Here is a 182930-nt window from a genome sequence, read left to right on the forward strand (position 1 = left end):
TGCCCACAGGAAGTGGGCTGAGAGTGGCGCTGACACCGCGCCTGCACCGTTCGAACCTGTCTGGTTAGCACCAGCGAAGGAAGAGAGGAGCAGCCATGACGGCTACCCATCACCCAACCCAGAACTCTCACTCCAGCGAGATCCACCCCAAGCACACCTACGCCCCCATTCGGGAGAACGGCCTTGAGGTCCCAGAGACCGAAATCCAGCTGGATGATTCCCCCACCGGGCCCAACGAGCCCTTCCGCGTCTACCGCACCCGCGGCCCGGAGTGCGAGCCCGAGGTAGGACTTCCGGCGCTGCGCGCGGAGTGGATCGCGGAGCGTGGGGACGTCGAAGAGTACGAGGGCCGCGCCCGCAACCTCGCCGACGATGGCCGCTCCGCCGAGCGCCGCGGTGCCGCCTCTCAGGAATGGAAAGGTGAGCGCCGACAGCCGCTGCGTTCGAAGGAGGGCAAGCGCGTCACCCAGATGCACTACGCGCGCCAGGGCATTATCACCAAGGAAATGGAGTTCGTAGCACTCCGCGAGCACTGCGACCCAGAGTTCGTCCGCTCCGAAATCGCGCGCGGGCGTGCCATCCTGCCCAACAACGTCAACCACCCGGAATCTGAGCCGATGATTATTGGCCGCAAGTTCCTCACAAAGATCAACGCCAATATCGGAAACTCCGCGGTGACGTCCTCCATCGCCGAAGAAGTCTCTAAGCTACGCTGGGCCACGCGCTGGGGTGCAGATACCGTCATGGATCTGTCCACCGGTGATGACATCCACACCACCCGCGAGTGGATTCTGCGCAACTCCCCCGTCCCGATTGGCACCGTGCCCATCTACCAGGCATTGGAGAAGGTGAACGGCGTGGCAGAAGACCTGACCTGGGAGATCTTCCGCGATACCGTCATTGAGCAGTGCGAGCAGGGAGTGGACTACATGACCATCCATGCCGGCGTTCTGCTGCCCTACGTGCCGCTCACCACCGAGCGCGTGACGGGCATTGTTTCTCGCGGCGGCTCCATCATGGCGGGCTGGTGCCTTGCGCACCACAAGGAATCCTTCCTTTACGAGAACTTCGACGAGCTCTGTGAGATTTTCGCACGCTACGACGTCGCCTTCTCACTCGGCGACGGCCTGCGTCCGGGCTCCCTCGCCGATGCCAATGACACCGCCCAGTTCGCGGAGCTCAAGACCATCGGTGAGCTCACCCGGCGCGCCTGGGAGTACGACGTCCAGGTCATGGTGGAGGGCCCCGGTCACGTCCCGCTCAACATGGTTCAGGAAAACAACGAGCTGGAGCAGGATTGGGCTTCTGATGCCCCCTTCTACACGCTGGGCCCTCTGGTCACCGACATCGCGCCGGGATACGACCACATCACCTCGGCGATTGGTGCGGCGAACATCGCCATGGGTGGTACGGCAATGCTGTGCTACGTCACCCCGAAGGAGCACCTGGGCCTGCCCAACCGTGATGACGTCAAGACCGGTGTCATTACCTACAAGTTGGCCGCCCATGCTGCCGACGTGGCGAAAGGCCACCCCGGGGCGCGCGCCTGGGACGACGCGATGAGCAAAGCCCGCTTTGAGTTCCGCTGGCACGACCAGTTCGCTCTCTCCCTCGACCCGGATACCGCACAGGCTTACCACGACGAGACCCTGCCTGCGGAGCCAGCGAAGACCGCCCACTTCTGTTCCATGTGCGGGCCGAAGTTCTGTTCCATGCGCATCAGCCAGGACATCCGCGACACCTTCTCCGATTCCCTCGGCATGCCCAGCTTCCCAGGCCAGGCTTCCGTCGACCCAGACGTGGTTGCTGCCGCCCGCGCGGGCGAAGAGCGCAAGTCGGCGGAGTTCAAGGCCCAGGGCTCGCAGCTCTACCACGAAGAAGATGGCGCCAATGCCTGATCTGCGCTGCTATTTCGTCACGGGCGCCGCGGACTCCCCAGCGGAAGTCGTGCGCATCGCTGCGGCAGCAGCCCGGGGCGGAGCCGGGGTGGTGCAGGTGCGTTCAAAGCCGATTACAGCGCGCGATCTCTACCTGTTGGGTAAGGAGGTCGCCCGCGCGGTGGCATCGGCCAACCCTCAGACGCAGGTGCTTATCGACGACCGCGTGGACGTCGCCCTCGCCCTTCGCCACGACGGCGAGCCGGTTCATGGTGTCCATATTGGCCAGGATGATCTCCCCGTGGCGCAGGCTCGAGCCGTGCTGGGACCGGAAGCCATCATCGGACTCACGACAGGCACCCGCGAGCTCGTCGAGGGTGCCAATGAGGTCGCTGACCTCATTGATTACATCGGCTGCGGCCCCTTTAGGGCTACCCCGACGAAAGATTCCGGCCGCGCGCCGCTGGGCCTTGAGGCCTATCCCGAACTAGCCGAACTGTCCCGTGTCCCGCTCGTGGCCATTGGGGATGTCACCGCTGATGATGCCGCCGACCTCGCGGCCACGGGTGTTGCTGGCCTGGCCGTAGTGCGCGGCATCATGCACGCCACCGACCCGGAAGCCTACTGCCGCACACTGCTCGCCGGCTTCGATGAAGGTTCGCGATGAGCACCACGACGCACTCTCAAGTCATCGTTGTTGGTGCGGGGGTGGTGGGCCTGGCCACCGCCGTGGAGCTAGCCGCCCGCGGCCACGAGGTCACCGTGCTCGACCCAGCACCGGCTTCGGGCGCCACACACCATGCCGGCGGCATGCTCGCGCCCGCTGCCGAGATGGTCTACCAACAAGATCCGCTTTTTCCTCTCATGCGCGCCTCGAGCGCGTGGTACCCAGAGCTCATTGACCTCGTTTCCGCTCACACGGATGTGCCCACGGGCTACCGCGCGGAGGGCACGCTTGTCGTCGCGGCTGACCGCGCAGACGCGCAGCACCTCACTGACCTGGCCGATTATCAATCCCTCCACGGCATGGAGGTCGAGCGCGTCACCGTGCGCGAGGCCCGCCGCTCCGAGCCGCTTCTCTCTCCGCGTCTAGCCGGCGCAGTGAGTATTCCGGGCGACACACAGGTTTTTCCTCGCCAGTGGGCGGAGGCCCTCGGCAGCGCCGCACAAGCGCTGGGCGTGCGTCTGTTTCGCACGCCGGCCCAGGCTATCGATGCCTCCACGGGTACCGTCACCACCCCGGTAGGTGATTTCCAGGCCGACGACGTCGTGCTCGCCGCTGGCCTCGGGGAGCGCGACATCGACTGGGCTGAGTCCGCGGGACTTGCCCGCATGCCCCTCCAGTTGCGCCCAGTGTACGGCGACATCCTGCGCTTGCGGGTGCCGGATCACCTACAGCCGCTTTTGACCCGCGTGGTTCGTGGTTTCGTGGAGGACCGTCCCGTCTACCTCATTCCTCGCTTCGATGGCACTCTGGCCATCGGTGCCACGACCCGGGAGGATTCGCTCACTTCTGCCCAGGCCGGCGGAGTTTATGCCTTGCTGCGCGATGCCCTACGTATTCTCCCTGCCGTCGAGGAATGCGAATTCCTTGAGGCCAGTGCAGGTGCCCGCCCAGGCACCCCGGATGACCTGCCCTACCTGGGACGCGTGGGCGCTAAGCTCATCGTATCTACCGGTTATTTCCGCCACGGCATCCTGCTCACAGCCCTCGCAGCGCGCTGCACACGAGAGCTCATCGAGCACGCCGAGTCCAGCATCGATCTCACCGCCTGTTCGCCCTTGCGACACTTCAAGGAGACACCATGATCCTCACCCTCAACGGCCAACCCTATGACACCTCAGCGTCCACCGTCGCCGAGCTGCTGGATGAGAAAGGCATCGCCGCCGACGGCACTGCCGTCGCACTCGCCGAGCAGGTCGTGCCGCGCTCGCGATGGGAAGCCACTGAGCTCATGGAAGGCGCTGTCGTTGAAATCCTCACTGCTGTCCAAGGAGGCTAAATGCTCACTATTGCTGATACCACTTTTTCCTCCCACCTCATCATGGGCACTGGCGGTGCCACCAGCCACGATGCCTTGGAACGCGCACTGGTTGCCTCCGGCACGGAGCTCACCACTGTAGCCATGCGGCGCCACACCGGCACTAGTAGCGGCGAGAGCGTCTTCGACTTATTGCGCCGACTGAACATCGCCCCGCTGCCCAACACCGCCGGCTGTCGCACCGCACGCGAGGCCGTGCTCACCGCCCGCATGGCCCGCGAAGCCCTGGGCACCTCGTGGGTCAAGGTCGAGGTCATCGCCGACGAACACACGCTGCTACCCGACGTCCTCGAAACCCTCGACGCCACAGAACTCCTCGCGTCCGACGGTTTCACTGTGTTGGCCTACACCAGCGACGATCCCGTAGCCGCGCAGCGCCTCGAGGATGCCGGTGCTGCGGCCGTCATGCCGCTCGGCGCCCCAATCGGCACCGGCCTGGGCATTCTCAACCCACACAACCTCGAGCTCATCTGCTCGCGTGCGTCGGTGCCCGTGCTTGTCGACGCCGGCATAGGAACCGCCTCCGACGCCACCCTCGCCATGGAGCTGGGGTGCTCCGGTGTTCTTCTTGCCAGCGCGGTCAACCGCTGCCAAGACCCCGAAGCCATGGCCACCGCGATGCGCCACGCAGTGGAGGCCGGCAGGCTCGCCCGCAGCGCTGGACGCATCCCCCAGCGCGAACATGCCCAAGCATCGTCCACCTTCGACGGTCTAGCGAACTGGGCTGACCAGGTTTTGTAGTCGCACCACACCACGACGACACGGAGGTCTCAGTGCTCAGCGATACCGAACGCGCCCGCACCGCCCGCCAGCGTATCCTGCCCGGCTTCGGCGACGAAGCCCAAGAGAGACTGCACGCCGCCCACGTCCTTATTGTCGGCGCTGGAGGGCTCGGCTGCCCGGCCCTCCAACAGCTGGCTGCGGCTGGAATCGGGCACATCACGCTCATCGATTCCGACACCGTCGATGTGAGCAACCTGCACAGGCAGGTGCTGTTTGGTACGGGGGACGTCGGTAAGCCCAAGGCGGATGTGGCTGCCGCCCGCGCCCGTGAGCTCAACCCCGAGCTCACTATCACCTCGCTGAAGAAGCGCCTCGATGCCTCAAACGTCCTCGACCTGTGCGACGACGCCGACCTCGTTCTCGACGGCTCTGATACCTTCGACACGAAGTACCTCGTCGCCGATGCCTGTGAACTCACCTCGACCCCACTAGCCTGGGGAACCGTGCTTCGCTATGGTGGGCAGGCCGGGCTATGGCACTCCGGTACAGACTGCATCGACGGCCGCGGCGTGGGCCTGCGTGATCTCTTCCCCGAGCCTCCCCACGGCGAAGCGCTCGAATGCTCCACCGCCGGCGTACTGGGAGCGACGACATCAGTGATAGCTGGGATCATGGCCACAGCCACCATTGCCGCACTCGCGCAGCTGCCGCACCACTCGGAGCTCGTGGGACGCGTAACGTCCTACGAGGCTCTTCCCGGCAGCTTTCGCACACTACAGGTGGGTGCCGACCCTGACCGCGCACTCGTCACCGCGCTTCCGGGCCAACCTTCGCTACCGCCTGAGCTTCGCAGCGGCCACGCCTGCCTCCTCGACATCTCCGACACCCCCACCGCACCAGCCCCCGCGGTGTCGCTGCCCTGGCACACCGTCTCCGACGATGACTCCGTCCGCGGCGCCCTGTTGTCCTGCGACTCCGCACTGGTTTATGTGGCCTGTCCCTCAGGCGGACGCAGCGCTGGATTCGCCCTGCGCTACGCAGATCTAGCCGCTGACATGGGCATTGAGCTGCGCAACCTGCCCGGCGGTCTCACCGCCTACCCCGCAATGTTTTAGGCCCCTGCTACAACGTTCGGGCGGAAAAGGTGCTCATCCAGAACGCGGGCAGTGCCGTGGTGGCGGGCACGGAACACCGCACACGATGCAACCAGCGCCAGGGCGGTCACGATGAACAGAACTACGATACCGGCCCAGAACGTGCCGTCGTGGATGCCGTCGGTGGCGCGGGTGAACGCATTTTTCGCATAAGACATCGGATGGAACGGATGCAGCACACTCAGCGGGCGCGGAATCGCAGCCACCGGCCAGACTCCGCCGAAGACCATGACTCCTAGTGCAAATGCGCCCACCGCAAAAATGGCGCCAATCTTACGACCAAAGGTCACGAGGAAGAACTGATACGTTGCAGCACCCACGGCAGCAATCGCTGCGATGACCAGCATTATCATCGGCCAGCTTGCGGGAGCCCACCCCATGGTGGAGGACATGAAGGCCATAAAGGCCAGCACGAGGAAATTCAGTCCCGTCACCACGCCGAAGGCCGCAAGGATACCGCGCACCGGGCTGGTAGCGACCTGGCCGCGACGGCCTAGGTAGTACGGCAACGTCATCGCGAGGAGCAGCATGACAAGGAAGCCGAAGACCAGAACGAAGAGCATGGAGGCACCACCTGTGATGGTCTTCTGCGTCGGATCGACCGGGTTGATCACGGTCTGTACCGGGTGCACATTTGAGGAGGTGAAGTTGATGGGCACGGCCATGTTGCGAGCGGACGTGTCCGGCTGGGTAATGGATGGGGCCTTGGCGGCACCGTCAGCAAGTTTGGTGGCCAATTCGCTGGACCCCGCTTTGAGCTGATCCATGCCATCCTTCAGTTCGGTTCCGCCAGCAGCGAGCTGGCTCGTACCGTCCTTAAGCGTGCCCGTGCCCTCATGAAGGCGGGAAGCACCATCCTGCAGCTGGGCGGCACCGTTGCTCAGCTCACCTACACCGCTACGTAGTTCCTTTGTTCCGCCAGCCAGCCGATGGGCACCGTCATTCAGTGCGGTCATACCACCGAGGTATTCCGAGTTCGGGTCGGACAGGTTGTAGTACAACTGCCCGGTGCCTTCTGCCAGCTTCTCGAGTTGCGCCACCATGTTTCCGCTTGCCGCCGGATCCAATTTCGACACCAGCGAGTAAAGCTGATCGGCTTGCTCAGCCATGCCGAGACTACGCAAGACATCAACAAGCTGTACCAAGCTCGGGACCACCATCTGGGCCTGCTTGAGCAGCGGGATGAGCATACCGGTGAGCTGGTTGACGCCCCCATCGATTTGTCCCGCGCCATCAGCAAGGCGCCCGGTTCCTGCAAGCAGCTTGTCCGAACCGTCCGCAAGCTGAGCGGCACCGTCATCCAGTTGTGCGGCACCGGCGCCAAGGCGCCCGACGCCGTCATTCAAGCGGGTCGTACCGTTCACCAGCTGGCCGGTTCCATCGTTGAGATCCCCTGCACCGGCATCGAGCTTCGCGATACCTTCGACAGCCCGCCCGCCTCCGTCCTGCAGTTTGCCTGCTCCTTCATCAAGACGTCCTGCTCCTTCAGCGGCTGTCCCCAGCCCATCACTAAGTTTATTCAGCCCCTCAATGACCTGATCTGCATATTTTTTAGAAATCGCGTTTTCCACACTGGTCTGCACTTGCGGGATGAGGCTCGAAGAAATTACCGAACCATTCGTGCCGTAGTAATCGTTGGTGGCGAAATGAATCTCCGGTTTCACGGGCTTATCGCTGATGATGGTGACCGCCTGCTCGGAGAAGTTCTTGGGGATGGTCACCACCATGAGGTACTTCCCCTTCAAGAGGCCCTGGTCGCCGTCTTCCTTAGTGACCTCTGCAAAGTTGAGGTACTCCGTTTCCATGAGGCCGTCTACGACCTGATCGCCGTAGTTGGTGAACTCTCCTTGCTTATCAACGCCCACATCTTCATTCACCACCGCCAAGTCAATATTGCGCATGTATTTGGAGGGATCCCACATTGCCCACATCATGGTGCCGGCGACGATGATGGGCGCCACGAGAAGGAAGACGATGAGTACCCGCGATAAGGTGCTCGTGGGACGCCAATCCAGAACGCGGTGCCACCCCATCGCTTCGCTCCCCTCAGCCCCCTCGCCCCCCTTCACTGGCGAAGCACCATTCGCCCCGTGCACGTGACGCGAATCCATCTCACGGTCCATGCCTGCCTCCTCAAAGTGATTGTTTAGGTCCGCTTGTAGCCGTCCTTCCAGGGAGTTTTACCGGAAGGCCAAGCGTGAGCGAGGCCACTGTTTCATTTGTTTCCACAAACATACCACTAGTGGAGTTACTAATGTGAACTTATGGGCATTAGCTTTAGGCTTTCTCTATGTCCCCCCCTTCCGGTTGCGAAGTGTGACCGACGCATCGTGGCCAGTGGGCACCATCGGCGATCCTGCGCCCTCGACCGTTTGGTTAGCCGAGGGCTCCATCCTGCTAAAAGCCCGCTTTCTTGAGGGCATCAGCCATCGAGCCGCCGCCGCGTTCTGAGCGGCCACGGCTGCCGCCCTTGCGGTTCGAGCCACGGCGCGAGTTCTGGGAATTGCCACGGCCACCACCGCTGCCGCCGCGGCGCTTGGGAGCAGGTTGCCCTGGTTCATCGTCGAGGCGCAGCGATAAACCAATACGTTGGCGCTCCACGTCGACCTCCATGACTTTCACCTTGACCACCTGGCCCGAGCGCACGACCTCATGCGGGTCGGAGACGAACTTATGGCTCATGGCGGACACATGGACGAGGCCATCCTGGTGTACACCGACATCGATAAACGCGCCAAACGCCGCCACATTGGTGACGGTCCCCTCCAAAATCATGCCGGGTTTCAAGTCTGAAACCTTGTCCACGCCTTCCTTGAAGGTGGCTGTCTTGAACTCCGGGCGCGGGTCACGGCCTGGTTTGTCCAGCTCCGCGATGATGTCCGTGACGGTCGGAACACCGAACGTGTCATCGGCAAAGTCCGCCGGTGCGAGCTTGGTCAGCACACGCGAATTTCCAATGAGCTCCGAGACACCCAACCCAGTCTTCTCCGCAATGCGCGCCACCACTGGATAGGCCTCCGGGTGCACGGCCGAGGCATCGAGCGGATCCTTACCGCCATTAATGCGCAGGAATCCGGCGGACTGCTCAAAAGCCTTCGGTCCCAGTCGCGGCACCTTCTTGAGCTCCTTACGCGAGGCAAACGTGCCGTTCTCATCACGGTAAGCAACAATGTTGGCGGCAATCGTGGAATTCACACCAGCCACGCGCTCCAGCAACGGCGCGGAGGCAGTGTTGAGATCCACACCAACGCCGTTGACGGCATCTTCGACCACGCCGTCGAGGGTACGAGCCAGCGCAACCTGGTTGACATCGTGCTGGTACTGCCCCACGCCGATGGCCTTCGGGTCAATCTTCACGAGCTCCGCCAGTGGGTCCTGGAGGCGGCGCGCAATGGACACCGCGCCGCGCAGAGAGACGTCCATGTCGGGGAATTCGTCAGCGGCCAGCTGCGATGCTGAGTACACGGACGCGCCGGCCTCCGACACGACCACGGGACTCGGGCGAGTGCCACCTGCTTGCGCGATGAGGTCAGCAACCTCTCCCGCGAGCTTTTCTGTCTCACGTGAGGCGGTGCCGTTTCCGATGGCCATGAGATCGACGGAATGGGCAGCGCTGAGCGACGCCAACTCCCTCACCGCTTCAGCCCACTTCTTCTGCGGCTGGTGCGGGTAGACGATCGTGGTGTCCAGGACCTTTCCTGTGGGGTCGACAACCGCGCACTTCACGCCGTTGCGGTAGCCCGGATCCAAACCCAGAGTGGCGCGCTGCCCTGCCGGGGCAGCCAGCAGCACATCGCGCAAGTTCGTGGCAAAGACTTTGAGTGCGCCTTCCTCGGCCTTCTCTTTGAGGCGCATGCGGACATCAAGGCCCGAGGAGATGGAAAGTTTGGTGCGCCAGCCCCAGTGGACGGCATCGGCAAGCCAGCGCGAGGTGGAAGTATCCAGATCGAATCGGTCTGCGATCAGGCCCTCGTATACAGTATCATCACCGGCATCGAGGTTGAGCTGCAGCACACCTTCGTTCTCGCCGCGCAGCAGCGCCAGGATGCGGTGCGAAGGCAGCTTCTCAAACGGTTCAGAGAACTCGAAGTAATCTTTGAATTTCGCGCCCTCATTCTCTTTACCTTCCACCACGCCGGCTGCCATAGAGCCAGTGGTGTACATGCGCTCGCGCACCTCACCCACTAGGTCGGCGTCAAGCGCGAAACGGTCCACGAGGATTGCCCGCGCGCCGTCCAAAGCTTTCTTGGTCTCCTCAAACCCTTCGGTGAGATACTCCCCCGCCAACTCGGCTGGGTCTGCCGTGGGGTTCTCAATGAGCTTGTCCGTCAGCGGCTCAAGGCCAGCCTCACGAGCGATATCCGCCTTCGTCTTGCGGCGCTTCTTATAGGGCAGGTACAGATCCTCCAGGCGAGCCTTCGTCTCACACCCCGCAATGAGGGCGCGCAGTTCCTCCGTCAGCTTGCCCTGCTCCTCAATCGCAGCAAGGACCGTCTCTTTGCGCTCCTCCAGCTCACGCAGGTACGTGGAGCGCTCCTCGATGACGCGCAACTGGGAATCATCCAGCCCGCCGGTAGCCTCCTTGCGGTATCGGGCGATAAAGGGAACGGTATTACCCTCCGCCATGAGCTTGAGGGCGGCGTCGACGTGCTGTTCTTTGACGCCCAGCTCGCCGGCGATGGTGGCTGCGATGTTCACAAAACCTCTTTTGGGGTCGGGGACAAGACCTCCCTAACCTACACCCCGCCTTGCCACGCACAGGAGGTGCCTAGCCCAAACTCCGTATGGCCAATTTCAGAGGTGCCGTACCACAGCGTATGCGGCGGCAGGCAGTCCGCGACTGCCGCGGTGACCTTCGTCAGCGGCAGGTCCGATGAACCGTTGACGATAACGCGCCACACGTGCTCGCTCACCGGTGGGTGCCCGTTGTTGTCCATGTACTCATTGACCAAAATATTGTCCGGCTCGCAGGTAAAAGACACAATCTCCGCATTAATGTCACGCGGCTCGACGCCCCCTTCACGCAGTGTCTCGGGCATACCTGCCAAGACCTTCTTCCATTCGGCCTCGGTCATGAGAATCGACAGGTCAGTGCTCACGTCCATGATTATCCTCCTTCAGGGCGTCAAGAAATGCACGATCGGCGGTGCTCAACTCAGCCGCTTCCAACAGTTCCGGCCTGCGCTCCCATGTCCGGGCTAAGGACTGCTCACGACGCCACCGGTCCACCTTGGCATGGTCGCCCGAGGTCAGCACCTCCGGCACCGCCAAACCGCGCCACTCGCGAGGCTTGGTATAGCTGGGCCCCTCCAAGAGGCCGTCGGAGAAAGAATCTTCCTCATGGGAGCGCCGGTTTCCCAGCACGCCCGGAATGAGGCGCACCACGGCCTCCGCGATAACCAACACAGCCACTTCCCCACCGATGAGTACATAATCACCGATGGACACCTCCCGCACACGGTAACGCTTGGCGGCATCATCAACCACGCGCTGGTCAATGCCCTCATAGCGCCCACACGCAAACACAATATGTTCCTCCGACGACCACGCCTGTGCGTCGGCCTGCGTAAAAGGCTTACCGGCCGGGGTCGGCACGATGAGCAAGGGCTTGTCCGTGTCCGCATCCTCGGCTGAGTTATACGCGCGCGCCTCGACGCCGTGGATATCGTCGTGACGCGGCTTGCTCAGGTGCGGGAGCGCACTGTCGAGATCGGTGGTGGAGGCGGTGCCGGAGGAGACGTCGTCAAGCGCAGGGCCCCACACCTCGGGCTTCATGACCATCCCGGGACCGCCGCCGTAGGGAGAATCGTCGACAGACTTGTGCACGTCCGTGGCCCACTGACGCAGGTCATGCACGCCGACGGCAAGGGCGCCCTGCTCAATGGCCTTGCCCAACAAGGCATGGCGCAGCGGATCGAGGTACTCGGGGAAAATAGTGACAACGTCAATTCTCATAGGTCGAGCAGCCCCTCCGGCGGCGTGATGGTACAGGTACCAGCTTTAAGGTCAACCTCGGGAACAATCGCCTCCACGAAAGGCACAAGGGCGCTCTTGCCGCTGTTCAGAGACACCTCGAGCAGAGACTGAGTCGGACCATGGGTCACACCTGTAACCTCCCCACTATCCTGGCCATCCAGCATCACGCGCAGCCCCTCAAGCTCATGATCGTAGAAACCATCATCGTCCGGATCCTCGATGGGGGCGGCAAAGAACTGCGTGCCGCGCAGGGAATCCGCAGCCGTGCGATCTGGAATCTCATCAAAGCTGATGAGCAGACGGCCCTTGTGAGGACGCACCGTAGCGATGGTGAGCTCGTGCTCCTTCTTGCCTTGCTTGCCATGCAGAACCTCACCGACGGTATAGCGCGCCTCGGGGGAATCAGTAGTCACTTCGACGGCGACCTCGCCTTTAATGCCGTGGGACTTCACCACGCGACCAATAAGTAGTTCCATGCCTGCTAGCTTAACGGGCTACCCTAGAAAGGTATGACTGAGCTTCCCATCAATGACCTCACCACCTTTGGAGATGCCGCCCACACCGGCTCTGCTCTCACCACACTCAACCTGCTCGATGAGGCCCCTGAGCCAGACCCTCAACGCCCACGGCCGGCGGTCAAGAGAGTCTTGAGTGCAGACGGCGCCAATCTCATCCTCTTTTCCTTTTTGCCCGGCCACCAGCTTCCCGACCATAAGGCAGCACACCCCATCACTGTCCAGGTTGTGCGAGGATCCGTGGCCTTTAGATGTGGAGATAATAAGGAAGAACTGGTCCCTGGACGGATCGTGCACCTGCCAGCCTACGTCCCCCACGCCGTCACGTGCGACAAGGAACCAGCGCTCATGCTGCTCACCATGTTAACACCGAACACTAGCGCGAATGTCTAGACTTTTAGTAATATCATTAGATTGTGAGCAACCCTAAGCCTTACCATCACGGAAACCTGCATGAGGCCATCCTCCGCGAGGCCATCACTCTAGCCCGCGAGGGCGGGCCTCAGGCGGTGACTATCCGGGCCGCGACCCGTGCAGTCGGAGTCTCCCCCACCGCAGCCTACCGCCACTTCAAAGACCAATCCTCGCTTCTCGACTCCGTCGCGGACACCGCCACCGCCGAACTCATCGAGAACCTCAGCGCTGCTTTTCAAGACACCGAGGGCTCCATCGTGGACAAGCTGATGGCGACTGCCTTTGCCTACTTCGACTACGCCCACGATGAGCAGAACTTTTTCGAATGCATGATGGCATCACGTGGTTTCGATATCCCCGCGGGTCTCGCCGCCGCCACCGACGGCCCCGGCGAGGATCCGCGGGTGCGAGCAGCGTTCAACTTTTATGACTACATGGGGCAATACGCTCAGGCTATCGGCCAAGAGCCCGACTGGGAGTTCATGGTGCAGAACTGCCTCGCTGGATGGTCTACGGTCCATGGCTTTACAGTCCTGTGCACAAGCGGCCACCTAGCATCGCTGTCAGATAAGCATAAGCGCGATATCGCGACGTCCGTTTTCGCCGCCGCAATCCGCGGTTTGGAGTTCGAAAACCCCTCGGATCCTTACCTCAACTATCCGAAGAGTTAGAAAATCCCCGCCGACCAGATGGTCGACGGGGAATTTTTTAAGTCGCGAGATTTTTACTCAGCGGACTCTGCAGACTCCTCAGCCTCAGCGGACTCAGACTCTGCTGCCTCTTCCTCGGCCTTAGCAGCCTCAGCAGCAGCGGCCTCCTCGGCAGCCTTCTCAGCGGCAGCCTTAGCCTCAGCCTCTTCCTTGGCCTTGCGCTTCTTCTCGGTGATGGCCTCAATGGTCGGGCCATTGTTAGCCTCAGCCAGAGCAGCGTTGAAGAGGTCCAGCTTGGACGGCTTCTCCTCAGCAACCTTCAGGGTGCCCTCTGCACCCGGCAGGCCCTTGTGCTTCTGCCAGTCACCGGTCACCTTGAGCAGAGCGAGAACCGGCTCGGTCGGCTGTGCGCCAACGCCCAGCCAGTACTGCGCGCGCTCGGAATCGATCTGGATGAGGGACGGCTCCTGCTTCGGCTGGTAGATACCAATGTTCTCGATAGCCTTGCCGGAGCGGCGGGTGCGTGCATCAGCAACGATGACGCGGTACTCAGCGTTGCGGATTTTACCGATACGCTGCAGCTTGATCTTTACAGCCATGTTTTGGCTCCTTTTCTAGTCACCGGGCAGTGCAGACGCGCGCCAGGTTCGGCGCGCCGGTTCAGCCCTTGGATTTATCCTGCGCGTGACATGCCGGCCGTCCGTAGGCGGTGACGGCGTTACGCAGAAATGAAGTTGTCAGTGTCATCCACGCGCGATGCATGGGCAACCCCACTAACCTTAACGATCAGGAAGGAAAATAGGAAATCCGCTTCCCCATCGCTGTATTAGGCCCCACCCCGCGAAAGGGGTAGTCTGTAATGCGGTTATTTCACTGCCGCACATACCTTACTTTATGACTCAACAAGCCCCCTCCAGATTCCGCTACCGCTACGACCTTGACGGCCTGCGTGGCATCGCGATCGCTTTGGTCGTGATTTACCACGTTTTCGTCGGACGCGTTTCCGGTGGCGTGGACGTCTTCCTGCTGCTGTCCGGTTACTTCTTCCTCGGTTCCCAGCTGCGCTACGCCGCCCGCCCCAATGCCTCGCTCAATCCGTGGTGGCCCATCTGGCGTACCATTCGCCGCCTCGTGCCGGCGCTAGTGCTCGTTATCGGCGCAAGCTATATCCTGGTTCGGCTTTTCGCTCCTGAGCTCATGAATACTGAGTTGACCAAGCAGATCACGGCAACGGTGTTCTACTACCAGAACTGGGAGCTCACCCGCCAGGACGCGGATTATGCTGCGGCATCAGCAACCACATCTCCGCTTCAGCACATGTGGTCCATGGCGGTGCAGGGCCAGTTTTACCTCATCGGTATCCTCTTTGCCCTCGGCCTTGCAGCGTTCATGCGTGTGCGCCCAAAGCCGTCCGGCCTCACTCCGCAACGCTTCCCCACCGTGAACTCCATCGCGGGCCCCATCCTCATCGTGGCAACGGTAGCGTCCTTCGCTTACGCCAGCCGCGACGGACTGTTCGGTACCCCGGCGAACTACTACTCCACGTGGTCCCGTGCATGGGAGCTGACACTTGGCGCCGTCCTCGTGATTTATGGCTCGCGGCTGCGGATGCCGCAACACCTGTCGAACCTTGCCACCGCCGTCGGCCTAGCCGCTCTTGCCGGTACGGGCCTCGTCATTTCTGACACGCTAGCTTTCCCCGGACCACTATCTTTGCTGCCAATCGGCGGCGCGGTGCTCATCATCATCGGCTCCGGTGGTTCCTTCTCCCGCGTACTCACCTCGCGGCCATCACGCTGGCTCGGTGACATCGCTTACCCGCTGTACCTGTGGCACTGGCCTCTGCTCATCATCTCCACGGTAGCCCTCGGCCTCGACACGCCACCGTGGTGGCTGGGTGTCATCATCATTGCGGTATCGCTGGGTTTGGCGGATCTGACGCACCGATTCGTCGAGAAGCCCCTGCGTCAGCACCGCAAACGCCCGCTTGCCGACGACCTCCCGGTCCGCCGCGGCCTTGCTGATCTGCGCACCACTACTGGTGCCACACGCGCCGTCGGTGGCGTTGTCGTAGCTGCCTGCACCATCGCGCTCGTTGCTATTCAACCCTTGTGGGCCCGCACCTTGGACGAGGCCGACGCTGAGGTTTTGAACCCGGCACTCTACCCAGGAGCGACCACGTTCCCCCTCAACATCACGCCCCCAGACAACGTAGCGGTCAAACCCGATCCCATTCTGGCGCGTGGCATCACCCCACCAGTGGCGGACAACTGGTGCTTCATCCCAGAAGACCAGCCCACCGACTTCTTCTTCGAGAAACGCAGGGACGGCAAGACGCCGTGCGTCTTCGGTGATATGGACTCCGATGTCGAGGTGTACCTGGTCGGTGGCTCGCACGCCGAGCAGTATTCCTCCGCACTTGACTACTTGGGCCGTGAGATGGGCTTTAAGCTCGTTCCCTTGACCCGTGTAGGCTGCCCAATCGTGTTGGGCGATGAGGTCGATGTGAAGCCTGAATGCGCCGAGTGGAGCAAGCACGTCGTCCAGCGCTTGATCGATGCCGACCCCGCGTTGGTGGTGTCCACCTCCACCCGCCCCGGACAGCCGTTCGGCCACGGCCCCGACGCCGTCCCTCCAGGATACAAAGCCTTCTGGGATGAGCTGGCCAAGCACGAGATTCCCTTCGTAGGTTTCCGCGACAATCCGTGGGGCTTTGACGATGAAGGCAATGGCCGCGAATTTGACGAGTGCTACGTCGCAACCAAGGACTCCCTGGGCTGTGGCATGCGCTTCGAAGAGGTCTACGAGAGCTACGACCCCGCCGCTACAGTTCTCTCCCAGTACAAAAACATGCTGGCTGTTGACACCTCCAAGTGGTTTTGCAATGACGCTGGCGACTGCCCCGTTGTCATCGGCAACGTGATGGTCTACCGCGATATGCACCACTTCACTAAGGCCTTCGCCGATTCCATGATTCCGCTCATCCGGGACATCATCACGCCCATTCTCAACGGTGAAACGGTTCAGCAGGAGGCCCCGGAGATGCCCACGCAGGCCGCTGCGGCCGACACCACCACCGCGGCGCCACCTGCCCCGACCCCGCCGCGGCCAGTCCCCTACCCGATGTATCCGGCGGGCCAGGCAATCTAAGTCAAGCCCGCATACGCACACGGCCCGTGGAGTTTCTCTCCACGGGCCGCTATCGTTCGGACGTTATTTCTTTTTTCCTTGACCGAAGTCAAGGTTGTTGAGGTCGATATTCTCCATGCCCTTCGGCATCTTCATATCACCAAGACCCGGCATTCCGCCGCCCCCCATCTGCTCTTGCATCTTCTGCAGCTCCTCCATGGACGGCATGCCGCCACCCATGCCCGGCATTCCCGGCATACCGCCACCGCCGCCGCGACGCTTCGGCGGCTTGCGCTTGCCGTTCTTGCCCTTGCGGCCCTTGGGCTTCTTCTTTGTTGCCGAGCGGCCACCGCCCATGCCCGGCATGCCAAAGCGGCCCGCCATCTGGCCCATCATCTTCTTGGCTTCAGTAAAGCGCTCGATGAGCTGGTTGACGTCGGAGACGGAGACACCGGAACCGTTAGCGATACGCTTGCGACGCGAAGCGTTGAGAATCTTCGGGTCTTCGCGCTCCTGTGGGGTCATACCACGAATGATGGCTTGAATGCGGTCGAGCTGCTTCTCATCGACCATATCGGCAATCTGGTTCATCTTGTTGCCGCCCGGCATCATCTTGAGCAGGTTGCCCATTGGGCCCAGGTTACGAACCATGAGCATCATGTCCAAGAAGTCATTGAGCGTCATGTCGCCCGAGCCCATCTTCTTGGCGGCTTCTTCCGCCTTGGACTGATCCAGCTTGGACTCCGCCTGCTCAATGAGTGTCAGGAGGTCACCCATGCCCAGGATGCGCGAGGACATGCGCTCCGGGTGGAAGACATCGAAATCCTCGAGCTTTTCACCGGTGGAGGCGAACATGATGGGCTTGCCCGTGACCTCACGGATGGACAGCGCTGCACCACCACGGGCATCACCGTCCAGCTTGGTGAGGACGACACCGGTGAAGTCCACGCCATCACGGAAGGCCTCGGCGGTCTGGACGGCGTCCTGACCAATCATGGAATCGATGACGAAGAGGACTTCGTCGGGGTTGACGGCGTCACGAATATTGCGCGCCTGCGTCATCAAGGTTTCGTCGATGCCGAGGCGGCCGGCGGTATCGATGATGACGATGTCGTGTTGCGTGCGCTTGGCCTCTTCGATGCCGCGCTTGGCGACGTCCACCGGATCACCATGCGAGGTACCCATCTCGTGTTCGAGGGAGTCCAGAGAGGTGCCCGGGTCCGGAGCGAAGACGTCGACGCCGGCGCGCTCACCGACGATCTGCAGCTGCTGCACGGCGCCTGGGCGCTGGAGGTCACAGGCGACGAGCATCGGGGCATGCCCCTTGGAAGCAAGGTGCTTCGAAAGCTTACCGGCGAGGGTGGTTTTACCAGCACCCTGGAGACCCGCAAGCATGATGACGGTCGGCGGGTTCTTCGCCAAGTTGAGGCGGCGGGTTTCACCACCGAGGATCTCAATGAGTTCCTCGTTGACAATCTTGACGACCTGCTGCGCCGGGTTGAGTGCCTCGGACACCTCTGCGCCGGCGGCACGTTCCTTGATGCGCTTGATGAAGCCGCGCACGACGGTGAGCGAGACATCGGCTTCGAGCAGCGCAAGGCGGATCTCGCGCGCGGTGGCATTGATGTCCGCTTCGGTCAGCTTGCCCTTGCCGCGCAGGCCTGACAGGGCTGATTGCAAGCGGTCAGACAAAGACTCAAACACGTCGGAGTGCTCCCTCAACTATCGTCGATAATTTTTAACTCCCCCAGCTTAGCCGTTGACCAGTGCTTGGGTCACATTCCGGACCAGCGCCGCGCGGGGAATCTCTCCGTGTGGGAGAGCATGGAGCACCATCGTCGCACCCGGGGTACTCGTTGAGAGCCACTCGCAGTCCGGCAGCAGTGCCAGCACATGCCCCAATGTTCCGGTGTAGTCGTCGATGCGGATTTCAAAGATTCCCCCGGTCCACATGGCCGTCGCAGGCCCCGGCACAAAGGGCGGCAGCACTGTGTAGGTTCCGGATTTATAGGACTGGATAAGGTGTTCCTCCGCCGTTTCCATGTCAATGGTGCCGTGCAAGGCGCGGACGTCGAATTCGCCAGCGTAGCCTTCGCCGGTGCGGACGAGGCGCGAAGAAACAATGAACCAGCCCAAGGCAGCGATGAGCGCCAGGGGACGCACGGCTTCACGTTGGTAACTGCCGCGCCACACCACGGTGAACGTGTCCTTGTCGGGGTTGTGACGCAGCCCTATCTCACGGTCAACCGACACCAACGGCTTCGTGGGGCGCAGATCATTCAGCTGTGCAAAGGCACGGCCACTGACTGCATCAATGCCGCGGTCAAGACGCCGGTTCCACACGCCTGGTCCGGTCGATTCCGCATCAGCTTTAGCCAAAACAACGAGAAGGGCGAGGGTGAGGTAGTCGTATCGAACTGCTTCCAGGAGTTCGTCTCGGGCGGCGTCGGAAAGCGGGTCCGTGCGCGACACGATCCGAGCGAGCGTCGTGTGTTCAGCGACGACGGTCTTCACGCGAGATCGATCCGCTAGGCCAAGGCGCATCTTCGCTGCTGCCCGGGCAACCATCTCCGCTCCCACCAGCTCGTGCGGGCGCCCATAGCCCTTGCCGATGTCATGGTAGAGCCCCGCCAACAGCAATAAATCTGGCCGCGCCACGGACGTGCGGGCGTTAGCGCACCGCGCGACCGTGAGGATTGAGTGATAATCCACGGTGTGCGCATGAGTGCGCTCGCGCGGCAAGAGTCCACGGATGTGTGACCACTCCGGGACGATGCGCTCCCACAGGCCATGAGTCTCCATCTCCTGAATAAGGCGTGGTGTGTGGACCGGTGAGGACAGAAGGGCGAAGAAGGAGTCGGTAGCCGCAGCCGTCCAGCGATCCGGAAGATCGGGCACCTCGCGCAATTGTTCCCACACTTTGGGGGCAACCGTTCGGCCGGAACGCGCCGCGGCAGCGGCCACACGCAGTAGTAGCCAGGGCTCGGTCAGATCCGCCGTCCGTGCCAGATGAATCTCGCCGTCCACATCGACAACGCCGATATCCAATGGTTTCCGGGAACGCGTGGCGCTGCGTTTGGCCACAAGCCCGCGAGCCGTCGCCAACGCCCGCTCCATCGCCTTATCCACCGCCGCTGCGGCTGTGACCACCGCCGACGACAGCTCATAGCGGTCAGCAAAGCCAAGCTCGTGGGCTATCTCCGCTGCAAACTCTGGATCCAGGACATCGCGGTGGCGGCGCGCGGTGACGTGGAGGAGCGTGCGGACGTCGAGAAGCAATGCTCGCTCCTTCTCAAGCCTTGGGGCGTCCGCAAGGTTTCCCAAGGCCAGCGCACGAATGAACTGGATATCGCGCAGGCCCCCGCGCCCATTTTTGATATCCGGATGAGTCATGGTGGCAAGGGTTCCAGAGCGGCGCCAGCGGGCAATCGCAATATCGACGAAGTCATCGAAATTGCCCTGGAGGAGGCGGCGCCAGGTGGCATAGACCTGCGCACGGGTGGAATCAACCAGCTGCTTATCGCCCGCAACGTACGATAGGTCAAGCTGGGCAAAGCCCGCGGCTGGGTCTGATCCGGCGATAGCGGCGAATTCACTCGGAGTGCGCACCGCATAATCCAGGCGATACTTGGCATCCCAGATGGGATACCAGACCTCCGACACCACATCCTCGGACAGCGTTGTTCCTTCGGGGTGCAGGAGGATGAGATCGAGATCAGAAAAAGGGGTCATGGCGCGGCGGGCAAAGGAGCCCGTAGCGGCGAGGGCACAGCCGGGCGGCACAACCAGAGACTGCGTGAGACGATCGGCCGCCGCGCAGGCCTCCTCGCGCAGCTCGGCGGCAGTAAGCAAGCGCTTAAAGGGCGGCGTCGCCACGCTCGCCGGTACGAACGCGGATCACGTCCTCAACCGGTGTGATCCAGATCTTGCCATCGCCGATTTTTCCGGTATAAGCAGCGTCGACCACCGCAGCCAGGATCTCCTCCACCTGCTCGTCGGAGGTGACGATTTCCAGTTTGACCTTGGGTACAAAGTCGGTTGCGTACTCAGCGCCGCGGTAGACCTCGCTGTGGCCGCGCTGCTGGCCAAAGCCCTGAGTCTCGGTGACTGTGAGTCCGTGGACATTATGTTGTTCCAAGGCCTCGCGGATATCCGGCAGAGTAAACGGCTTGACGATGGCAGTGATGAGCTTCATGAGGTTAATCCTATCCTGTCTACACGTCCTCGTCGGTGCCCTCGACGGTATCTGCGCGCTGATGCATGCGCTTGGCGTATTTCACGTCCGTGACCGTCACACCGTAAATGGAGCGGCCCATGTAGAACGAGCCGACCGAACCAATGATCCACACGCCAAAGCAGGCAATGAGGACACGGACAAGCGACCACAGGGAGAAACCAGTCTCAGCGAAATCCACGACGAGTTTGGCCACGAGCAGCAGCGGTACGGCCAGCCCCACGGTCGGTCCAAGCAAGTTGACTCGGGTGAGGGCGTCAGGGGCGCGCCACAGTGCGACAACCGTTGCGATGACGAGAATCGTCGCGAGAATCAACAGAATGCTGGCGATGATTTCGGCAATGGTCATGATCTACCTCCTGCCCTTCGAAATGATGCGGGCCATCGACAACGTTGGCAGCACGCCGGCGGCAATGCCCGCCAACATGGCGATGTCGTACACAATGGATGCATTGTTCGTCATGGCCCAAGAAAAGTACATGCACATCATGCCGTAAAAGACCATATCGCTCATCACGGTTCGTGTGAGCTCATCGCGGGAACGCAACGCCAACCCGAGGGCTGCGCACACGCAGGCTCCCATGATGAAAACGCACACGAAGACGACCCAATTGAAGGCGCTCCACGAGGCAAAATCAATCATTTCTTGTCATCCTTTCGGGCCTTGGTTGGCACGGCGTGGCGCAGCGGCCACACGGAATATTTTTCAACCTCGTCAGCGGCCAACGGGGTGTCATCCGTCTGTGCAATGTCCGGGGCACGCATGTGACGGCCCAAGGTATCGAGGGTGTACTCGTAGAAGGTCGGAGCCAGCTCCGTCGTGGGACCCTGTCCCGGCACACCATAGTCAGTGCCTTTCACATGTGGGGCAAGGCGCTCTTCCATATCGGCAAGGTCCGCCACGATGCTCGCGGGATCATCACCCATCACGGCTTGGACAAGGACGATGCGCGGCAGGCCCTCCCTGACCGGCTCGCGGAGTCCCAGGGAGAGGGTCCCCGGCGTGGCGGTAATCGAGGAGGTAAACCAGAAGATCTCCCAAGCACTCGTCACGCGCAACGGATAGCGCACGACGACGGGGTGATAGTTGTTCTTTGGTTTAAAGGACTCCATGGCGAGCGAGAAGCCAGCCACGAAGATTTCCTTGATCAACCAGAACGCGTAAATTACTGAGTTCACGGCGGTCTTCATTTAACGGCCCTCCTGGATGGAGTCGATATCGGGTAGGGCTACGGGTTCATCACCCAGCACTGCGTGGGAATAGGCCTCCGTGTCCAGCAGGTCCGCCGAAGCCCCCATGGTGACCTCGATGAGAGGACCCGACAGAAGGAACATGGTCAGCGAACCCAGGATAAGGGCTGCCGAGGGCGCCATGAGTTTCTTGCGGATAACCAGCTCCTTGGGCACTTTCTCCTTCGGCAGGTCCTTGCCCCAGAAGACACGGCGCCAGACGCGCAGCATCGACAGGAAGGCAGCGAAGGACGCAATGATGATGACCGCGATGACGGTCCACGCCCATCCCCCGCCAGTGCGGGCAATCTCGGCCACGATGAGAACCTTGCCCCACATGCCGGAGAACGGTGGGAATCCGACAACGGAGAAGGCACCGGCGGCAAAAATCCAGGCGATGATGGGATCTCGGCGCGCCAAGCCGGACAGCTTGTTGAGACGGCCCGTGCCGTAGGTCTCCTCGATGGCACCCGAGGCCAGGATGAGCGAACCCACCGTCAGCATGTGGTGAATCGTATAGAGAATACCGGCGGCGAGAGCACGCTGCGCGTCGTGCGTGGTGAAGGCCATCATCACGAGAATGAAGGGCATGCCGTTGAGCATCTGGTAGCCCAGGACACGGCGGATGGAGTTCTCTGCCAGACCGCCGAAGGAGCCGACAATCATCGAAATGATCATGACCACAATAATGAGGGTGCCCCAGCGCTCGTCCATATCGAACAGCTGAACCCACAGGCGGTAGAGCATGTACACCGCCACCTTGGTGTGCAGGCCGGAGAAGAGGCCCATGACGGCAGCCGACGTGCCTGGGTAGGTGCGTGGCAGCCAGGACTGGACGGGGAAGACACCAGCCTTGGCTGCAATAGCAATGACAATGATGCCGGCCGCCACGGTCACTGGGCCGTTGCCAGCCGCCGCGCCCTTGAGCGCGCCAAGGTTGACCACACCCGTCACCGAATAGATGTAGCCCACACCGACAACGAGCAGCGTCGACGCAAACAGGTTCACCAACACGAAAGCGCGGCCTGCTGCCAAGCGCGACCACGTTCCGGACATGGTGATAAGGCCATAGGACGGCAGCAGCATGACCTCAATGAACACGAAGAAGTTAAAGAGATCAGCGGTCAACAGGGCTCCGCACACACCGGTAATCAAGATGAGCGTCAGCGAGGGATAGTAGCGAGACTTCGTCTCACCGCCGACGATGGCAAACCAGTTGGCCCCGAAGGCGACGATCATCGTCGTGATGAGCATCAGTGCCGAGAAGGTATCTGCCGCGAAGGCGATACCCGCGTTGCCCACGTAGTTACCCACGCTGTGCGCCACCACGCCGTTGTTCATGGTGTAGAGCAGCAGCGCAAAGGAAGCGAAAATTCCCACGCCCGGAACGATGAGCATGATGGCATCACGCACGCGGTGCCACGGAGCAAGGAGCGCCAGCGCCGCCGATACGAGGGGAACCGCCGGGAAGAGCGGGAGGAGGGCGCTTACGGTGTCATACATCTAGTTGTCCTCCCCGTGTTCGAGTTCCTTCAAACGATCCATCTTGTTAGCCGAGCGCTCCAGAATGTCACGATTCTGCGTGTCACGGCCCAACGTGGAGAAGGCATGGTCAATGGTGTTATCGTCCACCGGCTCGACCACGTCCGTGTCGTCATTGGCGCCCATGGCCGCCAAAGTCAACAGGATGGTCGAGGTCGCCATAGAAATAACAACCGCGGTCAGGACGAAAGCCTGTGGAAGCGGATCTGCCATCTGGTCCATCGGAACCTGCGATGGGAAAGATTCCCCGCGGTAGGAGTACACACCTGTCGCCAACAACATGAGGTTGGCGCCGTGGCCAAAGGCCATCATGCCCAACACAATGTGGACAAGGCTGCGCTGTTGAATGAGGTAGACGGCACTGCCAATAAGCAGCGCGATGGTCAGGGCGAGGATCATGAGTTCTTCTCCTCTTCATCCGGAGTGAAGTGAGGCGAGGACACGCGCTGGCGCGCCTGGGCGTCGTTCAGCAGTGCCTCCGGGTCGGAGGACGGGTTGATGGATTCGGGGTAAGGATCGTCGACGTCGTCAAGCACCACGCGTGGCGTATTCGGCAGCGCCGAATCATCATCGTGAACCCACGGCAAGTAGTCGCGCTCGGTACCTGGACGGAGGTAGCCACCCAAGGCGTTGATGGCCATGCTGAGCATGCCCAGAACAGCGAGGTAAATACCGAGGTCGAAAATGAGTGAGGTGGTCCAATGCTGTCCCAGGGCGTGGCCGTGGATCGCGGTAAGGAAGCCACCATCGTTGTGGGAGGTCGGGATGTAGCCGATGAAGCCCGCCGTCAGCGCAACGATAATGCCGATGCCAGTGAGGTGAATCGGAGTCATGCGGCCAAAGACGATCTCATCCGTACCTCGCGAGAGGTACGTCAGGCCAATAGCCGCACCCATGATAAGAGCTGCCGGGAAGCCACCACCGGTGGCCTGGTGACCGCGGTAGAAAACAATCACCGACAGGACCACCAGAATCGGGATGGTCACCGCGATGCCCTTGCGCAGCGGCACGGAGTTCAGCTGTGACTGGCCAAACGGTGCTGGGCGGGTACCCGAGGTGAATGGGAAGCGCGGCAGCGTCGAGGTCACCGCCGCGATAACGACGGCAGCCATACCAAGCACGGACAGCTCACCCAACGTATCGAGTGCACGGAACTCAACGATGATGGTGGCCACCACGTTGTCGCCACCAGTAATGTCCGGAGCGTTGTTGAGGTACCACATGGCCAAGTCGGAACGCTCGTGGCGGCCCATCAGTGCCCACACGCCGAGGAAAGCCGCGGCACCCGCCAGCACCGAGATAACGATGGCACCCGTCTGGCGGCCCTTGTGGGACACTTGGTGGAATTTCTCCGGCAGGTAGCGGAGCACCATCATCATGACAATGACGGAGAGCGCCTCAACCGTGAACTGGGTCAAAGCGACGTCGGGAGCACCCAGCAGGAACATCTGCAGGGTCACACCGGTACCGGCGGTACCAATCATGACCGCGCCCGTCAGGCGATTCTTCGTACGCACCAGCCCAAACATGGACAGGGCGACGATGCCCAGCGGGAGCAGATCCCACGGATTATCAAGCCCCTCAACGCGCGGGTTAAGGGCAACTCCATCGATGCCGTCGGATACCAGCGTGGCGCCTGTCAGCAAGATGATGAGGAAGACGATCGGCAGGATGAAGAGCGTCGGGTTGTGTGTGTCAGACATGCGGCCAACAAAGCGACCGAACTTGGTGCACACATCCTGAATCCACTTGAGGACATCGTTACCGGTGCGTGGCAGGAACTCGCGCTCCTCCATCCCAGTCCACAGCGGCTTGCGGAAAAGAACGCCTACGACGCCGGCGATAAGCACGAGAACCGAAATCACGAAAGGAACGTTCAGACCGTGCCACAGTGCCAGATGCGTGTGTGCTTCCATGCCGACAGCTGCAACGACGTCATCGAGCGGGCCGTCCAGAACTCCCATGAAGAAAACGACAGGCACGGACATGACACCGGGCAAGGCCGCCGGCAACCATAGGCGAACCGGCGCCTCGTGTGTCGAGGACATGTCACGGGGACCGTCGAAGAAGGCGCCAAAGACAATTTTGGCCGAGTAGGTGAACGTAAAGAAGGCACCGATACCGGCGACAATCAGCAAGACAATCTGGCCCGCCGATCCAATGGGTGCGTCCTCAAAGGCGGTGAGCATACCCTCCTTGGACACGAAGCCGAAGAGCGGCGGCACCGCGGCCATGGAGGCAGCACCAATGAGCATGGAGCCAAAGGTCCATGGCATCTTATTCCACAGCACGCCAAGACGGCGGATGTCACGGGAGCCAGCCTCGTGATCAATCACGCCAATGAGCATGAAAATGGAGGACTTAAACAGGGCGTGCGCCAAGGTGTGAACCAGTGCCGCGGCAATGGCAAAGGGAGTGCCCACACCAATAGTGGCCACAATCCACCCCAGGTGAGACACCGTGGAATACGCCGTGAGCTTCTTGAGGTCGGTCTTCTGTACGGCGAACACAGCCGACATGACGGCAGTTCCCATACCGGCGACGATGAGCAGCCAGTTCCAGGCAGCCACGTCATGGAAGATGGTAGAGAAGCGAATGAGCAGGTAGACACCAGCCTTGACGACGGCCGCCGCATGCAGGAAGGCAGACACCGGCGTCGCCGCAGCCATGGCCTCAGGCAGCCAGAAGTGGAACGGGAACTGTGCCGACTTGGTGAAGGCCGAAAGCGCGATGAGCACGGCCACACCAGTGGTCAGGCCAGGGCGCTGGGCCCAGACATCGGAGGCCAGAATGCCCTCAAGGTTCGTGGTCCCCGCTGCCGTTGCAGCAATAGCCACACCGGACAGCAGCGTCAGGCCACCGACAAAGGTGAGAATCAGCGTGCGCTGCGAACCCGCCTCGCCCGATTTACCGCTGCGCGCAATGAGCATGAAGGACGCCAGCGAGACAAGCTCCCAGGCAAGGAAGAGCACGACGACGTCGTTAGCCAGCACCAGCAGCAAGATAGACAGCGTGAACGCCGTCATCAGCACGTAGAAACTGACGTTTCCTTTGCCTTTGGGCAGATAGGCTGCGGAATAGCTAAACACCACCGCGCCAATGACGAGTGCCAGCATGGCGAAGAAAATACCCAGTGCATCGCCACGGAAGGCGAGGTTGACGTCAACACCAGGCGCGACGACATCGCGAACCCAGGTCACGGAGTAGGACAGTTCTTCGCCGCGGGCAAGGGCAGGAAATTCTCTCGCTAACAGTGCCGCTGCGATAATAAAAATGCCGGCTAACGGATAGCCGGCTGCGCGATCAGCAACTTTGACAGCTACTGGTGCAAGCGCCACTGCGACAGCTGCGAGGATTAGGACATACAAGAGTGTCACGAAAGAGTAGCCTCACGAACCGTTGTTAGGGCTGTTAATTCAGCCTCACATAGACAGGACTGTCCCAGACTACCATTGTGACCTCCCCCTAAGCACATTCTTTATGATCAAAAAAGACCGTAGCACCTCCGCACGAAAGCACTACGGTCACTGAAGAGATAGAGGAATAGATTAAGCAGAAAATCCGCCTGAATCTTTTTCTATTTTTCGCCCAGCAGGGCGTCCACAAATCCCTCAATTTCGAACGGGGCGAGGTCGTCGGCGCCCTCGCCAAGGCCCACGAGCTTCACCGGCACACCAAGTTCTTCCTGAACTTGGAAGACAATGCCGCCCTTGGCGGTGCCATCAAGCTTGGTGAGGACGACGCCGGTGATGTCCACGACGTCGCGGAAGATACGCGCCTGGGTCAGACCGTTCTGCCCCACGGTGGCGTCGAGCACGAGAAGAACCTCATCGACTTCAGTCTTCTTCTCTACCACACGCTTGACCTTGCCCAGCTGGTCCATGAGGTCAACGGAGGTGTGCAGGCGGCCAGCAGTATCGACGAGGACTACGTCCACGCCTTGGTCCACACCAGCTGCCACGGCATCGAACGCGACGGAGGCTGGGTCTGCGCCTTCCTTGCCGCGTACGGTAGTGGCACCTACGCGGCGGCCCCAGGTCTCCAGCTGGTCTGCGGCGGCAGCACGGAAAGTATCGGCAGCGCCGAGCAGCACGTTGTGGCCCATCGACACAAGTACACGAGCCAACTTGCCGGTCGTTGTTGTCTTACCGGTGCCGTTAACACCGACGACCATGATGACCGCCGGCTTGCCCTCGTTCGGCATGGCCTTGATGGAGCGATCCATCTCCGGGTGGCCGACCTCGATGAGAGCTTCACGCAGCATGGCGCGTGCTTCGTCCTCGGAGCTCACACCGCGCTCGGCAATCTTCTCGCGCAGGGAGTCAGTGACCTGCATCGTTGCCTTGGTTCCCAGATCCGCCATGATGAGGGTGTCTTCGATGTCCTCCCAGGCATCATCGTCCAAGTCACCAGCGGAGAGAATTCCCATAAGACCTTGTCCGATGGCGTTCTGCGAACGCGAGAGGCGGCCACGCAACTTGCCCAGACGGCCAGCTGCCGGCGCAATGTCGTCCTGTGGTTGTGCCGGGGCCTGAACTACCTCGGCGTCTTCGGAGACCTCGAGCTCGTCCGGCTCAGCCTCAAGCGCCGCGCTTGCCGACGCCGCCTGGGCCTCCGCCGCTGCGGCTGCCTCTTCAGCCTCTGTGTCTGCCTCTGCAGTGGAATCGGCAGCGGGAGTCTCTTCACGGAGGTCCTCCACGACCGGTTCCGTAGCTGGGGACTCTGCGACAGGCTCGTCAAGTACTGGCTCATCGGCGGTCGTGTCTGCCTCGGCATCAACCTCGGGCGCGTTAGCTTCGCGCTCCTCCATCTCAGCGGCAACGACACCCGGAACCGTGGCACCTGCGGCCGCAGCGGTTGCAGCACCCGAAGCGACAGCACCCGCGGTGGAGTCCTCCTCCTCAGTGGGCTCAGCCACTGGCTCAGATTTCTTGGCAGGCTCCGACTTCGGGGCGGTCTCGGACTCCGCTGGCTTTACAGGCGTGGTTGGCTCAGCGGCGGCCGGCGCAGCAGATTCAGCTGACGTGGTAGGCGCGGTCTTCGGGGTCTTCTCGGTACCGGTGAGCTGATCGTTAGCCAGCTGCGTAGCATCACGCTGCTCCGGTTTCTGCGGCTGCTCCTGCTTCTGCGGCTGGCTAGCCTTGGGGGCAGTGGCAGGCTGCTTGGCAGCGCCGCCTCCGGCAGGGGCAAAGTTAAAGCCAGACTTGGCCTGGTAATTTCCAGACTTCTGCTGCTGAGTAAGCTCCTTCGGCTCCTCAACGGGCTTGTCAAAAGAAACCTTCTTCGACTCGCCTCGCTTCTTGCCCAGCACAACGAGCACGATGACTAGCAGGACTAGAACGATGACTGCTAACGCAATCCACAGATAAGTATTCATGCCCTCTATAGTGCCAGGCTTACCCGTGACAGGCACCACGAGCCGGGAAACCGAGGTTAACGCGGGGCATCAACGCCCAGGCGCGTGGCGTCCTCAGCGGCCTGGGCCGTGCCGGGAGCCTCACCGGCGCGACTCATGCGCTGTGAAATGACGCGCGTGACGCCGTCGCCGCGCATGGTGACGCCATAAAGAACGTTCGCCACATCCATCGTCGGCTTCTGGTGGGTAATGACGATGAGCTGCGAGTCCTTGCGCAGTTCTTCGAAGAGGGCGATGAGGCGGCGCAGGTTGACGTCGTCAAGCGCGGCCTCCACCTCATCCATGACATAAAACGGTGAGGGGCGCGCACGGAAGATGGCCACCAGCATGGCTAGCGCAGTCAGGGACTTCTCACCACCTGAGAGCAAGGTCAGGCGCTTGACCTTCTTGCCTGGCGGGCGGGCCTCCACCTCGATGCCGGTGGCCAGCATGTCATCGGGCTCCGTAAGAATGAGGCGGCCCTCACCACCTGGGAAGAGAGTCTGGAAAACCTTGGGAAACTCCGCTTCCACGTCATGCCAGGCGTCAGTAAACAGCTGCAGAATCTGCGCGTCAACGTCCTCGATGACACCGGTGAGGTCCTTGCGGGCTTGGATAACATCATCAAGCTGTGTCGACAGGAAGGTATAGCGCTCCTCCAACGCCTTGTACTCCTCCAGTGCCAAGGGGTTGACTTTACCCAAGGAGTTGAGGTCCTTCTCTGCTTGTTTGAGACGAGCCGTTTCCTCCGAGCGGTCGAAATCCTCGCCCGGGGTGTAATCCTTCAAAAGATCCGGAATCGCGATGCCGAGCTGCTCCACAATCTTGGCTTCGGCCTCATCGACACGAACCTGCGCCTGGCTGCGGGCAATCTCCGAGTTGTGTGCGGAATCCGTCAGCCGATCCAGCTGCTGGCGGGTGGCAGAGACCGCCTGTTTCGCCGTCTGGGCACGGCCCTGCAGCACTCCACGCTGGGTCACAAGTTCATCACGTTCCTCTGCGGCACGCTCCAAGGCATGGGTGACACGTGCGGCGAGGTCTTGGGCGTGCTTGTCCACAGCCCCCGCCAGTCGGGCCTGCGCCTGGCGGCGTGCCATCGCCTGATCATGGCGGGCTTTGGCTTGACGCTCATGCTGCGCTTGGCGGCGCAGTGCTTCTCCCCTACCCGCCGCTTGGCCGACCTTTTCCTCGGCACTGCGGGCGGCCAGTTGGGCCTCGACCTCCATAGCCTTGACCTGCTCAAGGGCACGTGAGGCCTCATCGCGCTCGACGGAGGAGGGCTCGTCGGCCTGTTCATCGGCGTCGACGCGGGAGAGGCGGTCGCGGGCCTCGTCCAACTCTTCGCGTAGGCGCACCAGCTGGATCTCGATGTCGGTGGCGTGGGCTGCGGCTTTCTCGTGCTCGGCCTTGTTGGCTTCGTATTGTTTAAGCAGGCGCTGGTGGTCGCGCTTCCAGGCCTCCACCTCATGGTCATGCTCGCGCAGAGCCGCCTTAGCGCTGGCGGCGGCCACGCGGGCATCGTCGGCGGCGAGCTTCGCGCCTTCCAGGGTTCCGGAGAGTTCCTCAAGCTCATGGGTCGCTGACTCAAGCTGGGCCTCGGCCTCAGAAATCTGGGCGCTGACCTCCACGGTTGAGGCGCTACCAGTGCCGGCTTCAACCCAGCCCTCACCCACGAGCAGGCCCTCCGGCGTCACCGCACGCAGGCGCGGATCCTCCGCAACGACGGCCCGGGCAGCGGCGAAGTCCTTGACGAGGACGACGTCGGACAGCAAACGCGTCAGCGCCGTCGACACCTCCGGAACGAGGACCAGGTGATCCAGTAACCACTCGGCCCCCTGCGGCAAATCCGCGTCGAGGCGCCAGCTTGTGCTGGGGTCGGCCATGGAGACGTCGACAAGCGGCGTGCGGCTTGCCTCCGCCACGTTAGCCACGATGTCCTCGCTCACCGCACCCGCCTGCGCCTCAGCAAAAGATCCCAAGGCCGCAGCAACGGCAGTCTCGTACCGTGTGGAGATGAAATCCGCTAGCGGCGAGAAACCCTCGCCCAAGTCGAGCGCTTCAGGAGTAGTCTGTCCGAGGGTATCGATGCGGGCGCGTAGCGAGTACACGGCACGCTCGCGCTCACGCTGGGCATCACGCAGTTGCTCAAGGCGCTTATCCGCAGCATCGGACTCGCTAGCCGCACGCACATGCGCTTCCTCGAGGGGCTCGCGCTCCGACGCCAGGGTACTGAGTTTGTCAGCAACCTCATCGGCTTCTGCTTGAGCGCCCCGCGTGCGGGCCTTGGTGCTGGTCAGGGTCTCTTCCTGACGGCCTAGCTCCGCCTCCGCGGCCACAACTTGGCCTGCCACCTTTTCTTCGGCAGCAATGAGGCGAACAACCCCCTCGCGGCGGTCAGCGATGGCGCGCAACTGCGCCATGTGTTCCTTATCAGCCTCTTCGAAGGCCTCACGGCGCTCGGCCACCTCTTCCCGAATCGATTCGAGGCGCTCCGCTGCCTCCTCCGCAGCGGCGAGGAGCTCGGCATGGGTATCGTCGGCGACCTGAGCCTTCGCCTCCAACTCATCCGGGTCCTGGCCGGCATATGCCACCTGCGCCCCCACGTTGCTGGCACGCTCCGCGGCAATGCGTTGCGTGGCGGAGATGCGCTCGGAGAGAGTCGACAAATCGAACCACAATTTCTGGGCAGCCTCCGCGCGCGGAGAGACATCCCCCAGTTCGGCGTCGATCTCGAGCTGGTTCTCGGTCGCTTCTTCGAGCTGAGCCGTGACCTCCTCGACCTGCTCAGCCAGGACCGCGGCGCGGCGTTCGGCATCCTCGAAGGTAGCGCGCACACGCACCACGCGGTCACCCGCAAGGCGCAAGCGGGCATCACGAAGGTCGGCCTGCACCGTAGCGGCTCGCTTCGCAGCCTCCGCCTGCCGCGCCAACGGTTTGAGCTGCTTACCTAGCTCATCGGTGAGATCCTGCAGGCGGTCAAGGTTTGCCTGCATACCGGTGAGCTTGCGCTGTGCCTTTTCTTTACGGCGGCGGTGCTTGAGCACACCCGCTGCTTCTTCGATGTAGGCGCGACGATCTTCCGGGCGGGATTCCAGGATTTCCGCGAGCTTTCCCTGGCCGACGATAATGTGCATCTCACGACCGATACCGGAATCGGAGAGCAGCTCCTGGATGTCCAAGAGGCGCGCTTTGGCGCCGTTGATCTCGTATTCGCTCGCACCATCGCGGAACATGCGGCGCGTGACGGATACTTCCGAGTATTCAATGGGCAAGGCTCCATCGGAGTTATCGATGGTGAGGGTAACCTCGGCGCGGCCTAAGGCCTTGCGGTCGCCGGCTCCGGCGAAGATGACGTCCTGCATCTTGCCGCCACGCAAGGTTTTCGCGCTGCCCTCACCCATGACCCAGGCCAGGGCATCAACGACATTGGACTTACCGGAGCCGTTCGGACCCACGACGGCGCAAATGCCGGGCTCGAACTTCAGGTTCGTCGCGGACGCAAAGGACTTAAAGCCTTTCAGCGTGAGCGATTTGAGGTGCATTCGGACTAGTTTAGCGCTCGATGAACCCGGTCTCGCCGCGTGGTTCAGCCCACTGCTCCACCACGGTGTCGACCACGCCCGGGCGGCGCGTGGTGGACGGTTCTTCACGCAGCAGCTCCAGCAGGCGTTCGCAGTCAGCGCGCGAGCCTTCAGCGACCACCTGGACGCGGCCGTCCTTCATATTCGTTGCATGACCGGCCAAGCCTAACTCAAGGGCGCGGGAGCGCGTCCACCAGCGAAAGCCCACGCCTTGGACCGAGCCGTGAACGAATGCAGTCAAGCGCTGCTCTGCCATTTAGTACTCCCTCAAGTTCGTGTGGTCACCAAGGTCGCGCTGGTGGCGAAGTTCGCGACGGTCTTCCAGGCTACGGCGGGTTACCGGGTCAGAACCATCCCAGCATTCGACGCCCTTCAATTCCGGCAGCATATCACGGTGAAATACCGGGTCAACGCCCTTGCGGCGCTGCTCGTTATAGTTCTTAAGCAGCTTGATTGCCACGCCCGAGAGCGGAACGATGGCGCAGATGTTGAGAAGAACCATGATGGCTGCGCCCGTATCGGCAAGGTCAAAGATGGTGCCCAGCGGAGCGACAGCGCCATAGAAAACAAACGCCAGCACGATGATGCGGAAGCCCCAGAGCACCCACTTCTTTTCCGAGAGGTACTCCACGTTGGATTCGGCAAGGTAATAGTTGCCCAAAATGGAGGAGAAAGCGAGGAAGAAGAGAATGAAGGTCACGAAGTGGATGCCCCACTCGCCTACTGTTCCTGCCAGAGCGTTCTGAGTCAGCGTCACGCCCTCGATGGCGTCCGAGCCAAAGGTCTCGAAATCAGTGCCCAACAGGATGATGAAAGCCGTGATGGAGCAAACCACGAGGGTGTCGAAGTAGACACCGAGGGTCTGAACCAGACCCTGCTTGACGGGGTGGGATACGGTGGCCGTTGCGGCAGCATTCGGGGCCGAGCCCTCCCCGGCCTCGTTGGAGAACAAGCCTCGCTGAATACCCTTAAGCATGGCCAAGCCCAAGGTGGCGCCGGCGGCCTCACGGAAGCCAAAGGCCGAGCCGATGATGGAGGCGATCATGTCCGGAACCTTGTCATAGTTCAGAGCCACGACGATGAAACCAACAATGAGGTACGCACCCGCCATGAACGGGACAATGAACTGGGTCATGGTGGCGATGCGCTGCACACCACCAATGATGATGGCACCTGACACGAGGACGATGGCAACACCTACACCCGCTTTGAAGACGGTGGAGTCCTGACCAAAGGAAGTTGCGAGGGAATCAGAGATGGCGTTGGTCTGGAAAGCGTTGTAGAACCAGCCGAAAGTAATGGCAATGGCCACGGAGAAGATGGTGGCCAGCGGTGTCCATCCCAGGCCACGGGACATGTAATAAGCGGGGCCGCCGCGGTAGGCATCACCTTCACGCACCTTCCACAGCTGCGCCAGGGTGGACTCCACGAACGCGGTGGCGCCACCGAGGATGGCGATGAGCCACATCCAGAACACCGCACCGGGGCCACCCACGGAAATGGCTACAGCCACACCAGCCACATTGCCGGTGCCCACACGAGATGCCGCAGAAATCGTGAAAGCTTTGAAGGCTGAGATACCGCCATAGTCAGCATCCGCATCCACACCGACGCCTTTGGGCTTCTCGACGACCGCCTTGAACATGTCCGGAAGCATTCGCACCTGCACCACGGCGGTACGGATGCCGAAGAACAGGCCAGCAGCGATGAGCAGCCACGGCAGGACATAAGACCAGAGGCTGTTATTAATGGCACCAATCACAGTGCTGAAAACTTCTTGCATGGGCCATAATCTTAATGGGTATGGCCACCATGAACCTACTTGCGCGCTCCCCTGCGCTGGCAGGATGGGCAATAATGGGTGCCACGCCCGCCCAGCACTGTCTTGACCAGCTCAGTTCCGCAGCGATCACAGGGTTCACCACCGCGCCCATAGACATGCAGCGAGCGATCAAAATATCCAGACTCGCCATTGACATTGACATAAAGGGCATCAAAGCTGGTGCCGCCGACCTCAAGCGCTGCACGCATGACATCCGCAGCAGCCTCCACAAGGGCCACCGCATCGCGTTGCCGCAGTGTGTTCGCCTTCTTCAGCGGGGAAATCCCCGCCGCCCACAGGGCCTCGTCGGCGTAAATATTGCCCACTCCGCTCACCACTGTTTGGTCTAGGAGTGCCACCTTCACCGCGGTCTTCTTGGCGCGGATGCGACGCGCGGCGGAGGTCACGTCAAAGCCAGGCTCGAGCGGATCGGACGCAATGTGCGCCATACTCAACCACGGAGCGAGACGCCAGTAACCGAAGGTGCGCTGGTCGACGAAGTTGATGGGGGTGGCGTCATCAAGCACAGCAGCGATACGTACGTGTGGGGAATCCACCGTGCCGATGCGTACTTGACCAGACATACCTAAGTGAATGAACAGCACATCGCGGGCCGGATCCGCTCGGTCCTCATCGGTGAATTCGAGCCACATGAACTTGCCGCGGCGCGCCACAGCGGCAATCCTCCGATCCTGTAGGAGCGCGGCGAGGGGCTCCTCCTGCCCACGATTCGCTCGTGGATGGAGAACCTCCACCGAGGCGAAACTGCGCCCAGCAAGATATGGCTCAAGTCCGCGGCGGACGGATTCGACTTCAGGAAGTTCGGGCATCTAGCTCTCTTTAGCTGCGGTTCCTTGAACCAGCAGCGGAGTTTCACGCAGCGCCTGGCAGGCTTCCTCAGCCGCCTGCTGCTCCGCCAGCTTCTTGTTGTGCCCCGTGCCGCGTCCCACAGTCAGACCAGCGACGGTGGCCACGGCGTTAAAGGTCTGATCATGCTCGGGACCGGTTGAGGTCGCCGAATACACCGGCATCGCAGCCTTGAGCTCCGCACACAGTTCCTGCAAGGTGGTCTTCCAGTCCATGTGACGGCCAGAGACCACGGCATTCTCAACCTTGGCCGCAAAGAGGTGCAGGATAACCCCGCGTGCCACCTCGAAGCCATGCTGGCGATAAATCGCTCCCAAGATGGCCTCGGTGGTATCAGCGAGGATGGAATCCTTGTCGCGACCACCGGTGGTCTGTTCGCCCTTGCCCAGCAGAATATGCTTGCCCAAATCAATCTCGCGGGCTACATCAGACAGGCCGTAGCGCGAGACGATGGAGGCGCGCATTTTAGAAATATCCGATTCAGGGCGCGACGGGTAGCGCTCGTACAGCTTCGCCGCGATGGACAGTCCCAGCACGGCATCCCCCAGAAACTCGAGGCGCTCGTTATTGGGAAGGTGACCATTCTCGTTGGCAAAGGAACGGTGCGTTAGCGCAAGGCACAGGTGCTCATCGTCGATGTCCACGCCCAATGCCTTGAGCAACGGGGTGTGGTCAACCTCTGCATAGGCAGCTGCACGTGCTTCCTCACCGGTGAGCTTCTTTTTCTTGCTCATAGGAACTTCTCCAGCCCAGACCAGCGCGGATCCACGCGCTCTTCCTCTCCGGAGACTCCGGTGGTCACGCCTTCCGGAGTCGCGGCTTCGCAACCCCCCTCACACGTCGGGGCAAAAGGAAGCGTGAGCCCAGCCTCATCGATGACGGTCTGCAGAAGATCTAAGACTCCGTCCTTGATCTCTGGCACCTCATCACCGGAGCCTTGATCCTCATCCTCCTCCTCGTCCCCGCTGATGAAGGACTCGTCGGCAGCGAAAACCTGCGAGACGTGTAGGTCCAGCTCTGGGTGAAGCTCCTCCAGGCAGCGCGCGCATTCGCCGCTCAGCGTTCCGGTAACGTCCGCATCCACCAGCACACCCGAGCCCAGCGGCGTCAGAGTAGCGTCTACTGTTAGCTCGTTGCCTTGCGGGATAGCGATCATTTCCACGCCGATGCGCTCTGGGGCTGGGCCCGTCTGAACGCGGTGCTCGGGCAGAGCCTCGGAGCCTTGGCTGCGCAGCAATTCCGTCACGTCGAACTTCAATGGTGAATTCATAGCGCCACCCAGCTTACCCTGTGTGCTCGTATCCCCCACTCCTAAGCTGCCTGGCAATGCTGCCAGCAAGCGCCCGAGACTGGCAGGAGTCTGAATGTTGGGACACAGACATGTAAAGAGTTGTCTATAGGACTCGCTAACGCGCTGCTCTGCCCCTACCGTTGAGTGACATGAGCTACACCGCCACTGACACGACTGCCCTAGCGTCCACGGCACGTGACCTCGCAGCGATGTACCCGCTACAGTGTCTCGTCCCAGCCCTGGCCTTGGTCACCATCGGTGTCGTTTGCCGTCGCACCGTGACCCGGCGCCGACCGAGCGTCTTCGGCCGCGACGGGCTACTCCTCCACCACGTGGCACCCATTGGCGTTCTCGCCGGCATCATGGTGGGCGCAGTAGCGCTCTTGCCCTTGCACTTTAGCTCTATCGTCATCATCTCCTCGGCATTGTTTTCCTTGTTCGCGGCCTTTATCGTCTGGGGCGCACGGGAATCCTTTTCCGCCGCTTTCCTCGTGATCGGTGTGATGATGCTCAGCGTTGGTGGGGTTGATCTCATGCTCGCCCGTGCCGGCGCACCGTGGGTGCCTACCTCCGATCCCCTCGCGTCGGGACTGGGCTTCGGAAGTATGTGGGTGCTCTACGCCCTCCCGGGTGTGGTCGCTGCGGGGATCGCCGCATCCTTGAGCACAATACCTGCTGCTGAGGCCGATCGGATCCACCGCGCTGAGGCCGCCCGTGAAGCCGCCAAAGCCTTCGAAACCTCGCGCCGCATCTCCCCTTCCGCTGCTTAAGCGGCACTGCTGCGGGGCCGAACGGCGTCGTGAGAGAACCCGATAATAGTGACAAGGGCTCGGCCCAACAGGGCCGGGCCGCGGTTTTCACACCGAAGGTTTAGTAGTCACGGGGCGCGCGCGGTGCGCGGCGTGGACGCGACTCGCGTTCCCAATTTTCGCCTCGGGACTCGGTACGAGCATCAGCACGTGCTTCGCCTCGCAGCTCACGTCCCTCAGCACGAGATTCACCGCGAGAGCGCACTCCGGCGCCGCGGCGCAGGGCGGAACGATCATTGTTAACCGTGCGCAAGAGGTCAGAGAGCGTGGTCTCGAACTCTCCCAGTTTGTCATCAACAAACTCATCGCACTCAGTGCGCAGACGGTTGGACTCAGAGTGCGCAGACTCCACGATGCGGTGTGCCTCGTCATCAGCGCGGCGCACAACCTCAGACTCGGAGACAAGGCGCTCCTGCTCTGCCTGACCGGCAGCAACCGCGCGCTGGTATTCCTCATCCGCCTGGGCACGCGTGCGTTCTGCATCGGCGCGGGCGTTGTCGACCAACGTGGTCGCTTCATCTTCAGCCTGGGCAACCATGGTGGTGGCGCGATGTTGAGCGTCAGCAAGCATGGCGTCTGAGTCCTCACGCGCACGCGTGACGGTGTCATCGGCCTCAGCGTTAGCCTCGGAAATGATCTGGTCTGCGCGCTCCTCTGCGCCGTGAAGGATTTCGTCCTGCTTATCCAAGACGTCCTGGGCATCATCCATTTCAACGGGAAGGGCGTTGCGAAGATCGTCGAGAAGCGCAAGCATCTCGTGACGCGGAACCATGCAATTAGAAGTCATGGGAACGGCATAGGCCTGTTCCAAGTTGCGAACAAGTTCATCGAGGGACTCAAAAACGCGGTACATGGCACCAGCCTAACCAAGCCGTTACGCAGCGCGTTGTATCCCACGCGGGTGTTGACAGCGAAAACCTCCCCAGCGCAACGTCGCGCCCTGGGGAGGCAGCCAAACAAGAAGGGCTACAAGAAGGGCTAGATAACACCCTGTGCCAGCATGGCGTCCGCTACCTTCTTGAATCCAGCAATGTTGGCACCCGCCACGTAGTCACCTTCAAGACCGTACTCCTTCGCGGTCTTGTCAATGTTGCGGAAGATGCTCGACATGATCTCGTGGAGACGCTTATCGGTGTACTCGAAGGTCCACGAGTCACGGGATGCGTTCTGCTGCATCTCCAATGCGGAGGTGGCCACGCCACCGGCGTTGGCAGCCTTGCCCGGCGCGAAGGCGATCTTCTCCTCCAGGAAGTAGTGAACCGCCTCCGGAGTGCACGGCATATTCGCACCCTCGGCAACGTAACGCACCTTGTTGTCCACCAGCAATCTAGCGTCATCACCATCGAGTTCGTTTTGGGTAGCACACGGCAGCGCAACATCGGCCTGAACCTCCCAGACATTGCCGCCCTCGTGGAACTCCACGCCCTGGCCGGCTTCCCCCGCATAGGTGGAGATACGCTCACGACGCACTTCCTTAATGTCCTTGAGCAGCTCCAGGTCCACACCATTCGGGGTGGTGATGTAGCCGGAGGAATCCGACATAGCCACAACCGTCCCGCCAAGTTGCTGAACCTTCTCCGCAGCGTAAATGGCCACGTTGCCCGAACCGGACACGATAACCTTGGCGCCGTCGAAGGATTCGCCATGAGCCTTCATCATCTCTGCGGTGAGGTAGACCAGACCGTAACCGGTAGCCTCAGTACGCACGAGCGAGCCACCCCAGGTCAAGCCTTTACCCGTCAAGACGCCGGACTCGTGCTTATTCTCCAAGCGGCGATACTGGCCAAAGAGGTAGCCAATTTCGCGGCCACCAACGCCAATGTCACCTGCCGGAACATCGCGGTACTCGCCGATGTGATTGTGCAACTCCGTCATGAAGGACTGGCAGAAGCGCATGACCTCAGCGTCTGACTTGCCCTTCGGGTCAAAGTCCGAGCCGCCCTTACCGCCGCCGATGGGCAGGCCGGTCAGAGAGTTCTTAAAGATCTGCTCGAAACCGAGGAACTTAATGATGCCCAGGTTGACGCTGGGGTGGAAGCGCAGGCCGCCCTTGTAGGGGCCAAGAGCAGAGTTGAACTGGACACGGAAGCCGCGGTTGACCTGGATTTCGCCATTGTCATCGACCCACGGGACACGGAAGATAAGCTGGCGCTCCGGTTCGCACAGGCGCTCAACCAGACCGTAGTCAGCGTAGTGCGGATCTTTGTTAAGAACGATCTTGAGGGAATCAAGGACTTCAGCTAGCGCCTGGTGAAACTCGGGTTCGCCCGCGTTGCGCTTGAGGAGCTTGCTGTAATAGTCAGAGATTTGCTGATCAATGGACATGGCAATCCTTCCATAGGGTGCCGACCTGAACGGTTAGCACTTCATCTAATGAACAGCCGTTAGTTTTCTATCATTCGACCTAAATTGCAACACGAAAATGCCGAGACATCCTTCACGCGCAGGTCAGCGACCTGAAAAAAGTTCGCCACACTAGGGCTCATATACTCGTGGGTATGCACATTCTCGTTGCCCCCGACTCTTTCAAAGGCACTGCCTCCGCCTCAGAAGCTGCTGCGGCGATGGCCCTTGGCGCCCGCCGCGCGTTGACAGCCTGCGACATCGCCGCCGAGGCCACTGTGACGACGCTTCCCATGGCGGATGGCGGTGAAGGTACTGCAGAAGTCCTTGCTAGCGCCGCCGTCGCGCGCCACGGCACCCCAGGCCAGACCATCACGCTGCCCACCACCGATGCAGTGGGGCGCTTGACGGAGGCAAGCTATCAACTGGTGGGTGAGGAAGCGTTTATCGATGTTGCTGCGGCTACCGGCCTTCCAGCCGTGGCCGACGCTCTCGACCCACTCCACGCAGATTCCTACGGCACCGGAGTGCTCATCGCCGATGCGGAGGCACGCGGTGCCACGCACATCGTGCTGGGCCTCGGCGGAAGCGCCAGCATTGACGGGGGCCTGGGAATCCTCGCAGCACTGGGAGCCGCCGCACACGACTCTCGCGGCTATGCGCTCCCCAAGGGCGGCGCCCCGCTGGTGAACCTGGACACCATCGACACGGCACAACTCAATATGAAAGCCGCCCTACTGGATTACACCTTGGTGGCGGATACCCGCGCAGTCCCCATTCAGGCAGCCACCATGTATGGCCCACAAAAGGGCGCCGAGGGCGAGCAGGTAGCCCTCCTTGCCGGCGCAATGCTGCAACTGTGCGAGGTAACTGGGACGGATGCGCACGCAGAATTCATGGGCGCTGCCGGCGGCATCCCCATCGCACTGAGCTGGCTCTCACGGACATTGTGGGGCACGGATGAGCACTGCTCGATCGTGCCGGGCGGGCACTACGTGGCCGATAAACTTGGACTCCCCGCGCGTCTGACCGAGACCGATCTGCTCATCACCGGTGAAGGCTGCTTCGATGAGCAATCCCTTACCGGCAAAGTGGTGGGCACTCTGGCGGAGCTAACGGCGGAGGGCACTGCGGGCTCCCCCACCCTCGGCGTCATTACGGGCTCCGCCACAGTTCCGACCCCAGAGGGAGCCCTACTTCACGAATTGGACAGTGACAGCCACAGTGAAGTCGCTGCGCAGATCAGTGCCGCCACTGAGAGACTCGTGACGGAATTTATTCAGAGCACTAAGGGTTAACCTGCACCGACCATGGGAAGATAGCTGGGCGCTCGTGCGCAGCCTCATCTTCAAGCAAGACGTGATCCTTGGGCAGCACCGAATGCGGAGTCAGAAGACGCGCAAGGACCATTGTCAGCTGGTTCACTGACCCCGTGACCCCCTCCACCGCAATCTCGTAGCGGTGCACATTCGCGCCCTCAAGATCGCGGTCCTCGTGCTCGTCACGGTAGGTCTGGCGCAGCTGCTCCTCCAGGCCCTCCACACACGGTGGGGAAGCCACACGGGTAACCTCGGCTGCGGTCAGCGAATTGTTATCCACCAGTTTCTGGGTAGCAGTGGTGAAGATCTCGGCAACGCGCTCGGCTTGGTCATCCGGCACCAGAACATCAAACTGAATCATTGGCATGAAGGTAATCCTACCCTAACTTAAAGGACAGTAAATATGGCAGATCCCACACTCGCGACACTTTTCAACTCCAGCGCCGTTGACCTCTCCTGGCAGCGCGCCTTCTACGAGGATCTCCATGCCCACCCGGAGCTGTCCCACGAGGAAGAGCGCACCGCGGGACGCATTCTGGAGAAGCTGGACGATTGTGATTGTGAGGTTGTGACCGGCATTGGTGGCCACGGTATTGTCGCCATTTTCCGCAATGGTGTGGGGCCGACGGCGCTCATGCGCGCCGACTTTGATGCACTGCCCGTGACGGAGGAAACCGGCGTGGACTTCGCTGCCACCAATGGCACGATGCATGCGTGCGGCCACGACGTCCACACCACGGCACTGTTGGGAGCCTGTGCGCTTCTCGACGTCCACCGCGACGCCTGGCAGGGCACCTTCCTAGCCCTGTTCCAACCGGCCGAGGAATCTTCCATGGGCGCGAAGTACATGATTGCGGATGGACTCACCGAGCGTGTGCCCACGCCGGATGTGTGCCTAGGCCAGCACGTCATGCCTGGCCCGGCCGGCCAGGTGCAGTCCACCGCCGGCCCTATCCTCGCCGGCTGTGATTCCCTGCGGATCCACATCACCGGCCGCTCTGCCCATGCTTCAATGCCCCACGAGTCCGTCGATCCGTCCTATGTCGCCGCCATGGTGGTCACGCGCCTCCAAGCCATCGTCGGACGCGAAGTGCCGCCCCACGACTTCTTCGTCATTTCCGTCGGCGAGCTGCATGCCGGCGATAAAAACAACATCATCCCCGGCAGCGCCGAGCTAGTTCTCAACACCCGCTACTACAAGCCGGAGTTGGCCGAACGTGTCTACGCCTCCCTCGAGCGCATGGTGCGTGCCGAATGCGAAGCCTCCGGCTGCCCGGCTGAGCCAACCTTCGAGTACTACGCCCATGGCGAAGTCACCGATAATGATCCTGGCGCCCACGAGACGGTGCGCGAGTGCTTTGATGAGGTCTTTGGCGAGCTCTCCGTCACCGCCCAGCCAGCCACGGTCTCAGAGGATTTCTGCTACCTCCCCCAGGCCTGGGGCGTGCCCTACTACTTCTGGTTTGTCGGCTCTACCCCGGACGAGCTCCTAGACAACCCTCCAGTCAACCACCAGTCCACCTTTCTGCCGGACTACGCCCCGACCATGGAGTCCGCAACTCGCGCCGCTGCGGCCGCAGTGCTCTCTTTCCTTGCTCGATAAAGCCACCTGAAAGATGGACCGCAGCAACACGCGCTGGAGGTCTGCGCGCCCAATCGGAACTAGTTAAGCTTGAAAGTGATCTTTTTCCGCATTTTTGAGCGAAACTTTAAGGAAACCCATGAGCCAGCACTCCGAATTTCAGACAATGGTTCCCGGGCACGTCCGCGCCGCCGCCGGCGTGACGCCGCCGACCGCTACCAACCGTAAATTCTGGTCCGGCCTATCGTCCGCAGTGATGGAGCAGATTGCCGATAACTGGGAAGCTACCCGAAGCGCCTACGCCGCCGCCCGTCAGCAGCACTATTTCTCCGCTGAGTTTCTGCAGGGCCGTGCGCTGCTCAACAACCTGACAAACGTGGGCCTCGTTGATGAGGCCCGCGCCGCCTCGAAGGCAGCGGGCCACGAGCTGGCTGATGTCCTCGAAGCTGAACACGACGCAGCCCTTGGCAACGGTGGTCTCGGCCGCTTGGCAGCCTGCTTCCTCGACTCCGCCGTCACCCAGGACTACCCGGTGACCGGCTACGGTCTGCTGTATCGCTACGGCCTGTTCCGTCAGTCTTTCGAGAATGGCTACCAGCGCGAAGAGCCGGACGCATGGATGGAGAATGGCTACGACTTCATCATCCGCCGCGCGTCCGAGCAGCGCCGCATCCACTTCGATGACATGGACGTGCGTGCAATTCCCTATGACATGCCGATTACCGGCTACGGCACCGATAACGTCGGCACCCTGCGCCTGTGGAAGTCCGAGCCGATCAACGAGTTCGACTATGATGCTTTCAATTCGCAGCGCTTCACCGAGGCCATCGTTGAACGCGAGCGCGTGATGGACATTTGCCGCGTGCTCTACCCCAATGACACCACCTACGAGGGCAAGGTTCTGCGCGTTCGTCAGCAGTACTTCTTCGTCTCCGCTTCGCTGCAGCAGATGATCGACAATTACATCGAGCACCACGGCGAGGACCTCACTGGATTTGCCAAATTCAACTGCATTCAGCTCAATGACACCCACCCGGTTCTCGCTATCCCGGAGCTGCTGCGCCTGCTTCTTGATGAACACGGCATGGGCTGGGATGAGGCCTGGAAGGTCGTTACTGAGACCTTCGCCTACACCAACCACACCGTCTTGGCAGAGGCTCTGGAGAGCTGGGAAGTATCCATCTTCCAGAAGCTCTTCTGGCGCATTTGGGAGCTCGTGGAGGAGATCGACCGCCGTTTCCGCCTTGACATGGCCGAGCGCGGCCTGGACCAGGGCCGCATTGATTACATGGCGCCCGTGTCGAACGGCCACGTTCACATGGCATGGATTGCCTGCTACGCGGCCTATTCCATCAACGGTGTTGCAGCCCTGCACACCGAAATCATTAAGGCTGACACGCTTTCCGAGTGGCACGAACTGTGGCCCGAAAAGTTCAACAACAAGACCAACGGTGTTACCCCTCGCCGCTGGCTGCGCATGTGCAACCCGCGTCTGGCGAACCTGCTCACTGAACAGGCAGGCTCCGATGCCTGGGTCACTGACCTCACAGAACTGGCTAAGCTCGCCCCGCTAGCAGAGGATGAAAAGGTTCTGCGCCAGCTCATCAACGTCAAGCGCGCGAACAAGCAGGACTTCGCCGCCTGGATTGAAGACCACCAAGGTTCCACCGTGGATCCGGATTCCATTTTCGATGTTCAGATTAAGCGCCTCCACGAGTACAAGCGCCAGCTCATGAACGCCCTGTACATCCTGGACCTCTACTTCCGCATCAAGATCGATGGCGAGACCGTGCCGAAGCGCACCTTCATTTTTGGCGCCAAGGCAGCTCCGGGTTATGTACGCGCAAAAGCCATCATTAAGCTCATCAACACCATCGGTGACCTAGTCAACAATGACCCGGCGACCAAGGACATCCTCAACGTTGTCTTCGTGGAGAACTACAATGTCTCCCCTGCCGAGCACATCATCCCGGCTGCCGATGTCTCCGAGCAGATTTCCGTCGCCGGTAAGGAAGCATCCGGCACCTCCAACATGAAGTTCATGATGAACGGTGCACTGACGCTGGGCACCATGGACGGCGCCAACGTGGAGATCGTCGAAGCCGTGGGCGAAGAAAACGCCTACATTTTCGGTGCCCGCAACGAGGACATCCCGCAGCTGCGCGCCGAGTACAACCCTGGCGAGCTCTACAACTCAGTACCGGGCCTGTCGCGCGTGTTGGATGCGCTTATCGACGGCACCCTGGGCCCCGAGAACAACGGCATGTTCGGTGACCTTCGCTCCTCGCTCCTCGATGGCTTCGGTGAGCATGCCCAGGACACGTACTACGTCCTCGGTGACTTCGCCGACTACCGCGAGACCCGTGACCGTATGGCCGCAGACTACGACGCGGACGAGATGGCGTGGGCCAAGAAGGCCTGGCTGAACATCTGTTACTCCGGTCGTTTCTCCTCTGACCGCACCATCGCGGACTACGCCAACGAGGTATGGAAGCTGGCACCGACCCCTATCGCCAGCCTCTAGTTCTGCACCACCACCCGGAACATCAAGGATGCTACAAACACAGCAATCCCACTGATGGCTCCCGGGTGGACATATAAAAGCACCACCGTCGTCCCAGTTCTAGGGCGCGACGGTGGTGCTTTTCTCTGCTGCGTAAGAAAGTGTGCTTACTGCTCGCGGAGAGTCTGACCCAGCTGGTGAACCTGGATCATGTTGGTATTGCCGGAGATTCCCGGAGGAGTACCAGCGATGACGACGATCATGTCGCCTTCCTTGTACTTGTCCATCCCCAGCAGTGACTGATCGATGGCTTCCATCATGTCATCGGTGGACTTCACCTCGGAGCTCAAGAAGGTCTCTGCGCCCCAAGTCAGGGCCAGCTGCGAACGTACCGCCGGGTGCGGGGTAAACGCCAGCAGCGGCAGCGAGGAGTGCAGACGAGCCACGCGCTTCGCGGTGTCACCGGAGGTGGTGAAGGCCACGATTGCCTTAGCGTTAAGACGCTCAGCAATGTCGCGTGCGGAGTAAGACACCACACCGCGCTTGGTACGTGGCACGTGGGTCAGCGGCGGAACCTTGCCGCCTTCCTCAGCGTTCGTGACGATCTTGGACATGGTGCGCACGACGTTCTGTGGGTCGATACCCACGGAGGTCTCACCGGAGAGCATGACGGCGTCAGCGCCATCGAGCACGGCGTTAGCAACGTCGGACGCCTCCGCACGAGTCGGACGCAGGTTGGAGATCATGGAATCCAACATCTGGGTGGCCACGATGACCGGCTTGGCGTTCTCACGCGCAATCTGGATAGCGCGCTTCTGGAAGAGCGGAACCTGCTCCAGCGGCACCTCAACACCAAGGTCACCGCGAGCAATCATAATGGCGTCGAATGCCAGCACGATGGATTCAAGGGCGTCGACAGCCTCGGGCTTTTCCAACTTGGCAATGACCGGAACGCGGCGGCCTTCCTCATCCATAATCTCGTGGACCTTGTCCACGTCTGCTGGGGAGCGAACGAAGGACAGAGCAATCATGTCCACACCAAGGTTCAGCGCGAAACGAAGGTCCGCGATGTCCTTTTCCGACAGAGCCGGCACGGAAATATCCATGCCTGGCAGGGAAACGCCCTTGTTGTTAGACACGGGACCACCTTCGGTGACCTCGCAGACTACGTCGTTGCCGTCTACTTCCTTGCACACGACGGCGACCTTGCCATCATCAATGAGCAGGCGGTCACCCGGCTTCGCATCCTGTGCCAGGTTCTTATACGTCGTGGATACGCGGTCGTGAGTTCCCTCAACATCCTCCACGGTGATGCGGACAGTTTCACCTTCCGCCCACATTTCCTCGCCATTAATAAATCGACCCAAACGGATCTTGGGGCCCTGGAGATCAGCGAGGACGCCAACAGCTTTGCCACTTTCATCAGTGGCCTCGCGGACCCAGCGGTAATTTGCTTCGTGGTCTGCATGCTCGCCGTGGGACATGTTAAGGCGCGCGACGTTCATGCCCGCATTCACCAAGCCAAGGATTCCCTCCTTGCTTGCCACGGCGGGACCCAACGTACAAACGATTTTGGTTCTTCTATCCAACATGGAGTGCCTTATTCGCATCGGGGATTCTCTAACGATTCCCAAACTACCCCCGTTGGTGTGTCTCGGCCACTGTGAACGCTGCTCACATCCCACGCCACCCAGAGTCCCTTCTTCACGGCGAAACCCATATTTCGCCAGTCCCCGCAGTCTCATACGGACGTGACCGGGCACAATCGGACTTATGGAGCACTGTGTGGAGCCGCCCCACCTCCCGTGCCGTCGCCACCAGAAAAGTTCTGTGATCCCTACTACTGCACCATCGCTCCCGCAGACCTAGATGGCCGGGTACGCGGCGGAACCATGACTCCCGCCGGGCGTATCATCGCCCTGAGCGTGAGTTGGATCAACCTCATCAGGAGTCTCCTGTCCTCGGGGCAATCGGAAAAACACGATGAGAGCGATAACAAAACAGACAACGGACACAATGACGTTGATGCGCAGGCCAAAGACGTGCGTGGCCTCATCCGCACGCATATTCTCCACAATAAAGCGGCCCGCCGTGTAACCGGCAACGTAGAGCGCGAACACGCGACCATGCCCCAACTTCCAAGCTTTGTGAGCCCAGAGCAGGAAGATACAGATAATGACGTTCCACACAAGCTCGTAGAGGAAAGTCGGGTGCACTGAAGTCATAACCTCGCCGGTGGACCGGCCGCTGATCGGCGCGTACTCGCCGTTTTCATTGACGCGATAGTAGATATCGAGCGCCCACGGCACGGTGGTCTCGCGGCCATAGAGCTCCTGGTTGAACCAGTTGCCCAAGCGCCCAATGGCTTGGGCCAAGATGAGGCCGGGAGCGACGGCATCCGCAAAGGGGCCCAGCGGGATGCCCTTGATCTTGAACATGATCCACATCGCCACTGCACCTAAGGCCACGGCTCCCCAAATACCCAGGCCACCGTTGGTGATCTTCAGAGCGTCGATGGGGTCACACGTAGAGCAGAAGTACTTATCATAATCCGTCATTACGTGGTAGAGGCGTCCGCCGATAATACCGGCAGGAATGACCACTATGGCAGCGTCCCAGACCACGTCCGGGTTGCCGCCACGTGCGGTATAGCGTCGCAGCGTCATCCACATGGCCACGAGAATGCCGAGGATGATGCACATGGCGTAAGCGCGAATAGGGATCGGGCCGAGGTGCCACACGCCCTGCGGCGGGGACGGAATGTTGGCGAGGTTGTAAATTTGCACGGGAGATAGTGTGCCTGAAAAGTGCTGTCTCTACAACGCTTCAGCGGCACGGGGGTTTCCTACCGCGCTCGATACTGCGTCTGTGGCTAGCTTTTTCGGGAGGGACAAGCCGGGTGTTGCCCGGCCGCCACCAGCGAGCGCGCCAAGGCCATGGGATCCTGAGCCGCCATGATGGACTCGCCGACCAAGATAGCGTCTGCGCCGTGGGAGGCATAAGACAAAACATTGCGGGGTCCGTTGACGCCGCCGACGGCAATGCGGGTAATGGACTCCGGAAGACCGGGCGAGATAGTAGAAAAGGCCTCCCGATTAATAGCATCGGAGGCCAAAGACCACGCATTGATCGCCACGACAGAGCCACCAGCTTTGATGACACGATCCACTTCAGCGCTCGTGCGTACCTCAAGAATGGCGGTCATCCCTAAGGACTCAACGCGGTCCAGAAGAGACTCAAGACGGGCTTGCTCGAGAAGCTCCACCTGCAACGGGATCGCATCGGCGCCGTAGCAGCGTGCCTCGTGAATTTGATACGGATCCACAATGATGTCGCGGCACACCATGGGTATGTCCACGGCATCTCGGGCCACGCGCATATCTTCAAGCGAACCGTGAAAGCGGCGCCGATCCGTCTGGCAGGCCATGACGTGGACCCCCGCCGCTTCAAGGTCATGAGCTAGCGTCGCAACCGACTGTGGGCTTTCGAGGTTCGCGATCTCACCGGCATAAGGCACGGCACGTTTGATTTCGGTGATGATTGAGCACCCTGGGCGCAGCAGGGCCCGGGCTGCATCGCGCGGGGCATCCATATCACTGGAGCGCGCTTTGACTTCCTTGAAGGGGACGCGGGCCTCGCGCGCGGAGACGTCGGCAAGCACGCCGGCGACGAGGTGATCGACAGCGATCGGGGTAGGCATCAGCACCTCCCTCCGTGAGGAGACTCAAAGACGAACCGGGGCGATTGAGATCACACTTAGGCTAGCGCGCCCACGCCCCTAACCGGAAATCCGGTACACCCGACCTGTCATTCACGCGGCGTGGAATCTGTGGGATCAATATCTGCGTCGAGAGCATCCCACATCACACGGCCCGAATCCTGGGATGTCTCCAAATCGTCCTGGAGACGCTCCTGGCGCACAGCTGGAGTCTCATACTTCGACGTGCGCGGCTTGTCTGCGCCGGGATTGCTGGCCACCATAACCGCGCCAAACAGCGCCAAAGCTGCGCCGATGAGCGCCAGAACTGGGCCTGCCGACGCCGCGTCCGCGGCAAGGACCACAGCCCAGTCAGAAATGCTCGTGGCTCCCACCGAGGTATCGTTCGTGCCGCCCTGCAACAGTTCCTGGGCGCGTTCAACTTCAGGCCCCGCAGTCAGCAACGCGATAGGGCGCCACGCCGCGCCAGCTGCCGCCACTGCACTCAGAATGGCGACGATGCGCCGAGCGGTACGGCGTAGCGCAAGGGCAGCCACACTGCCAGCAAGAATGACCACAGTCAACGCTATGAGCTCGAGTGACCACAGCGAACCGGACAGCTCCATGACGCTCGAGCCAGCCTTATCATCTTCCACAGCGGCTTTAACCCAGGTCATGCGCGAGGACAACCACAGCGCAATGGTTCCCACGAACATAAGAACCGGTCCGATGCGTCTAGCCATGAGTTATCTCCCCAGCCTTAGTTACAGTCATTGCCTCTTCGGTTGTTTCCTCCGCCTTAGCCAAGAGATTATGCGCATCGAAGCACGTGCGATCCCCCGTGTGGCAGGCACCGCCCTCTTGGCGCACGGTGAGCAAGATGGTGTCGCCGTCACAATCCAGGCGAGCGCCGAGCACCTCTTGGGTATGCCCGGACGTCAAGCCTTTGATCCAATACTCCTGGCGGGAACGCGAATAGTAGGTACCACGACGCGTAGCCAGCGTGTACGCCAACGCGTGGTCATCCATCCACGCCATCATGAGTACCTCGCCGCGCTCCGACTGCACAATAGCGGGAACAAGTCCGGCCTCGTTGCGCTTGAGCTGCCGGGCGATGTCTCCTGCCAGTTCATAGTCTTCAACAGTGCGACCTGTTGTGTTTCCCGCTGTGCTCACAGGCGCACCTCATACCCCGAAGCCGCCAGCGCCTGCTTAACCTCAGCGATGTCGATCTCACCGAAGTGGAAGATACTCGCTGCTAGAACGGCATCCGCCCCAGCCTCAACGGCCGGCGGGAAGTGCTCGGCCTCACCGGCACCACCCGAGGCGATGATGGGGACGGATACCGCCGCACGAACCGCTTGGAGGAGCTCGATGTCGAAGCCCTCTTTGGTGCCATCACCATCCATAGAATTGAGCAAGATTTCACCCACTCCCAGCTCCTCGCCGCGGCGAGCCCAGTCCACCGCATCAAGACCAGCAGGCTTGGTGCCGCCATGCGTGGTGACTTCAAAACCGCTGGGATATTCAGGCGAACGGCGCGCATCGACAGAAAGCACAATGCACTGCGAGCCAAAAACATCAGCAAGTTCACGCAGCAACTCGGGGCGAGCAAGTGCAGACGAGTTCACAGAAACCTTGTCCGCGCCCGCGCGGAGGAGCTCGCGTACATCCTCAACCGACCGCACTCCTCCTCCCACCGTGAGCGGGATGAATACCTGATCCGCAGTACGCCGCACGACATCAAGCATGGTGCCGCGACCATCCTTAGATGCGGATACGTCCAAAAAGGTCAACTCGTCTGCTCCCAGCTGGTCATAGCGGGCGGCAAGCTCCACTGGGTCACCGGCATCACGCAGGTTTTCAAAATTGACGCCCTTGACCACACGGCCATTGTCAACGTCTAGGCACGGGATCACGCGCACGGCAAGCGCCATGGTGATTGTCCTCCTCAAGGGATGGGGGTTTGAAGGTAAACGGGATAATAGAAAGCGCTCTAGCGCTGGCCTCGCGGGTTGCGAGCAATGGCATCCAACATGGTGGCATGGACCTGTGGGGTGCCGCCCACAAAACCTTTCGAGGTCGCCGTCCACTCGTTGCCTTCGGGATCACTGACGCGTCCTCCAGCTGCCTTGATCATGAGCGCACCTGCAGCGTTATCCCACGGGTGCGGTGAGAAATTCACCGCGCCATCAAAGACTCCTTGCGCCACGAAAGCATTATCTAGGCCCACCGAGCCGGTCATGCGCGGGCGCAAGCCAGTCTCACGAAGATCGTTGAACAGTGCCGTGGGCAGGTGCGACGAGCAGCCAATATGGCCACGGGCTTCATCAAAGCCGAGAGCGCCTTCTCCGCCACCAAACCCGGTGGAGGGACCACCGCTGGTGCGCAGCGGCATTCCTTCTGCGGCCACGACGCGGCGGCCCAAGAGCGGGAAGTCCGCCACCGCAACAACCGGCTTCGCCTCATGAAGGAGAGTGACCAAGATTCCGCAGCATGGATTACCCGCGGAGTAGTTAGCGGTGCCATCGACTGGGTCAACGACCCACACGGTGTCCTCGAGGCTGCCACCGGACTCCTCGCCAAAGACAGGTATGCCGGTAAGTTGGCTCAGCGTCACCCGCAGCTGCTGCTCAATCTGCAGGTCGACTTCGGTGGCAAAGTCACCCTCCCCCTTAAAACGGGCAGGGGCCGCTCCCAAACCAGCGCGGAAGAGGTCATCGACCTGGTCCACGGCAGCTTCCGCAAAAGCAACAAGTTCGCGAGGATCTGAGGCAGAAAGTCCTGACATGGCTGCCATACGCTTAGGCCTCCTCAATAGGATCGATGTACTCCTCAGCCGGCAGCGGAGTGACCTCTGCAACGGCGGCAAGTGCTTCTTCCAACGTGAAGCGCTCTTCATACAGCGCCTTGCCGATGATGGCAGAATCGATGCCTTCATTCTCGTAGAGTGCCAGCTCGCGCAGATCATCCAGACTCGAAATACCGCCCGAGGCGGTCACTGCAGCATCGGTGGCTGCAGCCACGTCGCGCAGGAGCTCGATGTTCGGGCCCTGCAGCGTACCGTCCTTGGACACGTCGGTGACTACGAAACGAGTGCATCCAGCGGAATCGAGGCGCTCGAGAACCTCCCAGAGGTCCCCACCATCGGAGACCCAGCCATGGCCACGGGTGCGCCATTCACCGTCAACGAGCCGTACGGCCAAGTCCACAGCGATACGATCTCCGTGTTCAGCCAGCACCTTAGCTATCCACTCAGGCTGTTCCAGGGCTGCAGTGCCAATGTTGACTCGACGTGCACCTGTGGCCAGCGCTCGGGCGAGGGACTCATCATCCCTGATTCCACCGGTGAGCTCCACCTCAAGGTCCACACTCGTGGTGATCTCTGCCAGTAATTCGTGGTTGGAACCGCGGCCAAAGGCAGCGTCCAAGTCCACTGCATGCAGCCACTGCGCGCCTTGGGCTTGCCACTTGAGGGCGGCCTCGCACGGGGATCCGTAGGACTTTTCGGTTCCGGCTTCGCCTTGATCTAGGCGCACGGCCTGGCCATCAACAACGTCAACCGCGGGCAACAGTGTAAAGCTCATGGTGGGTAGTCTACCTTCCGGACGAGCTCTTTAAAGCGTTCCGATCCAGTTCTTTAACAGCTGCGAGCCCGCATCCCCGGACTTCTCCGGATGGAACTGCGTAGCCCACAGCGCACCATTGTCCACCGCGGCCACAAAGCGGTCTCCGCCGTACTCTGACCACGCAACTTTTGGTGGCTCGGTGATTTCGGTCTGCAGCTCCCAGCTACGGGCAGCGTAGGAATGGACGAAGTAGAAGCGATCCTCCGGGCCGATACCGTCGAACATATCGCTGCCCTGAGGGATTTCCACGGTGTTCCATCCCATGTGAGGCAAGACGTCAGCATGCAGCTTGCTCACATCGCCCGGCCATTCCCCGCAGCCCTCTGTGTGAACGCCATGTTCGGTGCCGGATTCAAAGAGCACCTGCATACCCACACAGATGCCAAGAACCGGACGTCCACCGGCAAGTCGCTGACCGATGATGCGCGGGCCCTGAGCGTCACGCAGCCCCTTCATGCAGGCGGCGAAGGCGCCCACACCGGGCACGAGCAAACCATCCGCCTCAACCGCACGCTTGGGGTCTGCTGTGACGGTGACCTCTGCACCGACGCGCTCAAGCGCGCGGACGGCAGAGCGCAGATTACCCGCCCCATAATCCAGGACGGCGACGTTCCGGGAACTCATCGTTGTTCCTTTCCAGGCCTCCTCGGCCACCTAATCATCCGGAGTCGGGTTTTGATGTCATTGATTTCACTCACGCGCGTCTTGCCCAGTGCGCTATCCGCCAAGGTCATGAGAAGACCCACCGCGATAATAGCGGAACCCGTAGCAAAGGCCCCGTCATAACCGGACATCGCCACCACCGCACCGAGGGCCGTGGAACCAAGACCGGTGCCACCGTCGTAGAAGATATTCCACACGGCAGAGCCTTCTGAAAGGCGCTCACGAGGCAGTCGGTCGAACATCGACAGCAATGCCTCATTCTGAACAACGCCGAAGCCCGCGCCATAAATCGTGGTCCCGAATACGAGCAGCCAGACCGACCACTCCTGCCACAGCACCACCGCGATAAGTCCCACACCAAAGACAGAGAAAATCTGCGCCGGAATCATGAGCGTTCCCGGCCTTCCGGCCCGGTCCGCCACGACACCCGCCACATAGCGGAAGATCATGGCCGCACCGCCGATAACGGACAGCATGAGGCCACCAAGGACGGCGCCGCGCTCTGGATCTAGCTCACGCACTGCTGGGGAGATGAAGTTTGAGGCCACACCGTAGCTCACGGAGAAGCTGGTCAGCGCCAGCGCCGGAACCAACACGAGCTTCCACATCGGCGCACGCGGGGTGGTATCCGACGGATCCGGGGTTCCGACAGGGGCTGCCTTGATCTTGGGGACGAGGATGCAGGTGAAGAATCCCAGCAGACCAAGTCCCGCCGCCAGCAGGTAGACGACGTTGTAGTTGAGGGCCGCTGCAACTGCGAGACCAACCGGCAAGAAGGCCATTTGTGCTGCACCGATAAACAATCCGAAAATGCCTGTGGCCTTGCCCAGAAGGCGTCGCGGTGTAATTTCCGCGATCAAGGCGTTTTCGCCCACAGTCAGAGCACCAAAGCCAATACCGCGTAGGGCAGAAAAGCCAAGGGCAATGGGAGCGGCGTCACCAAGCATGTGCCCCAACGCTGGCACTCCCAGGAGCAAAGCTGAGGCCGCCATCACAGGACGGTAGCCAAAGATACGCAACAGCATCGGGGTCATCATCTGGGTGAGGACGGTAGCCAACATAAAGACACCCGTGGTAGCGCCAGCCAATGTCGCCGAACCGCCGGCATCAAGCACCGCCAAGGGCACAACGGGCAGCAGCACTGACCAGGCACCGAACGCGGAGACCACCGCGATCATGGTCTCTTTAAAGCCGGCAACCTTCCATACGCTCGTAGGAGTCGATCCAGTCATTTCGCCGACACCCCTTCCGAGAAAATATCCAGCAGCCATGCCACTGCGGCCGCGACCGTTATCGCTGCCAAGACGCCCGCAACCACAGTCATGAGTTTGGAGTCATTCTGGTAGGCCGACCATGCGCCGCCGATGAGCAACCCAGCGACGAGAAACAAGAAAAGAACAAAGATGTTCATAACAGGTTAGAGCGCTCCCTTCGTCGACGGAACGCCGCTGACCCGCGGATCACGTTCGGTGGCGTGGCGCAGAGCACGGGCCACCGCTTTGTACTCCGCCTCCGTGATGTGGTGTGGATCGCGCCCGTAGCGAACATTGACATGCAGGGTCGTCGCCGAATGGATAGCGAAGGTCTCGAAGAAGTGCCGGTTAATCACCGTGGCATAATGCCCGCCGATGGTCTGCCATTCCAAGCTCTCGGGCTCGCCGCTCATGACGAAGTAGGGGCGGCCAGAAATGTCCACGACAGCCTCAACGAGGGTCTCATCCATAGGCAGAAGCTGGGAACCAAAGCGGCGGATGCCGGACTTGTCCCCCAGGGCTTCAAGGAATGCGCGGCCGAGGACAATGGCCGTGTCTTCGACAGTGTGGTGCGCGTCGATCTCAATGTCGCCTTCAGCGTGAACAGTGAGGTCGAAGGCGCCGTGAGTACACACGGCGGTGAGCATGTGATCGAAGAACGGCAGACCTGTGGAAATATCCGCCTTCCCAGTACCGTCGAGATTGATTTCGACGGAGATTCTTGTCTCCCCTGTGGCGCGCTCAGCACAACCAATACGGTGACCGCGCTCTTGGCTCTCATCTACGTCGGTACTCATAGTCTCACGCTCCTCCTTCACATCGTGTTCATGGTGTTATTTCTCAACCATCTCTACTGTATCTGCCAGGTCCGCTGCGGCCGAAAGGAAGGCGTCATTTTCCTGCGGCAGGCCAATGGTGGCGCGCAATAGTCCCGGGACGCCGTTGTCACGGATGAGAACATCGCGGTCAAGGAATCCTTGCCACACTGCATGCTGGTCGGCAAAGCGCCCAAAGGATACAAAGTTGGATTCGCTCGGTACTACGTAGTAGCCGAGCTCCTTGAGGCGGGCCACGACGCGATCGCGTTCCGCCGATAGTGTGGCCACGGTGCTCAATGTTTCTTCTTTGTGTTTGATCGCCACGATGGCCGCAATCTGGGAGAGCACCGAGAGGTGGTACGGCAAACGCACGAGCATCACGGCCTCGACGAAAGCGGGGTCAGCAACGAAATACCCTAGGCGTCCACCGGCGAAGTCGAAGGCCTTCGACATGGTGCGGGAGACCACGAGCTTCGTGGGGTAGTTCTCCAGGAGAGTGGTGGCCGAAGGCGAGGGAGAAAACTCCATGTAGGCTTCGTCCACGATGACGATTCCGGGCGCTGCCTGGATAATCTTCTCCACCACCTCGATGGGCGTAACATCACCGGTGGGGTTATTCGGGGTGGTGATAAAGATAACATCAGGGCGGTGCTTCTCAACGGCCTCCAAGGCCGCCTCTTCATCAATCCGGAAATCCTCGGTACGCGGGCAAGAGATGAATTCCGTCTGCGTGCCGGCGCAAAGAATCGGGTGCATGGAGTAACTGGGAGTGAAACCGAGGGCGCTGCGACCAGGACCGCCGAAGGCCTGCAGCAACTGCTGCAGCACCTCATTCGAACCGTTAGCGGCCCACACATTGTCCACGCTAACGGTCACGCCAGTCTGACCGCTCACGTAGCTCGCCAGCGCGGTGCGCAGCTCCACGGCGTCACGCTCGGGGTAGCGGTTGAGCTGGGCTGCGTGCTTTTCGACGGCCTTGACCATGTCTCGGACCAAAGCCTCCGACGGCGGATATGGGTTTTCGTTGGTGTTGAGCTGATTCGTCACTGTCAGCTGCGGCGCGCCGTAGGCGCTGGATCCACGCAGTTCTTCGCGCAGGGGAAGATCCTTCAACTCAGCCATGGTGTCGGCCTCCTCTAATGTTGCTAGCTCTCTACTTCTTGGATGCGTTCGAGTCATCGAAGCGGGCGGCAATCGCCTCGCCGTGCGCGGGAAGTTCCTCAGCTGTGGCGAAGGCAATGACCTTCTCGGCCACCTCCCCCAGTGCTGCACGGTCATATTCCACAAGATTGACTGGGCGCAGGAAAGTGTGGGTGGACAACCCCGCGCTGAATCGTGCTGTGCCGGAGGTTGGCAAGACGTGGTTGGAGCCTGCCGTGTAATCACCCAGCGGTACCGGCGAGTAGTCACCCACAAAGATGGCGCCTGCATGCCGGATGCGCTCCGCCACCTCGCGGGCATTCGCGGTATGAATCTCCACGTGCTCGGCGGCATACGCATCAGCCACGGTAATGCCTGCCTCAAGGTCACTGACAAGCACAATGCCGGACTGCTCGCCGCGCAGCGCCTCGGCAGCACGCTCAGCATTCGCCGTTGCGGTGTAACGCTGCGCTACTTCCGCCGCCACGGCCTCCGCCAGTTCTTCGCTGGCGGTAATGAGAACCGATGCTGCCATCGGGTCGTGCTCCGCTTGAGAAATAAGGTCATACGCTACGTACACGGGATTTGCCGTGTCATCAGCCAGAATGGCGATCTCAGTCGGGCCTGCCTCGGCATCGATGCCCACCACGCCCTGCACAGCTCGCTTAGCTGCGGCCACGAAGACGTTGCCCGGACCAGTAATGATGTCGACTGGCTCAAGCGCTTCTTCGCCCGTAGCTGGCTCATCGTCACCATAGGCCAACAGCGCGATAGCTTGGCCACCACCAACCGCCCAGACCTCGTCCACGCCCAGCATGTGGCAGGTCGCCAGAACCGTCGGGTGTGGCAGGCCACCGAAGTCCTTCTGTGGTGGGGAGGCCACAACCATGGCTTCAGCGCCTGCTTCCTGAGCCGGGATGACGTTCATGATGACCGAGGAAGGATAAACCGCCTTACCGCCGGGCACGTAGAGCCCCACACGCTCAATCGGCTGGAACACCTCTGTGACCGTAGCGCCAGGAGCCAGGGTTGTGGTGTGCGGGGAAGGCTTCTGATCCGCATGCACGGCGCGCACACGGTTAATGGATTCCTCGATTGCGGCTCGCACGTGAGGATCGAGTTCGGCTGCGGCCTTCTCGAGCTCTTCGGTGCGCACACGCACAGCTTCTGGGCGCACACCATCAAAACGCTCACCAAAATCGAGGGCTGCGGCCGCGCCACCATCGCGTACTGACTCCACCATGGGGATCACTGTGTCCATCACGGAGGACACATCCGTGCCTCCACGCGGCAGAACTCGGCGCAGGCGGGAGGTAGTGAGTTTCTCTCCGCGCAGGTCAATAGTTCTTAGCATGACACAGCCCCTTTTTATAATATGCAGTGGTTTCTATACCTTCCCTTTACTATACCCGTGCCAAAAGCCAGCGGGCCCCAAGGAGCAGGTTATAGAATGTGTCACTACTAACACATTGACGCACCACCACTGGTGAAGAGAGGCGGCGACATGAGTAACGACGCCGACGAGCACGACGGCCAGGACCACTCCGAGCTACTCACTCGCATGGAGAAGCTCGCACACTGCGAAGAGCTGGATTGCATCCGCCTCAACGCCGACGAGCTCCTCTTTCCTCACTCCCCGTTAGGGGAAACTCGCGTGTACATGGACACCGACGGTGAGCCCATCTTGCGCCTCTACACCACTCATAATGGGGCTCTTGGGTTTGGCGAAATCCCTGAGCTCAGCGAGTTCGTCAACGACTGGAATCACGACTGCCTGTCGCCCCATTTGGTGCTCAATTACACCACCCCCACCGAGGTCGAAGTGTGGGGTCATTCTTTCCTCGTCGTCCACCAAGCACCCACCACAGCACAGCTCGCTGCATCCGTCCTGCCGGCGCTGTTCAATGCAGGGGTGTATCTCGAGGAGCTCGCAACGCGTTTTCCTGCACTGATGCTTCCCCGTCCCGCGGCGCCGGATGAGCCTTCCGAGCTCGATGGCCCAGTGTCCACCGTCGATATTTCCCGTCTAGAGGAAATGCTGCCCTCGCTCGGAATCACGCGCTTTCAATCGGATTCCGGGGACGCCATCTACGCGTGGATCAACGATGTTCTCTTCGCCTTTGCCATAGATTCTGGACCTAGCCTCATCATTAAGGGCCACTGGGATCCGAACCTTCCCGGCGGCGAGTTTTCCAAGATGTTCCTCATCTGCAATGACTGGAACCGGGCCAACCATTCGGCGTCCGCATTTTGCCACTCCAACATGGATGGCCTGCAGATCCGGGTGGATTACGCCGTCATGACAGGAGCTGGGCTTTCCGACGCCCAACTGGTCACCGCCCTCGGCCGCGGCATCAAACATGTACTCCACGGCATCGATGACATTTCCCACGATGCCGTGGGCTCCTCCCCCGTCGTCTGGCCTTAACAGACAGCAGGCGCTTTTCACCCCAGTGAGTTAAGCAACGATGCGATACTCGCCCGCTTTAGCCAGTGCCTCATTCATCACATCGATGGACGGTTCCACGTTGTCTTTGTGCTTCACTACGAGCTGCGCGTGATCCGAATCGGTAATTTCGAAGGTGGCCTGACCAAGTCCGTGTTCTGCAAAAATGTCATAGAGAGCCTGCAGCGCCTTACGAACATCATTATCGTCTTTGACGCCGCTGACCTGAAAATAACTGGAAACAATCGACATGGAGGAGAGTGTACGCCCCTACTTAAATACGGCCATTGAAGGCCTGCAATGCCGAGTCCTCACGAGTACCGCCACGGCCGTCTCCATAGTCAGCGTAGTCACGAATCCACGCGACTTTGCTTACCCATTTCACGGCCTTATAGCCATGATTGGATTCCACACGGGCACGCACGGGAGCACCAAGATGAACCTCGAGCGGCTTGTCATTTCGGGTAATCGCCAGAATTGACTGCTCTTCCGAAGCCGTCTCGATGTCAAAGCAAGCGTAGAAGGGCTCACGCGGACGGTTGTCATACATCTTTTGGGCCAGGCCATAAGATTCCACCATCACATAGTTCGCACCGTCGGGCTTCGGCCCCAGCAAGGCCAGAACATCCCTGATGGCAGGACCTTCCCACCGGGAGGTCGCCGACCAGCCCTGCATGCAGGTGTGGGTTGCAATGTACGAGCGCTGTGGCAGTGCGCGGAGTTCCTCTAGTGTCACCACGCGAGAGGCACCAGTCACGTCATCCGCAACAGTAATTTCGTAGCCAGCCCAGTCGTTGTCGTGGAAGGCAGTCCATTCCTGCGACTCTTCCGGGGTCGGCGGCAAGCCGTTGGTCCAGTGAAACTCAGAGATGTCCTTGTCCGTGTACGCGCTCTTGCTGGCACCCTGGGGACGCATCCAGTTGAGGAAGAGCTTGCGACCAATCTCCGAAATCCCTGTAGTAAGACGGTGCGCACGTGCGCGGTCCGCCAAGGACCAGTAGGACAGGCCAATCCAGAAGGCGATGACAACACCGATGGTGATGACGATTGTGGTGAAGGCTTGGGCATAGCGCTCCGGAGTGACATCACCGAAAACCATATGCACCATGTTGTATTCGCGGTGGACGAAGAACACTAGGAAGACGTGGATGATGATGAACACACACATGAAGACCATGCCGATGAAGTGCAGGGAACGTGCACCTTGGTGGCCTCCCCACAACTTGACGTACCACGGGAAGCGGACGCGCACCGCTGGAGCCATGGCTACACCCGTCAGCATCATGAATGGTGCAAGGATGAAAATGACTCCAAAGTAAGCCAATTGCTGCAAGGCATCGTAGGGATCGAAATGCTCAAGAGCCGGTGTTTGCAGACTCATATAGGTAAGCAAGCTATCCCACGCCTCGGGGATGATGTCCCAGGAAGTCGGAACGATGCGCCGCCACAAGCCGGTGGCGAAGAGCAACGTGACATAAACGAGTCCGTTGAGCACCCAGAGCATGACCGACACACCATGCCAGTGGCGTCCCAGACCGATGTTTTCGCGTCCCGGTAATGTCAGCAATGGTGAGGCTGAGAGCTCATCCATGAGGGAGGTGTACACGCCCTCCTCCTTCGGGAGCTCACGCTTGGTGAACTTCAACCACTCGGTACCAGGCGCACAGTCATTGCGCCACCACAGACGTGGCATGGAAGATAGCATCTCCCAGCCGGAACGAAGCAACATACCCATCAAGATGAAGTTGATGAGGTGGCTCGCACGCAGCCAGAGAGGATAGTCAGGGTTTTCGCCTAAAGCGAGAACGAGGTCCATAGAGGTGACTCCTAGAGATAGAGAAGCTGGCCTTCAGCAGATTTAACACCCATTTTTCCTCATTTAATCTGCGGATTCTAGACTTTTCTGCGTTTTACTGCTCGGATCATTGCCAGTTGTCATCCCACGACCACTATCAGGATTAATAAAAACAGCAGACCAGTAGGCAAACATGGACATAAACGGGGCCACGAGCCATCCAATGGCAGGAGAAAATTTCGGCACAAACTCGACAAACTCTCCGGGGTTCTCCGGCACGGCCGTGGCAGTAGCCCCGCCGAAGACATAAAAGGCCACCGCACCCGCCAAGCACACCACGCCTGACCACACAAGCACCCCAACACCCCGGAAGCGCTCCCCTCGAAGATAAGCCACCGTGCCGATCACCACCCCAAGAAGGCCGGTAATCATGACGAATGTGACAAAGGATAGAAACTGCACGTTCGCGGAGTTAGTCAGCGCATACCCGCCGCCCTCCACTCGATGCCCCTCCAGCGTGGGCCGCCACAGACCCCACGCAGCCCCAACCCCAGAGAAAAGAAGGAGCGCCAACGCGAGCAACCCCGCGCCAAAGCCAATGGCGCGGGGTATACGAAGGTGCGGAGTACGCAGTACAGACACGAGCTGCGCTTAGTTACAGAAGGTCCAGTTACCGTTCTCACGCTTGAAACGCATGGTGGAGCTATCCAAGCCCTTGCTGGTGTTGACGTTCACGGTTGCGGACGCAGAGTCACCATCGACCACGACGTCGTTGATGGACTCAACGCCAGTCTGGTTCCAATCGAAGCCTTCCATCTGGGAGGTGTCAGCACCGGCTGTTGCCATCATGTCCTTGAGCTGGTTCATCGGAACATCCGGAATCTGGTTGTAGTCCAGCTCGCTCAGGCCGGAGTTCGGGTCATTACGCACTGCTTCACAGGTGTGATCCGGCAGGTACTTCACGAAGCTACGCATGGTCTGCTGGTCGTACATACCGCGAACGAGGCCGTTGATTCCGTCGATGTCTTCCTGGCTTGCGGCCTGGCCCTGGATCGGCTCGACCTTCGGCATGCTCTGGAAGGGGTCCACACCGTTCTCGAACGGGTTAGCAAGAGTCTGTTCAGCGCCTTCACCCTCAGCCGGCGCCTCTTCGCCTTCCGGCTTCGGGGCCTGCTCTTCGCCGTCCTTCTTCTCCGCGCCCTCGTCCTTCTTCTCGGACTCCTTGTCCTTATCCTTTTCCTCGGAGGTCTCTTCCTTGGACTTGGTGGTCGTGGTGGTCTTGACCGCGGAGGAAGCGGTCTCCGCAACGTCCTCGCCGTCACCACCGCACGCAGCCAGGGTCAGCGGCGCAACGAGTGCAACTGCAACGAGGGACTTCTTAGCAGGGGTCAAAAAAGACAAGGGTTAACTCCTAAATTTCTATAAAGAGAGCGACAGATTTCGCCACGTCCACTGCGCTCGATGCGTAGCGGACATAACGCATGCTCTTGTGCATTTCACACAACCCTAACAAGGCGTCGTTGAAGAAATCATAACCCACACCTTGAAGCTTCCTGTGAGTCTCACTACTCTTTTTGCCCCACCATCTCCGCCCGACCCGTAAAGTAGACCTTTGTGCACCTTTCTCGCGACGCTATCGTATCCACGGCCCTAGAGCTCTTAACTAGCTATGGGCTTGCCGACGTCACCATGCGCCGCGTCGCCACGACCCTCGGCGTTGCTCCCGGCGCCTTGTATTGGCATGTGGCCAACAAGCAGGCCCTTATCGCCGCCATGGCCGCGGAAATCCTCTCACCGGTTACCGGCGATACCCCGGTCGATTTAGCAAGCTCCCTCCACCGCGAGCTCTCGCGATGGCGGGACGGCGCCGAAGTAGCGATCGCCGGAGCCGCCTTTCCGGAGTCAACCACACGCGCCGACCTTGAGGAGCTTTTTTGCGAAGCCCTGCAGAAGGAGGTGCCGGAGGGGGCGTCGGAAAGCATCGGCGTCGCCGCACGCACGTTGATTCATTATGTCCTCGGCGCCTCGTTCATGGAACAGTCCCACGCCCAGCTCGGTGGCGCTTCCACAGAGTCACTCACCGATGATGCTGCCGTGCGCGCCACGGAACTCGTCATCGCTGGTTTACGCGCCCTGTGAGTTCGCTGTGTTCCCCGCGCTTGACGATCCCTTTCGTCAAATATGACTAAGCTGAACGCCATGACTGACACCCGTGCTGAAGCACTACATTCTCGCCAGGTGTGGCCTGGTTCCCCATCACCCCTCGGTTCCACCTTCGATGGAGCCGGAACCAACTTTGCAATCTTTTCCGAAGCAGCAGAAAAGGTCGAGCTGTGCCTCATCGATCAAGATGGCACCGAGGAGCGCGTTGAACTCACCGAGATCACCGCGCACGTCTGGCACGCTTACCTCCCCAATGTCACCCCAGGCCAGCGCTATGGGTACCGCGTCCACGGGCCCTACGAGCCTGAGCGCGGTCTGCGCTGTGACCCCTCCAAGCTCCTCGTGGACCCCTACGCCCGCGCATTCGACGGAGACTTCGACGGGGATGCCTCCCTGTACTCCTACGATATCTACGCCTCTGAGCCCGGCACCGGCCGCAACGAGGAGGACTCGCTCGGTCACACCATGCTCTCGGTGGTCATCAACCCCTTCTTCGAGTGGCACGGCGACAACCGCCCGCACACCCCCGACAACGAGACCATCATCTACGAAGCCCACGTCAAGGGCATGACGATGTCCCACCCAGACGTCCCCGAAGAACTGCGTGGAACCTACGCCGGCATGGCACACCCAGCCATCATCAACTACTTCAAAGACCTCGGTGTCACCGCGGTAGAGCTTCTGCCGGTTCACCAATTCCTCCAGGATGACCGTCTGCGCCAACTAGACCTGCGCAACTACTGGGGCTATAACACCTTCGGTTTCTTCGCCCCACACGCAGACTATGCCTACGCCAAGAAGCCCGGTGAGGTCGTCGCAGAATTCAAGGCCATGGTTCGCGCCTTCCACGAGGCCGGCATCGAAGTCATCCTTGACGTGGTGTACAACCACACTGCTGAGGGTAACCACATGGGCCCCACCATTGCCTTCCGCGGCATTGACAACCACGCCTACTACCGCTTGGTGGATGACAACCCCGAGCACTACATGGATTACACCGGCACCGGTAACTCTCTCAACGTGCGTCACCCGCACTCGCTGCAGCTCATCATGGATTCCCTGCGCTACTGGGTCGAGGAGATGCGCGTCGACGGCTTCCGCTTCGACTTGGCATCCACCCTCGCGCGCGAACTTGATGACGTGGACAAGCTGGCCACCTTCTTCGACCTGGTTCAGCAGGACCCAGTGGTCTCCAAGGTGAAACTCATCGCCGAGCCGTGGGATGTTGGCCACAACGGCTACCAGGTGGGTAACTTCCCGCCGATCTGGAGCGAGTGGAACGGCAAGTACCGCGACACCGTCCGCGATTTCTGGCGCGGTGAACCATCCACCATGGGTGAATTCGCGTCCCGCCTGACTGGTTCCTCGGACCTCTACGCCAACAATGGCCGCCGCCCCACCGCGTCTATTAACTTCATCACCGCGCACGATGGCTTCACTCTGCGTGACTTGGTGACCTATAACGAGAAGCACAATGACGCGAACGGGGAAGACAACCGTGATGGTGAGTCCCACAACAGGTCATGGAACCACGGTGTGGAGGGCCCCACGGATGACGAGGAAATCAAGCAGCTTCGTCGCCGTCAGATTCGTAACTTCCTCACGACGCTGCTCCTGTCCCAAGGCACCCCGATGCTCTGCCACGGTGATGAGCTAGGCCGTACACAGGATGGCAACAACAACGTGTACTGCCAGGACAACGAGATTTCCTGGATTGACTGGTCCATGCTGGACCAGGAAAAGAATGCCGCCATGCACGGCTTCACTAAGCGCCTGATCAACATCCGCAAGAACCACCCGGTCTTCCGTCGCCAGCGCTTCCTGGCCGGTGGCCCCTTCGGTTCCGATGTGAAGGATCGTGATATTGCGTGGCTCGTGCCGTCCGGCAAGCTTATGACCCCGGGCGACTGGGACTTCGAGTTTGGCAAGGCCCTCATGGTCTACCTCAACGGCAATGCTATTACGGAAACCACTGCTCGCGGCGAGCGCATCACGGATGATTCTTTCATCATGATCTTCAATGCTCACCACGAAGACATCGAGTTCACCCTTCCCACCAAGGATTTGGGTGCCAGCTGGCGTCTCATCGTGGACACGTCCGACTCCGGTGGTTACCCGGACGAGGAGAAGCTTATCGACGCCGAAGGAACCATCATGGTCCAGCCGCGCTCGACGCTCATCCTGCGCCAAACCGAGCCACCCGTCTTCGATGAAACCGATGAGGCTGCGGAGACTGTTGGCTCTGACGATTCTGCTGAGAACTAAACTGGCGCTACACGCCGTCAAACCCACATCCTGAAAGGAATTCGTGTCCTACACCGCCCACGGTGCCGTCATCGACGTCACCGCCGATGCCCTTACTTTCCACCGCTCGCAGCTTGCGGCGTCACTTGGTGCTGCATCCCGCGAGGAAATGTCGCTGGCGGATGCCACGAGCGTGGAGTGCACGGCACCAACGGCGACGGGCTTTGGGCAGGTCGTGATACGTGATGCAGGAGACACTGACCTCGCTATCATTCGTTTCGCCCCTGGTCAGGATGCGCAGGCTTTCACACGTGCAGTCGAGGCTGCACTGCGTGGTGAGGCGCCAACCGCCAGTGAAGGAGTTCGCGGATTAGACTTCACCGCCGTCGACGTGGAGACGGCCAACGACAACTGGGGTTCTGTCTGCCAGATTGGAGCGGTTCGCTTCCGTGACGGTGAAGAAACTGAATCTCGCACGTGGCTGTGCACGCCCCCTCCGGGCTTAGAACACTTCGATGAGGTCAACGTGGGTATCCACGGCATCACTGCCGAGGACGTGGCCGATGCCTCGTCCTTCGCGGATGCTGCCGCTGAGCTCTTCGAATTCCTCGGCTCGGACACGTTGGTGGCCCACAACGCACAGTTCGATTCCACTGCCCTGCGCAGTGGACTGAAAAAGGCGGAGGCCGCTGTTCCGAAAGTCCGCCTGGCATGCTCCCTAGCACTAGCCCGTGATGCCTCCCGTGCCGGTGTCATCGACGTGGCCAATCACAAGCTACCGACCGTTGCCTCATGCATCGGTTCGGCTGAGTTCCACCACCATGAGGCCACCGCGGACGCCCGCGCAGCTGGCGAAATTGTCAGTGCGCTTGCTCGCCTATTCGGCCACTCCGGCCCTATTGAGGATCTGTTCTCTACCCGCGAGTTCGCCCTAGGCACTATGAGCGAAGAATCCATCATCCCCGTCCTGCGCGCCAACACCGCACCACTGTCCGCCGCTGATTTGGGTGCAGGCACTGATTTCCGTGAGAACACTCGCATGGCTGGAGCTTCCTCCCGCTCTGCAAAAAAGAACTCCGGTTCCACCGAGCGCCGCGGCCCTGCTCCGTGGCAATCGGTGTCCACCCCAGACACGATTCCGGATCCGAACCCCGACGCTGACCCTGATGGCGCATTGTTTGGCCAGCACGTGACTCTCACCGGTGACTTCGAGCCCTTTGACAAGGGGTTGCTGTGGTCGAAGATTGCCGAGCGCGGCGGCCAAGTGGGCAAGAACGTAACGAAAAAGACGACCATTCTTGTGGCCGGCCAATGGGCCACCAAGACCTCCAAGGAAAAGCGTGCGGAGGAACTGCAGTCCAAGGGCCAAGACATCGCGATCTGGCCTGCGGACAAGCTACTCGAAGAACTTCAGCTGAACGAAGCTCCGCCTTTCTAAACCGCTCACGCCGGGGCAACGCATCCAGCAAAAGTTTTTCCACGTGGGCGGGAACCTGGGGCGGTGTATCCCAGTCCAATAAGGGTAAGAAATTCTTAGTTCTACCTTTATCGGAGACCACCATGACCGTTGCTCTGCCCACGCCCCTGCATATCGACCACCTCCTTCCTGCCCTGTGCCCCAGCACGGACCTCGACGGCGTGAAGTTGTGTGATGACGGTTTTAGTGATTCCCCTGCCAGCATCCACCTCTCTCGAACACTGTCGGTGGCCATCCTGCACGGCGAAGGAACATCACTGAAACGAGTAAGCCAGCGCTCGCTTGATGACATGGGACTTACGGTGCGCCAAGCGTGGGATGCTGCCGCGCTAAATTTGCAGCGCCGCGCACTCACGGACAAGGGCTTGCGTTTCTTTACCCGCCCGGCCGAACAAAGCTTGCCCGGCGCAGATGGCGGTCTGGAAGTTCGCACCCAGCGCTGTACAATGTCTGCCTGGCTAGCTCACCCACAGACGTTCGTTATAGTGGACAATCACCTGAGGCGACTCACCCAAGCTCAGCGCATTACGTATCTAGTGCCCGATACACACACGGTCTACGCCTTGGTTGATGTCTCACATGACAAAGCAGCTGACCTCGCCGACCGCGCATGCGAACTGCGCCCGCGCCATAGACCCACTCTCAGCCCGCAGCCACTAGTATTGGCTAACGGCTTTCCACTGGAGGTATAGAGCACCTCCACAACATCCCTCTCGTGACTGAAAGGAGTCGTGTTCATACCAATGGCTGAATCACCTATGTCGCGCCTGAGCAACCAATACCACTCCTGGATTCATGCCCACCCCACCGCGGCACAAGACTTCCGATACACCATTGAAGAACTGCTCAACGACGCCGGCATTATCTTCGACCGCGTAGCCACCCGCGTGAAACAGTGGCCCTCACTCAAGGCCAAGGCTAAGAAAAAGCGTGAGAACGGTGAACTCATGTACCCCTCGCCGTGGGAAGACATCCATGATGTCCTCGGCGTGCGCATCAATGTTTTTCATTCCACGGTAATTCCCGAAGCTCTCGCTGTCCTTGGGGAAACGTTTGACGTCAAGCGTTCCGTCGACAAGGCTGCGGAAACCCGTATTTCCGGTGGTTTTGGTTATGGTTCCCACCACCTAGTCCTCACAGTCACTGAAGATAGCACCGCAGCCCTCGAAGAGCTTGTGCCCTACGTGGGCTGGACTTTCGAAGTGCAAATCCGCACCGTCCTGCAGCACGCGTGGGCCGAGTTTGAGCACGATATCCGCTACAAGCAAGGACCGAACCCACCTTCCCCGCAGGTAGATCGCCTCTTTACCCTCGCTGCTGGTCTCATCGAGCTCGCCGACCAACAGTTTGATGAAATCGCAGCGCTCAAGGCTCCGCGAACCGAAACTGACAAGGACATTGATCTCACTGCGGAAACGTTGCCTGGCGTGCTCGCCATCATCTTAGGAAATCGTTTCCCACGCTCCCGCTCAGAGCACTACCGCTTCCTCGCTGAGCTCCTGGAGAATAACGGAATCAACCGTTTGAGCCAGCTCAAGGAGCTGCTGGATGAGGATGCCATCGCTCACGTACACGACGCTATGCGCTACCGCTTCCGCCCGGGTCAGGTCAGGCTTATTGATGACCTCTTGCTCAACAAATTTGGGCCCCAGCACATTGAGGCCACGTCGGAAGCGGGCGACCGTTCCGACCGCAAGCGCCGCTTGAACGCCCGGCTTAAGGCTTTGCGTAGCACCCGCTAGGTAGTCACCTGAAACCACCGCGGAACTTATCCATCTGCCGGCGTTCCTTCTTGGTGGGGCGTCCGGCGCCACGTGGGCGAACCGGAACTGACGGAAGGAATTCCTTCGGCGGAGGTGGCGGAGCGTGGTCGATGTAGCAGGTGCGTGCTACGGGAGCCCCCACGCGCTTGGACACGGTGGCAAGAACTTCCAGGTCATGCTCGTGATGGTTGCGCCACACGCGGACGCGGTCACCAGGGACGACCTGCTGCGCTGGCTTGGTGGCGTTGCCGTTAAGTTTGACGTGCCCGGCGCGCACTGCGGTGGCAGCCTCGGAACGGGTCTTGAACATGCGAACAGACCAGACCCAGGCATCGATACGTACTGGGCGGCCGTCTGGCTGAATGGCCATAGGGAGGCTTAAAGGTTGTGGTTTTCGTTGACGATCTTCTGGATCTTTAGCCAGTTATAGGCGCCACCCACCACGGCGATGACGAGACCAAGCACCATCCACGTGGCAAAGCTCCCCACGGTCAATCCCAGGAGGATACCTCCGCCGACGCCACCCACAACGGCAATTGCGCCGTTCCGTGCGTGGGTACGCACGGCTTGCTTGCGCTTCTCAATGGGGTTATTGGGGCGTCGCTGCATAGTCATGGCGCTTATTCTACAATCCCTCTGCCCTACATGCGGCGTGGGCTCGGGCTCGTAGCACTGCGAGTTAACCGCTGAGTTCCACCCAGGCTGTGCCCGCTTCGTTTGGGGCTACCTCTCCCTGGGTCAGGGCAGCCAGGGTGGCGGTGAGTTCTTCTTCCCCGCCGGGTGCGACGGACACGGTAAACGTCACCGCCTGGCCGTAGGCAGTGTCGACGATGTCCACCCCGCGGTTGCGTAGGTCCGCCTCGAGGCGCCCAGCATCGGCGTGAGAAACCTCAAGGGTGTACAGCTCGCGAAGGGCCCGGGTGACGGGCGTTACTTGTTCCATGGTCTCGCTTACTGCACCGCCATATGCATGGACAAGCCCTCCTGCGCCCAGCTTGATGCCGCCGAAATAGCGCACCACAACAGCACAAATGTCCAGCAAACCTGACCCTTTAAGCACGTCCAGCATGGGCTTGCCCGCAGTACCGGAAGGCTCACCGTCATCAGAAGATCGCTCCACCGGGTTCGAACCATCCACGTGGTAGATGTAGGCAGAGCAGTGGTGGCGGGCATCGGGGAACCGGTCCCGGGCGGAATCGATGAACGCTCGGGCTTCGTCCTCATCCGTCACCCGCCCGATAAGGGTGATGAATCGGGAGCGCTTAATCTCAATCTCGTGCTCGACAGTCTTCCCTGCGACTGGACGTTGGTATTTCTCCAGCATTAGGCAACGAGGAAGTCGTACTCGGGGGTGCCTGGCTTCAGCTGTTGGCAGTTCAGCTTCGATTCTTCCATGCGCTCCAACAAACCATCGATACCTGCCGCGGTTCCTAACTCAATGCCCACGAGTGCAGCACCAGTTTCGCGGTTATTGCGCTTGAGATACTCGAACAACGTGATGTCATCCTCCGGACCAAGGACATCCTGCAGGAAGTGGCGCAGCTGACCTGGTTCCTGCGGGAAGTTCACGAGGAAGTAGTGCTTGAGCCCGCGGTGCACCAGAGAGCGCTCCATGATTTCAGCGTAGCGCAGCACGTCATTGTTGCCGCCGGAAATCACGCAGACCACCGTTGATCCCGGTTGCAGGTTGAGCGTGCGCAAGCCGGTGACGCTCAGTGCGCCGGCGGGCTCGGCAATGATTCCTTCGTTCTGATACAACGCAAGCTGTTCCGTGCACACGGCACCTTCGGAGACGGTATCCCAATGCAGGCGGCCCTGGTTGGCTTCCAGAACCTTAAAAGGTAACTCCCCTATGCGTTTGACAGCGGCACCATCCACAAATGGGTCCACGGTTTCCAGCGTCACCGGTTCGCCCGCTGTAAAGGCTGCGCTGAGTGACGCCGCCCCGGCCGGCTCAATCCCCACCACTGCCGTGCGAGGGGCCATGTCCGCTAGATACGACGTGATGCCGGAGATCAGACCGCCACCGCCGACGGGTACCACGACGGTGTCGAGGGACTTGCCCAAAGATGATAGCTGCGCCACGATCTCAGCGGCGACCGTGCCCTGGCCGGTGACGGTATCGCGGGAGTCAAAAGGCTCGATGAAAAACGCACCACGCTCCGCGGCATCTGCGTGTGCTGCAGCTGCTGCCTCATCAAAGTTAGCGCCAGTGACGACGAGCTCCACGAAGTCCCCACCATGAACGAGGATGCGGTCGCGCTTCTGCTTCGGAGTGGGTTCCGGGACGTAAATCTTGCCTTGGATCCCCATGGTCCGGCAGGCGTAAGCCACGCCTTGGGCATGGTTGCCTGCCGACGCCGTGACGATGCCCTGCGCGCGCTGCTTCTCACCAAGGTTGGACATTCCGTAGATGGCGCCGCGAATCTTGTAGGAGCGAACGTCCTGCAGGTCCTCACGTTTGAGGTAGACCTCATACCCGGTTTCCTGGGACAGGCGCGGGCAGTATTGCAGAGGGGTCGGGGCGATCTCCGAGCTAATGCGTGATTGGGCCAGCTGGATATCCGAGGCGTGGACTGGCTCGAAGTCTTCCGGGGTGCGTGTCATGGTGGCTCATTCTACGCGCTGCCCTTAGCACAGTGCGCATTACCTAGCACTCGACCGGTTCACCGAAGGTTCACCCAGATCTTGCCCGGACGTCATGTTCTGTTCCTCAAAGCGGCACACAGCGGCACGTACCGTAGTTCGGAATCTTTCCGTCTCATCACAAGGAGCCTCCTACTATGTCTCGCTCTGTCTCCCGCCGCGCCCTTGCCCTGTGCGTCGCAACCGCTACCAGCCTCAGCCTGGCTGCCCCGGCAGCATCCGCCAAGATTGTGGATAACGTTATTGAGCACTCTGTTGCCAACGCCAGCCTCAAGGTGTCCCCGATTGGCACCTACGAGTCGGGGGTATACAAGGAGTCCGCTGCCGAAATCGTGGCCTTCCACCCAGCAACCAAGCGCATCCTCACCGTCAATGCTCATGCCGGTGAGATTGATGTTCTCGATGCTTCCGACCCGACAACCCTCACTCGCATCGGTTCGATTTCCGCAGGCGAAGGCAAAGAGATCAACTCTGTTGCTGTTCGCCCTGACGGTCTGGCTGTCGCCGCCGTTCAGCAGGCCGACAAGACCGAGGAAGGCGAAGCGCTGTTCTTCAACGTCGCGGCTGAGAACCTGGAGTCCGCAGAGTTGGGCCGCGTGACCGTCGGCGCTCTTCCGGATAACGTTCATATCACTGCCGATGGCGGCTACGCCCTCGTGGCCAACGAGGGTGAGCCCTCCAACGAGCTCAACGCTGAAGGTACTGATTACGCTACGGACCCGGAGGGCTCCGTGTCCGTTATCAAGCTGCCAGAGAGCGTCGAAGCCCCAACCGAGGCTGATGCCCGCGTTGCTGACTTTAAGGACTTTGACGGACAGGACCTCCCGGAGGGCGTGCGCGTCTTCGGCCCGTCCGCGCACGAGTCCAAGCCTTCCATCGACTTCGAGCCTGAGTACATCTCCTCCCAGGACGGCAAGGCATTCGTGACATTGCAGGAGGCCAATGCGATTTCCATCGTCGATATCGAGTCCGCCACCGTGGAGAAGATTCTGCCGGCACACATCGCTGATCACTCCACGGTTCCGCTCGATACCTCCAACAAGGATGACAAGGCTGAGCTCCGCACGGTTCCGGTGAAGGGCCTGTCCATGCCGGATTCCATCGGTGCTTTCACTGCGGGTGGCCAGACTTATTTCGCCACCGCCAATGAGGGCGACGCCCGCGAGTGGGGTGTCAAGGAGAAGGACGGCGGCTCCGGCGTCTACACCGATGAGGTGGAGCTCGGGGACCTTGTTGAGGAAGGCAAGGTGTGCGAGGGCGCGCTTGGCGACGTCTCCCTGGAAGACCTCGCCGACAAGAAGCAGGCCGGCAACCTAAAGCTCACCAACGCCTCCGGCTGGAATGAGGAGAAGGGCTGCTTCGACGAACTGTACGCCTACGGCTCCCGCTCCTTCAGCATCTACGATGCAAACGGCACCGTTGTCTTCGACTCCGGCGCTCAGTTCGAGCAGATCACGGCAGAGCTCAACGAGCCGGGCGTGTTCCACCACAACGCCAACAATGACGAGGCTGAATTCGATGACCGCTCCGACAACAAGGGCCCCGAGCCGGAGGCCCTCGTTATTGGCAAGGTGGGCGAGCGCACCTACGCCTTCATTGGTGCTGAGCGTGTCGGCGGCATCTTCGTCTACGACGTCACCGACCCCGCCAACGCTTCCTTTGTCACCTACGTCAACAACCGTGACTTCTCCACCGATGAGTTTGCTGATGCCGGTGACCTCGGCCCTGAGGGCTTCGCTTTCGTAGATAAGGCGGACTCTCCAAATGGTGATTACCTGCTCATCGTCGGCAACGAGGTTTCTGGTACCACCACTGTCTACTCCGTCGAGGACCTCCTTGGCTCCACCGATGGAGAACCGGACGCCTCCAACTCCGATGACGCCGGCAACAACAGCGGCGATCAGGATGGCAAGGACGATCAGGATGGCAAGGACGATCAGGATGCCGGCACCGACCAGGGCAATTCTGACCAAAACGACGACAGCAAGGACACCCAGGGCGGCAAGGATTCCAAGGGCTCTGCGGAGAACAGCTCCCGCTCGGTTTCTGGCGGTGTCATCGCCGGTTCCGCCATTGGTGTGATTGCCGCGCTGGCCGCAACCATTGGCATTCTGCGTGTCCCGGGCGTCCGCGAGACCGTACTCAGCCTCGCCCCGGCTCCGCTGCGTGCACAGCTGGAGAAGTTCCTCTAAGCCCTATCCACCCACGGGAAGGGGCTGCTACATTGTAATGAGCTTTCTGAGAAGCCTTTTCATATTTGCCTTTTCCCTTCACAAGGAGAACCCTCGCTATGCGTCTTTCCACATCCCTTGTCACCGTCTGCGCCACCACGCTGGCGCTGGTCACCCCGCTGGCTGCGGCGGACAACGACACCTCCGCATCCGCATCGGCCACCGCATCTGCGACCGCCGCGGCTGCCGACGCCTCCTCCGAACCCGTCTCCCAGGATGCTTCCGCCGATGCTTCCCAGGCCGCCTCCACACAGGAAGCTGGGCAGGAGCCGGCTGAAGAGCCGACGAAGGAGACCACCGGCTTCGACGGCGGTTTGTCAAGTGTTGGCCACCCCAACACGTCAGAGCTGTCCCAGGAGTGCAAGGATGAGGTCAACCAGGCGCGTAAGGACCACGAGGCTGCCGTCGCCGACGGCACTGCAGGGTCGTCCTTCATGGGCCCGCAGGAGCTGGCATACGGCGTGCTGAATGGCTACGGCTCCTCAGGCATGCCGGAGAAGCCGGAGTGCATTGAGACGGAGAAGGAAGCGAAGCTGGAGAAAGAGTGGGACGAGATGCCTGAGTTCGTCCAGTCTGCTCGCCCGACGGAGAAAACGAAGGAAATCTCCGCGTGGGTTGTCGGCGCCTTGGCTCTGCTCTCCGCGGGGATCCGCGTTGCGGTCGTCGCGGCTGAGTTCGACCCGTCCATCCTGAACGGCCTGCGCGCCTTCCTCAAGAGCATGGGCTTCTACTGGGACAACAGTAAGAAGAACGACAAGGCCGACGTAAAGGCTGCGAACTAAGCCACAGAGTCAACACTGGGAGGCGCTGCGAGACTTTCTCCGCAGCGCCTCCCCTTGTGTTAGCCGTGGATGACTCTGCTCCTCCCCCGCAGTCATCACCGAAAATGTTGGGACGACCCTCACCTTGACCACGCTGGTGAACATGAACGCCTCCGACCGCGGCCCCGCCCGCTGGGCGCTCACGTCCCGCGTGGTCAAGCGCATCCCCAACACCCACGACACGGTGGGCACCAAAGTCCCCGTCGTCGCCGTTGGCGGGCAGCGCTCTACCCGCGACAAGAACACCTGGCAGGTCACCACCCCGATGCCCATCGCCTGGGCCACCCCGGACACCAAGGAGGTTTCGCGCGCACGCGCCGAGATCCCTCAGGACCAGGGGCAGCGCCTGGAAAAGGCCCGCAAGGACGCCGAGCTCGTCATTGCTGCGAAGAACTCGCTTGTCGAGGTCTAGTCCGCTCGCTCACCTTCTTCGACGGCGGCGCCGGCGGCGCATGGAGGGTGCTTGCCATCTGGATCGCAGCAGGGTTTGTGATGCTGATGTTCGACCGGTCGAAGAAACATGTGAACGCCCGGTAATGCAGATGAACAGCAGAAGAATTTAATCTGAACAGCTGGATAGAATCCTCTTCCGGATTGAAAGCGCTTTCACCCTTTGGTTCAATGTTCGCTGTGAGAAACTCCATCAAATTTTCAGGCTCAATCGCAATCCTGGTCGGCCTATCTCAGATCGGCGCTATTACTAGCGTCGCGGCGGTTGCCGCAGAATCCACCATTGTCCAGTCGCACGACGCAGTTTCCCGCATTCGCCTTCCACACGGTCCTGCCCCGACTCCGTGGATCGCTGCCCACCGCGGCCAGTGGCGCGACAATCCCGAAAATTCAATTCCCGGCATTCTCGACGCTATCAAGGACGGTGCCGACATTGTGGAGATCGACATCAGCAGCACCAAGGATGGCCATCTCGTCCTCATGCACGATAAGACTGTCGACCGCACCACAAACGGAACGGGCAACGTTGCGGACATGACTCTTGAGGAGATCAAGAAACTGCGCCTGCGCCAGAACCAGGGCAATGGTCCCGCACCTGTAACCGAATATCAGGTACCGACCTTCAAGGAAGTTCTCGCGGCGGTGAAGGGTAAGAATGTGCTCCTCAACCTTGACAAGGGTTGGGAGCACCGCGACCAAATGCTCACGGAGATTCTGGAAGAGGACATGCTCCAATACGCCCTTTTCAAGGGATCCCCTACCGTCGAGGAAGCGGTCGCGTTTATGAAAGCGAACCCTGACGCCTATTACATGCACGTTATCAACGACAAGGAAGCTGACCACTTTGACAAGTTTGTCGAAGCCGGTGTCATGCCAGACGTTTTCGAAATCGCCTGGGACTCCGATTCCGACCCTCAAGGTGCTGACGATTTCTGGAAAAAGGTAGACGGCAAGGCCGCCATCTACGCCAACTCTATGTGGAACTCTGTGGGCGGTGGCCACACGGACGAGGCCTCCCTCATCGATCCGGCTACCGGTTGGGGCTACCACGTTGCCCGTGGCGCAGACATTATTCAGACCGACAATGTAAAGTCCATCTACGCTTGGCGCTCCGGCGAGGACATCACCAAGTACGGTCTGAAGGAAGGTTCTATTCGAGTCCAAGCCGAAGATTACGTGAACGATCCGGCGTGGTTCAAGGACGACAACGAGAAGAACGATTGCAAGGTTCCCGTTGCCCATCCCGGCAATCCGATTGACGCGTGCAACCTCGATGGGGCACAGATCATCCAGTACATCCGAGACGAGTTCTGGGCACTGGATTTCGATATTCCTAAGGACGGCGAGTACGAGCTGACCATGCGCCAGTCCGCCGACACCGAGCCCGGTGGCACCGTCACGGTGGAGACCGGCGATGGGCAGCGCCGAGTGGTGGCAACCCCGAATACCACCCACAACCGCCACTTCACGGTAATTAGCTTGGGCAAGTACGACTTGAAGAAGGGCACCAACCGCATCAAGTTCACTTTCACCCATCCCGACTACATGTCAGTCGACTGGGTTCAGGCCGACCTTGTCGTGCCAACGGCTACGACTGTAACCGCACCCGCACCAGCACCAGTAGTCACCACCGTCATCCCGCCCGCGCCGGCGCCGAAAACAACCGTTGTGACCACCACTGTTGCTGACCCTACTGTCAAGCAAGACACTTCATCGAGGGCCGGTAGCAGCGCCGGGCTGTTCATCGGCGGCACCTTCCTCGGCGCGTTCGCAGTAGTTTTCGCTTTGATCGCCGGCTTGGGCGGCGCGATCAACACCGCCGCGGATCAGATTCGCGCAATGCTTCCGATGTAAGTCGGGTTTCGAATCTCAACCCCGTTTCCGCAGACCCCCGCCGCAATCTGAACTGCTCCCCATTAGTTGGACTGAGAAATCAGTTACCGACTACCGGGGAGCAGTTTTCAATGAGACCACGAAGTTCGCTGAGTGAGACTCAGCGGGGGTCTCACCACCAAATACATAAATGACAGCCATCCGACGAATCTGAAAGGCCAAAAAGATGGGCGAGCTACGAGTAACCAGAACCAACCTTTCCGATGGCCGCGAGCTCCTCTATTTCGACGAGCCAGGCACCCCCGAACGAACCGCCAGCGATTTTCGCGACTTGCCGCGCGTGCAAACTGAGTCGTGGATGCGCCGAGATCCTCTGACCGGCGATTGGGCGATCTACGCGGCACATCGCCAGAACCGCACGTTCTTGCCTCCCGCAAACGAGGACCCTCTGGCTCCTACACGTCTGGGACAGCATCCTAGTGAAATTCCCGAAGACGATTACCAAATAACGGTTTTTGAGAACCGGTTTCCGTCGTTGAGTATGCACCTCGGCTTTGCGGAAGGCCACGATCCCTACGTTGGCGGAAATGAGCTCTTCCACCGCGCTCCTGCCCTCGGCCGCTGCGAGGTCGTGTGTTTCACCCCAGACGCAGACGGTTCATTCAAAGATCTCCCGCTGGCGAGAAAGCGTGCCCTCATCGACGTGTGGGCGCAGCGAACGGAGGAGTTGGAAGCCATCGATGATGTCGCTTTGGTGTTCCCGTTCGAGAATCGCGGCGAGGAGATTGGCGTAACTCTTCATCACCCGCACGGCCAGATTTACTCTTACCCGTTCGTGCCTCCTCGTGCTGCGGCCATCGCGAAACAGGCGCGCACCCATCGGTCGAGCCGGAGCACATCGCTCTTCGACGAGATCATCGCGGCTGAGCTCCATGCCGGCGATCGCGTTATCGCCGACACCCCCCACTTCCTCGTGTTCACCCCCGCCGCTGCCAAATGGCCCCTCGAAATTATGGTGATGGCAAAACGAGCGGTCCCCTCATTCCCCCATCTCACCTCCGAGGAACGGGATGACCTCGCGGCCATACTTGACTCCCTGTTCCGCGCAGTCGACATGTTCTTTGAGGGCGTTGAGCGGACACCCTACATTGCGGCATGGAACCAGGCACCCGCTAAGTCGCCAGACGATGGCAGGCTGCATCTTCAGCTGTTCTCTCTCATGCGCTCCCCCGGCCGGATGAAATACCTGGCGGGCAGCGAATCCGGGATGGGGGTTTGGGTTAGCGACACCACCCCCGAATCAGTTGCCAGTAAAATGCGACAACTATACGTTCCCGATTAGCGCCCGCCGCCTGAGAATTGATGAGCCGTGGCCAGCGTGCGCCCTGGCACAAAATGGCCCACTAGCGTTTCATGAACCACGGGCTGTCGCGGGTTTTCCAATCTTGAACCCATTACCTGAGAGGCCCGTGCCACTACCCCTTCAACAGGCAGCCGAAGAGTGGCTAGACCGAGATCCTGCCACCTCGGAAACACTCCATCCACGCCAGTAACGCTGACAGCTTCAGGAATTTTCAAGCCAGCCATAGTGCAATAGTCAATGAACTGCAAAGCTCGGTCGTCTGCGGGAAACATTACGCAAGTAGCGCGCCCGGAACTGACGAGTTCGAGAACCCGTTTTATGGTCGCCATCCGTTTGCCGTGTCCCCCAGCATCAACGACTGCAACGTCCACCCCTGCTTCTCGAAGAGTTCGGATCATCGCTAGCGACCTGTGCGACTCGGATGAAGACACCTCAGCGGGAACATTCACGACACAAACAGTCTGATGACCATGATAGATAACATTGTTCGCCATTATCTCGCCATGCGCGTCCTCGTCGTAAGAAATCGCTGTAATCTCATCGTGGAGTTCCGGACGCCCGATCGAAATCATCGGGACAGTATCAAGGAGAAGTTCCACGTCTGACGGGCGGATGGAGCCGGTCGCAAGAAATATGCCGTTGACACCGAGCTTTAGCATCCGGTCGAGCGCCGAAAGCTCGTCGGCGGTGCGGCCTCTGATTGTGGGCACCGAAGCAACGAGCTGGAAACCAGCTTCTTCTGATTGGCGCTGAAGCTGCGAGTAGAAGAAGCCGTAGTAGGTGCTCGCGGGATTTCGAAGCAGTAATCCCACCGTCGGAATCTCATTCTTGCGTCCCGCTAAGGTTTGAGCTGCAACATTAGGCACATAGCCTAACGAAGAGATTGCATCGTTTACTCGGGTGATCGTTTCTTTGCTAACCGAGGAATTCCCGGTCATTACTCGAGACACGGTTGCGCGGGAAACACCCGCAACGCGCGCCACATCATCCATCGTGATGCGCGTTGTGTGGCTGCGTGTGTTTTGCATTGACCGGCCTCGGGAAAGCTGACGGAGAAATGGTAAGCGCCAATTCTAATTGCCGCCGTCAACCGATGCCACTCAGCCTCCCCTATTTGCGCGATGAAAGGAAGCGGTTGAGCAGCATCGGCCAATCGGTCTGGATGATGTCAGCGCCGTGATCTACAAGGAGACCCCAACCCTTTTCAGGTTCATCCAGAACCGAAACTTCGTCGTCCCAACCGAGAAATAGCGGAACACGGTTCGGAAGGTTCAGTGCATTGAGCTGCACCAAAAGATTCGCGTCATGCAGATTCTTTGCAAGATCGGGAGATGCCAACTCCGAGCCATCATTCTCCGCGACAATCTCGATTGCCATAGTGTTGATCCCGCCAAGCGAAAGGACGAGATCCACTTCTTCGATCGTTTTCACAATCGGCATGAATGGATACTTCACCGGGTGGGAGGCAAGCTCCTCTAACCACTGGATCGATACTGGCGCTTTTAGCAGCACCCGGTCTGCGCATTGAAAACTATCGAGGAACGGCAACAGTCTCTGCCAGTAATTCCACGACCGGTCGATGTTGACTATCGTATCCGAAGATGACTCGAGAATGGTCGCGAGTTTTTCGACCCCGCACTTCTCAGCCTCGGCCAAAACAAAAGTTTCATATTGCAGGCGCTCCAGCTCCCCTGTTGACAGGGTTAAGATGTCTTGGTCCAACCCAAAGTAGTGACCTTCGTAGCCGTTGTGAAACGTGAAGAAATCACCGTCGGTCGATTCGATAACATCAATCTCCACAATGTCGGCCCCGGAGACTACCGCAGCCCGAACTGCCTTGGCTGTGTTCTCAACGATACTGCCCGAGTTCTGCCCTCGGTGAACAGCCACCAGTGGTTTCTTAGCTCTGATTGCAGACAAGAAGCGGTGGTTTATGTCTTGATAGGCGGGATCACCAATAACATCGAATGCCATTAATTCATAACCTCGTTCATTTTAGTCGGGAGCGCCCTACGGCGGAAGATGTTCCTCAGCCATCCCAATCCGAATCGGCGACGGGCGTGAGACGGCTTGCTGCTGCGACCGTAAACCGAGTAAAGCACCAAGCTAGAAATGATCATCAGGAGCACCGTGTAAACAAACGTGAGCGCAGTCGTATCATTCAAGGTGTCCGACTCAGTTGCGTTGTAGATGAAAATGCCTAACGGCTGGTAGAACGGGTGCGCAAGGAAGATTGCGGTGTCGTAGTTGTCCAACAACGCATTGAAATTTCGAGCAGTGATTGCCGCAGCGACAGGCAATACGATTGGCAAAAGGATCTTCCTGAAAATATTGAACTCGCTAGCTCCAAGCAGTGACCCAGCTTCCTCGAGATTGTCGGGAACACCTGTGTAAGAGGCCTTCAGCATCCTGAGCGTAAATGGAATTTTCTCGATTACGTAACCGATTGCCAACAGAATCACCGTGCCAGAAAGAACCTGCCCGAACACCAGTGGCTGCGGTGTGCTGAAGGTAAGCAGGAGACCCAATGCGATCATCGTTCCCGGCAGCAACCAAGGGATGTGCAAGAGGTACTCGAGCCAGATTGTCACAGTATTGCGGTGTCGCTGGATCAAGCGTGCGACAAAAAGCATCGCGAAAACAACCACCACTGAAGCAACCGCGGAGTACGCGATCGAGATAGCGAACGGTTTGATGGCGGCGGGATCCGTGAAGATGCGTGCGTAGTTGCTCAGCGTGAAATCTGCAAAGCGAATCTGACCGCTGCTAATCGCCGAAGCATTAGTGAACGAGAAAATGAAGATTAGTACGGGCGGTGTGACATAGATCAGCCAGAGGAGCCACGCGAGGAAGTGGACAATGGCATTCACCACTGGGTTGTCAATCTTCTGTTTCTGAAGCGCAACCGGAACTTTAGACACAGAAAAGTAAGTTCCGCCCTTTTCGGCACGGTTAAGTATCGCCAGCATGATGATCGTCATGATGCCCAGGAACATAGCTAGCGTCGCAGCAAGGTCGCGAGAACTGACAGTCCGAGAGAAGGTCAGAATCATCGGCGATATCGTCTGGAAGTTCTCTCCGCCAAGGATCAAAGGGGCGGTGAGAGCTCCAAGGCCTCCAAGGAATGTAAGAATCGTGATGGCGAACACCATGGGTCGAAGGACTGGTAGAACAACCGCTCTGAATGTTTGCCATGTCGAGGCGCCCATCTGTTTCGACGCTTCAATGGTCTGGTAGTCAATCTTCGAAATCGAGTCAGAAAGAAAGAGCAGGTGACTTCCAGTCCCAGAGAAGGTCATGACCAAAATGACCGCGAGTGCACCTTTAAACCAGTTGGTGCCCATCTCAGGAAAGATCCTCGCCACCGCGTTAGTCAGGTAGCCGTTCGAACCGTAAATCAAGTTGTAAGCCGCAACCATAACGACACCGCCGTAAAGCAGCGGCGTAGCGAATCCGAGAAATAGAATCCGGGAGCCCTTGATGTCAAAGTAGCGGGTGACGAGAACGATAAAGATGCCGACCACGTTCACCGTGATGCAGAGCGCGAATGCGAGAATGATTGAGTTTCGAAGCGACTTCATCGCACGCTCGGAAGCAAACAGCTTGGAAAAAACGTCTAAACTCCATTCGCCGTTCTGTCTGAACACTCCCAGTAGGAGTGAGAGGTTCGGCCAGATCAAGAAGGTGATAAGAACGTATGCCATCACGATGAGAACCACGATGTTGAGGGGGGACTTCAACATCGAGCGAATCGATAAAAGGTTTTTATTCATCGGTTCATCTCCTACTTCGCTACCCGGCGACCGTCTGCGTCGAAGCTGTTAATGGATGAGTCTTCTAGCAGCAGCGTGACTTCGCGGCCTACGATGTTCTGCGGGATTGGCCCCGACACGTTAACCCGCAAGGGAGCGCCGAGCGCGTTGACCTCGAGAACGGAGTGGTCACCCAGGTAGCTTTCGCCAACAACTGTCGCTGGGAGTCGTAGGGCGCCGCCGGCACTCGACTGAGCTTCAGCAGGTTGGATCGTCAGTCGCTCTGGCCGGATATAGTGCGTGTGCGACGGAGAGAGGTGCGCTCCTTGGTTATTCAGCTCAGCAATCTGAGCTTCGCTGAGCCCATTAACCTGCCCGAGGAAGGTGCAGACAAACTCCGTTGCCGATTCTTCATATAGTTCGCGTGGGGTGCCAACCTGTTCGATGCGCCCCTCGTTCAGCACAGCGATGCGGTCGGACATCGAAAGGGCTTCTTCTTGGTCGTGGGTGACGTAGACCGTGGTGATCCCCACCTCGGACTGGATGTCCTTCAGCTGGATACGCAGCTGCTTTCGAAGGCGCGCGTCGAGGTTCGACAACGGCTCGTCGAGGAGCAGAATACTTGGTTCCATGACCAGGGCTCGCGCGATAGCAACGCGCTGCTGCTGGCCCCCGGATAGCTCAGAAATTTGCTTACCTAGTTGCTCGTCCGTGAGGGATACTTGCCGCGCCGCTCTGGTGGCCCGTTCTGAAATCTCACCCTTCGGCAATTTGGCCATTTTGAGGCCGAATTCAATGTTGTCGCGCACATTCATCGACGGGAACAGCGCGTAGTTTTGAAACACCATACCAATCCCGCGTTTTGACGGGTGAGCGTAAGTTACATTCTTACCGTCAATCGCAATCGTTCCTGAAGACGGTGTAATAAAGCCTGCAAGTGCGCGAAGTGCGGTGGATTTACCGCATCCGGAAGGGCCAAGGAAAGTGAAGAACTCACCCTCGTGGACGTCGAGGTTGAAGTCAGGGATTGCAACAAAGTCGCCATAGACAACCTTGATGTGGTCAAACTTGATCATTGGGATCTCCGAAGTGGCTTGTAGGAAAGTTTTTCAGAATAAAAGCCTCGTCTTCAGGAAACGAGGCTTTAAGCCAGATCGTGGTTCGGGCGGACCTTACAGGTACTGCAGCTCGATCTTTTCAATCCAAGACGGAAGGTTCTTCGCTACAGTCGGCCAATCAATGTCCTGGGCCTTGAAAGAATCAGTCTGCTGAACAGCATCTTGGTTAGCCCCAGCGAGGGCATCCTTGTTCACGGGAGCTGTGAAGAACTCGTTTGACCACGCAGCTTGAATTTCGCCCGAACCGAACCAGTTGATGAACTCCTCGGCCTTGGCGTTGTCACTACCTGCTACCTTTGCAATGTGCTGGGTCGCCATCGGCACACCAATCGCAGGGTGAACAGCGCTGGTTTCGATACCGTACTCCTTCTCGCGGTTCGCCTTGCCTGCCAGCCACATCTGACCAGCGTCAACTTCATCGGCCTTCATGCGGGCGTAAAGGTCAGTACCCTTCACGGACTTCACACCGTTGTTGAAGTAGGCTTCGATTGCGTTCCATCCCTCGTCGGACACACCCAAGTCGCCTGTTTCGTCGAGATAGCGGGAGAGGATACCGGAAAGCACCATCTGCGTAGTTGCTCCGCCAAGACCAGACGGAACCTCATAGCGGTTGTGGAAGCGATCTTGCTCCCACAGGTCAGTCCAGTCCTTTGGAGCGTCTGCTTCGGTGAATGCCGCATCGTTATAAACGAGCATGATTGGCTCGCGCACGATCGGCCAGTACTGCTCATCATCGCCGAGACCCGCCTCAACCTTGTTAGACCAATCTGGCTTGTACGGTTCTAGGACCCCATCAGCTTTCAGATGCTCAAAGAAGACATTGTTCAAACCGAAGACCACGTCAGCCATCGGGTTGGCTTTTTCAGCAACGAGGCGGTCTTGAATTTCACCACCGCCGAGGTTCACAAACTCAACCGTGAAGCCGGCCTCAGCCGCCTTCTCAGAGAGCCACTCACCGCGGCCGTCGGAAACGGAATTGGAGTAGATGACGAGCGGATCGTTCGAGCCGCCTTCAGAGGACGAGCTGCAGGCCGTTAGGGAGATAGCGACGGCAGCCGAAGTGATCAGCGCGGCTGCTTTCTTCAAGATAGATGTGCGATTCACGAAGATGGCCTTTCGATGAAAACTAAGTGGGATCAGGAAGCGGTCCTCGTTCGAAGCGGGAACTCCGAATCACCCGTGAACGCGCTTTCATCGGACATAATTCACCCTGGTGGTAAAATTTCGGTTACGAGTAACTTAACCTGGCGAAAATTTTTGGAAGCGCTTTCATTACTTGAATCGCAAGCTGTCGCTATAACATGAACTGGTCAAATGGGTTTGGTACTTGGTCTGCTCACATCATGCTCAAGCACATGGAGCCGCAAAACCTGCACTTACCCGCAGCAACACTCGCGATGAGCGCTGTGTTGGTGCAGGCGACTACCCCGCAGGCATAATGTCCCGTATGCCTTTAGGTGACGGTCCACTCATTGTTCAGTCGGACAAGGCGGTCCTCCCCGATGTCTCGCACCCGGAAGCGGGCGCGGCACGCGCGGCACTCGCACCGTACGCGGAGCTCGAGCGCGCGCCTGAGCACATCCACACCTACCGCATCACCCCACTTACACTGTGGAACGCCCGCGCCGCCGGCTTTGACGCCGAGCAGGCCGTGGACGTGCTCGAGCGGTACTCCCGCTTCCCCGTCCCGCCGGCGCTGCTCGTAGACGTCGCCGAGACCATGGCCCGCTACGGCCGGTTGAAGCTGGTGAAACACCCCGCCCACGGGCTCATCCTGGAGGCGGACGACCCCCCGATCCTCACCGAGGTCACCCGCCGCCAGAAAATCCAGCCCCTCATAGCGAAGCCTATCGACGACCTCACGGTCCCCGTCCACCCCTCCGCCCGCGGCCAAATCAAACAGGAGCTGACGAAGCTGGGCTGGCCCGTGGAGGACCTCGCCGGCTACGTCGACGGCGAATCCTTCTGGCAGGGCGGCTCCGGTGTGGTGGTCTTACCCTGCAGCGCCGACAAAACCATTGTCGGCGCGGCGTCGATGGCGCAGGCGCAGACCACCACCTTGATCTTGGTCACCAACACCGTCGCCGGCCGCCAGTAGCGCGACGAACTGCTGCGCCGCACCACCCTGACCACGGAAGAAATCGGCGAATACTCCGGTGAGAAAAAGGAGATCCGCCCCGTCACCAGCGCCACCTACCAGGTGGTCACCCTCAAGACGAAGGGCGAGTACCGGGCGCTCGAGCTTTTCGACTCCCGCGACTGGGGCTTAATCATCTACGACGAAGTCCATCTCCTGCCCGCCCCAATCTTCCGCATGGCCGCGGACCTCCAGTCGCGCCGCCGACTGGGACTGACCGCCACACTCGTGCGCGAGGACGGCCGCGAGGACGACGTGTTCTCCCTCATCGGGCCCAAGCGCTACGACGCCCCTGGAAAGAACTCGAGATGGCCGGCTACATCGCCACCGCCGAGTGCGTGGAAGTGCGCACCACGCTTACCGACGAAGAACGCCTCACCTACACCACCGCAGAGGCCCGCGAACGATATCGTCTGGCGGCTTGTTCGGCGGGCAAGCTGGAGGTCGTCGACAAGCTTCTTGCGACGCATAAGGGGCAGCAGACCTTGATCATCGGCGCGTACGTGGAGCATCTCGAGGAGCTCGCATCGTGTATCGACGCTCCCTCGGTCGACGGAAAAACCACCACCGAAAAGCGCGAAGAGGCCTTCCAAGCGTTCCGGGACGGCGAGATCTCCACACTGGTGGTGTCGAAGGTGGCGAACTTCTCCATCGACCTGCCCGAAGCCGCCGTGGCCATCCAGGTCTCCGGTACCTTCAGCTCGCGACAAGAAGAAGCCCAACGTCTGGGGCGTTTGCTGCGGCCCAAAGCCGACGGCGCGGAGGCAGTGTTCTACACCGTCGTTGCCCGCGACACCCTGGACTCCGAATACGCCATGCACCGGCAACGCTTCCTCGCCGAGCGAGCCTACGCGTACCGGTTGGTCGATTCCGCCGACCTTTAGACTTGAATGCCATGAGTGGCATGAAGGTATTCAAGTTCGACGTCGACGAGGACTTTGCGAAGCAGCACAACGAAATGGTGCGCGAGACCAAGAACATGGTGCTCTCCGGCATCGCGCTCTTCATCCTCAGTATCGCCGGTGGCATCGCCGCGTGGATCTTCATCGCCCCCACGTCGCCGTGGCGCCTCCACGCCTCCGTTGGCCTGATCCTCTTCGGCCTCATGATGCTCATCGTCGCACTCATGTTGCCCAAGTCAGTGGGTAAGACGCAGGCGCTTTACGACGCCCACCCGCTCGCCCCAGGCTAGGCCCTAGAACAATTCCTTCGTTGCAATCTCAGCGCCCTCAACGAGGGACTCCAACTTAGCCCACGCGATCTGGTGGTGCAGGCGACCACCGAGGCCGCAGTCGGTCGACGCGATGACGTTTTCTGGACCGACCAGCTCGGCGAACTGGATGATGCGGTCAGCAACTAGGCGCGGGTGTTCAACGGCATTGGTGGAGTGAGACACCACTCCTGGGTAGATGACGGTGCCTTCCGGCAAAGTGTGGTCCTTCCACACGCGCCACTCATGCGCGTGGCGCGGCGACGCTCCCTCGAAAGAGAACCCGCCGACTTTAGCCTGCAGGATCTCATCGATGATGTCCTCAAACGGGATGTCCGTCACGTGCGGTCCGTGCCACGAACCCCAGCAGATGTGCAGACGGGTTTGCTCGCGCGGGATGTCCTTGATGGACTCGTTGAGGATTTCAATGCGCTCGTGCAAGAAGGCCTGGAAATCCTTCACGGTTGGCTCCGGCACGACGGAATCCCAGGCCTCCGCCAGGTCCGGGGCATCGAATTGCACGGTCAATCCTGCATCGGTGATGGCCTTGTATTCCACCGACAAAGCCTCACCACAGGCGCGGACCAGCTCGGACTCATCCTCGTAGTACTTATTGGGAAGACGTGCGGCAGCACCCGGGGATAGGGCGGCGACGAAGCCCTCGGTGTCTGCGGGGAGGGCGTCGGCAAGCAGCTTCACATCAGCCTCGACCTGCTCCTGGCCGATGTAGGTCACCGGGCCGGTGAACTCCGGATTAGCCACCTTCTTGCGCCCAGTGAAAATGCCTGAATCCGGGTCGTTGTAAGCCTCAGAGAACAGGGCACGGTCGCGGCGATCCTTCATCGAGGACAGACGAATCTTCCCCGGCTCGGAACGAATCTTATCGCCGATTTCCCAGCGGTCCTTGTCCGTCATGGTCAGACCACCCAGGCGGGTAAAGGAGTAGTTCCACCAGGCGCCGTAATCCACGGCGCCGGAGGTGATGTGGCCGTACTCGCCCTCGTTGATGATGTCGACGCCGAGATCCACCTGGCGCTTCACCACATCCGCGACGGAGCGCTCCAAGATTTCGTGGAATTTCTCATCTGAGATGGTTCCTGCAGAACGCTCGAGGTTGGCCTCCAGCAGTTCCTTCGTGCGCGGCAGCGAGCCGACGTGAGTCGTGCGAATCTTGTTGACCATGGGGGAAGGAATGTCCTTTCTTCTAGACTATGCTGTCTAGAATAACGTAGACATCACGCTCCCACTGGATCTCGCATCACCTTAAATTCATCCGAGGATGCCGGCCCCCATCGTGGCCTTCAGGTCACCCATGAGGTTGCTGGAGCGCTCCACACGCAGGTGCTCGCCGAGGACCATCATGGTGGACTCTTCGCCGTCGACAAGCGTGAGGTACACATCGGATTCGCCGCGGTTATTGACCAGCACCTGCTTGAGCTTGGCAATGTTATCCATCGTGCACTGGTCGGTGCGCATGGTCAGGCGCAGTGGCAAGCCCGCTCCATTGCCGGGGCCCAGGTCAGGAACGCGAATATCGGAGCAGAAGAGCGACATGCGCTCATCGCGAATCTTCACTTGGACCTTGGCCAGGATGATATTGTCCTCTGCAATCTGGGTCGCTACCAGCGAATACACCTGGTTGAACACGAGAATATCCACCTGGGCGCCGTTGTGGTCTTCCATGCTCACGATGGCCCACGGTGAGCCATCACGCTTGGAGAAGCGCCTGTCGACGCCCGAGATAATGCCGCCGATGACCAACTCTTGCCCATTGCCAACCTCACCGTTCAGAATCTTCGTAATCGGGGTATCGGTCTGCGCCTCAAGCGCTTCCTCAAAACCATCAAGTGGGTGGCCAGAGACATACAGACCCAGCATCTCGCGTTCGAGGGCGAGCTCGTGCTTGCGGTCCCAGTTCTCATCGGGGACGTCGATGGCAAAGGCAGATACCGACTCACCGTTGTCCTCGCCCCCGCCGAAGCCGGCGAAGAGATCAAACTGCCCCTTATCCGCTGCTTTCTTCGTGGTCTGGACGGAATCCACGGCATCCTCATGGATGAGCATCAGGCCCTTGCGGGGGTGTTCCAGGGAGTCGAACGCGCCGGCCTTGATGAGTGACTCCGTCACGCGCTTGGAACACGCAGCCAGCTCAATCTTGTCCAGGTAATCGGAGAAGGACGTAAACGCTCCCTTCTCACGCCGAGTCTTGACGATGGAATCCACCACTTCCCCACCAACGTTGCGGATGGCGCCCATGCCGAAGCGAATATCTTCTCCCACGGCCTGGAAAGTTTCAACGGACTCGTTAACATCCGGTGAAAGAACGCGGATACCTAGATGGCGGCAGTCAGCAAGATAGATGGCGGACTTGTCCTTCTTATCGCCCACGGAGGTCAACAGTGCAGCCATGTATTCCGGCGCGTAGTAGGCCTTGAGGTACGCCGTCCAGAAAGACACCAAACCATAGCCTGCGGCGTGGGACTTGTTAAACGCGTAGGACGCGAAGGGCTCAATCGTGCCCCACAGCGCATCCATGGCTTCCTTGGAATAGCCATTATCCTGCATGCCGCCCCAGAACTTGTCGTACTGCTGCGCCAGAACTTCCGGCTTCTTCTTACCCATCGCCTTGCGGAAGCCGTCTGCCTCACCAGCGGTGTAGTTGGCCACCTTCTGCGAGATACGCATGATCTGCTCCTGGTACACGATGAGGCCGTAGGTCTCATCGAGGATCTCTCGCAGCGGTTCCTCCAGTTCCGGGTGAATCGGAGTGATTTCCTTGCGCCCGTTCTTGCGGTCGGCGTAATCCCAGTGAGCGTTCACGCCCATCGGGCCGGGGCGGTACAGCGCCAGTGACGCAACGATATCCTTGAAGCCCGTCGGCTTCATGCGCTTAAGCAGTTCCTGCATGCCGCCGGAGTCCAGCTGGAACACGCCGAGGGTATCGCCACGCGAGAGCAGGTCATACACCTTGGAGACCTTCGGGTCATCGGCGTGTAGATCCTCGAGGCCGATTTCCTCACCGCGGTTCTTCTTGATGTTTTCCAGGCAGTCACCAATCACGGTGAGGTTGCGCAGGCCCAGGAAGTCCATCTTCAGCAGGCCAATGGCCTCACAGGCGGGGTAATCCCAGCCGGTGATGTAGGCGCCGTCGGCTGGGCGCTTCCACATGGGAATGTGGTCCATGAGGCGGACCGAGGCCATAATCACCGCACAGGCATGGACGCCTGCCTGACGAACAACGCCCTCGAGACCGCGCGCGGTCTCATAAATCTTCTTGACGTCTGGGTCGGTCTCAATCATCTGACGGACCTCGGTAGCCTCAGAGTAGCGCGCGTGATCCGGGTCCATGATGCCGGCGAGCGGGATATCCTTCGCCATGATAGCGGGCGGCAGTGCGCCGTTGATACGGTCAGCCATCTGGAATCCAGGCTGGCCAAAGTGCACCTTCGCGGAGTCTTTAATAGCCTGCTTGGTCTTCACCGTGCCGAAGGTAATCACCTGCGCGACCTTGTCCTCGCCCCAGCGGTCAGCGGCATAGGTGATCATCTCGCCGCGACGGCGATCGTCGAAGTCGATATCGATATCGGGTGCGGACGGGCGTTCTGGGTTCAAGAATCGCTCGAAGAGAAGGCCATGCTCGATGGGGTCAATGTTGGTGATCGTCAACGCGTAGGCCACGAGCGCACCTGCCGCCGAACCACGGCCCGGGCCGACGCGAATACCAATGGAGCGGGCGTGTTTGATGAGCTCAGCCACGATGAGGAAGTAGGACGGGTAGCCCTTCATGTCGATGACGCTAATCTCATACTCGGCGCGGTCGATGTATTCCTGTGGAACGTCGCCCCCGTTAAAGCGGTCCTTCAAGCCCTCCATGACCTCGTGGGTCAGCCACGAAGTTGGGGTGTGGCCTTCGGGGACGTCCGCAATCGGCATGCGGTCATGGGTATGCTCCTCCCAAATCGCGCCGTAGTCTTGAACGCGCTCCGCAATCCACAAGGTGTTATCGCAGGCTTCCGGAACCATGTGGTCCCACAGCTCGCGCATTTGTGCTGCGGACTTGATGTAGTAACCGGTGCCGTCGAATTTGAAACGGTCCGGGTCCATGAAGGTCTTGCCGGTCTGCACGCACAGCATGGCCTCGTGGGACGGCGCCTGGGATTCCAGCACGTAGTGGCAGTCATTGGTCACCAGCGGCGGCAGATCCAGCTTGCGGCCGATTTCGAGCAGGCCGTCACGCGTGCGCTTCTCGATGTCCAGCCCATGATCCATAAGCTCCAAGAAGAAGTTGTCCTTGCCGTAGATGTCCTGCCACATCGCCGCGGCTTCGAGGGCCTCGTTGAACTGACCCAGGCGCAAGCGAGTCTGAACATCACCAGATGGACAGCCGGTGGTGGCGATGATGCCTTCCGCGTGCTCAGCGATGAGCTCCGCATCCATACGCGGCCACTTGCCCAGCTGACCTTCGTAGGAGGCTAGGGAGGAGAGCTTGAATAGGTTGCGCAGACCTGTTTCATTTTCCGCCACCATGGTCTGGTGCAGGTAGGCACCGGACGCCGAGACGTCATCGCGCTTCTGGTCTGGGGTTCCCCACAGCACGCGCTTCTTGTTAAAGCGGGACTCGGGTGCCAGGTAGGCCTCGATGCCGATGATGGGCTTCACGCCAGCACTCGTCATCCTCTGATAGAAAGCGTTGGAGCCGTACATGTTGCCGTGGTCGGTCATGCCCACCGCGGGCATGCCTTGGCGAACCACTTCATCGGCCAACATATCCACCTTGGCCATGCCGTCGAGCATGGAAAATTCGGTGTGGTTGTGCAGGTGGACGAAGGAGGAGTTTTTGGCCATGCGGTCATCTTAGCGGGGCCGTCAAACTTCCCGGATTACTCAACGTCCTGTACATTTTTCTGTGATGTTCTACACTATCGCCGCCTATCTCATGTGGGGTTTCTTTCCGGCTTTCTTCCCCCTGCTGCGCCCCGCCAGCCCATTCGAAATCCTTGCTCACCGCATCGTGTGGACTGCGGTGCTCGTGACCCTCATGTTGGTGGTGACGGGCGGCTGGCGTGAGCTCAAGGCGATGAGCCTGCGCACGTGGGGCTGGATGCTGGGCTGCGGTATCACCATCACCATCAACTGGGGAACCTATGTCATCGCGGTGAACAGTGACCACGTGGCGGACGCCGCTTTGGGCTATTTCATCAACCCTCTCGTCTCAGTGGCCTTGGGCATCATGTTCCTCAAGGAGACGTTGACCAAGGCGCAGGTGGCGTCGGTCAGCATTGCGTTCGTGGCGGTTGTGTGGCTGACATTCATGACCGGCCAGGCGCCGTATTATTCACTGGCCCTGGCCTTCAGTTTCGCTATTTATGGCTTGCTCAAGAAACAGATTTCGGTCTCCTCCATGGGGTCAGTGGCCGCGGAAACCATCGTCATGCTGCCGTTTGCTCTCATCTATCTGGGCTACCTGCAGGCCCAAGGCGAATCCACCTTCACTTCTGAAGGCCCCGGACACATCGCGCTTCTGGTGACGTCCGGCCTCGTCACGGCCCTACCGCTGCTGTGCTTCGCACAAGGAGCTAAGCACCTTCGTCTTTCTACGTTGGGCATGCTGCAGTACATGACGCCCATCATGCAGATGTTGTGGGCAGTGTTCGTGACCCAGGAGCATATGCCAACCGAACGCTGGATCGGCTTCATCATCATCTGGGTGGCGGTCATCATTTACCTGGCGGATTTGGTGCGTATGGGCCGCGCTTTGCGACGTCGCGCCCGTCCCCACCCCGCCCCGGATCACACCCCGAGCTAGGAGCGGTTGCGCAGCTCTTCGCGGGCTTGCTTGGCACGCGTGCGCTTGGCAGCCTCCTCATCGGCGTTGAGCGCCCAGCGCGGCATGAGCACGGCCATGGCGATGCAGTACAGTGCTACAATGCCGAGAATGCCCAAGGTCATTCCATCGCTGCCGAGGACTGCGAGGGCGATGAAAGACAGAACCGTGATGATAGCTCCTGCCCACACCAGGATGTACGCGAAGCGGTAATTAGCAGGCCACGTAGAGGTCTTAGGAAATAGGCGCATGGTTACCTCTTAAGGTTTCGCGGTCTGGTGGACGTTGGACGGTGGGCGGACTCCGAAGGAGCCCCAGGGGGCGTCGGCAGGCGCGGCCTCCACAGTCGCCACACGGGGATCTGCGGCGAGCGCACGCAGCTCCGCACCGCTGGAATATACCACCGCAGCATCCACGGTGGTGGGGGCCTCCTCACCGATGTCGCGGGCGCGGTCTGCCACGCGGTGGAGCACAGTATCGATGACATCGGAGCGGTCCTTGCCCGCAGTAGGCTCCGGGACGACCACGGGGGCTGCCAAGCCGATAACGATGGCGTTCATGCGCTGAACAGGGCTCAGGAGGTCAGCGGTTTCCTCGGGGGTAAGTGCGTCATTAAACCCCACCAGCGCGTACGTCGGCTCGTCGGCCTGCGCCAGTGATTCCTCGGCACGCTCACGGTACTCGGCGGCGCTTTCTGCGCCATCTGGTCCCAGCTGATCGCCCTGCAGCGCGGTACTCGGTTGGGTACCGAGCACACCAAACGCAAGCACAACGGCACAGGCCGCCACGGCCAGCAGCACGAGGGCAGCGATGCGCCGCCGCCGATAGATGTGTGCGCTGGGGACTCGCCGGTTCATCATCCGCGCAGAACCTCAACCGCATGTTCCAGATCTTCTGGATACGGGGCCGTGCACTCGAACCACTTACCGGTGCCCGGGTGAGTAAAGCCCAAGGTGACCGCATGCAGCCACTGGCGGATAAGCCCCACCCGTTTGGCTAGGTTCGGATCACAGCCATACATCGGATCACCGACGCACGGGTGCCCAGTGGCAGACATGTGGACGCGAATCTGGTGCGTACGGCCGGTCTCCAAGTGGACTTCGAGGAGGCTAGCCTCGCGGAAAGCCTCGAGCAGCGTGTAGTGCGTCACCGCCGGCTTGCCATCGTCAACCACCGCGAACTTCCAGCCCGCCGACGGATGGCGCCCAATCGGGGCATCAATGGTGCCAACGATGGGATCCGGCAGACCTTGGACCACCGCGTGGTAGGTCTTTTCCACGGTGCGTTCGCGAAAGGCGGTCTTGAGCTGGGAGTAGGCACGTTCGCTGGCTGCCACAACCATGACGCCAGACGTTCCCACGTCGAGGCGGTGGACAATGCCTTTGCGTTCGGTAGGGCCGGCGTCGGCAAGCGCATAGCCCGCCGCCCGCAACCCACCAATCACGGTGGGGCCGTCCCAGCCCAACGTGGGGTGTGCGGCCACGCCCACCGGTTTGTACACACAGATGATGTCCTCATCCGAGTAGAGGACATCCATCCCCTCAACCAGCTCTTCCTTCGGAACGAGGGGCTCGTCCGGAGCGGGCATCATGACATCCACCCACCCCCCGGCAGTGAGCCTCTCGGACTTGCCTACAGCAACGCCGTCGATCTCTACGTCCCCCGCCGCGCACAGCTCCGCCACCTTTGCCCGAGACAGCCCAAGAAGCTTGGCCAAGGCCGCATCAGCGCGCATGCCTTCCAAGCCCTCGGGTACTGGCAACCTACGACTCTCACGCATCAGATTCCTGCGCCTCCTTCCGCTCGGCCCGGAGCATCCCGATAATAAAGACAACGACCCCACACGTAATCGACGCATCCGCGATGTTAAAGACGGCGAAGTTACCCACGGAGATGTAGTCCACCACGTGCCCAAACCAGAAGCCGGGCTCGCGGAAGAGCCGGTCCATGAGGTTGCCCAGGGCTCCGCCGCCAATCATGGCCAAACCCACGGCCTGCCAAGAATCATGGAGCCGAGGAGCAGCAATGGCGACGCCGATGACGAAAACCAACTGGATGGTGGTAAACAGCCACGTGGAGCCCTCGCCGCCCATAGAGAAGGCCGCGCCGGGATTGAAGAGGAGGTACAACCGGAACCAGTTGCCAATCACCGGCATCGCTTCACCCTCAGTGAGGATCGACAGCATGAGCTGCTTGACTGCTTGGTCGACGGCGGCCACGCCGAGCACCACCGCGGCCATTGTTCCGATATAACTCCTTGCTTTCACCCGTTCCATTCTAAACAGCCTGATCCGGTAATTTGGAATGCGTGTTTCGTGTGAGAGTCCTAGCAGTCCTGTCCGCCGCCACCTTGGGAGTAACCGGCGCGCTCGCTGGCTGTACCTATTCCCAGCCGGCCAAGCCTGTGGAGGAGCCCGTGGGCTTGCCCCTCGATGCCCCGCGCGTTACCGTCCTCTCCCCCGGTGATGGTGCCGGCCGTGTGCTGGCGTACCAGGATCTCGACTCCGAGCAGTCCCTGACCTACACGGTGGCCACTGGCTTCAACCAGGACTTGCGCAAGGACGGCAGCGAAGGCTCCTCACCTGAGGCCACCGACGAGGTCACTCTCCCACTGCAAGCCTCCGTGGAGGCTGCGACCGAGAACGTCGAAGGTCAGGTGCCGGCGAGCCGCAATGCTTTTGTCACCGTGGGCAAGCCGGAAGACGCACACGCTGATGTGGCGTCGGCCGAAGGTTTCCAGTTTGGCTGGCGCGGCACCGATACCGGGCAGATGAATTCACTGCGCCTAGCCGCCCCACAGGCCGCCACCGATGAGGCTCGCAGCACGGTAGAGCGCGCGATTACCAGCCTCACCTCCCTGCCTATCGTCTTCCCCGACGAGGAGATTGGCCGCGGTGCGCAGTGGACCGTGGAGTCTCGTGTCACCGGTGAATCGACCTTGCTGCAGACCACGACGTACACCTTGAACAAACTCGAGGGTGATGTCGCTACCCTCGATGTATCCGTGGAGCAGCGCCCGTCCCTGGGCGCCCTGTCCTTCGACAGCGCCGATGCCCCCGCCGAGCTTCACGGCAAGGAGCTCAAGGTCCTCGACTCATCAACCACATCCGAGGGCACCGTCACTGTTGATCTCTCCAAGCCCTTGCCCACGGCTGGCGCCGTCTCCATCACCACCCTCATCTCCTACGGCTCCGAGGGCTCGGACCTCCGCGTCATGCAGTCCAACGCAACTGAAATGAAGTTCCGTACCGACTAAGAGCACGCAGAAACACCCGCACTCCCCCGGTTCGAAGCCAGGGGGGGGGATGCGGGCGTACGTAAATGTGTGGGTAGCGAACTAGATTACTGCGCGGGGGCTTCTGCGCCGCCCTCTGCGGGCATCTCGCCTTCGGCGCCGCCACCGGCAGGCGCATCAACAACAGAGTCAGCACACATCTCCGGAACTTCCTCTGGCGGCACGATGTTGGTCACGAGGACACACGCCCAGGTCTTGGACAGCTTCCAGGAGCCGCCCTCGTTGATGAACTCGACCTGGTCGGCAGTCTGCTGCTGGCCGTCCGGGGTGTTGATATGGACTGTAGCCAGAGCGGAATCCGGCACAAGGCCCGGAATGACTGGGGCAACTACCTCGAAGGTGGCACCGGATTCAGCCTGGGACTGGGACATGACGTCGAAAAGCTCCGGCGCGGTCTCACTGCCTTGCACCAGCTGGACCTTCTCCTCCTGCGGCACGTTCGGGTCAGAGGCCTTGGTCAGGATCTCGTTGAGTTCCTCCACGGACGGCATCTCGGTGGAGACGACCTGGGATGCAGAGGTCTCGCCGGAAGGCTTGGCGGCGCTGCTGGTGTTGACCGCGTCATCGTCAGAAGACGAGCAGGCAGCCAGGGTGGTGGCGGCGCCTAGGGCCAGGGCTGCGACGCTCAGCTTGATGGATTTCACAGATACTCCTCACTAGGGGGTCGTGGTTAATCCCTTTCACTCTAGCGCTCACGAACATCACCCTGTGTTTCCCGCGCAGCGTTGCGCCTGAAGTACCCTGGTGGAATGACTTTTGCGCTCATCGCCACCGGCGGCACCATCGCCTGCACCACCGTCGAAGATGGCTCCCTCGTTCCCACCGTCAGCGGGCAACAGCTTGTAGAGTCCCTCGACGACTCACCTGCTGATGCACAGAGCTTCGACGTCATCGAGTTTCGTCAGCTCGATTCAAGTTCTATCACCCTGGCGGATCTGGATGAACTCCTCGCTTGCGTGCAGTCCCAGCTTGCTCGTGACGAGATTGAGGGCGTTCTCATCACCCACGGCACCGATTCCATGGAAGAGACCGCGCTGGCGCTATCGCTTTTTGATCTTGGTTCTGGGCCCATCGTTGTAACGGGCGCACAGCGCTCCTTCGATCATCCGCAGGGCGATGGTCCGCGTAACCTGCGCGATGCCCTCGAGCTCCTGCGCACCAAGAAATCAGGCGTGTGGGTTCAGTTTGGCGGGCGCACCATTGCCGGGCGCGGCGCACGCAAGTGGCACACATCCCACCTCAACGGTTTTGAAGAACTTCCGGTGGGCGAACCACTCCACGCACCCCTGCCCCTGGTGCCGCTCGCTCCCCACACCGTCTCCATCATCGCAGCGTATCCGGGTTCGGACGCTGCGCTTGTCGACGCCTCCCTTACCCACTCCTCCGGCCTCATCATTGAAGCCTTGGGCTCGGGCAACATGGGCGAAGAGATGGGCGCCGGCGTGGCCCGCGCCTTGGAGGCGGGGATTCCTGTTGTCATCAGCACCCGCACGCCCTATGGAAAGACCAAGCTGGCCTACGGAGGTGCCGGTGGCGGCGCCACTGTGGGCGAACTGGGCGCGGTGGCCTCAGGCGCCTTCCGCGCTGGCCAGGCCCGCATCCTACTCGCCGCGGCGCTGGCCACCGGCACGCCCGTGGCCGACATTTTCTCCCAAGCCCCGGCCACCCGGACCTACACCGCTGACTAGTCTTCCTCCGAGTCGACGCTGTCCAGGTAGTCCTCCCAGGCCAAAGAATCCACGGGGTCAGCCGGCTGCAGGTCCTTATCATCCGTAGCAAAAGACCGGGCAATCCCCGGACCTGTCGCGCTGGTTTCAAAACGTACGCTGACCACCCCATGCCCCGTGCCTTGAATCCAGCCATGCCCGAAATCGGGATGGTACACATCCTGAGTAGCGTGCCAGCGGCGCGCCGGGTCCGTCCCCGCTGTTCCCAGCTCTCCCGACTCCGGCCCCAATCCTGTCCCAGACTCGGGCTCACCGGGAGCATGATCGCTCACGCCGGTTTCATAATCCGTATCTGGGGCTGACCGAACGACCTCGCGGTCCAACTCAGGGAAGAGCACATCTTGACGGGCGGTTTCCAGTCCCGAATAGCTCACGCCCACGAGTCGAATGGGCCCTAGCTCGTCAGGGTAGCGTGCCAAGCTCAACGCCTTGGCTTTGAGAATGTCAAGATCATCGGTGGCATACGGCAAGGTGGCTGAGCGCGACTCGATGTGAAAATCCGCCATCCGTAACTTCACCGTCACTGTGCGTGCGCCGCGGCCATCCTTGAGCAGCCTGCGGTGCGCGCCCTCCGCCGCGCGGGTCAGCGCCGCATCCACCTCTGCCACTGTGCGCAAATCCGTGGGATAGGTGAACTCAGTGGAAATCTGCTTCGCAATCGCTCGCGGCGCCACCGGCCTATCATCAATGCCCTGCGCCAGCTGCCACAACTGCACGCCCACCACGCCACCGAGGGAAATCTCCACCTCCTTGCGGCTCATCGCCGCCAGCTGCCCAATCGTGTCCACCCCAATTGCCGCGAGCTTCTGCTGCGTCACCGGTCCCGCTCCCCACAATTTCCCTACTGGCAACGGGTGAAGAAGCTCATCAAAGCGGTCGTGCGGCACAACGAAGGTGCCATCGGGCTTGGCCTCCCCGGACGCAATCTTCGCCGCCTGCTTGCCCGCCCCAGCACCGATTGAACTGGGCAGACCAGTCTCCTCACGGATGACGCGGCGAAGGTTCTCGGACCATTCACGGACGTCGGTGGGGGTGGCGTCGACAAGCGCAGCCGGCTCCAGGAAGGCCTCATCAATGGACAACTGCTCAATGAGCCCCGCATGCTCAGCAATGATGCCGAAGACCCGGCGCGAGGCCACCGAATACACCGCCCGGCGCGGCTGCACCACCACGGCCTGATAGCCAACAAGCTGCTGCGCGCGGAACATCGGCATAGCCGAGTGCGCACCGTACTTGCGGGCTTCGTACGAAGCCCCCGCCACCACGCCGCGCCCACCGGCCCCGCCCACCAGCACGGGTCGACCCTTCAGCGTGGGCCGGGTCAGTTGCTCCACGGAGGCGAAGAATGCATCCATGTCAATGTGAAGGACCCAGCGTTGCATGCGCCCCAGTCTAAACCCCGCCTCGGCGTTACCTGTCATTTCGTTTTCCTTAAGGCAACCACCACACGACGTTTCCCTTTCGTTTACTTTCGTACTCTAACTTTCCCTGATGTGACTTCTCAGCTTTCGCCGCACACCCCTGCCCCTCAGGCCCACGTGGTCGTCAACGGCATCAAGCGTGAGTTCGCGGACAACACCGGCCTCCACGCCACCGACCTCGTCATCAACTCCGGCGAGTTCATTTCCATCCTCGGCCCCTCCGGTTGCGGAAAGTCCACGCTCCTGCGCTGCATCGCGGGCCTTGAAACCCCCGATACCGGTACCATCACCTTTTCCGGCACCGAGGTCTTCGGGCCTCACACCAATGTTCCGGTCAACAAGCGCAACCTCTCCATGGTCTTCCAAGACCTCGCGCTGTGGCCACACATGACGGTGGAGAAAAACATCGAATTCCCCCTCACCACCGCTGGCAACAAGGTATCCGCTGCCGAGCGTGCCGAACGCGTGCGCACCTGCATGGACATGGTTGGCATCACCCCGAAGGCTCAAGCCCGCCCCAACCAACTCTCCGGCGGCCAGCAGCAGCGCGTGGCCATCGCCCGTGCCCTCGTGTCCAACCCACAGCTACTGCTCATGGATGAGCCGCTCTCAGCGCTCGACGCCGCCCTGCGCGTCCAAATTCGAGCTGAACTCACCGCGCTCGCCCAAGACCTCGGCCTCACGGTTATCTACGTCACCCACGACCAGTCGGAGGCACTCGCGATGTCGGACCGGGTTGTGGTGATGAAAGACGGCGTCATCGAGCAGTTCGCTGACCCTGTCACTCTCTACGACTCCCCCGCCACGTCCTTCGTTGGTGGTTTCGTGGGCACCATGAATCGCCGCGACGGGCTTCCCGACGTCCGCCCCGAAAACCTCTCCGTCCTCGGCGCGGAGGAAGACATTGGGTCTTTCCCGCACCATGTGGACGGCACTGTCCGCACCGCCCAGTACATCGGCGGACGCTACGAACTGCACTGTGACGTCGAAGGCTCCGACGAGCCGTGGGTGGCCTACAGCCGCTCCCGAATCGAGCGCGGTTCGACGGTGCGCCTCGCGTACTAACCCCATCAGATTTTCTACCTCTAAGGATTCTCCATGGTCTACAAGAAACTCTCTCTCGCCCTAGCCGCCACTGCGGCGTCCGCTCTGGCCTTGACTGGCTGCGGTTCCGTTGACTCCGCCGAGTCCACCGATGCCTCCACCGACACCACCGGTTCCGAGGCATCCTCCGCTGAAGCCTGGGAGGCTCCAGAAGGCCTGTCCGGCGACCTGGACTACTACTCTGCAAACCCGCAGGGGCTTACCGACGCCCTCGTCGAAGCCTTCGAAGAGAAGACCGACGTCACCGTCAACGTCTTCGCTGACACCACCGGCAAGATCACCGCGAAGCTCAAGGCCGAGGAAGCTAACCCGCAGGCAGACGTGGTGTACCTGGCTTCCTGGTCCGCTGCATCCAAGCAGGACAAGGCTGGCGCTCTAGAGGAGTACACCCCGGAGGGCGCAGACAAGATCACTCCAAGTTGGGTTTCCAAGAACGGCACGTTCACCGGCCGCGACGGCTCGGCATTGGCCCTGGTAACCAACACCAACGTTGTTGACTCGGTGCCGCAAGACTGGGAAGACCTCGCTGATGAAAAGTACAAGGACCAGGTCATCATGCCGGATCCGCGTGAGTCCGGTACCGCTGCTGACCTCATCGCCGCCATGGTGTCCCAGTGGGGTGAGGACAAGACTTGGGAGCTCTTTGACAAGCTCTTCGACAACGGCATGATTGTCCAGGGCGCAAATGGCCCTGCTCTCGACCAGGTCACCTCCGGCTCTCGCGGCATCGTCATGGGCGGCGTGGACTACTCCGCCTACTCCGCCAAGTCCAAGGGCGAGCCGCTGGAGGTCGTCATCCCCTCCTCCGGCACCACCGTAACCCCGCGTCCGGTCATGATTCTCAAAACCACCGACAACAAGGAGGCCGCCGAAGCCTTCGTCGACTTCCTTTTCTCTGACGAGGCCCAGGAGATTTCCGCCTCCAAGAACATGATCCCGGCCAACACTGAAATCACCCCGAAGAACGGCCCGAAGCTGGATGAGATCACGACCCTGAACGAGGATCTCGACACCGTTGTGTCCACCTCTAAGGACGTCAAGGAAAAGTTTGCCCAGCGCTACCTGAAGTAGCCCCTGCTTTCTTACCACGGAGTAACCCCATCTTATGAGCACCACGACACGCACCCCGCAGCGCATTCTCGGCATTTATGCAGTACTCATCGTCCTGCTTGTGCTCGTCGCCGCACCGCTGGTCTCGGTGCTCATCAGTGCCGTGGTGGGCTACCGCGATGAGCCGTCCTCGCTCCACAAGATTGTGGAGCCAGGCATGGGAGAGGTGTTGCTCAACACGGTCATCCTCTCCTTGCTCGTGGTGGTCTTTTCTACCTTGTTTGCCGCACCCCTCGCGTTTCTGCGCGCATGGACACCTTTTTCTAAGGCGAACTGGATAGAAATCGCCATCATGATTCCGTTTATGACCCCGCCTTTTGCCGCAGCGATGGCCTGGATGGACTTCACCCGCCGCGGTGGAGTCGCCGAAATGCTCCTCGGGCATACCCTGGGCAAGCTCGCACACGACGCCATTTACTCCGTGCCCGGCATGGCCTTCATTATGGCCTGCGAACTTTTCCCGTTCCTCTACCTCATTCTCCGCAACTGCCTGACCTCCATTCCTGCTTCTTCTCTGGAAATGGCGCAGGTGGCGGGCGCCAGCCGCTGGCAACAGTTAAGCCGTATCATCATGCCGGCGGTGGTAGGTCCCTATTCGCTTGGCGCGCTGATTGTCTTCATCAAGGCCGCCGGCGAGTTCGGCACCCCAGTTACCTTGGGTAACGCTATCGGCTTCAAAGTGCTGGTCTCTTCCATCTACCAGGATGTCACCATTGACCCGCTCAGCTTTTCCGACGCTGCGGCTTCATCGTCAGTACTTTTCGCTCTGGGAGTGGCCGCATGGGCATTTCAGCAGTGGGTCTCGCGCCGCGACCTGACCGGTGGCGGCCGGGTGTCCCGCCAGGTGTCACTGCGTGTTGGCGCAGTGGGTAAGTCCATTGGTGGTCTGGTGACCTTCCTTATCTTCGCCTGCTCGGTACTTATCCCGTACATCTCCATCACCTTGGCTGCGATGACTATCCTGCGCTCTGCACCGCCCACACCGCAGAACCTCACCTTTGACTACTTTGCCATCGTTCTCCAGATGCCGTCTGCCCAGGAGGCGCTCCTGCGCTCTATTGCCCTCGGTGCGGTCGGGGCTACGACGGCCGTCGTCCTTGGCATTGCAGTCACGCTGCTCACTCAGCACACCAAGCGCCTGAGCGCCCGTGTCGCCGACTTCCTCGCCGTGGCTCCCGATACCGTTCCCGGCATAGTTCTCGCCATTGGCTTCATTCTCCTGTGGAACGCCCCGTGGCTGCCGTGGTCTCCGTATGGCACCATGGGCATCCTCGTCTTGGCCTTCACCGTGCTCTTCTTGCCGATGGCCGTGCAGAACATCAAGACCTCCGCCAGCGCAGTCTCTCCCACTGTGTACGAAGCCGCCGCAGTTTCAGGGGCAACAGCTTCCCACACGCTGCGCAGCATCACGCTCCCACTGCTCGCTCCCGGTATCTTCGCCGGATGGTTGTTGGCGTTCTTCGTTGGTTTCCGGGAGCTTGTGATGTCGTCGCTTATCCGCCCGAGTCAGCTGAACCTCCTGGCACCGTGGATTATGAATCAGTTCGATCAAGGCCACCGCGCCGAGGCCATGGCAATGACCCTCATCGGTGTGGGCACCTCCACCGTGGTGCTCGTCCTCATCACGTGGTGGCAGGGGCGCAAAACTAGTGTCTAGCATTCTCATTTTTGCGGATCTCCACCTAGGCAAGCCCGGCGCGCCCGGCTTGCACTGGGCGCTGGACATGCTGGAGAACGCTACCGCGGACGCCTGCGTGTGCCTCGGTGACATCATCGACCGCGATGCCGACCCCGCAACCTACGTGCCCCAATCCTATGAGGTGTTGAGCCGCGCCGGCGAGCGCTTCAACGAGGTCCATTTCATTTCTGGCAACCACGATGTCCACCACGAGCTCACCTTCCCGGCGGCCGTCATGGTCCACCCAACTGAGGTGCATTCCTTCACCTGTGCTGGCGCTACCGTTGTTACGGCTGCAGTTGCTTCCGATCCGGATCCACGCATGCTCACTTTCCCGGCGCGCCAGCATCACGGCCCGCACCTCGGTCTTCTGCACTCGTCCGTGTCCGGTGAGTTTTCCAAGGGCTTGTGTCTGCCTGTTACGCCTCAAGAACTGGAGGCGTGTGGATACGATGCCTGGGTTCTGGGGCACGTCCACTCCCCTCAAGTGCTCAACGAGGAACCGTTCATCGGCTGGGTCGGCATGGGTAGCGCTGTGCTTTACGACGTCCCCACCGCCACCCTCACCCGCCTGTAGCTTCTCCACCTGCACTAACACGCTCAGGAGAGAACTAGCTCTCACTTGTCCTTCGCGTGATCGATCTCTCACCATTCGGCATTTCCACTAGACCCTAGCCCCCACATGCATGCATCATGTATGCATGCAGAAAGACAGGGTGCCCGCCGCGGAACGGGCTTATGACCACCTCAAGCGCCGCATCATTGATGACGAGGTCGACGACTCGGAGATGCTTTCTGAAGCCGCCCTCGCCGCCGAACTAGGGATGAGCCGCACTCCGGTGCGTGAAGCCTTCCTCCGCCTAGAGGTCGAAGGTTTTCTGAAGCTCTACCCCAAGCGCGGTGCGCTCGTGGTACCGATTAGTCCCCGTGAAATTCGCGAGGTCTACGAGGCCCGCCTGCTTGTCGACGAGCACTCTGCCCGCCATATCTGCACCCTCTCTGCCGAGGAACGCGGTCTTATCGCCGATGTCCTCGACGCCATCATCGAGGAGCAGCATGCCGCGCTCGATCAGGACGACTTGCGCGCATACGCCCAGCTCGACGCCAAATTCCACCAGACCATCATGGACAACGGCGGCAATCGCCTGCTGGCCAACTTGGGCCATACCCTGCGCGAGCGCCAGCAGCGTTTCACCGCGACGGCCGTGGGGCGCAGCGTGGAACGCGCCCGAGCGTTCGTAGCCCAACACACCGTGCTTGCCGACGCCCTCCGCGCCGGCCACCTCGACACCTACCTCACCGAACTAGAATCCCACCTCAACTCTTCAAGGAAGCAACTGTGACTGTCTCCGCACATTCGCACCCAGATGTCGACGCACCGGACGCCGACTCGGACCAACCTACTGCCCCTGTCCAGTCCCCCGTACCCCTACATTCGCATGCCTGGTTTCCCGTCGCTGGCTCCATGGTGGCCGTGGCATGGGGCGGCAACGAGTTCACGCCCCTGCTGGTGATGTACCGCGAGGCCTCGCACTTCTCCCAGGTCACGGTCAATGGTCTGCTCGCGGCATACGTCATCGGTATTATTCCAGCATTGCTCATCGGCGGTCCGCTCTCTGACCTCATCGGCCGCCGTCCGATGTTGCTTCCAGCTGCCCCGCTCTCCCTCGCCGGTTCTTTCCTACTTTCCATCGCTCCCGAGGAGCCCCTCATCATCGCTCTGGGCCGAGTCCTGTGCGGCATGGCCTTGGGCTTAGTCATGGCGGTCGGTTCCACATGGATTACCGAACTCATTACCCGCGCCGGCGGTGATCCTGCCTCCGGTGCGCGCAAGGCGTCATTGTGCCTGACCGCAGGATTCCTTGTTGGTGCTGGCATTGCCTCGGTTCTGGCGCAGTGGGGTCCTTGGCCGACCCACACCGCCTATATCCTGCACATGCTGCTCACAGTGGTCACCGCCATCTGGATCCTCCATACCCCGGAGACCCGTCAGCCCAGCCACGGTACGGTCAAGACCACCATTCTGGACCTCACAGTACGTGAGATGCTGCAGATGCTCCACGTGCCCACTGCCGCCCACAAGCGCTTCGTTCGCGTTGTCATCCCGGTGGCCCCATGGGTCTTCGGCTGCGCGGGCGCTGCCTATGCCCTGCTTCCACAGCTGCTATCTGATTCGGCGGGCGGTGCTCCCATCGCCTTCTCTGGTCTCATGACCGTCATCACCTTGGGCTGCGGCGTAGGCGTACAAATGCTAGGCAGTCTCGTGGATACCCATAAATCCGCTCGAGCCTCAGCCATCGCCATGGGCGTGATCACTATTGGTGCTATTCTCGGCGCCCTTGCTGCCCACTCGCTCTCCCTGCCGCTCGGCATCGCGGCGGCCGCGACCATGGGCGCTGGTTATGGCTTGGCTCTCGTCGCCGGCCTCTCCGAGGTACAGCGCATTGCAGGTGAGCGCGAGCTCGCCGGCCTGACCGCCGTGTACTATTCCATCTCCTACACCGGCTTTTTCATCCCCATGGCCTTCAGCGCCCTAGCTCCCTACATCGGGTTCACCAACCTATTCATCATCGGCAGCGCTCTCGCCCTAGTGTGCTTGATCAATGTCATTCTGGCCTGGCGCGCGCACCTGCCAGGTGCTCGACGCTAACTCCGCACAGCACAAAGCTCCACTCTCCCCTTCCGGGAGGTGGAGCTTTTGTCTGCTTGTGATGGCTTTAGGCCTTGGCCGCCGTTGCGGTAACGCCCTTGAGAACGTCATGAACGGCCTGGCCAGCATCGGCAGTCAGTTCCTCCACAGTCACGGTGAAGTCCGTAGCGAGAACCTCCGCCGCGATGTGCTCGCGGTGACGCTGTGCCCACTCTTCCTTGTCTGCCGGAACCGAAAGAACCACCGAGATGCGGTCGGTGACCACGAAGTCCTCGGCCTTACGGGCATCCTGCAAGCCACGGATGACGTCAGCGGCCCAGCCCTCCGCCTCGAGTTCTTCGGTAACTTCGGTGTCCAGCACGACCAAACCGTCCACGCCGTCCACGCGCGCCGTAGACTCCGGGTTCGCTGCCTGCAGGCGCTCGGTGTATTCCTCCGGGGACAGGCGGATATCACCGTCGACAATGACCTCGTCGCCCTCGCGCTCGTAGTTGCCTGCCTTGAGGTTCTTGATGGCGCGCTGCACATCCTTGCCTAGGCGCGGGCCCGCAACCTTGGCGTTACAAACAACCTCGAAGGTGCCGACCTCATCAACATCATCAGTGAGCACGACGTCCTTAACGTTGACCTCATCGCGGATGATGTCCTTGAAGTCAGCCAGGCGAGCCGACTCCGGCATCGCCACCGTCAGCTTGGGCAACGGAAGACGGTTGCGCAGCTTGTTGGACTTGCGCACCGACGACGCTGCCGATGCCACCGCGCGGGTAGCGTCCATGGCAGCTACGAGAGCGTCGTCAGCCGGGTAGTCCTCCGCCTTCGGGTAGGACGCCAAGTGCACAGAACGCTCACCGGTCAGACCGCGGTAGATCACCTCAGCCACGTGCGGCAGCAGTGGCGCCACCACGCGGGTGACGGTCTCCAGCACCGTATAGAGAGTGTTGAAAGCCTCTTCATGGGTCTCCTCACCCTCCCAGAAACGATCACGGGAACGGCGCACGTACCAGTTAGTCAGCGCGTCAGCGAAGAGACGGACTTCCTCCGTGGCCGAGGCAATGTCGGTATTGGCCAGTGCGTCATTGGTGTTCTTCACCAAGTCATGCGTCTTGGCCAAGATGTAGCGATCGAGCACATTGGTTGAACTGACATCGAACGTCGCCTCCTGAGAGGCATAGAGCTGCAGGAAAGTGTAGGCGTTCCAGATCGGCAGGATAGCCTGGCGCACGCCTTCGCGAATGCCTTGCTCGGTCACGATGAGGTTACCGCCGCGCAGAATCGGCGAGGACATGAGGAACCAGCGCATCGCGTCCGAACCATCGCGGTCAAAGACCTCGTTAACATTCGGGTAGTTGCCCTTCGACTTCGACATCTTCAGACCGTCATTACCCAGCACAATGCCGTGCGCAACAACCTTCTTGTACGCGGGGCGGTCAAACAACGCCGTCGACAGCGCATGCATCACATAGAACCAACCACGGGTTTGACCGGAATACTCCACGATGAAATCCGACGGCGAGTGGGTCTCAAACCACTCCTTGTTCTCAAACGGGTAATGCTTCTGTGCAAACGGCATGGAGCCAGACTCAAACCAGCAGTCCAACACGTCTGGCACGCGGCGCATCATCGACTGGCCCGTCGGATCATCCGGGTTCGGGCGAGTCAGCTCATCAATGTGCGGGCGGTGCAAACTCGTCGGGCGCACACCGAAATCACGCTCCAGCTCATCCAGCGAGCCGTAGACATCCACGCGCGGGTACTCCGGGTTATCGGAGATCCACGCCGGAATCGGCGCACCCCAGTAGCGAGTACGGGAGATGTTCCAGTCACGCGCACCTTCCAGCCATTTACCGAACTGACCATCACGGATGTGTTCCGGAAGCCACTCGATCTCAGTGTGGTTGAGCTCCACCATGCGGTCACGGAACTCCGTCACCTTCACGAACCAGGCCGGCAGCGCCATGTAGATCAGCGGCTCGCCCGAACGCCACGAGTGCGGGTAGGAGTGCTCGATGGTCACATGGCGCACCACGCGGCCAGCAGCCTTGAGGTCCTTGATGATGGCCTTGTTCGCATCGAAGACGAGCTGGCCCTCGTACGGCGGCACTTGAGAGGTGAACTTGCCGTCCTCATCGACTGGGATGACCAGACCCACGCCATACTTCTGGCACGTCAGCATATCGTCCTCACCGAAGGCCGGAGCCTGGTGGACCACACCGGTACCGTCTTCGGTGGTGACGTAATCTGCAAGAAGCAGCTGGTAAGCGTTTTCTACGTCCGGGAAGAAATCAAAAATCGGCTGGTATTGGAAGCCCTCCAGCTCAGCACCGGTGAAGGTGGTGAGGATTTCAGCCTCCCCGAGCTCCTTGGCGAGCGTACCTACCAGAGCCTCGGCCATGATGAATGTGCGGCCAGCGAAATCACCCTCGGTAGCCTTAAACAAGACGTAGGTGACCTCCGGGTGTACGGCCAAAGCCAGGTTCGAAGGAAGGGTCCAGGGAGTGGTGGTCCAGGCGAGGAAGGAGGCGTCGACAAGCTCGGCGTTATCCGCCAACGTCTTCTCCGCAGCACTGCCCTCGCGTGCGCCCGCCACCGGGAACGTCACGGTCAGGGTCGGGTCCTGGCGCATCTTGTACGAGTCATCCAGGCGCGTCTCCTGGTTCGACAGCGAGGTATGCTCAGCCCAGGAGTACGGCAAAACACGGAAGCCCTGGTAAATCAATCCCTTGTCGTAGAGCTCCTTGAAAGCCCACATGACGGACTCCATGTAGTCCAGGTCCATGGTTTTATAGCCGTTTTCGAAATCCACCCAGCGGGCCTGGCGGTTGACGTACTCTTCCCACTCATCGGTGTATTCAAGGACGGACTTGGCGCAGTACTCATTGAACTTCTCCAGACCCATCTCCTCAATCTGGGCCTTGTCAGTGATGCCGAGCTGCTTTTCTGCCTCTAGTTCCGCAGGCAGACCGTGGGTGTCCCAGCCAAACACGCGGGGCACGTAGTTGCCGGCCATGGTGCGGTAGCGCGGGACAATGTCCTTGACATAGCCAGTCAACAGGTGGCCGTAATGCGGCAAGCCATTAGCAAAAGGCGGGCCGTCATAAAAGACATACTCCGGGCAGCCTTCCGTCTGTTGGAGGCTGGCCTGGAAGGTGTCGTCCTGCTTCCAGTACTTCTGCACGATCTCTTCCATGACCGGGAACTTGCTCGTTCCACCGGTCATGTCAACCTTGGGGTATACGCTGCCGACCTGGCCGGCCTGTGTTTCTTCTGCGCTCATTAATTCATCCTTCACTACACGGTTGCTTGGTGCAGGGACGCCCAACGCCCGCGCCGGATTCGGCGCGGCACCGTTGCACGCGGTACCACCCTGCTTGACGCCGTGCTTGCCGATGCCGCGCCGCACACACCGTGCAACCCGTACCGGCGGGCACCACGCCCGCTTCGTTTCTAGTGAAGGATTTATACGGCTCCCCGACCGTTCGGTTCTACTGGGCAGCGCACCCGCGCCACTGTTCTTCCGAAATGCTCCCCCGGTGATTGCCGGATCAACGCATACAAGTGGTCATTATAGCCACCCCGCCGCCGCCCTAGCAATGCTGTACGCAATGCCTTTACAACGGGCGTGCCGCTGGACTCTCTTTTTGCCCACCCGGGCGCGCCACCAGTCCGCCACCAGGTACCCGAGGCCGCCCTCCGCGCAGACGACGGTGATGACCAGCGCGGCCATTGCCTCCGCTCAGGACGTAGGTGACAAAGGCGACGAAGGCAGCGAGCGCGCTTAACAAGGCTGCGAGCATCATGGTGGTCCACTCCTTCCGAAGGGGTTCGGCCGGCGCCTGCGGGGCTACCGTGGCAGTGGCCTGACAGGTCATGGAAAAGGACCCCAGCGGCGGTGCGGTTGCACTCGCTGCGGGGTCCTTCAACTCCCATTACAAGGGCAAACGCCCTTGTAATGGGCATCAGTTCTTGTGGTGGGCGGGCCCTACTTAGCCTCATTGCTCGGAGCAGTGGAGCCACGGGTAGCAAGCTATTCCAGCTGGGACTCGAGCATGGTCTTGAAACGGTTGCGGTACACGTGCTCAAAGGTGCACAGCTCGGAAATGCGGGCCTCGAGAGCGGTCTACTGGTGCTTCACGGTGTTCAATGACGCGTTGTGCTTCTTCTCAGCGTCAGACTGCAGAACAGCCGCCTTCTCCTGAGCCTGGCCGACTTGAGCCTCAGCGCGGGACGCAGCGTCGGTCTCGGTCTGCCTTGCCTTCGCCTCAGCGTCAACAACGAGCTTCTTGGAGCGGGTGTCTGCCTCGTGCAGCTGGGCGTCATACTTCTTCTGAGCGTCAGCCAGCTGAGCCTTGGAGCGTGCGTCAGCGTCGTTGATCTGCTTCTCAACGGCGGTGCTGCGGTCCTCATGCAGCATGGACTCGGCCTTGGCCTCGTTGGTGAGGCGGTCTGCAATCTCCTGGGCCAAGCCCAAGACCTTGACGGCCTGCATCTGAGTGTCCGGGGTGGCAATAGCGCCGACTCCGGCACCATCAGCAGCTGCCGGCGCTGCTGGTGCGGCGGCCTTCTGCGGTTCGGATGCGCCCGACTTCTTTGTAGCCTCGAGTTCCTTGCGTGCAGCCTCCAGCTCAGCGGCGAGCTCTACCGAAACATCTCCACAGCCCAAGAGACCGCAGCAGCCTAGAGCAAACAGACCCTCGACTTAAACCGATTGCACAGGAAGCCCAGTCGGCTCCTCAGAGTGCCCGAAAGCTACATCGCCGAAGCAAAAAACCTTTCACACCCCCAACAGTCTCACCCACGGAGTTGACAACCTTTTTTAGTAACACCCTCTTTTCAACAACAAACATACAAAAATATGTATCATTTGAGCCTATTTGAACCCTATTGACATCCATTGAACGGCATTTACTGCGAAGGAATTTCAACTATGTACTAGCTCTATCAGCCGTTCGAGCAGACGTTGTGTGCGCATCCACAGAACTAGAAGCATCACAGTTCCTAGAATCCCCGCGATGGTAAGTCGCAACGGAGTTGTCGCGGATTCCGGCCACGCTGGAAAAGCGAATACCCATAGCATCGTTTGCGCGAGGACATCTCCGCCTACCAAGACGGAAAGAATGACCATAAACAACACCGCGGCAATAGCAGTTGCCGCGCCCGTGCGAAGCACGAGTTGAGTGGATATCAGGATGACGATGCCGCCCACGATGGCGAAAAGGACAAAACGTCGTCCTTCATCAGCGAAGGTTCCTCCGGCGAGAAGCCCTAATCCAGCGGCGATCGATGCCACCAAAGCTAGGTATGCAAGCATCCAGGTCAGCACCACCCGTGCGCTGTTCGCGTATTCGGTGAGCATGAGCGGCCACACCTTTTGCAGCCGCGGCCAAATGATTACCGGCATGAGGCCGGCACCAATCGGCAGCACGGCGTATGTGAATAGCCCATGCAAGATAGTCACCGGATAGAACATGGCAGCAACCACCATGACCAGCAGCGCAAGTGCCGTACAGCCGAGCAAAGCAGCGTTCATGACTGCTGGAGTTATCGCGGCGTAAGGACGAGGACGGCGCGCGTCGCTGCGAAGCGCAACAGCTGCTGCGGAGCCATAACTGCGGAGCGCAACGGCCGGACGCGGCACAGCCCTTTCCTTGAAGCGCTTCTTGACTTGAAGGGTTTGCTCTGGGGTGAGCAACGCCGCGCCAATGCCGATGAGGGCCAGCAACGCGCACAACCCTAGTGCCAACCACGGCTTCTCAGCGCGTAACGGTGAGTCCGGTTCCAGGGCAACCGCGTTTTGGTGGATTCCAGCAACAGGCAAAATCAGCCTCACCGGCCAAGCCATAGGCCAGGCCCACCAAAAGTCGCCTTCGACTACATTCCGGGATACACCGACCATCTGCCATAAAAGAAACACGATGACCGGCACGATCAGGTTTGTTAAACGCGCGAGAGCGGAGGCTAACCCTGCAATCCCCACAACGCCGATGAATGCCAGCATGCCAAGGTACAGCAGTCTCCCGCTGCCAATCCTGCCCATCAGCGCCGCAAACGCCCAAGCTCCGCCATAGTTCAAGAGGTGGAACGCGAACAGACTCAACAGTACGACAATCAGTCGGGCTGCGCGCTGACGCTGAGCGGAGGTATCTCGCCATAGCGTACCACCGAACCGCGCCTGCTTTTCACGGGATTCCGCGCTTGCCGCGAACAACGCTGCCACGGGAGCGGCAAGGCCAGTGAGATAAATCGCCTGCCAGTTGAGGATGGCCTCCACATTGGCGCGCGGGTCAACACTCACCTGCATGATAAGTATCAACGCTAAGAACGGCATCGCAATGAGCGGTAGCCACTGCAACGTCGAGTTACGAGCCCGCATTACTTCAGAGGAAAGGTAACCACTCATTTCGTCCTTCCTCCCATCGTCAGACGGAAGAATTCCTTCTCCAGGTCACCGTTTGGTGCCAGCTGCGGCAGTGGGCCGGTGTAGCGGATTTCTCCCTCCGCCAACACCGTAGCGTCGTCTGCAAGATGGACAACTTCACCTAGCTGATGGGAACTGACAAGTACCGTGCGCCCATTTTTCGCCCAGTCTCGCAGCAGTTCACGCAGCTCAGCGATGCCCTGCGGATCAAGCCCGTTTTGAGGCTCGTCAAGAACGAGAATTTCTGGGTCCCCAAGGATTGCCTGGGCAAGAGCCAAGCGCGCCTTCATGCCGGTCGAGAAGCTGCTTGCCCGCTTACGACCGGTATCCGCAATACCTGCGACATCGAGCGCTCGATCCGCTTCAGAATCCGGTAATCCAAGCAAACGGGTGTGGACGAGCAAGTTCGCTCGGGCGCTCAAGTGACCATAAAAGGCAGGCCCGTTGACGGATGCGCCGATTCTTTTCAGGTGAGCCCTACTCCATGGCGTGCCATCAACGAGCACGCGGCCTGAATCCGCCGGAAGAAGTCCCAGCAGAATAGAAATGAGAGTAGACTTGCCTGCTCCATTGCGTCCTAGCAGGGCGTGCACGCGGCCCGGATGAATCTGGAAAGTGACGTCTCTGAGAACCTGTTGTGGGCCAAAGTTCTTGGCGACGTGTTCAAAGCTGATTGTCGGTGTACGAGTCATGTGACTCATCATGGTTAGAAGACAGCACTAATACATCAGCCCCCGAAACGAATTTCAGGGACACTGTCTCCTACTCTAGGAGGAGACGAGTCCAGCACTCACTGCAAACAAAACGAGCGCAATTCGGTCGCGCGCTTGTAATTTTGCAAGCAGCGAGGAAACGTGTGTCTTAACGGTCGTCTCAGCAACATGAAGGTGATCTGCGATTTCACCGTTGGTTAGCCCCTCGGCGACAAGACGCAACACGTCCATCTCACGCACAGTCACGAGTTCCAAGTCCTTTCGCTGTTGCGTAGTCAACTCCCTGCCTGATCTCATCGCCGCACGATAAGAGTTAAGGACCGAGCCAGTAACTTTGGTCGATAGAACAGACTCACCCGCGGCAACGGAACGCACCGTCGATGCCAAGATGTCAGGATCGGCATCTTTCAGGAGGAAACCGTTCGCTCCAGCCTGCAGAGCATCCGCGACGAGCTCATCGTCGTGAAAGGTAGTCAGCATGACCACCTGAATATTCGGATGCGCTGCCTTGATTGCCTTTGCCGCGGCGATACCGTCCATGTGCGGCATTCGAATATCCAGTACGGCCACATCGATGCGATGCATGCCGGTTGCAGCGACTGCCTCCACCCCATTGGCAACTTGCGCCACGACCTCTATGTCAGGTGCAGCGTTGAGGATGGTGGATAACGCTGAGACGAGCAGAACTTGGTCATCAGCTAGCAAAACCCGGATGCTCATGTCGTACTCCGAAATGGTAATTGCGCGCGGACGTAGAACAGATCGGGAGTTCCTTCGGCACTAAAACTTCCTCCGAGGGAACATGCTCGCTCCTCCAGCCCAATCAGGCCGGTACGCGAGCCAGAGTTTTCTGCCTGCACGCTGCCCCATGACGTGATGGAAATGTCGACGCTCTCGTTGCATTCCAATTCCAGCTCAACATCGCTGTCGATGCCTTGATGGCGGATGACGTTGGTCAGGGATTCCGTGATGATTCGGGCTACCACAAGTTGAACAAGGCTCGATGCCTGCGCCAGATCATGGGAAACCTTTGCGCTAATACGCAGCCCAGTCTTGCGGAATCCTTCGATGAGCCCCTCGATGTCCGTTGATTCTCCGCGCGGGAACTCATCGTTACTGCGCAGAGCATAGACTATGCGGCGGACCTCGCTCAGCGCGTCATCGGCAATGGCGTGAATGGTGTTAAGAGCCTTAACAGCTGTCGCGGCATCGTCGCGTGATGCCACTACACCCGCGGAAGCCTGCACTTTCATGAGGGTGAGGCTGTGCGCCAAGACATCATGGAGCTCGCGTGCAATTTGTAGCCGCTCCTCCTCTTGCGCACTGCGTAGACGCGCAATCCGCTCATTTTCCTCTGCCCGCCTTTGCAGCACCCGTCCGTAAGCGCGTGTTCCAGCGAAATAAACGGTTGCCAGCAACAGCCAGTGCACGATGAGACGGAAAAGAGCCTCCGTGCCGGTCGAGTAGCGAAGCGAATAGTCGTCCTGCAGCTGCCACATCACCGGCGAGGCAAAAGAGCCCAAGAGCGTTACTCCTAATACGCCGACCCGAATGCGTCGGTCATCGCAGTAACGCGACGTTGTGTAGACAGCCATGGGAGCGGTCAGCAGCCAAGGGGAAACGCCGGTGTTGTAAGGCAGGGAAAGAAACCAGGTTAGCGCCCACGCTGCCAGGCACAAGAGGAACCCCGTGGCACTAGTCACCGGACGCGAACGCCACACCCAGAAAAATGGAACGAAGCACCACGCAACAACAACTTGGAGCACTTCCGCTGGGCTGGACCAGACACTGTTGACAAGCGTGTATAAAAGCGCAAGAACGACGGCAGCAAGGGTCAGTATGCGGTCGCCTATTAATCCAGGTGGCAACATTGGAGCACGCATCGGAAAGCTAGACGCCCACCATGGTCTTCATCACGACCACGCCCGCCGCGTTCAGCAGCAGGAAGGGCGCGATGGTGGACACGTCCAGGGCCACGTTGCCCATGCGCAGCGGTGGGATGGGCCTGCGCAGCAACTTGACTGGCGGGTCGGTCACGACGAACAGCGACTCGGCCACGAGCATAAACCAGCGCGGCGGGCGGAAGCTGAGGGAGGAGGACTGAACCACCTCAATGACAATGCGGATAATGAGAACCCACGTGTAGAGCCGAATCAAGGCGTGCAGAAGTAGTCCAAGATTATTCACCCTGCCAGACTAACCTAGCCGGGCGCAGGTTCCCACTCCTATTCGCCCCTTGCCAAAGCAAGAACGAAGGCAAACAAATAGAACACAGGCACGCAAAGAGACGGCACCCCATCGGGATACTGTCGAGGTGTGCAGCAGCACGTGCCGAGCGCAATATTTAGCCCAGGAGGCCGGCGCTCTCCAGCTCGAGGGTGGAGATGGTGCAGTCAGACGGGGGGATGGCGGAGACACGGCGCTCGGTCTGCATGCCGGAGGTCAGGTTGACCATCTTGCCGCGAGCGGCGAAGCACAAACCAGCGGCGAAATCGATGAGGCGCTTAGCGTCGGACTTCTCTGGATCGGCGCGCTCGAAGTCCACGGCGTCGCCATTGCTGAAAGGCTCACCGATCTTGGTGGCTGCCTTGTAGGAGACCAGGGAGACGGGGACGATGGTCGGCTCGTATGCAGCAGCCACCTCTTCGCGCGTAGCGGGCGGTACCAACATGTTATCCGCCAGGCGGAGTTGATCGGCGGCCACGGTGGCATCGGCCTGGGTGTCCAGCTCCTCCAGGACCACTTCCCCACGCGCGGTGTCACCGTCGGCGGAGATACCGGCAACCTTGTGCTTGCCGATGCCCCTGCGGCGCCGCCAGGATCCGACCGCGCCGGTGACCGGGAAGGTCACGGTCGGGTCCTGGCGCTCCTTGTAGGAATCATCCAGGCGCGTCTCCTGGTTCGACAGCGAGGTATGCTCAGCCCAGGAGTACGGCAAAACACGGAAGCCCTGGTAGATAAGGCCCTTGTCATAAAGCTCCTTGAAAGCCCACATGACGGACTCCATGTAGTCCAGGTCCATGGTTTTGTAGCCGTTTTCGAAATCCACCCAGCGGGCCTGGCGGTTGACGTACTCTTCCCACTCATCGGTGTATTCAAGGACGGACTTGGCACAGTACTCATTGAACTTCTCCAGACCCATCTCCTCAATCTGGGCCTTGTCAGTGATGCCGAGCTGCTTTTCTGCCTCCAGTTCCGCAGGCAGACCGTGTGTATCCCATCCGAAAACACGCGGCACATGGTTACCGGCCATGGTGCGGTAGCGCGGGACAATGTCCTTGACATAGCCAGTCAACAGGTGGCCATAATGCGGCAAGCCATTAGCAAAAGGCGGGCCTTAAATGTGTCATCGGCCTTCCAGAATTTCTGGACTTCCAGCTCCATATCGGGAAAGCGGGAAGACCCAGCGGTCATGTCGACCTTGGGGTAGACATTGCCGACGTTCGCGGGGTGTCACTCATCAAAAAATCCTTCACTCGTTCGCTGATGCGGGGACGCGCCTTTCGGCTCGCGGTACCACCCCGCTTGGGCGCTGATGGTGCGCCCCGCTTCGTTGATGTGAAGGAGATGACGGTCCCTACCCGCCCGGTTCTACTAATGCGGCGCACACACGCCTCACGTTCTTCCGGAATGCTCCCACGGTGATGGCCGGATCATTGCATACAGCTCAAAAGTATACCGAGGTGGTCAAGTTTTCACAGGCCCGGGTTCCCGCAATCCCAAAATAGGTACTCCAGTATCCGAAAGAGATAGGTGGGATCGGGTTATTCACAGGAACATTTTTTCTAGTGCAATCAGAGTGAAACGCAGTTTAGGCTCGGGAACCGTGAACGCACTTCAGAAATTTCTTAACGCTCTCGGGGCCGGCATCGATGTCGTCGCCGGGTGCGATGGGATGTCTGAAGCTGACCTCGTTGCTGCCGGGGCGCCTGATAAAACTGCCCGGCAATTACTCCGTTTGCATGACAGCTTCTTTGGCACGACTGGCATGACGCGCATGCAGCGTGACGCAGTAAAGGCTGCTCGCGAGCGCGGGCATTCCCTGCCTACCTTGGAAGTCATTGACCGCTATGCCAGGAAAGCCAAGACAAAAGCCCTGGGCTGGCGAATGCGCTTGGAGCTGTGCCGCACGAGCGCTGACACTCTGGCGATGGAATCTTTGGCCAAGAAGAAGCTTAAGGAACACTCGGCGTCCCCGAAACGCACGGCCGGGGTAAAGATATACCGCCGACGTAATGCCCTGTGGACCATGGCGATTACGGCATCGTCCCAGGTCATCGCGGAGCTTAACGACGTCGTCGATGAACAACGTCCCATCGAATCCATTCGGGATGCCTTCTTTAAAGGTGCGGCTCCACGCAAGGGGTTGCAGACCAATATTCTTGTTCCGCTGGACACGCTGACTAAGATTCTCGACGGTGACGGCGAGGAGATCACGCTACGTATGACCAACGGTGCCACGATGACCGGCGCCGAGTACGTCAACAAGGTCATCTCGGGAGAAATCGACCTCGACGGCACATATGCTACCCTATTTCACCCCGTGCGCGGCCCGGTCAACCTCTACCGCGAGGAGCGTTCAGCGAGCCTCAAACAGCGCATCATGGCCATGGCGGAGTCCCCCACTTGCGCGTGGGATGACTGTATGAAGCCCGCCGACGAATGTCAGGTGCATCACCTCATCGCGTGGAAGCTAGGCGGTTTTACCAACCCGGAAAACATGGTCATGCTTTGCGCCTATCACAACGGCATCAATCAAGATGACCCTAATGCTCCGCCAGGCCGCGGGCGAATGGTGCGAGTCAGGGGAACCCCGAAACGTTATTTCGGTTCTCCCCCGCCGCCCACACCGCGGCAGGCGGCAGTCGAAGCAACCGGACCTCCGCGCAGCAACGCGCCCTAAGCCCCTCCGATTTGGTCGACGAACCAGCCCTCGTCCTCAGAAGCTCTCTGAGGGCCAGGGCTACTCGTCGTGCTTGCGGCGCAGTTTGAGAACCGTATCCGCTACGAAGAGGACAATGCCTACTCCTGCAGAGGCAAATAGCAGGTACAGTGACCAGTCAGCAGCCGTGAGGATGTAGTTCACGAATGCCACGAACGCCACGAAGGCCAGCACCAACGCACCAATGAGCATGCCCGCTCCCCCTTTCCATGGCCGCCAGAATTCACGTGCACACAAAAAGAATAACGGCGCCCCTGAAAGGGACGCCGTCAATTCAATGATTAGTTGTTAGCCTTGCCAGCTTCACCGTTGGGTGCCGCGGTGCCGCGAGCCTCCAGCTCCTCGAGCTGGGACTCAAGCAGCGTCTTGAGGCGAGTGCGGTATTCGCGCTCGAAGGTGCGCAGCTCGGAGATACGCGCCTCGAGGGCGGTCTGCTGCTGCTTCACCGTGTTCATAACCTCGGTGTGCTTCTTCTCAGCGTCTGCCTGCAGAGCAGCTGCCTTCTCCTCTGCCTGGCGGATCTGAGCCTCAGCGCGGGAGGTGGCATCAGACTCAGTCTGCTTTGCCTTGGTTTCTGCGTCAGCAACCAGCTTCTTGGAGCGGGTATCAGCCTCCTGGAGCTGAGCCTCGTAGCGCTTCTGGGCATCGGCAAGCTGGGCCTTGGAGTGAGAGTCAGCGTCAGCAAGCTGCTTCTCTGCTGCAGTGCGAGCCTCTGCCAGCATGGACTCGGAGTCTGCCTTGGCTTCGTTGGTGAGGCGGTCTGCCATTTCCTGAGCCAAGCCGAGCACGCGAGCTGCCTGCATGTGGGTATCCGGGGTAGCCAGGCCCTCCCCAGACTTGGCAGCACCAGCACCAGCAATACCGGCGGCAGCGGTGGAAGCGCCGGAGTTCTTCGCGGACTCCAGCTCCTTCTTGGTGTTCTCCAGCTCGCGCTTGGAAGCCTCGAGCTCGCGCTTTGCAGCAGCAGCCTCCTCGCGAGCGGCCTTGAGCTCAGCGGAGTTGTCCTGCTGCTGTGCGGCAGGGGCCTGGGCAGACTGAGCCTGGGCGGCCTTTGCCTGCTCCTGAGCCTTCTTGGTTTCTTCCTTAGCCTTGGCAATCTCATTCTTGGAGTCAGCCAGCTTAGCCTCGTACTCAGCACGAAGCTTGGACTCGACGTCCTTGCGCACGGCGGCCTCATCAACCTTGGTTGCAGCGGCGCCGGCGCCTGCAGCAGCGCCGCCCTTGGACTGAGACTTCAGGTCCTCAACCTGGGCCTGGAGCTCATCGTTTTCATCCTGCAACTGAGCAAGAGCATCCTCAACAAGGTCGAGGAACTGATCGACCTCGTCCTCGTTGTAGCCACGCTTGCCAATTGGCGGCTTGCTGAAAGCGACGTTGTGTACATCAGCTGGTGACAGTGGCATTGACTTCTCTTCCCCTTACAAATCGGTCAAACCTCTAGTGGGTCCAGAGGCCGGGTACATATGCGGTTAATAATACGGATTGTGATAACTCATTGTATCCAAATCAACACATTATCTAACGCGGGCACTAGTCTCAACGTTAACCGGAGGGTTTAATACACCCGACCGGCTATACAGCCACCCCAGCAGCTCCAAAGAAGAACCACTTTATGAGCTGCGATAGGACCGCGAGCAGCAAAAAGAGCACGATGATCGACACATCCAGCGCGATACCTCCAAGCTGCAACGGCGGGATCACTTTGCGCAGCGCCTTGACTGGCGGATCAGTAATAACAAAGAGCACTTCAGCCACCATCATGAACCACCGCGGAGGGTTGAACTGGCGCGAGAAAGACTGAATCATCTCGATGACGATGCGCGCGAGCAAAATCCACGAATAGAGGCTCACCGCGACGAGGAGAATTGAACCTAAAGCATTCACAACGCCCGAGCCTATCGGAACCACCCCCGCGAGCGGTACTCCCCTGCCCGGCGCTTCGCCATAAAACGCCGAAAGCCACCGTCATCACCTTCTCCTGAAGCCAACACGGAGAAACGGGATAACGGCGGCGTGGCGAGATTCGTTAGCGCAGGTGTGCGGCGCGCTCCAGCTCCACTGTGGAGATGTCAGCACCCTTCGGCACGATCGCGAAGACCTTACGGCTGGTGTCAACACCCTTGGTGAGGTTCTTCATGCGGCCCTCCAGCGCGAAGCACAGACCAGCTGCAAAGTCGACGAAGCGCTTGGCGGATCCGCGGTCAGCATCAGTGAGCTCGAAGACTACAGCGTCACCATCGCGGAAAGGGCCACCGACCTTGGCAGCGTCGTCAAAGGAGACGAGCGACAGGGCCACGATGGTGGGAACGAATTCCTCTTCGTGCTTCTCGTACGACGGTGCCGCGTACGACGGAGCGTTGTAGGTACGCTCATCGGCGTAGTAAGCATCGTCGGCGTCCACGTCCATCGGGCCCAGCCCGAAGAACTCTTTGGTCCTATCAATCAGTGACATTCTGGGTCTCCCTCTGACCTAGTTTTCTGTGAGATTAGTGTCTTTGAAATGCGCTTTTGCGATGTCACTTAAACTACTGGCCGTGGTCCCATTATTCCGGTTCCGACACGCACGATATCGGTTCCAGATTCAATTGCTGCCTGCATGTCTGCACTCATTCCAGCAGAAAGTTTCAGTGGGCGTCCAAGCTGCTCGGCGGTGTCCTCCACAAGCCCTTTGACCCGCGTGAAAACCTCGGCTGGCTCACTGTCTAACGGAGGGACAACCATGAAGCCTTGAAGGTCGAGATTCTCTAGCTCTTCCACAATCGTCACCAATCCTGAAACCTGTTCAAGAGGGCAGCCACCACGGGCGGTGTCGGCGTCGGCGGAGACCTGAATGAATACCGGTAGGGTCCCCTTGCGCTGGCCACGCTCCTGGGCCAGGCCCACGCCGCGGTCGAGGGCGCGGGCGAGTTTCTCAGAATCCAGCGAATGCACGCTGTGTGCCCAGCGCGCAACATGATTAGCCTTCTTGGTCTGGATCTGACCGATCATGTGAAAATGCACGTCAGGCAGTTCTTCAGCCTTGGCTCTGGCTTCTTGCTCGCGGTTTTCCGCAACATCGGTGATGCCCAGCTGCGCAAGCAGAGCGATGTCCCCTGCGGGGTGGAATTTGGTGACGGGCAAAAGCTGCGGTGCCTCGCGCCCGGCCGCTTCGGAAAAACGCTGGATATCGGCACGGGTACGTTCGAGTCCAGCGCGAAGTTCGTCGAGTCGGTTCTGCTCAGTCATGTCTCTATCCTTCCAGCCAAATCACGCCGGCTTGACGTCCTGTGACGCCATCACGGCGATAAGAAAAGAATTCAGTATCCTCAATCGTGCAGCGCGGATCGGATTCAATAGCGGTTATCCCGAGTTCCATAAGCTGGCGCACGAGACCTGCACGAACGTCGATACCCCATGTTCCCTTCGTTGTGCGCGTGAGGGAACCGGGCAAGTGCTTCTCGACGTCCCTCGCCATCTCCTCCGGCACCTCATAATTCCGCCCCGCGGCGGCCGGCCCCATGAGCACCTGCATGGTCGACGGGGAGGCTCCGAGCTCCATCATGGTGTTGACGGTATTTCGGACAATGCCGTTGCGTGCGCCTAGGCGCCCGGCGTGGGCAGCTCCGATGACGCCTGAGGGGACGTCGACAAGCAGCACCGGCGTACAGTCAGCCACAAGAACCCCGAGGCCGAGACGTTTCTCCGTGGTAACCAGTGCGTCTGTCGCTTCTACCGGGGTGTTCACGCCGCGGCACTCTGCACCTACACGGGTGACTGTGTTGGTGTGCAACTGCTCCATCCAGACAATGTCCTCAAGACCAGTGGCCCGCAGGAGACGCGCTCGGTTCGCGGCGACGGCGTCAGGGTCATCGCCGACGTGATCCCCAAGGTTGAAAGAGTCATACGGAGATGACGATGCCCCGCCGGCACGGCTGGTAAATACCATGCGGACGGGGCGCTTCGATGGGTGTGCTTCCTCGTTTACTGGCATGCACTCCAGAGTAGCGGGCTGCGACTAGCGCATGAAGGAGGGCACGTCGAGATCGTCATCGCCGTCATCGTCGAAACCGCGGGAGCGGCGCTCATCCGGACGGGAGAGGCGGTAGTCGTCACGGCCCTCGCGCTCCTCGCGGCGGAAACGGTCAGAGCTGGTGAACAGGCCACTGGACGGAGCCGGCTCGGATGGCTGTTCGCGCTCGTAGGAATGGCGCGGTGCGTACTCCTCACGTTCGATGCGCTCCGCTCGCGGAGCCTCGGCGCGCTGCGGCTCGGAACGGGTGTACTCCTCGCGTGGGGCTTCGGCACGGGAAGCAGCGGGAGTCTCCTGCTGTGCCTCGCCGCGGTTCTCAAAGAGGGAACCCGGGCGAGCAGCCGGGGTAGCCTGCTGGCCGTGGCCGGTGTGCGCAGGCTGCGTCGTCATGTTGGCCTGGGCATCAAAGCCGGTGGCAATGATGGTGACACGGACCTCGTCGCCAAGGTTGTCATCAATGATGGTGCCGAAGATGATGTTGGCGTCCTCGTCGGCGCGCTCCTCCACCATGGACGCGGCAGCGTTGACCTCGTGCAGGCCCAAGTCGGAGCCACCGGCGATGGAGAGCAGCACGCCCTTGGCGCCTTCCATGGTGGATTCCAGAAGCGGGGAATTAATGGCCTGCTCGGCGGCGTTAAGGGCGCGGTTATCGCCGCGGGCAAAGCCGATGCCCATGAGCGCAGAACCGGCATCTGACATCACGGAGCGCACGTCCGCAAAGTCGACGTTGATCATGCCCGGGATGGTGATGAGGTTGGTAATACCCTGAACACCGTTGTGGAGAACCTCATCGGCAGCGCGGAAGGCCTCGACGATGGACAGCTCCTCACCACCGAGCTGCATGAGGCGATCGTTCGGGATAACGATGAGGGTATCGCAAACCTCGCGAAGCTCCTCGATGCCGGCCATCGCCTGACGGGTGCGGCGAGCGCCTTCGAACTTAAACGGACGGGTAACAACGCCGACGGTGAGGGCACCCATCTTTTTCGCAATGGACGCGACGACCGGAGCGGCACCGGTGCCGGTGCCGCCACCCTCGCCGGCGGTGACGAAGACCATGTCGGATCCCTGAAGAGCATCCTCAATCTCGGTCTTGTGATCCTCGGCCGAGGTCTTGCCTACCTCAGGGTTAGCGCCTGCACCGAGGCCGCGGGTGGCCTCGCGGCCGATGTCGAGCTTGGTGTCCGCGTCGGAGAAAATCAGCGCCTGGGAGTCGGTATTGATGGCGACAAACTGGACTCCCTTGAGCCCTTCTTCGATCATGCGGTTGACAGCGTTGACACCGCCGCCGCCGACGCCGACGACTTTGATGTCCGCGAGGTTGTTGCTAGATGAGATCATACGAGGGTCTCTTGCCTTTCGAATAAGGGTTTATATGTAAACGAGGAGGCGCCCCTAACCGTGAGAGGCGGTTACATCCATCTTTAACGACAAGACGGTTATTTGGGCGCACATTTTGCCGCGTGTCGGTACCCTCAACCTCTACTTTAGGGTTGCTGACGTGCGGTTTTATTAACAGGCGCCCCACCCGTCCCACCGGCGACGGGCTTAGCGTCGAGTCACCAACGCTGGATTAGAAATATTCCAGGATTCGCCCTCCAACTGGAGCACATCCTCGAACGCAATGGCCTTGTTCGCATTGTCCTCGGCAGCGCCCCAAAAGACAGTTTTGCCATCATCAGTGACGAAGGTGAGCGAATAGGTGTCTTTAATCTCGAGGGTTTTTACCTTCGCGCGCACGTCAGCCGGAAGCGCTGACATCGCTTCAACGGCGGCCTGCATTTCCGGGGAGCCCGATTCCGTATGCCCAGTGAGTTCAATGGCCTCGGCCGGAGGGGTGTCCTCAACAAATTCCTTGCCCTTATCATCCACGAGCACAGTTCGGAGGCCATCCTTGACGTAGGCCACGGCTTCGTGCTCGACGACGTTCACGTGCACCGTGAACGGGAACGCGCGCGATACCGTCGCAGACTCTATCCACGGCAACGAGGCCACTCCATGCGCCGCCTGGCGGGCGTCCAACCGCACCAAGTTGGAGCCATAAGCTACCCCACTCGCCTGCTCCACTTCGTCTGCAGTCACGTGTTCGGTTCCCTCCACCTCAAAGGACTTCACAGTGAGAATGGGAAACAGCCATACTGCGGCCACCGCCACAAGTGCCACGAGGAAGACCACACCGACGGCAAGTACCCCTGACTTTTTAGACATCCTGGCCCTTTACCGCCGACGACGCTTCTTCGACATCTCCACGCTGCTCCAGCTCAGTGAGGATTTCCCCCGCCACGTAGGTGATGGTTCCAGCACCAATCGTGAGCACCACATCGCCAGGCTGCGCCAAGGAAATGACGTCGCCTGCGGCCTCAGAAAAGTCCGGCTCAAAGATAACCGGCATGTCCTCCGGCATCTTGTCAGTGATGATGCGGGAGGTGATCCCCTCAACTGGCTGTTCGCGGGCACCGTAGATGTCGAGGACCACGGCGGCGTCGGCAAGCGCGAGGGCGTCCGCAAACTCCGCGTCAAATTCCATCGTGCGGGAGTATAGGTGTGGTTGGAAACAGGCGATGACGCGAGCGCCCTCGCCCTCTGCATCCACCTTGAAACGCGCAGCAGTGAGCACCGCAGCGACCTCGGTCGGATGATGCGCGTAGTCGTCAAAGACACGAATCCCTTGCTGCGAGCCGCGGTACTCAAAACGGCGGCGCACACCTGTGAAGTCTGTCAGGCCCTCAGCCAGCTCTGCTGGATCACCACCCGCCAGCGCGCCAGCCAGCAGCGCAGCGGCAGAATTGAGCACCATGTGGTGACCAGGAACGTGGAGGTCGTAGGAGAGTTCTTGCGAGGGGACGCCGGGAAGCGCCAAGCGCACACGCACGTGCGCACCCGCCGCCGACACAGACTCTTCCACTATCTCAACACCACATGGCAGCGAGGATTCAGTGCGCGCGCCGTAGCCCAACACCTGAATTCCGCGCTCAACCGCGCGCTCACCGGTGGCCACGGCCTGTTCATCCTCAAGGCACACCACGAGGTAGCCGCCGTCCACGATGCGATCGGCGAAGTCATCAAAAACCTGGTAGTAGCTCTCCGCCGTACGGAAGTAGTCCAGGTGGTCGGGCTCGATATTGGTAATCACGGCCACGGTCGGGCTATAGCGCAGCAGTGAGGCATCGGATTCGTCCGCCTCCGCAACGAAGGCATCACCGGTACCGCCATGCGCGTTAGTGCCCGCACGGTTGAGCTGTCCACCGATGGCGAAAGACGGGTCCATGCCCGCGTGCTGCATCGCGTTGACCGCCATCGACGTCGTGGAGGTCTTGCCATGCGTGCCGGCGAGCAGCACCTGGCGGTGGCCCGCCATGAGCTCCGCAAGCAAATCAGAGCGACGGATCACCGGAATTCCTGCCGCACGGGCAGCAGCCAGTTCAGGGTTATCCTGCGGAATCGCCGCAAATGAGGTCACCACTACCGTCGGTTTCTCGCCGGCCAGCTCAAGGTTTTCAGCCTTGTGCCCGATGGCGATTGTGGCACCCATGGTGCGCAGCACCTCCACGGCGGTGGACTTCTTGACATCAGAACCCGTCACCACCGCACCGCGGGTAACAAGGATGCGCGCCAAACCGGACATGCCGGAGCCGCCAATACCCACGAGGTGAACACGGGACAGGTCAGTGGTAGCAGGAGTTGCAGTCATGGTGAAAATCCTTCGTTCGTGGGGGGAGAGTTAGACCTAGCCGCGCACGCTCGACGCAATACGGTCCGCGATCACAGCGGCAACATCACCAGCCGTGCTGGCGTTAGCTGCCGCTCGCATCGATGCCAAGGTAGCAGGATTGCCAAGAATAGCTCGCACCTCATCGATGAGGCGCTCAGGGGTTAGTTCAGCGTCCGGAATCTGAACAGCTGCACCAGCCTCCACGAGCGTGCGAGAATTGAGCGCCTGCTCGCCGTTACCGTGTGGGAGCGGAACATACACGGCTGGCAGACCTGCCGCGGATACTTCGGCGACAGTCATCGCACCCGAGCGGCACACCATGAGGTCAGCCACGGCCAGCGCGCCCGCCATGTCATCGATGTACGGTACCGCTACGTAGTTCTCACGCTCTGCTGGCTTTTCGTTCTTTTTGCCATAGGCATGGAGCACCTGGAAATCCTGCGTGAGATTCTCGATCGCCCCGGCCACAGCCCGGTTAATGCTCACCGCCCCCTGCGAGCCTCCTGTCACCACGATCGTGGGACGGTCATCCCCCAGGTTCCAGTTCGTGCGCGCGGCCATGGCCGCGGAACCATCCGGATCCTCCCCAAGTCCTGGGCGCACTGGGATGCCGAGAACCTCACCAGGCATACCGGAGCCATCCTGGGCGTTGAAACCAGTTCCGCCGAGACGCACTCCCAGCTTGTTAGCCATGCCGGCCAACGCGTTAGTCTCTAGAACAAAAAAGGGAATGCCTAAGGACTTTGCTGCGAGATAGGCTGGGGCGGCGACATAGCCGCCGGTGCCGAAGACGGCGTCGGCAGCCACGTCCTTGAGCACCGCGCGAGTCTCCCGTACGGACTTCGCAACGCGCCACGGCAGTTTGGCCGCGTCAGCATTAATCTTGCGCGGCACCGGCACTGGGGTAATCATGCGCAAGTCAACACCGCGCGCCGGAACAATGTCTCCTTCTAGGCCACGCGGGGTCCCCAAAGCAGTCACCCGCGCGCCGTGGCGCTGGCGTAACTCCTCCCCCACTGCGAGCGCTGGTTCAATGTGTCCGGCAGTGCCGCCACCTGCGATGACGACGGAAATTGGCGTGGCATTCATGCACTACAGGCTACCAGCGCCGCCCGCGGCTACCGGCGCTCGCCGCGCCGACGCTCCGGAGGCGCCTCCTGCCGTGGGACGCGCCGGCCTGTCACCGCACGGCCGAAGCGCTCCTCGCGGCTGCGCTCTGTTTGGCGCTGAGGCCGCGGGCGTTGGCCACGCTGACCGCGCTGGCCACGTGGCCCCTCCGCGCGCTCACGATCCGCTCGGTGCGCGCCACCTCGACGCTCATTCGGCGGGGTCGGCTCCGGGATAAGGAAAATGCGGTCAAAGAGTGGGCGACCAAAGTTCTGCATGGCGGATACCTGCATCGGTTCGTGACGGGCCACGTTGCACAGCAGGCCCATTGAACCAATGGTGATAATTGCAGCGGTACCGCCAGCGGAAATCATCGGCAGCTGAATACCTGTCACCGGAAGCACGCCAATGACATAGCCGATGTTGATGAAGGCCTGTACCACCACGCCGACGGACAGCGTCGCGGCAAGCAAAGACTGGAACTGGTCTTGGGCCCGCTTGGCGGTGCGCAGGCCAAAGTAGCCGAGGACCGCGAAGAGGCCGATCACCAGTGCACCGCCCCACAAGCCGAGTTCCTCACCGATAATGGCGAAGACAAAGTCATTCTTAGCCTCCGGCAGGTAGAACCACTTGGCGCGGGATTGACCAAGGCCGACGCCCCAGAAGCCGCCGTCGGCAAGCGAGAGGAAGCCCTGATACGCCTGGAAACCTGTACCTTGCGTGTCCTCGATGTTGCCGCGCAAGGCGTCGAAGTAGGTGTGGAAGCGGTGCGAACGGAAACCACCGGCGAGGAAGACAGTGGCCATTCCGATGACGCCGAAGACACCAACCACGGTGGGCACGCGCCAATCCACACCTGCGAAGATGAGGGTAAAGACCACGACGAGGGCGAGGGATACGCCCATGCCCAAGTCACCCTGCGCCACAATGAGCACGAACATGATGCCCGAAATAATGGAGTACATCATGAAAGGATCGGTCAGGCGCATCGACCGATGCGTTTTATCCGCGAGCGCCGAGGCACCATACAAGCCCACAGCGACGCGGGCGAACTCGGAAGGCTGGAAGGCGACACCACCCGGCAGCATAATCCACGACTGCGAGCCAACCTGCGAGCGGCCGGTACCAATACCGGGGATAAGCACAAGGATGAGCAATACAATCGCAAGCCCAAGAAACCACGGCACTAAAGCTCGCAGCGTGCGCGGCGATATACGCAGTCCGATCCAGAAGACCACCAAGCCTGCAGCCACAAGGATGCATTGGCGCAGGGCGGCTGACCACGGGCTGTCGCTCTCAGAAAGCGAGGTGGCCATGGACGAGGAAAAGGCCATGAGCACGCCAATGCCGATGAGCGAGAAAATGGCGATGCGTAGCATCTGATAATCCAGCCCGGGGAAGGCACGGACGCGCTCGCGGATATCGCGCGCGCGATGGCCCAGCGTGCGGGGTGGCTTCTGGGTAGTGGTCACGGCGAGTGCTCCTGTTTAGCGGGCGAGACGGCGGGCGGCGGCGGCAAACATATCACCGCGCTGGCTCATTCCGGTGTACATATCCAACGATGCCGCAGCCGGGGCCAAAAGTACGGTATCGTCGGTGTCGGCGTGTTGCAGGGCAGCCGCAACAGCATTATCCATCGCGGCCTGGGGGTCATGGCTATCCACGAGCACGATGGGCACATGGGGTGCTGCTTTCGTGAGTGCCTGTGCGAGCAGGTGCTTGTCGACGCCCACCAGCACCGCCGCCTTCAGTCTCGCAGCGTGAGTGCGCAGCAGCTCGCTGACGTCAGAGCCTTTGAGCTGGCCACCGGCTACCCACACCACGGAGTCAAGGCCACGCATGGCAACTTCTGCTGCATGGGGATTGGTGGCCTTTGAATTGTCGATGTAGGTCACCCCGGCATGCTCGTGCACGATTTCACCGCGGTGCCCGGCCACCACATAGGACGCGAGCCCCTCGGTAATTGATTCTGCCCGCGCCCCAGCGAGTGCGGCCACAGCCGCCGCCGCGGCGGCATCGAGCACACCGGCGAGACCGGCCGGTTGGAGGGTGGTGACATCGTCAACGACAGTCGCCGTCATCCCCGCGACTCCATTGATGAATAAGCCACCGGCGCGCACTCCGACGTCACCAAGCGCAGGCTCCGTATGGCTAAACGCCGTGGCGTTCCTGTCCCCTACCAGGGCAACGACGTGCTCATCATCCTTGCCGTACACCGAGTGGGTGCCGGTGAGAATCCTCGCCTTGTCCGCTGCATAGGCCTCGAAGGAACCATGCCAGTCAAGGTGATCATCAGCCAGGTTGAGCAGCGCTCCGACCTCCGGGCGCAGCTCCGACGACCAGTGAAGCTGGAAGGAGGAAAGCTCCGCCACGAGAATGTCCACTCGCGGCTCAGCCGCTAGGGCATCGAAAGGCGATACACCGATGTTGCCTACCGCCTGGGAGCGCAGGCCCGAGCGGCGTTCATCCGCAGCCATGATGGCCGCAAGCATGCCCGTGGTGGTGGTTTTGCCGTTGGTGCCCGTGATGGCTAGCCAGCGGCGCGGGACACCGAACACCTCAGCGCGGTCGAGGCGGTAGGCCAACTCGACGTCTCCGATGACCTCGAGACCGGCATCAGAAGCGCGCGCTAGGAGCGGAGAATCGGGGCGCCAACCCGGCGAGGTGACAACGAAGGAATACTCATCGAGGGCGACCGCGTCGGTATCCGCCGTGGCTACGCCCAGCTCGGACTCAATGCGCGCGCGGGACTCCGCGTTGCCGTCGGCCACGGTGATATCGACTCCGAGGCCAGCGAGCACCGCCGCGCAGCCGCGGCCGGAGACGCCTGCTCCGGCGATGAGGACACGGCCGTCAAGAAACTCGGGACGCGGGCTCATGCGCTCAGGCCAATTCCGGCAGCGGTGAGCCAGTCACCGTAGAAGATTGCCACGCCAGCCATGGCCGCCATTGCAGCCAGAAGCCAGAAACGAACCACAACGGCGGTTTCGGCCCACCCACCGTTTTCGAAGTGGTGGTGGATAGGCGCCATGCGGAAGAAGCGCTTGCCGGTGGTGCGGAAGACCACAATCTGAATAACCACCGACACCGTCTCGATAACGAACAGCGCGCCGATGACAATCATGAGCAGCTCAGTGCGGCTGGCCACGGAGATGCCCGCCACGAGGCCGCCGAGGGCCAAGGAGCCGGTATCGCCCATAAAAATCTTGGCCGGCGCGGCATTCCACCACAGGAAGCCCAGGCAACCGCCAAGACCCGCAGCAGCTAGTACGGCTAAGTCGAGTGGATCGCGCACCTGATAGCAACCAGCGGTGAATTCATTCGCACAGGAGTAGCGGAACTGCCAGAAGGTCATGAGCGAGTAGGAGCCCATAACGATAGCGGTCACACCTGCCGCCAAGCCATCGAGGCCATCGGTCAGGTTGACGGCATTGGACCACGCGGCGATGAGGATGTACATGAAGATGAGAAACACAATGGTTCCCACCACCGCACCACCGACGGCGAGGTCAAAGGTCTTGAGGTCACGAGTAAAGGACAGCTTCGTAGACCCCGGGGTCAAGCCCTTCTCGTTGGGGAAGCGCAGGATAAGGAAGCCGAAGAGAAGAGAAAGCACAAGCTGGCTCACCAACTTGGCGGTCTTGTTGAGACCTAGATTGCGCTTTTTGAACAGCTTAATGAAGTCATCGGCAAATCCCACTGCACCAAGCCCAAGTGTTAGCCCTAGGACCAGCACACCGGACGCGGTGAAACCCACATGTCCGGTGAACATTCCGTAGAACCCCACAACAAGGTAGGCAACCAAGATGCCCGCCAAGATGGCCAAGCCGCCCATAGTGGGTGTACCGCGCTTGCGGAGGTGCGACTTAGGGCCGTCCTCGCGAATTTCCTGACCGCGGCCAGCGTCGGAGAAATACCGAATCAGTACCGGGGTGGTGAAGATCGCAACGAGGAAGCTGACCACACCAGCGATGATGATCTGAGTCACGTGCTTGAAGTCCTTTCTAGCGGCTAGCTGTGGTTCAGCTCTTCCGCGACCAACCAGAGGCGTTGGGCATTAGAGGCCTTAACCAAGACCACGTCCTTGACGCTGCGGCTGGCCCAGTCATCGACCCCTGCTGGGGCCGCGCGCAAGATACCATCGACCGCCTTCGCAGCCGCAGAAGCATCGGCGCACACCACTGTATTTATACCCTGCTGTGCAGCCGCCTCCGTCATTGCCCGGCAGTTGGAACTCTCCCCCACACCGATGAGGTGCTCGACGTGGTATTTGGCCAGTACCTCTCCCAGCTGACGGTGCGCTGCTTCGGCATCAGAACCGAGCTCACCCATCTCACCAAGGACGGCGATGGCCCGGGCACCCGGACGTGCTGCGGCAGTATAGGCCAACGCTGCGATGGCCGCCCGCATGGAATCCGGATTGGCGTTGTAGGAATCATCGATGACGGTGACACCATCACGGCGGGTGCGCACATCCATCCGGTGTTCTGAGGCGTTGCGGTGACCCGAGAGCGCACAAGCGACGGTGTCTGCTGACAGGCCCAGCTCAATCGCTGCGGCCGCCGCCGCCAACGCATTGGAGACTTGGTGGGAACCGAAGACCTGGAGCTTGACTTCTACTGGCTCAGCCCCGGGGCTGTGGAGGGTGAAGGAGGGGCGGGCGACGTCGTCAAGCTCAATGTCCGTGGCAAAGTACTGCGCTGCCGGTGCACCTCCGCGGCGGTTCTCCGTGGAGTAGTAAACAACCTTGGCTGCTGTGCGCGGAGCCATGGCAGCCACGAAAGGATCATCGGCATTGAGGACGGCAACTCCACCGTCATCAGCGCTCGGAAGAGCTTCAACGAGCTCTCCCTTGGCTTTCGCAATGTTTTCCCGAGAGCCGAACTCGCCAAGGTGCGCGGAGCCAACATTGAGCACCACGCCAATACGCGGAGAAGTGATGTCGGTGAGGTGGCGGATGTGGCCGATACCGCGTGCGGACATCTCCGCAACGAGAAATTGGGTGTGCTCATCACAGCGCAAGGCAGTATAGGGCAGCCCGATTTCGTTGTTGAAGGAACCCGGCGGCGCAACGGTCTCCCCCACAGTGCGGAAAATGGTGGCGATGAGGTCCTTAGTTGAGGTCTTGCCGGCGGAACCGGTGACGCCCACAATGTTGAGCTTATTCTGGGAAAGACGCTGGGTCACCGCACGGGCGATTGCGGAAAGCGCGGCGACGACGGCCGCAGCTGAGCCATCGTCGTCATTGGCATAAATGTCTGCGTTGGCACCATCGCCTTCGACTCGACCGCGAGGTTCAACGATGATGGCGGGCACGCCCACCGGACGCGCAGCCAAGACGGCTACGGCGCCCTTGTCGATGGCCGTCTCCGCAAAGTCGTGCCCATCGACGCGTGCACCGGGCAACGCTACGAAGAGCCCGCCCGGAGTAACCTTGCGGGAATCAAACTCGACGAACCCAGTGACCTGAGCATCTGGGTTCTCAACGTTGTCGAGGCGACCGCCGGTGATCTGAGCAATTTCGGTGAGGCTGAGGGCGATCATGCATGCTCCTTGGGCTCGTTCTGCTCCTGCGGCAAGGTGTGAGATTTCTTATCGTTGTCACCGTACCGCGCGGAAGCGCCATCCGCGCTCTGTCGAAGGACCTCGTCGAGGGCACGAGCCATCTCTTCGCGGTCATCGAAGTGATGCATGGTGTCGCCGATGAGCTGCCCCACCTCGTGGCCCTTGCCCACGACGATGACGGCATCACCTGGCTGCGCCCACGCCACAACTTCATCGATCGCCTTGGCGCGAGAATCAGCTTCACGGATATCTCCGTCTGGGTTGGCCTCGCGGGCGCCCTTGATAACCGCGGCACGGATAGTGGCCGGGTCTTCGGTACGGGGATTGTCATCAGTGACCACGGTTAGGTCAGCGCGTTCTGCCGCAGCGGCCCCCATAAGCGGGCGCTTGGAGGAGTCACGGTCTCCGCCCGCGCCGACGACGATGCCGATACGGCCGCTGGTTCCCTCCAACTGACTGCGCAAGGTGTCAAGAACAGCGGCGATGGCGGCGGGCTTGTGGGCGTAGTCAACGACAGCCACGAAGTCTTGCCCACGGTCGATGCGCTCCATTCGACCCGGAACAGCGACCTTTTCTACGCCCGCGAGGAATGTCTTGGGATCCAGTCCGATGGCCGCCGCCATACCGGTTGCCAGGGCAGCGTTGGCGATGTTGAATTCGCCCGGCATCGGCAGGCGGAAGTCATATGTCTGACCGCTAGATGCGACGGAAAGTTCGACCTGCTGAGCACCGGTTGCCTCGGTGCTCAGCTGACGTGCGGTGATGTCAGCACTGCTGTGCGTCGCCACGCGCGTGAGCGGCAGCGCCGCGGCACGTTCAGCCATACGCGCTCCCCAATCATCATCGACACAGATAACGGCACGGGCGGCGGCTTGGGGGCCGTCGAAAAGCGCGGCCTTGGCCTCGAAGTAATCCTCCATCGTGGGGTGGAAGTCGAGGTGGTCCTGGCTGAGGTTGGTAAAACCACCGACGGCGAAATTCGTGCCGCGCACGCGCCCCAGCTCCAAAGCATGGGAGGAGACCTCCATGACCACGTGGGTGACTCCTTCCGCCACCATGCGGGCGAACAATTCCTGGAGTGTCGGAGCCTCCGGAGTGGTCAGCGTGGTGGGCACAGGCTCACGGTTGATACGTGTGCCCGTTGTTCCAATGAGGCCAACGGAGTAACCCGCGTGGAGCAGACCTGCTTCAAGCAGGTAGCTCGTCGTTGTCTTGCCGGAGGTACCCGTCACGCCGAGAATGGTGAGATTTTCCGTAGGATGCTCATAAATTTCCGCTGCAACAAGGCCGAGAATGGCGCGAATATCCTCCACAACAAGAACGGGACGCGATTCTCCCGCCGAGGCAAGAAGGGCCTGGCCTTCCTCATCCGTGAGGATGGCGGCTGCCGGAGTATCAGCGGCATAGCGTGCTCCGTGCACACGGGTTCCAGGCAGCGCGGCGAAGAGGCCGCCAGGTGCCAGCTTCGCAGAGTTCAGGCCGCAGGAGTCCACGGTAACCGAGGCATCCCCGATCACCCGACCTCCGGCAATCTCCGCTAGGCGTTCAAGGCTGATGCTGCTTGTCACTGTGTTTCCTTTGCTTTCTGTTTTCTCTTTGGCTCTGAAATTCTGTGAGTAAATCGTGGTGTTGAGGTGGGCATTTACTCAGCGCGCATCGTTAGCGGGGGCGCCGGCGGTGAGGGCGGGATGTTATCGCGGTTGAGCAGCCAGGCGGCAATGTCGCTGAACACTGGAGCTGCAGACTGCCCTCCAGAACCGTCGTCATTGACGCCGGATTCGGGTTCGTCGAGCATGATGGCGACGACGAAACGGGGGTCGTCGGCAGGGGCAATGCCTGCAAACGTGATCCAGTATTTGGAGTTGGAGTAGGCACCGGTCTCCTCATCGACCTTCTGCGCGGTACCTGTCTTACCGGACAGCTGGTAGCCCTCAATCTGGGCGTTGCCGGCAGTACCGTTATTGATGCCCAGCTCGTCTGACTGGAAGACGGCTCGGAACATGTCGACCACAGTCTCCGCGGTTTCCGGGCTCACGACCTGAGTGGTCTCTGGCTCGTCCAGCTCTTCCTTGGTGCCATCCGGGCCGGTGATGGAATCAATAATGCGGGGCTCAATCCGCTCGCCGTCATTGGCTAGTGTCTGGTAGACCGAAGCCAGTTGCAAAGCTGTCCATGATTGTCCCTGACCGATAGGCAGGTTAGCGAACGTACCGCCCGACCACTGGGAGCGTGCCGGAACAAGGCCAGGCGACTCATTGGGAAGCTCAATGCCCGAGGTCTGGCCGAGTCCAAATTTTTTCAGGTACTCAGCGTATGTGTCTTGGCCCAAACGCTCCGCCAACATCAGCGTGCCCACGTTCGAGGACTTACCAAAAATACCGGTGGTGGTGTATGGCTCAACGCCATGCTGCCACGCATCGTTAACGGTAACGCCCGCCATGTCGATAGAACCAGGAACCTGATGAACCTCGTTGGGGTCAGTGAGGCCTTCCTCGATAGTCGCAGCGGCGGTGATAATTTTCGCCACGGAGCCTGGTTCGAAGGGGTGCGAGATGCTGCGGTTGTCAAAGGTCTTATTCTTCTCCAGCTGCTTCTCAATGTCCTTATTCGGATCAATAGTGCCCGTATTCGCCATAGCGAGAACTTGTCCCGTTGCAGCATCAAGAACCACAGCTTCAGCGCTCTTGGCCTTCGAGTTCGCCTTTGCCTTTTCCAGCTTCTGCTGGACGTAAGTCTGCAGGTCGAGGTCAAGGGTCAAGGTGACGTTTTTGCCGTCAGTAGTAGGCACCTGGTCACGGAGCGTGCCGGGGATGACCTGGCCGCTTGCGGAGACATCCTCGGTCGAGCTGCCGTCGATTCCTGTCAACGTAGTATCGCCCGAGGCTTCGAATCCGAACTGGCCTTGGCCGTCCATAGAGACTTTGCCGATGACATTCTCCGCAATGGAGCCATTAGGGTACTGGCGAATTTGCTGCTCATCCGCTGCGAGTCCGTGGTACTGCTCAGAGATCGTCACCGCCACATCCGGATCCACGTTGCGCACGAGAACCTCGTATTGGGTATCGGCGCGGAGTTTATCCATGATCTGCTCCGAGTCCACATCACCCGCGTCGATGCCCGCATCCTTGAGCATCCGTGGGATCCCCTCAGACATGTCGGTGAGGCGCTCGGTGACCTTGTCATCGAGGAACTTTTCCTTGGCATCAGGGGCGAGACCTGCGTACTCGGCGGTATCAGCGGCTTCGAGCTTTTCCTGCTGGCGCAGTTCATCACGCAAACGAGTCGGTGACACCGTAAGTGAGCGGGCCCGCATGGTGTAGGCAAGGCGCTGGCCTTCACGGTCAAGAATTTCGCCACGGCCTGCAGTATCGATGTACACACGCGTGCGTTGGGCTGCTGCCTTAGCCGCTAGGTCAGGGCCCCACACAATTTGTACCCAAGCGAGTCGGCCCATCCACGCCACCATGACCACGAGGAGTAGCGAGGCAACGACGTGCACACGGCGCCGCATGGTCTTCTGCTGGCTCAAGACAGGTTTACCCGTGCGTGGTTGCCTGTCACGTGTGGCAGGGATGACCCTGTCGGCGTCGTATCGCTGCCGTGGCTGGTGTGCTGTGCCGCGCGGCTGGGCGGCACGGGCCGTGGAAGGGCGCCTCGGGCGCCGGCCACCGGAGTGTGGTGGAGTCACACGTCACCTTTCTTTCTGCAGCGAATGGGCTAGGTTCCCCCACCGCGGACGGCGGGCGTACTTACACCCGAATTCTGCCCTATGATCACCGCGCGCCCGCGCAGGCACGCGCGGGCAGCCGCGGAATCTAGCCGCGGGCAGCGTAGGGAGCTTGCGCCGGGATGTCCGGCAGCTCCACGGCACCGTCGGCCGGGGCTGACTCCTCCGGGTGGGTCTCTTGGCCAGCTGGCGCTTCCTGCTCAACGTCCTCACCGCGCGGTACACCGTTGTGGAGGTTCGGGCGGGCGTTGAGGTTGTCTGACATGTTGGCCGTTGCATTCGGGTCACTGGAGGCGCGGCCCGGACGGACTGGTTCACCGTTAACGTCGACGACGGATTCCATCTCCGGGGTCGCTTCGCGCTTTTCCTGAACCTTTCCTTCACCGTCAGCCTCAACGATGCCTGGCTGTACCGGGATACCCATTTTGGCCTCGTGCGCACGGCGGGCAACGTCAGAAGAAGAACGAACATTCTCAAGGTCGCGGTTCAAGGTTTCCAGCTGATTGTTCAAGGTGGACTCGTGAGCCGTTAGTTGCTGAATCTTAAAGGTCTGAGAGGTCGACAGACCCGACAGCCACATCGCTCCCACCACTCCGGTGATGAGCAGCGCGATAGCGATAACAGAGAGTCGCGCAAAAAGACCGTTGTTCTTCGGCTTGTGAACGACGCGGCGACCGCGGTTGCTCACTACTTGTTTAGAACCGAGACGGCTTCCACGCAGACCTTCGCTCTTACGGCGCGGAGGCACCGTGCTGCGGTGCGGAGAGCGGCTCGGCAACGGAGTCGTGCGGCGTCCTCGTTCGAGCAGCGCGGTTCCCTGACCGGCGTGGTCAGATCCGGTGGTGAAATCGCGGCTGGCGCCCATGGTGGGGATCCTCTCGTGGTGGGGGGATGGGACTGTGCGGTCTCGTAGCGTCATGATTTTCCTCCCGGGTCATGGAAAGAGGGCGTTCCCTCGACTCGCTCGAGAGCCCGTACTCGAACTGAGGCGGCCCGCGAGTTCTCAGCTATCTCGTCCTCGCAGGCCCTCTCAGCACCGCGCGTCACGATGGAAAAGTGAGCGGCGGTACCGGGGAGATCCATCGGCAGGCCAGCCGGGGTTGTTGAGGTGCTGAGCTCCTTGAAGGCCTGCTTCACAATGCGATCCTCGAGGGACTGATAGCTCATGAACACCGCACGCCCACCCACGGCGAGTGCATCCGTAATGACCGGGATGACATTCTCGATGGCCTCGAGTTCGCGGTTGACCTCCACGCGAAGTGCTTGGAAGGTGCGTTTAGCTGGGTGACCACCGGTACGACGAGTGGCAGCTGGAATTGCTGCGTACAGAAGCTCAACCAAGCGCGCAGACGTAGTAAACGGTTCTTTTTCTCGCTCCTTGAGGACTGCAGAAGCAATCTTTCCGGCGAAGCGCTCGTCACCATATGTTTTGAGTACACGGGCCAAATCCCCGTGGCTGTAGGTGTTTAGAATGTCTGCAGCCGTGATCCCCTGGCTTGGATCCATGCGCATATCCAATGGCGCATCCGTCTTGTACGCAAAGCCACGGTCAACCTGATCCAGCTGCATGGAGGACACCCCCAAATCGAACAGCGCACCGGCCACTCCATGCTCGCGTGCGATGGCAAAAATCTCATGGTCGCCGCGCGCAATTGCACCACCAACGTCATCAAAGCGAGCGTTGACGCCGATGAAGCGGTCCGGAAAGGCGGAGAGGCGCTGTGTTGCAGCGCCTAGCGACGCCCCATCTCTGTCCACACCAATAATGCGCGCTGAGGGGAACTCATGAAGGAAGTATTCGCTGTGGCCACCCGCACCGAGCGTGCCGTCCACGATGATGGCGTTGGCCCCCAGTGCATCGACGGCAGGCGCCAGCAACTGCGCCATGCGCGCACGCATGACTGGTACGTGTCCGTGGTTTTCGTTTACGCCGTAGGTGATGTTCTCATCCTGTGCCACAGCCCGCTGTCCCCCTCTCTTAAGGCGCCTGAGTTCGCTGTCTGGTTTGGTCGATAAGAATCGAGTGCGTATAGGGCCCTGTCCGAGGAAGGCTTCTGATATCGGGGAAGTACACCAGATCATCCTCCTCGGGCAGAGTCCGTACACGCACTCTCGTTATTCCAGCCTCTACAAAAGGCCAGCTAGCACGTCATCGGCATCTGCCGCCGAATAAGCGTCTTCAGTTTGCGCCTGGTACTCAGCCCATGCAGCTGCGTCCCAGATTTCGAGGAAGTCAACCGAGCCAACAACCACGCATTCCTTGGTGAGGTTTGCGTACTCGCGGTGCCCCGCGGATAGCGTGATACGTCCGTGCCCGTCGGGGCGCTGTTCGTCCGCACTTGCTGCCAAGTTACGAATGAACGCACGCGCGTCCGGGTTGGTGCGTGACACAGCCGCTGCTTTCCGAGCTCGTGCCGCGAACTCCTCTCGCGGGTAGACCGCGAGCGAATGATCCTGTCCTTTGGTGACCATCAGGCCACCGGCCAGCTCTTCACGAAACTTCGCCGGAAGCGTAAGCCGCCCTTTGTCGTCGAGCTTGGGAGTGTAGGTACCGAGAAACATCCCGGGTCCACCTTCCTGTCACTCGAAAACTCCGGATTCCTCTTGCGACAAGAGAGCAATTCTCCTCCGCTACGCCCCACTCTACCCCACTTTCCCCCACCTACCACACCTTAGAAGCGAATTACACGGGCGTGTCTTTCTATAACCCCAGATAAAAGGCATTGTTTTCAGTGGGGGGAATTCCCCGGCACCCCCTTGACAGACTACCCATTGCACCCCATCCACCCCCTCGGTAACACTCACCACTTTGAGAGCTCTATCCCCTTCCCCCACTCGCGAAAGGCTCTTCCTGCACTTTCCGACGCTCGTCTCCCCATCCACCCCCGCGAAAGCGCTCGCCATCCCCAGAGTTCAATGCCAGGTGGGGCAAAGTGGGAAACGTGGGGCAAAGTGGGGGGGATTTAGGCAAAACAAAAGCGCCGCACCTCTCTGCATGCGATGACAGAAGCCATCGCCGCAAAGTGGTGCGGCGCTTCACCGAAAGAGCTAGCGCATTTAGCGCTCCTCGAAACGACGGCGGAAGTTATCCTCCAAGCGGTTACCCATTCCGCCATTCTTCTTTTTTGATTGCTTAGCGCGCGAAGGATATGCCGCGGCAGACACTAACGAACCCTCCGCGTTGCCACGAAGCATCCACACGCCTGCACCGAACATCACAAGGAAGCCAAGCACGGACAAGGCGATGAACCAGAGCGACTGCTGCGCCAAAGCGATGCCCCCAACCATCATGCATAAACCAACGACGACGAGGGCCACACCGCGGAGAGTAATGGCACCGGTTCCTCCCCCGAAGGAGGAATCACCGGATACAGACGCACCAAAGTCAGGGTCGTTGGCCAGCAACGACTGTTCAATTTCACGCAGCGCTTGCTGTTCTTGCTCAGAAAGGGCCACAGCGTCCTCCGTACTGGGTTGCGGGTAGTTGGGGTCTAATTTTAGGGGGTTACATCTCTACAACGTCAAGAGTAGCGAGATAGTTCCCGCAAAGACAGTTCACCCCTGGCACCCCTTCCTGCAACCTCCAACACTAAGCCGCAAGACCGCCAAAACCGAGTTCGGATTCTGTTACATCCACGTAGCGAGCAGCAAGTGCCAAGTACTCATAAACAGCATCCTCACCGGGCACCGGATCCAGTCCCGACGCCACACGGGAACGCACGCGCGAGTAATCCTTAAACTCCGCAGCCCACTGAGCATCCGCAGGGCCAATGAGAGCCACCTGCTCCCAGGCAGACGACGGCAAACGGCGACGACGCGCGACCGTCGATGCTGCCACACGTGCACCCGCAGCGCGCAGGGATGCGCGATACGCCATTTCCAGCGCATCCTCTAGGCGCCCGCGGGCGGCACTCTTGCGGGCATCTGCGAGCAAATCGAGAGCCTGCCCCACAAAACGATCGCGGCGCACACTCTGCAGCGCCTCCCGGTTGCGGCTCCGCGCTGCCGCCGTTGCTGAAATTACCTGCGCCATGACCACTCCTCCTTGAACATCTCGCTCGCAAACATCACGCTTGCCTTGTCTGTTGCGGTTCACTGTAGAACCACCTCTGTACATCCATCACTAAGTTTAGCTCACGTGTTCGATCATAGCAATGGTTTAAGCACATGACAGTAATGACTTTTCGAACACATAAAGGATAGCCAACGCCACTCGTTTTCCGCTTTACTTTCGTGTTCGATGAGGATCTGCTGTTATTAGAACCGTGAGTTATACGCTGCGCCGCTTGAGCCCCCAAGAGTTCGCCATTGCCCTCCCGCAACTGGTGGACATCTACATCGAGGCAATGAATTATTCGCCGGGCTTGCGTGACCAGTCCATCGCCCGCTGGCGGTCCGATGCCATCCGCCCAGGATTCTCCTGCGTGGTCGCAACGACCGAACATGGAATCTCTGGCTTTGCCTACGGCTTCCTAGGTTCTCCTGATACATGGTGGGACCGGCAGCTTCGCCGAGCTCTCATGACCAGGGGTGGCCCTACCCCGGAACAAGAAGACGTGCTGCACAACTACTACGAGCTCGCTGAGATCCATGTCCGCCCAGGGGAACAAGGACACGGGCTCGGGCACAGCATCCTCGATGCCTTCGCGTGGAACCTTCCAGCTCGCTACATCCTTCTATCCACCCCAGAACATTCGACCGAATCTAACTCGGCTTTCCGCCTCTACCGGAGGATGGGTTTTACTGACTTTCTCCGTCAGCACTACTACCCCGCTGATTCCCGCCCCTTCGCCATCCTTCAATCCTCCGTGCCACTTAACCCCGTCGAGGCCACCCAGCCTGGCGCTTAACCCCCGTGCCCCTGCCAGGTATCGTGGCAAGTGTGACTGAACCGAAGATTCCTTCCTTGGACGACATTCCCGGCGCTGTACGCGACGAGCTCGCGCAGTTTCTCGCCGGCCAACGTAGTGCCATCGCCGCTATTGGCCAGCCAGTAACCAACGCCATCTCCTACCTGGAATCCTTTGTCCTCGACGGCGGAAAGCGCATCCGCCCGCTCTACGCCTGGGCAGGGTTTGTCGGCGCACGTGGCCTCGAGGGGCCAGAATCTCCCGACGCTATGCTGCGTGCAGCCTCATCGTTGGAATTCATCCAGGCCTGCGCACTTATTCACGATGACATCGTGGACGCATCTGATACCCGGCGTGGTAATCCGACGGTCCACCGGGGCGTCGCCAAGCGGCACCGCGAATTGGGATTGGGCGGTGACTCGGATTTCTTCGGCCAATCCCTGGCCATCCTCATCGGTGACATGGCGCTGGTGTGGGCGGAAGACATGCTCCAGGACTCTGGCTTGAGTCCGGAGGCGCTTGCCCGTGTGCGCGACCCCTGGCGGGGAATGCGCCGAGAAGTCATTGGCGGCCAGATGCTGGATATTTCCCTCGAAGCAGAAGGCTCTGAGGACGCCTCCCTGGCGGATTCGGTGAACCGATTCAAGACGGCCGCCTACACCATTGAGCGTCCCCTCCACCTTGGTGCTGCCGTCGCGGGAGCTTCCGACCAGCTCATTGCTGCTTTCCGCGGCTATGGCCGTGACATCGGCATTGCCTTCCAGCTGCGTGATGACCTGTTGGGGGTCTTCGGTGACCCCGCCGTGACAGGAAAGCCGGCCGGAGACGATCTTCGTGAGGGCAAGCGCACCGTCCTGCTCTCCCTTGCACTGCAGCGCGCGGATGAATCCGACCCCGCTGCGGCCGCCGAGCTACGTCGCCTTATTGGGCAGACTGAGGATCCCCAAGAGATTGCGCGCATGGCGGAAATTATTGAGGCCTCGGGGGCACCGGACGTCGTCGAGCAGCGCATTAGTGACCTCACCCGCTCGGGCCTGGCGCATCTCCACGATGCCCCCGTCTCTCCTGAGGTCACTACGACCTTGGAAGAGCTCGCTCGCAAGTCCACGGCTCGTCGGATGTAGCATGGCTGCCCGCTCGTCCACGCGCCTGACACTGCGCGTCCCCCAGCCTCTAACTCTGGGCATCGTCGCCGCTACCATCCTGGCGCTGGCTTCCTTCTCCGGTGGTGCCTCACGCAACCGGGGAGGCGTTCTCGAAGCCCTCAACATCGGTTTTCTGTCCTACGGTCACGGCCGCAACATTGGCATGGTGCTCTATTGGATAGGCCTCTTCGGGCTCGTCGCCGCCTGGGTGTTGGCGGGACGTCACGTCATCGCGCCGCAACTGAAGGAGCCCACACCGGAAGGGGGTCTGCGCGAGATCCAGCGCATGCTTTTGTGCTGGATAGCGCCTCTTCTCGCCGCAGCTCCCTTGGCCTCCCGAGATGTGTATTCCTACCTCATGCAGGGAGCGATGGTGCGCGATGGTTTCGATCCTTATACAGAAGGCGCAGCGGTTAACCCCGGACCATTCCTGCTTGAAGTCTCTCACGACTGGCGCAACACCACCACGCCGTATGGTCCGCTTCACCTGTGGATGGGCAACGCCGTCACGCACCTCGTGGGCGATCACGTTGCGGCGGGCATCATTGTCTACAAGGCGATTTCCGTCCTTGGTTTCGCGGCTATCGCCTGGTCGATTCCGCGCCTTGCCCGCTCTATCGGCGGCGATCCAGCGCTAGCGCTGTGGCTAGGCGTGGCCAACCCCGTCATGATTTTGCATCTCATCGGCGGTATGCACAATGAATCTGTCATGGTCGGGCTCGTATCTGTGGGTCTTTTGGCAGCAGTGCACCACCGGTTCCATGCCAGCCTTCTCCTCGTGGGCGTTGCGGTCTCGCTCAAGGCCACGGCAGTCATCGCCGCGCCGTTTATCGTTTGGATCATGGTGCACCGCTGGGCTCCGGACGGTACCCGCATGGTCAAGCGTGTCGGTATCTTCCTCATGGCGGGGGTTCTCGCCGTGGCAGAGGTTGCGGTGGCGGTGGCGGTGATCACGTGGGCGTCGGGAAGCTCGTGGGGATGGCTATCGCAAATCAGCGGCAACTCGAAGGTGATCAACCCGCTAGCGGGTCCAACGCTGCTTGCCGACGTCCTCGTGCCCCTCATCCAGTTCTTCTCCCCCGACACCACATACAACGACGTACTGGGCGTGCTGCGCTCTGCAGGCATGGTGCTCATGCTTCTGGGACTTGTCCTGATGTGGTGGTGGGGACGCACCGGCGTGCGCCGCGCCATCGCTGACACGGCCGCTGCCTACCAGGTGGCCTTTGTCTTCAACTCGGTAACACTGCCCTGGTACTACGCATCGGTGCTGACGCTCATGGGCACGTTCCGCCCACCGCTGTCCATCATCAAACTCACGACGGGCGCAGCACTGTTCATCGGCGTCGCCTTCGCCGGCGATGGCAACCACCAGCTCTATAACTGGTTCTGGGTCATCGGCATGATTGTGGTGGCTTGGACAGCCACGCAATGGATTTTCGCGGGCGTACCTGCGTCTGCTACTGCGTCCGCTACTGCGTCAACTAAAAAGCCGACGCCTGCGCGCGCCGAATAACTTCGCGCGCGAGGTGACCGTGCAGGCCATCAATGGGACGGCCTGGCAAGGAATCATCCTCAGTAAACAGGTGGGCAAGAATTTCGTTATCACTCCACCCGTTGTCAGAAAGCACCGTGATCACGCCAGATACGTACTTGGAAATCACGCCCTTGGTGTTGAAGAAGGCGGCTGGGACACGTCGGTTACCCTCCGGATCACGCCAGGCGATGAACTTGCGGGCATTGAGCAAATCAAAGACGCGGGTAATCGGCAGGTCTAGCTTCTCAGCTACCTCCTTGAGCGTCAGAAGCTCCTCACCCGCCAGAAGTTGCGGCAGCTCGGGATGGGAATTTTCGTGGGAGTTAGCAGAATTAGTCACAGACACAACTGTAGCGGGATCACACTTTGGCGCGGGGATCGGCCATACTGGAATCCATGACGAGGCTGAACGTGGGCGATATTCTTGAAGGACGCTACCGCATCGATCAGCCGATCGCCCGCGGAGGCATGTCCACTGTCTACCGCTGCGTGGATATGCGCTTGGGCCGCGCCGTCGCCGCCAAAGTGATGGATGAGCGCTACCACGATGACCCCGTCTTCGTCACCCGCTTTGAGCGTGAGGCCCGCGCCATGGCGCAGCTCAGTCACCCCAACCTCGTCGGGGTCCACGACTTCTCCGCTGACGGGCTGCCCATCTATCTCATCATGGAGCTCATCACCGGCGGCACGCTGCGCGAACTCCTAGCTGAGCGCGGCCCCATGCCGCCGCATGCGGCCGCCGGGGTCATGCACTCAGTGCTGGCAGGGCTCAGTGAGGTCCACGATGCCGGACTTGTCCACCGCGATATCAAGCCGGACAACGTCCTCATCACCAACACCCACCGCGTCAAGGTTGGTGATTTCGGTCTCGTGCGCTCAGCACGCGCCGAGCACGACAGCTCCGGCCACATTGTCGGCACCGTCAGCTACCTCTCCCCCGAGCAGGTAACGGGTGCAGACATCACCCCCGCCTCTGATGTCTATTCAGCCGGAATCGTCCTCTTCGAGCTGCTCACCGGCACTGTCCCTTTCTCCGGTGAAACCCCACTGGCGCATGCCACCGCTCGCGTCCATGCGGATGTTCCGGCTCCGTCCTCACGTATTGAGGGCGTGCCCATGCTTTTCGACGCCCTCGTGGCCACCGCCACCGCACGCCATCCCGCCGAGCGTTTCGCCGACGCCGGTGAGTTCCTCGACGCGCTCGATGACGTCTCCCGCGAGCTCCAGCTACCGGCCTTCACTGTCCCCATCCCTCACAACTCGGCCGCGGCACGCACGGCCGCCGTTCCCACCGATTTTGGAGGCGCGGGCAATACTCGAGTCTTTGACGCAACCTCGGCGATTGAAACCCATCGCGTAGAAACACCCGTCTACGACGGCCCCTCTTATGAGACGAGAGTCGAGCCTCCCTTGGCTCCTCCACCAGCTGCTCCGCACACTGCTCCCCCGGCTCCCGTGGATGAACCCTACGCGCCTCCGGGTGCTATCGAGGAACCCGAGGAACGCCCGCTCAGCAACCGCAGCGCGGTCGCGCTTATCGGCTTCCTCATCCTAGTCGGCCTCGCCACGCTCGCTGTTGCCGTCGCAGCGTGGTGGTTTGGCTCCGGAGAATACGGCACGTGGCCGATCCTCTGGAGGCCATACTAACCTGCGGCGAAAGTGCCGCAGCTTGCTAGTTGCGCAGCATCTCCGCAATGAGGAAGGACAGTTCCAGCGACTGCTGGGTATTCAGTCGCGGGTCCACGGCGGACTCGTAGCGGCCCGGCAGATCCACGTCCGTGATGTCCTCAGCACCACCGAGGCATTCGGTGACATCCTCACCGGTGAATTCCAGGTGCACGCCACCCGGGTGGGTGCCCAGCTCGCGGTGGACCTCGAAGAAGCCCTGCACCTCGTCGACGATCTTGTCGAAGTGACGGGTCTTGTAGCCGTTGGAGGCGGTGAAGGTGTTGCCGTGCATCGGGTCCGACTGCCAGACCACCTTGTGGCCGGAGTCCTCCACTGCCTTCACAATCGGAGGAAGAACAGAGCGCACCTTGTCGTGGCCCATGCGGGCAATCATGGTGAGGCGACCCGGTTCGCGGTTGGGATCGAGTTTCTCTGCGTACTCAACAGCCTGCGCCGGTGTGACACCTGGCCCAAGCTTGATGCCTACCGGGTTACCGATGATGGAGGCGAACGCCACGTGGAAATCCTCAATGCCACGGGTGCGCTCACCAATCCAGAGCTGGTGTGCGGAGAGATCATACAGCTTGGTATCGCCGTTAGTATCGGTGCCCAAGCGCAGCATGGAGCGCTCATAGTCCTTGAGCAGTGCCTCGTGCGAGCAATAAATCTCTGCCGAGCGCAGGGTCTCATCGGAGACACCACATGCATTCATGAAGGCCAGGCCGTTCTCAATCTCATCCGCAAGCGCCTGGTAGCGCGCACCGGCCGGGGAGTTTGCCACGAACTCACGGTTCCACTCGTGTAGGCGGTAGAGATCGGCGGTGCCAGAATGCGTCAGGGCCCGCACCAGGTTCATGGCCGCAGAGGAGTTCGCATAGGCACGAATCATGCGGGCGGGGTCGTGGCGGCGGGATTCCTCGTTGGCCTCCACACCATTGACGATGTCACCGCGGTAGTTGTACAGGCCGTTGGCATCCAGATCCGATGAACGAGGCTTAGCGTACTGGCCGGCAATACGGCCCAGCTTCACCACCGGAGTCGAGGCGCCGTAAGTCAGGACCACGGCCATCTGCAGCAGCGTCTTGATGTTGCCACGGATGTGCGGCTCAGTGTTGGACTCGAAAGTCTCCGCGCAGTCGCCGCCTTGAAGAAGGAAAGCGTTGCCCAAGGCTACATCGGCAAGCTTGCGCTTGAGCTCCTCAATCTCAGGGGCCACGACGATGGGCGGGACGGATTCCAGAATCTTGCGCACATTATCCGCCTGCAGCTGGTCCCAGCTGGGCTGCTGCTTGGCTTCGCGGGCGATGGCGTCCTGGAACTTCTCGTTGATTCCCTCCGGCAGCGGCGGGAGATCGGGAAGGGCGTCTTTGGGGATATCTACTGTCCAACTCACACCCAGTATTAAACCACCTTGCACCTATAGCGCGTTAGTTAATCCCCCAATCTCCCCACCTTATAAATTCACGCGGTTACCGCGAGTCAAGGGCAGGTGCTGCTCACAGGTGCGGAACTTGGCGAGGTTATGGCGGGCGTCGACAAGCGCATCGTGGTTACCATTCGGCACCGGCGGCAGTTTCGGACGCCCCGCAAACTCCCAATACTGCTTCAGCTCGCGCGTATAGCGCGGCAACCCCTTGGGAAGGCCCGCCATGTCACCCCACAGCTGAGCCAGAACGACATGGTCATAAGCGCCTACCCAGGCCCACAGCTCAATGGGGGTGGACTGGCGCCCCATGAACTCAAGGAGCTCCTCGCGGATAGTGTCACGGGATTTCCAGACCGGATTCCCCGGACTCGGCAGTTTGTCCAGGACGTTCTCGCGCACCCAAGCATTGGCTTTGGCTGGGTCAAAGTCGGTGGACACTGCGTAGTACTCGCTACCGTCTTCTCCCACGATGCCGATGGAGACCAGTTCAATGGTCGATCCGTCCTCGATGAACTCGGTGTCGTAGAAGTAGCGCACGTTGTCGTATCCTAGTCCCTCCCCTTAATCCACCGTCACTGGGGCCTATACTCAAGGCAGTGACACAATCTCTCCGCTCCTCACTTCTTCCCCTCTGCCTCGTTGTCCTGGCAGCGATGGCGTGGCTGATGTGTCTCTCGCCCGACGGAGCCGGGGACGGTAGCACACCGCGATACGCCATTGACCTCGATGTATACCGTGAAGGCGGGTTCCTTTCCTGCGGCGCCCTCGGGTTCCTCGCAGCCCCTGGCAGCTCTCTCACCTACTGGATTCGGACTCTATGGGATCCCTCGCGCATCGGGAACATGGCGTACTCCGGTAACCAGTCTCTTCGCGGCATGGTTAGCCGTATCGCTCCCGAACATGCCTCATCGATGTGGTTCCTCGGATGCATCATCACTATGGCGGCACTGTGGTGGATTATGAGGTGGATTGAGGAACATACCGGTAACGAGGTCGCTCTCATGCTCCTGGCATCCTCCGCAGCCCTACTGTGTTCCCCTGTCTCATGGTCCCACCACTACACGTGGCTCAGCCTGGCCGCGGTCTACCTTGTGCTGCGCCGACGCTGGATTTTCGCCGCCCTCACGTGGTTCGTCCTCCTCGCCCGCGGACACTGGCTCGTCCCCTACGCAGACCACCGCGAGCTAGGGTGGTCGTGGTGGCAGCAGATTCCCGGTAATGACTATGTTTTTGTCACCGTAGTGCTCGTCATAGCAAGCGTCTGGTTCTCCAGCGGCTCAATGGGCGCTGCTTGGCGGCATCCCCATGCCCGCGGCTTCACCGACCACCCCAGCACGGCACCTTGTCCAAAGCCCACAGCGCCTGAGAGCCGCTAGGCACGGCGCTGGGAGAAAAACAAGAGCTCACAGACTATCGGGCCTCCGGACTGGGCTCGGCCCCTTCCGGGTAGCCGTGTCCAGCTTGCAGGGAAGCCTTAACGTCGGAGGCATAGACGTCCACATAGGGCTGTCCCGTCAGCTCCGACAACTGCTTCATTACATAATCGGTAAAGGCACGTGCGGTCTCATACTCATCGGGATCCATACCACGCTCGGCCGCCCACGCCTTCGGATCGATGGGTTCGCCCACGCGCATACCGACGCGTACGGGGCGCGGAATCCACGAACCGATGGGGTTAGCCTTGCGCGTATTAATCATCGCGATAGGCAGCACTTTTTCACCGGTAGTCAGCGCGATGCGCGCCATGCCGGTGCGCCCCTTGTAAATGCGGCCATCCGGCGAGCGCGTGCCCTCTGGGTAGATGCCAAACAGATCACCGCGACCCATGATGCGCTCGGCGCTAGCTAGCATGGCATCGCCCGCGTTCTTGTCCACGCGATCGATCGGTACCTGGCCCACGGAGCTAAAGAACCAGTTCTGAAGGCGACCTACAAGACCCGGCGTAGTGAAATACTCGCTCTTGGCCAAGAACGTGATCTGCCGCGGGCACAACAGCGGGAAGTAAAACGAGTCCATCACGGCCTGGTGCGAGGACGCGAGGATAGCCGGGCCGGTCTCCGGGATGCGATCCATCCCCTCGGACCACGGCCGGTTCCATACCCGCAGAGCAGGGCCAAAGAAGATGTGTTTAAATGCCCAGTACCACTTGTTTCGCATCGCTTATAGTCCTATCTGGTTGTGCAGGCCACGCGGAAGAATCCGCGACGGGAAGTGTGCGGTGTTAACCTCGGCGCTCCTGACGGGCTAGATCAGCGACTCCGATCATACCCGCAGCCGAACCCAACTCGGCAGTCGCGACGCGCGCTAACGGCCGGTGACCGGCGCCAACAATCTGACGAGCCATACACTCCCGTGCTGTATCAAGGTACAGATCCGCGTCTTGGGATACTCCCCCACCGATAACAATGAGCTCTGGATCCAGCACATCCGCCACCATGGACAGCCCCTGTCCCAGCCAGTGGCCAAAGTCCTTCATCACTGCAACAGCCAAAGGATCTCCCTGACGAGCAGCTGCGGCGATCTCCTCCCCGGACGGAGTCTCCGACAAAGTGGTCTCATAGTGCCCACGCAGATCCGCGACTGTATCCGGCAGCGCGGTACCGGAGGCATAGCGCTCCAAACAGCCGCGCTTACCGCAGGAGCACACGCGTCCGCCTGGGTTCACAACGAGGTGCCCGAACTCAGGAGCGGTGCCGAAAGCGCCGCGATAAATCCGTCCCTCCGTGAACAGCGTTGCACCTATGCCAGTACCGACGGCAAAGAACACCCATTCTTGCGCACCCCGGCCAGCGCCGTAACGCCACTCGCCCCAAGCCGCTGAGTTGGCGTCGTGCTCGAGGCGAACCGGAACATCCAAGCGCTTGCTCAAGGTCTCACGCACCGGCGCATCACGCCAGGGAAGATGAGGGGCAAAACGCACAACTTCACACTCGGGATCCAAGAAACCGGCGAGAGCCAAACCCACTGCATCGATGTCATGGCGGCCCGACAATTCATCCACGCAGCGCACGATGTCATCGTCGAGCTGAGCTGCATCCATCGCCGTGGGCACGCTCATAGAATCTAGGATTTCCCCCGCCTCATCAATCACTGCTGCGCGCAAGTTGGTGCCGCCGATGTCGAAGCCAATGGTGAGGCTCGTAGGGTCGCCGTCGGCGGAGGAAGAGTGTTCAAGCATGACTAGTAGGATATACCTCAGCCTTAGGTGTGGTCACATTCAAGAACATCCCGCAGGCGCGCTCCCATGATTTCCCACGTCCAGTGCTGTTCCACGTGGCGGCGCCCAGCGGCGCCCATGCGGTGCCTCAAGGGGACGTCACCAAGCAACTGCTCCAACGCCTCCACAAGCTCAGGCAGTAAGGAACCCCGGACCACCACGCCTGTCTCAGACGTTACGGTCTCCGGCGCGCCACCTGAATCCCCTGCGATGACCGGCAGCCCTGCCGCCTGCGCCTCGAGGTAGACAATACCGAGGCCTTCGACATCGAGCCCTCCCCCGCGCGTACGCGCTGGCATGGCAAAAATATCGCCGGCATGCAACGCCATCCTCAACTCCTCGGTGTCACGTGCCTCCCGGAGCACAACATCCGGACAATACTCCTGCGCCAGCTCGCGCAGCGTCGCTTCGTAGCTACCGCGTCCGATGATGAGCAGCTGCGCGGCTGGAAAAGCAGTGCGAACCTGCGGCATGGCCCGTACTAGCTGATCTTGCCCCTTGCGCGGAACCAGCCGTGAGATACACACGATGACTGGACCAGATCCCAACCCAAAGTGCTCCCGAGCTCTCGCCTTCTCTTCTCCTGCCGCCGGCGCAAAATCCTCGAGATTCACCGCCGACGGCAAATGCACCCAGCGGGGGCGCGGCCCGAAGGCTCCCATCAGCCGCCCCCGCGTGTACTCCGAAATGTACGTGACCACGTCGGAGGAATCCCCAATTCGCCGCAACGCCTGCCGTGCGCCGGGAAGCATCGACCACCCCACCTCATGCCCATGGGTGGTTGCCACAATGCGCTGCGCGCCCGCCTTTCGCGCGGCGGGCGCCATCAGTGCCAGTGGAGCGGCCGCGCCAAACCAGACGGTCTCGATGTTGTTCTCATGGATTAACCGCTGCATCTTTCGCGCTGTTGCCGGGGTGGGCAACATGACCTTGCGTGGCCAGCGAACAACTTCATACCCCACGCCACGGTCATACTCGGCGGCAGCGTGTTCGTCCTGGGTTGAGGCAAACACCACGACATCACGCGGGTCGATAGTGCTCAGAAAATCTCGCAGGTAGGACTGAATCCCACCAATCGTTGGCGGGAAGTCATTGGTTACCAGGAGCGTACGTGGCATGCGCTAGTACCGAACAGCGCCCTGCACTGGCATCGAATGCAGGGGAACCACGGCGACGGGAACACCATAGGTCGACGCATGGACTACTTGCCCCTCACCGATGTACATTCCGACATGGGTAATGCCTGCATAGTAACCAACGATGTCACCAGGTTGCAGCTGGTCGAGCGGGACTGGAGTACCACCGGCAATCTGTGCCTGCGAGGTACGCGGGATGCTCTTGCCCATCTGCTGGTAGCTCCACACCATCAGTCCAGAACAATCGAAGGTAGTAGGACCAGTCGAGCCCCATTCGTATGGTGCACCCAAACGGGTCATGGCAGCTTGAACCGCTGCCGAACCAGAGCCATCAGCAAGTGCTGCGACGTCAATGTCCGACGAACCGCCAAAGTGGTTAATCCACGCTTCGCGTTCCTCTGGACTCAGCGCATCAATCTTCTCCTCCAGCTCCTTCTGCTGCTCCTCGAGCTCAGCCTGTTCCTTCAACAGCGTTTCACGCTGAGTGTGCAGCTCATCGCGGTGCCGGCGGGCATCATCAGCTGCGACGACAGCCTCGTTGTGTGCCTCGTCCGCTGCAGCTGCCGCAGCAAGCATAGCTTCCTCTTCACGCTTGGCTGCCTTTGACAGCGCCCCAAGATAGCCCATGCGTTCCACGGCACTGGCGACGTCCTCAGCGTCGAGCGCCGCCGCGATTGGCGACGCCGCGTCCCTTCTGTAGCGCGACTGCGCCAGCGCGTCAATGCGCTTCTGCTGTGCGGCTACAGCAGCAGCTGCATCCGCAGCCTTACGCTGGGCATCGGCCGACGTTGCGTCAAGCTCGCCGATTTGTTTTTCCGATTCCGCAAGCTCATCCTCGAGGCCCTTAACCTCCTCGCCCTTGGCGGACACGCGTTGGGCGACATCTGCCATCCGATCGATGAGGCTTGCACGATCCTCTGGCATCTCCTCCTGCTGAATCTCTTGAGCCACCACGGAAGGCGAAACAATGCTCAGCGGAACAGCCGCCACCGCACATGCGGTAACGACACAAGCAATACGGCGACGCAACATGGACACCCCAGGACACTAAGAGAATGCTGATATTTGACTGAAGTATAACCTCAGACAACGGAAAATAAAAGACTACCAGTCAACAATAGCCGAACCCCTTCCCCACTCTCATCAATGATGTGACAAGAGTGGCGGAAGGGGTGAAATAATTCGCCGAGCTGCTTTTTAGAAGCGGACTGCAGAGTGAATCGGCATGTAGTTCAGGGAACGCTCGCCCACCGGAGTGCCGGTATTCAAAGCGTCAATGATGGTGCCGTGGCCGGTGTAGATACCGACGTGGGAGGCGCCAGAGTAGTAGACGATGATGTCACCCGGCTGCAGGGCGTCCAGAGAAACCGGAGTGCCGGCAGAAGCCTGTGCCTGGGAGGTGCGCGGGATGTTCACGCCCGCCTGGCGGTACGCCCAGGAGGTCAGGCCAGAGCAATCAAAAGCGCTCGGACCATTAGCGCCGTAGACATACGGGGAGCCAACGGCAGAACGAGCAGCCTCAAGCACCTTCTCACCTACAGATTGGACCGGTGCCGGGGCTGGGGCCTCAGCTGCCGGAGCCTCAACGGAGGCAGCGTAGCCAGAACCCTGGTTGGACTTCAGGGACGGGACATACTTTTCAACGTTAGGGACCTGCTTAAGGTTCGGGACATTCTCCAAACCAGCGACATCAAAGCGGATGTCAGTGTTAGGAACGACGACCTCAGCGGCGTTGGCGGCAGCCGGTGCGGTGACGGCTGCAGCAGCTGCGACTGCAGCGGTGGTTGCAATGCGACGGGTGTTCAGGTTGCCCTGACGACGGTGCTTAGCCACGAATTTAAACTCCAAATCTTCCTGTGCGCCTACCCTCGCTACTTTTCGAAGGTTTGTCACCTTCCAAGGCATAGCGAAAGCTCTAACCCATGGGCGGGCCTAGCGTTCGACGATGACCCATTCCTGTAGAGCCATCTCCGCTCGGCCCCCGACGTTAGGAGGGGCCAGACGCGGCGCTTAATTCTTCAGTTCGTATTGAGCACCGGTGATTGATACACCGTGTCGGTTACTCAATGTCTCGAATAGGTTACGAAATCATCACAAGCGATGTCGAGTTAGAAACGCAATCCAGGCTTCGTTACCGTCCTGTTATCAAACATCAACCCAAACGAGACCCCCACACAACATCGAACGCCATTCGCGCCCACAAGGTCACCCAAATCGCCCACGACCAGCTGAAACATCCAGCCCGCACAATCATCTACGACTGGACCAATTTCATTTTTCACGGGCCTTCCGGAAGCTAAAAAATTGTATTGTGACCTTCGTCACCCTTGTGTAATTCGGCGTAACTTTAACCCCAACCGACCCTACATACACACCTTCACCACAGCCATAAACCGCCGTTTTCCAGCAGTTTTCCTGTCGCCCACGTCACTCAGCTTCGAGATCTGAGACTCAAATACGGCCAACAAGAGCCAGTTCACCAACACAATCCGCAGGTGAACAAAAGGTTAACCGACACCTCATGCTCTTTCGCCATGGCTTCAACCCCCTCATGAACAATGTTTCCCGCCGTCGAATCCGCTGCCAACTCAAGGGAAGCACGCTGTCCCACGCCTAAGGGTCAACTACCGTTTCTTCTTTCGGGCATCTCGAAACGCCACCGATCATCCAGCACCGCATGCGCCACCTGCAATCGCTTAAACCAAGGCCACTCATGCAGGCGACTAACGTGGCCAGCCATATAGAACTGAACCCAGGTTGATGGAGGGGGCGTCGTAAAGCAGCCCCGAGGACCCCCAAGCGAACGCAAAAGCCCGTCCCCCACCTCGTCATCGAAGGTGAGAAACGGGCTCGGTGAGCGTGTTTCAGAGAGTGGCGCTAGATGCGGCCGTTCTCTTCGTCGTCACGACGGTTAGCCTCGTTGAGCTGACGGAACATCTCCGCCTCCTCAGCGTGGTTCTCCTCGTGGATCTCGTGGACACGGGACATCAGGGCCGAGTCATCCGGGGAGAATACACCCTGGGTTTCGGAGTCAGCCAGACCAAGCTGGTTAAGCTGCTTCGGAACCTGGGCACCGGCGTACTCGAGTGGAATCGGGTGACCATGGTCATCGACCGGGCCGAGCGGCTGGTGAACCTCGATGAAGGCACCATTCGGCAGCTGCTTGATGACACCGGTCTCGATACCGTGCTCCAGAACCTCGCGGTCGGAGCGCTGCAGACCAACGCAGATGCGGTAGGTCATGAAGTAGGCAATCGGCGGCAGGACGATAAGGCCGATACGGCCGACCCAGGTCATCGCGTTCAGCGAAATCTGGAAGAAGTTAGCCACGTGGTCATTACCACCGGACAGGGTCACCAACAGGAAGAAGGTGATGGCCATTGCACCGATAGCGGAGCGAACCGGTACGTCACGCGGGCGCTGGAGAAGGTTGTGGTGTGCGTCGTCGCCAGTCAGCTTCTTCTCAATGAAGGGGTAGGCGAAGAGCAGGATAACCATGACACCACAGAGCAGGGCGACCCAGAATGCGGACGGGATGGTGTAGTTGCCGATGTAGAGCTCCCATGCCGGCATGACACGAGCAACACCATCAGTCCACAGCATGTAGATATCCGGCTGAGAACCAGCGGAGACCTGGGACGGATTGTAGGGTCCAAGGCTCCAGATGGCGTTAATGGTCAGCAGACCAGAGATGAGTGCCAGCACGCCAGCAACCATCAAGCCCATACCAATCGCCTTGGTGGCGAAGACCGGCATAATGCGGACGCCGACAACGTTGTTCTCTGCGCGACCCGGTCCAGGGAACTGGGTGTGCTTTTGGAACCACACCATGATCAGGTGGGCTGCGATGAGGCCCAGGATGATGCCCGGGATAACCAACACGTGCAGGATGTAGAAGCGATCCAGCATCAGGTCGGACGGGAAGTCGCCACCGAAAATAGCCCAGTGCAACCAGGTACCAATGATCGGCAGACCCAGGATGATGGCGGACATGATGCGCAGACCAACACCGGAGAGCAGGTCATCCGGGAGGGAGTAACCGAGGAAGCCCTCGATCATACCCAGGAGGATGAGTGCGCAACCGATAATCCAGTTAGCCTCACGCGGGCGGCGGAAGGCGCCGGTGAAGAAGATGCGGAGCATGTGGGCAATCATGGACATCATGAACATGAGTGCTGCCCAGTGGTGCATCTGGCGGACGAAGAGACCGCCGCGAACCTCGAAGGAGAGGTCCAGCGCCGTTGCGTAGGCGCGAGACATCTCGACGCCGTTGAGCGGGGTGTAGGCACCGTCGTAGATGACCTTCGTGATGGAAGGGTCAAAGAACAGTGCAAGGTAAATACCGGTCAGCAGCAGGATGATGAAGCTGTACAGCGCCATCTCACCAAGCATGAAGGACCAGTGAGTCGGAAAGACTTTGTTGAGCTGGGTACGCAGGACGCCGGCGGCAGAGTAGCGCTCGTCCATGTTGTTGCCCATCTTGGCAAGTTTGTTACTCATTATGACTTACGCTCCCAGAATGCAGGTCCGACGGGCTCAACGAAGTTGCCCTTGGCAACCATGTAGCCTTCGTCGTCCACCTCGATCGGCAGCTGCGGCAGTGCACGGGCGGCCGGGCCGAAGACCGGCTTGCCGTAGTGCAGAGCATCGAACTGCGACTGGTGGCACGGGCAAAGAATGCGGTTGGTCTGTGCCTCGTACAGAGAGGTCGGGCAACCGATGTGGGTACAGATCTTGGAGTAGGCGTAGTAGTCGCCGTAGTGGAAGTCCTCCTGGCCCTTGCGCTCGATGGCCTTCTTAGCGTCATCGTTGCGTAGGCGGATGAGCATCACAGCATTGCGGTTTCCGTGAATGGAGTGCATGTGATTCTCGTAGACGTCCTTTTCCTCAGACCACTCAGCGCCGTCGTTGACGTCCTCGGCGGCGAGCGGGAAGACGGTCTCCATGCCGCCCGCTGCAAGATCCTCCGGACGGACACGAACCAGGCGGGCAAGGCCGCGGGTGGTGTAGTGCTCGCCGGATTCACCAGCGTGCTTCTCAGCAATGGTACCGGTATCACGAGCAAGATAGAGCTTCACGCCCTTCTCGTGCATGGTCCAGCCGGAGGTCCACAGGGTGCCGTCACCAGCGTAGTTCAGCTCGTGGCGCTTCTTCCACGGGTTGTTGATAGCGCCAGCGAGCGGGGCGATAACAGTCAGGCCGAAGAGAACGCCGGCGCCGCCCAGCAGACCCTTGATGGTGGTACGACGACCAAGGGTGGAGGTGTTCCACGAGTCATTGAGCAGTGCGGTCAGGGTGCGACGGTCAACCTCGTCGGAAGGACCGTCGTGGCGACGCTGCACGGAAATTTCTTCCGGCAGGATCTTCTTGACGTACTGGACGATGGCAAAGCCGAGACCGAGGATGCACAGGCCAGAGGTCAGACCGAGAAGCGGGGTGTAGAGAGTGTGCCACCACAGGCCATCCTCACCCAGCATCTTGTACTGCCACGGCCAGAACAGGTACACGCCGAGGAAGGCGATGCCCATCAATACGGAGATAAGCAGCCAGAACGTGATGTTGGCGGCGGCTCGCTTTTCAGCCGGGTCGCCGTCCACCGGGAAGCGCTCCTTGCGGAACGCAACGGTGACGTCATCAAGCTCGGTACCGAGCGCGGCGAGCTCGTCGTTGCTCATGGCATCGAGCTCTTTGCGAGAGTAATTCTTCTTTACGTTGCTCATGAGCGAGATCCAATCCACATAGCGGCAACGCACAGAAGGCTGATGCCGATGATCCACATTGCCAGGCCCTCAGCCACCGGGCCGAGACCGCCAAGGTCCCAACCGGCCGGGGACGGGGTTTCCTTCGCAGACTTGAGGTAGGCGATGATGTCCTTCTTCTCATCTGCGGTCAGCTGACGGTCGGAGAACTTCGGCATGTTCTGCGGACCGGTCAGCATTGCCTGGTAGATCTCCTGCTCGTTGGCAGGTGCCAGCGGCGGAGCAAACTTACCGGAGGACAGCGCGCCACCCTGGCCGGTGAAGTTGTGGCAGGAGGCACAGTTCATGCGGAAGAGCTCGGAGCCCTTGGCAACGTCCTCGGCCTGAATCTGGCCGTTGTAGTTCGCACCACGCAGGGACTCCTGCGCAACGGAACCGTCCTCGTTGTAGACGATGTCCGCGCCGCCGCCGTTGGCAGCAACGTAAGCGGCAAGAGCCATAGTCTGCTGCTCGGTGTAGCGCGGGGTCTTGCGCTCAGCCTGTGCGTCGTTGGACATCATCGGCATGCGGCCGGAGTGCACCTGGAAGTACACGGAACCGGCACCGATACCGACGAGGGAGGGACCGCGGTCCTTAATACCCTGGAGGTTCGCGCCGTGGCAGGTAATACAAGCAAGTTCGTAGATGTCCTTGCCCTCTTGAACGAGAGCTTGGTCATCCTTAGCAGCGGTAGCGACCTGAGCGTCCGGGGTCAGGGCGGAAGCCAAGACACCAGCGCCGGTGAGACCGATGCTCAGTGCGAAGACGCCTGCAAGCGTGCGCTTCGCCTTGCGGCGACGGCGGGTCTTCTTAGCCGCGACAGTGGTCTCCTCCACTGCGGCGGGTTGCTGGATGTTATCCATCATTTTCCTTTAGATAACTCGTACATGGAAATGGATGGCTGTAGGCCGGATGCTCCGGCACCTACGGCCTACTGAACTAGGTAGATGACTACGAACACGCCAATCCACACAACGTCAACGAAGTGCCAGTAGTAAGACACTGCCATCGCTGCGGTTGCCTGTGCCGGCGTGAACTTGGAGCGAGCAATACGCGCCAAGATAATTCCGAAGGAAATCAGACCTGCGGTCACGTGCGCCGCGTGGAAGCCGGTCAGAATGTAGAAGACCGAACCAAACACGGAGGACTGCACAGTCACACCTGCCATGATCAACTCTGTCCACTCGAATGCCATGATGCCCAAGAAGACAACACCCAACGCGAGGGTCACCGAGTACCAGAGTCGGAGCTTGTATACGTCACCCCTTTCTGCTGCAAACACGCCGAACTGGGAGGTCACGGAGGAGAGAACCAGAACAGTCGTGATGACAAAGCCCATCGGCACGTTGATGTGCGCGGTGTGCTCAGCCCAGTCACCCTCCTGGCCGTTCGCACGCGAGGTGAACCACATCGCGAACAGTCCAGCAAAGAACATCAATTCCTGAGACAGGAACACGATGGTGCCCACGCTGACCATGTTGGGTCGGTTCAGCGCGGCAACACGTGGTGCTGCCATACCTTGGTTAGAAACTACGCTCGTCACGCATAACAGTATGGCCGGTCGGGACTCATAAGTCATCTCAATTCCCCCCGATTTTTTGAGGCCGCGACATAGACCTTCACATGTCCGTCAGGTCCCAACCACACAAAAGTCTTCTAAAAGTTCGTGGGAACTTTTTGCGGCGCTTTCCGACGCCCCATTAATGCAGGTAGCACGATTCACACTCCCCCAAGGCCAAGATGCTGACGTAGCACCGCATGATCGCGACAGACATACGCGAGCTCTTCGCGCAGTTCTTTCAATGAGATAAATCACAAGTAGATTCGGGGGCATTAGCGCAGGTTTGCAACTTTCGGATGACCCCCGAAAAAATGGCGTTTAACGTGCTGGAACTGCCAAAGGAAAGGCGTAGATAAGCGCCTGCCATGCTTCCCCGACTCCCCCGCCTTAAAAATTTTCCGACAACCCGGGAACTTTGCAGCACAGATTCCGACCCGCTGAGATCGACAAAGCCCCCGACCCAAAAGGAGGGTCGAGGGCTCGAGAAGTCGTGGCACTAGTACGCGCGGCAGATAAGGCGCTTTAGTGCTTTTCCTTCGGCAGACCGTACTGCAGGGACAGGCCGGTTACGGAGGTAACAAGGAGAACTGCACCCAAGGCAATCAGCCAGTAGTAAAGGAAGATGACGCCAAGGCCAAGAACGGCAATGGAACCGGTCATTGCCAGCGGCCAGATGGAGCTCGGAGAGAAGAAGCCGAGGATACCAGCCTTGTCTTCAGTCTCTGCCTCTTCCCAATCTTCCGGAGTCAGGTCGACGCGGTTATCAGTGAAGTGCAGGTAGCCACCCAGCATGATGCACAGGAGCACCGCAAGGAGCATGCCCACAATGCCGACCCACTCCGGGCCGTAGAGGTAGCCATCATCCTTGACGTAGTTAACGCCAACGATGTAGACGATGAGCGACACAAAGAGGTAGACCGCGATGGAGTAAAAGACCTTAGATGTTGCACGCATTGTGTATCAGTTCCTTTTCTTATGCTGCTTCGGCGGTGTCGACGAAGTTGTCGGCATCGCGGGTATCGCGCAGGGAGTTGAACGGAGACGTGGTCACAGCGTAAGGCTCCTCGCCGATGTGCTTGAGAGCCTCAGCGTTGGTAGCCTCCGGGTTCTGCTCGCGGAACTGGAGGTACTCGTTGAAGTCAGCGCGGTCAACGACGCGAATCTCGAAGTTCATCATGGCGTGGTAGGTACCGCACATCTCGGCACAGCGACCAACGAAGGCGCCCTTCTCTTCAATCTTCTCCACCTGGAAGCGACGCTCCTGGGCGTTCTTTTCCGGGTGAGCGTAGACGTCACGCTTGAACAGGAACTCCGGAACCCAGAAGCCGTGGGAAACGTCACCCGATGCGAGGCGGAACTCAATCGGGGTATCAACCGGGAGAACCAGAACCGGAATCTCCTCGGTGGAACCTACGGTCTCAATCTTGTTGAAGTTGAGGTAGGAGATGTCACCGGTGGATTTGCCGTGAATCGGGTTCGGGTTCGGGGTGCCCTCCGGGTCGATCGCGGACTCTTCAGCAAGCTTCTGACGCTCAGTGTCGGCGCCGTCGTAGTTCTCGCCATCCACCTTGTTCTCGGCGTAACCGAACTTCCAGTTCCACTGGTACGCGGTGACGTCAACGGTGACCTCAGGGTTCTTATCCAGAGCAGTGACCTTCTGCTGCGCCTGCACAGTGAAGAAGAAGAGGGTCATGATGATAAGAATCGGCATAATCGTCAACGCCAGCTCGAGCGGCACGTTGTACTGCAGCTGCTTCGGGAACTCGCCTTTGCCAGCCTTCTCTGCCTTCTTCGCATTCCAGCGGAAGATAGCGGTGAGGAAGAGACCCCACATAATGAAACCGACGATCCATGCAGCAACCCAGACCCAGATCCAGAAGTTGTACATCGATTCAGCCTCAGGGGTAATGCCCTTTGGCCAGCCGAAACCAAGAAGGTTCTCCATGGCCGTCGGTGCCGCGACGTCACAACCCGCCAGAGCGAAGCCGCCGAGGGCGACAACGCCCGCTAGACCAGCCTTGCGGGCGAGATTGCGTTCTTTACGCTGTCCCACGTGTGTTCTGCCTTTCTGTGCACACAAACTTCTCGAATACTCATAGAGCATTCCTACCCAATCAGGATAGAGCATCACGCTCGACTTTCAGACCTTTTACGTGGTCCAATCAGGCGTGAAAGAAGCTCCATAAATAATGAACGCAACGGATGTTACCGGCCCACCTGCATAAGATCACTCCAGCGCCCCCACCCTCCCCCTGCCGCTTATGATCCAATTCACAACCCTGGTGGGCTCCCATCATCCGAAAGTTCGCACCCTAACGGGGAGCGCGGCGCGGGGTTCGCAGATCCCCTCACCGCAGCCGTAAAGTGTGTCGCAGATGAACCTTCATATATAAGGAGAAACACGTTTATGTGCGGACTCTGCACACTGCTCAGCGCCCACCGCAACGCAGCCGAGCACCTTGAGGCCCTTGAACAGTCCCTCCAATGCATGCGCCACCGCGGCCCTGACGCCGCCGGCACGTGGCACGATGAGGATGCGGCTTTCGGATTCAACCGCCTGTCCATCATCGACTTGGAACATTCCGACCAGCCGCTGCGCTGGGGGCCGGAGGACAACCCGGAACGCTATGCTCTGACTTTTAACGGCGAAATCTACAACTACGTGGAGCTTCGTGAAGAGCTCAGTGCCGCCGGTTATTCCTTTAATACTGAGGGAGATGGCGAGCCCATCGTCGTGGGCTATCACCATTGGGGCAAGGATGTTGTCGAGCACCTGCGGGGCATGTTCGGCTTTGTCATTTGGGATACCGAAACCCGCACCATGTTCGCGGGCCGCGACCAGTTCGGTATCAAACCGCTCTACTACGCCACGACCGATAAAGGCACTGTTTTCGCTTCTGAGATGAAGTGTATTCTCAGCATGGCCGATTCCATGGGTCTAGATCTCAGCCTTGATAAGCGTGCTATCGAGCATTACGTCGATCTGCAGTACGTGCCGGAGCCGGAGTCACTCCACGCTAATATCCGCCGCGTCGAGTCCGGCTGCACGGTCACCCTCCACCCCGGCGAAGAGGTTGTGGCCGAGCGCTACTTCAAGCCCCGCTTCCCCATCCAGCCCGTGAAGCAGGGCGAGGAGCAACAGCTCTTCGATAAGATTGCGCGGGCGCTGGAGGATAGCGTCGAAAAGCACATGCGTGCCGATGTCACCGTGGGGTCCTTCCTCTCCGGCGGTATTGACTCCACCGCCATCGCCGCCCTGGCCAAGCGCCACAACCCGGACCTGCTCACCTTCACCACCGGATTCGAGCGCGAAGGTTACTCCGAAGTGGACGTCGCCGCCGAGTCCGCAGCGGCGATTGGTGTGGAGCACATCGTCAAGATTGTCTCCCCCGAGGAGTACGCCGATGCCGTACCGAAGATCATGTGGTACCTGGACAATCCCGTGGCCGATCCTTCTCTGGTGCCGCTCTACTTTGTGGCACAGGAGGCTCGCAAGCACGTCAAGGTTGTCCTTTCTGGTGAGGGCGCCGACGAGCTCTTCGGTGGCTACACCATTTATAAGGAACCACTCTCCCTCGCCCCATTTGAGAAGATCCCCTCCCCTCTCCGTCAGGGTTTGGGCAAGCTCTCGCAGGTGCTTCCCGAAGGCATGAAGGGCAAATCCCTTCTCAACCGCGGTTCCATGACCATGGAAGAGCGCTACTACGGAAACGCTCGTTCCTTTAACTTTGAGCAGCTCCAGCGCGTACTCCCCTGGGCCAAGCCGGAGTGGGACCACCGCGAGGTCACAGCACCCATTTACGCACAGTCCGTGGACTTTGACCCGGTTGCCCGCATGCAACACCTCGACCTGTTCACCTGGATGCGCGGCGACATCCTAGTCAAGGCCGACAAGATGAATATGGCCAACTCCCTTGAGCTGCGCGTGCCATTCCTGGACAAGGAGGTTTTCAAGGTGGCGGAAACCATTCCGCACGAGCTGAAGATTTCCCACGGCACCACCAAGTACGCGCTGCGTAAGGCCATGGAACAGATCGTCCCGCCGCATGTGCTGCACCGCAAGAAACTCGGTTTCCCAGTGCCGATGCGCCACTGGCTGGCCGGCGACGAACTCTACGGTTGGGCACAGGACCAGATCACCGAGTCGCAGACCGAGGATATCTTCAATAAGAAGGAAGTCCTCGAGATGCTCAAGGAGCACCGCGACGGCATCTCCGATCACTCCCGCCGCCTGTGGACCGTACTCTCCTTCATGATCTGGCACGGCATCTTTGTGGAGAACCGCATCGATCCACAGATCGAGCAGCGCGATTACCCCGTGAAACTCTAGCCCAGAACGCACTAAAGCCCTCGCCACCATGGCGAGGGCTTTATCTGTGCCTACAGCAACTGTGCCTACACGGCTTTAGTTGAAGGAATCACCGCAGGCGCAGGAGCCACCGGCATTCGGGTTGTCAATGGTGAAGCCCTGTGCCTCAATGGTGTCGGCGAAGTCGATCTTGGCACCGGTGAGGTACGGGATGGACATCTTGTCAACGACGAGGTTCACGCCACCAATGGTGTCGACCTTGTCACCATCGAGGGTGCGGTCGTCAAAGTACAGCTGGTAACGCAGGCCAGCGCAACCGCCCGGCTGGACAGCGATGCGCAGGGACAGGTCGTCGCGGCCTTCCTGCTCGAGCAGGGATTTTGCCTTAGCGGCAGCGGCGTCGGTCAGGATAACTCCGGTTGCAGACGCGGGAGCGGTCATGGTTTCTCCTCTTAATATGTACGGAATTTTCTGGAGCCCACCCTACCCTCTCTGCGGAGAGGAATAAAGGATGTCCTCCAGTGCACTGGTGTCGTGTCATTTATGGCTAACGCCGCCGAGAGCGGGCCTATTCCCAGTACGCCCTCACAACCTTGTACGCTAAACAGCGTGAAACTTCCGTGGCAACAAGACAATAAGACCCCTTCCCCCGCCGAGCAGTCCCCGGCGCCGGAAGAGAAGACCGCCGCCGAGAAAACGCACCGCAAGGGCTACACGCCGCCGAAGGGCCGCCCCACGCCTAAGCGCGATGCGCAGGAAATCGCCCGCGGCGTTAAGCGCGATCCCCAGGGCATGTCGGATGCCCAGCGCCACCAGCACCGCAAGGAGCTTAAGGCGTCCATGTCCAAGGAGGAATGGAAGGACTACAAGCGCAAGGAGCGCCAAGAGTCCCGCGCCCGCCGAAACGAGGCCCAAGAGCGCATGGCCGCTGGTGATGAGCGCTATCTGCTCGCCCGCGACAAAGGTGAAGTCCGCCGTTATGTGCGCGATTGGATTGATTCGCGCCGCTTCCTCAACGAATGGGTGCTGCCTTTTGCCCTCGTACTGTTCGTGCTCATGTTCGTCATCGGCAGCAACCCCAATCTGGCCAACATTACCTCCATTGCCGCGATGGTTGTCATCGCAGTCTTCGCCATCGAGGGATTCTGGCTGGCTCGCAAGTGCAACAACGCGGTGCGCCTGAAATTCCCGGGCACCACCGAGGCGGGATTTGGTTTGGGATTTTATGCTTATTCCCGCGCCACCCAGCCACGCAAGTGGCGTACCCCGCGCCCGCAGGTGGAGCGCGGCGCCACCGTGTAAACCGGAGGACACATGCCTGATTTCACCGCCGTTCCGCAGCTGCGCAACCACTCCGCGGAGGAGCCGGGGCGCCTCGCTGACATTGCCGCGTGGCTTGCAGCCGCGCAGGATTCGGAGAGGGCCCAGCCGCTTAGCCGGCCACGCGCCATCATCTTTGCTGGCGCGCACGGCATTGCAGAGCGCACCATTGACGGCGTAGGAATTGGCCCCCACACTGGCGCCGACGAGGAACGCTGGCGTGAGAACATCGCCACCGCAGCCCAGCGCGCGGGGGCGGGTGTGGATTTCCTTGAATGCGCCGAAGCAGCGCCTATCGACGTCTCCCCTGCCATGTCCGCCGAGCAGCTTGAGCACCACGTGGAGCTAGGTAAACAGGCAGCCGACCGCGAGGTGGACTCCGGTGCAGATCTGCTGATTGCCTCTGATTTCGGTATCGGTGGTGAGACGGTCGCCGCCGCCGTCATGGGCCGCATTACCTATACGGAGCCGGTGGCCATCCTTGGAACCCGCACATCCGGGGGCATGACGGATGGCATGTGGAAGACCCGCGTGACCATCGTCCGCGATGCCATGTTCCGTGCCCGCAACCTAGAGGGCTGGGAGGTCGTGCAGACCATCGGCTCCCCAAGCCTCGCCGGGTTGGTGGGCTTCATCGCGCAGGCAGCGGTGCGGCGTACGCCTATGCTCATCGCCGGCCCCCTAGCCGCCACCGCCGCGGTTCTCGCTGAACGCAGCGCCCCCGGCGTTAAGTGCTGGCTCCGCGCAGGAAGCAGCTCCCCCGAACCGGCAGAAGCCCTTGCTTACAAGGAGCTGGACCTCAGCCCACTCCTTGACCTGGATCTGGGCGCCGGCCATCCCCTCGGCGCGCTCGCAGCCCTGCCGCTGGTGGAGCTGGCCGCCGAGCTCGCCTAGACAGCGCGCTTACTTCGGGTCAACCAGCGTGTGTAGCCAGCCGTGGGAATCCTCCACGGCACCGCGCTGAATGCCGGTAAGGCGCTCACGCAGGGCCATGGTCGTCGCACCTGCCTCATCATTGTTGATGTGGAAGTCCACACCATCACCCAGAACATGGCCCACCGGGGTGATAACCGCGGCAGTACCGCAGGCAAAGGTTTCCGTCATCGCGCCAGAGGCAACATCCTCTTCCCACTCCTTGTAGGTAATACGGCGCTCTTCGACCTTGAGCCCCATGTCTTCAGCCACCTGCAGCAAGGACTTGCGTGTAATGCCTGGCAGCAACGAGCCCGACAGCTCCGGAGTCACCAGTGTTTGGTTGCCCTCCTCGCCGTAAATGAAGGCCAGGTTCATGCCGCCCATCTCCTCGATGTAGGTGCGCTCGATGGCATCCAGCCACACGACCTGGTCACAGCCCTTCTCGGCAGCCTGCGCCTGCGCTAGCAGAGAACCCGCGTAGTTGCCGGCGAACTTTGCGGCACCGGTACCGCCTGGTGCGGCGCGGACATAGTCGGTAGACAGCCAGACGGACACCGGCTTGATGCCACCAGAGAAGTACGCACCGGCCGGGGATGCAATGACCACGTAGCGGTAAGAGTGCGCTGGGTGCACGCCCAGGGACGCGTCCATAGCGATCATGAAGGGGCGGAAGTACAGGGCTTCCTCGCCGCCGGCCTCGGGTACCCAGTCTTGGTCAACCTCAGCAAGCTGGCGCAGGGACTCCACAAACTCCTCGTCCGGCAGCTGCGGCATGGCCATACGCTCCGCAGAATCCTGCAGGCGTTGCGCATTCTGGTCTGGACGGAAGGTAGCGATGCTGCCGTCAGGCTGACGGTAGGCCTTAATGCCCTCGAAGATGGCCTGGCCGTAGTGGAACACGGTGGACGCCGGATCCATGCTAAACGGCGCGTACGGTCGCACCTGAGCATCGTGCCAGCCCTTGTCCTCGGTCCAATCGATGGTCACCATGTGGTCGGTGAAGTACGTGCCAAAGCCCGGGTTCGCCAGAATCTCCTGCAGGCGCTCCGGGGAGGTGGGGGTTTCGGTTCGCGTCACGGTGTAATTCAACATGATTCACAGCGTACTCTCCGTCCGCCTATAGAGGTGCAGAAATGCGGGAGTTTGAACCCGTGGCGGTGCCGACCACTGTCACGGGTAGGGTGTGAGAAGTATCCCATTGTCATTTTCACAAGGAGGACATCGTGGCTTCTTCCACGTTCGAACTGCCCGCACGCGGCTCTTTCCCCACCGTTGAGCTGGCCAAGAAGGCCCCCAAGCAGGCAGATGCCTTGCTGATCGCCACTTTTGCTGGCGAAGAGGGACTTGAGGTTCCGGGCACCTCCCTGCTCGGTTCCTCCGCGCTGCGCTCCACTTATGAGGCCCTAGCCGCCGTGGGCGCGACGGGCAAGGCCGGGGAAATCATCAAGGTTCCCGCCCCACAAAAGGCGGGCGCTGCACAGATCATCGCGCTGGGCTTGGGCGATGTTGAAGCCCTCGACGATGAAGCCCTTCGACGCGCCGCAGGCTCCGCTGCCCGCGCCACCGCAGGCGTGGGGACCATCGCCACCACCTTGACAGACTTCGGCGTTGCCGCTGCTGTTGAGGGTCTCATCCTCGGCGGCTACACCTACCGCGGCATCCGTTCGACCGACCTCAAGGATGAACAGCAGCCCGCCACCTTTATTGTCGTGGCAGACAAGTCCGCTTCCGAAGAGTTTGAGGCTGCCCGCATCGTGGCCGAGTCTGTTCTCATCTCCCGTGACCTAGTGAACACCCCGGCTAACGAGCTCTACCCGGAATCCTACGCCGCGTTCCTGACCGGCCAGGCCAAGGAGGCCGGCCTCGAGGTTGAGGTTCTCGATGAGAAGCAGTTGGAGAAGCAGGGCTTCGGAGGAATCCTCGCCGTGGGCAAGGGTTCTGCCCGCCCGCCTCGCTTGGTCCGCCTGAGCTGGAATCCCAAGAAGGCTAAGAAGCACGTGGCTCTCGTGGGCAAAGGCATTACCTTCGATACCGGCGGTATTTCCCTCAAGCCGGGTAACGGCATGTGGGACATGATTTCGGATATGGGTGGCTCTGCCTCCATGGCAGCCACCATTATCGCCGCGGCCAAGCTCAAGCTACCGGTCCAGATCACCGCTACCCTGCCGCTGGCGGAAAATATGCCGGGCGCGGGCGCTACCCGCCCGGGTGACGTCATCACGCACTACGGCGGGTTGACCTCCGAGGTCCTCAACACCGACGCCGAGGGCCGCCTCGTGCTGTCGGACGCCATCGCGCGCGCCAGCGAGGACAAGCCGGACTACCTCATCGAGACTGCTACCCTCACCGGCGCACAGATCGTCGCGCTCGGCGCACGCACAGCAGGCGTTATGGGCTCCGAAGTCTTCCGCGATCGAATCGCCGAGATTGGCCGCGAGGTGGGCGAAAATGCGTGGGCCATGCCCTTGCTTGAGGAACACGACGAGGAGATCACCTCCCAGGCCGCAGACATCCGCAACATCAACGCCAAGCGCGAAGGCGGTATGGAGTTCGCCGGCACTTACCTCAAGCAGTTCGTCGGCGAGGGCATCGAGTGGGCCCACATTGACATTGCCGGCCCGTCCTGGAATGGCGGTGCACCCCGCGGCTACACCCCGAAGCGCGCCACCGGCGTCCCGGTGCGCACCGTGGTGGCAGCGCTGCGCGAGATTTCAGAGCAGTAACCAGGTCTGAGCAGGTTGACTGTTCAGAGACTGCTCAGACATCCTCCCCCGCGATGACATAGTCCTCCTTGTCCGCGAGCGGGAGGACGGTGCCGTCGGACATGGCGCGGTCGGTGACCACCCCGTTGTCGTCGACAAGCGCCACGTCGTTGCCGCCTTCCCGCAGGCGACGCAGCCCCTCCTTGAGCATGCGCCGGCCCACCTTGTGCAGGCCAGAGACCTGCGAAAAATCGAGCGCCAAACGCTTGCCGGAGAATTGACGCTCCTCCAACTCGTGCAGGATGGCCTCCGTGGCGGTGAAATTGATGTGGCCCTGCAGGCGGATGATGGCAGTATCCTCGTCTTCATCAACACTGCGCACCGGGTACACACCGAAGCGGTTGTCCGTGGACATGAGGTGCAGCCCCATATCCGAAGAAAGTTTCTGAAAAATGGACGTTCCGCGCACGCTATTTCCCTGCTCATCCAGGCGCGGGGAGAGCGTGGCCACGCCGAGCTGACCGGGCAGCGTACCGATGAGACCGCCGGCCACACCGGACTTTGCGGGGATGCCTACCTCCGCCATCCAGCGCCCAGCGCCGTCGTACATACCGCAGGAGCTCATCACCGCAAGGGTGAGGCGGCACACATCGGCGTCCAAAATCTTCTCCCCTGTTACCGGCTGGCGCCCGCCATTGGCCAGCGTGGCGGACATAACGGCTAGGTCGCGGACGTCGACAGACAGCGCGCACTGCGAGGTATAGGACAGTACTGCATCGTGCGCATCATCCTGGATGATGCCATAAGAGCGCAGCATGTGGGCGATGGAGAGGTTGCGCTCGGCATGCTCGAGTTCGGAGTCACACAGGCGCTTATCGACGTTCACTTCACGCCCTGCCAGCCGCGACACATAACTGCGGATACGTTCCACGCGGTCTTCCACCGTGGAGTCCACGCCGTTGATGAGCTGGTTGACCACGATGGCGCCGGCATTAATCATCGGATTGACGGGGCGGTGGTCCTTTGCCAGGGACAGCTCATTAAAAGCCTGGCCGGAGGGCTCAAGCCCGACAACCTCCCGTACTTCGTTCAGGCCCAGCTCCTGCAAGGCAAGTGCATAAACAAAGGGCTTGGAGATGGACTGGATGGTGAAGCGGTTCTCTGCGTCGCCCGCACTGTATAAATGCCCCGTGACCGAGCAGAGGGCGACGCCGAGTTGGTCTGGGTTGGCCTCGGCAAGCTCGGGAATGTAATCCGCAACCTCACCGCCATCCTCATCGCGCACTGAGTTCAGAATCTTCTCTAAATAAAAAGGAATCGGTGTTTTCATCCCGCCCCAGCGTATAGAATTATGCGGTATGAAGCCCGCACTTATCATCGTTGACGTCCAACACGATTTCTGTCCCGGCGGTGCCCTTGCTACTGACAAGGGCAACGAGGTAGCAGATCGCATCGGTACTCTCCAGCCGAGTTACGATACCGTCGTTGCCACCCAAGATTGGCACATTGACCCTGGCACGCACTTCTCTGAGAACCCGGACTTTGTCGATTCGTGGCCTGTGCACTGCGTGGCCGAGTCCTTCGGTGCCGCCATGCATGAGTCGATCGGCCCGGCGGAGGCCTACTTCCGCAAGGGCGAGTACACTGCGGCCTACTCGGGATTCGAGGGCACGGCTGATGGCGCAACGCTCGCGGACTGGCTGCGGGCACGGGAGATTACGGACGTCGACATCGTGGGTATCGCCACCGATCATTGCGTACGAGCCACGGCTGCCGACGCCCTCGCGGAAGGCTTTACTGTCCGGGTTCTCGCCGAGTACTGCGCGCCTGTCGACGTCTCCCGGGGCGAAGCCGCGCTTCTGGAACTCGCCGACGCGGGGGCCACCATCGTGCGGGATTAACCCCCATTAGTGCTCGTTAGCCCTCGTTGCGTTGTTGACGCTGCTCGAAGCGTTCGCGGCGTTCGCGCTGTTCTTCCCGCTTGCGGAGGATGCGCTCACGCTCAATGCGCTCGCGCATACGTTGCGGGTACCCGGTTTCCTCGACGTCATACACATCGCACCGTAGCAGCTTGGCCACAGCGTCAATGCCTTTCGGACCGCCGATGCGACGCCGGATGAAGGCGCCATTTTCGTCGACGACCACCACAGACATCTCGTTGACCACGGTCTCTGGCTCGATAAAGGCCTCAATATAGGCCCGGCCCTGTGCCCAGCGCTGCAGCTCCTGGGCGTCCTCCGCACGGATCGTCTCGCCTGGGGCGCGTGGCGGGCGCAATTGTGAGCGGGAACTGTTGCGTCGGAAGGGGTTGAACATGACTCCCAAGCCTACCCCGTGAGGAGGGTGCCCCAATTCACCCCACCTGTGCGCACGGTGTGCGGGCACGCTGTAGAATCGGGCACTAGCGTTTCACTACTTCCAACTTTCGAGGAGTCTTATAACTTATGGCACACTCTGTTGTGATGCCCGAACTGGGCGAATCCGTAACCGAAGGCACGATTACCCAGTGGCTTAAGTCCGTCGGTGACACCGTTGAGGCTGACGAGCCGTTGCTCGAGGTTTCCACCGATAAGGTCGACACCGAAGTTCCGTCCCCGGTCTCCGGCACCATCCTCGAAATCAAGGCTGAAGAGGATGACACCATCGATGTCGGAGAGGTCATCGCCATCATCGGTGATGAGGGCGAGTCCGCCCCGGCCGCTGACAATGCTGCGGAGGAGTCTTCTGAGAAGGCTGCTGAGACCCCGGACAAGCCAGCTGAGGATGCAGAGTCTGAGGCTCAGGCCCCTGCTTCCGGTGAGGCCACCGATGTGGAGATGCCGGAGCTCGGCGAGTCCGTCACCGAGGGCACCATCACCCAGTGGCTGAAGTCTGTTGGTGACACCGTCGAGGTTGACGAGCCACTGCTCGAGGTCTCCACCGACAAGGTTGACACCGAAATCCCGTCCCCAGTCGCCGGCACCCTCGTTGAAATCCTCGCTGACGAAGACGACACCGTCGACGTCGGCGCAGTCATCGCCCGCGTTGGCGACGGCTCCGCCGCCCCAGCCGCCAAGGACGACAAGGCCGAAGAAAAGACCGAGCCGAAGGCTGAGGAAAAGAAGGAAGAGCCGAAGGCAGAAGCCAAGGAAGACAAGGCCGAAGAGAAGAAGCCGGCTGCTTCCGGTGAGGCCACCGATGTGGAGATGCCGGAGCTCGGCGAGTCCGTCACCGAGGGCACCATCACCCAGTGGCTGAAGTCTGTTGGTGACACCGTCGAGGTTGACGAGCCACTGCTCGAGGTCTCCACCGACAAGGTTGACACCGAAATCCCGTCCCCAGTCGCCGGCACCCTCGTTGAAATCCTCGCTGACGAAGACGACACCGTCGACGTCGGCGCAGTCATCGCCCGCGTTGGCGACGGCTCCGCCGCCCCAGCCGCCAAGGACGACAAGGCCGAAGAAAAGGCAGAGCCGAAGGCTGAGGACAAGGTAGAGGAAAAGAAGGAAGAGCCGAAGGCAGACGACAAGGCTGACAAGTCCGAGGAGAAGAAGCCGGCTGCCGCTGCTTCTGCATCCTCCGAGCCGAAGGCTTCGGAGACCTCCACCAAGGTCAACAACGGTGACAACGTTCCGTACGTCACCCCGCTCGTGCGCAAGCTCGCTGAGAAGCACGGCGTGGATCTGTCCACTGTCTCCGGCACCGGTGTTGGTGGCCGCATCCGCAAGCAGGATGTTCTGGCTGCCGCAGGTGAGGGCGAGGCTCCGGCAACCTCTGCTGGCTCTGACTCTTCCAACCCGCGTGCTCGCTGGTCCACAAAGTCCGTGGATCCGGAGAAGCAGGAGCTCATCGGCACCACCCAGAAGGTCAACCGCATCCGTGAGATCACGGCTTCCAAGATGGTTGAGGCTCTTCAGATTTCCGCTCAGCTGACCCACGTCCAGGAAGTCGACATGACCGCTATCTGGGACCTGCGCAAGCAGTCCAAGCAGGCGTTCATTGACAAGTACGAGGCCAACCTCTCCTTCCTGCCGTTCATTGTGAAGGCCACCGTTGAGGCACTGGTGTCCCACCCGAACGTCAACGCTTCCTACAACCCGGAGACCAAGGAGATGACGTACCACGCTGACGTGAACGTGGCCATCGCCGTGGACACCCCGAAGGGCCTGCTGACTCCGGTCATCCACAAGGCTCAGGAGCTCTCCCTCCCGGAGATTGCGCAGAAGATTGCTGAGCTGGCTGACAAGGCTCGCAACAACAAGCTCAAGCCGAACGACCTCACTGGTGCCACCTTCACCGTGACCAACATCGGTTCTGAGGGCGCCCTGCTGGATACCCCGATTCTGGTTCCGCCGCAGGCCGGCATCCTGGGCACCGCAGCCATCACCAAGCGTGCTGTTGTGGTGACCGAGGACGGCCAGGATGCTATCGCTATCCGCCAGATGTGCTACCTGCCGTTCACCTACGACCACCAGGTGGTCGACGGTGCCGACGCTGGTCGCTTCATCACGACCATCAAGGACCGCCTTGAGACTGCGGACTTCTCCGCAGATCTCAACCTCTAGTTCTTAGAGTGTCCTAGCTCCCCGTGCTTCGGCGCGGGGAGCTTCGTCGTTTTCCGTGGACATAAACAACCACCGGCTGTGATTCAGCACACTAGACTGGGCCGCATGGTTTCTCAGAAGTGGTTCCGCATTGCTCTCGGCATGTTTCTCGTAGCGTGCGGCGCCAACCTCTTCGCCCCCATGGTGGTGGTCTATCAACTCACCACGCCCTTGGGAATTCTGCACACAACGTTCCTCTTCGGCATCTACGCCTTCGGGATCATGCTGGCTCTTTTCATAGCCGGGCCCCTGTCCGATTCGTTCGGGCGCCGTGCGGTTATGCGCCCAGCAGTTCTGACCACCACGGCAGGCTCGCTCATCTTGCTTCTCGGCTTCCACGGTGCGTTCCTGCCGCTGTTCATCGGCAGACTGTGCATTGGCGCAGCCGTGGGCATGGCCATGTCCTCGGGAGCGGCGTGGATTAAGGAGCTCAGCACGCACGTGCATATCGGCGCCAAGCGTTCCTCCGTTGCTTTATCCTCCGGCTTTGCGCTGGCGCCCGGCATCGCAGGGCTTGCTGCGCAGTACCTACCGTGGCCCACGGTGCTTCCCTACCTTTTCCACATCGCACTCGCGCTGGTTGTGGTTCCCCTGGTGTGGATGGTCCCAGAGCTCCCCACCACTTCGGGGCGGACCACCCGCCAGCCTTTCTTCCCCACTAGTCTGCTAACCCCGCGTTATCTACACGTCATCGCGTATGCGCCATGGGTCTTTGGCACGGTCACCACAACCTTCGTCTTCCTGCCTTCGCAGCTCAGTGAGCACCTGGACCGTCCCATCCTGGTAGCGGGGCTCATGGCCATGGTGACTATGGGAAGTGGTGTCATCATCCAGCAGCTTGCCGGCCGCATTCGAATGACGCCTTTCCACGGCATGGTGCTCGCCGCCCTCGGCATGGGGTTGTGTCTGGTCATCCTTGCCGCCGCGCACCACGGCTGGGTTGTAGCGTTGTTGCCGATTGCGGCGATTGTCATGGGCAGTTCCTACGGCATCGGTATGCTCACGGGCTTGGCGGAAACGCAGGCGATTGCGCACCCGGATCAGCTCGGCGCGGCGACGGGGGTGTTTTATTCGCTCACCTATCTCGGCTTCTTCGCGCCCTTCATCCTGTCGCTTCTGGGGCCTGCGGTGGGTTATTCCTCCGCGTTTATTCTCGGCTTGGTAGTCGCCGCAGTAACCGCTGGATGGTTGGGCATTAAAGCCAGGGGTAGCCGGGGTTAATGTCATACGCCACGCCTTATACTAAAAGGCGGTTTAGGCCATACTGACTAACGCCACGAAGGAGTTCAAACACATGGATTTCATCTCTCGTCACCTCGGCCCCAATGAAGCCGAGCGTGCGACGATGCTCAAGGCCGTGGGCTATGACAGCGTTGAGGCGCTTGTCGATGCCGCCCTCCCCACCACCATCCGCGCCGTCGAGTCTCTCAATCTTCCGGAGGCGCTGAGTGAGGACGATGCCCAGGCCAAGCTGCGCGAGTACGCCTCGCAGAACGTCGTGCTGAAGTCTTTCTACGGCCAGGGCTACTCCGATACCCTCACCCCCGCGGTCATCCGCCGCGGTTTGCTGGAGGATGCCGGTTGGTACACCGCCTACACGCCCTACCAGCCGGAGATTTCGCAAGGCCGCCTGGAAGCCCTGCTCAACTTCCAGACCATGATCGAGTCCCTGACCGGTCTGCCCATTGCGAATGCCTCCCTGCTTGATGAGGCCTCCGCCACCGCCGAAGCCGTGGGCCTCATGGCGCGCGCGGTGAAGAAGGGCCGTCGCGTTCTGCTCGATTCCCGCCTTCACCCGCAGGTTCTCGCCGTGGCTGCGGAGCGCGCCCGCGCCATTGAACTCGAGGTGGAAATCGCCGATGTCCGCGATGGCATCGTTGGTGAGGACCTTGTCGGCGCCATCCTGGCATACACCGGTACCGAGGGTGACATTGTTGATCCGCGTGCGGTGATTGAGGAACTGCACACCCGCGGTGCGCTTGCCGCCGTAGTGACTGATCCGCTCTCTTTGCTCCTCCTTGAAGCCCCCGGCGCGATGGGCGCGGACGTCGTCCTCGGCTCCTCGCAGCGCTTCGGTGTTCCGCTTTTCTTTGGCGGCCCGCATGCAGCCTTCATGGCTGTGACGGAGAAGCTCAAGCGCCAGATGCCGGGACGCATCGTCGGCGTGTCCAAGGATGCTGCTGGCCGCCCGGCCTACCGCCTCGCACTGCAGACCCGTGAGCAGCACATCCGTCGCGAACGCGCGACTTCTAATATTTGTACCGCCCAGGCGCTGCTAGCCAACGTGGCTTCCATGTACGCGGTCTACCACGGCCCGAAGGGGCTGAAGGACATCGCGCAGCGCGTCCATGACCGTGCCTCGGCCTTCGCCCAGGCCGTGAGCGGCGCCGGCAAGGAGCTGGTTTCCCGCGAGTTCTTCGACACCGTCACTGTGACCGGTGTGGATGCCGCGGCCATCAAGTCCCAGCTGCAGGAGCAGGGCTACCTGGTGCGCGCTATCGGCTCGGACAAGGTTACGGTCTCCTTCGGCGAATCCGCCACCACCGAGGACGTGGCCACGCTCGCAGCCGCCTTCGGCGCCGAGGCCTCTGATGATTCCGGAGATGCGGCCGCTGGCTCCTACGAGATTCCGGCTGCCGTCCAACGTGCCGAAGCACCGCTGCAGCACGAGATCTTCAACTCCATCCACTCCGAGACCCAGATGCTGCGCTACCTGCGCACCCTGGCAGACAAGGACCTGGCCCTCGACCGCACGATGATCCCGCTGGGTTCGTGCACGATGAAGCTCAACCCCACCTCCGCCATGGAGCCCATCTCTTGGCCGGAGTTCGCCGGTATCCACCCGTTTGCCCCGGAGGAGACCACCGCGGGCTGGCGCGCGCTCATTGAGGAGCTCGAGTCTTGGCTGTCTGAAATCACCGGCTACGCCCAGGTGTCTATCCAGCCCAACGCCGGCTCCCAGGGTGAGCTGGCAGGACTTTTGGCCATCCGCCGCTACCACGTGGCCAACGGTGACCAGGGCCGCGATGTCATCCTCATCCCGGCGTCTGCCCACGGCACGAATGCAGCCTCGGCCACCTTGGCAAACCTGCGCGTCGTGGTGGTCAAGACCGCCGACGATGGCTCCATCGACGTCGCTGATCTGGACGCCAAGATTGAGCAGCACGGCGAACACGTTGCCGGCATCATGATTACCTACCCCTCTACCCACGGTGTCTTCGATCCCGAGGTCCGCGAGGTCTGCGACAAGGTTCACGCGGCCGGCGGCCAGGTCTACATTGATGGCGCAAACATGAACGCACTGGCCGGTTGGGCCCGTCCGGGTGCTTTCGGTGGCGATGTCTCTCACCTCAACCTGCACAAGACCTTCACCATCCCGCACGGCGGTGGCGGCCCGGGTGTGGGCCCGGTGGGCGTCGCCAAGCACTTGGTTCCCTTCTTGCCTACCGACGCCAACGATCCACAGCTCGATCCCTCCCAGCCGGCGCAGGATGGCGGGGGCGTGCCGTCCACGGCTACGCGCTATGGTTCGGCCGGTGTGCTGCCGATTTCCTGGTCTTACCTGGCCATGATTGGCGCGCAGGGGCTGACGGATGCCACAAGCCACGCCATCCTTGGCGCGAACTACCTGGCACGGAACCTCAAGGATTCTTTCCCGGTGCTGTACACCGGAAACGCGGGCCTGGTGGCCCACGAATGCATCTTTGACCTGCGCGAGCTTACCGACGCCTCCGGTGTCACCGCCGCCGACGTGGCCAAGCGCCTCGTGGACTACGGCTTCCATGCCCCGACCTTGTCCTTCCCGGTGGCCGGCACACTTATGGTGGAGCCCACCGAGTCCGAGGACCTGGGCGAGCTGGATCGTTTCATCGAGGCAATGCGCTCCATCCGCGCTGAGATTCAGGAGATCATCGACGGTTCGGTGACTTACGAGGACTCCGTCATCCACCACGCGCCCTTTACCGCAGAGGCTGTCGCCGCTGATGACTGGGGCTTTAACTTCAGCCGTCAGCAGGCCGCCTATCCGGTGGCATCGCTGCGCCGCGGCAAGTACTTCCCGCCAGTGCGCCGCATCGATGAGGCGTACGGTGACCGCAACCTCATGTGCAGCTGCCCGCCGCCCGAGGCCTTCGACTACTCCGATGAGAACACCCAGGAGGATTAATTCATGACTGACCAACTGCACTCCCCGCTGCACGCCGAGCACGAGAAGCTTGGCGCCACCTTCACGGCCTTCGGACCGTGGGACATGCCGCTGAAGTACGACAACGAGCTGGACGAGCACCGCGCCGTCCGTAACGCCGCCGGACTCTTCGACCTCTCCCACATGGGTGAAATCTGGGTCAACGGCCCGGATGCCGCCGAATTCCTGTCCTACTGCTTCATCTCAAACCTCACGACCCTCAAGGTGGGCAAGGCGAAATACTCCATGATCTGCGCCGACGACGGCGGCATCATGGATGACCTCATCTCCTACCGCCTAGAGGAGACCAAGTTCCTCGTCGTCCCGAACGCCGGCAATGCCGACGCAGTGTGGGAGGCCCTGAACGAACGCGCCGAGGGCTTTGATGTGGATCTGAAGAACGAGTCCCGTGACGTAGCCATGATTGCCGTCCAGGGGCCGAAGGCAATGGAAATCCTCGTCCCGCTGGTGGAGGACACCAAGCAGCAGGCCGTCATGGATCTGCCCTACTACGCCGCGATGACCGGCAAGGTGGCCCGCAAGTACGCATTCATCTGCCGCACCGGCTACACCGGTGAGGATGGCTTCGAGCTCATCGTCTACAACTCCGATGCCCCGGAACTGTGGGAAGAACTGCTCAAGGCCGGCGAAGAGTACGGCCTCCAGCCCTGTGGTCTGGCAGCCCGCGACTCCCTGCGCTTGGAGGCCGGCATGCCGCTCTACGGCAACGAACTCACCCGTGACATCACCCCGGTGGAAGCCGGCATGGCCCGCGCCTTTGCCAAGAAGGAGCAGGACTTCGTCGGTGCTGAGATACTGCGCCAGCGTGCGGAGGAAGGCCCGAAGGCTGTCATCACCGGCCTCGTCTCCTCCCAGCGCCGAGCCGCTCGTGCTGGGTCGGAGGTCTTCGTGGGCGAGCAGAAGGTGGGCACCGTCACCTCCGGCCAGCCCTCCCCCACCCTGGGCCACCCAGTCGCACTTGCTCTCCTCGATACCGCCGCTGGTCTTGAGCCGGGCACTGCCGTTGAGGTGGATATCCGCGGCAAGCGCTACCCCTTTGAGGTTTCCGCGCTGCCCTTCTACAAGCGCGAGAAGTAAACTGCCTACTGAATTCATCTACTGAAAGGACCGTTTCCCATGGCTACCCTTCCTTCCGATTTCTCCTACTCCGAGGACCACGAGTGGATCAACGCTGCCGCTGATTCCGTGGTCGGTGCCACCGTTCGCGTCGGCATCACCTCCGTCGCCGCCGACCGCTTGGGTGAGGTTGTCTTCGCCGAGCTGCCGGCCGTCGGTGACACCGTCGAGCACGGCGAGACCTGCGGCGAGGTGGAGTCCACCAAGTCCGTCTCTGACCTCTACTCCCCGGTCACTGGCACCGTCACCGCCGTCAACGAGGATGTGCACGATGACTACGCCGTCATCAACAACGACCCGTTCGGTGAGGGCTGGCTCTTCGAGGTCGAGGTCACCGAGGCAGGCGAGCTCATGACCGCTGAGGAGTACGCCTCCGCTAACGGAGTCGCTTAAAAGCTCTGACGCCGCGGGGACTACCATGGGGATCCATGACTGCTCCCCGCGAACCATTTTTCCCCGCTGATCGCTCCATCCGCGCTTCCGCCGAGCCACTGGAGATCCGCCACCTGGGCCGCATGGGCTACCAGGAAACCTGGGATCTGCAGGCTGAGCTTGCGGCGGCCCGGGCAGCGGGCACGCAGGGTGATGTCATCCTCGTGGTGGAGCACCCCAATGTCTACACCGCCGGCAAGCGCACGCAGCCGGAGGATATGCCCGATAACGGCCTGCCGGTCATTGACGTCGACCGCGGCGGGCGCATCACCTGGCACGGCGAGGGCCAGCTCGTGGTCTACCCCATCATCAAGCTGGCAGAACCCGTGGACGTCGTGGACTACGTTCGCCGCCTCGAGGAAGCCATCATCCAAGCCGCGCGCCAACTGGGCGTGACCACTGCCGGGCGCATCGATGGCCGCTCTGGCGTGTGGGTTCCTTCCACCACCCAGGCTGCCGACCCAGCCGCCCCGAAGCGCGACCGCAAGCTCGGCGCTTTGGGTATTCGCATTACCCGCGGGGTGACCATGCATGGTCTGGCGCTCAACTGCACCAACACCCTGGAGTACTACGAGCACATTGTGGCCTGCGGCATCGACGACGCCGACGTCTCCACCCTCTCTCTAGAACTCGGCCGCGAGGTCACCATGGAAGAGGCAGAGGCCCCGCTTCTCGACGCCCTTCAAAAGGCCCTCTCCGGCGAGCTCACCGTGGCCGACCACACCTTTGCCTCGGCCCCCGATCCCATCAAGGTGGCCAACGAAAAGGCACGTCAGGCACGCCAAGCACAGAAGGAAGCCCACCCCGGGGAATAAAGGCTTATGGGCCTTTGATTGTATTAGGAAGAGCACACACCGACGCGTAAAGTGAGTTTTTGTGACTGTTAAGCCTGAAGGACGCAAGATGCTCCGCATTGAAAAGAAGAATGCGGAGTCGCCCATCGAACAGAAGCCGCGCTGGATTCGCAACCAGGTCCGCACCGGACCGGGCTACGAAGACATGAAGTCCCGCGTATCCGGTGCTTCGCTGCACACGGTGTGCCAGGAAGCCGGCTGCCCCAACATTCATGAGTGCTGGGAATCACGTGAGGCCACCTTCCTCATCGGCGGTGACAAGTGCACCCGCCGCTGCGACTTCTGTGACATCGCCACCGGCAAGCCTGAGGAGCTGGATCGTGACGAGCCGCGCCGTGTGGCCGAAAACATCCAGGAGATGGATCTTAACTACACCACCATCACGGGCGTGACCCGCGATGATCTGCCTGACGAGGGTGCTTGGCTGTATGCCGAGGTGGTCCGCAAGATTCACGAGCTCAACCCGCACACCGGTGTAGAAAACCTCACCCCGGACTTCTCCGGCAAGCCGGATCTGCTCCAAGAGGTCTTCGAGGCCCGCCCCGAGGTCTTCGCCCACAACCTGGAGACCGTTCCGCGCATTTTCAAGCGCATCCGCCCGGCCTTCCGCTATGAGCGCTCCCTCGACGTCATCCGCCAGGCACATGAGTTCGGGCTCATCACCAAGTCCAACCTCATCCTCGGTATGGGCGAGACCACGGAGGAAATCGAGGAGGCGCTGCGTGACTTGCGCGAGGTAGGCTGCGACATCATCACGATTACGCAGTACCTGCGCCCGGGTCCCCGCTTCCACCCGATTGAGCGCTGGGTGCGCCCGGAGGAGTTTGTGGAGCACTCCAAGTTGGCCAAGGAGCTCGGCTTCGGCGGCGTCATGTCTGGCCCGCTGGTTCGCTCCTCTTACCGCGCCGGCCGCCTCTACGTCCAGGCCATGGAGGCCCGCGGCCTCGAGCTGCCAGAGAACCTCAAGCACTTGGCGGAGACCTCCCAGGGCGCTACCGCCCAGGAGGCGTCCACCCTGATTGAGAAGTACGGCCCATCTGAGGAGACCCCGGTAACCACGCGCATGGTCAAGACCCCGGCGGGTGCCGACTCTGCTGCGGCGACTATCCGCTAGTTCGATTCTCGTTTTCACCCCCTGACCTTTAAAGTAGGAGCCATGGCTAACGACGACAAGGCATCGCTGAAGGAAGCGAAGAAGCAGGAGCGCGCGGCAAAGCGCGCCAAGCGCAAGCAGACCCGGTCACAGATGTGGCAAGCGTTCAACATGCAGCGCAAGCAGGACAAGGCGCTCATCCCCATCATGCTCGCTGCCTTCCTAGGCATGGGCTTGCTCTTCTTCCTCATTGGCTGGCTCTTCAACGGCCAGTGGTTCATGCTCATTCTGGGTTTGGGCATCGGCGCCATCCTCGCGATGTTCCTGTTCACCCGCCGCCTTGAGCGCGACATGTACAAGCAGGTCGAGGACCAACCTGGTGCCGCCGGGTGGGCGCTTGAGCAGCAGCTGCGCAACACCGTGGGCGTGGTCTGGAAGGTCAAGACCGGCGTGGCCGCAACCCGCCAGCAGGATCTCATCCACCGCGTCATCGGCAACTCCGGCGTCATCTTCGTTGTCGAGGGCGACCGCAAGCGCGTTGGCCCTACCCTTAACCGCCTGAAGAAGCGTGTGGACCGCCTCGCCGGTGGCGTGCCGGTGTACGAGGTCTTCGTCGGCAACGGTGACGATGAGGTTCCCGTATCGAAGCTGCGCAGCCACATCATGAAGCTCCCACGCAACTTCAACAAGAACGAGACCTACGACAACATCCGCCGCATTGAGGCCATGGATGATATGCCAGGCACCACCCCGGGTCTGCCTAAAGGCCCCATGCCGCGCCAGGCACAGAACATGTCCGGCATGAACCGCCGTATGCGTCGTATGCAGGAGCGCAAGGGCGGCAAATAAGCCACTTGCTCCAAGCACAACAAGGGTCCCTTCCGAGATTTCGGAAGGGACCTTTTCATTGGCTTCAAAGAGTCCTAAGCCTTGTTCCCCCATTGGCCACGGCACTACCTTCTACATATGGCATCTACCGAAAGGCGTCTTTAGCCCTGAAAACGCCATCTGCATCGCCTAAACGCCTTTTTTTAACCTCAAAAACGCCTTTCAACAGGTGCCCTTTGCCTAAATTGAGGCGCGTGCTCATATCCAACTTCATGAACCCCAAAGGGAAAACCAATTTCACCTTGATGACTTGGGGTTTTAGAACAATTTTGTACTTGACTGCTGAAAACTGCTTGATTTCACAGCGGGGTAGTTATTATCGGATGGTCGAACTGGCCCAGGAGCCGATGGAAATAGACCAGTTGAATATCGCAAGCCAACAGCTGCTTTTCCCTCTCCATGTCCGAGAACTGTGAGTTTAATCTTCTGGTAGTGGAAACCCAAGATTTTCTAGATACAATATTTGTGTGCCACATGGGCATATCGTGGCCTCCTGCTTTCCGACGAGCGAGCCCGGAGCGCGCGAGAACTCCACGACGAGCCCGGTCACCGCCTCACGCTTGTCTCGATGAGCCTCGAACTAGCTGAAAGGATGCGTGGGATCGATGTTGACCAGGCGTGGGAGGAGATCCGCACCGCCAAGGACACCACCAGTGACGCTCTCGCCGAGATGCGGATGTGGGTACGAGCCCTGAATCCAGTCCGAGACGCCGGAGCCCGCGGCCTTGCCGCACTTGAGCTCATCGCCGAATCGTTCCGAGGCACCGGTCTGACTGTGGACGTGTCTGGTGATAAAGCGTCAGACCGTGAACTCGCCAGTGATGACGAGGTCGCGCTGCTGATCTACCGCGCAGTTCAAGAAGGTTTGACCAACGCCTTGCGTCATAGCCGAGCCCGGACAGTGCGTATCTTCCTCGCAGTAAAGGAGCGCCGAATGGAGTTGGCCGTCATCAACGACTTCGGATGGGCCACGGCCGCCGAACCGCCGGAGTCAGTACCCGACTTCGGGTTCGGGTTGCGAGGAATTTCCGATCGCGCCGCAGAGCATGGCGGGTCCATGCACGCCCGCAGAATTGACGGCGAGTTCCACCTCGACGTCGTTGTGCCGCTCAGCGGCTCTGGCGCCCCCGGCCGAGAGGAGACGACGTGACCAGTCCAGACTCGATACGAGTGCTGTTGGTTGAAGATCAGCAGCTGATACGTCGAGGCCTGACCATGCTCCTCTCCACGGCCGGTGGGATCGAGATCGTGGCCCAGGCATCGGATGGGGAAACGGCACTCGCGGCCCTAGCCGATGAAGAAGTCGATGTGGTTCTCACAGACGCGCGCATGCCTGGTATGGACGGCGTGGAACTCACATCCCAATGCGCCACCCGATACCCTGGTCTGCCGGTCCTGGTCCTGACGACCTTCGATGATGATGCACTCGTGCAGTCGGCACTGGCTGCCGGTGCCTCGGGCTTCCTACTCAAAGACACATCTGTCGAGGGACTCACAGCTGCATTGCATGCGGTAATTGACGGTGGGATGGTGATCGATCCGCGCGTCGCGAAGGCAGCGATGCGAACTAAAGACTCCCGAGATGAGCCTCTGGCGATACTCACTCGCGGTGAACGCATAGTGGCCGAACTCGTCGCCCGTGGGCTGACGAACCCCGAGATCGCCGAAACTCTTGTTCTCGCCGAAGGAACCGTCAAGAACCATGTTTCGGCCCTCCTGCGGAAACTCGATGCGAGAGACCGCACAGCCTTGGCCCTCACGTTGTACAAAGCCCTAGGCGACTGACCTCAGGGCTACAAGCCTTGCAGCGCGCCTCGGCTGCCTATGCATGAGAACGAAACTCCTGGAGCGTCCAGGAAAGACGCGCTCCGGAGCGTTCCTCGCCGAGACAGACCCGTACAGTGTCATTAGTTCGCCGGTGGTTTGCCCCAGTCAGGGCGCTTGGTTAGGTGCCACGACCCGCACGAGGGGCATTCGTAGATCCGCAGCGGCCCTGCCCGTCGCGACCGTTTCAGTGCTACATGCACGGCGTCATCATAGTGCTCGTATTCGCGTTTACCAGTTTCGGAGCACAGTACGCGTTCGACTGGCGGCTTCTTCTACCTCCTCCGATGGTGCTTCATCACACAATGATTCTAAACTTCAGGTGTAACTGGCTCCTGTAGGTGACTGATGATGGTGGCAGCAACTACGAGCGCTGCGGCACCGAAGACTCCACCGGCGACCGCGACGGCTGTGTGGAAGCCTGTGAGGAACGCTCCACTGGCGACCATTTCGCCGAGGACTGCGACGCCGACGACGCTGCCGGTCTGGCGGGCGGCATTGATGACTCCTCCTGCAATGCCGACATGTTCCGGCGGGGCCGAGGCCACTGCGGCCGAGGTCGCGGCCGGCATCGCGAAGGCCATCCCGAATCCAGCCGTGAAGGTCAACACCGCGACCACCACGTAAGGGGTTTCTGCGGTGAGCAGCACGAGGCTGCTGAAGCCGATCGTGCCGACTACCAGTCCGGTGAGCATGGTGGGGAACGCGCCCCACCGGGCGACGGCACGGCCGCCCAGCGGTGACGCGACCACGGCGCTGCACGCCTGTGGTGCCAGCGCGAGGCCTGCCAGCCACGGCTCGTATCCCAGGTACTGCTGGAAGAAGAGGGAGAGCACGAAGAGTTGTCCGAAGAAGCTGATGTTGAGCGCGAGCCCTACCATTGCGGCCACGGAGAACCGGGCACGAGTGAACAAGGCCATCGGCAGCATCGGGTCCGGGTGTCGTCGCTCTGCGATGATGAACAGGGCGAGGAAGACGCCCCCGGCGATCAGCGCGGCTACCTGCCAGGGTGACCATCCGTGTTCGCCTGCGGTGATGACTGCATAGGTTACTGCCACCAGCGTGAGCGCGGAGAGCACCTGTCCGGGTAGGTCCACCCGTCTCGCGTGACTGCCCGTGAGCGCGGGAATTGCCCACAAGGTGAGCAGACAGCCGATAGCGACGATGGGGAGGTTAACCGAGAACACCGCCCGCCACCCGATCGTCGACACCAGCGCTCCGCCCAGGACCGGTCCGATCGCGGCGGCAACACCTCCTGCGCCGCCCCACAGCCCGATGGCGCGTGCTCGTTCCTTCGGATCGTCGTACACAGCCGACAGCAATGCCAGAGAGCCCGGCACGATCGCTGCCGCGCCCACGCCCTGGACGGCGCGACCAGCGACGAGGAACCCGCCTGTGGGAGCGAGGGCGCACACGGCCGAGAGCACAGCAAAGACCACCAGGCCAGCGAGGTAGACCCTGCGGGCCCCGAGACGGTCGCATGCGGCCCCAGCTGTGAGAAGGAACGCGGCGAACACGAGGGTATAAGCGTCGACGACCCACTGCAGTGAGCCCACCGTCGTGTCGAGGCCAGTGCCGATCTCGGCGAGGGCGACATTGACGATGGTCGTATCGAGCATGACGATGAAGAAACCGAGGAGGGCCGCGACCAGCGCCGTGCGCCGATGCGCGGTCATACGCGAGACTCCAGCGAAGCCTCGGCGGGCGGGTGGCCGAAGTAGGTGCGCTTGCTCAGGTCTTGATCCCAGGTCCGGTAGGACCGGTCC

At 60.6% G+C, this 182930-nt stretch carries 165 protein-coding genes, 2 pseudogenes and 1 riboswitch (1 of these 168 only partly in view); of the genes and pseudogenes, 57 read left to right on the top strand and 110 right to left on the bottom strand.

Annotated elements, in window-relative coordinates:
- Nucleotides 1-100: riboswitch (TPP riboswitch) on the top strand (it extends 15 nt beyond the left edge of the window).
- The 6 genes from thiC to M5J09_RS00310 all read left to right on the top strand — a co-directional run bounded on the left by thiC (nt 96) and on the right by M5J09_RS00310 (nt 5757).
- Entirely contained in the window at nt 96-1898 is a 1803-nt protein-coding gene (gene thiC, locus M5J09_RS00285; protein WP_257156599.1) for a phosphomethylpyrimidine synthase ThiC, read from the top strand. Its footprint overlaps the riboswitch before it by 5 nt.
- A complete protein-coding gene (locus M5J09_RS00290; protein ID WP_257156600.1) occupies nt 1882-2544 on the top strand; it encodes a thiamine phosphate synthase in 663 nt (220 codons plus the stop codon). The genes thiC and M5J09_RS00290 overlap by 17 nt, the downstream gene beginning before the upstream one ends.
- On the top strand, nt 2541-3686 hold the full coding sequence (gene thiO / locus M5J09_RS00295) for a glycine oxidase ThiO (protein ID WP_257156601.1): 1146 nt from the start codon (nt 2541-2543) through the stop codon (nt 3684-3686). Before M5J09_RS00290 ends, thiO begins: the two co-directional genes overlap by 4 nt.
- Nucleotides 3683-3880: a sulfur carrier protein ThiS gene (gene thiS, locus M5J09_RS00300; RefSeq protein ID WP_070535823.1), complete on the top strand. Its 198-nt coding sequence runs from the start codon at nt 3683-3685 to the stop codon at nt 3878-3880. Before thiO ends, thiS begins: the two co-directional genes overlap by 4 nt.
- The gene (locus tag M5J09_RS00305) at nt 3881-4660 is read left to right on the top strand and encodes a thiazole synthase (RefSeq protein WP_257156602.1); all 780 of its coding nucleotides are present in this window, start codon (nt 3881-3883) and stop codon (nt 4658-4660) included.
- A gap of 32 nt (nt 4661-4692) precedes the next feature.
- A complete protein-coding gene (locus tag M5J09_RS00310) occupies nt 4693-5757 on the top strand; it encodes a ThiF family adenylyltransferase (protein ID WP_257156603.1) in 1065 nt (354 codons plus the stop codon).
- Here M5J09_RS00310 and M5J09_RS00315 read toward each other — a convergent pair.
- The 5 genes from M5J09_RS00315 to rimM form a co-directional block, all read right to left on the bottom strand.
- Complete coding sequence (locus M5J09_RS00315; RefSeq protein WP_257156604.1) at nt 5754-7919, bottom strand: YhgE/Pip domain-containing protein; 2166 nt, start codon at nt 7917-7919, stop codon at nt 5754-5756. The genes M5J09_RS00310 and M5J09_RS00315 overlap by 4 nt on opposite strands.
- A gap of 274 nt (nt 7920-8193) precedes the next feature.
- Complete coding sequence (locus tag M5J09_RS00320; protein WP_257156605.1) at nt 8194-10494, bottom strand: Tex family protein; 2301 nt, start codon at nt 10492-10494, stop codon at nt 8194-8196.
- A gap of 38 nt (nt 10495-10532) precedes the next feature.
- A complete protein-coding gene (locus M5J09_RS00325) occupies nt 10533-10901 on the bottom strand; it encodes a hypothetical protein (protein ID WP_257156606.1) in 369 nt (122 codons plus the stop codon).
- Nucleotides 10885-11751, bottom strand: coding sequence for a tRNA (guanosine(37)-N1)-methyltransferase TrmD (gene trmD / locus M5J09_RS00330; RefSeq protein ID WP_257156607.1), 867 nt, complete (start codon nt 11749-11751; stop codon nt 10885-10887). The genes M5J09_RS00325 and trmD overlap by 17 nt, the downstream gene beginning before the upstream one ends.
- Nucleotides 11748-12248 carry a ribosome maturation factor RimM gene (gene rimM / locus M5J09_RS00335; protein ID WP_257156608.1) on the bottom strand — a complete coding sequence of 167 codons (501 nt, stop codon included), beginning with the start codon at nt 12246-12248 and terminating at the stop codon, nt 11748-11750. Before rimM ends, trmD begins: the two co-directional genes overlap by 4 nt.
- 33 nt (nt 12249-12281) lie before the next feature.
- Between rimM and M5J09_RS00340 the strand changes: the two genes are divergently transcribed.
- Both M5J09_RS00340 and M5J09_RS00345 read left to right on the top strand, forming a co-directional pair.
- The gene (locus M5J09_RS00340) at nt 12282-12680 is read left to right on the top strand and encodes a cupin domain-containing protein (protein ID WP_042531404.1); all 399 of its coding nucleotides are present in this window, start codon (nt 12282-12284) and stop codon (nt 12678-12680) included.
- Nucleotides 12681-12703: 23 nt separating this feature from the next.
- Nucleotides 12704-13372, top strand: coding sequence for a TetR/AcrR family transcriptional regulator (locus M5J09_RS00345; RefSeq protein WP_257156609.1), 669 nt, complete (start codon nt 12704-12706; stop codon nt 13370-13372).
- Between the two features lie 53 nt (nt 13373-13425).
- Here the strand turns inward: M5J09_RS00345 and rpsP are convergent, their stop codons facing one another.
- Entirely contained in the window at nt 13426-13950 is a 525-nt protein-coding gene (rpsP, locus tag M5J09_RS00350) for a 30S ribosomal protein S16 (RefSeq protein WP_042531408.1), read from the bottom strand.
- 295 nt (nt 13951-14245) lie between these two features.
- On the opposite strand from rpsP, the gene M5J09_RS00355 reads away from it, so the two are divergent.
- Nucleotides 14246-16501, top strand: coding sequence for an acyltransferase family protein (locus tag M5J09_RS00355; RefSeq protein WP_257156610.1), 2256 nt, complete (start codon nt 14246-14248; stop codon nt 16499-16501).
- Nucleotides 16502-16564: 63 nt separating this feature from the next.
- Here M5J09_RS00355 and ffh read toward each other — a convergent pair whose 3' ends face one another.
- From ffh to M5J09_RS00435, 16 genes are all read right to left on the bottom strand, one after another.
- Entirely contained in the window at nt 16565-18184 is a 1620-nt protein-coding gene (gene ffh / locus M5J09_RS00360) for a signal recognition particle protein (protein WP_144790305.1), read from the bottom strand.
- A gap of 48 nt (nt 18185-18232) precedes the next feature.
- Entirely contained in the window at nt 18233-20332 is a 2100-nt protein-coding gene (locus M5J09_RS00365; RefSeq protein ID WP_257156690.1) for a [protein-PII] uridylyltransferase, read from the bottom strand.
- A 4-nt stretch (nt 20333-20336) separates the two neighbouring features.
- The gene (locus M5J09_RS00370) at nt 20337-20675 is read right to left on the bottom strand and encodes a P-II family nitrogen regulator (RefSeq protein ID WP_042531414.1); all 339 of its coding nucleotides are present in this window, start codon (nt 20673-20675) and stop codon (nt 20337-20339) included.
- A 19-nt stretch (nt 20676-20694) separates the two neighbouring features.
- Complete coding sequence (locus M5J09_RS00375; RefSeq protein ID WP_042531416.1) at nt 20695-21063, bottom strand: Na+/H+ antiporter subunit G; 369 nt, start codon at nt 21061-21063, stop codon at nt 20695-20697.
- A 3-nt stretch (nt 21064-21066) separates the two neighbouring features.
- Nucleotides 21067-21357: a cation:proton antiporter gene (locus M5J09_RS00380; protein WP_042531417.1), complete on the bottom strand. Its 291-nt coding sequence runs from the start codon at nt 21355-21357 to the stop codon at nt 21067-21069.
- The gene (locus tag M5J09_RS00385) at nt 21354-21905 is read right to left on the bottom strand and encodes a monovalent cation/H+ antiporter subunit E (protein ID WP_042531419.1); all 552 of its coding nucleotides are present in this window, start codon (nt 21903-21905) and stop codon (nt 21354-21356) included. The genes M5J09_RS00380 and M5J09_RS00385 overlap by 4 nt, the downstream gene beginning before the upstream one ends.
- Nucleotides 21906-23447 (bottom strand): monovalent cation/H+ antiporter subunit D family protein, encoded by a 1542-nt coding sequence (locus M5J09_RS00390; RefSeq protein ID WP_042531421.1) that lies wholly within the window; start codon nt 23445-23447, stop codon nt 21906-21908. It lies immediately after the preceding gene.
- Nucleotides 23448-23885, bottom strand: coding sequence for a sodium:proton antiporter (locus M5J09_RS00395; protein WP_042531423.1), 438 nt, complete (start codon nt 23883-23885; stop codon nt 23448-23450).
- Complete coding sequence (locus M5J09_RS00400; protein ID WP_257156611.1) at nt 23882-26863, bottom strand: DUF4040 family protein; 2982 nt, start codon at nt 26861-26863, stop codon at nt 23882-23884. The genes M5J09_RS00395 and M5J09_RS00400 overlap by 4 nt, the downstream gene beginning before the upstream one ends.
- 200 nt (nt 26864-27063) lie before the next feature.
- The gene (ftsY, locus tag M5J09_RS00405) at nt 27064-28863 is read right to left on the bottom strand and encodes a signal recognition particle-docking protein FtsY (protein WP_257156612.1); all 1800 of its coding nucleotides are present in this window, start codon (nt 28861-28863) and stop codon (nt 27064-27066) included.
- A gap of 56 nt (nt 28864-28919) precedes the next feature.
- Complete coding sequence (gene smc / locus M5J09_RS00410) at nt 28920-32423, bottom strand: chromosome segregation protein SMC (RefSeq protein WP_257156613.1); 3504 nt, start codon at nt 32421-32423, stop codon at nt 28920-28922.
- 10 nt (nt 32424-32433) lie between these two features.
- Nucleotides 32434-32718: an acylphosphatase gene (locus M5J09_RS00415; protein WP_042531431.1), complete on the bottom strand. Its 285-nt coding sequence runs from the start codon at nt 32716-32718 to the stop codon at nt 32434-32436.
- Nucleotides 32719-34245: a sodium:alanine symporter family protein gene (locus M5J09_RS00420; RefSeq protein WP_257156614.1), complete on the bottom strand. Its 1527-nt coding sequence runs from the start codon at nt 34243-34245 to the stop codon at nt 32719-32721. It lies immediately after the preceding gene.
- A gap of 35 nt (nt 34246-34280) precedes the next feature.
- Nucleotides 34281-35114 carry a bifunctional DNA-formamidopyrimidine glycosylase/DNA-(apurinic or apyrimidinic site) lyase gene (gene mutM, locus M5J09_RS00425; RefSeq protein ID WP_257156615.1) on the bottom strand — a complete coding sequence of 278 codons (834 nt, stop codon included), beginning with the start codon at nt 35112-35114 and terminating at the stop codon, nt 34281-34283.
- The gene (gene rnc, locus M5J09_RS00430) at nt 35115-35885 is read right to left on the bottom strand and encodes a ribonuclease III (RefSeq protein WP_042531437.1); all 771 of its coding nucleotides are present in this window, start codon (nt 35883-35885) and stop codon (nt 35115-35117) included.
- On the bottom strand, nt 35882-36421 hold the full coding sequence (locus tag M5J09_RS00435; protein WP_042531439.1) for a DUF177 domain-containing protein: 540 nt from the start codon (nt 36419-36421) through the stop codon (nt 35882-35884). The genes rnc and M5J09_RS00435 overlap by 4 nt, the downstream gene beginning before the upstream one ends.
- Nucleotides 36422-36591: 170 nt before the next feature.
- Between M5J09_RS00435 and M5J09_RS00440 the strand changes: the two genes are divergently transcribed.
- Entirely contained in the window at nt 36592-37212 is a 621-nt protein-coding gene (locus M5J09_RS00440; protein ID WP_201773944.1) for a hypothetical protein, read from the top strand.
- Between the two features lie 100 nt (nt 37213-37312).
- Here M5J09_RS00440 and M5J09_RS00445 read toward each other — a convergent pair whose 3' ends face one another.
- Both M5J09_RS00445 and gdhA read right to left on the bottom strand, forming a co-directional pair.
- Nucleotides 37313-38104, bottom strand: a complete 792-nt coding sequence (locus M5J09_RS00445; RefSeq protein WP_257156616.1) for a DivIVA domain-containing protein — start codon at nt 38102-38104, stop codon at nt 37313-37315.
- Between the two features lie 125 nt (nt 38105-38229).
- On the bottom strand, nt 38230-39576 hold the full coding sequence (gene gdhA, locus M5J09_RS00450; RefSeq protein WP_257156617.1) for an NADP-specific glutamate dehydrogenase: 1347 nt from the start codon (nt 39574-39576) through the stop codon (nt 38230-38232).
- Nucleotides 39577-39749: 173 nt separating this feature from the next.
- Here gdhA and M5J09_RS00455 point away from each other — a divergent pair, with 173 nt between their 5' ends.
- Complete coding sequence (locus tag M5J09_RS00455) at nt 39750-40892, top strand: glycerate kinase (RefSeq protein ID WP_257156618.1); 1143 nt, start codon at nt 39750-39752, stop codon at nt 40890-40892.
- Here the strand turns inward: M5J09_RS00455 and M5J09_RS00460 are convergent.
- Nucleotides 40882-41280 (bottom strand): hypothetical protein, encoded by a 399-nt coding sequence (locus M5J09_RS00460; RefSeq protein WP_042531446.1) that lies wholly within the window; start codon nt 41278-41280, stop codon nt 40882-40884. The two genes, M5J09_RS00455 and M5J09_RS00460, sit on opposite strands and share 11 nt — an antisense overlap.
- A 36-nt stretch (nt 41281-41316) precedes the next feature.
- On the opposite strand from M5J09_RS00460, the gene M5J09_RS00465 reads away from it, so the two are divergent.
- Both M5J09_RS00465 and M5J09_RS00470 read left to right on the top strand, forming a co-directional pair.
- Complete coding sequence (locus M5J09_RS00465; protein ID WP_257156619.1) at nt 41317-42516, top strand: amidohydrolase; 1200 nt, start codon at nt 41317-41319, stop codon at nt 42514-42516.
- 118 nt (nt 42517-42634) lie between these two features.
- The gene (locus tag M5J09_RS00470; protein WP_257156620.1) at nt 42635-45019 is read left to right on the top strand and encodes a glycogen/starch/alpha-glucan phosphorylase; all 2385 of its coding nucleotides are present in this window, start codon (nt 42635-42637) and stop codon (nt 45017-45019) included.
- Between the two features lie 146 nt (nt 45020-45165).
- Here the strand turns inward: M5J09_RS00470 and pyk are convergent, their stop codons facing one another.
- The 14 genes from pyk to hisD form a co-directional block, all read right to left on the bottom strand.
- A complete protein-coding gene (pyk, locus tag M5J09_RS00475; protein WP_257156691.1) occupies nt 45166-46587 on the bottom strand; it encodes a pyruvate kinase in 1422 nt (473 codons plus the stop codon).
- A gap of 276 nt (nt 46588-46863) precedes the next feature.
- Entirely contained in the window at nt 46864-47784 is a 921-nt protein-coding gene (gene lgt / locus M5J09_RS00480; protein WP_257156621.1) for a prolipoprotein diacylglyceryl transferase, read from the bottom strand.
- An 86-nt stretch (nt 47785-47870) separates the two neighbouring features.
- Nucleotides 47871-48698, bottom strand: coding sequence for an indole-3-glycerol-phosphate synthase (locus tag M5J09_RS00485; protein ID WP_257156622.1), 828 nt, complete (start codon nt 48696-48698; stop codon nt 47871-47873).
- A 107-nt stretch (nt 48699-48805) separates the two neighbouring features.
- Nucleotides 48806-49438 (bottom strand): TIGR02234 family membrane protein, encoded by a 633-nt coding sequence (locus tag M5J09_RS00490; protein WP_257156623.1) that lies wholly within the window; start codon nt 49436-49438, stop codon nt 48806-48808.
- Complete coding sequence (gene hisI, locus M5J09_RS00495) at nt 49431-49823, bottom strand: phosphoribosyl-AMP cyclohydrolase (RefSeq protein ID WP_257156692.1); 393 nt, start codon at nt 49821-49823, stop codon at nt 49431-49433. The genes M5J09_RS00490 and hisI overlap by 8 nt, the downstream gene beginning before the upstream one ends.
- A 44-nt stretch (nt 49824-49867) precedes the next feature.
- The gene (gene hisF / locus M5J09_RS00500; RefSeq protein ID WP_257156624.1) at nt 49868-50632 is read right to left on the bottom strand and encodes an imidazole glycerol phosphate synthase subunit HisF; all 765 of its coding nucleotides are present in this window, start codon (nt 50630-50632) and stop codon (nt 49868-49870) included.
- Nucleotides 50633-50691: 59 nt separating this feature from the next.
- Nucleotides 50692-51495, bottom strand: a complete 804-nt coding sequence (locus M5J09_RS00505; protein WP_070535903.1) for an inositol monophosphatase — start codon at nt 51493-51495, stop codon at nt 50692-50694.
- 4 nt (nt 51496-51499) lie between these two features.
- On the bottom strand, nt 51500-52282 hold the full coding sequence (priA, locus tag M5J09_RS00510) for a bifunctional 1-(5-phosphoribosyl)-5-((5-phosphoribosylamino)methylideneamino)imidazole-4-carboxamide isomerase/phosphoribosylanthranilate isomerase PriA (protein ID WP_042531462.1): 783 nt from the start codon (nt 52280-52282) through the stop codon (nt 51500-51502).
- A gap of 30 nt (nt 52283-52312) precedes the next feature.
- Entirely contained in the window at nt 52313-52948 is a 636-nt protein-coding gene (gene hisH, locus M5J09_RS00515; RefSeq protein WP_257156625.1) for an imidazole glycerol phosphate synthase subunit HisH, read from the bottom strand.
- Complete coding sequence (locus tag M5J09_RS00520) at nt 52945-54219, bottom strand: MFS transporter (protein ID WP_257156626.1); 1275 nt, start codon at nt 54217-54219, stop codon at nt 52945-52947. The genes hisH and M5J09_RS00520 overlap by 4 nt, the downstream gene beginning before the upstream one ends.
- Nucleotides 54216-54398 (bottom strand): hypothetical protein, encoded by a 183-nt coding sequence (locus M5J09_RS00525; protein ID WP_042531468.1) that lies wholly within the window; start codon nt 54396-54398, stop codon nt 54216-54218. The genes M5J09_RS00520 and M5J09_RS00525 overlap by 4 nt, the downstream gene beginning before the upstream one ends.
- A gap of 6 nt (nt 54399-54404) precedes the next feature.
- On the bottom strand, nt 54405-55037 hold the full coding sequence (gene hisB, locus M5J09_RS00530; protein WP_257156627.1) for an imidazoleglycerol-phosphate dehydratase HisB: 633 nt from the start codon (nt 55035-55037) through the stop codon (nt 54405-54407).
- Between the two features lie 36 nt (nt 55038-55073).
- Nucleotides 55074-56180 carry a histidinol-phosphate transaminase gene (locus tag M5J09_RS00535; RefSeq protein WP_257156628.1) on the bottom strand — a complete coding sequence of 369 codons (1107 nt, stop codon included), beginning with the start codon at nt 56178-56180 and terminating at the stop codon, nt 55074-55076.
- A gap of 31 nt (nt 56181-56211) precedes the next feature.
- Nucleotides 56212-57552, bottom strand: a complete 1341-nt coding sequence (gene hisD / locus M5J09_RS00540; protein ID WP_257156629.1) for a histidinol dehydrogenase — start codon at nt 57550-57552, stop codon at nt 56212-56214.
- Nucleotides 57553-57702: 150 nt separating this feature from the next.
- Here hisD and M5J09_RS00545 point away from each other — a divergent pair, with 150 nt between their 5' ends.
- Nucleotides 57703-58626: a YbjN domain-containing protein gene (locus M5J09_RS00545; protein WP_257156630.1), complete on the top strand. Its 924-nt coding sequence runs from the start codon at nt 57703-57705 to the stop codon at nt 58624-58626.
- 30 nt (nt 58627-58656) lie between these two features.
- Here the strand turns inward: M5J09_RS00545 and M5J09_RS00550 are convergent, their stop codons facing one another.
- The 4 genes from M5J09_RS00550 to M5J09_RS00565 all read right to left on the bottom strand — a co-directional run bounded on the left by M5J09_RS00550 (nt 58657) and on the right by M5J09_RS00565 (nt 61840).
- Nucleotides 58657-58896 carry a hypothetical protein gene (locus M5J09_RS00550; RefSeq protein ID WP_239178573.1) on the bottom strand — a complete coding sequence of 80 codons (240 nt, stop codon included), beginning with the start codon at nt 58894-58896 and terminating at the stop codon, nt 58657-58659.
- Between the two features lie 22 nt (nt 58897-58918).
- Complete coding sequence (locus M5J09_RS00555) at nt 58919-60460, bottom strand: molybdopterin-dependent oxidoreductase (protein WP_257156631.1); 1542 nt, start codon at nt 60458-60460, stop codon at nt 58919-58921.
- Between the two features lie 63 nt (nt 60461-60523).
- Nucleotides 60524-61081: a hypothetical protein gene (locus M5J09_RS00560; RefSeq protein ID WP_257156632.1), complete on the bottom strand. Its 558-nt coding sequence runs from the start codon at nt 61079-61081 to the stop codon at nt 60524-60526.
- 9 nt (nt 61082-61090) lie between these two features.
- Nucleotides 61091-61840 carry a hypothetical protein gene (locus M5J09_RS00565; RefSeq protein ID WP_144790349.1) on the bottom strand — a complete coding sequence of 250 codons (750 nt, stop codon included), beginning with the start codon at nt 61838-61840 and terminating at the stop codon, nt 61091-61093.
- A 213-nt stretch (nt 61841-62053) separates the two neighbouring features.
- Here M5J09_RS00565 and M5J09_RS00570 point away from each other — a divergent pair, with 213 nt between their 5' ends.
- From M5J09_RS00570 to M5J09_RS00590, 5 genes are all read left to right on the top strand, one after another.
- The gene (locus M5J09_RS00570) at nt 62054-62578 is read left to right on the top strand and encodes a TetR family transcriptional regulator (RefSeq protein ID WP_042531481.1); all 525 of its coding nucleotides are present in this window, start codon (nt 62054-62056) and stop codon (nt 62576-62578) included.
- A gap of 60 nt (nt 62579-62638) precedes the next feature.
- Nucleotides 62639-64867 (top strand): glycogen debranching protein GlgX, encoded by a 2229-nt coding sequence (gene glgX, locus M5J09_RS00575; RefSeq protein WP_257156633.1) that lies wholly within the window; start codon nt 62639-62641, stop codon nt 64865-64867.
- Nucleotides 64868-64910: 43 nt separating this feature from the next.
- The gene (locus M5J09_RS00580; RefSeq protein ID WP_257156634.1) at nt 64911-66284 is read left to right on the top strand and encodes an exonuclease domain-containing protein; all 1374 of its coding nucleotides are present in this window, start codon (nt 64911-64913) and stop codon (nt 66282-66284) included.
- Between the two features lie 122 nt (nt 66285-66406).
- The gene (locus tag M5J09_RS00585; protein ID WP_257156635.1) at nt 66407-67015 is read left to right on the top strand and encodes a hypothetical protein; all 609 of its coding nucleotides are present in this window, start codon (nt 66407-66409) and stop codon (nt 67013-67015) included.
- 51 nt (nt 67016-67066) lie between these two features.
- Nucleotides 67067-68065, top strand: coding sequence for a GTP pyrophosphokinase family protein (locus M5J09_RS00590; RefSeq protein ID WP_257156636.1), 999 nt, complete (start codon nt 67067-67069; stop codon nt 68063-68065).
- Nucleotides 68066-68069: 4 nt separating this feature from the next.
- Here the strand turns inward: M5J09_RS00590 and M5J09_RS00595 are convergent, their stop codons facing one another.
- From M5J09_RS00595 to ilvA, 4 genes are all read right to left on the bottom strand, one after another.
- Nucleotides 68070-68456 carry an RNA-binding S4 domain-containing protein gene (locus tag M5J09_RS00595; protein WP_042531490.1) on the bottom strand — a complete coding sequence of 129 codons (387 nt, stop codon included), beginning with the start codon at nt 68454-68456 and terminating at the stop codon, nt 68070-68072.
- Nucleotides 68457-68464: 8 nt separating this feature from the next.
- Nucleotides 68465-68701, bottom strand: a complete 237-nt coding sequence (locus tag M5J09_RS00600) for a hypothetical protein (RefSeq protein WP_144790355.1) — start codon at nt 68699-68701, stop codon at nt 68465-68467.
- Between the two features lie 64 nt (nt 68702-68765).
- Complete coding sequence (locus M5J09_RS00605) at nt 68766-69410, bottom strand: YigZ family protein (RefSeq protein ID WP_257156637.1); 645 nt, start codon at nt 69408-69410, stop codon at nt 68766-68768.
- Complete coding sequence (ilvA, locus tag M5J09_RS00610) at nt 69410-70693, bottom strand: threonine ammonia-lyase IlvA (RefSeq protein ID WP_257156638.1); 1284 nt, start codon at nt 70691-70693, stop codon at nt 69410-69412. Before ilvA ends, M5J09_RS00605 begins: the two co-directional genes overlap by 1 nt.
- 176 nt (nt 70694-70869) lie before the next feature.
- Here ilvA and M5J09_RS00615 point away from each other — a divergent pair, with 176 nt between their 5' ends.
- From M5J09_RS00615 to galT, 5 genes are all read left to right on the top strand, one after another.
- Nucleotides 70870-72924, top strand: coding sequence for a choice-of-anchor I family protein (locus tag M5J09_RS00615; protein ID WP_257156639.1), 2055 nt, complete (start codon nt 70870-70872; stop codon nt 72922-72924).
- Between the two features lie 98 nt (nt 72925-73022).
- Nucleotides 73023-73745 (top strand): hypothetical protein, encoded by a 723-nt coding sequence (locus tag M5J09_RS00620; RefSeq protein ID WP_144790361.1) that lies wholly within the window; start codon nt 73023-73025, stop codon nt 73743-73745.
- 94 nt (nt 73746-73839) lie between these two features.
- Nucleotides 73840-74196 carry a DUF3239 domain-containing protein gene (locus tag M5J09_RS00625; RefSeq protein ID WP_144790476.1) on the top strand — a complete coding sequence of 119 codons (357 nt, stop codon included), beginning with the start codon at nt 73840-73842 and terminating at the stop codon, nt 74194-74196.
- Between the two features lie 218 nt (nt 74197-74414).
- Nucleotides 74415-76088, top strand: coding sequence for a glycerophosphodiester phosphodiesterase family protein (locus M5J09_RS00630; protein WP_257156640.1), 1674 nt, complete (start codon nt 74415-74417; stop codon nt 76086-76088).
- Between the two features lie 205 nt (nt 76089-76293).
- Nucleotides 76294-77409 carry a galactose-1-phosphate uridylyltransferase gene (gene galT / locus M5J09_RS00635; protein ID WP_144790365.1) on the top strand — a complete coding sequence of 372 codons (1116 nt, stop codon included), beginning with the start codon at nt 76294-76296 and terminating at the stop codon, nt 77407-77409.
- Here the strand turns inward: galT and M5J09_RS00640 are convergent.
- From M5J09_RS00640 to M5J09_RS00660, 5 genes are all read right to left on the bottom strand, one after another.
- On the bottom strand, nt 77406-78458 hold the full coding sequence (locus M5J09_RS00640) for a LacI family DNA-binding transcriptional regulator (RefSeq protein ID WP_144790367.1): 1053 nt from the start codon (nt 78456-78458) through the stop codon (nt 77406-77408). The two genes, galT and M5J09_RS00640, sit on opposite strands and share 4 nt — an antisense overlap.
- An 82-nt stretch (nt 78459-78540) precedes the next feature.
- Nucleotides 78541-79404 (bottom strand): glycerophosphodiester phosphodiesterase family protein, encoded by an 864-nt coding sequence (locus tag M5J09_RS00645; protein WP_144790369.1) that lies wholly within the window; start codon nt 79402-79404, stop codon nt 78541-78543.
- Nucleotides 79404-81203 (bottom strand): iron ABC transporter permease, encoded by a 1800-nt coding sequence (locus tag M5J09_RS00650; protein ID WP_144790371.1) that lies wholly within the window; start codon nt 81201-81203, stop codon nt 79404-79406. The genes M5J09_RS00645 and M5J09_RS00650 overlap by 1 nt, the downstream gene beginning before the upstream one ends.
- 11 nt (nt 81204-81214) lie before the next feature.
- The gene (locus tag M5J09_RS00655; RefSeq protein WP_144790373.1) at nt 81215-82258 is read right to left on the bottom strand and encodes an ABC transporter ATP-binding protein; all 1044 of its coding nucleotides are present in this window, start codon (nt 82256-82258) and stop codon (nt 81215-81217) included.
- A gap of 96 nt (nt 82259-82354) precedes the next feature.
- Nucleotides 82355-83404, bottom strand: a complete 1050-nt coding sequence (locus M5J09_RS00660; protein WP_222114859.1) for an extracellular solute-binding protein — start codon at nt 83402-83404, stop codon at nt 82355-82357.
- Nucleotides 83405-83747: 343 nt separating this feature from the next.
- On the opposite strand from M5J09_RS00660, the pseudogene M5J09_RS00665 reads away from it, so the two are divergent.
- Nucleotides 83748-85321: pseudogene (locus M5J09_RS00665) on the top strand (DEAD/DEAH box helicase).
- Nucleotides 85322-85332: 11 nt separating this feature from the next.
- Nucleotides 85333-85629 (top strand): hypothetical protein, encoded by a 297-nt coding sequence (locus M5J09_RS00670; RefSeq protein WP_144790375.1) that lies wholly within the window; start codon nt 85333-85335, stop codon nt 85627-85629.
- A gap of 3 nt (nt 85630-85632) precedes the next feature.
- Here M5J09_RS00670 and M5J09_RS00675 read toward each other — a convergent pair whose 3' ends face one another.
- Together M5J09_RS00675 and dnaE are read right to left on the bottom strand one after the other, a co-directional pair.
- Complete coding sequence (locus tag M5J09_RS00675) at nt 85633-86829, bottom strand: cobalamin-independent methionine synthase II family protein (protein ID WP_042531500.1); 1197 nt, start codon at nt 86827-86829, stop codon at nt 85633-85635.
- Nucleotides 86830-86916: 87 nt separating this feature from the next.
- Nucleotides 86917-90492 (bottom strand): DNA polymerase III subunit alpha, encoded by a 3576-nt coding sequence (gene dnaE, locus M5J09_RS00680; RefSeq protein ID WP_257156642.1) that lies wholly within the window; start codon nt 90490-90492, stop codon nt 86917-86919.
- 64 nt (nt 90493-90556) lie between these two features.
- Here dnaE and rarD point away from each other — a divergent pair, with 64 nt between their 5' ends.
- Nucleotides 90557-91453 (top strand): EamA family transporter RarD, encoded by an 897-nt coding sequence (gene rarD, locus M5J09_RS00685; RefSeq protein ID WP_257156643.1) that lies wholly within the window; start codon nt 90557-90559, stop codon nt 91451-91453.
- Here the strand turns inward: rarD and M5J09_RS00690 are convergent.
- From M5J09_RS00690 to lspA, 4 genes are read right to left on the bottom strand one after another with little or no spacing between them, the layout of a single operon-like run.
- The gene (locus tag M5J09_RS00690) at nt 91450-91722 is read right to left on the bottom strand and encodes a permease (RefSeq protein WP_257156644.1); all 273 of its coding nucleotides are present in this window, start codon (nt 91720-91722) and stop codon (nt 91450-91452) included. The genes rarD and M5J09_RS00690 overlap by 4 nt on opposite strands.
- A 9-nt stretch (nt 91723-91731) precedes the next feature.
- Nucleotides 91732-92331, bottom strand: coding sequence for a hypothetical protein (locus M5J09_RS00695; RefSeq protein WP_257156645.1), 600 nt, complete (start codon nt 92329-92331; stop codon nt 91732-91734).
- The gene (locus M5J09_RS00700; RefSeq protein ID WP_042531510.1) at nt 92328-93251 is read right to left on the bottom strand and encodes an RluA family pseudouridine synthase; all 924 of its coding nucleotides are present in this window, start codon (nt 93249-93251) and stop codon (nt 92328-92330) included. The genes M5J09_RS00695 and M5J09_RS00700 overlap by 4 nt, the downstream gene beginning before the upstream one ends.
- Nucleotides 93244-93747 carry a signal peptidase II gene (gene lspA, locus M5J09_RS00705; protein ID WP_042531512.1) on the bottom strand — a complete coding sequence of 168 codons (504 nt, stop codon included), beginning with the start codon at nt 93745-93747 and terminating at the stop codon, nt 93244-93246. Before lspA ends, M5J09_RS00700 begins: the two co-directional genes overlap by 8 nt.
- A gap of 32 nt (nt 93748-93779) precedes the next feature.
- On the opposite strand from lspA, the gene M5J09_RS00710 reads away from it, so the two are divergent.
- Nucleotides 93780-94727 (top strand): DUF6263 family protein, encoded by a 948-nt coding sequence (locus M5J09_RS00710; RefSeq protein ID WP_257156646.1) that lies wholly within the window; start codon nt 93780-93782, stop codon nt 94725-94727.
- A gap of 86 nt (nt 94728-94813) precedes the next feature.
- Here the strand turns inward: M5J09_RS00710 and M5J09_RS00715 are convergent, their stop codons facing one another.
- A complete protein-coding gene (locus M5J09_RS00715) occupies nt 94814-95410 on the bottom strand; it encodes a hypothetical protein (RefSeq protein WP_257156647.1) in 597 nt (198 codons plus the stop codon).
- Nucleotides 95411-95515: 105 nt separating this feature from the next.
- Between M5J09_RS00715 and M5J09_RS00720 the strand changes: the two genes are divergently transcribed.
- Nucleotides 95516-96454, top strand: coding sequence for an asparaginase (locus M5J09_RS00720; protein WP_257156648.1), 939 nt, complete (start codon nt 95516-95518; stop codon nt 96452-96454).
- Here the strand turns inward: M5J09_RS00720 and M5J09_RS00725 are convergent.
- Nucleotides 96451-97875: a DNA polymerase IV gene (locus M5J09_RS00725; protein WP_239178541.1), complete on the bottom strand. Its 1425-nt coding sequence runs from the start codon at nt 97873-97875 to the stop codon at nt 96451-96453. The genes M5J09_RS00720 and M5J09_RS00725 overlap by 4 nt on opposite strands.
- 111 nt (nt 97876-97986) lie before the next feature.
- On the opposite strand from M5J09_RS00725, the gene M5J09_RS00730 reads away from it, so the two are divergent.
- The 6 genes from M5J09_RS00730 to M5J09_RS00755 all read left to right on the top strand — a co-directional run bounded on the left by M5J09_RS00730 (nt 97987) and on the right by M5J09_RS00755 (nt 104456).
- Nucleotides 97987-98979 carry an ABC transporter ATP-binding protein gene (locus M5J09_RS00730; RefSeq protein WP_257156649.1) on the top strand — a complete coding sequence of 331 codons (993 nt, stop codon included), beginning with the start codon at nt 97987-97989 and terminating at the stop codon, nt 98977-98979.
- Between the two features lie 33 nt (nt 98980-99012).
- Entirely contained in the window at nt 99013-100089 is a 1077-nt protein-coding gene (locus M5J09_RS00735) for an ABC transporter substrate-binding protein (protein ID WP_042531522.1), read from the top strand.
- A gap of 34 nt (nt 100090-100123) precedes the next feature.
- Nucleotides 100124-101785 carry an iron ABC transporter permease gene (locus tag M5J09_RS00740; protein WP_257156650.1) on the top strand — a complete coding sequence of 554 codons (1662 nt, stop codon included), beginning with the start codon at nt 100124-100126 and terminating at the stop codon, nt 101783-101785.
- The gene (locus M5J09_RS00745) at nt 101778-102383 is read left to right on the top strand and encodes a metallophosphoesterase (protein ID WP_257156651.1); all 606 of its coding nucleotides are present in this window, start codon (nt 101778-101780) and stop codon (nt 102381-102383) included. Before M5J09_RS00740 ends, M5J09_RS00745 begins: the two co-directional genes overlap by 8 nt.
- 124 nt (nt 102384-102507) lie before the next feature.
- Nucleotides 102508-103149, top strand: a complete 642-nt coding sequence (locus M5J09_RS00750; protein ID WP_070535981.1) for a GntR family transcriptional regulator — start codon at nt 102508-102510, stop codon at nt 103147-103149.
- 122 nt (nt 103150-103271) lie between these two features.
- Nucleotides 103272-104456: an MFS transporter gene (locus M5J09_RS00755; protein ID WP_257156693.1), complete on the top strand. Its 1185-nt coding sequence runs from the start codon at nt 103272-103274 to the stop codon at nt 104454-104456.
- A 67-nt stretch (nt 104457-104523) separates the two neighbouring features.
- On the opposite strand, the gene ileS is transcribed toward M5J09_RS00755, so the two are convergent.
- From ileS to M5J09_RS00805, 10 genes and pseudogenes are all read right to left on the bottom strand, one after another.
- Nucleotides 104524-107730 (bottom strand): isoleucine--tRNA ligase, encoded by a 3207-nt coding sequence (gene ileS / locus M5J09_RS00760; RefSeq protein WP_257156652.1) that lies wholly within the window; start codon nt 107728-107730, stop codon nt 104524-104526.
- Between the two features lie 334 nt (nt 107731-108064).
- Complete coding sequence (locus M5J09_RS00765) at nt 108065-108253, bottom strand: hypothetical protein (RefSeq protein ID WP_257156653.1); 189 nt, start codon at nt 108251-108253, stop codon at nt 108065-108067.
- A gap of 320 nt (nt 108254-108573) precedes the next feature.
- Nucleotides 108574-109116, bottom strand: a complete 543-nt coding sequence (locus tag M5J09_RS00770) for a hypothetical protein (RefSeq protein ID WP_374982086.1) — start codon at nt 109114-109116, stop codon at nt 108574-108576.
- A 258-nt stretch (nt 109117-109374) separates the two neighbouring features.
- Nucleotides 109375-110853, bottom strand: a complete 1479-nt coding sequence (locus M5J09_RS00775) for a hypothetical protein (protein WP_052471403.1) — start codon at nt 110851-110853, stop codon at nt 109375-109377.
- The gene (locus M5J09_RS00780) at nt 110850-111563 is read right to left on the bottom strand and encodes an ATP-binding cassette domain-containing protein (RefSeq protein WP_042531529.1); all 714 of its coding nucleotides are present in this window, start codon (nt 111561-111563) and stop codon (nt 110850-110852) included. The genes M5J09_RS00775 and M5J09_RS00780 overlap by 4 nt, the downstream gene beginning before the upstream one ends.
- 75 nt (nt 111564-111638) lie before the next feature.
- Nucleotides 111639-112304, bottom strand: a complete 666-nt coding sequence (locus M5J09_RS00785; protein WP_042531531.1) for a response regulator transcription factor — start codon at nt 112302-112304, stop codon at nt 111639-111641.
- Nucleotides 112301-113179 carry a sensor histidine kinase gene (locus tag M5J09_RS00790; RefSeq protein ID WP_257156654.1) on the bottom strand — a complete coding sequence of 293 codons (879 nt, stop codon included), beginning with the start codon at nt 113177-113179 and terminating at the stop codon, nt 112301-112303. The genes M5J09_RS00785 and M5J09_RS00790 overlap by 4 nt, the downstream gene beginning before the upstream one ends.
- 295 nt (nt 113180-113474) lie before the next feature.
- Nucleotides 113475-113771, bottom strand: coding sequence for a YggT family protein (locus tag M5J09_RS00795; protein ID WP_257156655.1), 297 nt, complete (start codon nt 113769-113771; stop codon nt 113475-113477).
- 157 nt (nt 113772-113928) lie between these two features.
- Nucleotides 113929-114255, bottom strand: coding sequence for a cell division protein SepF (gene sepF / locus M5J09_RS00800; protein ID WP_257156694.1), 327 nt, complete (start codon nt 114253-114255; stop codon nt 113929-113931).
- A 159-nt stretch (nt 114256-114414) separates the two neighbouring features.
- Nucleotides 114415-114998: pseudogene (locus tag M5J09_RS00805) on the bottom strand (class I tRNA ligase family protein); the annotation flags it as partial.
- Nucleotides 114999-115410: 412 nt separating this feature from the next.
- Here M5J09_RS00805 and M5J09_RS13245 point away from each other — a divergent pair.
- Nucleotides 115411-116487 (top strand): HNH endonuclease signature motif containing protein, encoded by a 1077-nt coding sequence (locus tag M5J09_RS13245; protein WP_257156656.1) that lies wholly within the window; start codon nt 115411-115413, stop codon nt 116485-116487.
- A 60-nt stretch (nt 116488-116547) separates the two neighbouring features.
- Here M5J09_RS13245 and M5J09_RS00815 read toward each other — a convergent pair whose 3' ends face one another.
- The 21 genes from M5J09_RS00815 to M5J09_RS00915 all read right to left on the bottom strand — a co-directional run bounded on the left by M5J09_RS00815 (nt 116548) and on the right by M5J09_RS00915 (nt 138679).
- Nucleotides 116548-116718 carry a hypothetical protein gene (locus M5J09_RS00815; protein WP_042531539.1) on the bottom strand — a complete coding sequence of 57 codons (171 nt, stop codon included), beginning with the start codon at nt 116716-116718 and terminating at the stop codon, nt 116548-116550.
- An 89-nt stretch (nt 116719-116807) separates the two neighbouring features.
- Nucleotides 116808-117929 (bottom strand): DivIVA domain-containing protein, encoded by a 1122-nt coding sequence (locus tag M5J09_RS00820; protein ID WP_257156657.1) that lies wholly within the window; start codon nt 117927-117929, stop codon nt 116808-116810.
- Nucleotides 117930-118098: 169 nt separating this feature from the next.
- Complete coding sequence (locus M5J09_RS00825) at nt 118099-118410, bottom strand: YggT family protein (protein WP_257156658.1); 312 nt, start codon at nt 118408-118410, stop codon at nt 118099-118101.
- Between the two features lie 142 nt (nt 118411-118552).
- On the bottom strand, nt 118553-118978 hold the full coding sequence (locus M5J09_RS00830) for a cell division protein SepF (protein WP_144790411.1): 426 nt from the start codon (nt 118976-118978) through the stop codon (nt 118553-118555).
- A 68-nt stretch (nt 118979-119046) separates the two neighbouring features.
- Entirely contained in the window at nt 119047-119751 is a 705-nt protein-coding gene (locus M5J09_RS00835) for a YggS family pyridoxal phosphate-dependent enzyme (RefSeq protein WP_257156659.1), read from the bottom strand.
- A gap of 4 nt (nt 119752-119755) precedes the next feature.
- On the bottom strand, nt 119756-120496 hold the full coding sequence (gene pgeF, locus M5J09_RS00840; protein WP_042531548.1) for a peptidoglycan editing factor PgeF: 741 nt from the start codon (nt 120494-120496) through the stop codon (nt 119756-119758).
- Nucleotides 120497-120520: 24 nt separating this feature from the next.
- The gene (gene ftsZ / locus M5J09_RS00845; RefSeq protein ID WP_042531550.1) at nt 120521-121876 is read right to left on the bottom strand and encodes a cell division protein FtsZ; all 1356 of its coding nucleotides are present in this window, start codon (nt 121874-121876) and stop codon (nt 120521-120523) included.
- A gap of 207 nt (nt 121877-122083) precedes the next feature.
- Nucleotides 122084-122743 carry a cell division protein FtsQ/DivIB gene (locus M5J09_RS00850; protein ID WP_257156660.1) on the bottom strand — a complete coding sequence of 220 codons (660 nt, stop codon included), beginning with the start codon at nt 122741-122743 and terminating at the stop codon, nt 122084-122086.
- A complete protein-coding gene (gene murC / locus M5J09_RS00855) occupies nt 122736-124226 on the bottom strand; it encodes a UDP-N-acetylmuramate--L-alanine ligase (RefSeq protein ID WP_257156661.1) in 1491 nt (496 codons plus the stop codon). Before murC ends, M5J09_RS00850 begins: the two co-directional genes overlap by 8 nt.
- Nucleotides 124227-124262: 36 nt before the next feature.
- Nucleotides 124263-125336 carry an undecaprenyldiphospho-muramoylpentapeptide beta-N-acetylglucosaminyltransferase gene (murG, locus tag M5J09_RS00860; RefSeq protein ID WP_042531557.1) on the bottom strand — a complete coding sequence of 358 codons (1074 nt, stop codon included), beginning with the start codon at nt 125334-125336 and terminating at the stop codon, nt 124263-124265.
- A gap of 29 nt (nt 125337-125365) precedes the next feature.
- Nucleotides 125366-126733, bottom strand: coding sequence for an FtsW/RodA/SpoVE family cell cycle protein (locus M5J09_RS00865; RefSeq protein WP_374982088.1), 1368 nt, complete (start codon nt 126731-126733; stop codon nt 125366-125368).
- A 108-nt stretch (nt 126734-126841) separates the two neighbouring features.
- Nucleotides 126842-128233 carry a UDP-N-acetylmuramoyl-L-alanine--D-glutamate ligase gene (murD, locus tag M5J09_RS00870; RefSeq protein WP_257156663.1) on the bottom strand — a complete coding sequence of 464 codons (1392 nt, stop codon included), beginning with the start codon at nt 128231-128233 and terminating at the stop codon, nt 126842-126844.
- Nucleotides 128230-129342, bottom strand: coding sequence for a phospho-N-acetylmuramoyl-pentapeptide-transferase (gene mraY, locus M5J09_RS00875; RefSeq protein ID WP_070536011.1), 1113 nt, complete (start codon nt 129340-129342; stop codon nt 128230-128232). Before mraY ends, murD begins: the two co-directional genes overlap by 4 nt.
- 23 nt (nt 129343-129365) lie before the next feature.
- Complete coding sequence (gene murF / locus M5J09_RS00880) at nt 129366-130898, bottom strand: UDP-N-acetylmuramoyl-tripeptide--D-alanyl-D-alanine ligase (RefSeq protein WP_257156664.1); 1533 nt, start codon at nt 130896-130898, stop codon at nt 129366-129368.
- Nucleotides 130895-132487 (bottom strand): UDP-N-acetylmuramoyl-L-alanyl-D-glutamate--2,6-diaminopimelate ligase, encoded by a 1593-nt coding sequence (locus M5J09_RS00885; protein WP_257156665.1) that lies wholly within the window; start codon nt 132485-132487, stop codon nt 130895-130897. Before M5J09_RS00885 ends, murF begins: the two co-directional genes overlap by 4 nt.
- Nucleotides 132488-132561: 74 nt before the next feature.
- Nucleotides 132562-134430 carry a penicillin-binding protein 2 gene (locus tag M5J09_RS00890; protein WP_257156695.1) on the bottom strand — a complete coding sequence of 623 codons (1869 nt, stop codon included), beginning with the start codon at nt 134428-134430 and terminating at the stop codon, nt 132562-132564.
- A 304-nt stretch (nt 134431-134734) separates the two neighbouring features.
- On the bottom strand, nt 134735-135511 hold the full coding sequence (locus M5J09_RS00895; protein ID WP_246819910.1) for a hypothetical protein: 777 nt from the start codon (nt 135509-135511) through the stop codon (nt 134735-134737).
- A 50-nt stretch (nt 135512-135561) separates the two neighbouring features.
- Nucleotides 135562-136605 (bottom strand): 16S rRNA (cytosine(1402)-N(4))-methyltransferase RsmH, encoded by a 1044-nt coding sequence (gene rsmH, locus M5J09_RS00900; RefSeq protein ID WP_257156666.1) that lies wholly within the window; start codon nt 136603-136605, stop codon nt 135562-135564.
- A gap of 168 nt (nt 136606-136773) precedes the next feature.
- Nucleotides 136774-137208, bottom strand: a complete 435-nt coding sequence (gene mraZ / locus M5J09_RS00905) for a division/cell wall cluster transcriptional repressor MraZ (protein ID WP_010190539.1) — start codon at nt 137206-137208, stop codon at nt 136774-136776.
- A 495-nt stretch (nt 137209-137703) separates the two neighbouring features.
- On the bottom strand, nt 137704-138102 hold the full coding sequence (locus M5J09_RS00910) for a DUF3040 domain-containing protein (RefSeq protein ID WP_070536021.1): 399 nt from the start codon (nt 138100-138102) through the stop codon (nt 137704-137706).
- Nucleotides 138103-138235: 133 nt separating this feature from the next.
- The gene (locus M5J09_RS00915; RefSeq protein WP_257156667.1) at nt 138236-138679 is read right to left on the bottom strand and encodes an SAV_6107 family HEPN domain-containing protein; all 444 of its coding nucleotides are present in this window, start codon (nt 138677-138679) and stop codon (nt 138236-138238) included.
- A gap of 232 nt (nt 138680-138911) precedes the next feature.
- Between M5J09_RS00915 and M5J09_RS00920 the strand changes: the two genes are divergently transcribed.
- Genes M5J09_RS00920 through M5J09_RS00930 form a run of 3 tightly spaced genes read left to right on the top strand, consistent with a single transcriptional unit; the run spans nt 138912 to nt 142157 of the window.
- Nucleotides 138912-139496: a GNAT family N-acetyltransferase gene (locus M5J09_RS00920; RefSeq protein ID WP_257156668.1), complete on the top strand. Its 585-nt coding sequence runs from the start codon at nt 138912-138914 to the stop codon at nt 139494-139496.
- 32 nt (nt 139497-139528) lie between these two features.
- Nucleotides 139529-140620 carry a polyprenyl synthetase family protein gene (locus M5J09_RS00925; RefSeq protein WP_257156669.1) on the top strand — a complete coding sequence of 364 codons (1092 nt, stop codon included), beginning with the start codon at nt 139529-139531 and terminating at the stop codon, nt 140618-140620.
- 1 nt (nt 140621) lies between these two features.
- A complete protein-coding gene (locus tag M5J09_RS00930) occupies nt 140622-142157 on the top strand; it encodes an alpha-(1->6)-mannopyranosyltransferase A (protein WP_257156670.1) in 1536 nt (511 codons plus the stop codon).
- On the opposite strand, the gene M5J09_RS00935 is transcribed toward M5J09_RS00930, so the two are convergent.
- Nucleotides 142126-142518, bottom strand: a complete 393-nt coding sequence (locus M5J09_RS00935; protein ID WP_374982087.1) for an Rv2175c family DNA-binding protein — start codon at nt 142516-142518, stop codon at nt 142126-142128. The genes M5J09_RS00930 and M5J09_RS00935 overlap by 32 nt on opposite strands.
- A gap of 56 nt (nt 142519-142574) precedes the next feature.
- Here M5J09_RS00935 and M5J09_RS00940 point away from each other — a divergent pair, with 56 nt between their 5' ends.
- Entirely contained in the window at nt 142575-143825 is a 1251-nt protein-coding gene (locus M5J09_RS00940; RefSeq protein ID WP_257156672.1) for a protein kinase, read from the top strand.
- A gap of 25 nt (nt 143826-143850) precedes the next feature.
- On the opposite strand, the gene M5J09_RS00945 is transcribed toward M5J09_RS00940, so the two are convergent.
- Together M5J09_RS00945 and M5J09_RS00950 are read right to left on the bottom strand one after the other, a co-directional pair.
- Complete coding sequence (locus tag M5J09_RS00945; protein ID WP_042531585.1) at nt 143851-145239, bottom strand: class II 3-deoxy-7-phosphoheptulonate synthase; 1389 nt, start codon at nt 145237-145239, stop codon at nt 143851-143853.
- A 60-nt stretch (nt 145240-145299) separates the two neighbouring features.
- Nucleotides 145300-145809 (bottom strand): polyadenylate-specific 3'-exoribonuclease AS, encoded by a 510-nt coding sequence (locus M5J09_RS00950; protein ID WP_239178503.1) that lies wholly within the window; start codon nt 145807-145809, stop codon nt 145300-145302.
- Between the two features lie 59 nt (nt 145810-145868).
- On the opposite strand from M5J09_RS00950, the gene M5J09_RS00955 reads away from it, so the two are divergent.
- Nucleotides 145869-146648: a glycosyltransferase 87 family protein gene (locus M5J09_RS00955; protein ID WP_257156673.1), complete on the top strand. Its 780-nt coding sequence runs from the start codon at nt 145869-145871 to the stop codon at nt 146646-146648.
- A 34-nt stretch (nt 146649-146682) separates the two neighbouring features.
- Here M5J09_RS00955 and M5J09_RS00960 read toward each other — a convergent pair whose 3' ends face one another.
- From M5J09_RS00960 to M5J09_RS01010, 11 genes are all read right to left on the bottom strand, one after another.
- Nucleotides 146683-147429, bottom strand: a complete 747-nt coding sequence (locus tag M5J09_RS00960) for a 1-acyl-sn-glycerol-3-phosphate acyltransferase (protein ID WP_070536037.1) — start codon at nt 147427-147429, stop codon at nt 146683-146685.
- A gap of 64 nt (nt 147430-147493) precedes the next feature.
- Nucleotides 147494-148450, bottom strand: a complete 957-nt coding sequence (locus M5J09_RS00965; protein ID WP_257156674.1) for an ROK family protein — start codon at nt 148448-148450, stop codon at nt 147494-147496.
- A gap of 23 nt (nt 148451-148473) precedes the next feature.
- Nucleotides 148474-149607 carry a glycosyltransferase family 4 protein gene (locus tag M5J09_RS00970; protein WP_257156675.1) on the bottom strand — a complete coding sequence of 378 codons (1134 nt, stop codon included), beginning with the start codon at nt 149605-149607 and terminating at the stop codon, nt 148474-148476.
- Nucleotides 149608-149610: 3 nt separating this feature from the next.
- A complete protein-coding gene (locus M5J09_RS00975) occupies nt 149611-150657 on the bottom strand; it encodes a C40 family peptidase (RefSeq protein WP_257156696.1) in 1047 nt (348 codons plus the stop codon).
- A 165-nt stretch (nt 150658-150822) separates the two neighbouring features.
- The gene (locus M5J09_RS00980; protein WP_257156676.1) at nt 150823-151458 is read right to left on the bottom strand and encodes a C40 family peptidase; all 636 of its coding nucleotides are present in this window, start codon (nt 151456-151458) and stop codon (nt 150823-150825) included.
- A 1044-nt stretch (nt 151459-152502) separates the two neighbouring features.
- Nucleotides 152503-154125, bottom strand: coding sequence for a cytochrome bc complex cytochrome b subunit (locus tag M5J09_RS00985; RefSeq protein WP_042531595.1), 1623 nt, complete (start codon nt 154123-154125; stop codon nt 152503-152505).
- Nucleotides 154125-155345: a ubiquinol-cytochrome c reductase iron-sulfur subunit gene (locus M5J09_RS00990; RefSeq protein WP_042531598.1), complete on the bottom strand. Its 1221-nt coding sequence runs from the start codon at nt 155343-155345 to the stop codon at nt 154125-154127. Before M5J09_RS00990 ends, M5J09_RS00985 begins: the two co-directional genes overlap by 1 nt.
- Nucleotides 155342-156229, bottom strand: coding sequence for a c-type cytochrome (locus M5J09_RS00995; protein WP_042531599.1), 888 nt, complete (start codon nt 156227-156229; stop codon nt 155342-155344). The genes M5J09_RS00990 and M5J09_RS00995 overlap by 4 nt, the downstream gene beginning before the upstream one ends.
- A gap of 65 nt (nt 156230-156294) precedes the next feature.
- Nucleotides 156295-156879 carry a heme-copper oxidase subunit III gene (locus tag M5J09_RS01000; RefSeq protein ID WP_181815463.1) on the bottom strand — a complete coding sequence of 195 codons (585 nt, stop codon included), beginning with the start codon at nt 156877-156879 and terminating at the stop codon, nt 156295-156297.
- Nucleotides 156880-157446: 567 nt separating this feature from the next.
- Complete coding sequence (locus M5J09_RS01005; protein ID WP_042531601.1) at nt 157447-157878, bottom strand: cytochrome c oxidase subunit 4; 432 nt, start codon at nt 157876-157878, stop codon at nt 157447-157449.
- Between the two features lie 19 nt (nt 157879-157897).
- Nucleotides 157898-158977, bottom strand: coding sequence for a cytochrome c oxidase subunit II (locus tag M5J09_RS01010; protein WP_042531603.1), 1080 nt, complete (start codon nt 158975-158977; stop codon nt 157898-157900).
- 354 nt (nt 158978-159331) lie between these two features.
- Here M5J09_RS01010 and asnB point away from each other — a divergent pair, with 354 nt between their 5' ends.
- Nucleotides 159332-161254, top strand: coding sequence for an asparagine synthase (glutamine-hydrolyzing) (gene asnB, locus M5J09_RS01015; RefSeq protein WP_257156677.1), 1923 nt, complete (start codon nt 159332-159334; stop codon nt 161252-161254).
- Between the two features lie 75 nt (nt 161255-161329).
- Here asnB and M5J09_RS01020 read toward each other — a convergent pair whose 3' ends face one another.
- A complete protein-coding gene (locus tag M5J09_RS01020) occupies nt 161330-161674 on the bottom strand; it encodes an iron-sulfur cluster assembly accessory protein (protein ID WP_042531607.1) in 345 nt (114 codons plus the stop codon).
- Nucleotides 161675-161842: 168 nt separating this feature from the next.
- Here M5J09_RS01020 and M5J09_RS01025 point away from each other — a divergent pair, with 168 nt between their 5' ends.
- Nucleotides 161843-162535: a DUF3043 domain-containing protein gene (locus tag M5J09_RS01025; RefSeq protein ID WP_257156678.1), complete on the top strand. Its 693-nt coding sequence runs from the start codon at nt 161843-161845 to the stop codon at nt 162533-162535.
- 12 nt (nt 162536-162547) lie between these two features.
- Entirely contained in the window at nt 162548-163447 is a 900-nt protein-coding gene (locus tag M5J09_RS01030; protein ID WP_257156679.1) for a nicotinate-nucleotide--dimethylbenzimidazole phosphoribosyltransferase, read from the top strand.
- A 9-nt stretch (nt 163448-163456) separates the two neighbouring features.
- Here M5J09_RS01030 and M5J09_RS01035 read toward each other — a convergent pair whose 3' ends face one another.
- Nucleotides 163457-164560: a branched-chain amino acid aminotransferase gene (locus M5J09_RS01035; RefSeq protein ID WP_042531611.1), complete on the bottom strand. Its 1104-nt coding sequence runs from the start codon at nt 164558-164560 to the stop codon at nt 163457-163459.
- A gap of 131 nt (nt 164561-164691) precedes the next feature.
- Here M5J09_RS01035 and M5J09_RS01040 point away from each other — a divergent pair, with 131 nt between their 5' ends.
- Entirely contained in the window at nt 164692-166191 is a 1500-nt protein-coding gene (locus M5J09_RS01040) for a leucyl aminopeptidase (protein WP_257156680.1), read from the top strand.
- A 34-nt stretch (nt 166192-166225) separates the two neighbouring features.
- Here M5J09_RS01040 and M5J09_RS01045 read toward each other — a convergent pair whose 3' ends face one another.
- A complete protein-coding gene (locus tag M5J09_RS01045) occupies nt 166226-167500 on the bottom strand; it encodes a glutaminase (RefSeq protein ID WP_144793121.1) in 1275 nt (424 codons plus the stop codon).
- A 28-nt stretch (nt 167501-167528) separates the two neighbouring features.
- Between M5J09_RS01045 and M5J09_RS01050 the strand changes: the two genes are divergently transcribed.
- A complete protein-coding gene (locus tag M5J09_RS01050) occupies nt 167529-168071 on the top strand; it encodes an isochorismatase family protein (RefSeq protein ID WP_144793124.1) in 543 nt (180 codons plus the stop codon).
- Between the two features lie 16 nt (nt 168072-168087).
- Here M5J09_RS01050 and M5J09_RS01055 read toward each other — a convergent pair whose 3' ends face one another.
- On the bottom strand, nt 168088-168486 hold the full coding sequence (locus M5J09_RS01055) for a hypothetical protein (protein ID WP_042531620.1): 399 nt from the start codon (nt 168484-168486) through the stop codon (nt 168088-168090).
- Nucleotides 168487-168614: 128 nt separating this feature from the next.
- Here M5J09_RS01055 and sucB point away from each other — a divergent pair, with 128 nt between their 5' ends.
- The 11 genes from sucB to M5J09_RS01110 all read left to right on the top strand — a co-directional run bounded on the left by sucB (nt 168615) and on the right by M5J09_RS01110 (nt 181125).
- On the top strand, nt 168615-170714 hold the full coding sequence (gene sucB / locus M5J09_RS01060) for a 2-oxoglutarate dehydrogenase, E2 component, dihydrolipoamide succinyltransferase (protein ID WP_257156681.1): 2100 nt from the start codon (nt 168615-168617) through the stop codon (nt 170712-170714).
- Nucleotides 170715-170819: 105 nt separating this feature from the next.
- Nucleotides 170820-171974 (top strand): MFS transporter, encoded by a 1155-nt coding sequence (locus M5J09_RS01065; RefSeq protein WP_042531622.1) that lies wholly within the window; start codon nt 170820-170822, stop codon nt 171972-171974.
- Between the two features lie 73 nt (nt 171975-172047).
- A complete protein-coding gene (gene gcvP, locus M5J09_RS01070; RefSeq protein WP_257156682.1) occupies nt 172048-174918 on the top strand; it encodes an aminomethyl-transferring glycine dehydrogenase in 2871 nt (956 codons plus the stop codon).
- A 3-nt stretch (nt 174919-174921) separates the two neighbouring features.
- Nucleotides 174922-176034 (top strand): glycine cleavage system aminomethyltransferase GcvT, encoded by a 1113-nt coding sequence (gene gcvT, locus M5J09_RS01075; RefSeq protein WP_257156683.1) that lies wholly within the window; start codon nt 174922-174924, stop codon nt 176032-176034.
- Between the two features lie 39 nt (nt 176035-176073).
- Nucleotides 176074-176466 (top strand): glycine cleavage system protein GcvH, encoded by a 393-nt coding sequence (gene gcvH, locus M5J09_RS01080; protein ID WP_257156684.1) that lies wholly within the window; start codon nt 176074-176076, stop codon nt 176464-176466.
- Between the two features lie 35 nt (nt 176467-176501).
- On the top strand, nt 176502-177320 hold the full coding sequence (lipB, locus tag M5J09_RS01085) for a lipoyl(octanoyl) transferase LipB (RefSeq protein WP_257156685.1): 819 nt from the start codon (nt 176502-176504) through the stop codon (nt 177318-177320).
- 88 nt (nt 177321-177408) lie between these two features.
- A complete protein-coding gene (gene lipA, locus M5J09_RS01090; RefSeq protein ID WP_257156697.1) occupies nt 177409-178473 on the top strand; it encodes a lipoyl synthase in 1065 nt (354 codons plus the stop codon).
- 42 nt (nt 178474-178515) lie between these two features.
- Entirely contained in the window at nt 178516-179301 is a 786-nt protein-coding gene (locus tag M5J09_RS01095; RefSeq protein ID WP_144793140.1) for a DUF4191 domain-containing protein, read from the top strand.
- Nucleotides 179302-179534: 233 nt separating this feature from the next.
- Nucleotides 179535-179756: a hypothetical protein gene (locus tag M5J09_RS01100; RefSeq protein WP_257156686.1), complete on the top strand. Its 222-nt coding sequence runs from the start codon at nt 179535-179537 to the stop codon at nt 179754-179756.
- Between the two features lie 47 nt (nt 179757-179803).
- Nucleotides 179804-180490: a sensor histidine kinase gene (locus tag M5J09_RS01105; RefSeq protein WP_257156687.1), complete on the top strand. Its 687-nt coding sequence runs from the start codon at nt 179804-179806 to the stop codon at nt 180488-180490.
- Nucleotides 180487-181125 carry a response regulator transcription factor gene (locus tag M5J09_RS01110; RefSeq protein ID WP_232254143.1) on the top strand — a complete coding sequence of 213 codons (639 nt, stop codon included), beginning with the start codon at nt 180487-180489 and terminating at the stop codon, nt 181123-181125. The genes M5J09_RS01105 and M5J09_RS01110 overlap by 4 nt, the downstream gene beginning before the upstream one ends.
- Before the next feature lie 350 nt (nt 181126-181475).
- Here the strand turns inward: M5J09_RS01110 and M5J09_RS01115 are convergent, their stop codons facing one another.
- Nucleotides 181476-182840, bottom strand: coding sequence for a DHA2 family efflux MFS transporter permease subunit (locus tag M5J09_RS01115; RefSeq protein ID WP_257156688.1), 1365 nt, complete (start codon nt 182838-182840; stop codon nt 181476-181478).
- Between the last annotated feature and the right edge of the window lie 90 nt (nt 182841-182930).

It is taken from the genome of Corynebacterium sp. BF-R-2 (genome assembly GCF_024586525.1).
GTDB classification, from domain to species: domain Bacteria; phylum Actinomycetota; class Actinomycetes; order Mycobacteriales; family Mycobacteriaceae; genus Corynebacterium; species Corynebacterium singulare.

Bases quoted from the DNA above. Each gene is read 5' to 3' on its own strand.
- thiC (WP_257156599.1), top strand. From the start codon at position 96: ATGACGGCTACCCATCACCCAACCCAGAACTCTCACTCCAGCGAGATC.
- M5J09_RS00290 (WP_257156600.1), top strand. From the start codon at position 1,882: ATGGCGCCAATGCCTGATCTGCGCTGCTATTTCGTCACGGGCGCCGCG.
- thiO (WP_257156601.1), top strand. From the start codon at position 2,541: ATGAGCACCACGACGCACTCTCAAGTCATCGTTGTTGGTGCGGGGGTG.
- thiS (WP_070535823.1), top strand. From the start codon at position 3,683: ATGATCCTCACCCTCAACGGCCAACCCTATGACACCTCAGCGTCCACC.
- M5J09_RS00305 (WP_257156602.1), top strand. From the start codon at position 3,881: ATGCTCACTATTGCTGATACCACTTTTTCCTCCCACCTCATCATGGGC.
- M5J09_RS00315 (WP_257156604.1), bottom strand. From the start codon at position 7,919: ATGGACCGTGAGATGGATTCGCGTCACGTGCACGGGGCGAATGGTGCT.
- M5J09_RS00325 (WP_257156606.1), bottom strand. From the start codon at position 10,901: ATGGACGTGAGCACTGACCTGTCGATTCTCATGACCGAGGCCGAATGG.
- trmD (WP_257156607.1), bottom strand. From the start codon at position 11,751: ATGAGAATTGACGTTGTCACTATTTTCCCCGAGTACCTCGATCCGCTG.
- rimM (WP_257156608.1), bottom strand. From the start codon at position 12,248: ATGGAACTACTTATTGGTCGCGTGGTGAAGTCCCACGGCATTAAAGGC.
- M5J09_RS00340 (WP_042531404.1), top strand. From the start codon at position 12,282: ATGACTGAGCTTCCCATCAATGACCTCACCACCTTTGGAGATGCCGCC.
- rpsP (WP_042531408.1), bottom strand. From the start codon at position 13,950: ATGGCTGTAAAGATCAAGCTGCAGCGTATCGGTAAAATCCGCAACGCT.
- M5J09_RS00355 (WP_257156610.1), top strand. From the start codon at position 14,246: ATGACTCAACAAGCCCCCTCCAGATTCCGCTACCGCTACGACCTTGAC.
- M5J09_RS00370 (WP_042531414.1), bottom strand. From the start codon at position 20,675: ATGAAGCTCATCACTGCCATCGTCAAGCCGTTTACTCTGCCGGATATC.
- M5J09_RS00375 (WP_042531416.1), bottom strand. From the start codon at position 21,063: ATGACCATTGCCGAAATCATCGCCAGCATTCTGTTGATTCTCGCGACG.
- M5J09_RS00380 (WP_042531417.1), bottom strand. From the start codon at position 21,357: ATGATTGATTTTGCCTCGTGGAGCGCCTTCAATTGGGTCGTCTTCGTG.
- M5J09_RS00385 (WP_042531419.1), bottom strand. From the start codon at position 21,905: ATGAAGACCGCCGTGAACTCAGTAATTTACGCGTTCTGGTTGATCAAG.
- M5J09_RS00390 (WP_042531421.1), bottom strand. From the start codon at position 23,447: ATGTATGACACCGTAAGCGCCCTCCTCCCGCTCTTCCCGGCGGTTCCC.
- M5J09_RS00395 (WP_042531423.1), bottom strand. From the start codon at position 23,885: ATGATCCTCGCCCTGACCATCGCGCTGCTTATTGGCAGTGCCGTCTAC.
- ftsY (WP_257156612.1), bottom strand. From the start codon at position 28,863: ATGAATACTTATCTGTGGATTGCGTTAGCAGTCATCGTTCTAGTCCTG.
- smc (WP_257156613.1), bottom strand. From the start codon at position 32,423: ATGCACCTCAAATCGCTCACGCTGAAAGGCTTTAAGTCCTTTGCGTCC.
- M5J09_RS00415 (WP_042531431.1), bottom strand. From the start codon at position 32,718: ATGGCAGAGCAGCGCTTGACTGCATTCGTTCACGGCTCGGTCCAAGGC.
- M5J09_RS00420 (WP_257156614.1), bottom strand. From the start codon at position 34,245: ATGCAAGAAGTTTTCAGCACTGTGATTGGTGCCATTAATAACAGCCTC.
- mutM (WP_257156615.1), bottom strand. From the start codon at position 35,114: ATGCCCGAACTTCCTGAAGTCGAATCCGTCCGCCGCGGACTTGAGCCA.
- rnc (WP_042531437.1), bottom strand. From the start codon at position 35,885: ATGAGCAAGAAAAAGAAGCTCACCGGTGAGGAAGCACGTGCAGCTGCC.
- M5J09_RS00435 (WP_042531439.1), bottom strand. From the start codon at position 36,421: ATGAATTCACCATTGAAGTTCGACGTGACGGAATTGCTGCGCAGCCAA.
- M5J09_RS00440 (WP_201773944.1), top strand. From the start codon at position 36,592: ATGAGCTACACCGCCACTGACACGACTGCCCTAGCGTCCACGGCACGT.
- M5J09_RS00445 (WP_257156616.1), bottom strand. From the start codon at position 38,104: ATGTACCGCGTTTTTGAGTCCCTCGATGAACTTGTTCGCAACTTGGAA.
- gdhA (WP_257156617.1), bottom strand. From the start codon at position 39,576: ATGTCCATTGATCAGCAAATCTCTGACTATTACAGCAAGCTCCTCAAG.
- M5J09_RS00455 (WP_257156618.1), top strand. From the start codon at position 39,750: ATGCACATTCTCGTTGCCCCCGACTCTTTCAAAGGCACTGCCTCCGCC.
- M5J09_RS00460 (WP_042531446.1), bottom strand. From the start codon at position 41,280: ATGCCAATGATTCAGTTTGATGTTCTGGTGCCGGATGACCAAGCCGAG.
- M5J09_RS00465 (WP_257156619.1), top strand. From the start codon at position 41,317: ATGGCAGATCCCACACTCGCGACACTTTTCAACTCCAGCGCCGTTGAC.
- M5J09_RS00470 (WP_257156620.1), top strand. From the start codon at position 42,635: ATGAGCCAGCACTCCGAATTTCAGACAATGGTTCCCGGGCACGTCCGC.
- M5J09_RS00485 (WP_257156622.1), bottom strand. From the start codon at position 48,698: ATGCCTACCCCGATCGCTGTCGATCACCTCGTCGCCGGCGTGCTTGCC.
- M5J09_RS00490 (WP_257156623.1), bottom strand. From the start codon at position 49,438: ATGGCTAGACGCATCGGACCGGTTCTTATGTTCGTGGGAACCATTGCG.
- hisF (WP_257156624.1), bottom strand. From the start codon at position 50,632: ATGGCGCTTGCCGTGCGCGTGATCCCGTGCCTAGACGTTGACAATGGC.
- M5J09_RS00505 (WP_070535903.1), bottom strand. From the start codon at position 51,495: ATGGCAGCCATGTCAGGACTTTCTGCCTCAGATCCTCGCGAACTTGTT.
- priA (WP_042531462.1), bottom strand. From the start codon at position 52,282: ATGAGCTTTACACTGTTGCCCGCGGTTGACGTTGTTGATGGCCAGGCC.
- hisH (WP_257156625.1), bottom strand. From the start codon at position 52,948: ATGAGTTCCCGGAACGTCGCCGTCCTGGATTATGGGGCGGGTAATCTG.
- M5J09_RS00520 (WP_257156626.1), bottom strand. From the start codon at position 54,219: ATGACTGGATCGACTCCTACGAGCGTATGGAAGGTTGCCGGCTTTAAA.
- M5J09_RS00525 (WP_042531468.1), bottom strand. From the start codon at position 54,398: ATGAACATCTTTGTTCTTTTCTTGTTTCTCGTCGCTGGGTTGCTCATC.
- hisB (WP_257156627.1), bottom strand. From the start codon at position 55,037: ATGAGTACCGACGTAGATGAGAGCCAAGAGCGCGGTCACCGTATTGGT.
- M5J09_RS00535 (WP_257156628.1), bottom strand. From the start codon at position 56,180: ATGGCTGAGTTGAAGGATCTTCCCCTGCGCGAAGAACTGCGTGGATCC.
- hisD (WP_257156629.1), bottom strand. From the start codon at position 57,552: ATGCTAAGAACTATTGACCTGCGCGGAGAGAAACTCACTACCTCCCGC.
- M5J09_RS00545 (WP_257156630.1), top strand. From the start codon at position 57,703: ATGAGTAACGACGCCGACGAGCACGACGGCCAGGACCACTCCGAGCTA.
- M5J09_RS00550 (WP_239178573.1), bottom strand. From the start codon at position 58,896: ATGTCGATTGTTTCCAGTTATTTTCAGGTCAGCGGCGTCAAAGACGAT.
- M5J09_RS00555 (WP_257156631.1), bottom strand. From the start codon at position 60,460: ATGGACCTCGTTCTCGCTTTAGGCGAAAACCCTGACTATCCTCTCTGG.
- glgX (WP_257156633.1), top strand. From the start codon at position 62,639: ATGACTGACACCCGTGCTGAAGCACTACATTCTCGCCAGGTGTGGCCT.
- M5J09_RS00585 (WP_257156635.1), top strand. From the start codon at position 66,407: ATGACCGTTGCTCTGCCCACGCCCCTGCATATCGACCACCTCCTTCCT.
- M5J09_RS00590 (WP_257156636.1), top strand. From the start codon at position 67,067: ATGGCTGAATCACCTATGTCGCGCCTGAGCAACCAATACCACTCCTGG.
- M5J09_RS00595 (WP_042531490.1), bottom strand. From the start codon at position 68,456: ATGGCCATTCAGCCAGACGGCCGCCCAGTACGTATCGATGCCTGGGTC.
- M5J09_RS00600 (WP_144790355.1), bottom strand. From the start codon at position 68,701: ATGACTATGCAGCGACGCCCCAATAACCCCATTGAGAAGCGCAAGCAA.
- M5J09_RS00605 (WP_257156637.1), bottom strand. From the start codon at position 69,410: ATGCTGGAGAAATACCAACGTCCAGTCGCAGGGAAGACTGTCGAGCAC.
- ilvA (WP_257156638.1), bottom strand. From the start codon at position 70,693: ATGACACGCACCCCGGAAGACTTCGAGCCAGTCCACGCCTCGGATATC.
- M5J09_RS00615 (WP_257156639.1), top strand. From the start codon at position 70,870: ATGTCTCGCTCTGTCTCCCGCCGCGCCCTTGCCCTGTGCGTCGCAACC.
- M5J09_RS00620 (WP_144790361.1), top strand. From the start codon at position 73,023: ATGCGTCTTTCCACATCCCTTGTCACCGTCTGCGCCACCACGCTGGCG.
- galT (WP_144790365.1), top strand. From the start codon at position 76,294: ATGGGCGAGCTACGAGTAACCAGAACCAACCTTTCCGATGGCCGCGAG.
- M5J09_RS00640 (WP_144790367.1), bottom strand. From the start codon at position 78,458: ATGCAAAACACACGCAGCCACACAACGCGCATCACGATGGATGATGTG.
- M5J09_RS00645 (WP_144790369.1), bottom strand. From the start codon at position 79,404: ATGGCATTCGATGTTATTGGTGATCCCGCCTATCAAGACATAAACCAC.
- M5J09_RS00650 (WP_144790371.1), bottom strand. From the start codon at position 81,203: ATGAATAAAAACCTTTTATCGATTCGCTCGATGTTGAAGTCCCCCCTC.
- M5J09_RS00655 (WP_144790373.1), bottom strand. From the start codon at position 82,258: ATGATCAAGTTTGACCACATCAAGGTTGTCTATGGCGACTTTGTTGCA.
- M5J09_RS00670 (WP_144790375.1), top strand. From the start codon at position 85,333: ATGAGTGGCATGAAGGTATTCAAGTTCGACGTCGACGAGGACTTTGCG.
- M5J09_RS00675 (WP_042531500.1), bottom strand. From the start codon at position 86,829: ATGGTCAACAAGATTCGCACGACTCACGTCGGCTCGCTGCCGCGCACG.
- dnaE (WP_257156642.1), bottom strand. From the start codon at position 90,492: ATGGCCAAAAACTCCTCCTTCGTCCACCTGCACAACCACACCGAATTT.
- rarD (WP_257156643.1), top strand. From the start codon at position 90,557: ATGTTCTACACTATCGCCGCCTATCTCATGTGGGGTTTCTTTCCGGCT.
- M5J09_RS00690 (WP_257156644.1), bottom strand. From the start codon at position 91,722: ATGCGCCTATTTCCTAAGACCTCTACGTGGCCTGCTAATTACCGCTTC.
- M5J09_RS00695 (WP_257156645.1), bottom strand. From the start codon at position 92,331: ATGATGAACCGGCGAGTCCCCAGCGCACACATCTATCGGCGGCGGCGC.
- M5J09_RS00700 (WP_042531510.1), bottom strand. From the start codon at position 93,251: ATGCGTGAGAGTCGTAGGTTGCCAGTACCCGAGGGCTTGGAAGGCATG.
- lspA (WP_042531512.1), bottom strand. From the start codon at position 93,747: ATGGAACGGGTGAAAGCAAGGAGTTATATCGGAACAATGGCCGCGGTG.
- M5J09_RS00720 (WP_257156648.1), top strand. From the start codon at position 95,516: ATGACTTTTGCGCTCATCGCCACCGGCGGCACCATCGCCTGCACCACC.
- M5J09_RS00725 (WP_239178541.1), bottom strand. From the start codon at position 97,875: ATGCAACGCTGGGTCCTTCACATTGACATGGATGCATTCTTCGCCTCC.
- M5J09_RS00735 (WP_042531522.1), top strand. From the start codon at position 99,013: ATGGTCTACAAGAAACTCTCTCTCGCCCTAGCCGCCACTGCGGCGTCC.
- M5J09_RS00740 (WP_257156650.1), top strand. From the start codon at position 100,124: ATGAGCACCACGACACGCACCCCGCAGCGCATTCTCGGCATTTATGCA.
- M5J09_RS00750 (WP_070535981.1), top strand. From the start codon at position 102,508: ATGCAGAAAGACAGGGTGCCCGCCGCGGAACGGGCTTATGACCACCTC.
- M5J09_RS00755 (WP_257156693.1), top strand. From the start codon at position 103,272: ATGGTGGCCGTGGCATGGGGCGGCAACGAGTTCACGCCCCTGCTGGTG.
- ileS (WP_257156652.1), bottom strand. From the start codon at position 107,730: ATGAGCGCAGAAGAAACACAGGCCGGCCAGGTCGGCAGCGTATACCCC.
- M5J09_RS00765 (WP_257156653.1), bottom strand. From the start codon at position 108,253: ATGATGCTCGCAGCCTTGTTAAGCGCGCTCGCTGCCTTCGTCGCCTTT.
- M5J09_RS00775 (WP_052471403.1), bottom strand. From the start codon at position 110,853: ATGAGTGGTTACCTTTCCTCTGAAGTAATGCGGGCTCGTAACTCGACG.
- M5J09_RS00780 (WP_042531529.1), bottom strand. From the start codon at position 111,563: ATGACTCGTACACCGACAATCAGCTTTGAACACGTCGCCAAGAACTTT.
- M5J09_RS00785 (WP_042531531.1), bottom strand. From the start codon at position 112,304: ATGAGCATCCGGGTTTTGCTAGCTGATGACCAAGTTCTGCTCGTCTCA.
- M5J09_RS00790 (WP_257156654.1), bottom strand. From the start codon at position 113,179: ATGGCTGTCTACACAACGTCGCGTTACTGCGATGACCGACGCATTCGG.
- sepF (WP_257156694.1), bottom strand. From the start codon at position 114,255: ATGTTGGTACCGCCCGCTACGCGCGAAGAGGTGGCTGCTGCATACGAG.
- M5J09_RS00815 (WP_042531539.1), bottom strand. From the start codon at position 116,718: ATGCTCATTGGTGCGTTGGTGCTGGCCTTCGTGGCGTTCGTGGCATTC.
- M5J09_RS00820 (WP_257156657.1), bottom strand. From the start codon at position 117,929: ATGCCACTGTCACCAGCTGATGTACACAACGTCGCTTTCAGCAAGCCG.
- M5J09_RS00830 (WP_144790411.1), bottom strand. From the start codon at position 118,978: ATGTCACTGATTGATAGGACCAAAGAGTTCTTCGGGCTGGGCCCGATG.
- M5J09_RS00835 (WP_257156659.1), bottom strand. From the start codon at position 119,751: ATGACTGAGCAGAACCGACTCGACGAACTTCGCGCTGGACTCGAACGT.
- pgeF (WP_042531548.1), bottom strand. From the start codon at position 120,496: ATGCCAGTAAACGAGGAAGCACACCCATCGAAGCGCCCCGTCCGCATG.
- ftsZ (WP_042531550.1), bottom strand. From the start codon at position 121,876: ATGATCTCATCTAGCAACAACCTCGCGGACATCAAAGTCGTCGGCGTC.
- M5J09_RS00850 (WP_257156660.1), bottom strand. From the start codon at position 122,743: ATGTCTAAAAAGTCAGGGGTACTTGCCGTCGGTGTGGTCTTCCTCGTG.
- murC (WP_257156661.1), bottom strand. From the start codon at position 124,226: ATGACTGCAACTCCTGCTACCACTGACCTGTCCCGTGTTCACCTCGTG.
- murG (WP_042531557.1), bottom strand. From the start codon at position 125,336: ATGAATGCCACGCCAATTTCCGTCGTCATCGCAGGTGGCGGCACTGCC.
- M5J09_RS00865 (WP_374982088.1), bottom strand. From the start codon at position 126,733: ATGCTACGCATCGCCATTTTCTCGCTCATCGGCATTGGCGTGCTCATG.
- murD (WP_257156663.1), bottom strand. From the start codon at position 128,233: ATGAGCCCGCGTCCCGAGTTTCTTGACGGCCGTGTCCTCATCGCCGGA.
- murF (WP_257156664.1), bottom strand. From the start codon at position 130,898: ATGATCGCCCTCAGCCTCACCGAAATTGCTCAGATCACCGGCGGTCGC.
- M5J09_RS00890 (WP_257156695.1), bottom strand. From the start codon at position 134,430: ATGCGGCGCCGTGTGCACGTCGTTGCCTCGCTACTCCTCGTGGTCATG.
- M5J09_RS00895 (WP_246819910.1), bottom strand. From the start codon at position 135,511: ATGGGCGCCAGCCGCGATTTCACCACCGGATCTGACCACGCCGGTCAG.
- mraZ (WP_010190539.1), bottom strand. From the start codon at position 137,208: ATGTTTCTCGGTACCTACACTCCCAAGCTCGACGACAAAGGGCGGCTT.
- M5J09_RS00915 (WP_257156667.1), bottom strand. From the start codon at position 138,679: ATGGCGCAGGTAATTTCAGCAACGGCGGCAGCGCGGAGCCGCAACCGG.
- M5J09_RS00930 (WP_257156670.1), top strand. From the start codon at position 140,622: ATGGCTGCCCGCTCGTCCACGCGCCTGACACTGCGCGTCCCCCAGCCT.
- M5J09_RS00940 (WP_257156672.1), top strand. From the start codon at position 142,575: ATGACGAGGCTGAACGTGGGCGATATTCTTGAAGGACGCTACCGCATC.
- M5J09_RS00960 (WP_070536037.1), bottom strand. From the start codon at position 147,429: ATGCGAAACAAGTGGTACTGGGCATTTAAACACATCTTCTTTGGCCCT.
- M5J09_RS00965 (WP_257156674.1), bottom strand. From the start codon at position 148,450: ATGCTTGAACACTCTTCCTCCGCCGACGGCGACCCTACGAGCCTCACC.
- M5J09_RS00970 (WP_257156675.1), bottom strand. From the start codon at position 149,607: ATGCCACGTACGCTCCTGGTAACCAATGACTTCCCGCCAACGATTGGT.
- M5J09_RS00975 (WP_257156696.1), bottom strand. From the start codon at position 150,657: ATGTTGCGTCGCCGTATTGCTTGTGTCGTTACCGCATGTGCGGTGGCG.
- M5J09_RS00985 (WP_042531595.1), bottom strand. From the start codon at position 154,125: ATGAGTAACAAACTTGCCAAGATGGGCAACAACATGGACGAGCGCTAC.
- M5J09_RS00990 (WP_042531598.1), bottom strand. From the start codon at position 155,345: ATGAGCAACGTAAAGAAGAATTACTCTCGCAAAGAGCTCGATGCCATG.
- M5J09_RS00995 (WP_042531599.1), bottom strand. From the start codon at position 156,229: ATGATGGATAACATCCAGCAACCCGCCGCAGTGGAGGAGACCACTGTC.
- M5J09_RS01000 (WP_181815463.1), bottom strand. From the start codon at position 156,879: ATGGCAGCACCACGTGTTGCCGCGCTGAACCGACCCAACATGGTCAGC.
- M5J09_RS01005 (WP_042531601.1), bottom strand. From the start codon at position 157,878: ATGCGTGCAACATCTAAGGTCTTTTACTCCATCGCGGTCTACCTCTTT.
- asnB (WP_257156677.1), top strand. From the start codon at position 159,332: ATGTGCGGACTCTGCACACTGCTCAGCGCCCACCGCAACGCAGCCGAG.
- M5J09_RS01020 (WP_042531607.1), bottom strand. From the start codon at position 161,674: ATGACCGCTCCCGCGTCTGCAACCGGAGTTATCCTGACCGACGCCGCT.
- M5J09_RS01030 (WP_257156679.1), top strand. From the start codon at position 162,548: ATGCCTGATTTCACCGCCGTTCCGCAGCTGCGCAACCACTCCGCGGAG.
- M5J09_RS01035 (WP_042531611.1), bottom strand. From the start codon at position 164,560: ATGTTGAATTACACCGTGACGCGAACCGAAACCCCCACCTCCCCGGAG.
- M5J09_RS01045 (WP_144793121.1), bottom strand. From the start codon at position 167,500: ATGAAAACACCGATTCCTTTTTATTTAGAGAAGATTCTGAACTCAGTG.
- M5J09_RS01050 (WP_144793124.1), top strand. From the start codon at position 167,529: ATGAAGCCCGCACTTATCATCGTTGACGTCCAACACGATTTCTGTCCC.
- M5J09_RS01055 (WP_042531620.1), bottom strand. From the start codon at position 168,486: ATGTTCAACCCCTTCCGACGCAACAGTTCCCGCTCACAATTGCGCCCG.
- sucB (WP_257156681.1), top strand. From the start codon at position 168,615: ATGGCACACTCTGTTGTGATGCCCGAACTGGGCGAATCCGTAACCGAA.
- M5J09_RS01065 (WP_042531622.1), top strand. From the start codon at position 170,820: ATGGTTTCTCAGAAGTGGTTCCGCATTGCTCTCGGCATGTTTCTCGTA.
- gcvP (WP_257156682.1), top strand. From the start codon at position 172,048: ATGGATTTCATCTCTCGTCACCTCGGCCCCAATGAAGCCGAGCGTGCG.
- gcvT (WP_257156683.1), top strand. From the start codon at position 174,922: ATGACTGACCAACTGCACTCCCCGCTGCACGCCGAGCACGAGAAGCTT.
- gcvH (WP_257156684.1), top strand. From the start codon at position 176,074: ATGGCTACCCTTCCTTCCGATTTCTCCTACTCCGAGGACCACGAGTGG.
- lipB (WP_257156685.1), top strand. From the start codon at position 176,502: ATGACTGCTCCCCGCGAACCATTTTTCCCCGCTGATCGCTCCATCCGC.
- lipA (WP_257156697.1), top strand. From the start codon at position 177,409: ATGCTCCGCATTGAAAAGAAGAATGCGGAGTCGCCCATCGAACAGAAG.
- M5J09_RS01095 (WP_144793140.1), top strand. From the start codon at position 178,516: ATGGCTAACGACGACAAGGCATCGCTGAAGGAAGCGAAGAAGCAGGAG.
- M5J09_RS01115 (WP_257156688.1), bottom strand. From the start codon at position 182,840: ATGACCGCGCATCGGCGCACGGCGCTGGTCGCGGCCCTCCTCGGTTTC.